This window comes from Rufibacter sp. JT20002 (assembly GCF_056491185.1).
On the sequence record NZ_JBSZJY010000001.1, the window covers coordinates 1,730,139 to 1,960,824 of the forward strand.

The window sequence follows — 230,686 nt, forward strand, 5'->3', positions numbered from 1 at the left end:
CCGCGGCCTCTCAGGAGCGGATAAACGAGTTCCTGAACACCAAAACCGACATCATTTCGCAAAAGAACCTGGAGAAGGACATCAAAGGCGCCATTGTTTTTGACGAGGTGGATTTTGTCTATCCAGACACCGGCATCCACGCGTTAAAGAAACTGTCCTTCCAGATCAATCCCGGCGATACGCTGGCTGTGATTGGGAATACCGGCTCGGGCAAGAGCACCATCGCGGCTTTGATTTGTCGTTTGTATGATGCTACCGGCGGTCGCATTCTCATTGACGGCGAAGACATCCGAAACTACAACATCACCAACCTGCGCAGCCAGATTGGCTACGTGCCGCAAGACGTGTTCCTGTTCTCAGACTCTATCAGAAACAACATCGGGTTTGGGGTGGATGCCTTACCAGAGGAGAAAATGCTGCAGGCCGCCAAAGATGCCGATGTCTACGAGAACATCATGCACTTCCCAGCGCAATTTGACACGGTGCTGGGTGAGCGCGGCATCACGCTTTCGGGAGGTCAGAAACAGCGCGTGTCCATTGCCCGCGCCCTGGCCCGCGAGCCTAAGATTTTGATTCTAGATGACTCGCTTTCAGCGGTAGACACCAAGACGGAAAATGCCATTCTGAACAGCCTGCAGCGCGTGATGGAGAACCGCACCTCTATCATTATCTCGCACCGCGTCAGTTCTGTGAAACTAGCCAACCGCATTCTGGTGCTAGACGATGGCGTGGTAGTACAACATGGCACCCATGAGGAGCTGATGCTGGAGTCTGACGGCCTGTACCGTGCCTTGTATGAGCGCCAGTTGCAGACCGAGGATCTGGAGTAGCTGTTTAGGGTCTGGTTTGCTAAAACCAAGCCCTAAACAGAGGGCTTTCCAGTGCGCCACAAGGGCATAACACCGGTGCATTTTTTTTGGTAACTTGCGGTCCCATTATCACCCACAAATGACCAAAAGAGCAAACTCGTGCCTCTTTCTTCTGGCACTAAGCCTGTTCCATCTATTGCCCCTAAAGGCTCAGACACGGCAAGAAAGCATTACAGAACTCAGAAACCAATTGCTTACCGCCCTCACCGACCAAGGCCCTATCGGGATCTATAAAACCTTGTACCACATAGGGTATATTGAGGTAGACGACTGCATGCTGACGTTTCAGGTGACAGAGAATATCAAACGCACGCACGTTATCTCAAGAAAGGTCTATAGAGTGTATTTGGGGGGACTTTCGGTTGATGCACAGGCTGAGCATTCGCTGTCTCTTACAAACGAACTTCACCCGGCTAGCATAACCATTATGAATAACTTCGCGCCGCGAAGAATCCATAAACCAAATTTAGGTGATTATCAGAAAGGGGTGACTGATCCGGGATACCAGGAGATGAACCATACCTTTGAGTCAGCCTCGGCGTTCTTGCCCCTCAATAAAAACAGTAGCCAGATCAAAGATTTGCTCTTGCGTCTATCCTCTACCTGCCAAATGTGAAAAACCAGTACTTCCGGCTGAGGTAAACCAAACACCCTCTTGATTGCAGCTTATTTTGCGGAAAGCAGGGGTAAAACGCGGGGCTGCCACACTCTGGCCGGAAGTATCAAAGGCTTTGCTAAAGCACTCTTCCTTTGTACACTTTATTGAGGGCCTCGGTCTTGGAGTGTACCTGCAGTTTCTCGTAGATTTTCTTGATATGTGACCGAACGGTTTCCAGGGAAATGTACAGCTCAGCGGCAATCATCTTGTAGCTGTAGCCGTTCACCAGGCCTTGGAGTACCTCCTTTTCCCGCTCGCTTAGTTGGTAATCTTCTTGCGGCATGGCCTCGGGCTTTTGGGCGAATAGTTGCAGCACTTGCCGGGCTACCGAGGACGTCATAGGCGCCCCGCCCTCACAAACGTCTTGCATGGCCTCAATGAGTTTGGCGGGTGGCGTCTTCTTCAGAAGATATCCGTCTGCCCCTGCTTTCATGGCCTCAAAAACGTTGTAGTTGTCATCAAACACGGTCAGCATCACCACTTTCACCTCGGGGTACTGGCTTTTGAGGAGCTTGAGACCGGCTATTCCGCCAATGCCGGGCATGTCAATGTCCATGAGCACGACGCTTGGCTGTAGGCGCTTCACCTCAGCCAGGACCTGGTCACAGGTAGGAAAAGCCCCTACTACGGTGAACCCATCGGCTTGGTCTAGGAGCAGCGACAGGCTTTCCCGCAAGGGAGCATTGTCTTCATAAAGGAGTAACCTGGTCATGGTGCAAAGGACTTAGTCTGCGGTGGGTTTTGCGGAGAGGTACTTTCAAGCGGATGGTGGTGCCCTGGCCTCTCTCGGTGAGAATCTGAAGTTGCCCACGAAGCGATTGCGCCCGCCGTTCCATGTTCCCGAGCCCGTTTCCTCCAGTAGCTTCCTCCAGGTCAAAGCCTTGGCCATCGTCTTGGATGGTCAGGAGCAGGCAGGAAGCTTGCAGCGTCAAAGTCACAGAAACCTGTCCACAATCAGCGTATTTGGCAGCGTTGTTAAGTGCTTCCTTGGAAATAAGGTACAGGTCATGCCTGAGGTTGAGAGGCAATTGCAAGGACAGAACCGGCTTCTCTACCTCCAGTTTGAAGGCGATCTCCTTCGGCTCCAGAATTTCTACCGCAAACGCGCGCATACGGGCGGTGAGACTCAGCATGGAATCGTTTAAGGGGTTGATGGACCATACAATGTCATCCATCTTGTCCATCATCTGCTGCGAGTAACCGCTGATCTTGTGCAGATACCCCTTGGCTTTTTCACTATCACCCAGCACCTGCTTTTGCGCCACCTCGGCCAGGATGTTGATGGTACTGAGGGTAGAGCCCACGTCATCGTGCAGGTCACGCGCAATGCGGGTGCGTACCTGTTGCAGGGCCAACAACCGATTAATCCGTAGTCGGTATAACGCATACAGCACACCAGCCAGCGCCAGCACCAGTAAGAGGTAGAACCAACCTGTTTTCCAAAAGGGCTGGGTGACGTGAATGGCCAAAGTGGTGACGTGCGGTGAGAAAATCCCGCTTCTTTCGGCTTTCACCTTGAGCAGGTAATCGCCGCCGGGCACATTGGTGTAACTGGCAGCCTGCCCTGGGCCTGCTTTTACCCAACTGGGGTCAATGCCTTCTAGTTGGTAGTAATAGGTGATCTTGTCCTGGTCATAGTAGCTGGGCGAGGCAAACGCGACCGTGAAGAAGTTCTGCCGGTGTGTCAGTTCCAGCCGCTGCTCTTTTCTTAGGGCCGAGTCCAGGGAAATGGGCTTGTTGAAAATCTGGACACCCGTTAGCTGCACCTGGGGTGGCGGCATCTTCTCCACCAGGCTATCCGGGTGGAAATAGAAGAAGTCTTGCAGGGTGCCCAAGAGCAGACGCCCATCTTGCAATTGCTCGGAAGCATGGAAGGGGAATGTCTGGTTTAGGATTCCGTCTCTGGTCCCATAGGTAGTGACATGGCCCGTGGCGGCGCTCCACCTGAACACGTTGTACTGGGTAGTCAGAAACAAATCACCGTTGGCGTGCGGGAGCACGTTGAGCACCGCATTGGCCGGCAACCCTTGGGCAGTGGTGAGTACGCGTACTTTGTTTGTTTGCAAGTTGATGAGATGGACCCCGGCAATGGAAGTGGCCACCAAAACGGTGGGGGAGTACCAGGCCATGTCTCCCATCTCGTTTGACAGCAAGCGGGGCTGGCTTTGCGTGTTATACCTCCCCTTGATGGCTCCTGTATGCTTATCCAACTGAAAAACGCCGCCGCGCGAGGTAGCTACCCACAGATCATTCTCCTTCCCGAACAAGATCCGCTGAATGCGCCCCCAGTTTCTGGTGTCTTCCTGAATGGGCAAGGAGGTAAATTCTTGCCGCTCAGGATGCCAGGACACAAGTTTTCCTTGGTCAGTGCCTAACCAAAGAGTACCGTCCTGGTCTTGGGCGTCCCTTAAAAGAATCTGCCCGGCTAAGGTGGCTGGCTGCACATAGCGCAACGGCGTTTCTCCTGTCTGGCCTATTTGCAGCAATCTTCCGCCGTAGCCTCCGGCCCACACCGTTTTGTCAGGGCCGCGCAGCAGACTCCATACCGCCGAGGGGTTCCCTTGGGCGTCTTTGAACTGATAGCGGCGCTTGAACCTGAACTGCTGGTCATACACCATGATGTCTCCTTCCACCGAAGACACCCACACCTCTTGTTGCGCCGGCAACTCCAGGAAATCAGTCACCCCTCGGGCCGAAGATTCCGCCGGGCCGAAACCTGGTGGCTGCACTGAGAAAAACCGCTGCTGACTGGGATGGAAGTAATACAACCCTTTATCGGTGCCAAGCCAGATGGTGCCTTCGCGGTCTTCCAGCAGGCTCAGAATCCGGTTGAAGTCCAGACCGTAGCGGTGGCCGTTTTGCTCAGGGATTACCTGAAATTTCCGCTCACCGGGGAAAAGGGCCAGTAACTGGGAACCGCCTCCCCACACAGTTCCGCGCCGGTCTTTCAAAAACAGGTAATCATCTTCAAGCCTTATTCCCGCCAAGGGAGCATAGGTTTGGTAAAGTTGCGTCTTGGTGCTTTGGGGCCATTTTCCTGAAATCGGCAGAAAAGCCTGTTGCGCTTCTGAATACAACAACGCCTCCTCATTCTGGTCAGAAAGAAGCCAGATACGACCTTGGGCATCCTGATGCAATTGGATGTCGCGCACACGGTTATTGTTTAGCCCTTTGGGAACCGAAATGCGCTGGAAACGCTCCTGCTCAGGAAAGTAAATCGTGACCGTGGTGGCGGAGGCAATCCAGAGGTTTCCGGCTTTGTCTTCCAGCAGGGCATCTACAATATCAGAGGCCAGGCTGTTGGGGTTCTGGGCCTGGTAGCGGTAGTGGAGAAACCTGCGCCCGTCATATCGCTGCAACCCGTTGTTGGTGCCAATCCAAAGAAACCCTTTTTTGTCCTGCACCAAAGCCAGTACATGGCTGCTGGCTAGTCCGTCTTCCTGGTTTAGGTGCAGGTACACGTAAGCCGCGGGCTGCGGGATGGCATACCCTTCCTGGCTGGCCAGAAAGGCAAGGAGCAGAAAAAACCAGAAGATCAAGCGGAGCTGCATACCAGGTAGATTCTTCTGTAAATGTAGCATTCTGCGGTGGCCTTAGGTAGTGCTCCCCCTAAAAATCACCCTTTTATGGGATTGCTCCCCCTTCCCTTTTCAAGCACCTTTGCCATGAGCCACCAAGGGTAGGTCCAGTAGGTTTCCGATCCTCCCGATGTACTCCATGGCCCTGATGTTCAACCTTTAACTTTCCTAAGATGATGGCCTCTTATCGTTCTTCCTGCTTTAGTTTTATTTTTTGCCTGCTCTTTTGCGTGGCGGCTTTTGCCCAGAAAAGCCCTAAGAAAGAGGCAGAGTTAGCCCTGCAACAAGCCATGGCCGAGCACCATGTTCCCGGCATTGCGTTTGCCGTGGTAAAAGACGGGAAAATCATCCACCAGGGCCAGATGGGATTCGCCAACCTGGCGTGGAAGGCACCGGTAGACAAAGAAACGGTGTTCCAAACGGCCTCCTGCTCCAAGCTCTTCACAGCCATGCTCCTGGGCAAGCTGTTTGACGAGAAAGTACTCCGCCCCGACCAAACCATGGGTGAGCTCTTTGACTCTATTCCTTACTACTGGAAACCTATCACGGTGCAGCAACTGGCCGCCCACCAGTCGGGCATCTGGATTGGCAATGTCTTCGCTGGGAAAACGCCCAAGGAAGCCTTTGACCTGGCCAAGAAAAACGAGATGACCTATGAACCCGGCACCCAATCTTTTTATGTGAGCGCCGACTACTGGATTCTGCAGCACCTCATCGAAAAGAAAACCGGCAAGGTGTTTTATGAGGCCTTGAAGGAGTTTGTCCTGGATCCGTTGGGCATGAAGCACACCTTTGTGAACAACGGCCGGGAAGATCCTAATAACCACATCAGAACGGCCGAGGTGCTGCCCAAAGAGGCTACGGTGTACGCCTATCACGGGGGCAAGTACCAGATCAGTGACATGCAATTTGGGGCCACTGGGTACAGTTCCGGCGGAATTTACACTTCTATTGAAGACATGGCCAAGATTGCCCAAACCTTGGACGAAGGCAAGTTCCTGACACCCGCTACGCAAGCTATGTTACTCAACGGTCTGCCGCTAAAAGATGGCAAGAAAGGCTCCTTCGGGATTGGGTTTGTTTCTGATCAGTACCAGGGGCATAAAGTTTCTGGCCACACTGGCGGCCCCGCTCTAGCCGATTACATTCGGTTCGATGACCAGAAACTGACCTTCATTGTACTGGCAAACCAGCGCGGCTTCTACCCTCTTCTTGCTCGCACCCTGGCAACCTACTACATTGAGGGCCTGCAAAAGCCAGAACTGCCCAAAGGCTATGTCTTGAAGTAAGGATAGATTGAAACTTGTGCCCCTGGATTTTTCCGGGTAAGCTATTTTAGGCGGGTTTTCAGGAAAAAAGCCCCAAATCTGCGGCAAAATGTTTCTACCCTTTCGCTAAAACAGATTTTTCACTTTCTTTGCAGCAGATACCAATGATCGGGGTGTAGCGTAGCCTGGTATCGCGCCAGCATGGGGTGCTGGAGGTCGTGGGTTCGAATCCCGCCACTCCGACGAAAAAGATAAAGCCCGTTGTTCCTTCCAGAGCAACGGGCTTTCTCTTTTCTGTTTCCGCTCAAGGGGAAAGACCTTCTTTCAAGCCTTTTTCCGGAAAACGTGCCTTAAGTAGCAGTTTTGCTTAATCTTCCATCCGTCCGAAATCATGCCGGAAGGTGAGCATGGTGAAGTGCTGGTGCCGGCCGCCGCCGTGTAACTGAGACATCCACATGCCTTCCACCGTCAGGTGCTTGTTGAAGGTGTACCCAATCCCTCCAAAGACGCGGTTAGAGTCAAAGGGCTGGTCACGCACAATCACCCGCACCTCATTGCGCAAAATACCGTACCAGGGCCGCACCTCCTGTTCTTTGGGACCTAGCGGAATACGCAGCCCCACCAAGTACCGGAACCGGGTGTGATAGCCTTGGGTAAGCCACCGTTCTTCTACCTGGTAGCGGTGCGTGATGCCCACCTTCCAGAGGGTACCCCTCACGGAGATTGCCTGGTAGAGTCGATTCTCATGGGCGAAGTCGGTTTCCTCGGCGCCTATGTAGTTGCGGTTAAAGAGATGGGCATACCCGGTGGTCAAAGAAACCGGGGCTTCTTTGAAGTTGTAGGTGGCCTCGGCCCCGGTGAAAATCACCCTTGGGTCTTTTAGCGGTTGGTAGGTGCGGTACTGTAAGTGGCCGGTGGCTACCCACTGCGGGCTAAACCAATAAGCCCCCGAATACTGCACCCAATGGTTGTAGTTATCTGGTTGGGCTGCACTCTCCTTTGCCAGGAACAGCCCACCAATCAGCAAAAACAAGGATAGCCTAATTTTCATTTACTTTTCTTTTCGGGGTTGGCAAAGGCGAATGATCTTCTAGGACTGCTGTTTTGGTATCAAAGAAGAAGCCTTACCAAACGGCAAGGCTTCTTCTTTGATACGCTATATAAACCAGAGGTTTTCCTGTTGAAGGATTTTGAAGGCGTTTTAGGGAAACAAGCCTTAAAACTAGTTCTTCTTCAGCACAATCTTCTCTGCGTGTTTCGCTACCAACCTGTTATAGAACTCCCGCAGGTTTCCGTACTCACCGGGTTCAAAAAAGGTTTTGTTGATATTGAGCTTACTAGTGATTTGCAGTTGCCCATTCATCATCTGGGCCACATACGTGAATTTGGCAGCGTTACCGGGCAGGGTTACCGTTGCAGGTTTGGGTATCTCTTCCAAGGCGTAGCCTTCTGGCAATTGGTAGGTGAACACGTAGGTTTCCTCTACCGGGGTACCGAAGTCAATCGGGTAGAGCCGTGTGGCCAGCTTAAACGGGTTCTCTTCTTGGGCGTGGGTAAGCATGGGCGAAAGGTACAGCAAGGAGGCCGGCGCGCTGTCTCCGGCCCGGTTCACCTGGTACTCTGTTTTGAGGGGCTCCTGCAGGTTCTCCAGGTTATGGATTTTCACTCCCTGGCGCACCCATTCTGCCCCGGCGTTTGCATACTCCTTGATGTACGTCTCCTGCCCCTTGTTCCGGATAGAAGAGCGCGTCTGCAGCGCGGGTACGCCCTGGTAGTTCTCGGTTAGGGTGCCGGTCACCTCGCCGGTTGGCTGTATCTTGAGGTGCCCTGATACAAGTTGGATATTCTTGTCATTACCCGTGAGAGGCACCCATTTGCCGGCCGGCTGCTGGGCCACCCACCCCTGCCCGTTGAGGCACCGCAAGGGCAACATCCCGAAGGGAAGGTCTTTCTCAGTGGCATCTAACAGGTAGTTTTTACCGCCAATGCGCACGTGGGAGATCACGTAGTCAAACTTGCTGATCATAGGAGAATTGGTCACCGGACGGCCATGCTCGCGGGTACTCACCAGCATGGGGTTGGCTCCTACGCCTGCCTCGCGCAAAAGTGCGGTGAGCACCAGGTTCACCTCAGAAGAAGACCCAGAACGGTTCTCGTAGGCTTTGCGCAGGTTCTCGGTGTAGATGCGGTGTTTGCCATCCCAGCGCATGTTGTTTTTCACGTACTCCATCACTGCTTTTACTTTCTCCAGGGAGTCTGTCTTGCTGGCTACCAGTTCCTCGGCCTTTTTCTTCAGGAAAGCGGTGTTGGCCAGTTGCCCGCCAAACTCCTCTTCCTTCATCAGCTCTTTCATGAAGTCTTCCCAGTTGCCGGTCATGTACACCGGTTTCTGCTCTGGGTATTCCACCTTGGAGAGCTCAAACTCTATCTTGGAGATATAGTCGTTGGCACTGGAGAGAAAAGGCTCTTCGGTGAACGCGGGCACGTCTTTCATCACCCACTGGTATTGCACCACTGACATAGAAAGCGCACCGTTCTTTTCCACGTTGGCATAGCCTACCTTGTCAGTCCAAGAGATAGCCGCCGTTTTACGCTCAATTTTGGCATCTTTGATATGATACGGATGGTACCCGTAGGTAATTTGCTTGTAGTCAAAGAAAGGAACCATTCCTACGCGGTACTCACTCCACTTCACCGGTATGGAGTGCTGAAACTCCCACTCGCGCAGCAGCTTGAAAAAATCTGAGGTGATGGTATACGACAGCTCAATCACCGAGCCCACTTTTACGCCGGGCATGGTCAGTTTTTTCAGGCGCCAGTTGGCATCTCTCTTCTCGTCGAAAATGGCTTTATCCTCCAGATTTATTTTCACCTGGTTGCCGTTTTCCAAGTTGTAGGTAACGCCTTTGATGCTGCGCACTTCTTCGCGGTTTCCGTCTTTTTGCACGTAATACGGGATCACGAAATCTGCCTCGCCCAAGCCGTTCTTCTTCAGGATCTTGATTCTGATGATGCGTTTGAATTGCAGCTGGGTGCCTTTGGTGAAGATAAAGGAAGACTCTCCCAAATCATACAGCACCACCGCGGCGGCACTGGTATCTGGGGCGTAGGAAGTCATCTTCAGTTCGTCTGGGGTGACCTGCCCCATTTTGAAGGGATTATCGGAAAAGCCCGGGGTACTAAGCCCCAGGAGAAGCCACAGCAGGGTAAGCCAAGGCTTGGTAAAAAGTTCTCTGGCATTCATGATAAAGGGTTGGTTGTCTTGGGTCGGTTTTGAAAAAGAAGCCCACAAACCCGATGGATCTAACCATGGGCTTGTGGGCTCTCCAATATCAGGTGGTTTCGGCGGCCAGGACTACTTGCTGCTGATCGGCGCGGGAAACCTGTTTCAGGAAATTCACCAGCTCTTTGTATTGCTCGGCCTTGTGGCGGCCTTTGTGCATGGTAAGCTGGCGCACGTAAATCAGTTTGTTGCCTTTCATCTGCACCTGGGCCTGGTACTCACCAAAGGCAGAGGCAATCTTCACGGGTTGCGGCATGCTCTCGGTTTTGTACCCGGCCGGAATCTCGTACTCCACGGAGTCTACGTCATGGAAAGACATGGGCCAGATGACATCCTGCTTGCGGCTCTCATTTACCGGCGGGGCCGAGGTCCAGCGGTTCATGAGGTTGGGCGTAATGAAAAGGCGTCTGCCGCTCACCGAGGCCAGCCTAGGTAGGTCTAACTGCAGTTTCTCCTTCACCTGCGGCTCGCCTTTCACTTTCTCCAGGTTGTAGTTCTTGATCTCGAACGCCGGGATCTGGGTGTTTTTATAGAGCCACTTAAGCTGTTCCTCGGGCTTGTAGTACTGGATCACGCCATTGCGGGACTCGTGCTGGATGCCGGTGAAGTGCGTGAACGCCTCTGCCACGCCTGCTCCCTGGGCATTGAGTTTTACCTGCACCACCCGTTTCTGAACATTGTCATTGGCGGTGAAGCGAGGCGTAGAAACCAATTTGCCACCTTCTGGGGTAACCAACAGCGAGTAGCGGTCGCCGGTGTTTGAACCTGTGTACCCCGCGTCATCAGTCTGGCTCGTGCATTCCAGCCAGACAGTGTCTTTGGCTACCGGTACGCACAGCACTACGTGATTGAATTGGCGGCTAGGGAAGTCTTTCATCACCGGCCGGTTGTCGGCCCCGCCGTAGATGATGGCGTAATGGCTGGGGATACCGGCTACTTCCAGCAGGGCTTTGGTATAGTTACTCAGCGCCTTGCAGTCACCGTAGCCTTTGCTGTCTACCATAGAGGCCTCAAAGGGCTGCCACCCGCCAATTCCTAACTGGATAGACACGTACCGCGTCTTGTTCTGCATGAACTGGTAAACGGCTTTTATCTTGTCTTTCGGGTTGGTGATGTCTTTGGTAAGCGACAGAATCTGCTGTTTCGTCTGCTCAGGCAACAGGTCACGGCCCGCGTTCAGCTTGTTGTGGAACTCACCCAGGGTTTTCCAGGACTCCATGGTCCCGGCATAGCCTTCCACCTCAAAAAGGGTGGGCGCCGTTTTTACCGCCGGTACAATGTCAATGAAATCGGGACCGTAGATTTCCTCTTCCAAGGGAGCCACGTTTTTCACTTGCCAGCTGTACACCTTCTGGCTTCCCTGCTGGGTTACTTTCCCCTGCTCTGGCATGTGCTGCTCTTTGTAGCGCAGCTCCATACCAGTGGGCATGGTAACCTGGAAAGAGGCATGTTCTACGGCAACTTTCTCTGCGGAAACCGGTTCCCAGAAAGGATAGAACAGCATGTTGCTGGTAGTAGTCTGGTACTCATACTCCACAGTGTAGGGGTAAGAAGAATGGGCTAGCCCCACCACTTTAACCCGGTTGTCACCAAACAGGGTACCCTCTCCGTTTGCGCTGTAATCCTTTATGTCAGACGCTTTCAGGGTGCCGGCTTTCTTGCCTAGCATGTCATACACCACCCCTTTCAGGTAGTCTACCTTCTGCAGTTTATCGTAGCCTACCACCAGTCGGGCGTGCTTTTGCCCGTCTTCATTGAGGACGGTAATTACCCTCCTTACTTTTTCTGTGGCAGACTTGGGCGAGTTTACCGTGAAGGTGGTTTCCTCGGTGCGGATCACGGCATTGGCCCCTTTAGACAAGGCAGGGCTAATGGTGAGCGCCGCATACGTAGGCGTGTCTCCCGCCCAGCAGGTGGCACGCACCAGTAAGGCCAACAGGAAAACTGTTAATTGTTTTTGCATGGATTTAAGAAAAATGAGCTAGAAACAAGATTACCCTTTCTTTTTCAACACAATCTGCTCTGCGTGCTTGGCCACCATCTGGGTGAAGAACTGCTTCAGGTACTCGTATTCCTCAGCGTAGAAAACCGGCTTGGAAATGGTCACTTTGCTCATCACCTGGATCTTGTTTCCGTTCTGTTGCAGCATGTAGGTGAATCGTCCGCCGTTTTCAGGCAAGGCCAGCACCACATTCTTAGGCATTTCTTCTATCGCGTAGCCATCCGGAATAGTGAAGTTGCAGATGTACACCTCTTCTGAAGGATGCCCGAAATCTACCGGGTATTTGCGGGTGGCGTTCTTGAACGGGTTGCTCTGCTGCTCCTTCAAAACCATCGGGTTAAGATAGATGATGTCTTTGGGCTGCGTATCTCCCGGGCTGGTCACTTCATATTGCAGGCCCATCGGCTTGTACAGCTCTTTCAGGTTCTGGAATGTCGGGGCTTTGCGCTCAAACTGGTTCTGGTTATTGACCAGTTTCTCCAGGAATTTTGCCTCGCCGGTTTCCTGCACGTTCCGGCGCAGGTTCAGGGCCCAAAGTCCGTTGGTAGACTCCATTACCTTGCCGCTCAAAACGCCGGAAGCCAGAATCTGCAGATCAGCGTTGATCAACTCGGTGGTGCGGTCAGCCGACTGAAGGGCTACCCAGTCACCGGCTCCTTTGGCGGCTAGCCAGCCCTTACCGTTTAAGCAATGCTTAGGCAGCGTACCCATAGGCATCAGCGGGTCGGTGGCATCCATGAGGATTTCTCTGTTACCCACCCTCACGTAGGCAATGACATAGTTGAACCGGCTCAGAACAGGCGAGTACGGAACGCGGCCGTTGTCACGGGTACTCAACACTACTGGGTGGGCGGAAAAACCGGCATCGCGCAGCATGGCCACCAACATCAGATTAATATCGGCCACGTTTCCGGTTTTCGTGTCAAAAGCTTTGCGGAGGCTGCTGGTCACATACTTTCCTCCCTGTCCATTCCACTTCACTGATTTCTTCACAAATTCATAGATCGAGTTCAGGCGGGCCAAGGTATCGGTGGCGGCCGGCAGGGCGGCTACTTCGCTTTTGAAGAAACCGGTGCGGTTCAACTGCAGACCGAAGCGCTCATCGGTCATCAGTTCTTCTGTCAGATCATTCCAGTTACCCGCGATTCTCTTCGGGATTTGGTTAGGATACCGCAGCCATTCCAGTTCAAACTCAATTTTGGAAACATAGTCGTTCAGGGTGGTGATGTGCGACTCTGAGGCAATGGCCGGCACGTCTTTCATCACCCAGCGGTGGTTTACACTTTTGGCGGTAATGTTTTCAGAGCCCGCAGGGGTGCGCCCTCCGTTCATCCCTGGTTCAATGGAACTGCTCCACCGCACCGTGAAACTCATATTGGCCGGAATAGCCTCGTTCACCACGAAGGGCTCATAGCCCTGCGGCACTTGCTTGTATTCAAAGTACTCCGGGATAGCGGCCCGGTACTCACTGTACACTACCGGAATAGGGTACTGGAACGTCCAATCACGCAGGTTAAAGAGGAAGTCTGAGCTGATGTTGTAGGAAATCTCCAACACTGACCCTTCTTTTACGGCGGGTAGGGTGAACTTCTTGTTAGACCAGTTGGCGGTTTCCTTCTCATCAAAGATGGCCTTGTCCTCCAATTTCACTTTCACCACTTTCCCGTTTTCCAGGTTATAGGTAGCGCCTTTGATGTTGGTGACCTGCTCTTTGCTGCTGTTTTTCTGATAATAGGCTACCACGTGGTTGGCCCAATCATAACCGGTTTTCTTAAGGATTTTGATGCGCAGCACCCGCTCAAAATTCACTTTAAAATCTTCGGCGTAGGTGAAGTAAGACCGGCCGTAGTCTGCCAGAATCACGGCAGCGGCACTGGTGTCTTTGTCATAGACTTTCATCTTAAGTTCTTCTTCTGTCACCTTCCCAAACTTGACGGGAGCTTCCTGGCCGAAAGCCACAAAATGGAACAGAACAAATGCCACGGTCAGCCAAGACCGCGTGTTAAAAAGGGTAGAAGTGGGCATGGAACGGGATTTAGGGTTAGTATTTATTTAATCTTTTTTTCGCTTTCTGTATATAATCTTCTCTGCAGATGCGCAGAGGGAAACGTTTTCTATATTCTTTTTCTAAAAAGGGCTTACTCCTATTTCTGAATAGGATAATTTGCTTGAAATATGTTTTATTCCATGTTAGAGGCAGCTGTAAATAAGCACCCCAAACCCTATCCCCGCAGAACTTTCTAGTATTTTTTTACAAAAATTGGTGATAATTGATACCTCTCAAGAATTTCATCACAATATGTCACAATTTTAGATATATATAACTATCCAATATTATAATTTAAAACAAATCTAATGTAAGCTTTGACAAACTACTGCCCTTTACGCTAACGTTTTAGAGTCCAGCCGTTTGTTCTGCCACTGGTGCATAATCTAGCGGCAGCATCTCGGCTAACTTTTCCCAACCCCAGTATCCTTCCACTAAATGGGAATAAGGATTTAATATCATTCCGTTGGGTTCTATAAAAGTGTAAGGTCCTAATAAGGTAAGCAGAGATGTTTGGAAGGTAGGGGCCCGCCGTTGAGAAAAGGCTCTGCTGTTGACAAAACCCAACTCTTCCTTTTCTTTGGTGTACACCACGTTGAGATGGTCTACAAACTGCAGCCTAAGCTGATCCTGGGCAGTACTAGGGGCTATCAATTGCTCATACGGGATAGGATCTTTGTGCAGATAGGCCACAGTTTTGTCTATGCGCTCCATGCGCAGCCAGTAGCTGAGGCTGTCTTCTTGAGTTACACCTTTGTTCACCGTTATGGAAGCAGAGGATGCCTGCAGCAGGCTTCTGGCCCGCTTTAAACCTGCTTGAATTTCTTCTTCGGGCGGACGGCTTGGGTTGGGCAAGCGCTGCAGCCTACGCACATTGAAACCCTCGGCCTCTAACCTTTTGGTATAGAGCGCCCGCGTGAAATGCATGAGCGAGCCATTGTAGGCTTTTAGTCGGGCTTCCTCCCACCGTTTTTCCTGCGCCTTGCTGCGGGGCTTCATCTTCTCAAACCTTGGGTACCCGGCATGGAACGTCTGCCCAGTCTCAAAATCTACCTTAAAAGCCTCCAGCACAAAGTGCACCCGATACCCTAAGGCGTTGTTCTCAATGATCAAGGGCTTGGAAGCTTCGGCGGTGAGAAGCCGGGCCTGTGGATCAAAGTGGAAATACAGCACATCGGAGTTGACGATCTCCGTTTTGGCCGCATTGGCTGTTTGCCCGATGAAGTTCTTCAGGAAAACATTGTAGTTGATCCGCCAGTTGGTGTCTGGCCTAATGACGATTTCCTGCAGGGCGTTGGCTTTGGGCGTTAACTCAAACCGATAGGCCAATTGTTGGCCCGGCTGCAGCGTGATTTTATGGGAAAGGTTTTCGTAGCCCAGAAAAGACACCACCAGTTCATGCGAGCCGGCCGGCAGGCCCGAGAGCCTAAACGAACCATTCTCGGTTGAATTGGTGCCATAGGTCGTCTGGGCGATGAAAACGGTGGCAAAGCCCAACGGCTGTTTTGTCTGCGCATCAATAACGGTGCCTATCACGCTCCCTTTATGGCTTTGACCCAAGACACTTTTCCCCGCCAGTATAACCAACAGAAAAAGAAATACCGCAAGCCAGGGCAGCTTAAAAGAAGCACGGACAGAGCGGGGCGCAGAAGAGGCTTTCACACAGGAAAGATACAATTCTGGCAGAAGAAAGCAACAGTTCCAGCGCTATCTATTTTTTAGCATCCTTTCTCTAAAAGCACCTTAAAAACGAAGCGTGAAGGTAGTACCCTGTCCCAGTTCTGAACTGACAGTTAAGGAGCCTTTGTGCAGCCGCATGATCTGCCTGGACAAGCTCAAGCCAATGCCAGTACCCGTAGATTTGGTGGTGTAGAAAGGCAGGAAAATTTGCTCCAACGCCTCTTCAGCAATGCCACTCCCGTTGTCCGTAACTTGAATGACCACGCGGCTATCCTGATCCGGGTAAGCGTCTATTTGCAGGGTCTTGACCGGTTGGTCGGCTAAGGCATGGATGGCATTCCGGATGAGGTTGATGAGCACCTGTTCCACCAGTTCCCGGTCGGCAAGCACTTGCAGTTCTGTCGTAGGGCAATCGACAAGAAGCTGGATGTTTTCATGGGTGAGCTCTTCCTGAAACAGCGTTTGCAGCTGCTTTAGCATTTGGGGCACTGAAAAGAACTTTTTCTTGGGCACCGGCACGCGGGCCAGACTCCGGAAATCCTGCACAAAGCGCACCAGACCGTGGCTGCGGCGTTCAATGGTTTGCAGCGCCATGCCCATGTCTTCAGTTTCCTCGCGCTGCAGCAGAATCTGCCCATCAGGCTGGGCTTCCAGCACATCCTGAATATCGGCGGCCACGCTGCCGGCTAATGAGGAAATAGGTGTCACAGAATTCATGATTTCATGGGTGAGCACCCTTATCAGGTTCTGCCAGGCTTCCATCTCTTTCTCTTCCAGTTCGCGCTGGATGTTCTGGATAGAAGCCAACCGGAAGTCTTCGCCGCGCATGACCAGATCCACTACAAACAAAGACACGGGCACACGCTCTTTTCCGCGCTTAAGTTGCAGCACTTTGCTTTGTCCGGCGGGCAGCGTCAGTAGTTGTTCTACCAACTGAGGCGCCTCATTCTTAAGATGTTCCACGTGGGAAAGCTGCCCTACCTGCAACAGCCGCTTTGCTGCGTTATTAATCAACTGGATCTCGCCAGACTTTCTAAACGTGATGATACCAATACCGATGTGCTGCACTACGGTCTGGTAATACTGCGTGGTGGCCTCTTTCTCCGAGCGGATGTCGCGGAACTTCCGGATGACTTCATTGTAGCGCTGGTAGAGCTCGTCAAAGACTTTCCCTTCCCCGCGCGAGGAGAAAACCTCAGAAAAATCATCGTACTTGATGGTGTTCAGGAATTTGATGAGCCGCTCGGTGGTATTTTCAATAAACAGGATCAGGGCGATGGTCTGCACCACAATCAAGACGCCAATAGCCACTTGCGTAGCCACCAGCGAAGATTTGAAATCCACCTGAAAAAACAGGAACACCGATGCCACCAGCAGCAGCACCCGCAGCACTACCTGAAACCGGAAGTTCTTAAAGCCCATACTTCTCCAGGCGGCGGTACAATGATGCACGGGACAAGCCCAGTTCTTTGGCGGCTTTGGAGATGTTGCCGTCGTACTTGCCCATGGCCTTGACCACGGTAGCCCGTTCTACCTCGTCCAGGTTGTGCGTTTGGGGCACGTTTTCAGCAAAAGAGGGCTGTTGCATCTGCAAAAAGAAGAAGTCCTGCGGCTGCAACACCTGATTTTCTGAGATGATGGAAGCGCGCTCCAACACGTGCTCCAGTTCTCTTATGTTGCCGGGCCAGTCATAGCGTTTCAACCGTTCCAGGGCTGCCGCTGAGACAGATTTGACCGGTTGTTTATATTTCTGGGCGTAACGTTTCAGGAAATGGTCTACCAGCAGCGGCAGATCCTCCAAGCGTTCGCGTAGCGCAGGCAGATTGAGTTCAATGGTGTTGATGCGGTACAGCAAATCTTGCCGGAAACGTCCCTGCTGCACCATCTGCTGCAAGGGCATGTTGGTAGCGCAGATGAGCCGCACGTTGATGGGAATGGGTTGCCCCGTGCCTACCCTGATCACTTCGCGGCGTTGCAGCACCGTGAGCAGTTTGGCCTGCATGGCTATGGACAGGTTCCCGATCTCGTCCAGGAACAAGGTACCGCCGTTCGCCATTTCAAAACGGCCCACGCGGTCTTCCTTGGCATCCGTGAACGCACCTTTCTTGTGTCCGAAGAGTTCGCTTTCAAACAGAGTCTCGGTGAGGGAGCCCATATCCACGGAGATGAACACCTTATCGGCGCGAGCCGATTGCTGGTGCAAGCTACGCGCGATAACTTCCTTGCCCGTGCCGTTCTCGCCCAGGAGCAACACATCGGCATCGGTTTTGGCCACGCGGTTCATGAGGTGCAATAGCTGCTGCATGGCCGGGCTTTGGCCGGTGATCAGGTTCACGTTCTGGCTTAATTGAGACGCCAGCGCCGAGTTCGTTTTCTTGAGCGTGGTGATTTCTTTGTAAGAGGTCTTGAGCTTAGACGCCGCCGACAAGGTGGCAATCAGTTTCTCGTTCTGCCAGGGCTTCAGCACGAAGTCAGTGGCGCCTTCTTTGAGGGCTCGTACCGCCATTTCCACATCGCCGAAGGCCGTAATCATGATCACCACCGCGCTGGGGTCTTTGGTCAGGATTTCCTTGAGCCAGTAAAAACCCTCGTTGCCGCTGGTGGTATCCTCGTGGAAGTTCATGTCCAGCAGGATGAGGTCATAGGTGTCCTGGTTCAGGAGGAACGGGATCTTGCGCGGGTCTTTTTCAATGAGCACCTGCTGGGCATACTTCTTCAGCAGCATCTTGGCTGAAAAGAGAATGTCCTCGTTGTCGTCTATGATCAGGATCTTACCTAGGTTCTGTTCCACGGGTTTTGGTTACGTTTTGTAAAAAGTACACCTAAACTGTGCCAGACAAGGGGGAAGTGCGTTGAAGCGGCTGGCAAGGTGAATTTACAAAATCAGCCGGTATTCTAGTGTTCACCGCTGAACAAAAAAGTGTCCGCTAGTGAACACTTACTGTAGGGGCAACCACAAGGGATTGCCCCTACTTTCCTGAAAACAGCCCTTATTCCGGTTGGGGAACGACGGCAGCGTATTGGAAGGGTTGGCCAATGAGCCGGACCTCAAAAGCATTGGTGACACCTTTCAGGTTGATTTTGGCGCAGCCCGCCACCGCAGGAGGGTTCTTGAGCATCCTGAACGCGCCCTCTGAGATCACAAAGCTGTTGTTCAGCTCTTTGGTGGCAGCCTGCAGCCGGGCCGCTACATTCACCGGAAAACCCATCACCGACATGCTGTTGTTGGACCCGATGCCTACATTCCCGTAGATTACCTGCCCTACGTGTACCCCAATGCCCACCTCAAAAGCATGGTTGAAATAGACCTGCATGTACGTACGGTTGAAATTCTGGATATCCTCCAGAATCTTGGTTCCGGCCAGCACCGCCGCCTGGGTTGACTGCTTTATCTTAGAATCTATGCCAAAAACGGCGTACAGCCCATCGCCCGCCGTGTCAATGATTTTGCCATTGTTTTCCTCTATGGCATTCCGGAAAAGGGTGAAGACTCTCCGCAGGATGTGAATCACGTCAAACGGCAGGTTCCGCTCCATGAAGGGAGTGAAATTGCGGATGTCAATAAAGAACAAGGCCATTTTCCGTCGCTGCCCTAGCACTTCGGTGGTGCCTTCTGTGTCTCCGTGGATGAAGATAAAGCGATCGGTGTCGTCTTTGATGAGCCGGTGCACCTGCACACCCTCACCCAGCACACAGGTTTGGCACGCCAACCGTACGTTCTCCGGCAGCTTCCGCACCATCCGCACCACTTTCTCCCGGCTATTCACTGCCGAAAGCTGCTCTGCTCCTTCCAGCACCAGAATACGGCAGGTAGAGCATTGCCCTTTACCCCCGCAGGCATGGTAATGCGGGATACCCGCCTCCAAGGATGCCTCCAGAATGGTTTGGTTCTCTGAGACAGGAACTACTTTCTCTCCCCTGAAATCAACCCCAATGGACATGGTAGGTTACAAATTAAATGACCTAAACTGCTGATTTTACTAAAGATAAAGAAACCTTTACTTCTTCACCAGTGACTGGTACTCTAGGTGCTTTTTCAGGTAAGCCGCCATGTACGGGCACAACGGAACCAGTTCTAATTTCTCTTCGGCAATGTAGGCTAGCACCTGCTTGGTCAAAGCCGCCGCAATGCCCTGCCCTTCCAACTCCTTGGGTACTTTGGTATGCAGCACGGTGATCACATTGCCCCTTAACCTGTATTCTACCACCGCAGTGCTTCCGTCTACCGTGGTTTCAAACCGATGAGCGGCCGGGTTGTTTTTGATGTCTAGTTCCATCTCTATTTTCTTGCTGAATGGAGGTTATTCACTTATCTGAGCGCTGTTCAACATTTCCTTGGCCAGGTTTATCTCTTCCTGCAGAATGGTGTGGGGCCGGCCTTTGTAGATCTTCTTCGTGACCACCGCGCCCATTCCTTCCAAGACCTTGACGGTCTCCTCTACCCGGCTCACGGGCACGTGCGGGTCTGGGTCACCGGTGGTAATGAGGACGGGGGTATTCTGAAAGTCTCCCTTGTAGTGGCTGGTGTCTAGCTGAGGGCCAATCAGGCCGCCGGTGAACAGGAACAGCCCACCAAACTGCTGCGCGTTTCTGGCAGCATATTCTGAGGTAAGGCAGGCACCCTGCGAGAAACCTAACAGGTAGATATTCTGGCTACCGATGCCCTCTCCGGCGATGGTTTTCACCAGGTCATGGATTTCCTCTAAGGCAGATTCCAGCGCGGGTTGGTTTTGCTCGGTGGGGGCCATGAAGCTGTACGGGTACCAACTATGGTTGGCGGCTTGCGGCGCGAACAAAGAAAAGTCGTCTACCGGCAGATGATCCGCCAAAGACAAGATGCTTTCTGCGGAGGCTCCCCGCCCATGGATCATGATCAGGGCCTTGCCGGTTTCAGACAAAGGCCTGCCGTGCGAGATGACTTGTTTTTTGTGGGTATACATAGCGTTTATTGTAACACGTGAGTAGCTTGAATAGCTTGCCCTAACCAAAGAAAATCATCCAGGAATTTATCTAAGCGGCTTCCGTAACTGGCGTCTATCAACTGTCCGTCCTGAAAGAGGGTCTGCACCTTGGGCGTGATGAGGGCGTTTGGCAGCACAATTCCGTTCAAGGTGAGCGCATAGTGTTGCAGACTTTTGGCCGCGTTGATTCCGCCCAGCATGCCCGCCGAGACGGCCACAATCCCGAAGGGTTTATGGTAGTACTCTTTGTAAAAATAGTCAAGGGTGTTTTTCAGGGCACCGGAGTAGCTTCCGTTGTGTTCCGGTGAAACCAGGATCAAACCATCGCTCTGGGCAATGGCGGCACTAGTCTCCATCATCTGCTCAGAAGGACTTGGAGTTTTGTCAAAGGTATTTTCCAGCAGAGGGAAATTCAACGCCCGTACGTCCAGTAAATGAATGGTGTGTCCTTTTTCTTCCAGTCTTCTTCCCACTTCCAACGCCACCTGGTGGGACTGCCGCTGCGGGCGGGCACTCCCAGATACTACTACTAGTTTCATGGTGTGTTTTTTAGAAATCAATGGCGAACGCCTTCTCTCGGAACTACTCTTCTGAGTTGGCTTTCAAGGTAATAAAAATGGAGCTCCTAACCGCAGGAATCAAATTTTTGGTGCGGTGGCCTTTGCCGGTGGTGTCTTCCACCAGCAGAATATCACTGGCTTTGAATAGCCGTTTAACTCCAAGTGAGGTTTCAATCTCTATCTCGCCATCCAGAAGCACGATGTACTGCCGGGCCGGAGCCGTGTGGAAATCATAATCATAGCTGGGCAAGACCTTCCGGAAGATGATGCTTTCCACCTCCTCAGGTTCTGACAGAAAGCCAATGTCCCCCGCAGAACGCAGGGGTTTGGCCATCTCCTCAAAATGGCTTTCTCCTTGGGCATCCGCGTACACGCGGGTTATGTGGAATACTTCCATTTCTGGTCTGGCTTTAGGGAAACGGGCCTAAAAAGCCGCTTCAAAATTGACTTGAAGCGGCTTTCCTTTTTTTAGTCCAGATTGGGCAAAACGGCCTCAATATCGGTGCGACGTGGCTCGTACTGCGGCGGCAGCAACAAGCTGGAACCTAGTTTGTCCCAAGGTTCATCAATCCCGAAGCCCGGATTATCCGTGGCAATCTCAAACAACACCCCACCCGGCTCCCGGAAGTACAGCGAGTAGAAGTAGTTGCGGTCAATTTTCTCGGTGATTTGCAGACCAAGGCCAGCGCGTCTTACTTTCTCCTGGAACTGCATGAGGGTTTCCTCGTCTTTCACTCGGAACGCAATGTGGTGGTTGGTTCCGGCTCCGCCCATTCCGCGGGCTTCGTTGGGCAGTTCTACCAGGTCAATGATGGCGGCGTGCTCCACGGCATCGGTGATGTAGCGGTAGCGGTTGCCGCTTTTCTCCAGCAAGGTGTAACCCAAAATATCGGTGAGAACGGCGGCCGTGCCTTTGATGTCGCGCAGAGTCAAGGTCACGCTGTGGAAGCCTTTGGTGGCTACGCTGGCGTTCACCTCGTCGGTTTCCCAGGCTACGCGGTTGTCCTGGTTTTTAGGGATGACCAGCTCCAGTTTCAGGCCGTCTGGGTCCAGGAAGGTCAGGTACTGCTCGCCAAATTTCTCTGACGGCTTGTTGTAGATGACGTTGTGCTTCTCAAGCCGGTTTATCCAGAAATCAAAGCTTCCTTCTGGCACGGAGTAGCCTATGTTGGTGGCCATGCCGGTTCCGGCGCTGCCGCGGCGAGCACCCTCGTACGGGAAGAAGGTTAAGATGGTACCTGCACTGCCGCGCTCATCGCCGTAGTACAGGTGGTAAGTGCCGGGGTCGTCAAAGTTGACGGTTTTTTTGAGCAGGCGCAGCCCCAGCACTTTGGTATAGAAGTCTACGTTCTTTTTAGCCGAATCTGCAATGGCCGTGATGTGATGCAGGCCTAATATTCTGTTTTCCATGATGCGTGGTTAATGGTTGATAGGCACCTCAATGAGGAGGAATCTGCTATCGGTTTGGAAACTAAATTGAAGCTGATCTGTGTCCCAGAGGCCCAACGCTTCGCGGTCAGTCAGCGGCTGGTCATTCACTTGAAAGGAGCCGCTGATGCTGAAGACGAAGAGGCCTTTGTTCAGGGGGTTAAAAGAATACGTAAGCGGCTGGCCTTGCTCAAAGTACCCCAGAGAGAGTTTCGCGTTCTGGTTTATCCAGCAGTGGCTCTGGCCTTCCTCGTTGCTCACCACAGTGGTCAGCTGGTTTACCCGTTTCTCCTCAGGGAAAAAGCGGCGCTGGTACCGGGGCGTGATGTTCTGCAGCTTGGGTTCAATCCATATTTGCAGGAAGTTGACCTCGTCCTGACCTACGTTGTGCTCCTCATGCCGAAGACCGCTGCCGGCGCTCATGATCTGCACCCAGTCTTTGTGCACGGTTTCTTTGTAGCCCAACGAGTCAATGTGGCTCATAGACCCGGAAAGCATCACGGAGATAATCTCCATGTTGGCATGCGGATGAATCCCGAAGCCGTTTTCCGGGGCCACGTAATCATCGTTGAAGACCCGCAGCAATCCAAAACCTGCCCTTACCGGATTATAGTGACTGGAGAAACTGAAGATGAAATTGCTCTTCAGCCACCCTATGTCTTTCAGGCCCCGTTGCCCGGGGGAATATCTTTCTACTTGCATGCTTTTAGTTTTTGAGATTGTACGGGTACCAGGAGAAAAAGAACCTACCAGATGCGCTTTACTCCCTGGTTTTCAAAACGACGCTTAAAACAGGATGACCTGCCTCACCGGCAAAGGCTTAGGCTTGTTTCACCAACTGGATTTCGGCTTGCAGCTTGATCTCGTCGCTCACCACTACGCTTCCGGCTTCGGTTACGGCATTCCAGGTCAAACCAAACTCCTTGCGGCTGATTTTACCAGTTACGGTGAAACCCGCTTTGGTCTGGCCATATGGGTCTACCACAATACCACCGAACTCTACTTTCACGGTTACCGGTTTGGTGATGCCTTTGATGGTTAAGTCGCCGTGCAGTTGGTAGTCATCGCCACCTACGTTCTCATAGCGGTTCCCTACAAACCGGATCTCGCCGTGGTTTTCAGCATCAAAGAAATCAGCTGATTTCAAGTGCGTGTCGCGCTGCTCGTTGTTCGTGTTAATAGAATTCACATCGGCGGTGAACAGGACGCTGCTGGCACTGGTGAACTGCTCATCTTCGGTTTCAGCCTCCACGTGGAAGTTTTGGAAGTAACCGGTCACCGTAGTAATCATCAAGTGTTTTACTTTGAACTGAACTTCACTGTGCATTGGGTCTACTGCCCATTTTGTAGTTGCGATGGTAGTTTCCATTGTCTTACTTTTTGTTTAGTTTAACTTTTGAGTTCTCTTTCTGAGTTGATGCAACAAATGTATATACATTTAATGTACATACACGCATTCATGTATAAAAGTTTCAAAATATTTTTTCTTCGCTTCAACCCTCTTCCCCCAAGCACCTTATTTTTAGACACAAAACGGCTCAGGCACTTATCAAAGCCTTGTAGCCTTAACAGGTGCCTGAGCCGTTTTTACTATGTTTTTTTGTAAAATAGGTGAAATACGCTTCTATAGATTAGCGGCCTTCCTTACTTCTTAGCGGTTGGCACAGACTGCCACAGCACGTTCATGACCCACCACTTATCTTTCTCTTTCACCAGGTGAATGTAGTCAATGCCCCACACCGCTGTTACTTTCGCCGAGGCTGTTTTGTCGCAGATATCCAGAATCTGCACCTCCTGTACAGAGGAGGCGTTGGCTTGCTTCCCGTCTTTGTTCCAGCGCTTGGCCAGACTTACTAAGGCTTGAAAAGGCATTTCCTGCTGTTTGGAGTAGGCTTGGTTGGTAGCAGAATACGAAAAGCCTCGCTTTTGCAGCAGCGGGTGCACACTTCGGTAGGCGATGGTGGTGTCTGCTTTATAAAAGGCCTGAATGTAATCCTGGCAGGCGGAACGCACCCCGGCTTTGTCTTGCTCGGTGGAAGTACACTGGGCCCATCCGGCGGTCCCGAAGACCGCAGACAGAAGAATAGTAGCGACAAGTTTTTTCATGCTTATATTAAGTTGATGGAAGCAAACGAAAGCAAGGCTGCTGTACTTTTGAAGGCAATTATTTGCTACTATGGACGCCTCCTCCTGAGGTAGCATTTGGATTGGCAAAAGCAGGCGAGTCTCTGTAATTAGACAGAGATGCGCTTTTCACCTGTTTTCCTGAAAAGACACCTAAAAGAGGAAATGGCTGCACGGAGCCCGACCACCGATGTTCGGGCATGAACAAATAGTGTCCGCTGGCGCACACTTTGCAAATCAGCAAATCCATTTAACGCTGAAAGACAGTGATTTACAAAAATGGCACAGCAATTGGCAGGAGTACTATACATTAGAAGTTTTTCCCATGGATCGTATCATTGAAAAGAAGCGCTGGACACCAAAGAAGATTGCCGGGTATGCCGCGGCAGTCCTCCTCATCGGGTTGGTGACCTATTTCATTGGCTTCGCTGATAATAGCTCTAAACTGAATGTGGAGAGCCAGAAGATTACCATGGCCACGGTGAGCCAGGGTTCTTTTCAAGAGTTTATTCCGGTAGACGGCACGGTGCATCCCATCAAAACCATCCTGATTCCGGCGGTGGAAGGCGGTACCGTGGAGGAGAAATACCTGGAAGGCGGTAAACCTGTGAAACAAGGCGACCCCATCCTGAAGCTCACCAACAACCGGCTGGTGCTGGACTTCATGAACCAGGAAACCCTCATGAATGATCTCATTAACAACCTCCAGAACTCTAAATTGAGCTTGCAGCAAAACAAATTCAATTTGAGACGCCGCTTGGCTACCTTGAACGCCCAGGTAGATGCCGCCAAAGATATCTATGAACGCAATATCTCTTTGTTTGAAGCCAAAGCCGTGTCTCAGCAGGAATTCTATGGTTTCAAAAGAGAGTATGACCGCCTGAAAGCCGAACGAGTAATTGAGCTGGAATCACAGAAATTTGAGGAAAACAACGCCCGGCAGCAGATTGCGCAGTTAGAGGCCACCATTGCCCGCACCAGCCGCAACCTGCAGATGATGGAAGACAACCTCAAGAACCTGTACATCAAAGCTCCTATCTCTGGTCAGCTCTCCTCCATCCAGGTAGAGTTGGGCACGCCCGTGCAATCTGGTCAGGTGATTGGGCAGATTGATGACTTAAGCGGTTTCAAGGTAAAAGCCGAACTGGACCAGCATTACGTGAGCCGCGTCTTTGCCGGACAGCAAGCCTCCTTCTCCTACAACGGCCAGACCTATCCCTTGGAGATTGCCCTAGTGTACTCCGAAGTAACGAACGGCCGCTTCCCGGTAGACATGAAGTTCATCGGGAAGGTACCAGAAGGCATCCGCCGCGGACAAACCCTGCAGATCAGATTGCAATTGTCGGACCCAGCGCCGGCTGTGTTGCTGCCCCGCGGAGGTTTCTACCAAAGCACCGGCGGCGCCTGGGCCTACGTGCTGGATGAAACCGGCAAAGCCGCCACCAAGCGCAGCATCCGGTTAGGCCGCCAAAACCCAGAGTATTATGAGGTACTGGAAGGCCTCAAACCCGGCGAGCAGGTCATTGTCTCTTCTTATGACGCCTTCAATGACAAAGACAAACTGGAGCTGAAGTAGTCCTGAGTTCTAAGTCTTGAGTTCTGATTTGAAAATAAACACGCATTTCGTCCCCCTTTGAAGGGGGTAGGGAGATGACAAAGAGGCGAGAAGAACCAGAAAGCACTAACGATAGAAGATAAAAAGATGATTCTCAGGAATGCCTGATCTGCAAGAGGAATCATCCCCCTACCCCCTTTGAAGGGGGACCGATCTGCAAGAGTAAATAAACAATCAACAACCAGCCATAAACAACCAAAAAGACATGATAAAGACCGTCAATCTTCAGAAGAAATATACCACCGATGAGGTGGAAACCACCGCTCTGGTAAATGTGAACCTGAACGTACGCCAAGGCGAGTTTGTGGCTATCATGGGTCCGTCTGGTTGCGGTAAATCCACATTGCTTAACATTATTGGGTTGCTGGATAACCCCAGCAGCGGCGAGTTCTATTTTCTGGACAAGGAGATTTCCAAATTCAGTGAACGGCAGCGGGCGAACCTGCGGAAAGAGCACCTGGGCTTCGTGTTCCAGAGCTTCAACCTCATTGATGAACTGACGGTGTACGAAAACGTGGAACTGCCTTTAATTTACCTCAAAGTGGGTAACGCTGAGCGCAAGCAGCGGGTGGAGCAAGTGTTGGAGCAAATGCAGATCGCGCACCGCCGCAACCACTTCCCGCAGCAGCTCTCGGGCGGGCAGCAGCAACGGGTAGCCATCGCCCGGGCGGTGGTTTCCAAGCCTAAATTACTTTTAGCGGATGAGCCTACCGGTAACCTAGACTCGGCGCACGGCCAGGAAGTGATGCAACTACTGAGCTCCCTCAATGAGCAAGGCACCACCATTGTGATGGTAACCCACTCCCCCACCGATGCCGATTACGCCCACCGCATTGTAAACCTGTTTGACGGTCAGATCATCTCTGAGAATGTGAAAGAGCTCGCCATCCTGTAAGTCTGCAAGCCATGTTTAAAAACTATTTTTTAGTTGCGGTACGCACACTGCGCCGCAACCTGGGGTATACCATGCTCAATGTGATCGGCCTGGCTTTGGGCATCACCTGCAGCCTGCTGCTGTATTTGGTCATCCGGCATGAGCTCAGCTATGACACGTTCCACAGCAAGGCTGACCGTATCTACCGCATCAACGTGGACAATCTATCCGCTAACGGGCCTGGGCACTCGGCGGGTACTCCCTTCCCAATGCTGGCTACCCTCAAAGCCACTTTGCCAGAGCTGACTCCTGCCACGCACGTATTTAATGAAGAAGGGGGCACCTTCACGGTAGTCTCTACAGATGAGAAAGTACCGCCCAAGAAGTTCAGGGAGGAAAGGAACGTTTTGTTTGTGGAACCCGCCTTCTTTGACCTGTTTGACTTCCCTACCGACGGCATCAATGGCCAGCAGGCCCTCAAAGACGTGAACACGGTGCTGCTCACCCAAACCATCGCAGATAAATACTTTCCGGGTGAGAACCCACTGGGCAGGGTGGTGCGCATGAACAACAAGATAAATCTGAAGGTGACCGGGGTAATCCCAGATGCGCCTGCCAACACAGATTTACCGTACCAGATGCTCATTGACTATGAGTCTTCCAAAGCCATTAACACGTTCTCTAACAATTCCTGGAACAGCACCTATAGTAACCAGCAGGTGTACTTCGCCATCTCTCCCGGCGCTAACCTGAGACAGGCCGAAGACCGCTTGAACGAGGTGACCGCCAAGTACCGCCCCCGCTCTCCCCTTGTAAAAGAACGCTACACCTTTCAGCCGCTCACGCAATTGCACTTTGATGAACGGTACGGCACTTTCAACAACCGTACGGTGAGCAAGACCACACTGTGGGCACTAGGCCTGATCGGGATATTTCTGGTGCTGGTTGCTTCTATCAACTTCGTGAACCTGGCCACCGCCCAAGCCTTGCGCCGGGCCAAAGAAGTGGGCATGCGCAAAGTACTAGGAGCCAACAAGCCGCAGCTCATGACCCAGTTCCTGCTTGAAACAGGCTTGATCACCTTCTTCTCCCTGGCCTTGTCTGTGGTGTTTGCCGAGTTGCTGCTGCCGTCTTTAAACAAACTGCTGGAACTGCAGATCTCATTTTCTATCCTGCAGGATGCGCAGATGCTGGCTTTTCTGCTGGTCACGCTGGTGGCCGTTACCTTCTTTGCGGGGTTCTACCCAGCCATGGTTATCTCTGGGTTCCAGCCTATCTCTGCCCTGAAAAGCAAGACGTCCACCGCCCGGGCTGCGGGGCTGTCATTGCGCCGCACGCTGGTAGTGTTGCAATTCACTGTTTGCCAGGTACTCATCATCTGCACCATTATTGTGCATAACCAGATGGAGTACTTCCGGTCGGCGTCCCTGGGGTTTGACAAGGAAGCGATCGTGAACGTTTCGCTCCCTGGCGGTAAAGCCAAGGACCTGATGGCACTTCGGCCACAGTTGGAAGCGCACCCGGCCATCAAAGCAACCTCGTTTGCCATTGCCCCACCCTCTGCCAACATTGACATGAACACGTCTTTCAAGTACGATGACTTTACCGTGGAGCGCAACTTTAGCGTGAACATGAAAGTGGCCGACGAGCACTACCTCAAAACCTTTAATATTCCATTGTTGGCTGGCCGGATGTACGAAAAAGGCGACACCATGCGGGAGTTCCTGGTGAATGAGACGTTTCTGAAGCAAGTGGGCGAAAAGGACCCGCAAGCGGCCATCGGCAAGGATCTGATGGTCAACGGCGATCAATCCAAGGGCAAGATTGTGGGGGTTGTCAAGGACTTTCACCTGGCTTCTTTACGTACCGAAATTCCGCCGGTAGTGATGTCCACCTTCACTGATATCTATATGTTCCTGAATGTTAAACTGGAGCAGAAAAACGCGAAGGCGGCCTTGGCCCATCTGCAGAATGTCTACCAGACCGCTTACCCAGATGATGTTTTTCATTATGAGTTCTTTGATGATTCCATTGCCCGGTTTTATGAGGAGGAACAGCGGCAGGCGCATTTGTTCAAAATCTTCTCCGTCATCGCTATCTTGATCGGGTGTTTGGGCCTTTATGGTTTAGTCTCCTTTATGGTTACGCAACGCACCAAAGAAGTAGGTGTACGCAAAGTGTTGGGTGCTTCCTCGGCCAGCATAGTGGGCTTATTTTCCTTGGACTTCGTGAAACTGGTGCTCATCGCCTTTGTCATTGCCGGACCTATCTCTTACTACTTCATGGACAAGTGGCTCCAGGACTTTAGCTACCGCATTGATATTGGATCTTGGGTGTTCTTAGCAGCCGGTGCATTGACCCTATTGATCGCTTTAACTACGGTAAGCGTGCAGGCTTTGCGGGCTGCGTTCTCTAACCCGGTGCGGGCACTCAAAACAGAATAGAGCCTACGCTCAGCCATCTGCTTCACGGGTACTTTTCTTAAAACAGCCCTGAAACGAATAAGAGGCGTAGTTAGAATTCTTCCTTCCGGATCATTGCCTTATGGTTTTCCCGCCGTGTGACACGGCGGGGATTTTTCATTTTAAGCCTCCAGTCTAGCGAGGGTAGCGAAAAAGTAATCTTCTGCACCTACCCTAGTAGACGCATTAATGCTTACTTTTACGGCAATGTCTCCCTCCCATTCCTTTTGGGTTGTCTTCCAGAAAAGAGGCATGAAACGGAATACTGTCTTCTACTCTTGACAAAACCCTTATGAACAAAGAAAGCGCCGCTGCCCTCAAAGGAAAAAGAAAGCAAATCTTAGAAACCTGGATGGGCAACCAGTTAAAAGATGCCGCTCTGCGGGACGACCTGATGAGCGTATCAGAACTGCAGCAGCAATCAGAAGAATTCCTAACCTCTTTATTAAAAGCCTTTGCCTCTAATCAGGCTAACGACATAGAATCTGCCGGATATGAGGCCATCCACGATATCCTGAGCGAGATTTCCATTTCCCGCGCACGCCAGGGGTTCTCTCCACGTGAAACCAGCTCTTATATCCTAAGCTTGAAAGAAGTCCTTAGTCAGATATTGGAAGAACGTTTCAGAGAGGAGCCAGCGGTTCTTTACCGTGAGATTATCTCTATGAACAAGATCATGGACAGCCTGAGCCTGGTGACCATGGAAACGTATATCAAAGGTCGGGAAGAAGTGATCCTGCGCCAGTCAAGCGAGATGAACGAGATTTCTACACCGGTAATCCGGGTGTGGGAAGGTATTTTGGCTTTACCCATCATTGGAACCTTAGACAGCGCCCGTACCCAGGTGGTGATGGAAGCCCTTTTGGAAGAGATTGTTGCTACCGGTAGCCGCATTGCCATTCTGGATATCTCTGGTGTGCCCACCGTTGACTCACTGGTTGCCCAGCATTTGATTAAAACTGTAAGTGCCGCCAGATTGATGGGGGCCGAGTGTATTATCAGTGGCATCAGAGCCGAGATTGCGCAGACCATTGTCCACCTGGGCATTGACCTGACCAACATCTACACCAAAGCCACGTTGGCCAGCGCCCTGAAGATGTCTTTCTCCATGCTTAACATCCAGGTATCTAAAGCTACCCAGAACGGGCAAATTGGGTCTAAACAGAACTTTGGGTTTTAACGCGCTACTGCCATGGAAAGAATTCCTATTTTAAAGATGGGCCCCTTCCTGCTGGTAACCATCCAAGTGGATTTGTATGACCGGCTGGCCCTAACCCTGGAAAACGACCTCATCAACATGGTGAGCAAGACCGAAGCCAAAGGCGTGTTGATTGATATTTCTGCCGTCAGCATTGTAGACTCGTTCATGGGTCGTATTCTGGGCAATATTGCCTCCATGTCTAAAATCATGGATGCCGCCACCGTAGTGGTGGGAATGCAGCCAGCGGTAGCCATTACCCTGGTAGAACTTGGCCTTACGCTCTCAGGCGTACACACCGCGTTAGATGTAGAACAGGGTATGGAACTATTGCACAAAAAAATTGGCCAACTAGAACAGGACGAGGAAGGCCTCTATGATAGTTTTATCTAAAGAGAAGCTCCCCATACAGAAAGAACAGGACGTAGTCCTGTTCCGGAATAGAATCAAAGAACTAGCCACCAAAATTGGGATGAGCCTGGTTAACCAGACCAAGCTCATCACGGCGGCCAGTGAATTGGTACGTAACATGCTTCGCTACGGCGGCGGCGGCATTACGCAGTTAGAGATTGTCAGCAAAAACAGCATTCCAGGGGTTCGCCTTGTTTTCAAAGATGAAGGTCCCGGCATCAAAGACGTAACATTAGCCATGAAAGATGGTTATTCTACCGGAAAGAGTTTAGGACTGGGGTTGCCAGGAGCCAAACGCCTCGTGAATGAATTTGACATCAAGAGCGAACCCGGCAAAGGCACCACAGTCACAATTATTCGGTGGAAAAATGGACTATAATTTTGCTGAACATCACTACTTCCCCCTTGCAGACCGCACCTTTCAAAACATTGTCCGACGCGACATTGCCAGAATAGCGGAGGCGGCCGGGTTTTCTGAAGCCGAAGTGGGCCGCGTAAGTTTAGTAGTCACAGAAATGGCCACCAACCTGGTCAAGCACGCCCAGTCAAAAGGCGGTGAGTTGCTGGTGAAGCCTATTTGCCAGGAAAACGGAAAATCCTGCGGTATGGAATTGCTTTGCCTGGACAATGGCCCGGGCATGAGCGACCCCCTACGGATGATGGAAGACGGGGTCTCTACCTTTGGGAGCATGGGTCAGGGCCTGGGCGCCATCAAGCGGCAGTCAGACTTCTTTGACATTTACTCGCAACGCGGTATTGGCACTGTTATCCTCTCCCGCATTTACCGGAAAGGGAAAGCCCCTAAGGCGGCCGCCCGAAGCGAGCACAAGTTTCAGATTGGGAGCGTATTGGTACCCAAACCCGGCGAGAAAGTAAGCGGCGACGGTTGGGGGCTGCGGTTGTCACAACAAGGCGCCTACCTGATGGTGCTGGACGGCCTGGGCCACGGAGAGCATGCCCACGAGGCAGCCGTTAACGCTCTCCATGCCTTTCAGCAACAACCCAAGCAAGCTCCTTCTGAGATACTGCGAGGCGTACACGCTTCCATCAAAAGAACCCGGGGGGCTGTAGGCGCTGTAGCCCATTGGAGCGCTGAAACTAATGCCTTGTTGTTTTGTGGCATAGGAAACATTGCGGGCCGTTTGTTGGCACCAGACAAATCTAAGAGTCTGCTTTCTTACAACGGCACCCTAGGCATGAGCGTGCCCAGCACCTTGAACGACCAACACCTTCCCTGGGAGAGAGGCAACCTCATGATCTTACACTCAGACGGCTTAAAAAGCCGCTGGGATTTGAGCAAGTACCCGGAACTGAGCAGGCATGACCCAACGTTGATAGCAGCAGTACTCTATAAAGACAACACCCGCACCACCGATGATACTTTGGTTGTGGTAGTGCGTGCTACTGACTAACCCCATGGATCAACCCATTACCACCATAAAGCTGCAAAATGAGTTAGATGTTGTTTTGGCTTACAAACGGGCCATGCAGCTGTCTGAGTTTTCGGGTTTACCGGTAGCTGCCCAAACCAAATTTGCCACGGCCGTTTCTGAGATATGCCGCAATGTTTTGGAGCACGTGGGGGAAGGGACCATCCGGTTCAGTATGATAGAGAACCGCGGCACGCTCTCTCTGGAGGCGTATGTGACAGACAGAGGCCGGGGCATCCCCAACGTGCAGGAACTCTTGGATAGAAGATATACCCCATCGGGCGGAAAGGGCCAAGGCATTTATAGCTCCCGAAAGCTGGTAGACTCCTTCCAACTGGAAAGTGACTTTGAGAAGGGCACGCGTGTTCGGTTGCAGAAGCGTATCTTGGGCAATCATCCGCCTATCAACAAAGCCATTATCCAGGGGTGGTCAGATTACTTCAACTTGGAGTCTGAGATCTCTCCCTATGCCGAAATCAAAAGGCAGAACATGCAGCTGATTGAACTCATGGAGCAGTTGCGGGTGCGCACCATTGAGGCAGAATACCAGTTACAGGAAATCCAGCATCTGAACCAGGAGTTGCAGGCCTCTAACCAGGAAATCAACGCGCTTCTGCAGGAACGGGAAAGTCGAAACCTACAACTGGAAAAGGTAAACACGACTCTGGATGAGTTCGCCCATACCGTTACTCATGACCTGAAAGCGCCGCTGCAGAATATTCTGGGCCTTACCGATGCCGTTACGGACTTTCTGCTGGAAGATAAAACGGAAGATGCCCAGTCTGTGGTGCCCATGATCCAGATGCAGGCCCGCCGCATGGAACACCTGATCACCGACGTACTAGCCTATTCCTTAACGGGCCGTCAGCAGATCCAGTTAAAACCTGTTTCTGTGGGGGAACTGGTGCATAACGTGGTTTCAGCTCTGACCGTGCCCCATGGGTTTAAGGTCCATATTCCTGAAAACCTGCCTGTACTTGAGGCCGAGGAAATCTATCTGCAGCAAATTTTCAGTAACCTCCTGGGCAACGCCCTCAAGTACCATGATTTGCGCGCCGGGAACATTTGGGTGCGATGCACGCCAAACCACGGGTTCTGGGAGTTTGTGGTGGAAGATGATGGTCCGGGTATTCCCATAGAAAACCAGGAGAAGATCTTTGAGTTGTTTGAAACCACCAGCGACGTAAACCATCCCGATAGCACGGGTATTGGATTAGCCATTGTGCGTAAAATCATGCAGGAAAAAGGCGGGCGCGTTTGGGTTCACTCTCATGGCAGGGGAACAGCCATGCATTTTACCTGGCCCTTCAACCCAGATCCGGCGCTCGTAAAAACAAGCTCTTTTTTATAAAAAAACACCTAAAGGGCAAAGAAAAAGGCGCAGTCTCCACTGCGCCTTTTTCTTTGCCAATTGGCCTATTTAGCTTTTCTGATAATAATCAGCGAGGATCTCTTTTACATCACTTTCAGTTAAAGCCTTGGAGAAATGCTTTTTCACTGAGGTATATCCTTTCAGGCGCTCCAGGTCATAGAAACTGGCCGAGGAGGTTAGCATGAGAATGATCATACTGCCGTTCTCAAATAAGGCTTGGTTGTGGTACTCGTCCAGAAAGCTGAACCCGTCCATCACGGGCATCTTGATATCCAGGAAAATAAGATCTGGGTAAGCGATACCTTCCTGAGCTGATTGCTTCAGATACTCCAAGGCCTCTGCTCCATTCTTTTTGATCAGAACTTCTTTGGCTACCCCTAGTTTTGTCAATAACCGTTTATTCACAAAATTGGTGGTATCGTCGTCATCTACCAACATGATCAAATCCAACGGCTCATACTGAGTCTTCATGCAACAATCTTTAAAGTGGAGGACTAATACTAGCCTTTATCAACAGTCTGCAAATATAGCGAACTATCTTAATTCTAGTTTTAACTTATTTCATCTCTAGTTTTAACTTATTTCATCAAACTTAAATCCAATGCTTATACTTTAGCAGTACAACTTAGTTGGATGAACAAAGAAAAAGATTTTGTTGGTCCTGAGACACAGGAAGAGCCTATTAGCCTTGTTCCGCTTCTATGACTTCCTCTTTTGCATGTTTACTTTTGGATAGCTTCTATTGGCATTTGAAAGAGACAGGTACTCCCATTTTGCTACTTCTCTTCCCGGAAGTTAGCTTCAAAAATGATGCTTAACACAAAACAAAGGTATTGCGTATGAGAAGTTGGACTGACATCGCTCCTCGTACGGCATTTCCCTTTGTACAAAGATCCGGATGCACCCGTTTATTCGTACTTATAAAACAGTGTGAACATGGCCATTAACTTACAGCAAACCAGCGCCCGACTTAACTTTTATATGCGCATCAAAGAGTTGGACGTGTACCAACTCAGTGTAATGACCCAAACGCCGCCAGATGTAGTAGGCTGTATTTTACAAGGGGAAGATTATTGCATGGATGATCTGGTGACCTTGCTCAAGCAGTTACCAGACCTTAACTCTAAATGGGTGATCTACGGGGAGGGAAATGTGTTTAAATCTGAGGAAAAGCAGGGAGAACACAGCATGCCCGCCGGATTGAAGAAAGACCGGTCTGCTTATCTGGCAGAGATGCAGGCATTACTGCACCAGCTAGAGGAAATTGATAAGCAGAAGCAGCAGCAAACGCACTTAGATCAACTGCGCAGCAGAATCAGGGATTTAACAAAGCACATCTAACCCCTTGTTTCTGGCATAATTTTAGCGCAGTATTTAGTACCTGCGCTATTCATGTACGGGTGTAGTAGAAGGAGGTCTGCTGGCACTTTTATCTGTTAAATCGCGGTAGAGTTGGAAACCAAACAACCCTAAGGCTAGTACTATGCACAACAGCGTGAGGTACTGCCTGGGAGTTTTAGGGGCTCTTTGTCCGGCAGGAGGCCGTTCTCCAGACAACGCCACGGCTAATCCAAGGCTGGCCCATGCTGCTGCTGCCACAAACTCAGAAGAGAGGGCTTGCAGCAAGGCCACCAGCGCCAGCAGCGCAACCGCCAAAATCCGACCTACTTTTGTTTTCATCACCGAGTTTAGTGCCTAAGGTTTATAAGTAAAACAAATGTACAGGTACACCTTGGGTTTAAGAATTTAATTGCAAAAAGTAACGCGTGTAGGTAGGGGTAACTCCCTGTATTTCAATCTTTATGATAGGAGGAAGTATATCATGGAACAACACCGAAAACTGGAATTGCCTAAAGAGTTGCACTACTGCAACCGTAACCGCTGGGGTTTTGTCTCAACCCATAACCCCCCGCTGGTGCTGCACCAAACCCTGCCACCAGTAGCTCCTCGGGCCGAAATCTATAACTTCTGTGGTTATACGTTCTCAGATAATTGAAATCCAAGTGATAAAGCAAATACCCAAGCACTGAGTTGCACATTGCTCGCTGGTGCTTGGGCTTTTTTATAAAGCGCTCTTCCGTTTACGTCTTACTTTCCAGAAAAAAGCTCTTTTCTGAGAGACTAGGCTCCAGCTACTTGTCCTTAGAGAGCATCATCACTTTCCTTCTGCACCTCCTTTTTAATCCATTTTCCAATTTTCTGCTCTAAAACGGGCAAAATTGAATTATGTAAAGGCTCTATATTCTAATTAGAAGGTATAAACACTTACTTTTTTCATGAACCTAAACAAATAACCCTGTATTTACCCTGTTCTACCGCGCATAAACCCTACTACAGGAAAAACACTAAACAAAACACAACAAGAACAGTATCAAAATTAACCAATTTGCTTCATAATAGGCATTTACCCCATCACAGAAGAGCCTGACTTTCTTAATAGTACAATTTACTTCTGCTTATCATACAGTAACCCAGCATTAAATTACTGAGTATAACTACTCTACAAACTCTTTGGGGAGGGAGGTTGAGATTATGATGGAAAAGTGGAGGCAAATAAAATTGGAACTGTTTAACCTAAAGACGAAGGCCCGCAATATTTTCAGACGTGGTTATGAAGACTTAACCATGTTGATTTACTATCATGACCTGAAAAATCAATTTCAGCTTTTGATTGTAAATACCAGCAATATACTGCTGCTGAAAAAAGACATTACCAGAGCCGAGGCGTTCAGAATTATGAACACCAGAAGCTAGCTGAAACCGTACCCCTATACGGGGATGATATATAATAGATCAGGCGCAAGCCACACTTAAACGAAAGGACCAGCCGTAGAAAGCTGGTCCTTCTTTTTTTCGGGAAATTTAAAGGTTATATAGATCTGCTTTTGATCTAAGATCCTCTTTTTGAAAATATTTAACAATCTCTCTAAGTCTTGAAATAAACGATTATTCCGCCCGTTACTTAAGTGTTTTAAAATATTGATATTTTATATATAAATACAGCCTAATATTTATTTATATAAAAATTTAGCTAGTTATCCATTAATCACATATTCCTTAACCTATATAATTTTAAACTTCATGAAAAGAACTTTGATTATTCTAATCCTGTGCGGTGTCTCTGCACTGGTAAACGCCCAAGACTATGGGAAAACATTGGTATCAGGATCATTTAACTACACCAAAAGCAATAATGAATCAGGCGGATCGTGGGTCAACCCTAATAAATCAACCACCTTTTCTTTTAATCCTAAAGTAGGCTTCTTTCTAAGACCTAATTTGGTTTTAGGCGCCACTGCAGGATATAAAAGAGATGTCTTCATTTCAACTTACCAAGTCGGTTCTCCTGAGGGCATAAGAACAGAAACAAGCAAGACAACTGGTAACACCTATTCTGCTGGCCCTTTTGTACGCTTGTACAAAGCTTTAGGAAACAAAGCAGCTTTCTTTGGACAAGGAGCTGCTTATTATCAAAAGGGGAAAACTGAAGGGAAGAACCTTACCTCTAATCATCCTTTCACCCCCAGTACGATTAAGGGAGGAGCAGCAGAACTTACCCCAGGCTTTGCTTTCTTCCCTAGTGATATTGTTGGGTTGGAGCTTACCTTGGGAAGCATCGGGTATTCTGCTTTTGAAACAGATTTTGGACAAGAAGATAATTACATCAATACCTCTGAGTTTAAAGCTGACTTTGGCTTTAACACTCTAAGCTTTGCCATCTCCCTATATCTGGGCCGTAGCGCCTCTGAATAATAAAGCCTAGCTCTCCTTAAAGCAAAAGCCACAGCCTATCTGTGGCTTTTGCTTTATACCTCAGCCCACTGCATCCTGCGCCGCTCTGCTGCCGTACCCAAGCGTATGCACCACCTCAGAAAATGGCATTCCCTCTGCCTTCTGCTTTCTATCTTTTCCTGCAGTTCGGCAGATACAGACCGACGTTTAGAATCTCTACCTGTCGCTAGCAACCAAACGCCTCTCTCGGTAATTGCTATGGGCTCCTGTAACTCACAGGACAGGGAACAGCCGCTATGGCGCGAGATCCTCAAAAACCAACCCCAGCTGTGGGTCTGGTTGGGTGACAACATCTACGGCGATACAGATGACATGCAGGTTTTGAAGGCGAAATATGAAAAACAGCTCCAAAATCCCGATTACCAGAAGCTGACAGAAACCATACCTATTATAGGTGTGTGGGACGACCATGACTACGGCCGCAACAATGCCGGCAAAGAATACAAACACAAGAACCAGAGCGCCCAACTGTTCTGGGACTTTATAGGCGAACCGCTGCAAAGCCCCAGACGCAGGCAAAAAGGAGTCTACAGTGCCCATACCTATGGCCCACCCGGTCAACAAGTGAAAGTCATTCTCCTGGATGGGCGTTTCCACCGCGACTCTCTGCAAGGCCAGGAACCCGCCTACCAAGATAATCTTAAAGGTGACATGCTGGGCGAAACGCAGTGGCGATGGCTGGAAAAGGAGCTTAGAAACAGCAAAGCCCAATTCCACCTCATTGGTACGGGGCTGCAAATCATTGCCAACGACCATGGCTTTGAGCGCTGGGGCAATTTCCCCAAATCACGCGAAAGGCTGTTCAACCTGATCTCCAAAACCAAAACCGCGAATGTGATTCTTCTCTCCGGGGACCGGCACTTTGCCGAGCTTTCCAAGATTTCCTGGCCAGGCGTGCCTTACCCCATCTATGATCTTACCTCCAGCGGCCTCACGCACTTCTGGAAGGGTGGCCTGGTCAATGAGCCTAACCAGCATCGGGTGGGCCAGATGCACGACAAACTCAACTTTGCGGTGATGCGCTTTCACTGGGACCAAACCCCAGCCGTGGTAGACTTTGAGATCAGGGGCCGAGACAATGAACTGCACCAACTAGTGAAGGTAGAGTACGCGCTTCCTGTAGTCTCAAGCACAGAATCTGGAACCAAGACAGCCTCCTCTCCTACTCCACCGCAGAGAAAGACGCTGCACAGATGATTTAGGACAGCCGTTGAGCAAGCCCCCGTCTAGGAGAGCCTCTACCTTGCCTACAAAAAGAGAGCGCCTCCGAGAATGATTCCCGGTGGCGCTCTCTTTTTCAAAGGTCCCTTTAAAAAAGGAAACTTAAATCTCTACTTCTTGGCTAGTCCTATTTCAATGACTGCGGGCTTTCCTTCCGGGAAACGTTCCACGTAGAACTCTTGCAAGGTTAGCTTCTGTTCTTCGGCGTAGTCAAACAGGGCACTGTAGATTCTTTTAGGCGCGATGGTGATGTTCGCGTCCAACTCTCCTTTCAGTACGGGTCTGCCCGCGGGCACTACCCGTATGGTAAAACCGGCAGGTAACGTGCCACTGGTATCCTGCACGGCCACGCCAATAAATGCCTTCACTGTTTTAGACTCTTTGCTGGGGTTGTTGTAGTAAATGCCCGCAAAGTCGCCGGTGAGTTGCTTTTGCTCCACTGCTTTGCCGGCTTGCTGGTAAATCTCGCCCAAGGCATCGGCCTCGGTGCTTCCTTCATAGTATTTGCCGGCAATGAAGACGGGAGTAGAGACCGCCTGAGATACTTTGACTTGGGCAAAACCACCCAGGTACGTGTAAATCACCAAAACCACTCCTATGGCCAAGGCAAAGAAAATCAAAAACTTCTTCGGCATCTGTTGCTGTGTTCTTCTACGTGTGTGCTGCTACCAGCGGGGCAAAGGTACGCCAAGTCAGGGACCAAAGCATAGCTCCCGTTGCAAATTGCCGTTTCAAGGCTGCTTTTCTTTAATCAGCCTTGAAACTGGCTATGCGTTACACAAAGTTCTTGTACTGCATCTCATGCAACTGGGCATAGTAACCGCCCGTCTGGATCAGTTCTTCATGGCGGCCGCTTTCCTTGATCTCGCCCCGGTCCAGCACAATGATGTTATCGGCTTTCTGGATGGTAGAAAGACGGTGCGCGATCACGATAGAGGTACGGCCTTCCATGAGCTGCGCGATGGCGAACTGGATCAGTTCCTCAGTCTCGGAGTCCACGCTGGAGGTAGCCTCGTCCAGGATGATGATTTTAGGGTTGTACACCATGGCCCGCACAAACGAGATCAACTGGCGCTGCCCTACTGACAAGGTAGCCCCACGCTCCATCACGTTGTAGTGCAGTCCGCCGGGCAGGCGTTCAATGAACCTATCGGCGCCAACCAAACGAGCAGCTTCCCACATCTGTTCCTCAGTGATTTCCTTGTTGCCCAAGCTGATGTTATCGGCAATGGTGCCGGAGAACAGGAACACGTCCTGCAGCACTACTCCAATCTGGCGGCGCAACAGGTCCAGATTGTACTCACGCACATCGTGGCCGTCTACCCTGATAGTTCCTTTGTTGATCTCGTAGAAGCGGCTGAGCAGATTGATGATGGAGGTCTTACCGGCTCCGGTGGCACCCACCAAAGCTACCGTTTGCCCGGCGTGCACGTCAAAGGAAACCCCGCGCAGTACCCAGTTCTCATCATTATAGGCAAACCAGACATCCTCAAACTGCACCTCTCCTTTGATCTCTTTGGGCGCGTACGTTCCCGAATCTGAGATCATCTCCTGGCTTTCCAGCAGTTTCATGATCCGCTCAGAACTCACCACCCCAAGTTGCAAGGTGTTGAACCGATCGGCGATTTGCCGGATGGGCCGGAAGAACATGGCAATGTACATGATGAACGCGATCAAAGAACCCAGCGTCACGGTATCCTGGATCACGCCTTTGGCCCCGTACCACACCAGCAAGCCCGTTCCAGCCGCCCCAATCACCTCCGCCACCGGGAAATAGATGGAATAGTACAGCACCGATTTGATGTTGGCCCGAGTATGTTCTTTGTTGATCGCCTGAAACTTCTTCATCTCGCGCTCCTCGTTGTTGAAGATCTGCACCACCATCATGCCCGTGATATGCTCCTGCACAAAGGCGTTGAGCTTGGCCACCGCCCCACGCACCTCCTGGAACGAGGCTTTCACCTTCTCCTTGAAGATATAGGTACTCACAATCAGCAACGGGAACATGGAAAGGCTCACCAAGGTCAGTTTCCAGTCAATCCAGAACATGTAACCCAGGATGAAGATGAGTTGGAGCACATCGCCAATCATGGCGGCAAGGCCTTCGGAGAACACGTCTGACAGGGTTTCCACGTCGCTTACGTTACGGGTCACCAACGTACCAATGGGCGTGCGGTCATAGAACTTGAGCCGCAGTTTGAGAATGTGCTCGTAGAGCTTCACCCGGATGTCACGCACCACGTACTGCCCCAGCCAGCCGGCAAAGTAGGTATGGAAGTACGAGACCGCCGTGTGGGCCACCAGCAGCACAATCAACCAGATGAACATGCGGTTCACCCCTTGCCAGTTATATTGCAGAATCTGCTTGTCCACCATCTCTTGGATCAGGAACGGCCGGATCGTCGCCAGGATAGCCGAGGCGACGGTTAAAAAAATTACCAGGTAAAAGACTTTCTGGTACGGTTTCACAAACCGGAATATCTTCCGCAGCACTTCCCAGTCAAACGCGCTTCCGGTTTTGCTTCCTCCTATTTCACTCATTCTATATGTCGCTCGTTATGGCTGACCCTAATAGCATCAGGATCAGAATGTAAAGGTAAGGTACGCCTCCTTGCATTTAGGCCTTGGTTTCTTAAAAGAAAGCGTAAAACAGGAGGTTTTGTTACTAGGATGATTCCTTTTCACGCACCTGTGTGGCAAGGACTTCCTCAAAGAGTACCCGTTGTTGGGCAAAATAGTTCTCCGGATATTCTACCCTATGCAGAAACAACCCTTCAGCGGGGGCCGCCCCGCTGGCTAAACGCCGGTCCTGCCGCTCAATCAGGTCTCTGAACTGGGCCGCACTCAGCTTGCCTTTGCCTACATCCAACAAGGTACCCACCACCAGCCGTACCATGCCGCGCAGAAACCGGTTGGCGGTAATGGTGAAGATCAGCTGTGCGCCTTCTTCGCGCCAGAAAGCCTGGGTGATGGTACACCGGTAATGCTTGGTGTCGCCTTTCACTTTAGAGAAGGTGGTAAAATCCTCTAACTGCAGCAAGGACTGCGCCGCCTCATTCATCTGGGCTACCTCAGGTTTTCTGGAAAGGTAATAGGCGTGCCGCACCAGAAAGGGATTCTTCTCTAGAGTAATGCGGTATTCGTAGGTGCGGCTGGTGGCATCAAACCGCGTATGCGCCTCTGGCCCCACCGGCAGCACCTGTCCTATAGAGATATCAGGAGGCAGGATGCGGTTCAGCTTGTATTGGATCTCTTCAGAGGACAGCGCCTGCGGCAAATCTACGTGCACCCACTGCTGCGTGGCATGTACGCCGGTATCGGTGCGGCCGCTACCCACGGTTTCTACCTGGGGCAACCTGAACACCTTGCGCAGGCAATCATCCAGCACCTCCTGCACCGTAAGCGCATTGGGTTGGATTTGCCACCCGTGGAACTTGGTGCCGTCATACGCCACTTCTAAAAAATACCGCATGGTGCAAAGATACGGAAATGTGGCCTCATCTGAGGGTCTGTTCAGACTTTAGCCAGAAAGCTCTCCTCTTTAGGCCTCTTTTGCGGAAAATAGGCCTAAAGCAAAGAACCGGCGGCTTGTTAGCGAGCCGAAAGAAAAACGGCCCCTATTGTTGGGGCCGTTTCCTGGTTTTATCTGGACTTGGTGAAGCGATTATTAGTGGGGGCGTTTCTTTCTGCCTGCCAGGCTGCCTGACGGGCATCACGCTGGTGCTCGTACTTTGTCTGCAAGGCTTGCCTTTCCTGCTCGTAGTCATCCTTTAGGCGGATCAACTCCTGCTCAAAGCTACTGGCACTGTTGTTAGACTTAGCAAACTGATCGTGCAGGCGATGCTGCTTTCTGTTGTATTCCTCTTTGAGGTTGGCCTGGTCACGCTCGTATTTGGCTTTGGCTTTGCCAAGCGCCTGCTGGAATTTTTCATCCTTGCGGGCAGACTTGGCCAGTAGCTTGGCTCGCTTCTTTTCAGCTTTCGCAGATTGCTTGTCTCTCACAACTGCCACATGGGTGTTTTCTGCATATTTTGCCGATGCTGCTCCATTTCCTAGCAACAGCAACCCTACTAAACTGAATAACGCGGGTCTTTTCATTTTTCTAAGATTTATATATAATCTGCTTTACAACGTTCATGCCAAGGAGGGCAATTTAACGGCTTTGGCCAGACCAAAAAATCTTTTCTTTGCACATCCCCCTGTGGAAAACTTTACACAAGCATCTTTCACCCCACGTAATCTACTAAATAACAAAACCTTATTATTCACTAATCTTACACTTCGCACTCTTTGGTTTGCCAGAAAGCAGGTATTCTTGATAGGAAAGTTTTATGTAGTTTTGTGAAAGATTACTGAAACCAAATAGTTATGATACAGAGAGTACAGAGCGTTTTCCTGTTTTTGATTGTGGTAGCCATGGTGGCTATGTTTTTCCTGCCTATCTGGGCTAAAACCGATCCGGCAACGGGACAGGAGTACGCTTTAACCGCTTATTCTATTTCCCCTGTAAACGGCGCTGCAGACGGAGCTACTAAGAACACTATTTTTATTGCTATCCTTGCCGGGGTAGCGGCTCTGATTGCCTTGTATGAGATCTTCCAATACAAGAGCCGCCTTACCCAAATGAAACTGGGCTTGCTGAACTCCCTGGTGATGGCTGCCTTGATGGGTTGCGCTTTCTATTTCTCTTCTTACGTGGGTGAAGACATGATCAAGACCCAAGCCCAAGGCGAATACCTTTCAGGTTTCTACCTGCCGGCTTTTGGTTTGCTCATGAACGTACTAGCTAACCGGTTCATCAAACGCGATGAAGACCTGGTGCGCTCTATGGACCGCCTGCGCTAATCACGCGTTACTTCTTTGAACAAAAAGGCTCTGCTTGGTTAAGCAGGGCCTTTTTGTTTAGTTCTCTTTCTGATATCTCCGTTTATCTTTTATACAGGAAGTCCTGCAACTCTCGTTTGCTGCTGCTGAATTCTAGGGCGTCCAGCACCCGGCTGAACCGCTGGCGGTCACACACATACTCATAGGCATACTTGGCCAGATTTACCCTGCGTTCCTCAAAGCTCAAGGCCTTCATGAGCAGGAACAGATCATCGGTCATAATGCCTCCGGCCAGTTTTATCTCGCCCTTGGCAATTTCCAGACGTCGGTCATCAAAGCCTTCTTCCTCCATAAAGCGGAGCACCCGGTCCACGTCTGGTTTTTCCATCACGTAGCGGCAAATCTCATTTCCCTGCCCGCCTGCGGGTGGCAACGGTACCTCTTCCACTTTGCGCAATACTAACGGGAAGGTTCTTCCGGGCACGGCAGGTTCCAACACGTACACGCCTTCATAACCACTGGCTAAGGTGATCTCGGCTCTGATATTCTGGGCTCGGCGGCCTCTACCCAGCACCCTGATGTTTAAGATATGCCGTCCGGAAGGCAAGTCACCCACGGCTACCCTCGCAGACGGGGTTGGGTTGATCAGCTTGCCTCCTATGTTTAATTGGAAGTATTCCCCGCGTTGGGTTTCCACCAGAAGGGCGGCATCCAGGGCAGGTTGCGCATGTAAGGCGTGTACCAGGCACAGCAGCAGAAGCGGCAAAAAGTATAGACGTTTCATAAGAGTAGTAGATAAGTGTTACCCAGGCTTAAACCCAATATTGTGCCAAACCTATATAGTAACTAAAATTCCTTTCTGTTTAGAGACGAGTTTAAGCAAACCAGCCCCTAACCAGAAAGGAATTTTATTTTTATCCTATCTTACCGGCTACCCTTCGTAGTAAAACTGCCCGTATGGGCTCTGGATAGTAAGTTCGTTTTTCTCGCTGGCTTCTACTCTGCCTATGATCTTGGCATCCAGGTTGAACGATTGGCTAATGCTGATCAAGTCCTGCGCGATAGCCTCAGGCACGTATAACTCCAGCCGGTGGCCCATGTTGAAGACCTTGTACATCTCCTGCCAACTGGTGTTGCTCTGCTCCTGAATAAGCCGGAAAAGCGGAGGCACCGGCAACAGGTTGTCTTTGATGATGTGCACGTTCTCTGTGAAGTGCAGCACTTTGGTTTGCGCCCCGCCACTGCAATGCACCATGCCATGCAACTGGGAACGGTAGTCTTTCAAAATGGCTTGCACCAACGGCGCGTAGGTTCTGGTTGGAGAAAGCACCAGTTTACCCACGGTTAAGCCCGTCTCCTCGTTCACATCGGTGAGGTTGCAGCTCCCGGAATACACCAGATCAGACGGTACCGCCGGGTCAAAGCTCTCAGGGTAGTTCTTAGCCAGGTAATTAGCGAACACATCATGACGGGCCGAAGTAAGCCCATTGCTTCCCATGCCGCCGTTGTACCCCGTTTCATAGGTAGTTTGGCCATACGAGGCAAAACCCACAATCACATCGCCGGGTTGAATAGTATGATTAGAGATTACCTCTGAGCGCCTCATGCGGGCCGTCACGGTACTGTCCACGATGATCGTACGCACCAGGTCACCTACATCTGCAGTCTCGCCCCCGGTGCTATAGATCCCGATGCCGTTGTCGCGGAGCATCTGCAACACTTCTTCGGTCCCGTTGATGATGGCGGCAATCACCTCGCCGGGCACCAGGTTCTTATTTCTTCCGATGGTGGAAGACAACAGAATATTGTCGGTAGCACCCACGCACAGCAGGTCATCGGTGTTCATGACAATGGCGTCCTGGGCAATGCCTTTCCAGACGGAGAGATCACCGGTTTCGCGCCAGTACAGGTAGGCCAACGCAGACTTGGTACCGGCCCCATCGGCGTGCATGATGTTGCAGAACTCAGGGTCGCCCACCAGCAGGTCTGGAATGATTTTGCAGAACGCTTTCGGGAACAAGCCTTTGTCAATGTTCTTGATGGCGTTGTGCACATCTTCTTTGGAGGCGGACACGCCGCGCTGCAGATACCGGTTTTCCATGGCGGGAAGGATAAATGTAAAAGCCGTTTAAGACTTGAATTAGCAAAACAGCCCCCAAACGAAGGGCTGCCTTCTACAGGCAAAAATAAGAAAGCCTCCCGGTTCTGGGAGGCTTTTCTTTTGGTATTTCAAGTTGCGTAACAGATTACGCATTTTCCCGCTGTTTGCGTTAGCGGGTACTATTAACTTTAAACCTAGATTAAGGGGCTGGATCAATGCGCGTCACCTTAAACTCAGTTCGGCGGTTGCGCTGGTGCTGGGCCTCGGTCTTGGCGTTACGCACTACCGGTCGTGACTCGCCGTACCCGCGGGCCGTAATTCGTTTAGGGTCTATGCCTTTGGAGATGATGTAATCCACGGCAGACTGTGCCCGGCGCTGCGACAGATCCTGGTTATAGATATCCACCCCGCGGCTGTCTGTGTGGGAACTCAACTCAATGGTGATGGTGGGGTTGTCTACGAGCGTCTGCACCAACTTATCCAGCTCCACGGCGGCATCTGGCCTGATGTTGGCCTTGTCATAGTCGTAGAAGATGTTCTCCACCACAATGGCTTTGTTGCGCACAATCTTAGTAAGCGTAAGGGTAGTAGTTAGGCGGATATCGGTCACTGGTTGGGTGAGCTGGCTCTGCGGCGGCGTCTTGCCTTGGGTAATCACCGGCTGACGCGCGGCAAAGTACCCGGTTCTCTCCGCGATTACAGAATACACGCTAGCCGAGTCTAGCTTAAAGGTGAAATTCCCTCGCACGTCGGCGGTGGCTTCCTCCACTTTCACGCCTTGTGCGTTCTGTAGCGTTACTCGGATGTTCCCCACCGGCGTGGTGGCATTGGTTTTCTCGTCACGTTCCAGCACTTTCCCGTCAACAAAGAAATTAACCAGCTTGGGCTGACGCTTGGCGAAGGAGTAGAGATCATCACCGCCTTGTCCGCCGGCACGGTTAGAAGCAAAGAAGCCTTGGTCCTCGCCCGTAATCAGGATAGAGAAGTCATCCCCAATGGAGTTGATGGGGGTGCCCATGTTGATCACCGAATCTCCGCTGATCCGGAAGACGTCTAAACCACCCAGGCCCGGGTGCCCGTCTGAGGCAATGTACAGCGTGCTGTCTGAAGCCACGTACGGAAACGACTCGTTCCCCGGCGTGTTGATGGTTGGCCCCAGGTTTACCGGACGGGAGAACCGTCCGCCTTCATCCAGGGTGGTTTTCCAGATGTCCCGCCCGCCTTGTCCGCCCCGGCGATCAGAGGAGAAATAGAGCGTACGGCCGTCTGGCGCAAACGCAGGAGAAGAATCCCAGGCGAGAGGATCGTTGAAGCTGGCCGGGCGCGGCTCAGACCATTCCCCGGTTTTGTATTGCGAGATGTATAAGTCTACGTTCGCGCTACCGTTCTTTTTACCTGTGTTGCCACGGGCAAACACCATGGTGCGGCCTTCGTTGGTGAAGGCCGGAGAGGCATCGTGCACCTCAGGGGCATTCAAGGCTGCGGAAAAAGGTCTTACCGGAGCGGCGGTGTTGCCGGTATCAGCCACGGGCACTACGTACAGGTTCAGGAAGCCTTCGCCGTTGCCTTTGTATTTGACCTCTTCACGCGAGGAAGAGAAGATCACCTCATTGTTCAGGATGATGGGCGAGAACTCAGAAGCGGCTGTATTGGCAGCGGGTACCGGCTTCACGATCTTGTAGGTAGGCGTATTGACAATAGAGGCAACCTGTTTGAGGTTCTCCACTTCTCTTTGCGCCAACCGGATGAGCGTTTTGTTGGAGGCTACCGTCAGGTAACTCTGCAGCTGGGTGGCGGCTTCTTCGTATTTGCCGTTGGCTTTGAGCGCCATGCCGTAGCGGAACATGGTTTCCTCGGTCCGGCGGGCATCCAGAGCGGCTTTGTAGTATTGCTCTGCCTGCTGCAACCGATTAGAGAGCCGGTATGCCTCCGCTAGCTTGAAGTTCACCTCTGCTCCGGTGCGGCCTTTTTTCAAGGCAGCCTGGTAGTGGTCAATGGCTAACTGGTACTCTTCCTTCTCAAAATTCTTGTTGCCTTTTTGCACGGAGCTACGGAAAGGGCCGCAAGCCGCCATGGTCAAAGACAAGGCCAATCCCACTACAAGGGTTCTGTTCTGTCGCATCATGTGCATTCCTATGCGTTATTGGCCCTGGAAATACCGAGCCAGCCAAGTATTTTTTGCTGGTTTGGGCCACTGTTCCTGCAGCGCCCCCACCGTTGGAATTAAGGTATCAAAATAAAGCGAGTCAGGCGATAAAGCACCTGCCGCTACCTCGGCTTTTATGCGAGCCAAGGGAAGCGTTCGTACACCATCTTCTTGCCTGAAAGCCAACTGGGTACGATCAAATAATTGAACGTTAAACTCCTGTTCTAATTGCCTTAAAAAGGCGACAGATTTATCAATGGAACACCCACTGGCTGAGGCCACTTCTTCATTGGTGGCCAGAAACAGAAAGTGGTGTTCTTTTATGCTGAAAGATGCCTGTAAATCACGACCGTGGCTGCTCCACTCCGTTACGAAATCCTGCAACAGCTGGTTCATGCGCGCTTCCTCCTCTAAGGCAAGCGGACGGTTGATCTGGTACACCCATACCCGACTATACGGCGGTAACTGTTCAAAAGGAACGTACATTTTTTGGAATATGCTAATTTAAAATAGACACATGTATCATAAAGCAAGACACAAGCTTGTCCTATCGTATTGTTTTCTGGCCGATTTTCTGGAAACGGCCTCTAAACGGTTTACTCTTTGCAGCTTTTACAGGATGCCTGCCTGCTGGTACTATCATAAACAAGGGTGAAAGTGAATACTCTTCCACTTAACTTTCTTCCCCTCCCCCAACCTTGATACCGCAAGCTTGTCCTTTAAGTTAAAAACCTAAAGCGTGATGCAAAGCTGCGTATAGTTAAAAAGCGTTTCAGGCCTGTTTTCTTCCAAACTGTCCCGAAACGCTTTTCCTTCTGCTTACCTTCTCCAGCATCGCAGGGCATGCGACGCAAACTGGTTATGCGTTGATGCCTTCAGCTTGGGCAATGAGTTCGGCAATGTCAAACACCTGCACAGAGTCTTCTTTGTTCTGGCTTTTCACGCCGTCAGACATCATGGTCATGCAGAACGGGCACGCACTGGCAATGATGGTGGCTCCGGTGCCAATGGCTTCCTCCGCGCGCTCTACGTTGATATCTTTGTTTCCTGGCTCCGGCTCTTTCCACATCTGGGCACCACCGGCACCGCAGCAAAGACCGTTAGCACGACTGCGTTTCATTTCCACCAGATCTGCATCTAAGGCAGCCAGCACCTCGCGGGGCGCCTCGTAAATGTTGTTGGCACGGCCCAGGTAGCAGGAGTCATGGAAGGTGATGCGCTTGCCCTTGAACTCGCCGCCACCGGCAATCTTCACTTTGCCTTCGTTAATCAGGTTCTGCAGGAACGTGGAGTGGTGGATCACCTCATAGTTACCGCCCAAGGCCGGATATTCGTTCTTGATGGTGTTGAAGCAATGCGGGCACGCTGTCACAATGGTTTTAATGCCGTAACCGTCAAACGTGGCGATGTTAGTCATGGCCTGCATCTGGAACAGGAACTCATTGCCCGCGCGTTTGGCGGGGTCTCCGGTACAGGTTTCTTCCATGCCCAATACGGCATACTTGGTACCTACGTGCTCCAGAATGCGCACAAAGGCGCGGGTTACGTTTTTATAGCGATCATCAAAGGCGCCGGCGCAGCCCACCCAGAACAATACTTCTGGAACTTCGCCACGGGCAGCTAGATCTGCCATTACCGGTACTTGTATCTGTTTCTTTTCTGACATCAGGAATTCTTAAAAAGCTATTAGATCAGGTGCTGATATGCTAATTTATTAGGCATGCCGCACAAAAGCTAATGCTTGTTAGGGTTACCCCATTTTAAGGCTAGTTTTTGGAAGCCACAAACAAATCATCGGCCCAGTTGAACCGGTCAGACGGCGAGAAAGCCCATGGTGCCCCATTGTTTTCAATGTTGTTAAACATGGTATTCAACGACGCCGGCGCCGCTGATTCTTCCAGCACCAAGAATCTGCGAAGGTCTATGATGGTGGACAATTGGTTTATGTTGACCGGGCAAGACTCCACGCAGGCGTTACAAGTGGTACAGGCCCACAGTTCTTCTGGGGTTACGTAGCCGCGCAACAGGGTGCGCTCCTCGGTTACTTTCACGCGCTCAGATTCGGTTTTGTATTCGGCCGGGTTGAAGATGAGCGGCGATTCGCCTTTCTCCTCCATGCGGTCGCGGGTGTCCATCACAATCTTACGCGGCGACAGCAGCTTGCCCGTTAAGTTGGCGGGGCACACGCTGGTACAACGGCCACACTCAGTACAGGTGTAGGAATCCAGCAATTGTTTCCAGGTAAGGTCTTCCACGTCTTTGGCGCCAAACTTTTGCGGGTCTGTGCCTTCTGGGGCGGGCGGCACCACGTAGCTAGGGTCCAGCATGGCTTTGATCTCGTGCGTAATGCTTTCCACATTGCTGAACTGGCCTTTGGGCTCCAGTTTGGTATAGTACACGTTGGGAAACGACGTGATGATGTGGAAGTGCTTGGAGCTAGGCAGGTAGTTCATGAACGCCAAAATACCCAGGATGTGCACCCACCAGCCAACGCCAGCAATGATCTTTAAGGTACTGACATCGCTCCCGAACAGGTCTACCAACGGGCCGCTGACCGGGAAAGCCCCTGCCAGATTATGCCCGCTCAACTGCGCCAGCTTTTGATCGGCTATGTTGAAGGCGAACAAAGCCAGCATCAGCACAATCTCCGTTACCAAGATTACGTTCGCGTCCATTATAGGCCAGGCCCGCATCTCGGGTCCACGAGTGAGGCGCGGAACTTTGGTCAGGTTACGGCGGGCCAGAAAGATTACGCAGGCGATGATCACCAGTAGCCCCAGAATTTCATTGATGGCCATAAGCACACTGTACACGGGGCCTAGTACGCCCAGGATGCGGTGGGTCCCGAAGACGCCATCGATCAGGATTTCGATCAACTCCACGTTAATCACAATGAATCCGATGTACACAAACAGGTGCAGCACGGCGGGCAATGGCCGCTTAAACATTTTTTGTTGACCAAAAGCGACCAACAAAAGGGTCTTGATTCGCTCGGAAACGTTGCCTGATATCTCCTTGTCACGCCCCATGTTGATGTTGCGCACAATTTTACGGATCTGCCACACAAACAGACCGATACCTAGCACCGCCACTATAAAAAAGGCAATATTACTGATCACAGAAAGGATGTTTAGTAATGGAAACTGCTTCTACTACGAACGAATTTAACAAAGTATTCTGAAAAGGGCAGAAAAGATTTTTTTGCTCTAAGTTTTGCAAATCCGCGCAGGCTCCTTACATTTGCATACTTTTTAACCAGAACGGCAGCGAAACACCTCCCGAGAAGGTCTTAAAAGATGCTGGTGATGTAGCTCAGTTGGTAGAGCAAAGGACTGAAAATCCTTGTGTCGTTGGTTCGATTCCAATCATCACCACCAGCAGAAAAGAAAATCCCGCTTCAGATAATGGAGCGGGATTTTTGTTTTTGGGGTGTTTTTAAGAAAATGAGGCTGAAAACGATTCTCCTGTTTCTCCCAGTCCAGGAATATAGCCCAACAAGATTTCTTACCCGCTCGCTTGGGTTACCGGCAAATTGTGGTAATTATGGGAAACCAATCTACCATGCGCCTTAACACACTTCTTGCGCTCCTCGCCTTCGGGTTAACCTTTTCTGTCTCGGCGCAAACCGTCAGAACCAAAATTGCGGTCATGGGCTCAGACCATTTGGCTCAAATCTATAAGAAAGACAACCCGCACACAGATGTACTCACTCCACGGGGCCAGAAAGCCATAGAAGAACTCACCGCTTTAGCGGCCAAATTCTCGCCCGACATGATTCTGGTGGAAGTGCTGCCCGAGAGACAGCAGGAGATAGACAGCCTGTACGCGCTCTACCTACAGGACAAACTGAACCTAGCAACCTTGGAGAATGGCCGTAGCGAGGTCTACCAGATTGCCTTCAGGTTGGGAAAAAAACTGAACGTAAAACGAATTGTGTGTGCCAATGCGCCTGGCGGCACCTCGCAAGGTATTCTCGCCAACGGTGAAAACATAGAACTTTACAACAACGAAATAGCAACTTTGCGCCAGGCAGTAAGCAAAATGAGCACTAGCCTGCAGAAAGGTACGCTCTCCCTTAAGGAGTATCAGATTTCCCTGAACCAACCCGAGCTCTACAACCTGGTATACCGCGTACGGTACATTGTTCCCGCCCGGGTGGTGAATGGCACCTTCAAAAACCCAGACGCCATGGTAGACACGGCCTTTGTGAACCCTAAATACATTGGGGCCGAACTCACCTCGGTGTTCAAAAACCGGGACTACAAGATTTACTCCAACCTGGCCATTGCCCAATTGAAAGAGAAGCCCAAACGTATGCTCCTCATCATAGGCGCAGCACACATTGGCTCCCTGCACAGCATCCTGCAAGACGACGCAGCTTTTGACTTGGTACCTGCGAATACGTTTCTGGGAAAGAAGTAGAACGTATGCCTCCGTTATGCAGAAGTCCTGCTCTACCATAAGAGCGGGATTCCTGTTTACAGGCATGTTTTGGGTAAAGGAACCAAAACGGTTAACCAACTGCAGCCTCCCTTGTTTAACCGCTGCCTACTTCAAGGTTTCATCTCAGAAGTCATCTTTTGCTTAAGTACCGCCATGAAGGCTTTTGCTCCGAATACAGAAATTGGCGGTCTCCCAACTTACTCGCTTCCTTTTGGCAGGAGCCGATGATGGTGGAAGGTCTCCATTCCTAACCGGTTTAAGGTATCTTTCTCAAAGTCAAACTCGATCAAGACGGCAGGCTCGTCTCCTACTACCCACCCATCGTGCCCGGGCTCTATGGCTACTACTTGCGGCGCCACAAGGTCTTCGGTAATGCCATCGGCGTAGAGAATCTGGAGATGTCCTTTCGCCAGGAAACCCAGGTGGGCGTGCATGCAAAGATCAGTGCCTACAATCTGCTTCATGTGGGTAGACCACTTAAACCCCGGCGGATATACTACCCGCTTTACCCGTGAATCCCCCGTCCGCACAAAGTCCATCAGAACGCCTCCTACCTCGCGGTGCTCGGCTCCTGGCATGGGCGCCAATAGTGTGTCTGTCGTTTCCATAGTCTTTTTTCTTGTAGGTGTAGCAAAGTAAATCATCCTGATTTGATTCTTATTACAGGTCACTGAAGTCTGCCGCAGTTCCTACTTTAAGGTAAGCTTTTATTACTGAATCTTTTATAAGCGAGACTAATTATTTCATCTGTAACATAGCTTTAAAGAACAGGATTATGTTTTCCGCCCTAGTTTCAAGGAGTATCAAATGAATATGAACTGCGCCAAGGCTTACTTGATTCAGAGTTGTTTCCAGTAATCAGCCCCAAAACACCTACAACAACAAGGAATCTACCCGATGCGCGTGGACCATCATCTCGCAGGGAGACCAGCTGAAGATGGTAAAGCGGCCGTCTTGGGAAGCGACCAGGGCAATGGCGTCACGTTGGTCGTGCACGAATTGGGCGGCCGAGAGGTGACGGGTTCCGCCGTTTTGGGTAGGGTGCAGGATAACGGGCTCGTTGCCTACTACAGGCTCGGTCACTACAATCTGCTCGGCTAGCTCATTCCCATCTGACCGGATGATTTTCGCGCCAAACGCCAGCAGTTCATGCCGGTCGTTGATAATGGTGGCGCCATCTACGGCGGTAAGGCCTGCCAGTCCGTCTATCTCGCGGCGCATGGCTCCCTGCCACAAGCTGAGATCACGGTTTTCCTTTTCCTGCTGCATCAGCTCGGTCAGGGCCGAGAACGCTGGCGCGATGGCGTACGGCAAGGGGTGAATAATGGACTCCTGCCATCTCTGGCTTCCGGCCGGCACCACCAACAGCGTGCCGCCCCTGCCATGCGCCCGCATAGACACGGCTAGCTGCACCAACACATTCACCGAGTTGTTCCAGGAGGCAGGCGCCGTAAAACCCATCAAGGACGTAACCACTTCGGGGCAGTCAGGGAGACTGTCGCTGTCTTCGTCAATGATTTTAATGACATCGCCTTTGAGCACCGCCACGTTCGCAAACTTCCCAAAGCCGGTAGACCGGCGGTGCTTGACCACCAAAAGCCCGGGTTCAGAAACATCCAGCACGAAGCAGAAACTAAGGATCTCGCGGGTAGTGCCCCACATGTACAACTCGCCGCGGTCTTGCCACACCCCAATATGAATACCGGGCCGCTCTACGCCGGGTGCCAGTTTGGTGAGGTTCTGGGAGGTAAGCGGCAGACGCTGGGCAAACAAGAGCGGCTTCCCGGCTTGCTCAGGGGGGATAAAAGCCAGGGATATGCGGGGAGACTGCCCCTCTTCCTTCCGTAGGCTGGCCCAAAACGCCGCATCAATCAAGGCTTCTATCACCTTCATGGAAGGGGCAGGAGCCACATTTAACGCCCCCTTCTCCCTCGCCTCGGTCTGATGTTGGGCAAAATGGCTTTCTATGACAGGGGCCACCGTTTTGGCGGCAGCGTAGGTGGTTTTTCGGGTCATGGACAGAGTAGTTCTTCGCTAATAGGAAGCAGCGGTTACAAGGCTGTTTCCCTCCCCTGTTATTTTCATTTGGCTGCTCTGCAGGAGTGTTCAGCCAGCCGGAGGGGGTACCGCGCTTTCAAATTCTAACTTACATTTAGTTTTGCTGAGTACAAGCCTTGAAACTAAAATGTTTCGGGGTGTGCGGGAGAGGAAGGCGTTGGTACGCGTCAGAACAGTATCCTTCATGATACTTCACAGAGACAGCACCCTGTTTCAGGCTTGGTTCTTCTAAACTAACCACAAAACACCTTTGTTTCCCTTTCCTGCCTTCCTGGTTAGTTCACAATTTTTTAACACTTAATATTCCAATTCACTTTGTTGCTTGTCACGCATCTAAGCCTATCTTGCTTCAAATAATCAAACTAACCAAACCTTCATGAAAAACCTTTACCGCCCTCTGCTGCTGGCATTGCTTCTGGGCTTTGGTACCTCCTGTTCTGTAGAAGAGGTAGAGCCTAACCAAACCCTCAGCCAAACGGCTATCAGCAACGCCACCGCTACTAAAGACAGCCACCTAGCCATGGGTAACCCCAGCGCCGCTGGTACCAGTTACAGCAATTACCTGGTGAGCAAACCGCAGTACGTGATGTCTTACAACAGCTACCGAGGTACGCCCAACTAGGTAAGCTGGCACCTGAGCAGTGCCTGGGTAGGCAGCACTCCCCGCCAGGACGATTTCAGGGCAGACACCTCTCTTCCTAGCGCCTTCTACAAAGTGCAATCTTCTGACTACACCGGCAGCGGCTTTGACCGGGGCCACAACTGCCCCTCGGCGGACCGTACGCTTACGGTGACTGACAACTCCGCTACGTTCCTGATGTCGAACATGATTCCGCAGGCCGGACCAAACAACCAGCAGACCTGGGCGAACCTGGAGAACTACTGCCGCACTTTGATTAATGCGGGCAACGAGCTGTACATTATCATGGGAAGCTATGGCGTGGGCGGAACGGGTCTTAACGGCTATAAAGAGACTCTGGCTGCCGGGAAAGTAACGGTGCCCAACCGCATCTGGAAAGTGATAGTAGTGCTTCCTAACGGTTCCAGCGACGTAAGCCGCGTAACTACCAGCACCCGGGTTATTGCAGTCAACACCCCTAACACCACCAGCATCAGCAGTTCCTGGGGCACCTACCGCACCACCGTTGATGCCATTGAAGCCGCCACTGGCTACAACATTCTTTCAAACGTTCCTTCTACCATCCAGAGCACTATTGAGGCTCGGGTAGACAACGGCCCAACCCAGTAACCTTTTCTGCCGGAGCGGAGACCAAACGGCTAGCTGCTTTGCTTTCGCTCCGGTTTCTTTTAAACAGAGTACAACCTGTTACAAGAGTATTTGGATAGATAACTTAGGTTGATAACAAGGTTGAGGGCGGCTTTGACCTAGGCTCTAGCAATGTGAGCAAGGAAATGGGCGTTCGAGGAAATACCAGTTTGAGCTAAGCGGGAAGTACTAAGCTGGAGGCATAAGCGAAGCAAATCGCCTTAAAAGATGAGGTTACTTTTCTTCGTGTAGTAGTTCTTGCACTAGCTTCTCCATAGAGGTGGTTTTCAAATAGGGATCCAGTTGCTCTTGCGAGGTGAACGTACGCACCATGCCAATACTGCCACAATGCTCCAAAAGCCAAACCTCGGCGTAGAAGGTACCCATGAAATAGAGGCTGATGTGGCACCAGCCCTTTATGCGCGCGTGCAGATAGCGTCCGGTATCTTGCACACATTTAATCTGATCAGATAGGGGCAATTGGCTAAATTCCTTCACTTTAATTTCCATCGCTGCATTGGCCTTAATGTTCTCTCATACGCTCCATAACCCCGCTTTAGTGCTTAAGATACCGTTTTTTTATTTAAGGAGACAGAAAAGGCAGCATAATCCCCCACCTTTTTTCACAGCAAGGCCCCATTTGTCTGACCTCCCTGCTTTGACCCTGCTTCCTGAAAACGGCCCCGAAACGCACGTCCGCTTTGCCTTGCAGCGCTATTCCGTCATGGAAAGGCTTTCCCCGTCCACTGATTCACACAGCATCTAGAACGAGAGCATTCTGCCAAGAGTTTGTGTCTACCTTAATTGTTTAATATACTTCTTGCCTGGGTTCAATTTTAAGCTCATTTTTCTTAAAAAGGCCTTAAAACAACCTCCTTACGCATAAAGCTGAGGAAGAAACTCCCCCAGAGCTGTTGCAGAAAATTTTTCGTCTTAAAGCCGCATTTTTGCCCCCAGAGCCAGGTGGAAGATTTTGCCCGGGCTCAGGTAACGCGGGTTTTGCACATACGAGACCAGGTACTCTCCCAGGGTGCCCACTTCATAGTACCCACTAAACCGGTTCAACTGCTTTACCCTGGTAAGATTCACCTGCCCGCCACCAAAGAAGTAGAGGTGCAGCGCCGTGGAGAAACGGTAGTAACTGTTGGGGTAACGGCTCACGTACCGCTCTGAGGAAAATAATCACCTCCAAACGTATAACTCACCTGCATGCCGGTGGTGAAAGCGTACCAGTCCACGGCTTTGATTCTGATGGGCTTAAAGGGCAGCAACGTCGACTTAACGGCCACCGTGAGAAGATGGTCTCCCCCAATTTTCTTAGGCAAATACCCCAAAGAAAGGTCCGTCTCCAGCCTCCGATTGAATGATTGTCGGCCGATGCCGCCGGAGATCAAGCCTATCTCGCCGGCATACTGGACTTTCGCGTAGTAGGGCGAGAGTTCTTTTTCTGGGGTTTGGCTGTATCCAGAGGTAGAACCCAGGAGAATGAACCCCAAGGTGAGCAGAGTAAACGTAATGCGTTTCATCTCTAGTAGCTTATTTGTTCTACGGCGTACCCTTTGTCCCAGACCTTCAGGAAGGTAAACCCACGTTTCTTCACGGTGGTGGTCACGTGGTAGAGAATGTCATCATCATAGGTAGTTTCTGAGCTCCAGCCATGCCGATGCCCGTGCAAACTCAAAGATACCTTGGCGCTGTTGGAAAGCACCTGGTGGAAAGGCATCTCCAGAACCGGGTCAAAATCAGAGTCAAAAGGCGGGATGTGCGACACCACGATGGCTTGGCTCCAGGTTTCATCTACCTCAGGGCGCAGCTCTTCCGCTAGCCAGTCCAGATCTGGAACATTCCCGTTGAATCCGTACTCGCGGCTGTTGGTGTCCAGGAAAACAAACTTGGTATGGCCGTGGATGAAAGTGTAATTCAGGTCTCCGTACATCTGCTGGTACACCTTGCGCGCATTGCCCAGCATGTCATGGTTCCCGATGACGGTCAGGTAGGGCCATTTGAGGTCTTTCAGGATGTCGTGTACCCACTGGAACTCCTTTGACATGCCAAAGTCAGAGATATCGCCTAAGTGAATCACAAAATCTATGTCAGAAAAGGAGTTGGCGGCCTGCACAAAGTCCACGGTCTCGTCATAAAAGCGCTGCGTGTCGCCCATCACCAGAAGGCGCAACGTATCTTTTACCGGCTGCCGGGCTATGCGTTGCAGGTTCAACGCGGTGAGGTTCTTCTCGTCGCTTTTCAGCCGGATTTGGTTGGGGTGGTACTCAAAAAGCTCCTCGCAGGAAACCAGGAACAAACCAGGAACAATAGAAAGGGGAATAAAATGGGTAAGCGTTTCATCATAGTAAGCGGAAAACTAAAAAGATAGGGGCTTCTTAGCGGTTTGGTTTGCGGAAGGCAGGTTACCTCTTTCCGCAGCATAGGAGGATGCCACTCACGGGAAATGGCAAGGTCAGTTTTCATGTGTTCTCCGGATGAAGCCGGGCAGTTCCCGAACCCTGAAGAACGGCGGGTTAAAACCAGGACACTGGGCCTTGGTTCAAAATCCACTCTAGGCCTGGCCCGAGCTGGACATCAAAGACGAAAGATGCATTTCTACCGTTTGCAACGTATTTGTTTGCAAAGACTACATTTCTTAATGACAACCTAATGGCAGGCTACCCCATACCATCTAAAGGTTCTGGCCCTTAGAAAACAGGGGCTTGCACAACGAAACAAAGGTAAAAGGAGTCATCACTTTTTAACCATAAAAGGAGAGCTTGTTCACCAATCATAGTAGGTATCTTTCAGGAAAGCACTCTGTTGGTTTCAAGGGAGCCAGCCCTCTTTTAGGGGTCTTTTCCGGAAAACAACGCTGAAACAGGCGGGAGCCACGGCAAGCGCTCCCGGCAGGGGAATCAATCATAGAACAGAGCTGCCGCCCTGCTTTACCTATTGTTTACGGCTGACACTGAAAAGAAGCATCCTGAGAGGCCATTTTAAAACCTAGTTGGGCTGCTTTCGCTAGCAAGGCACACCCCTGTCCTGTGTTTCCCCGGGCCTGCTGTATCTTGGCTTGTAGGTAGAACGCTTTGGCGTTGGTAGGGGCTTGCCGCAAAGCCTGTTCGGTATCCGCCCAGGCTTTCTGCAGCTCCTGCATCCTGAAATAAGCGAAAGCCCGGTACAGGAGGGCCTCTGTGGCAAGTTCCGAAGGTTTGGAGGCTTTCTGCAGGTAGGTGCTGATGTCAGAGGCGGCGGCTTTCCAGTCGTCTTCCAGTTGCAGGTGCACAATCCCTCTGTCCAAGTAGGCCACGGCCAGAGCTTTGTCCATGGCAATGGCTTTGTTTAGATCCTGGATGGCCTTTTGATATTGCTTTGTCTGCAAATAGCCTTTCCCGCGGGCGGCGTACCAGGCAGCTAATGGCTTTTCGCTTTCTTTTAAGACAATGGTGTAGTCCAGGATGGCGCCTTCAGGGTTTTTCAGGTGCATCAACCGGAGGGCTCCGCGCCGGACGAGGGCCTCCTCTAAGGTGGGTTTGTAGTCCAGAGCAACGGAATAGGCGCTATCGGCCTGTTTCCAGAGGCGTTGCTTTTCGGCTTGCCGCGCCTGGTCCATGGCCCTACCCGAGGCAATTTTCTCCCAACCAAAGCTAATGCCCAGTACCAGCAACACCGCAAGCACCACCACGCCCACCACAATCTGCAGATCACGTCTGGAGAAATGGGTGTGCTGCTTGGGCCGTTCGCGGTAATGCCGCTCCGCAAAACCGGCGGGGTTGCGGGTCTGGTGGTACCTGGGGTTGGCGTACGCCTGGGCCTGGCGCCGCTGCTGTTCGTACTGCAGCTGCAGGTCAAGAGCGGCGCGTCGTCTGGGGTTTGACAGTATCTGGTAAGCCGAGTTCACCAACTTGAAGCGCTCCTCAGCGTGCGGGTTGTGCGGGTTCTTGTCTGGGTGTAGCTTCAAGGCCAGGCGCTTGTACGCCGCTTTGATCTCGGCGGGGGTAGCCGTGGACGAGACTCCTAAGATATGGTAGTAGTTCTTGCTCAAAGGGTAAGGGACGGGCTTGTCCTGCGCAAAAATACGAGATCATGGGTCTGCGCGGGTACACTGAAGTTACGTTTTTGCCTTATTTTCTTTTAAACGGCCTCAAATCGGCGGCAGATATCCTACTGGTTTGGTTATCCGTAAGAAGTCTAATTCCGTATGGATTTCTGAGGAAACTAATTTTTGGAATATTTTCCTCAGATGTTCCGTATATCTCCTACGCACCATCAACTAAAACACACATGGCAACCGAAGACAAAAGTAAAACGGACAGCATCATAGCCAACCTCATGGGGTACATAGATACCCGCATTGACCTGGTGAAACTTGATCTGCAAACCAAGCTGAAGAGCATCTTTGTGAGCACCGTGCACGGGGTGTTACTGGGCCTGGTAGGGCTTATGGTGCTGTTGTTCCTCAACGTGTTTATTGCCATGTTGCTGAATGATCTGCTTGACAGCCGCTACTGGGGCTTCGGGATAGTCACACTTTTTTATCTTATCTTGCTCGTCATTTTACTGGTGGGGCTGGACAAGAAGGTATTCCAAGGAATGGCAGACAAAGCCTTCCGGAATACGATTTACAAGACTGATGAATCTGACCAAACCATCTAACTATATCTGCTGCCATGAGCGAACTAAACAATCCGCTTTTTGATGACCCGCGCGAGTTTCTGGAACGTCAAAAAGAAGAGTATAAGAATGCCTTACTCAGCGATGTCACTGACCTGAAAGACCAGTCTCAGCAAATTGGGAAAAGCGTAGCCATAGCCGGCGGCGTTGTGGCGGGCATCTACCTATTGAGCAAGGCCTTTGGCCGGGGGAAAGAAGCAAAACCCAAAAAGAAGAAAAGCAACCGACTGGAGCACCCTGCCCGGTTTAAAGGAGCCGAGGACCGCGCCTGGATCTCGTCTATTCCGGAGGTGGAAGACGATGAGCCGCTTTACAGCGCCATTGAGCGCACGTACCCGGCGTTTTACCACCCCAACACCGGAACGGTAGCTGCCACTCCGCGCCGCTCTAAAGCCAAGCAGGAAACTTCTGGCCTCAAAGCGTTCTTCCAGTCAGATTTATTTAAGATATTGGAGCAGCAGTTAGCGGCCTTGCTGATGGTGTACCTCACCAAATTGATTGAGCAACACCTGCAGACTCCAGCTAACTCTGCGCAACCTAATTTAACGCAACCCCTTCTGGTGGAAGAATCCACTGTTGAATACGAGTTACAGCCTGACCCCACCACGAATGCCCAAACACCTCCATCAGCACCTATTTCCCACGTTTAATACCTCAGGCGCCGCCAACCGACCTAAACGGCTGGCGGTGCTTCTGGACCCAGACCACCTCACCGTTGCCCGCTGCCAGGAGATCCTGACGCTGAGCCACCGGAACGAGGTGGATTTCTTTTTCATGGGTGGCAGCCTGATCTCTAACCCAGACCAGGCTTCCTTTGTAGGGTATATCAAGCAGCACAGTTCTATCCCGGTTATCCTGTTCCCCAGCAGCGGCCTTTACATAGATGCTCAGGCAGACGGCATGCTGCTGCTCTCGCTTATCTCGGGCCGTAACCCTGACTTCCTGATTGGCCAACACGTTGCGGCGGCCCCCCTGCTGAAAAACAGCGGCCTGCCCCTGTACCCTACCGGCTACATGCTCATTGACTCAGGGCGCCAGACCACGGCCTCTTACATGAGTGGCACCACGCCTATTCCGCATGACAAGCCGGCCATTGCCGCCTGCACTTCGCTGGCCGGACAAATGCTGGGCTTGCAGTATATGTATCTAGACGGAGGCAGCGGGGCCATGTACCCGGTGAGCCCGGCCATGATTCAGGCGGTGCGTGAAGCGGTTTCTGTGCCCATTATTGTGGGAGGCGGCGTAAACACCACCGAGAAAGCCGAAGCTGCCTGGAAAGCCGGTGCTGATATTCTGGTGGTGGGCAACCACATTGAAAAGAGCCCGCACTTCATCTCAGAAGTAAGCGAAGTGAAGCAGCGTTTCAACGTGGCGCTTCCGCAGGAGTAAGTTCACGAGCGCTTTCAGTTTACATTTCTAAAACAAGCTATAAAACAGAAAAGCCCGCTTTTGGCGGGCTTTTCCTATTCTTGGCATGGACGCTGATTACACGTTCATAGAAGACTCACGGCGGCGCATTTTTCCGGCCGGAATCCCAAACATCATCTTAAAGCGACGGCAGAAGTACGCAGTATCTTTGTATCCCACGTCTTTTCCAATCTCTCTGATGCTTTTCTTGGTAGTGCGCAGCAAGAATACGGCACGCTCCATGCGCTGGTATTCAATGTAATCCTGCGGGTTGATACCAGTCAGCATCTTGAAGTACTGGCCTACATAGTCCTCAGATACGTTGGCCACGTTGCTAAGCACTTTGTTTGACAGGTCGCCACCTAGGTTTTCTTTGATGTAGTTAAACAGGTCAATAAGGCGCGGATCCTTGAAGTACGTGCTGTTGGTAGCCAATTGCTCCACAAACATCTTGTTCTTCAAAATGTAACGGATCAATTCTACTACCATCTGCTCTGTGTAAAGGCTAATGATACGCTCTTTACCAGGCAGATCCTGCATGCTCTCTTCTACAATCTTAATTACCAGCGTAGCCAGCTTATTGCTGGTTATCACAAACGCCGGTACCTCCAAAGAGGTGAAGAAGTTCACAGAGTCAAATACCTTGGCTTCAAAGCTCACAAAGCTGTGACTGTCGTCTGCTTCCCCAATCAGGTCAAGGTCGTTGTTGCTTTTGAAAAACTTATCTTTTGTAGTGATATAGTCATCATTGGAGATTACCCTACTCTCGGTATCGCCATAATAAAGCTTGGTACTCCGCCCTCCGGGGATGAAGAGCAATTGCCCCTCTTCCGCCACTTGTTTATCGTCTCCGAAAGCAACAATACCGTTGTGTACTAATATCAGGTTGTTTCCAACATCATAGTAGTTACGCACGGTGAGTGGCTGCTGCAACATCAGGTTTTTTGCCTTGATGTAGCGCACTTTCAGCGACTCTATAATTTTATTGTAATCTTCCATGTAAGGGAACTTGTTAAAGGGTTTTAACTTATGTTGATTTTTTAAGTTGTCTGTCGGTTTAAAATTAGTACTTATCTTTTAAGTTATCAAACAAAAAAGGTATATATTTATAAACAGACAAATACTATATACTTAAAATTCCACATTAAACGTTATTTAACCACTTTTCTATTTCAATATTTCCCTTGAGATTACTATTTTCTGAATTTCGGATGTACCCTCGTAAATTTGCGTGATTTTGGCATCGCGCATTAATCGCTCTACGTGATATTCTTTCACAAACCCGTACCCGCCATGTATTTGTACGGCTTCTACGGTGGTGTCCATGGCTACTTTTGAGGCGAAAAGCTTGGCCATTGCCCCTGATTTTGAGTAGTCGCGCTGGGCATCTTTATCAGCTGCCGCTTGCAGGCAAAGCAGCCGGGCGGCGTCAATGTTAGTAGCCATATCTGCCAGCTTGAACTGGATGGATTGGTGCTGTGAAATAGGCACACCAAACGCTTTCCGCTCCTTAGAATACTTCAACGCCAACTCATAGGCACCAGAGGCAATCCCCAAGGCTTGGGAAGCAATCCCGATACGGCCGCCATTGAGCGTAGACATGGCAAACTTGAAGCCAAACCCATCCTCGCCAATGCGATTCTCCTTTGGAACCTTAACGTCTGTAAACATCAGAGAGTGTGTGTCTGACCCTCTAATTCCTAATTTATTTTCTTTAGGTCCAATTTCAAAGCCTGGCATTCCTTTCTCCACAATCAAAGCATTGATGCCCTTGTGGCGTAACTCTGGGTTGGTCTGCGCAATCACCAGGTACACTGAGGCCGTGCTGCCGTTAGTGATCCAGTTCTTGGTACCGTTAAGCAGGTAATGATCGCCCATGTCTTCCGCAGTGGTCCGCTGCATGGTGGCATCTGAACCTGCCTCTGGCTCAGAAAGACAGAAAGCACCAATGATCTCTCCCGAAGCCAAACGTGGCAGGTATTTTTGCTTCTGCTCCTCGTTCCCGTACTTCTCAAGCCCCCAGCAAACAAGCGAGTTATTCACTGACATCACCACTGAGGCGGAGGCGTCTACCTTGGAGATCTCTTCCATGGCCAGTACATAAGAAACGGTGTCCATTCCGCCGCCGCCGTACTTGGGGTCTACCATCATGCCCAGAAATCCCAGTTCACCCATCATCCTGATCTGCTCGGTTGGGAACTTCTGATGCTCATCCCGCTCTATTACGCCTGGCAACAATTCTGTCTGGGCAAAGTCGCGGGCAGCTTCCTGCACAGCCAAATGTTCTTCGGTTAATTTAAAGTCCATGTTATGTGTTAATTATGACTACCTATCGTGTGTTATTCAATAAACAAAAATACGTAAAAAATAGTATGCAAGCAGCTTACTATTGCAAAGGGCCTAACAAAACTAACAAATGTTAGCTTTTAAACAACTGTCTTAAAACTGAGGATTCGTTAAAAAAGATACAATAAAAAAGAGGACAACAGCTGTTGTCCTCTTTTTACATATAACTGACTTAAAGGTTCCTAGTCTCTCCGGCCGGTTAGCAAGGAGGCATAGTAAAGCAACGTAGCCAAAGAGCCAATTGCCGCCACCACATACGTCATAGCCGCCCACTTCAAAGCATCTTTGGCCATGCCATGCTCTTGGGTAGTCACTACTCCTCTGGTGTCCATCCAGGCCAAAGCCCGCTTGCTCGCGTCAAACTCCACGGGCAGGGTGATGAAACTGAATAAGGTAGTTAAGGCAAACAAGGCAACACCCACTGCCAACGGAATAGGAGTAGATTGAATCATCAGCACTCCTATTAACAAAATCCATTGCATGTACCGGCTCGCCACGCTCAAGGCAGGCACCATGGCCGAACGGAACTTCAGGAACGTATAGGCTTTGGCGTGCTGCACGGCGTGCCCGCATTCGTGCGCCGCTACAGCCGCGGCTGCCGCGCTACGGCCTTCGTACACACCCTCGCTTAGGTTCACGGTCTTATCTGCCGGATTGTAGTGGTCCGTTAACCGACCGGGAGTTGAAATCACGCGCACATCGGTGATCCCGTTATCGGCTAGCATCATCTCCGCTATCTCACGGCCACTAAGCCCCGCCCGCAGCCCAAGCTTGGAGTATTTCTCAAACTTGCTTTTCAACGTCCAGCTGACCAAAGCTGAGGCCAGCATCATCGCAATCATTATTATCCAAATACCGCCCATTTCTTTCTTTCTTTTAAGGTTAACAATGTTGGTCTCCCAGGATTTTACGCACCACCTGTGAAGTAGAATACCCCTTCACCAGCGGAATTGTTTTCACGGCACCTCCTCTTGCTAAAACCACGTCATGTCCCACAATGTTCTCAAGGGCATAATCGTCGCCTTTCACCAGCACGTCTGGCTCTACCGCGGTAATTAATTCCAGTGGGGTTTCCTGGTCAAACAACACTACAGCATCTGTAAACCAAAAGGATGCCATAACCCTTATACGTGACATTTCGTCTTGTAATGGCCTGGATGGGCCTTTTATTCTACTGACAGATTGGTCAGTATTCAGGCCTACCACCAGCTTATTCCCTAGCAACCGGGCCCTCTCCAAATAGTCTACATGGCCTACGTGCACAATATCAAAGCACCCATTGGTGAACACGATTTTCTGGCCTTGTGCCCGCCACTCCTGCACCTTGGATAAAAGTTGGTCAAGCGATACAATTTTCTCTTGGGAAGGAAGCATTTGATTCATGAAGGTAAGATTTAGGAGGACAGGCGTTCTAAGCCCGTTTTAAGCAAAACGGGCAAAAAGGACTTCGGTTTCTTGTCTATTTTAAGGAAAACAGGCCCAAAGCAGCTTACGCGACTTGTTGTGCCGGTTGTTTGTTGGATTGGGCAAGGCTGGCCACCAAACTGATGCCACCCATGAGCACCACCAACAGAGCTCCGGTGGTATGAGTGATAAGGGCATAGGCCATACCTTTGTCTAAGGGCACCGCATACAGCAGAAGCGCCGTTCTGACCAAGATGTGATATACTCCAATGCCTCCTTGCACGGGCGCCGACATCCCCAGGCCGCCTACCACTAAAATAGCCAGACCCGCTTGCCACGAAAGTCCCTCGGTACTGGGCAAGGCAAAGAAAGCAAGGTAACTGGTGAGGTAGTAGGTTACCCAAATGAAAAGAGTATGGAAGATGAAAGCTCCTTTTTGCTCCATTCTTCCTATGCTGAAGATCCCCTGCCAAAGCCCCCGCACAAAATCGCTTACCTTTTTGAAGAAGGCATTTTCCCGCAACCTGGCAATGTTCTTATAGATATACCAAGCCATAATCACGGTCCCGATGACCAGCACTGCCCCCAATAAGTAAAGCGTTTGCAGGTTTTGCTGAAGGCCGGAGAATTTCTCAGAGAAAATACCTAAGAAGAAGTCCTTCAGCCTTTCAAACTCTAACAGAAGGGTGCACCCCATACACAGAAGCAGCATCACTAGATCAATGACCCGCTCTGTAATGACAGTCCCTAAAGAGACATTGACCGGCACATTTGCCGAGCGCTTCAGCAACGTGCACCTAATCAACTCGCCTGCGCGCGGCAGGACAATGTTTGCCAGATACCCTACCATTAAGGCATGATAGGTCTGTTGGGTTGTAGGTTTGAAGCCTAAAGGCTCATATTGCATTCTCCAGCGGATGGCCCTGCTTAGGTACCCGGCAATGGACAAAAGCAGAGTAAGCCCAATCCAGGTATAATCTGCTTGGGCCAACTCTGCCTTTACCGCGGAAAAGTTAATACTGCGTAGCGCATACGCCATCAAGAAAACCGAAACTGCCAGCAGCAACAGGTACTTAACAACGTTTAGGGTTTTCTTCATGCCGCTACGTCTATACTAACCGGTTGTGCTGGTCCGGGAAAATAACGGTGGGTTCATGCGAACGGGCGTCCGCAAAATTGATCAGGGCATAGGAAATAATGATAATCACATCTCCTACCTGCACCTTGCGGGCTGCAGGCCCATTCAGGCAAATCATGCCGCTGCCCCGCTCCCCTTTGATGATGTAGGTTTCAAACCGCTCTCCATTGTTCACGTTCACAATGGTCACCTTCTCATGGGGAACCATGTTGGCCGCATCCAGTAGATCTTCGTCTATGGTAATGCTTCCCACATAATGCAACTCGGCCTGTGTTACCTTAGCCCGGTGTATCTTGGATTTAAGAACTTCAATCTGCATCAAAATAATCTAAAAACGCACAAAGTTAGAGATTATTTATGAGACAAGCAGATAGTTCAATAACTGGTTTTATTGATGTTATTCTATCTACAGCAGCATATTGTCAATCAGGCGCACCTCTCCCAGGAAAGCGGCCAGGCAAAGAGCCGCCGGCACCTTCTCTGACACTTCGGACAATGGCTGCAATGTTTGGGCGTTCACTACCTCTAGGTACTCTAATTGAATCTCGGGGAACTGCAGCAGATAAGCTTCTGCGTTTCTTTTTGCCTCCTCTACGGTGGCAGAGGCTAGTTTTTGGTGTACAAGCTGCAGGGCTTTATATAATTGTGGAGCCACCTGCCGCTGCTCTGGGTTTAAGCGCCGGTTTCTGGAAGACATGGCCAAACCATCTTCTTCCCGTATGATGGGGAAACAAACCAAATCCAGATCAAAGCTCAGGTCAAGCACCAGCTGCTGGATGATGGCAAACTGCTGCAGGTCTTTCTGCCCAAAAAAGGCTTGATGCGGCTTAACCAGGTGAAATAGCTTGCTCACCACGGTGGCTACCCCATTAAAGTGCCCCGGCCGATGCGCGCCCTCCATTACCCGCTCCAACTCGCCAAAGTCAAAGGAAAGCCTCGCCTTTTGCCTGTACATTTCCTCGGCCGTAGGGGCGAACAGAATATCACACCCTTCCTGGTCCAGCATAAAGGCATCGGCCTCCAGCAGCCTTGGATACAGGCGATAGTCTTCTGCGTTATTAAACTGCACTGGGTTCACAAACACGCTACAAACTGTGACGTCATTCTGGCTTTTAGCGGCCCTTAACAAAGACAAATGGCCTTCATGCAAAGCGCCCATGGTAGGCACAAAACCAATGCGTTTGCCTTGCTGGCGAAGCAACTCTGTGTGCTGCCGGATATCTGATAAAGAAGAAAGCTGCAACATGGAGGGCTGCGGATTTATATATTCTATTGGCAAAAGACGCCAAAGGTATGATTTAAATCAAATAAATTGAAAATCAGCTGATAATTGCTTAATTTTGCATCTCGCAATAACTATTGCCTATTTACTTTTAATCACTCCAACCTATGTCCAAATTGAGAATCTTATACGCGGCCACTGAGATTGATCCATTTCTGCAAACTACAAAAGTAGCGGAATTCCTGAGGATGTTGCCACAAGCGATGCAAGAGCGTGGGATGGAAGTTCGGATTTTTGTGCCCCGGTTTGGCCTGATCAATGAACGCAAGAACCGTTTACATGAGGTTGTCCGGCTTTCCGGCATCAATATTGCCGTAGGTGAAGAAGAGAAGCCCTTGATTATCAAGGTGGCTTCCATTCCTAATGCCAAACTGCAGGTTTATTTCATTGACAACGAAGACTATTTCCACCGGAAATCCGTTTTGGTGGACAAGGACAATAAATTTTACTCAGATAATGACGAGCGGGCTATTTTCTTCTGCAAGGGAGTTTTGGAAACCGTGAAGAAATTAGGTTGGGCACCGGATATTGTACACTGCAATGACTGGATGACAAGCTTGATTCCTCTGTATTTGAAGAGCACTTACAAGAATGATCCTATTTTCAAGACGGCAAAATCTGTCTTCTCGGTTTATAACAGTGAGTTCGCCCATAAATTTGAGGGAGACTTGTTAGAGAAAGCCAAGATGCTGGACATTGAAGATGAAATGCTGACCAACCTGAGATCTGGTGACTTTGGAGCTTTCATTAAGATGGGATTGCAGTATGCGGATATGGTGATTAAATCAAACGAAGACTTCAGCGATAACTTGAATGCTTTGTTCCAGGAGTATAACAGCACCAAGCAGATCAACACCATCAGCACAGACGAAAACACCCTAGATTCTTACTTTAACTTGTATAATGAACTTGCGAATTAGTAAAGCTGCTGCTGTACTCTTTATATTCTCTTTCCTTTTCTCCGCTTGTGAAGACCCCACCGCCATTGGTCTGGAACTGCAGGAACCAGGTACTCAGATTGGGACTTCTTATACAGACACTGCAACAGTAAATGCCTCTACTGTCTTGTTGCGTGACTCCATTATTGGCTTAGGGGCTGCCCGCGTGCAGGTAGGAAGAATCGCTGACCCGTCTTTTGGCACCATCACCGCTAAGACTTACGCTGAGTTTGCTCCTCTTGCCTACCCAGCTAACGCTGACTCCATAGATGTTTCAAGAGGAGCAGATTCTTTGATCATAAATTTGGATTATAACTATGCCTTCGGGGATACCACTAAGACTATCCAGATGAATGTGCATCGGCTTACCCAAGCCTTCAAAGATGATGAGACGTACTTTACTTCTGAAGCCTTAATGTATAATGATACTCCTATAGGATCTATCTCCTTCAGACCGCAACCAAGTACTACCTACAGAAGCACCACTGATACCAGCCAGACCCTTCCGGTTTTAATTAGAATCAAGGTAGCGGGTTCCTTTGCGAATGAAGTTCTTCAGGCTTTAGCGCAAACAACCAATGCGCAGGCATTCTCTAATGTGATCAATGGTTTGGCATTTGTACCGGCCAACGGTTCAGATGAGCAAGGAAGCATTGTTGGGTTCCTGCCCACCTCTACCAACACCACAATCACCTTACATTACAAGTCAAAGAAGAACATTGCAAAAACCACTACTCTGCTCTTCACAGATCGGTACTACAACCAGATTCAGGCAGATAGAACCGGCACTCCGCTCGCGTCTTTAATTGCAAATGGGAACACCTTATCCTCTGCAAACGCCGGTAACCGTACGTATCTACAGGCTGGAACTGGATTGGTAACAAAGATAGAGTTGCCTTACATCGCCAATTTCCGGAAGAATATTTCCGGAGGAAATCAAAACTTGGCCATCAATAAAGCCGAGTTGATCATCCCGGTGGTAGAGTCAACAGTACTTGCCAAGAAAGACTCCATGATGCTTCCTCCGGTGATCTCCGTTGTGGAGGCGACACCTTCCAACAGAATATCCATTGTGGAAGGCATTCCAAGTGCGTTGACGGCAGAAGGAACAACCTCACCCGCCACTCTTCAGTATAGAGGCAAAAAAGGAGGCTATGTATACGTAGTCAACATCACCAACTACATGCAGAACCTACTTTATAACGTAAGAGCAAACAACGGATTAATTCTTCTTCCGTCAAATGTGACGGGCTCTGCCTCAACACCTACCAACTTTGCCCAATCAGTAAACAGGGCTATCCTTGAAGCAAATCAAAGCCCCAGCGCCGAGCGCCGGATCAAGCTTAGACTCTTCTATTCAACAGCGCAATAATACTAATTTTATACCCTTAGCTAAACAGTAGATTACATCACTATGTGTGGAATAGTAGCTTACGTAGGGCAGAGAGAAGCCTGCCCCATTATCTTGAAAGGATTGAAGCGTTTGGAGTACCGGGGCTACGACAGTGCCGGCGTTGCTTTGTTAAACGATGGTGATCTTAAAGTTTTCAAAAAGAAAGGAAAGGTTGCCGATTTAGAAGCTCATATTGGTTCTCAGGACACAAGCAGCACCATTGGTATAGGTCACACCCGTTGGGCTACCCATGGTGAGCCTAATGATGCCAATGCCCACCCTCACTACTCAACCTCCAAGAAAATTGCTATTATCCATAATGGCATTATTGAGAACTACGCTTCTCTGAAAAAGCACTTAATCAACAAAGGTTACGAGTTCCACAGTGATACAGACTCAGAGGTTTTTGTAAACCTGATTGAAGATGTACAAAAGAACAGCAACGTTTCATTAGCAGAAGCTGTACGCCTTGCTTTACATGAAGTAGTAGGAGCTTACGCTATTGTAGTAATCTCTCACGATTCTCCTACGCAATTGGTAGCTGCCCGGAAAGGAAGCCCTCTAGTGATTGGTGTAGGTAAAGGAGAATACTTCCTGGCCTCTGACGCAACTCCTATCATTGAGTATACCAATGAAGTAGTATACCTCAATGACTTTGAGGTTGCCATTATCAAGGATGGTGTGTTAGACATCCGCACTAAAGAAGACGTTGTACAGACGCCTTACATTCAGAAGTTGGAGTTGGAACTGGAAGCCATCGAGAAAGGTGGTTACCCGCACTTCATGCTGAAAGAGATTTTTGAGCAGCCTCGCTCTATCATGGACAGCATGCGTGGTCGTTTAGTGGCCGAGAATACGCAGTTGACGATGTCCAGCATCAGGGAATATGCTACTCGTTTCAAGAACGCTGATCGTATCATCATTGTGGCTTGCGGAACGTCTTGGCACGCTGGTTTGGTGGCCGAATACATGATTGAAGAATTTGCCCGCATCCCGGTAGAAGTGGAATACGCTTCTGAGTTCCGTTATCGGAATCCGGTGATCCGTGAAGGAGATATCGTAGTGGCGATTTCTCAATCCGGGGAAACCGCCGATACCCTTGCTGCCTTGGAACTGGCTAAAGCAAAAGGAGCCATGATCTTTGGTGTGTGTAACGTGGTAGGTTCTTCCATCGCCCGCGCAACTGATGCCGGTGCTTATACGCACGCAGGTCCTGAAATTGGGGTTGCCAGTACTAAGGCTTTCACTGCACAGGTAACGGTTCTTTCGCTTATCGCGATGATGATTGCCGAGATGCGTGGCACGATGGAGCTGACTGCCTTGCGTGGCTTGATGCTAGAAATGGAGAAAATTCCTGCTAAGGTAGAGCAAGCGCTTCAGTTGGATAAAGAAATTCAGGCGATCTCTGAAATTTTCAAAGACGCGACTAACTTCATCTATCTGGGTCGTGGTTTCAACTTCCCGGTTGCTTTGGAAGGCGCCTTGAAACTGAAAGAGATCTCTTACATCCACGCAGAAGGATATCCGGCAGCTGAAATGAAGCACGGCCCAATCGCGCTAATTGATGAGAACATGCCAGTTGTGGTAATTGCCACCAAAGACAGTTCTTACGAGAAGATTGTTTCTAACGTGCAGGAAGTAAGAGCCCGCAAGGGAAGAGTGATTGCGATTGTCACCGAAGGAGACACTGTAATCCCTCAAATGGCTGAATTCGTGATTGAGGTTCCAAATACTCATGAAGCCTTAATGCCGTTGATCTCTGTAATTCCTTTGCAGCTATTGAGCTATCACATTGCTGTATTGCGCGGCTGTAACGTAGACCAACCACGTAACCTGGCTAAGTCTGTAACGGTTGAATAAGCCTCATTCTATACTTTTAAAAAGGGAAGCCATGTGGCTTCCCTTTTTTGTTTGCTCCAACATGAACTACATACTCGTTTTTGGCCTCTTTTCAAGCAAGTAACTTCAGAATAATCATTTTACGTTATAATCAAGGTGAGTTACTGAGGCTAACAGCAAGCAGGAACAAACTCACCTGATGCTAAAATTGACATCTCTTGTTTAATGCATGGTTTTACAAAGGGTTGCATTAACTCAGACTCAACTGTTTTGAACTCAACAGCATTCCCTAAGAAATTACAACTCCACATGCCACTTGAACTATATAAATGTAATGAGGTATAATGTAATATTTTTAACTACGTTTAAACTATTGCAGCAAAAAGGTATCTATAGAAGAAATAGGTAACCACTTCAATAAAGTCTTGACATTGATATGGTTGAAGAAAGCACCTAGCTGCGTGCCGTGGTTCGAGGTAGCTAACAAATTGTATATAGAAAGTTTTAGAAGGGCTCTAGCTGTTGAAGTCAGTCATTTAGCTCTGTGAAGTGAAATCGATTATTAATTGTATGAAAAACAAATTGAGACATCCTGCTTTGGCACTGGTTTTCATACTATCCTTTTTCCTGCTAGGCTCAGTTGGCAGCGCTGAAGAGCCTCTTCCAAAGGTGCCAAAGTTCCCTTACAAGAAAGCAGGTCTAACAGAGCGGCAAGCTGCGGCCCATTTGCTTAGTCGCTTCACTTTCGGTGCTAAGCCGGGTCAAGTAGATGAGGTGGTGAAAATGGGCTTAGAAAGGTGGTTCGCCCAGCAGCTTCAAGCTAACTTACCTGATGTAGCCCTAGATCAGAAGCTGGTTCCGTACCGCTCCCTGAAGATGTCTAATGAGCAGATTGTGTACTCATATCCCCAAAAAGGACAGATCCTGAAACTAGCGATGCAGGAAGGCATCTTTCACAAAGATTCGCTTAAAAACAGTGAACTCACCAAGGAAGGCCGCATTGCCCAGCGGGAGAAATTGGCTGCCTATATGCAGGAAAAAGGCTTTAAGAATCAGGGCGACTTGTACCAAGAACTAATCGATCAGAAAATTCTGAGGGCAACTTATTCAGAGAACCAGTTGCAGGAGATCTTGACCAGTTTTTGGTTTAACCACTTCAACGTGTCGCTTACAAATAAAAACTGTGACTTGTACCTGGTTGCGTATGAACGAGACGTGATCAGGCCTAACGTGTTGGGCAGTTTTGAGACGATCCTGCTGGCTACAGCCAAGTCCCCGGCCATGTTGGCGTACCTGGACAACTTCAAGAGTGTGGCTCCCAAAACTCCGCTTACCCCAGCCCAGAAAGGGAAACAACAACAGCGGGAACAAAGGCTTATGGCTCTTCAGGCGCAGGATACAGCTATGCAGAAAGCGCAGTCAAAGCAGAAAATAAAGACCGTTAGGCAGACACAGGGCCTCAATGAAAACTACGCCCGCGAGATCATGGAACTCCACACCTTGGGTGTGGACGGCGGCTATACCCAGCAGGATGTTACCCAAGCGGCTCGCATCTTAACCGGTTGGACCATCAACCCTGAGATGAATCACTTCAATTTGAAAAAGCCACCACTTAATCAAAACCCAAATCAAGCAGAGGAATTGGCAAAGCAGGGCAGCATACAGGAAGGTGATTTCTTTTTTGCGGCAAACAAGCATGACCAAGGTGCCAAAGTGGTGTTGGGCACTAACTTCCCGGCTGGGGGCGGTTATGAGGAAGGTGTCCGGCTTATCAAACTCTTGGCTCATCATCCGTCTACGGCAAAATTCATCTCCACCAAACTGGCCATCAGGTTTGTAAATGACACGCCGCCCCAGAGCCTCATTGACAAGATGGCCAAAACCTTCCGGGAGAAAGAAGGAAACATTAAAGAAGTCTTGCTGACCATGGTAGCGGCACCCGAGTTCTGGGGCAAAGAGGCCCTGCGGGAGAAAACAAAATCGCCGTTTGAATTGGCTATTAGCTCGGTGCGCAGCCTCAATGCCGAGGTGCAGGAGCCTAAGCAGCTTTACACCTGGATTACCAAAATGGGCGAGAAAATGTATTACTACCAGGCTCCTACCGGCTTCCCAGACAAAGGTACGTACTGGATCAATACCGGTTCTCTGCTGAACCGCATGAACTTTGGTCTGGCGCTGGCCTCACAGAAGATAAAAGGCATCACCTTTGATTTGATGGCTTTGAACCAGAACCGGGAACCAGAAAGTGCCGAGGCAGCCTTACTCACCTACAGCAAGTTCCTTCTGCCTGAGCGCAACTTGGAAGCAACCATCAAACGGTTAACGCCTACCCTCAACGACCCCAACTTCGGGAAGAAAGTGGATGCCGCCGCAAACAAAAAGCCGGTTGTAGCCCAAAAAGATAGCCAGGAACAAGAAGATCCAATGATGATGGAACAGCCGGAGAAAAAAGACAGCAGGAAAACCGCAGACAAAGAAACGGCACCAGCGCCCTCCAACAACTTGGCTAGAAACGGCGGTACCCCTATGCTGGCCCAGGTAGTAGGCATTATCATTGGTTCTCCTGAGTTTCAGCGCAGATAAATCCGTTTTAACAGGCATAAAGTACGTAAGATGACCACCAGAAGAGGATTTCTAAAATCAGGAGCCTTGGCGCTTTTTGCGGCTGGGCTGGGCGGCGTGCCTAACTTTTTGGCGCAGGCGGCGAGTAGCAGTAAACTGGTGTTGCCCTACAAGAAAAACAAAATCCTGGTCTGCATTTTCCAGCGGGGCGCCATGGATGGCTTGATGGCTGTGACGCCTTTTACCGATGAACACCTGCAGCAGGCGCGCCCCAGCCTGTTCATGACTGCCGCCCAGACCTCTTCTAACCCTTTGCTGGACTTAGATGGACGTTTCGGGCTGCACCCGGCCATGCGGTCTTTTGAGCCACTTTTCCGGGAGAAGCGCCTGGCTATTGTGCACGGCATGGGCTCGCCCAACCCTACCCGCTCGCACTTTGACGCGCAGGATTACATGGAAACGGGCACTCCCTTTGACAAAGGCACCGCTAGTGGTTGGCTAAACCGGGCAGTAGGCTTGATGGGTCACGAGGCAGCTACTCCTTTTCGGGCGGTTAGCCTCACCTCCTCCCTGCCTCGCTCTTTCTACGGTGACCACGCGGCCATCGCCATCAGCAACCTGCAGGACTTTGGCGTTCAGGTGCGCGGAAACCAACAAGCCACTGCCCTGGCCTCTAAGAACTTTGAGGATTTGTATGATCAAACCTCTTCCTCTTTGCTGAACAAGACCGGAAAAGAAAGCTTTGAGGCCGTGAAGATGCTGCAGAAGATCGACTCTAAAAATTACATCCCGGCAAACAACGCGGTGTACCCCAACAGTGCCTTAGGAAAATCACTGAAGCAGATTGCGCAGATGATTAAGATGGATGTGGGCCTGGAAGTGGCTTTCGCCGAGTCTGGTGGATGGGACACGCACTACAACCAAGGAACCTCCAACGGCACCTTCGCCCGAAACGTGAATGACCTGGCCCAAAGTATCACCGCCTTCTGGACTGATCTGGACGCCTACCAGGATGATGTGAACGTGATGACCATGACCGAGTTCGGCCGAACCGTGGCCCAGAACGGCAGCAACGGCACCGACCATGGCCGCGGCTCCTGCCTATTCATCCTGGGCAATGATGTGAACGGCGGCTTAGTACACGGCCACGTGCCGCCCTTAGCCAAAGAAAACTTGGAAGACGGGCGCGACCTACCCGTCACCACCGATTTCCGGAGCATTTTCAGCGAAGTAGCCGGAAAACACCTGAACATCAAGAATGACAAAGTCCTCTTCCCTGATTTTACCGGCGAGAAAATAGGCGTGATGCGGCAAAGCTGATTCTAAGTCTAAACATTGTAACTTATGAAAACAGAAAGGGCAGCCGTATAGCTACCCTTTCTGTTTGAGGCTTGTATTTGGGGAAACAGCTTTGAAACAGAATGATCTTACTTCCCCGCTGGCGCGAGCGTCCCGCTCGGGTCCGCATGCATTCTTAATAACTATTACATTCACACCTTTGTCATCCTGAGAGGATCTTGTGGGCCAACAGTAATGGTGGAAAATCACTGCTATTCGGATTCGCCCACAAGATCCTCTCAGGATGACCGAAGATGGGGTGAAAGGACTTCATTATGGCTAGAGGGCTTGATCTCTGAAAAACAAGAAGGCCATCAAGAATACGTGCGGACACGAGCGGGACGCTCGCGCCAGCGGAAGGCTTTTGAAAGCCATTCCGTTATAAGGCTGTTCTCGCCAAAAGAAGCGGTAAGCTTCTACTTCTTAAACCTTTACTAATTGGTAAAGCGAGGCCAGGAACACAAAAGCCTTGTCAATGGAGCGGTGAGAATCTTCTTGTAGAGGGACTACTTCCAGAACCTCTTTGTTTACAAGTGGTTCGCCTATCAGCCCGGCTAGGTTGAAATTGAGCGGGGCGTAAGCTGAGGTAAACTCCCTTAAGTCCAGATGGTTTGCGTTGAAGAACACGGTTAGTTTGTCGCCTTTGCCTTGTTGGTTGTACTGCGCCAGGCGCTCTGGTCTCTCATGCAAAAGTAAATCAATCACTAAATCTGCTTGCGGAAGCCAGGCCTTCAGTTCTGCCGGGTCTTGTAGATGCAGATAGGCTCTGTTATAAAATTTAAGGCTTACTTCTGCTTCCTGCTCTTCCGTGGCTAAAACCAATGTATTCATATTTCTGTACCTTTAAGCCTGTAAAGATACAGATTAACCATTTTGCATATGGCAACCAACATCATAGAAAGCAAATCTGCCCCGGCCCCTATTGGCCCTTACAGCCAGGCCGTAATGGCAGGCAACACTTTGTACATCTCCGGACAGATCGCCCTGGATCAAGAGACTGGCCAATTGATACAGGCTGATATCCAGACCGAGACGCACCAGGTGATGAAGAACCTTCAGTACATTCTACAGGAGGCAGGCATGGACTTCAGCAACGTAGTGAAGTGCAGCATCTTCGTGAAAGACTTGGGCAACTTCGGGGCGATCAACGAGACATACGGAAGCTATTTCACCAGCAATCCGCCGGCCCGCGAAACCGTAGAGGTAAGCCGCCTGCCCAAGGATGTGAATGTGGAGATCTCTTGCATCGCAGTGAAATTCTAATGAGTGCTAGAGAGATTGAATGGATGAGAGAATGGAATTGGAAGGGTCTGTTAGATGTATTTTAAAGCAGTTTTTAGGAAATCAGGCTTAAAGCAGACTCCTTCTCTTTTATTCTCTCATTCCTTCAATCTTTCACCTTCTCGTCAACTTCACAATCTTCGCCTCTGGCTTTGGCTTCGTTAGGGCCTGGTTCATCGTTCACGGGGGCATGCCCCACCTCTACTTCTTTGTTGATGACTCGTACCGCATAGGTGGAAGGATAAATATCAGCTCCGTAGCGGCGGGCATACACCAAAGTGAACTGGGCCCCAATGAAAACGATCTGCGAAGTGTAGAACACCCAGGTGAGCACCACAATTACCGAGCCCGCGGCTCCATAGATACCGGCAAAGTCGCTGTTCCCCAGATAGAGCCCAATCAATGATTTTCCCAGCGAAAAGAGTACGGCTGTGACCAAGGCCCCAATCCAGACATCGCTCCACCTGATCTTGGCATCGGGTAGAAACTTATAAATTAGGGCAAACAGAAAGGTGACCACGCCCGTGGAACCTACCCAGTTGGCAATCCAGGTGAGTTGCAGGACGGATTCATCAATTTGGTTTGTCAGGAAAGACGTGATGGCCACCAACGCCGTGTGCACCACCAGACTCACCAGCAGCAGAAACACAATGGCCAGAATCATGGCGAAAGACAGGAGCCGGTCCCAGAGCAGTTTCAGGTACTCGTTCCGGGGTTTGGGTTTCACGCCCCAGATCTGGTTCAGCGACTCTTGCAAAGAGACAAAAACCCCGGTGGCTCCTACTAGCAAGGTAAACACCCCCACCATGGTAGCAAAGGTGAAGTCAGCCGATTGGTTGATGTTCTCTACCATCTCCTGGATATCACGCGCACCTTTGCTGCCCAGAAGATCGCGCAGCTGTTCGTACACCCGGCCCCGCACCGCATCTTTCCCAAAGACAGCCCCGGCGGTATTGATCATGATGATAAGAATAGGAGGCAGCGCGAATATGGTATAGTAAGCCAAGGCCGCGCCTTTCTGGAACGAGTTGTTGTCCAGAAAATCCAGCCAAACCTCTACAATGATACTCCAAGCCTTCTTTAGCTTACTTTTCAGCATGTAGTTTATTTTCCTCCTTCATACGTACTAAAAGCGGCAGGTTTACAAACTTATTGGAACACAAGTGGTTTCCTAAGCAAAAGCCCTGAGAAGCAGGGTAAACCAGCCAGGAATAATTAGTAAACAGAGGCGCAAGGTTTTAAGGATAAAAGCTTTACGGAAGACGCGAAATACCGTACTTTTGCACCTCGATTGACATACCTATACAACATGGAAAGAGAAGTACGAGTACGCTTTGCCCCTAGCCCAACCGGGCCGCTGCACATTGGCGGGGTGCGCACAGCGCTGTATAATTACCTTTTTGCTAAAAAAATGGGCGGTAAAATGATACTGCGCATTGAAGATACCGATCAAACCCGCTTTGTGCCCGGCGCCGAGCAATACATTTTTGACTCTCTGGAGTGGTGCGGCATTACCCTGGACGAAAGTCCGATGCACGGCGGTCCGCACGCGCCGTATCGCCAGTCTGAGCGCAAGCCCATGTACATGGACTACGCCCTGCAGTTGGTGAACGCCGGCCACGCCTACTACGCCTTTGACACCGCCGAGGAACTGGAAGAGATGCGTGAGCGCCTCAAAGCCGCCAAGGTAGCTACCCCGCAATACAATGCCATCACCCGCGCCACCATGAAAAACTCCCTCACCCTGCCAGAGGATGAGGTGAAGCGCAGATTGGAAAGTGGCGACCCATATGTGATCCGCCTGAAAGTACCGCGTAAAGAAGAAGTTCGCCTGAAAGATTTGATCAGAGGCTGGGTAATGGTGCATTCTTCGGCTATTGATGACAAAGTCTTGATGAAGTCTGATGGTATGCCAACGTACCACTTGGCCAACATTGTGGATGACCATTTAATGGGGATTACCCACGTGATCAGAGGTGAGGAGTGGTTGCCAAGCGCCCCGCTGCACGTGTTGCTGTACCGCTACTTCGGGTGGGAAGACACCATGCCAGAATTCGCGCACTTACCTTTGCTGCTGAAACCAGACGGCAACGGCAAACTGAGCAAGCGCGACGGTGATAAGTTAGGTTTCCCGGTATTCCCACTGAACTGGGTAGATCCGGTGACCGGCGAGAAATCAAGCGGCTATCGCGAGGCAGGCTACCTGCCAGACGGTTTCGTGAACTTCCTGGCCTTCTTAGGCTGGAACCCGGGTACACAGCAAGAGATCTTCTCTATGGAAGAACTCATTGAGGCCTTCAGCATTGAGCGCATCGGTAAGTCTGGTACCCGTTTCGATATCCAGAAAGCCCGTTGGTACAATGAGCAGTACCTGCGTGCCAAACCAGACGCGGAGTTGGCTCAGTACCTGTTGGCTGCTTTGCCAGAGCAAGGCATTGCCTGTTCTGAAGAGCGTGCCGAGAAGATCGTGAGCCTCATGAAAGAGCGCGTAACCTTCCCGCAGGATTTCTGGAAAGAAGCCGCCTACTTCTTCGTGGCGCCAACCCAGTACAATGAGCAGGTAGCTGCCAAGAAATGGTCGGCCGCTGCGGCTGGAGCCTTTGAGGAATTCAGAAACGAGCTGACTTCTCTGCCAGAGTTCAACGCTGATTCTGTAAAAGCCTTGCTGCTGCAGATCCTGGAGCGTAATGGCTTGAAGATTGGCCAGGTAATGCAAGCTCTGAGAATTGCCTTGACCGGTGTAGAGGCAGGCCCAGACTTGATGGCTATTATTGAGATCATCGGAAGAGAGGAGACTGAAAGCCGTATTGACGCCGCGTTGACCAAACTGGCCCAGTATGCCGCTTAACGCTAATATCTGCGCAAACAGAGAAATATAACATATACTGTTTCGGGGCTGTTATCTGTAAAACGGCCCCGAAATGTTTTAAGACAAACATGAAATCCGCCGTCATAAACAAGCCCTAGATGCTTGCTTATGACGGCGGATTCTTTTTAATTCGTTTATCCTTCTGCCAGATTTACCGTTTGTAGTAAAAGCAACTGGCCCGGCGGCTTGCCTGGGCGTAAACTTTACTACTATGGCAAAGAAGAAAGCAGACAAGGACAAACCAGAGAATAAACCGGAGAAAAAAGCGAAGGTGCACCCGGAGCTGGAAGGCTTCGAGATCAAGATTAATCCCTTGGGGGACATTACCTCTAACTTCAACATTGACCAGCTCAATTCTTTCCTGGACCGCAATGTCTCAGACAAGAAGCTGGTAGGTGACCAGGGCAAGAAGCGGCCGCAGGAAGAAGACGAGGAGTTCCCAATTGAGGAAACCGTGGACGAGGAAGAGAACGAGGAGGATTTCTTCAAAAAAGGGGCATCTTTTGACGATGAGGCCGATGATGACCTTCTCCCTAAAGGTGAGAGTCCATCAGACCCTAAGAAGAAAAAATAAACCTAACCTCTCATATGACATCCCACGAAGTAGATTACCGCATTCACGGCTCAGACATTCAGGTGCTGGAAGTAGAACTGGACCCACAGGAAACCGTGATTGCCGAGGCCGGCGCCATGGTCTTCATGGAAGACGGCATTCAGTTTGAAACCAAGATGGGCGATGGCTCCAACCCTGCTCAGGGCTTCTTAGGCAAGCTGGTACAAATGGGCAGCCGGGCCATCACCGGCGAGTCATTGTTCATGACGCACTTTACCCATCGTGGGTACGGCAAGGCAAAGGTAGGCTTCTCGGCCCCTTATCCGGGTACTATTATGCCCATCAACCTGGCGGAGTTCCCACAGGGTCTGGTTGTGCAGAAAGACGGTTTCCTGGCAGCCGCACTGGGTACCAGAATTGCCATGCACTTCAACCAGCGATTGGGCGCGGGCTTCTTCGGGGGCGAGGGCTTTATTATGCAGCGCTTGACCGGCGATGGCCTGGCCTTCATCCATGCGGGCGGAACCGTTATTGAGCGGCACCTGCACAACGAAACGCTACGGGTAGACACCGGTTGCGTGGTAGCTTATGAAAACGGGATTGATTTTGACATTCAACGCGCAGGCGGTCTGCGCTCCATGGTATTCGGGGGCGAAGGTCTATTCCTGGCCACGCTCAGAGGCACCGGCCGCGTATGGATTCAGTCCATGCCAGTGAAGAAGCTGATTCAGGCCTTGATGCCGCACGGCGGAAACGCCAACAAAGAAGGTGGCTTGCTGAGCAGTTTCCTGGAGTAGAGTTTCTCAGAATAGATAACTTAAACAAAAAGGCAGCAGGCATTACACGCCTGCTGCCTTTTTGTTTTTCGGGATTTAAACGGCCGGCGGAATAGGTGCGGGCACCACGTTCTTCACGGGTTTTATTGATTTCAGGTACGTAAAGATGGCTTCCAGGTCTTCGTCTTTCATCTTACTGTAGTGCGGCCAGGGCATGGGCGGGAGCAGTTGTCTTGTATTGTCCATGCCTTTGTATTTCCCCTCGCGTAGCGCTTTCTTGAAGTTATCCAAGGTCCAGTTTCCTATACCAGTAGGGTCTGGGGTTAGGTTTGCCGAGAAGGAGACACCCCAAGGCCCAACTGCCGCTGTATTGTCCATACTGAACAGAACCCATCCGTTTTGTCCCCCGCCTGCCGGAATGGGCGGAAGTTTAGAAGACGCTGGGTGCCCAGACAAGAACCGATCAGGGTCTGGCGTCATGGGTGGTATTTTATCTGTGGGAGTGAGTTTGGGCGAATGGCAATCACTGCAAGCCCCAATGGTAACCAAATACTCTCCCCGCTCTTTTAACGCCTCCTGGCTCAACGCCATTGGCTGCGTGGATGATTCGGTGACGGCACTGACCAAACCGGCCTGTGAGGTTTCACTTTGCTGGGGTTTGCTCTCGCAGCTGTAGAACAAAGCGGCAGCACACACAATGGCAAGAACTCTTTTCATGGCTTCAGTAGGGTTAAAGTTGGAAAGACGAATGGTACAGCCGCATAGAGATTCCTAAGCCGGAACTATGCTCTGGTTTACACGTGAAGAGTACTAGAAATTGCGGGGGACTTTCCTGATGAACCGTTTGGGTTTCTCCGGCTACTCAGAAACCGGCACTTTGGGGCTTCCACTCCTTGGCAGAAAGCCTAAGAGTAGCTTTGAAGGCATGCTATCAACCTGGTTGGTTGAAGGGCGATCATGTTCTTGGATAAGCTTTAATTGGTATAAAGATAGAAGTAATATGTATTTATACAAATATTCCTTACATAAATACCATTCGCAAGTTCAAGGCTTTAGGCTACTGTATTGCCTGACTCTTAACCTAACATGCTTATGTTTTAGGCCTATGTATCCCAAATAATGCAAAAATCTCAGTCCAATAACTTTGGTTTGTACCTGTATTTTAGCTCTGATTATGAAAAATCAGGCGCTAAATGCTGGCCTTGTAGGTTTAGGTGGGCTGGCTTTTGACTAGGAAAGATGGTTTACCGCAAGGATCTCCTCCAGGTACTCCCGGTTATTAGCCAAGCGAGGCACTTTGTGCTGGCCCCCCAGTTTGCCTTTGTGCTGGAGCCAGTTCAGGAAGGCGCCGGAAGGAGCCACTGTAATCAGGGGAGCCTGTAAGGCAAGGTCTTTCTGGCGCTTGGCATCGTAGTCTGAGTTCACCGTGCGAAGGGTCTGGTCCAGCACCTGGGTGAACTGCTCTATGCTGGAAGGTTGTTGGGAAAATTCTATTACCCATTGATGCCCGCCTTTGCTCTTGCCTTCAAAGTACACGGGTGCGGCTGTGAAGTTGGTGATAGTGGCGCCAGTAGCCTCGCAAGCTTTGGTAATAGCCGTCTCTGCATTCTCTACCACCACTTCTTCGCCGAAAGCATTGATGAAGTGTTTCGTGCGGCCTGAGATCTTGATGCGGTACGGCGCCAACGAGGTGAACTTAACGGTATCACCAATCTTGTAGCGCCAAAGCCCGGCATTGGTAGAGATGATGAGGGCGTAGTTCTTGCCTAGCTCTACTTGGTCTAAGGTCAGTACCCTAGGGTTTTCCTGGTCGGCTTCTTCCATGGGGATGAACTCGTAGAACACGCCGTAATCCAGCATCAGAAGCATCTCGTCTTTCAGGCTGGGCTCATCCTGTATCCCGAAGAATCCTTCTGAGGCATTGTATACCTCCAGGTAGTTCATCTTGTCGGTTGGAATGATCTGCCGGAACAACTCGCGATACGGCCCGAATGCCACGGCGCCGTGGGTGAATAACTCCAGGTTAGGCCAGACCTCTGTGATGTCTTTTGCGCCTGTTTCCTCTAAAATGCGATTTAACAGCACATAGGTCCAGGTGGGCACGCCGGAGATACTGGTCACGTTTTCTTTGACAGTGATCTCCACCATCTTCTCAATTTTCTCTTCCCACTTATCCATGAGGGCTACCTTGAGCGGTGGCGTGCGCATAGCTTCGGCCCAGATAGGCAGGTTCTGCATGATCACCGCCGAGACATCGCCGCAACGGGTATCTGAGTTGAACTCGTTGGGATGGTGGCTTCCGCCGATGGAGAGCCCTTTTCCGGAGAAGACTTTTGTATCTGGGTAGTTGTTCACATAAATGGAAAGCATGTCTTTGCCTCCCTTGTAGTGACAGTCTTCCAAGGCCTCGGGGGTAACGGGAATAAACTTGCTGCGGGCGTTGGTGGTGCCGGATGACTTGGCAAACCACTCTACTTTGCTGGGCCATAGCACGTTCTGCTCGCCGCGCATCACGCGCTCAATGTACGGGTACAGGTCTTCGTAGGCGCAGATGGGCACCCGCTCCTGAAACTCCCGCACGCTCAACTGATCAGAATAGCCGTATTTCTGCCCCCATTCGGTATTACGGGCTGTGGAGATGAGGTTGGTGAACAATTCACTCTGCACATCATGCGGATACTTCCGGAAAAGGTCTATCTGATGGATCCTTTTCTTCATTACCCACGTCACAAGCGAATTGATTATCTCCACTATTTGATTGTTAATTGTTGGTTGTTGATTGTTTTGACCTGCTTACGTTTTGAGGTTATCGTTGGCCAATTTGATGAGGCTATTGATCAAGAGAGGCAACCGCTGTAAGCGTTGGAATATGTGCTTGTACTGTTCTTCGGTTAATAGGTTTCTAACTTTGGCTTTCTCATTCCAATCTAAGCACTCGTAAACTGAACCCCGTGCAAACCGATAAAAGTTGATTTTGTCTTTCTTTCCAAATCTCCCGAATCCCTCTGCCAAATTAGCTGATATGCTGTCAATTGCTCTGGCAAACTGCTTCCCAACTGTCTCCTTTTCAAAATGGCTCCATTTGGTTACTACTTCCCATACATAATTGCTTAATTGAAAAGCAGCTTTGTAAGCTTCAATATCATTCAATTGTAGATATTTTCTGCCTTGCTCCATTCCAAAAACAATCAGCAATTAACAATCAACAATCAACTAAACTTTCCGCTTCAACTCAAAATGCTTGCCCAGGTATACGCGCCGCACCTGCTCATCGGCGGCTAACTCTTCGGCTGAGCCGGCTTTCAGGATTTTGCCTTCAAAGAGCAGGTAAGCGCGATCTACGATGGAAAGCGTCTCGTTCACGTTGTGGTCAGTGATGAGGATGCCGATGTTCTTGGTTTTTAGCTTGGCCACGATGGTCTGGATCTCCTCTACCGCTATGGGGTCTACCCCGGCAAAGGGTTCATCCAGCAGCACGAATGACGGATCTACAGCCAAGGCGCGGGCAATCTCGGTCCGACGGCGCTCTCCCCCAGACAGCACCACGCCTTTGTTTTTGCGCACGTGCGTAAGCGAGAACTCCTCTAGCAACTCTTCTACCTTTTCGCGGCGCTCCTGCTTGCTTTTGTCTGTCATCTCCAGCACCGACATGATGTTTTCCTCTACCGTCAGGTCCCGGAAAACGGATGCCTCCTGCGCCAAGTAGCCCACGCCTCTTTTGGCTCTTCGGTACATGGGCAGTTCAGTGATGTCTTCCTGGTCCAGGAAAATACGCCCAGAGTTAGGTTTCACCAGCCCCACAATCATATAGAAAGAGGTAGTCTTACCGGCCCCGTTGGGTCCCAGCAGTCCTACAATCTCCCCTTGGTTTACCTCCACACTCACATCGTTTACCACGGTGCGAGACTTGTATTTTTTGAACAGGTTTTCAGAACGTAAAATCATTGCCTTAAAATTAAGGAATAAACCTTAGATGTGGTAAGGTAACGTGAAAGACCTGCGGGTACGTACACCTGAGTGAAAAGGTTATAGATGTAATTATAATTTATCAAATAAAGTGATTGATCCATAGGGAGAAAGCTTGCAGAAGTTGTCAAATAGCTATACCTTTTACTACTCCTTTTTATATGCGTTTTCCTTTCATGTTTTCTTTTCTAAGGAAAGTGGCCCGTCGCTCAGGAGTGGCGGCTGCCTTACTAGTGTGCTGTGTTGCCTTGCTTAGTGCCGGCTCCGGTCCTTCTTCCTACTTGCATGGGATTGATGTGTCTCGGTATCAGCTAGAGGTGAACTGGGAGCATGTGAAGGAATCTAACATCAACTTCGCCTTTGTGAAAGCCACCGAGGGCGACTACCTGAAAGACCCTTATTTTGACCGTAACTGGGAGCTCAGCCGTCAGCATGGCATTAAGCGTGGCGCTTACCATTACTACTTGCCTTGGGTGAGCATAGATAGCCAGATTGCGCATTTCAAAAACACGGTCACCCTGAAACCTGGTGATCTTGCCCCGGTGCTGGATGTGGAAACCTTTGCCCCGGACATTCCTGATGCCCAAATCAGAGCCGACATCCGCCGCTGGTTAACTGAAATTGAGAAACACTACGGCGTAAAACCGATCATCTACACCTACCAGGCATTCTACGACCGTAAGCTTAGAGGTCATTTCCCGGGCTCGCATTTCTGGATTGCCCGTTACCAGAACGCGGAGCCTTCTACCCACCCTTCTGACAAGATGGCTTTCTGGCAATATTCTGAAAAAGGCATTGTAAGAGGCATTGACGCGCCTGTAGACGTAAACTGGTTCTACGGCGACTTAGAGGACCTAAGCGCCTATTGCGTTCCGGCCACCCCTGCTGTATCTACCCAGGTGATGGCTCAATCCAATTAATTTAAGCGCTCTTTTCCAGAAATCAGGGCTGAAACGTAGAAGCCAGAATGCACTTCTTTGTACCCATGGCTTGCTATGGGTGACTGCCGCATGGTTTGAAACTATCTTCTACGCCTGGTCACCAGCCACCCCAAGGCAAAACCTACGGCTGCTCCAAGAAGGAGGGTTTGGAAAGAAGAAGTCACCGGAATAAACTTGGTCTTACTGGCGGTGATCTCAAACACACCTTTGGGGATAGTGTACAGCCCCGCTCCTGCACCAGATCCTTCGCCTTCAGCCTTTTCCGGCTCCCCTGCTTTCCTTTGTCCCTGCCCGTAACCGCCGCCTAGCCCAAAGGCAATTTGTGCCACCGGAATAATAGTTTTCCCCTGCGTTTCTATGGGCTCTCCAAAGATGTTTTTAATAGAGGCATTCTGGGTTAAGGTGGACGCTACAATGCCCCCTATGTTTTTGCCTTCTGAAGTGGTAGATGCCATATCGGTTATCTTTTCTCCGGTTCTGTACAGAACTCTAGTGCCTAAAGTTGCCTTTCCATTTCCCACCGCTAAAACAAGCTTGAGCCGTATGCATATAAAAAGCCCCTCCTTTCTTGCAGAGGAGGGGCTTTTACGGTCATTTGCCAGAAATGGGCTTAAAACCAGTTTACCTGATTGTTGCGGGCTGTGCAGTAGTAGTAGCGGGCTGCTGTCCCGGAGTTGGGGTGGTGGTGGCCGGCTCCTCAATCAACTCCAAACCATATTCTTTACCTTTGACCAGGGTAGGAACGCCCTTCTTCATCCAGGCGGGTTCTGGGGCTCCTTTCAAGTAATGGTCAAAAAACTGCGACATGCGCACCGAGAGATCCTTGCGGTTCTTACGCTGCATCAGGTTATGAGCCTCGCCGTTGTACACCAGTAACCATACTGGCTTGTTCAACCGGCGGAGGGCCATGAACATTTCAATGCCTTGGTACCACGGAACGGCGCCATCATTGTCGTTGGCCATCATCATGAGCGGCGTTTCTACCTTGGGTGCGAAGAACAACGGCGAATTTTCTATGTACTGCATAGGTTTCTCCCACAGTGTTCCGCCTATGCGGCTTTGGGTACGCTCATACTGGAACTGACGGCTCATTCCTGTCTCCCAGCGGATACCTCCGTAGGCGCTGGTCATGTTGCTTACCGGCGCCCCGGCCATGGCGGCTTTGAACATGTTGGTGCGTGTCACCAGATACGCCACTTGGTAGCCACCCCAGCTTTGCCCCTGTAAGGCCATGTTTTTCTCATCTACAAACCCCTTAGCGACCAAGCTCTGCACTCCCGGAATAATGCTGTGGTACGCACTCTCGCCTGGGTAGCCATCTTTATAGATAATGTCCGGCACAAATACCAGATAGCCTTGGCTCACGAACAACGGAATGTTAATGGTAGAGGCGCTAGGAGCCGGAGCCCGATAATTGTGCAGGGTCTCAGCGTTACGCTCATAGAAATACACCAGCATAGGGTACTTCTTCTTAGGATCGAAGTTCTCTGGCTTGAACAGGAGACCTTCCAACGGAATGCCATCATCAGAGCGCCAGTCTACTAATTCCACGCTGCCCCACAGGTACTCGTTTTGTTGCGGATTGGCGTTGCTTACTTTCTGCGGCGCATTGAAGTTGGTGTTGGTTACCCAGAGGTCCGAATATTCCTTGAAGCTGGCTCTCCGGAAAATGAGGCGGTCACTGTTTTTGGCTTTCCGCATGCCGGTGAAGCTGTACGGCTCCATGAATACTTTTTGGGGGGCTCCTGCCTTGGTCACATAGTCAGTATAGAAGCCGGCATCTTTGGTCTTTAGGTTCAAGGTGCGCAGGAGAAGCTTGTCTTCTGAGGGAACCACCCGCTGACTAGGGTTCAGGCTCAGATACCGGAACTGCAGGTTGTTCTGACGCCCGTACCCATCGGTGATATTTACGGCCAGTGCCTTGCCTGTGGGGTCCAGGCGCCACAGGTCATAACGGTCATTCACCAGCAGAAACTGGTCGTCTTTGGTCCAGCCAGTTAAGCCGTATTCCTCGGGCAAAGTGGGCATGTCATTCTGCTCATCGTAGAAAGCCACTTTCAGCTTCTTGGTCAGGTTCACGGGGGTGCCGCTTTTCACGCTCATGGCTTTCCAGGAACTATCCGAAGGCTCATACCAATACAGGTATTTCCCGCCGGGCGAAAGTCTAGGCGTGCCTCGGGTGTCTTTCACCGCCAGTTTCCGGCTGCCGTCTTTTAAATTAATAAGCCAGGCATCTTGCCGCGAGGGCGTGTCATACCCCACGCTCAGGAGATAATTCATGCTGCTGCTGCCCACGGCTACATCAGCGGTACGGCCAGGGTTCAGAGAGACATCCGGGATCTCAGGGGTAGCTAGTTGCACGATCTCCTTCCCTTTGAGGTCATACACCGCCAAGAACGATCGCTTCTGCTCGCGCTCTAGTTGCTTGAGCTGCATAGGTTGAATCAACGGGTCACGGTAGGTCCAGACATCCAGGCTTACCTTCTCCTCTTCCAGCTTAGTGGTGTCTTTCTCATATTGGGTGGGCCTTGGAAACGTCCCGAAGAACAGGCGATCGCCTTTGTCTGAGAAGCCTAGTTGTGCGTGCTCACTCACCATCCACTTAGCAGGCATTCCCTTGAAGGTAGTATCTGCTATGACACGGGCTTTTTTGTCTTTGGCGGTCCAGTGCAGCAATTGAAAATACCGAAGGTCTTTGCCGGTGCTGTCTTTACTAGACACAAAAGCAAGTTGCTCCCCATCTTTGTCAGAAACCAAGTTTTTGTACGTAGCCCGGCCACTGTCTACGGGCATTACTTTGCGGGCTGCCGTGTTAAAAGCATATATCCCTCCTTTGCTTAGAGAGTCTTTTGCCGATCTTACAAAGAACAAATGATTGCCTTTGTCTGAAAAAAGGAAATCTGTCACTTGTGCAAACCGGTATTCTTGTCCGGTAGTCAAATGACGCAACACCAGTTCTGAGGCATCTCCTTGTTTAGCACCGCCAGTAGTTTTGCCAGTGCTTCGGCTGGCAGCGGAAGCTGTTGGCATGGCAGTCTTGGTTTTGCTGGTGTCTTTGGCGGGTTTGGTGGCTAACGGAGCCTCTAAATGGTAAGCCAGCCACTCACCATTTTGTTTCGGCAGTTTATAGGCTTTTACCCGAGAAATATACTGGGTGCTTCCTTTGGCCAGATCCAGAATAGCCAAAGAATCCTTAGGCATTTCCTCTGGCTTTTTCTTTTTCAGCTTGGCTTGGCGAGTTGCGGCAAACGTAGGTTTTACCTGAAAAATGGCGAACCGGCTGTCAGATGTAAAGGCACTGCGGTACCCACGGGGGAAAGTCTTGCTTGAATTCTGACTCAAATCCCGCAGGTGCAGCACGCCATCGCCTTCCTGTGGATTCACGGCATATAACAGGTATTTCCCATCATTGGAAAGAGAATCTGCCTCTACGCTTTTCCATGAGTCGTACACCTCATGGGTCAACACTTTCTTAGCTGGGGTCTGCGCCTGCACCGTCAATGCACCTGCGGTCAACAAGAGCCCTGCTAAAAGAATTTTGGATTTCATAGGTTGTTGGAAGTAGTTTGGTCGTGTAAAGAACTTTAAAAATACACTATCTGCCAGTTAGATGCGAACTTATCCACACCTAAAACCATATTCCGCTTCTTTTTAGAAAAACAGGTCTTAAGCGCAGGTTTTCCACATAATTTGTGATAGCTAAACATGCTTAAAAAGGCAAAGGGTAATTTTTACCTTTGCTGCAAATGGCCGAGTATAGTAGCTTAAAAGTTTATAGGAAGTGGAACCGAGGTGGAATTGAAGAATAAAGATTAGCCTTAATCTTATCTGAAGCGGTGTTGATAACCATAAAGAGCTAACACAGTAAATTACCCTTAAATGGTTCTTTTACTAGTTAAAGCGTAATCACACCTCCCCTTTTAAGAAGATCTATTCAGGAGTTATGCACATCAGAAAGCTACAGGCCTATTCAGCAAAGCGGATGTCTTTGATGCGTAGTTGCAGGGTTACATTTCCTCTGAACACGTTCTCTTCTACGCAGTAGCAGACGTCAAAAGGAATGCCTTTCTGTATCCGTGGATAATACTCCGCCATACCGAAGGCAATAGCATCAAAGAATGTTTCTCCGTCTTGGGTTAACCGAAGTTTAAGGTGGGCATCTCCTACCACGCGGGCTGAGCCGGTGTCATACACACAGGTGCTCATAAATACCGGAGCCATGTTGCCAGGACCGAAAGGCTCCATCTGCTTGAGGATGTTGAAAAAGCCCGGTCGTATCTGGTGCAGTTCCAATGGCATGTCAATCTCCACCATAGGTACTAACTGCTCTTCTAAGATGGTATTGGATACGATTTGCTCAAAACGCTCTCTAAACGCCGGTACGTTCTCTACTGGCAGGGTAAGGCCGGCAGCGTACATATGCCCGCCAAACTGGTCCAGCAGATCTGAGCAGGCCAAAATGGCTTGGTGCACATCAAAACCGTGTACCGAACGGGCAGAACCCGTCGCCTTGCCGTTTGATTCGGTAAGGATAATGGTAGGACGGTAATATTTTTCAATGCAGCGCGAGGCCACAATGCCCACCACGCCTTTATGCCAGTTTTCCTTAAACAACACGGTAGAACGGGCACTGCGCAGAAAGTCATCGTCCTCAATCATCTGCAGCGCCTCTTTGGTGATGCTGGTATCATGCCCACGCCGCTCAGAATTAGAGATATTGATTTTCTGCACCATGTCAAAGGCTTCCTCCTTGGTCTTAGCCAAAAGCATGGCCACAGAACGTTTGGCATCACCCATGCGGCCGGCGGCGTTGATGCGAGGCGCAAACCCGAAGACAATCTGGGTGATGTCTAGTTCGCTCCGTAGCTCAGCCAGTTCTTTCAACGCTTCTAAGCCTGGGCGCAAGGGAGCACCGCTGTTCATCCGTTTCAAGCCATGGTACGCCAGAATTCGGTTTTCTCCGGTAATGGGCACAATATCAGCCGCAATGCTCACCACCACCAAATCCAGCAACTGGAACAAGGGTTCCTCGTCAAACCCTAGCTGTTGGCAGAAGGCTTGCATGAATTTGAAGCCTACCCCGCAACCCGCCAGTTCTTTGTACGGGTACGGGCAATCGGCGCGTTTGGCGTCCAGCACAGCCACGGCTTGAGGCAGTTCCTCATCCGGGAGGTGATGGTCACAGATGATAAAGTCAATGCCTTTGGTGTTGGCATAGGCGATCTTATCAATGGATTTCACGCCGCAGTCAAGGGAGATGATCAGGCTATAGCCATTTTCCTGAGCCCAGTCAATACCTTGAAACGAGACCCCGTACCCTTCTGAGTAACGGTCCGGAATGTAGTACTCTATCCGGCCTTGAAAGTAGGGTTGCAGAAAGCCGTACACCAGCGCTACGGAGGTAGTGCCGTCTACGTCATAGTCGCCGTAGATAAGGATGCGTTCCTGTAAGTGCAGGGCTTCTATAAGCCGGTTTACGGCTTTGTCCATGTCCTTGAGCAGGAATGGGTCATGCAGGTCCTGGAGCGAGGGTCTGAAAAAGGCCTTTGCCTCGTCAAAGGTACAAATGTCACGCTGGCAGAGAACCGAAGCCAGGGTATGGCTCATGTTCAGGCTATTAACAATATTCTGTACTTTTGCGGCGTCCGGCGCTTCCTTTACTACCCATCGTTTCTGCATCGGTTGTTGCTGCGGCTTATTCGGTGAAATGAGGTGACAAAAATACGAAATCTACGAGAGAACCGGGCACTCGTTTCGGCACCTTGCTGTTTTTAAACGGCAGATCCTCTAAACTAGCGTTTCTCCTTGTGAAAAGATTAAAAGAGTTTTACCACAAATACAAAGACTACGGCTTGGTAGACGGGCTTATGTACTTGTCTTTCTTTTTGTTACTGGCTATCCTGTTTATCTTTTTCAGGGACTAGTCTTTTCCGCCTGATTTCGTAAAAGAAGGTCAAAATCGCTGCATCACTGATACATGGCCAACCTCACCTTCGCCTCTTCCAAAAGTTGGGTAAGCACCCTGGCCATTTGGGGCACTACTGCCTTGCTTTCTGTAACATTGCTGCAGGCAGTACAAGATACTATGCCCCTTTTGGGAAAGATTGCCGTAAGCCTGTTTTGTATACTGATCAGCGGGCTGCTACTCTGGACTTGGTTTGGCACGTTTTACCGCATTGCCGGTGATATGCTGCATTTCAGGTGCGGTCCATGGCAGGGGAACATTCCTATCCAGAAGATACGGGAAGTAAGGCAAAATCAGTATCTGTGGTCTGGCTTGCGGCCGGCTTTAGGATTGCAGGGCTTGGTGATCCACTACAACCGTTGGGATGCCATCTACTTCTCTCCCGCAGAACAGGAATCCTTCCTGAAAGCCTTGCTAGCTGTGAACCCTGAGATTGCAGTAAAAGAGTAGCTTTCCTTGTGTGGTGATTGTTGACAACCACCCTTGCGTTTTTGCGGCTACTTTCTGAAAAGCAGCCGCAAAACCTATGGAGAAGCATCTACACTTTATCCCCTCTCAGTTTTCTCAAACGCTTCCGGGCCTCTGCCACGAACACGCTGCCCGGATGCTTTACCAGCAGTTGGTTGTAAAGTTCCTGGGCTTTCTCTGGCTGTTTCAGGTTTTCCTCGTTCAGTTTTGCCAAGAGAAAGAGGGCATCATCTGAAAGGATATCATACTTGGGGTTATCAATGATCAGCTGCAGGTTCTGCGCAGCCTCAGGGAATTGCCCCATCTGCTGCTGCAGTTCTGCCTTCTGGAAATAGATTTCATCGGTGAGACTGTGGCCAGGGTATTTGGTAAGCAGTTTGTCCAAGGCAGCCATCGCCTCGGGGTACTTGTGCTGAAATACCAGGAAATCTATGGCCGCGTATTCTTTGAGAGCCGCCGCTGACGTATCCATCCCGGTATTGTCAATGATGAGCAGGCTAAGGTCAAGAGCATCATTCGCGATCTCGCGGCTGGTGGCCAGCTTTAGGATATCTAAGTGCCCCTGGGCCAGTTCAAAGTCGCCTTTGTAGTAGCTGAGTCGGGCATTGCGGAGCTTGGCTTCATAGCCCAGAGGCTGTTCTTTGTGCGTCTTCTCCACCTGGCTGTACAGGAGCGTGCTTTCCCAAGGCTCTCCCCGCAGCAAGTACACGTCAGCTAAGATCAGCTTGGCTTCTGCCACTACATTAGGCTGGGCCCGGGGCATGTCAATCACCTCCTGCAGGTTCTTCATGGCGGCAGGTTGGGCATCCAGGTAGAAGGCTTGCAGTTCGCCTAGTTCTTTAATGACTTCGGCGGTGCGGTCATTGCGGCCTAGTTCCTGGAGAAGAGTTTCGTACTCCTGCGCCAACAACTTTATCTTTTCTTTGTCTAGTGGAAACGTGTTCTTGACTTGCTCTTCCCGCGCCTGGATGATGCGCTGCCTCGCGATGGGGTACAAATCACCGGAGCGGTATTGCTGCATTACATAGGTGTAGCCTTCAATAGCTGTGGCGTAGTCTTTGTTTTTAAGGCTGATGTCGGCCATGGAGAGCACCCGGGAACCTCCGCCTTGGGTACGACGGTCCAAAGCGCGCGTCTGCAGCAGTGCCGGGCCAAAGTCTTTCCGTTGTAAGAGGGTCCAGATCAGGAGTTCCTGTACTGGGGTGGCATCTGGCTCGGCCTGTACGGCAGTCATGAGGCGCTGCTCCAGCATGGAGAGGGACTCCTCATCCCGCAGGGCATTCTGCAACATGTTCTGGGCATAGGTAAGCGGTACGCTGTTGCTTTTAATCTGCCGCAGTACCTCATCTACCAATAAATCTGTTTTGCGCTGGTAAGCATAGAGTTGTAGTAATTGAGCAGCAAAGGTCTTTTCACTTCCGCTTAACTCCCGGGCGCGCAGATACGCCTGCTCTGCTAAAGGCAACATATCAGCTTGCTGAAATGCCGTAGCTACGCCATAGACATTTTCTGGGGTGGTGGTTTGCACTACCTGGGCCCATTTCTTTTCAGCGGCGGCGTTGTTGCCGGCGGCCTGTAACACGCGTCCTTCATCAATGGAATACGCCGGAACGTCTGGATATTTCTTCTGCGCCCGTTTTACCAATCTATCTGCTTCTTTGAAGTTACGCAGGGCCAAGAGGGTTTTCAGGTAATCTGGGTACACCAATCCAAACTGAACATCTTGCTCCACCAACTTACTGAACAAGGCTTCGGCTTTGGCAAAGTCGTTTTGCCGCAGGTATTCTTTAGCCAGGGCCATTTGCTCTGGCACACTTTGGGCCATACTCTGCGGCACTGTGCCTAAGCATCCTATCATTAATAGCCAAATCAACAATAATCTCTTCATGGTATTCTCCAGCTAAGCTATTCTCCCTTAACGTATTCTACGCCTGTTCAATATACTGTATTAGACCCGTTTTTAGAAAAACATGCCGTAAACCAACTTGTCAGAAAACACAAGAGCCGCGCTTGGTGGCGCGGCTCTTGTGTTTTACTTAAAAATCTATGCTCTTAGAAGAACCGCACGCGGTTATCTTCAATCTTTGCGTTCTTACGTACGGCTTCGTACAGGGCACCTTGAACACGTCCGGCACGGGTACCTTGCAACTGCTGCTTCACAGAGGCTACATCGGCTACCGGGGCGGCTGGGCTCAGGCTGATCAATTCACTGATCACCACGCCACCTTCACCGTCAATTGGAGCAGTGCGCTGGCCTGGCTTCAACCCGAAGGTTCTACCTACGGCTACTGGCTCAAAGCCCATACCTGGGATGTTGGCAGCACCTAAGGTCACATCATTGGCTGGACGAACTAGTGCATCAGGACCGTATTTAGCAGCGATTTGCTCTAACGGACCAGAAAGCGAAGCCAGTTTTTCTTTGATTTTCTTTGCTTTCAACTCGTTGCGAACGGCAGCGGTCAGTTCCTCACGAACATCCTCCACTTTAGCGGTTCCTTTTTCGCGTTTGCCGGTTAACACGGCTACTACGTACTGGTCATCCATGGTGATTACCGGAGACACAGAACCTTTTTTGGTATCTTCGGAGAAAGCCCAACGCACCAATTCACGGGCATTTTGCAGGTTGTTTACAGAACGGTCAGCCGCTGTGATGTTTTTGGCTTCGGCTTTGATCAAGCCTTTTTCGTTGGCAACGGTCTTATTGAAGCTTTCCAGGTCAGAGCTGTTAGCAGCAATAGCACCAGCCCGGCTGAAAGCGTACTCACGGGAATTGTCGCTTGGCGTTAAGGCACGGGTCACTTGGGCTACCTGATAGGTTCTGGTGGTTTTAGGCTCCGTGATCTTTACAATGTGGTAGCCATATTCTGTCTCTACCAGGTTTGGCAACAGACCGGCACCTGAAGAAGCAAAAACTGCTTTCTCAAACGCTGGCACCATGCGGCCTTCGGTGAACCAACCTAAGTCACCACCCATAGAGGCAGTTCCATCGGTTCCGTGCTGGGCAGCCAACTGGGCAAAATCAGCACCACCTTTGATTTGGTTTAAAATACCTTGGGCTTTGGCTTTGGCAGCGGCTTTGGCTTCTGGCGTGGTGTTGTCTGGTTTGATCAAGATGTGGCTGGCACGTACCGAAGCTTTTCCGCCTTCTTTCACGTCCATGATCTTGTACAAGCTGAAAGTTCCGTTTTGGGCGAAAGGACCATACAGTTTTCCTTTCTCTAAAGGTTGGCTTTTCAGTTCTTCTGGCAGCTCATTGGCTGGCAAGTATGCAGGGTTGAAAGGAGTCTCTGATTCTGCTTTCACAAACAGAGAATCGTTATCAGTTGTAGCAAAGCGAGAGGCTAATTCAGCCGTCTCTGTGCTGTAAGCAGCACTATCTTCTTTAGAAGCAGACACTGGTACCGTCACATACGTGATAGAACGACCTTCTTCTACTTCAAATTTCTTTTTGTTATTGTTCAGGTACTCGCTCAATTGATCATCGGTTACTTTCACCGTTGAGTCAGCGATGCTGAAATAAGGAACAAACAAAGATTTGATGCTGGCTTTGGTGTTTTGCTCAGCATTGAAACGTTTTGCTTCCTCGGTGGTCACGTAGTTAGAGAACGTGAACAGGTTGTAATATTTGTTACGCAGACGGTCTGTTGCCAGGTCTTGCTCGTACTTACGCCAGGCGGCTTGTTGCTCTGGAGGCATGCTGCCCAGGTTACGAAGCGTTTGCTTCACCTGCTCTACGTTGAACTGCCCGGTTTGAGGATCAGTGAACATCTGCTTAAGAGCCGGGTGCACGTTACGTCCTTGTACCATGTCTACCTGCTCTTCTTCAGAGATGCCTACTCCTACTTTTTCAAATTCTCCTTCAAAGGCATACTTGAACACTAACTGGTTCCAGGTCTGCTCCCGCAAAGACGCCATTTCAGCTTCGGAAGGCTGGCGGCCGTACTGGTTGGCGTAGTTATTTCTAGCCTCTTCAAACATGGCTTCAAATTCCTGCACAGACACTTCATGCCCAGCAACCTCCCCAACTGTCATATTGCTTCCGAACAACCGGGAATTTGGTCCCAGCAGGTCTCCCAACACAATGAAAATGAGCAAGCCAATAGCGATTGCGCCAATGGCGAACCCTGACTTCTCCCGAATCTTGTTAATTAATGCCATGTAAGTATTAGACGTATTTTAAGCGTTATGCAAAATAATCGCAATAAGTGATAAAATCAAAATATAAGTGTCTATAGAGCAGGTTATTCTTCTGTTTGGGTCAACCTTAGGGTAAGATGCACCGTATTAATGCGATGCTCGTCCATGGAGAGGATTCTTATCTCAAAGGGCGGCACCACCACCACGTCTCCCACCGTAGGTATTTCTTCCAGTACAGACAAGATAAAACCGCCTAAAGTTTCATAATCGCCCTCGGGTAGGTTCAACTCATATTTCTCATTGAGGTAATCTATCTCCTGACGGGCACTGAACAGGTAAGAACCGGGCTCGGGCAAGGGCTGCTCCAGTAGGTCTTCCTCGTCATACTCATCGTTGATGTCGCCCAGGATCTCTTCCATCACGTCTTCCAGAGTAACAATACCGGAGGTTCCGCCAAACTCATCCAGTACTAGCACAATGCTGCGGTGCTCGGTGATGAACTTCACAAAAAGCTCCCGGGCCAGCATGTTCTCGGGCACGGCCTCCATGGGGGTGAGTATTTCCTCTACCGTTGACGGGTTATTGAACAAAGAGAACTGATGACAGTACCCCAAGATATGATCCAGAGAGTCTTGGTAGATAAGGATTTTGGAATGGCCAGTTTCTATGAAGGCCTGTCTAAGCACCTCTACCCCCTCCTCCAACTCAATGGCGTCAATTTCGGTGCGCGGTACCATACACTCCCGCACTTTCACATTCTTGAACTCCAAGGCATTGTTGAAGATCTTGCTGTCTACCTCGTTGGTGGGCGCTAGAACTACCTCATCTGGGGACTGCAGTCTCACCGCAAAGGGCTGCAAGGTTAGTGCGTTGGCCAAAACCTCTCCTTCGTTTTCGTCTTCTTTCCTTGAAAACAGGCCAAGAACAGCGTGCAGCAAAAACGATACAGGGTAGAACAGCACGAAGAAGAACGCCACGAGAGGAGCCGCTGCCTTCAGCAGGCGCGCCGGGGAAATCAGGCTGGCCAAAATGCCAGTAACAATGTACAGCAGACTTACGATTAGCAGGGTGGCAATACCGGCCAGAATGTTGGCTATTACTGACTGAAGGTAGTGCTGCAGAAGTGATGAAAGGCTTTTAAAGCAACTCAGACCCAATACCAGCAGGCCAAGACCCATGCATAGTTGAAGGGTAAGAAGTACTTGCTTTTCACGGCACAGTAAGAAGCCCAGCAAGGAATGTTGATTCTCAGTGACCTGCAACCGGATGTATGCCCGTCCTATCTGCCGCATGGCAATCTCTGCCACACTGGAGACAGAAAGCAGCAGGAAACCTGCCGCGGCAGTTATGTACAGTAAGTCAGGGTCCATGTAACGGGAGAAATCAAGGCTTTGCCTTGTTCATACGGAAAAGCATGAGAAAGATAATAGATAGCATGATGATCCAATAACTTTCTACCACTCCATTCACAATGGATTGATGCACGCCAATCACCAGGAAAGCGACGGCCAAGGCCATGTAGATGGTTTGTTTCAGATTCATTGTTTCAGGACGAAAGAGCCGGAAAACTGCTTTAGGGTATATTGAGAGAAATCTTGTTTGGCCGTGAGGCCCACGCCGGTCACTACTTCATCTACACTGGTGATACGTACAAACTTATCGGTGAAGATGGTTTGTTTTTGCCGCTCCCAGAAGAGTTCCTCGGTGTTCAGCTGCTCTTTCTTTACGATGTTTTTTACCACCACATCGTTCCGGGCAAAGTACTGGTCTTTGGCCTTGTCATACCGCCCGTACTTGGCGGTGATGATGGTGGTAGGCGTGCCCTCCTCGTAAAAGGTGATGTACATGCCTTTGGTGTACACAATGTCTCCGTTCTGCAGTTGTTGCTCTACCGGGGCGCTCAGCTTCAGTTTCATCTTGGCAGAATCACTGTAGATAGTTACTTGGTTGTACGTCTCGGAGGAGGGGCCATTGTACTGGACAGGCTTTATGTTCTCGTCTGTATTTTGACAACTCCACCCAAAACAGGCCATAAACAGCAGCCAAAGAAGAGGAGCCTTTATGCCTTCCTGCATTGTAAACAGAACTTTAAACAGATTACTCATTCCTTTAAACGGTTCAGATACCAGACCCAACAATCAAGATTGATTCAGGGGCCTGGTATCTGTCTTTTGTATTTGAAGCGGTGAAGATTGGTTTCTTAGTCAAACTTACGCTTCACAAACCATCTGTTGTTGAACGTCACACCTATGTTAAACCGGAAATACTGTTCCTTAAGGCCGGTATTCTTGGCTTCTAACTGGCCAACCGTGAAACTGGTATTCAACAGTGCCTGCGTATAATCTGGTGGCCGAACGCCTCTTCCTAACGGAAGCGAAAAGCCCCAGGTTAAAGCCATGTCCTGAAGATCATGGGCACTTGGGGTGGTGCTTCCTGCTGAAATGGCGTTTATCTGCGAATTCCCGAAATAACCCCCAAAACGGTAGGTTACTCTTTTAAAGTAAGAGCTCACAGAACCGGCATCTGGGGTAATCTCCGTACCAATGCCCACGCGGTATCCGTCTCCTAACTCTTGACGGCCTGCCTCCTTGTTTAAGCTGAAGCCTCTAAAGTCTGAACCTTTAATTTGGGTGTAATCTGCGCCTACAGACCAGTTACGGTTATTGTCAAAGGCCAATCCTAGCTGTAGCATCTGCGGAACCGTGGTGTAACCTTCTAAACTATCAGTCACCAGGCTGGAGATAAGAGATTCATCTAAGTACCGGCGCTCCTGGGCAACCTGGCGGTCTGTCTCGATATTCGCCTTGGAAGTATAAGTACCTCCTATGCCTAAGCTGGCTTTATCGCTTACCTTTTTTCGGTAGTGCAGCCCTCCCTTGAACATAAGACCAGTGTACTTAGAGGTAGTATGGATCAAGGTCTTCTGCAGCGCACTGGTAGAATCTTCGGTATCTACCAGAATGGTAGATTCCTGCCGGTCAATAGTTCCGAAAAGGAAAGACCCAGAAACCCCTGCCGTAAATCCATTGGCAATCCGGACGCCATGCGCGAAATACACTTCGTTGAGACCTCCGTTGCCTTCATATTGGTTGTAGGAAGTAACCGTGTTTTCCGCCCCTGCTACCGGGTTGGTAGAGATCGTGGTAAAATTCACTCGGCTATAAGGCCTCAAACCAACAGCCGTTGTCCAGCGGCGAGAGATGGGAAGCGCCAGAGCCAAATACCCCAGATTAGCGGTACCATCTACCTGAGACGTGTTCTTTTCAGACAGGCGTTTCAGTTCAGAGGCCACTGTGGCTTCAAAGGTCACTGAGTTGTTGTAGTAAAGCAACGCAGGGTTGATGTCATTGATCAGGCCAGCACTACCATTGGCTACTCCCACCTGCCCCATGCCCGCACTGCGGATAGAACCGGTGCCGTGCACCAGGTCGCCTACGCCAAAGCGTGAATAAGGGGAGTTAGAGAGCTGTTGCGCCTGTAGCTGTTGTGACCCTATAGCTAAACCAGAGATCAATAACAGTGCGCGGAAAGGCTTATACATTATACTCAAGTATTCGGTTTAACCCGATTAAAACCAATTCGGGAATGACAAAGATGCGTGCTTTTACTGTACTTTCAAAAAACGGGGCGTCGCCACCGCACAGAATAACCGTCAACGGTTTGTATTGACGTTCATAATGTTGAATCATGGCTTCAGCCTCTGCCACCGCACCATACAGAATCCCTCCTTTGATCGCCTCGGCAGTGGTTTTGCCCGGCCTGGGTGGTAGTTCATAGCCTTCCAGCAAGGGCAGCTTTCCGGTAAAGGTGTGCACCGCCTGATAGCGCATGGTAATGCCCGGCGAGATACTGCCTCCCTGAAACGTGCCATCGGCCTCTAAAAGATCATAGGTAATGCAGGTTCCCGCGTCTATGATAAGGCAATGATGGTCCTGGAACAGGTATTGGGCTCCTACTGCTGCCGCCAACCGGTCTACGCCTAACGTGTGTGGTGTTCCGTAGTTGTTGTGCACCGGCACCGGTGTCTGGGAATGGAACAGAATTCTTTGTCCAGACACCGGGATGTGCTGCACCAGTTCAGCCGATTCCTTGCTCACAGAAGACATGATGGCATTTTGCAGGGAAACGCCTGCCAGTTCTTTCCCTAATGCAGGAAAGTCTGGGCAGGTGAATTGTTGCACCAAAAGCCCGTCTTGGAATAGACCGGCTTTGATGCGGGTGTTACCCCGGTCTATTGCCAGATTCAGCATTCTATGAACGTCAGATTACATAAAGTATTTCAGACGCACTACTTCTTTTTCTGTTAAGAAGCGCCAGTTACCTCTTGGCAGGTCTTTCTTGGTTAAGCCAGCGTACTGCACACGGTCAAGCGTCACCACCTCGTATCCCAAATGTTCAAAGATGCGGCGCACAATGCGGTTTCTTCCAATGTGAATCTCGATGCCCAAGAACTTGTTGCTCTCCCCTAAAAGCGCGACATCATCTACTTCGGCTCTGCCGTCTTCCAGCTCTAAACCTGCCTGAATCTGCTTCACGTGCTCTTGCGTGATCGGCTTGTCTAGTTCTACCTGATAGATTTTAGACACCTTGTTAGAAGGGTGCGTCAGTTTCTGGGCCAGTTCGCCGTCATTGGTGAAAAGCAGCAAACCTGTGGTGTTTCTATCCAGACGGCCTACTGGGAACAGACGCTCTTTAGAGGCATTCTTTACCAGGTCCATCACGGTTTTGCGACCCTCAGGATCATCGGTAGTGGTCAGGAAATCTTTTGGTTTGTTCAGGAGCACATACACCGTTTTTTCCCGGTTAAGGGTTTTGCGGCCGTATTGCACGGTATCAGTTGGGGCTACTTTATAGCCCATCTCCGTTACCACCTGTCCGTTTACCTTGATCTCACCAGCGGCGATCAGTTCATCGGCCTCTCTACGTGAGCAGATACCAGCATTGGCGATGTAACGGTTCAGGCGCAGGTCTTCGTTTCCGTACTCAGGGTTCTTGCGCTTTTTGCGTTCTTCGTAGCGCTTCAGGTTATAGGCTGGAGCCTCCTGAGTTTCCTCGTCTGAGCGGCCAAAGCGACCTTCTTTAAAGCCCTTGTTATCTCTACCAGAACGGTCATGACGATCTGGGCGGCTATCCCGCGCAGGACGGTCATCACGTCTCTGGAAAGAAGGACGGTCATCACGACCACGGTTTTCACGTGGAGCATTGCGGTCAAACGGTCTGTCACCTTCTCTGCGGGCCGGGCGTTCCGGACGGTTTTCGTCCCGGTTTCCGGAAAACGGCCTGTTTTCGCGCGGAGCATCGGAGCGTCTGTCCTCAGAACGGTTAAAGCCTCGGTCTTCGCGGCGGTCACCGCCCCGGTTGAAGCTACGCTCTTCTCTGTCGCCGCCTCTTTCTCTACGGTCATCGCCTCCGCGGTTGAAACCACGCTCATTGCGGTCAGGAGAGAAACCACCTTCACGGCGGTCACCACCACGTGCTGGGCGGTTGTTATCTCTACCGGCACCAAAAGACGGACGATCTGCGCCACGGCGCTCACCACCGCGTTCCTCCCGGTTGCCGAAAGAACGACGCTCACCGCCTCTTTCCTCGCCACCACGGGCCGGGCCTCTTCCTCCTTCACGACGGTCATTGAAAGAACCTCTCTCGCGGTTATCTCTTCCTTCAGGTCGGTTGAAACCTCCTTCTCTGGCGGGTCTGCGGTCAGAACGGTCGTTTTCTCCGCGAGGTCTGAAATCTGGGCGGTCGTTATTGCCTCTGTCCGGACGATCAAAGCCACGGGCCGGACGGAAGTCGCCACCTCTACGGTCGCTTTCCCGTCTTGGGGCACGTTCTCTGTTCTCGCGGTTGGTGTTTATATCTCCGTCGCGGTCGTCACGGCGGGGTCTATCTGAATTGTCTGAATTTCTGTCTCGGTTGCGGAAGCCACCGTCTCTGTCGCCCCCTTCTGGACGGTCAAAGCGGGTACCTCTGCCAAATACTTTCTTGCCCTGACCCCATGAATTGCCACGGGGGCGGTCGTTGCCTTCTTGAGGCGTGTCTTCGTTTCTAGCCATGTTGTTGTGAAAAACTGCAGTATCGCTACTGTATAAAAAGATGTGATTCTAAAATTAGAGGGCGGCAGATTCGCCGATGGTGTTCTCCTCCGGTGCCAAGTCTCTGAGTTGCGGAAGGTCCTTGAGGTGGTTGATGCCGAAATATTCCATGAACTTTTGGCTGGTGCCAAACAGTACTGGACGGCCAATGGTGTTCGCTTTGCCTTTGATTTCCAGCAAGCCTTTCTCCAGCAGACGCTGGATGGCGTAATCACAGCTGACGCCTCTGATCTGCTCTATCTGTGAGCGGGTAATGGGTTGTTTGTAGGCAATGATTGCCAAGGTCTCCAGAGCCGAAGCAGAGAGCTTCTTCTTGGATTTATGCTTGAGTAAAATACTAACCGAGTCTTGGTAGGCTGGTTTGGTCAAAAACTGATACCCGCCTCCAATAGCGTAAATCTGAAAAGCAAAAGCATCGGTAGAGAATTGAGCATTGAGCTGCTCAATTCCCTCCAATACATCACTCACGCTCACCTCAGTGACCAGCGCCTCGGAAAGGCATTTCTGCAGTTCCTCAATTGACACGGGCGAGGTGGCGCAAAATATCAGCGCCTGAAGGTGGTTCAGTAACAGGTTCAAATTGTATGCGGTTTTGTTAGTCGTTGCGGCTCATTTTGGCCTCAATGGTGTGCTGCGTATGCGGCACCGCCTTTAAACGCTCCTTAGGGATCAATTTACCAGACTTGATGCACACGCCATAGCTTCCGTTCTTGATCCGGATAAGAGCGTTTTCCAACTGCTGGATAAATTTCAACTGCCGAGACGCCAACTGGTTCAAGCTTTCCTTCTCCTGCGTATCTGCCCCATCTTCCAATACTTTAGAGGTAGAGGCGGTATTATCAGTGCCGGAATCATTGCGGCGGCTCAAGGTTTCCTTAATGAAGGCCACCTCTTTGCGGGCGTTATTTAATTTCTCAATGATGATTTCTTGAAATTCGTTCAATTCCTCTTGGGAATACCGCTGTTTTTCTTCACTCATGGCTTTAGGGTTCGTAACGGTTGGGCTTTTGTTTGTTAGTATTCAATGGCAGCCGGTCAATTAACCAATTGGATTATTTACGTAAAATAGGCTGAATTTATACGATCCTCTGGTTTTTAAAAGAACAGGCTATTTATTTTTTTTGCGCAAAAATACAGTTATTATTTCGTAAAACTAAATACCACAACAAATTGATAATCAAAATTTACAATTCTTTTGAAGTTACATTATAGTTCTCACTACTCTGGCTTCTTACAACTACATGAGCTTCACGGATAAAAAGACAAAAACTAGCCCAAAACAACAATTAATAATGGTTTAGAAGTAAAAACTTAGGTTCTTACCTCCATTTCATGATAAAACAAGAGGGCCAGCCATGATTATGGCTGGCCCTCTTGTTTGGTGAGTTTTGGAAAAATTTAATTCACCCAGTTCAGCATCTGTATGGCCGTGGCAGCCGCCTCTACGCCTTTATTGCCGTGTTTGCCCCCGGCACGGTCCCAGGCCTGCTGCTCATCATTGGTGGTGACTAACCCAAAGATAACAGGCTTGTTGAATTTAAGGCCAACCTGGGTGAGCCCTTGGGCAACGGCGTGGCAGATGTAATCATCATGCTTGGTTTCGCCTTTAATCACCACACCTAAGGCAATGACAGCATCAATCTCGTTGCTCTGCGCCAGGAACTGAGCCCCTAAAGTAAGTTCAAAGGAACCGGGCACGGTATTTCGGTAGATATTCTCGGGCTTGGCACCATGCTGCAACAGCGTGTCATAAGCCCCTTTGCACAAAGTATCTGTAATTTCTTTGTTCCACTCTGCCACTACTAAGCCAAACTTTTTACCGGAAATATCAGGGAGGTTATCTGAGTTATACTCGCTAAGGTTTTTTAGGGCGCTTGCCATTCTTGAAGGTTTTAAGGAGAGTTGTTAGGTCTGGAATCTGCGCTTGTAGCATTGTTTGCCAAAAACAGCCCGGAAACGGTTCTACGCAAAATTGCATAAAAAAACAGAGCGGCTGCCGAAATAATTTTCAGCAGCCGCTCTGTCAATTGATTCTCCTAAGAGATTTATTTTTTGGCTAACCCCTCGGCACGTGCCTTGTATTTCTTGGCATCGTTCACCTCTGGGCTTAGTGGGTAATCATTGATCACGCGGTCATACACCTCCACGGCTTCTGCATACTGGTTAGCGGCTTCGTGGGCCACAGCAGCTTTCATCAGGTACTGCGGAGAGAAGTAGTCATTGGCTTTATGCTCAGCGGCTTTCTTGTACAGGGCAGCAGCTTCTTCTCTTTTGCCTAATTCCAGGTTAGCATCGCCTTGCAGGCTGTACACACGGGCTTGAAGCAAAAGGTCATCAGACTTGAATTCTTCCAGGTAGTTTAATGCCTCCTGGTATTTGCCTTGCTTCAAAGAAACCACGCCTGCGTAGAAGTTAGCCAGTTTACCGGCTTTAGTGCTTCCATACTCCTCGGCTACCGCTTTAAAACCATCGTTTTGGCCATCGCCGTTCAAGGCTTTGCTTAATGAATCAGCTTCTAAATAATATTCTGCCTGGAACATGGCAGCTAAAGCCTCTTGGTTTTTAGTTTGTTGGTTCTGATAATACAGGAACCCACCTACTACCGCGGCGGCAATAGCTACAAAAATCCCGATGAACAGGTTTTTGTTACGCTCCACAAAGTTCTCCGACTTCAACAGACGGTCAGCTAGCGCATCTGGGTTTTCCAACAGCTCGTACTCGCCTTCCCGCTTCAGTTCGTCTTCGCGCTTGATTGTGTTATTTGACATCAGTATTTATAATAATAAGATTTAGATGCTGTTCATAAAAAGCCTTGTCCGCTGAACCCCAAATTGTTGAGTGGGGTTCCCGCGGAGCCGGTTTTTTAGTCCATCACGTAAGGATAGTCTTTCTCTACGTAGATATCGGTGTACAATTCCTCTGGGGCTGGGTAAGGAGACTTCTCAGCAAACTCCACAGACTCCTGCACCTGGGCTTTGATCTTGTTATCAATCTCCTCCAGTTCCTGCTCGGTGGCGAAGTTGTTTTCCAAGATAGTGAAACGCACGCTCTCAATTGGGTCTTGGTTACGGTAGCTTTCCAGTTCTTCTTTGGTACGGTACTTAGCCGGGTCAGACATAGAGTGACCTTTGTAACGGTAAGTGCGGAACTCCAGGAAGGTTGGGCCTTCACCAGCACGGGCACGTTCAGCGGCACGAGCTACGGCATCGTGCACATCTTCGCAACGCATGGCGTTTACAGGCTCAGACGGCATGTCATAAGACAAGCCCAGTTTGTACAGCTCCGTTACGTTAGACGTACGCTGTACCGAGGTACCCATGGCGTAACCGTTGTTCTCTACCACAAAGATCACAGGCAGTTTCCACAGCATGGCCATGTTGAAGGCCTCGTGCAAGGCACCTTGACGTACGGCACCGTCACCCATGTAACAGATGCACAGGTTTCCGGTTTTGTTGTATTTCTCAGCAAACGCCAGACCAGCGCCAAGTGGCACCTGGGCACCCACAATACCGTGACCACCTACGAAGTTTACTTCTTTGTCAAAAATGTGCATGGAACCGCCTTTGCCTTTAGAGCAACCAGTGGCTTTGGCATACAACTCGGCCATCACAGCATTAGGAGAAGTTCCTAACCCTAGCGGATGGGCGTGATCGCGGTACGCGGTGATCCATTTATCGTCTTTGGTGAGGGCAGTGATGGCACCGGCCGCACAGGCTTCCTGCCCGATGTAAAGGTGACAGAAACCTTTGATTTTCTGCTGGCCGTATAACTGACCGGCTTTCTCCTCAAATTTGCGCATGAGCTGCATCATCTCATACCAGCGCATATAGGTCTCTTTTGAAAATGCTGGGGCAGCGTTTACCTTTGCCTTTTTCGCATCATTCGTCTTCGCTGCTTTCGTCTCTGCCATACTGTATGTGTATTGGTAAGGGTTAAGTCAAAAAAAATCAGACCTTGCCAACCGGCTTTTTCAGAGTAGATTTAGCCCAGGCTCGGTTCCGTAAGATATTATATCATGCGAAATTAAGTAAAAATCTGTAAACAAGTTCATGCTCCTCGAAAATCTACACGTACTGCACTTCAAGAATTACGAGGAAGCCACCCTGCCTTTTTCTTCGCACATCAACTGTTTCATTGGCGACAACGGCAGCGGCAAAACCAACCTGCTGGACGCCATCCATTATCTGTCGCTCACCAAAAGCGCCTTTACCTCCTCAGACCTGCAGAACATCAAAGAGGGCGAAGACTACTTCATTGTACGAGGTCGGTTTAAAACCGAAGAGAAAATTAGTGCCGTGCAGTGTTATTTAAAGACGGGGCAGAAAAAGATTATCACCTTAAACAAAGCACCTTACGAGCGGGTGAGCGAGCACGTGGGCAAGTTTCCGGTGGTGTTGATCTCGCCGTATGACACCGATCTGATTAGGGAAGGCAGTGAGGAACGCCGCAAGTTCTTTGACAGCCTCATGGCGCAACTGGACCACTCCTACCTGGATTTGCTTATCCAGTACACCTACATTCTTAAGCAGCGCAACTCTCTTTTGAAGCAATTCTACGAAAAGAACTACGTAGACAAGGAATACCTGCAGATCCTGGACGAGCAACTCATGCCGTTAGGCACCGAGCTGAGCATCCGGCGAGCCGCTTTCCTGGAGACGTTTGAGCCGGTGTTCCAGCGCCACTACCAACATCTTTCAGACTCGCATGAGGTAGTCACGCTAGGGTATCAAAGCCAATTAACGCGGCAGAATTACGCCTATCTTCTAGACCAGAGCCAGCGCAAAGACCTGTTGCTGCAACGCACTACCGTGGGCCCGCATAAAGACGATTTCGTGTTCCTGATGGATGGGAAAAGCGTGAAAAATTTTGGCTCCCAAGGCCAGCAGAAGAGTTATGTCATTGCTTTGAAGCTGGCGCAGTTTGAGGTGCTTTCCGCTAAAAACAGCCAGAAACCGCTTTTGCTCCTTGATGATATCTTTGACCGACTGGATGAGAAACGCATCACGCAACTCATGCAATTGGTGGCTAACAACACCTTCGGCCAGATCTTCCTTACCGACACCCACCTGGAACGCACCGACAAAATCCTGCAGCCTTTGTCTAATAACATCCGCCGGTTCAGAATCTCTGAAGGCACCGCAGAGACGATTGAGGATGAGGAGTAGTTATTAGTTGTTGGTTCTCGCGCCAGCGAAGGCAACTTAGCGGACTGCCTAAATAAATCCGTCCTCACTACCGTAAAAAGAAAAGAACTCTCGTATCAGGAGGAGGCGCTTTGGGCTAGGTTTCTTTAAAACAGCCTGTCAACAGCAGGTGTATAACTGGGGCTGATATGGGGATAACCAAGTGGGTAAATTCATCTGGCCAAACCTCACCGAAACGCTTGAGATTAGAGTAATTTAGCGCCGTAGCAACACCTAAAAAGAGCCTCCTATGTCCCTGCGTCCGCTTAATCCTAGAAACCCGTTCATGCGCAAAGCCGATACTATCTCCTTGAAAGACAGTATTGATGCCATGCTCAAAGCCTATAAACTGAACGGAAAACTGAGTGAGGTGCAGTTGGTGAGCTCCTGGGAAAAGATCATGGGTAAAGCCATCTCCATGAAAACGCAAGAGGTGTTTGTGCGCAACCGCAAACTGTACGTGCGCCTTTCTTCTGCCCCGCTCAAGCATGAACTGAACATGGCCCGTGGTAAAGTCATGGCCTTGATCAACATTGAAATGGGCGAGCAGGTAGTGGAGGACGTCATCTTCCTGTAAAGTCTGCCCACATCAGTTTCTGCTTGCCTCACGCTTCCTCTTCTAAAAACTCCATGAATTCCTTCAAGTACGTGCTGGCAACGCTGGCAGCAGTTGTTTTCACGTGGCTTTTGCATGAGTTCTCGCATTGGCTCACCGGTGAAGTGTTAGGCACTGCCATGACAATGACCCTAAATAGTTCTTACCCAGAAAGCGGGCGGTACGCCAATGATTCTGACTTTTACCTTGTCAGCGCAGCCGGTCCCTTGATTACCCTTTTGCAAGCGCTTGTGGTGTACTTCCTCCTGAAAAGAAAAGAACACCGCTATTTGCTTCCCTTCCTGCTAACGTGTTTATACATGCGCCTACTGGCCGGCGGAATGAACGTCATCAACTTGAACGATGAAGGCCGGATTAGCCATATACTAGGGATTGGGACGTATACCTTGCCGCTGCTGATCATCAGTATCCTGCTCTATCTCACTTATGCGGTTTGCGTGGCAAGAGGCTATCGGGTTAGAAAGATTTCATTGACTTTGCTCCTCATCATGGTCTTCAGCTCTGTGCTTATTTTAGCCGACCAAGCCCTCCGCCTGAAGTTGCTGTAGCTCCAACTTAGTTTCTGCCTTCATTCTGATTCTCCTGTTTTTGCTTTATTTTTAGCAAAACACCTATAAAGCAGTTATGCAGCAGCCCATCCTTGAGCCAGATTTCTTTCGTCCGGTTTCTTATTCGCGCACTACCCTCACCGAGTTGATGATCCCCAGTTATGCCAACTTCGGCGGTAAAATACACGGGGGTATCCTGCTGTCGCTGATGGACAAGGTCGCCTATGCCTGCGCGGCCAAGCATGCGGGCAACTATTGCGTGACGGTAACGGTAGATGGAGTGCATTTTCTGCAGGCCGTGGAAGTAGGGGAATTGGTGAGTTTGATGGCCTCGGTGAATTACGTAGGCAAGACCTCGCTTATGGTGGGCATTAAAGTGGTAGCCGAGAATGTGAAATCTGGGTTTGTGAAGCACACCAACACGTCTTATTTCACCATGGTGGCCAAAGACGAGAACGACAAACCTGCCAAAGTCCCTGCCCTGCTCCTGGAAACCCCTGATGATGCCCGCCGGTTTATTGAGGCGCTGCAACGCAAAGAAATCAAAACCCGATCTGAGCAGGAGTTCAAAGAAATAAAGACCAACCTGGAACTGCGCCAAAACATCTCTACCCTGATAGGCCAGCGCTGCCAATTAGGCTTTGAATTGTAGTAGGGTTTAGCGTTTCTTTTAAAAATCAGGCTTAAATCAGCTTTCTGGTCTACAGCAACGGAGAGAGCAGGCGCGCCAGTTTCTCAAAGAACTGTTTCACATGGGGCCGTTCGCGCCAGGCTTCCAAGTTGATTTTATCGGCGTACTGCAGATCCTGGTAGAATATGTCTCTGAGTTGCTGCGCGGTATTCACATCATAGAGAAAGGCATTCACCTCAAAGTTCAGCTCGAAACTGCGGTTATCCATGTTGGCCGTGCCCACCATGCTCACCGCCCCGTCAATGACCATGGTCTTAGCGTGGATAAAGCCCTTCTGGTACAAGTAAATCTCTACCCCGGCATTGAGCATATCGTCATAATACGACCAGGCGGCCGCGTTCACCAGCGCCGAATCTGAGATGCCCGGCACTAGCAATTTCACCTTGACGCCGCCTAAAGCCGCCACCGTGAGCGCCTGCAGAATTCCCTCACCGGGTATAAAGTAGGGTGTGGTAATGAGTACTTCTTCCTGCGCCAGGTAAATGGCCTGCAGCATGGAAAACAGGATGGTGGGCATGGGCGAATCTGGTCCGCTGGCGGCAATCTGCACGGGAGTATTGCCATTGGGGTGCGGCTTGGCTACAAAGTAGCGCTGATGCGGGTGCAGCATTTGGCCCGAGGAGAAGTTCCAGTCGCAGAAGAAAAGGTATTGCAGGTAGTAAATGCCCGGACCGTCAATGCGCAGGTGAGTATCACGCCAGTACAGCCGCTTGCTTCCCCCGGGTTTGTTGATGTAGCGGTCGGCCACGTTGATGCCCCCCACAAAGGCGGTCTTGGTATCAATGATGATGATCTTGCGGTGGTTTCGGTAGTTCAGGCGATTCGCCAACAGCAGGAAATGCACCTTATGGAAAGGGAACGCCTCTACCCCAGCGGCTCGTAGCTCTGCCACAAACTTCCGCCGGATTGACCGGCTGCCGTAATCGTCATAGATAAACCGTACCTCTACTCCTGCCTTGGCTTTCTGGATGAGGATGTCTTTGATCTGGTTCCCGATGTAATCGTTTTCAATGATGTAGTATTCAAAATGGATGTAGTGCTGAGCTTCTTTGAGCGCCTGCAGCACCTCGGGGAACTTTTCCTCGCCGTTAAGCAACAGCTTGACTTGGTTTCCGCCGGTTAGGGGGCTTAGTCCGTCATTGAGCAAAAGTTTTACCAGCTCTTTATACCCTTGCACGGTGGCATCACTGGCAGCCAGCATTTGTTCTGAATAGGTTTGCACCCGCTCTTCCAGCTCTTGCAGGAAGATTTCGTCTTCTATGAGTTTCTTGGTGTAGATCCTCCGCTTTTTGTAGTTGATCCCGAAGGAGAAATAGATGATGATGCCCACCACCGGCACAAAGATGGCCAGCAGCAGATAGGCCAGCGTTTTAGAGGTAGACCCGGTGTCATAGATAATGCGCAGACATACCGCTACCAGCACCGTGAAGTAGACGATGTTCCAAATAAGTAACCAGTCTACGCTGTTCAGCAGGTATGTCACAGATCTCTATCTTCGGTTTATTGGGGTTAGTTTTAATGAACAGGCCTAAAATCAGCTTTACCCAATCGCCTCAATCTTGCTCAGTTGCAGAGCCGGAGCCTTCTTCAGGTTTTACAAAAATAGCCCGAAACAGGTTTTGCACCGTTTCCTGGGTCCAGCCTTTCACGCGGCCGCGCTGCATCACCAGTTTGTTGTCTACCCCTGGTGGGCTCAGGAAATAATGGAACGTGAACCGGCCTTGGGGGTTTTGCCAGCCCAGCATCTGCCCGTACCGAAGCACATTGAACACCAACGTGTCGTTCCAGCGCTCCACGCTGTAAAATCCTTTGGCGAATCGTTTCAACTCCTGCACTTCCTCCTGGTTCACGGCTGAGGTTAGCAGCGTTTCATTTTTGGGAAAGAAGGTGAAGTTGGTTTTTGCCTCTTCGGGCGCGAAAACAGAGCGGTGCCCTACCCAATACCCTTTGTCAGTAGACGCCACGGCATACCAGAGCCAAGTAGTAAACGGATCGGGGGTCAGCAACAGGTCTGTGTGCGTTTGTTCCTGAGAAGCTAACGAGGCTTCTACCTGAGTTTTCACCTGCGCTTTGACGTAAACCACCGATAAGAGATAGAGCCCCGCAGGAACCAGCCCGACTATAGCCCAGCGCCCTCGGTTGGGTTTTGAACTTCTACTTAAAAGCAACGCCAACAAACCCAGGCAAGGCCACAGCGTGAAAAGCGGGTCTGCCACGTACAGCAGGTGAAATGAAAAACGCTCCTGGCTGAACGGCTCCAGCAAACCAGTGCCGTAGGCATTGCAGGTATCCAGCAGGTCATGGAGAGCCACCTGCACCAAAAAGAACAGGAAGAAATGACCCCAGGGAACTTGGCGGTCTTTGTGCCACTTGCCGGCTAACCACGTCAACCCTGCTGCGGCTATGAAGGCAAAAAGAAAAGAGTGCGTGCCTCCACGATGTACCAGCAGGTTTTCTGAGGGATGCAGCCAAAGAGCCGCTACCACATCTATGTCGGGCAGGTTCTGGGCTACTGCGCCCCAAAGCAAAGCCTTTTTCCCCAACTTCTTGGAGAGCATGATTTCGCCTAGGCAGGCACCTATGGCAGCGTGCGTGAGTGAATCCATTTCTTTCTGTGTGGTAGTTCTCTACGCAAAGGAGTGCCTGACGTTTTAATGCCTCTTTTACGAAAAGAAGCTTAAATCACAGCTCTTGTGCATCGCCCCTCCAGTGACTTTAATCTAAAGCTTTCTAAAGCTTTCACTTGCCCAGTTATGTAGAAAGCAGAAAATACAAGTCAAAAAAAGCCCTCCTTCTCGGCTTTCATAACCTGAGAAGGAGGGAAAATATATTTTTACTTGATGTGGATTACTAAAATGTGGTCAATCTTTTCTCCACAAATTCTTCTGTGGAAAACTACACCGTAAAGTAGCTTTCCAGCTGCTGGAGGGTGGTTTCATCGGTTTGCATGTCTTCAATGACTCTGCCTTTTTCAAGCAATACAATGCGGTCACACACCTCAATCACGTGGCTGAGATCGTGGCTGGAGATGAGCAGGGTCATGCCTTGGCGCTTGAGGTCTTTCAACAGGTTCTTAAGCCTGATCTGCGAGCTAGGGTCCAGGTTAGCGAAGGGCTCATCCAATATCAACAACTCAGGGTCAGACATGACGGCCGCAGCCACCCCTACCTTCTTCTGGTTTCCTTTAGAGAAGTCCCGGATGTACTTGCGCTGCTCCAGAATCTCGCCGTTGAAGAAGTCGCTGAACTTGGTTAGAAAAGCCTGCACATCACCGGGCGTAAGTCCGTTCAGCTTACCGATGAAGGCGAAATACTCTTCAGGGGTAAGGAAATCAATCAGGAAGCCTTCATCCAGGTGCGAGCCGGTGTACTGCTTCCAGTCCTCGGTAGCGCGTACGTTCTCGCCTTTGCTGAACACCTCACCTTTTGAAGGGCGGATCAGGTCCAGTATCATCCGGAAGAACGTGGTCTTACCGGCTCCGTTATTGCCTACCAACCCAATGGTTTCGCCTTTCTGCACGGTCAGAGCCGGGATGTTCACCACGGTCACGCCGTTATAGCTTTTTTGGAGGTCGCGTACTTCTATCATATCGTTTAAAGGCTATTTATCAGAAAACAAGGTTAAAACTACGCCTGGCGGAACCCGGCGGCAATGGCATATTTCTCTTTCTGGAAGCGGTTCACCACTAAACCTAGCAGCTGCCGATGGAAGATAAACCCTAATATGCCCACCACGCCCATGGCGGCAATTCCCCACCACGGATTATCCATCAGCCCGAAGGGAAGATAGATCAGAATAGGAAGCAGCAAGGCGGGTAGCATCATGATGAACTGCGAGGCCCCTACCCCCTGCCAATTGAAGGAAGCACTCTTGCTCAGGTCAATGCGTTTCTTGTTGTACGTGCTCAGATACAGCACCACAAACGTATTCACCCCAATGTTGTACAGAAAGCAAGCCGTGTTGATGAGTACGATCTTCCCGCCGATACCCGGCATGAGACCATAGAGCAAAGTAATGAGGTAAGCGGCCGCACAGGCGGGCACAAACAACCAAAATTTGGCTAAGTAGAAGGTGTAAGGGCTAAGACGTTTGGTAAGCAAGGCGTCAAAATGGGCACTTTGCCAGCCAGGCACAAACTGTCCGTAGCTCATCATCATGAACCCTGTCATGAAAATGCCCGGGAAAATGAGCATCCCGAAACCCTTCGTGTACATTTCCTGAGTATAGAAGATGAACCCGTACGCCAGAAAAAGGATAGACATCATGGTGGTGGACTTAGGACGTTTGTGACGCAGAATCAACTTCAGTTCCAAGCCGATTAAGGTGCCTAATTCGCCAAAACGCTGCAAAAACCCAATTTCAGCGGAGTCTCCTACTTTAGACTGTTTCCGGATGCGCATTTCCTCTGGATAGGTGTGCGCCACCAGGAATTTGTAGTTCATCAGGTAAACCCCAACCAGCAAAACAAAAGGCACCAACACCCAAACAGGGTTCTGGCCCAAGGCCTGAAAGAACGTCCCAGACGCCTTCCCTAAAGAGATGAGGCCCAAGTAATCAACTGTAGCCAGAATTACCACCGCCAGCAGAAACCCAAAGGTTGCCAAGGGTTTCTCCACTAGCTGTCGTTTGAAATAAAGCGTCAGAAAGTTGTTGATCAAGGTGATCAGGAAAAGCCCCAACACCCACATCCAGGCGCCGCTTAGCCCGTACACCTCCGGCAGCACTTTAAGAGCGAACGGAATGAACAGCAGCAATGACATGTAATTGAAAAAGCTGGTGATGGATTTCCAAAGCACGAAATGCACCAACTTGCCTTTGCCCACCGGTAAGTGCAAGTAGGGCTGAATGCCCAAAACTGGCAGTTCCTGCATGAAGAACCTGAAAGCCAGATCAATCAGAAAGTAATAAAGCAACGCCCCATTGATTACCGCCACCGGATTTTTATCTGGCCATACCTGTTCAATGATTTTGTCCATGAACACACTCAGCAACACCACATACATCAGCAGGATGAACATGAAGAAGCCCAGCACCAGGTTCACGGCAAGATTCTTCTGCCAGACACTGGAACGGGTAGCTTCTTTCCATTGGTGGGAAAGTAGTAATCTGATCATAAAGGTAGGTTTGTTAGAAAGGCGACTTGCTGTGTTAGTCTACAGAATTGCTTAAATATTACAGCTTTGGGCTCTTTTTTCTAAAAGGGTCCACAATCTGGCAAGAACTGCAAAGAGATTAGATCCGCCTATCAACGTGGGGATAGAACAGAGAGGAAGCAGTAGAAATAACTTATAAAGACAAGATCACGCCACTAGGGGAACAGAAATGCCTTCCCTGAGGCTGGCGCCTCACTGCAGTTGCAAACTGCAGATCATGGTAGGTCCAAGTCGCAGACTTGAACCATGGAATGGAGAAAAGTAAACTTCAAAGTGACTATGCAACCTCAAGTTTGAAGATGCCTTTTCCAGTCTTTCGGTGGAGCGCCTTTGTTTTAGACCTGGTGCCGCAGGCAGGCCTACTGGCCAAGGCTAAAACAGAAGCGCGAGACCGGAAGACGAGGCCTCGCGGCCTTGAGCGCACCAAAGCAAAGTTGCAACAATAAAGCTCTTGAAAAACAGACAGACACAAGCTACGCCAGCAGCACCAAACTTAATATAAAAAGCAATTTTAAAAAAAGAGAACCTTACGCCGCTACCTCCACACTCTCCAACTCACAATACGCCGATTTTAAAGCTTTGAGGTGCCCGCCAAACATCTGCTTGATGTACCACTTCAAGAAGAAATAACCCAACACGGCCCCAATCACAAACCCGATGATCAGGCGCAGGTACATCTGCTCCCAGGGCAGGTGCGAGATGTTGATGCCCTTAGCCAGTTTGAGATAAGCCAGTTGTCCGGCCGCCAACCCGATAGGTGCCAGTAGCATGTTGGTCCAAAAGTAGAGCTTGGTAAGGCTAGTGAGCATTTCAATAAGGTTGCGCAGCGTAGCCCTAAGGTTCTCAGTGGTCACGTTCAGGTTTTTCACATACGACAGCCTTGCCCAGAAATAGCCCAGAAACGGCAGACACACCACCATTACCACCATGCATAGCACCTGGAACACCGAGTCTTCCCTAAAAAGAATTGCACCAGCGCCAGCCATTAAAATGGTAATTACCTGCAAGACCATCTCAAAGTAGATGTTGCGCTTGAGCTTGGTTAAGGCATTCTCGGTGCGGGCTTTGAGTAAGCCTGCTATCTGGTGCTCGGTCACCTGGTGCGCCGCCGCCGCTTGGGCCGCGTACACCTTCCAGGTATCTTTGAGGCTATCTAATTTCATCATACACCGGGGTTAACAACTTCTCTAACTTCGCTTTGATGCGGTTCAACTTCACGCCTACGTTTGATTTGGTGATCCCAATGATCTCGGCCATCTCATCGTAGCTTCGGTCTTCTAAGTACAGCATCACAATGGCCTTTTCTACCTGAGAGAGTTGGTCAATGGCGGCGTAGAGGTACTTGATTTTCAATTCATACTCGGCGGAGGTATCTGGCGCGGCCGGAATCTGCAGGTCCATGTCAGAGAGGGAGCCGTGGTGGGGGCGACGGCTTTCTTTCCGGAAACTGGAGACGGCCGTGTTCAGCGCCACCCGGTACATCCAGGTACTTACCTTGGACTCGTGCTTAAACGTAGGATACGACCTCCAGAGTTGCAGCACTATTTCCTGGAAAAGGTCTTTCCGCTCCTCGGGGTCACGGCAGTACATGCTGCACACCTTATGGATCAAGGCCTGATCCTGGGCAATGAGCTTCACAAATTCTGCGCGTAAGGCCGGATTCTCCAACGTAGTACGTAAAGGTTTAGGGTATTAGTAGCAACGGTGCCAGGTAAATTACACGCGCACCCCTAAAAACAGAAAGCCTTCTAAAAAAGAACCCCGTTCTGGGGCTGCTTTTCTGAAAACAGCCCCAGAACGGGGTACATATATAAAACGAAGCAAGCTTCACATCACGGGAAAATACCCAATGACTGGTAGCTTACGCCTATTTTCTCAATGGCGGCATAGAACCCGGCGGTGCGCAGGTCGGTGATGGCCTTAACTTGGTGCGTGACTTCGCGCATTTCCTGGTAGGCAGTGATCATGGTATCTTCCAGACCGGAGTACACCAAGTCGCGCTCATCGGCTCCGTGGATGATCAGCAGCTTTTCCTCGGGGGTCAGGCTTTTACCGGTGGTTTTCTCAATAGTGCTCACCAGGCGTTTCAGGCTGGCTTCCTCGGCGCGTTTCCCCATCCGGCCAAACCGCACGTTAGACAGGTTCTTCAGCCACTCAAAGTAAGAAACCGTTACCCCACCTGCGTTCAGGTACAAGTCTGGGAGAATGACCACCCCCTTGGCATGCAAGATGCGTTCTGCTTCCTGCGTAATAGGCCCGTTGGCCCCTTCGGCGATGATCTTGGCCTTGATGCGCTCTGCGTTTCCGCTGTGGATCTGGTTTTCCAAGGCAGCCGGCAGAAGCACATCGCAGTCATACTCCAGCATCTCAATGGAGTTCTCAATGAACGTACCCCCAGGGTGCCCCTGAAAACTGGCGTTTTGTTTCCGGTAATGGAATATGTTCTCAATATCTACGCCGTCTGGGTTGTAGATACCACCTTCGCGTTCTGCCACGCCAATAATGATGGCTCCCTCCTTTTGCAGGAACACGCCGGCATGGTAGCCCACGTTCCCGATTCCCTGTATGATGATTCTTTTGCCGGCTAATCCGCTGGTGAGACCTAGGGGTTTCAGCACGGCCGGGTCTTGCATGGCCTCCCGCAGCCCGAAGAAGATTCCCAGTCCGGTGGCTTCGTTCCGGCCCCGGATACCGCCTTGGCCCACCGGTTTCCCGGTAACGCTGCCCAAGGCGTTAGTTTCGCCAAACTTGAACGCGTGGTACGTATCGGCAATCCAGGCCATCTCGCGGCCACTGGTTCCGTAATCTGGGGCAGGCACGTCAACGGCCGGCCCTATGAGGTTTTTCTTGATAAGTTCTGAGGCAAACCGGCGCGTTACCCGCTCCAAAGTCTCTACCGATGACGTTCTGGGGTTGATCTTCACGCCGCCCTTGGCTCCGCCAAAGGGTACGTCTACCACGGCACACTTGAAGGTCATGAGGGTAGCCAAGGCCACTACCTCGTCTTCATCCACGTGCATGCTGTACCGGATACCGCCTTTGGTGGGTAATTTATGCTGGCTGTGCTGTGCCCTGATTCCCTCAAATACCTGTATCTGGCCATCTACCTCTACCGGGAAACTTACTTTATAGACACTGTTACAGACCTTGATCTGCGCCAGAATGCCAGGGTGGAGTTTAGAGTGTTGGGCTGCCTGGTCAAAGTAATAATGGACACTGTCCAGAAATTCTCTGCCGGGTGAAATGGGTTGGCTCATAGTTTCTGCAATTGGTGGTTTTGGTAAAACGTACTAACCCAAGTTCTCGTTGCTTCCCCCCTAAAATGTTCTCCGTGGAACATTTATAACCCTGTGTTTTTCACCTTCTTTCCTGAATACAGGCTAATAACCTGTTTTTGCCTACCTACCCGCGCCTTGATATTGGTTTCTGCAGAATAATCCGGAAATTACAGGTCAGATTACACAAACAAAGCAAGAACCTCCTTTATGTTTCATTCTATTTCTTCGTTTTCCCGCGCAGGTGCCGCTGCATTGGGCTTACTTTTTCTTCCCAATCTTACCTCGGCACAAAACATTGTCAAGATAGATCCGGTGATAAAAGGCATGACCGAGCAGGTCTCGGCGCAGGAACTGGAGCGTCTGGTCCGTGGTCTGGTTAGCTTTGAAACCCGTCACTCGCTTAGTACCGTCAAAGACAAGAAAAAAGGCATTGGCGCCGCCCGCAACTGGGCCGAAGCCGAACTGCAAAAAGCCGCTGCCACTTCTGGCGGGCGCATGACCGTCACCCAAGACAAGTACCTGGTGAAGGCGGACGGCCGCCGCATCAAAGAAGACGTGGAGATGGCTAACGTGATGGCCACCTTGAAAGGCACCGACCCCAACGATGACCGCGTGTTCATTGTGAGCGGCCACATAGACACCCGCAACACCGATGTGATGGATGCCAAAGGTAAGGCCCCAGGAGCCAATGATGACGGGTCTGGTACCGCCGCCGTGATAGAACTGGCCCGCGTCATGGCCAAACAGCAGTTCCCCGCTACCATCATCTTTGTGTGCGTGCAGGGCGAAGAGCAGGGCCTTTACGGAGCCAAACACCTGGCCGAGCGCGCCAAGAATGAGAACTGGAACCTGGTAGCTATGCTCAACAATGACATGATCGGGAACTCCTTCTCAGACGAGACCAACCTGAAAGACAACACCCGCGTGCGGATTTTCTCTGAAGGCGTACCCGCGTTTGAGACCCCTGAGATGACGACCCTGCGCAAAAGCATTGGTGGTGAGAATGACAGCCGAAGCCGTCAGTTGGCCCGCTACATGAAAGAGATGACCTCCCGCTACGTGCCCCAATTGGAAGTAGTCCTGAATTACCGCACCGACCGTTTCCTGCGCGGCGGCGACCATACTCCGTTCAGCCAGGCAGGTTTCACGGCCATCAGGGTGTGTGAGATGAACGAGAACTACCGCTACCAGCACCAGGATGTGCGCACTGAGAACGGCATCAATTACGGTGACTTCCCGGAGCACGTGGATTTTGAGTACGTGCGCAAGAACACCGCCATGAACCTGGCCACCCTGGCGAACCTGGCGTTGGCTCCGGCCTCTCCAGAAGAAGTTGGCGTGGTAACCAGTAACCTCACAAACCAAACCGAACTGCGTTGGAAAGCCCCTACCAAAGGCGAAAGACCTACGGGGTACTACATCTTGATGCGCGAGACCTCATCGCCTATGTGGGAAAAGAAAATTTACGTAGACGGCACTACCACTACCCTGCCGTACTCTAAAGACAACTACTTCTTCGCCGTACAGGCGGTAGACGCAGAGGGGCACGAAAGTTTGCCCGTGATGCCTAAGCCCATCAGGTAACAGCGTTTAAAGACGCATTTTATGAAATCATGCGTAAAACAGGCCCGGTGGTACCAACTGCCGGGCCTGTTTTATACCGCAAAAATTCCGTACTTAAACATTCAACAAGGCTGCCTAAAAGCTACGTACAGAGAAAACCTGAATTCCCCTTCATGTAAGACTACGCATGCTTTCCACCACCGCTTCAACCTTAAAACCCTCCCTCCTGACATGGCTCCGGCAACCGGTAGACAATGCGCCTTTGGTGGTGTTCCGGTGGTTTTTTGGCCTGCTGTTGTTTTTGGAGACGGCTGGTGCCATTGCCACGGGCTGGGTGAAAAGCAATCTAATAGACCCCACGGTTCACTTTCCGTTCATCGGGTTTGAGTGGCTGAAACCGCTTCCGGGCAACGGTATGTATTACTACTACGGGGTCATGGCTGTTTTGGGGCTGCTGGTCATGGTGGGATTTCTTTACCGGGCCAGCATGGCGGCGTTCACCTTGCTGTGGTGGGCCGCTTACCTCATGCAGAAAGCCAGCTACAACAACCATTACTACCTGTTGTTGGTACTCTGTTTTTTGATGTTGCTGGTACCTGCCCACGCCTATGCCTCGCTTGATGCCAAACGGAACCCTGGTCTGCGCTCCCTTTCCTGCCCTCGCTGGTGCCTGCTTCTCTTTGTGGTGCAGATGGCGATTGTGTACACCTATGCTTCCCTGGCCAAGATGAATGCAGATTGGCTGGCGGGCATTCCAGTGAAAGTGTGGTTCGGGAATAAAGCCCATTTCTGGCTTATAGGCGGGCTGTTGCAGCAAGCATGGTTTCAGAAAGTGGTGGTGTACGGCGGAATTTTCTTTGACCTTCTCATAGTGCCGCTGCTGCTGTGGCGCCGTACCCGATTCTTGGCTTTTCTGATGGCCATCTTCTTCCATGGGTTCAACTCGGCGGTGTTTCACATTGGCATTTTCCCGTATCTGGCCTTGGCGCTATGCCTCTTCTTCTTTCCGCCAGACACCATCAGACGCCTGTTCCTGCGCCGGAAGCCCGTTTTTGAATCAGCCCCGCCCCCCTCTCCGTCATTGAGCATACAGGAACGCAGCCTCTTTCTGCTCTTAGCCTTGCATTTTGTGGTGCAGATAGCCTTACCCGTGCGCCAGTGGTGGTTTCCGGGCAACACCAACTGGACCGAGGAAGGCCACCGGATGTCCTGGCACATGATGCTGCGTACCAAGACCGGGTCCTCCCAGTTCAAGGTGGTGGCAGACAACAATACCTTTTGGGAGTATCCTGAGACGCACCTCACCGCCAAACAAGCTAGAATGGTAGCTACCCGCCCTGACCTTATTTGGCAGTACAGCCAATTCTTGGCCCGTAAATACCAACAGCAGGGATATACCCAAGTGAAAGTGTTTGCACATACCAACGTGAGCCTTAACAAACGACCGCATCAGCTCCTGGTAGATTCTACCGTTAACCTGGCAGCAGTTCCGTGGCAATCCCATACCTCATCTCCCTGGATTGTGCCGCTGCAAGAGAAAAAATGATACTCTTGCCAGTAGCGCGTAGGGCAACTAAAATCCCAACTGGTTCTCCCAAACCTATATTTTAATAGGTAAAGGCTATTTTTTGGGTTGCTCTCGTATATAGAAAAGACTAACCTGCTTCTTTCTGGGTAATAAAACTAACCTTTTCTTTCAAGTACCAGTAAGTGCACCTAATTGGCTTTATCAATGGCTTTTAAGGTGCGTTACAGGCACTTCTTCGTTGACCAGGATCTTCCCTCATTTCTGCAGAAGAAAACAAAGCAACTACTACAGGCCTTTTACCTACTCTATCTTCTAGTGATTATCATATGTTTAGACTCTTACGTCATTTAAGGGTATTAGCGCTGCTGCTGGCACTTGTTTCAGGAAACGCCTCGGGGCAAAAAGTTGGATTGGTGTTGAGTGGCGGTGGAGCCAAAGGATTGGCGCACGTGGGCGTTCTGAAAGTACTGGAGCAGAACAAAATCCCGATAGACTATATTGTGGGCACCAGCATGGGCTCTGTGGTGGGTGCGCTGTACGCCGCCGGCTACTCGCCCCAGGACATTGAAGACCTGGTGTTGTCGCCTAAATTCCAGTACTGGGTATCTGGTCGGCCGCTGGAAGAGCACGCCTTCAACTATTTCAGCTTAGACCCCTCGCCGGCGGCGTTGCGCTTGCCCATCTCTCTGCAGAAAAGCATCAAAGTACAGACCACCAGCGGACTGGTGAGCGACGTGAACCTGAACTACGCGTTGGCCTCTACCTTAGCGGCGGGCGGAGCCATCTCTAAGTATGACTTCAACCGGTTGTTTGTGCCTTATCGCAGCCTTACCGCCGAGATCTTCACGCGGCAGCAGATCGTGCAGCGAGGCGGGTCTCTGGCCGATGCCGTGCGTAACTCCATGGCGGTACCGTTGGCGTTCAGGCCCATCCGGCAGGCCGACGGGCGCTATCTCTTTGACGGAGGCTTGTTCAACAACTTCCCCACCGATGTGATGCGCACTGAATTCAAGCCCGATGTCATCATTGGTGTGAACGTGGGCGATGTCTCCTTCAAGAAATACCCGCATGAAAAGGACGATGAACTGTTGAGCTCTTCCCTCGTTTTCTTGGGATTTGACGTAGCCGATACCTTGGCGGTTGGCCCTAACGGCATCCTTATCCAGCCTGATCTGGAAGGATACGGTACTACTGCCTTTGACCGTGTAAAAGATTTGATTGACATTGGGGTGAAAGCCGCCGAAGAGAAGTTACCGCTCATGAAACAGCGCATCAAGCGCGAGGTAGACTCGGTGAGTTTGCAGCAAAGACGGCAGGCATTCCAGAAGCAGGCACCACCGCCCCGTTTCACGAGCGTCAAGATCCAAGGGTTGAAAGAAAACCAACACAATTACGTGCGCAACTTCTTCCGCAGAAACGAGGACAACAAATACGAGATAGGCGAAATTGAGGAAGGCTATTACCGCCTGGCAGCCAATGATTTCTTCAAAGGGATTTATCCTCGCATCCGGTTTGATAGCCTGGCCGGCGGTTATGAATTAAGCATTGACGCGCAGCAGAGCAACAACGCCACCGCCGAGGTGGGGGCCGTTTTCAGTACCCGGCCGGTAGACAACCTGTACCTGGGCCTGGAGTACCGCTACCTGAACCGGTTGCTGTACACGGTAGGCGCCAACGCGAACATAGGACGGTTCTATGCCGCCGGGCAGTTCGGTTTTAGGGTGAATATACCGGCCAAACTGCCGTTCTATGTGGAACCTTCGGTGATGTATAGTTCTCTCAACTACCGCGACGTAAACGATTTCCTGAACCGAGATGCGGCCAGTACCCAGGTGCGTCAGCGTGATTTCAAGCTGGGCGTGCAAGCTGGCTTCAGCCATAATTTCAGGAGCCGGGTAGTAGCAGATGTCTCCTATTTCTCCAATGAAGACGAGTACGCCAACGTCAGGTCCGTTTCCTCTGAGGATGTGCTGGACGAGACCGATTTCAACGGCTACACGGCCGCGATTCGGTTTGAGCGCAACTCCCTGAACCGGAAAATGTACTCAACACGCGGCCGCCGGGCGGTGATGGGCATCCGAGGCGTGACGGGTGAAGAAGCGTACAAACCTGGCACTACCTCCCTGAACCCAGACAGACGCACGGCAGACCATCAATGGCTCCAGATCTCTGGTACGCTGGAAGAATATTTCCCTTTCAACAAGGATAGAAGTACCTGGGGCTATTTTCTGGAAGGGGTAGTCAGCACGCAGGGCACCTTCTCCAATTACCGGTCATCGCTCACCAGTTCTCCGGTTTTTGCGCCGTTGCCAGACTCTCGCACGCTGTTCCTGGATAAGTACCGCGCTCCCCGGTTCGGAGCGGCAGGCTTAAGGTACTCTACCACCTTCCTGACCAAGTTTGAGTGGCGCACCGAAACCTATGTGCACGTGATTCATGGGATGCTGGAAGAAGGCCCCATGCAGGAAGCCATCAGATCCAAAGGTTTTGAGCGCCCAAGACTGACGGCCAGTACCGGGGTTATTTTACATCTGCCCATCGGGCCGGCGGCCCTGCACTTCATCCATTATGACAATGATGAGCACCGCTGGGGCGTATTTGGCCACGTTGGTTTCCTGTTGTACCGGCCGCGCACATTGCAATAACATTCCCTAAAACCAGCAAACTTCTAAAAGCAAAAGCGTTTCTGACCGATTTTGATGAGAATCGGTCAGAAACGCTTTTGCTTTTAGAACCAATTACAGAGAAAGAGAGGAATAGTATTGATAGACGGTTTTTAGGAAAGGCTGTTCTTTTCCGTCTTCCATTTTGTAATGGAGGGTGCTTACTTGCTTCCCGTCTGGGTTGAAAGTATTCACCTCCTTTAGAATCACCTTGTTGCCCCTGCTTATCGTTTTCTCAGTGACCTGCTTGTTTTCATTGTAGGCAATGTCAATAAACTCAGGTTGCGGATCGGGTGCTATCTGCAACTCCAGTCTGCTAGGCAGTAATTGCTTGTTATACTCCACTTTCACTTTCTTCAACGGGGTACCTCCTTTGCCTAACAGCTTTCTGGCCCTTAGTTGGCCTGTTACGTGCATATACCGCCATTGAGGTCCTACTTCGTTCAGCAGGTGGTCAAGGTCATATTGATGGACATACTGCTCATAGATCTGCTCATCTTTGGAGGAAGCAGAGGTCACTTCTCGGGCAATTTTATGGTGGTCTATCCCTACGGTGGCTAGCAGGGTTTCCTTTTCCTGCTCCAGAAGGTACACCTGCTTTTTCTGGGGATACTGGGGCAGGTAGCCCAGGTTCTTTTTGAACTTGATTCCAACGCCGGCCAACTCGTGGGTAGTCACTGAGGTGTACTCGTCTTCTAACTCTCTTCCGGCAATAATTTCAGAGACTAGCTCGGTGAGTAGGCCTTCTTTTTGGAGGCGGGTGCTTTGGTTTTTATTCAGCAAAAGGACTGCATCCATGCCCTGCTGCTTGGCTTTTGCCTTCACGGCGTCTACCAGCGAGCTATAGGCCACCGCTCCTTCTGCCTTGTGCTCTAAAATCACCACTTTCACATAGGTGCTGTCTGCCGGATACTCACCCGGAAAGTACACTCCTACTTCTTTGTTTTGGTCTTGGTAAGGCGTGGGGATGGAAGATAACCGGTTCTCGGATTGGGAGGGCAAATACTTCTTCATACAACCTGTACTAACCACTGCGCTGGCTAAGAACAGGACAGAAAGAACATTTTTCATGGGGGAATGTTGGGTTTGGGTAAAAGGTCTCTCTACAAATAAAAGTTAAATTTCATGAATAGTAAAGCCCTCAAACCCCAGGAGCCAGGCTGCTAAGAGGCACCTCTATAGCAGTCTGGCTCCTGGGGTAACATCTGGGTTCTTTTAAGAAAACAGACTCAAAATCATTGCAAAAGGAATTCTGTTTGGAGGCTGCTTTAGAGAAAACAGCTCCAAACAGAAAGGTGTTTGTTAGTTAAGGGATAGTAAGGAGTAGTACTCGTACACGGTTTTCAGGAAGGGAATGGCCTCGTTGTTCCGGATACGTTCATGGAGGGTGTTCACCAGTTTACCCGAGGCATCATACGTATTGGTTTCTTTCAGGTGCAGCTCTTTGCCCCGGTACACCTTCTTCTCGGTCACCTGTTTCTGGGCATTGTAAGAGACTTGGATCACTTCGGGCCCAGGAAAGCTGGGGCTTCGTATTTCCAGGGTTTGGGGCAATTGGTCCTGGTTGTAGCTTATTTTGATTGTTTTTAAGGTACCGCTTCCGTTTCCGCTCAGCAGCTTTCTTTTCTTAACCTGTCCTGCCACGGCGGTGAAATACCAGTTGGGGCTTTCCTCCCTGAGTAGATGGGGCAGGTCATACCGATGCACATACTGCTGGTACAGGTTCTGGTCTTTTTGGTCTGACGCAGAGACACTCTTGTCCAAGCCCTGATGGTCTACGGAGATAGTTGCCAGAAGCGTTTCCTGCCCGTTTTCTAAAGAGTAAAGGCGTTTGTGTTGCACATACTGGGACAGGTACTGTAAGTTCTTTTTGTACTTGATGCCAACCCCACTTAACTCGTGGGTGGTCACGGAATAGTAGTTGTCTTTGATTTCCTCCCCGGAGGTGATCTCTACCAACGTCTCCAGCAAGCCTTGGTCACTTTTCAGTTTTGTGCTTTGGTTTTTGCCTAGAAGCAAGAGCGCATCCATGCCCTGCAGTTGAGCCTTCTGCCTGAGTTGCTCCACCAGTTGGGCGTACGCTACCTCCCCTTCTACTTTCTGCTCTACCACCGCAATCTTCACATAAGCCGTATCCCGGGGCTGCTCCCCGGGGAAGAATACCTCCACTGCTTGCCCCGTTACGGGCGTGGGAAGAAAAGATAACCGGTCATCGGGTACCAGCGCCTGGTAACCGCTCATACAACCCGTACTTAGCAACGCAACCGCAAACAGCAACGAAAAAGAATAGAAGGCCTTCATACTAGAATTTAGAACCGCATTTTTCCTTTTGACAGAAAAACCACCGGTTACCCCTATCAAGCCTCTAGTTTCACAAGAACTGAAAAACAAAACGCCCCGACTACCTTGCGTTCTTTCAAGGTGCCGGGGCGTTAACTAATTAACAGAATTCTCTGGGTGCTCTCGTTTACCTACTCACCAGTGGTGAAGGGAAATACTGACTTTATTTCGCGTCTCTCTACAAACATCAGATCCAAAAACCTGAAGAAACAAAGTCTGATTTCCCTTTCACTATGGCTTCATAGCTGGTCACAACCTCAAATCTGCTAAAGGGGGTTTTACTTCTTATTTATTAAAAGCAGGCTGAAAACAGGGTGCGCTTTCCAATACAAACTTTGATTATCCGCGTTTTCTTACGGAGCCGCTACCGCTTACCCGGCTGTCTACGCTGGGTGAACCTTCGTACAATACCTTGCCGCTTCCGCTGATGCTGGTCTTAAGCGAGGAGGTAGCGTTTACCTCACAGGAACCCGACCCACTGATGCTCACGGTAGCGTCGCTGGTTTTGAATTCATATCCTTTCATGGAGCCCGAGCCGCTCACTGAGATAGTACTTTGCTGGCCCTGGCCTCTCAGCTCAATGCTGCCAGACCCCGAGATGCGGCTAGACACGTTGTCTACGTTGGCGTTTAACTCAATCCCGCCTGATCCGCTTACCGCCAGATCCAGAGAATTGCTTTTGAAAGTGCCTTCTCCTTTTATTTTACCAGAGCCACTTACTGCCAGCTCGTCTACGGTAGGCACGGTGATGTAAATGGTCACTTTTCCTCTCCCGTTGTTCCAGTTCATTTCCTTGTCGCGGTCTCTCCTTTTGATGGACAGGCGGCCATTTTCCACCTCAGTCACCAATTGCTCCAGTTGGTCGGCATCGCCTTCTACTTTCACGCTGTGGGTGTTGCCCTGGTGCAAGATCACATCGGCCGGATACGCCAACCCTATTTTCTTGAAAGGACCCACGTTCCGGGTCTGTTCGTCTTTAAGTCGGGCAATTTCAGTATTCCGGAACGAGGACAGGGAAACAAAGATGGCCAAGACAGCCAGTAACGGTAAGATGGTCAGTTTTTTCATGGGAGTTGGTTGGGTTACGTTTCATCCTAAAGATGGAAAGACAGACCAAAGGGTTGCTTGCCCCTATAAAACTATTTTAAGGTACCTCCATTCTTTTCGTTTTAAGCCGCTTTCACTAAAAACAAACCCAAAAGAGACCTGCTTCTATTGGTCTACAACTTTCTCTGGTTTATAGAGGAATACAGCGGTTTGGTCTTCTTAACAGAAGATTAATACAGTTCCAGGTAGGGGTAGAAGGTGCTTCTGCGGTCAAGGAGGGAATACAAGTTTAAAAAGTGTCATGCAATCTCTTCCTTACAACTCCGGCAGAAGGTTACTCCTGCTTTTCTTCTGCACCTTTCTCTTGGCTCTCCCCTTTACTAGTAACGCCCAACAGAAACTCACGCTTAGCGGCTACGTGAAAGACCAGTCCTCCGGCGAGGGCCTCATTGGGGCCACCGTGAGCGTGCGCGAACTCTCTGGCGTGGGCGCGGCCACCAATGAGTACGGCTTCTTCTCCCTCACCCTGCCACAAGGCACCTACACCGTAGTGGTAAGTTACCTGGGTTTTGCCACGCACACCCAAACCGTGGCGCTCTCCGGTGCGCAGAAACTCAACATCGAGCTCAAAAACGACCAGACTACTCTGCAAGAAGTTGTGGTGACCAGCACCGATGTAAAAGACGAGAACGTGCGCAGCATGGAGATGAGCACCATGAAGATGCAGGTAGCCGAACTCAAGAAGATGCCGGCGCTCATGGGCGAAGTGGATGTGATCAAGGCCATCCAGATGACGCCGGGTGTGCAGACGGCCGGCGAAGGCACCAGCGGCTTCTACGTGCGTGGCGGCGGCGTGGACCAGAACCTGATTCTGCTGGACGAGGCCCCCGTGTACAACGCCTCCCACCTCATGGGTTTCTTCTCGGTCTTCAACGCCGATGCCATCAAAGACGTGCAGCTCTACAAAGGCGGCATCCCGGCGGAGCATGGCGGACGTCTTTCCTCCTTACTCGATATCAGAATGAAGGAGGGAAACAGCAAGCGCTTCGCGGCGTCAGGCGGGATAGGAACCCTGAGCAGCCGGTTGACCGTGGAGGCGCCTATCGTGAAAGACAAGGGTTCTTTCATCCTCTCGGGCCGCAGAACCTACGCCGATGTATTCTTCAAACTCAGTTCAGACGAAGGCATCAAAGACAACCAGCTCTACTTCTATGACCTCAACCTGAAAGCCAACTACATTCTGGGTCCGAAGGATAGGCTGTTCGTTAGCGGGTACTTTGGGCGCGATGTGGCGGGCAACAACTCCGGCGCGTTTGACTGGGGCAACGCTACAGCCACCCTGCGCTGGAACCACCTCTTCAATGACAAGCTGTTCACCAACACCACGCTCATCTTCTCAGACTTTGACTACTCGCTGGGCTCTAAGGAGAAATCTTCTGAGTTCACCTGGACCTCGCATATCATTGACTACAGCCTCAAAAACGACTACACCTATTACCTGAATCCGCAGCACCAGTTCAAGTTTGGGTGGGTAGGCACGTTCCACCGTTTCCAGCCGGGTGTAGTAAAACCAGGCCCCGAGTCTTACTTCAACGAGATCAGGCTGGATGGTTCAAACGCTATTGAAGCCGCCGCGTACCTGAGCCACCAGTATGAGATTACGCCGCGCCTTTCTATGGAGTACGGCCTGCGCTTCTCGTATTTTGCGAACGTGGGTAAAGGCACCATCTATGAATACGCCGAGGACGGTTTCACCAAAATCGGGCGCAAAGACTACGGTTCTCTGGAGGTCATCAAAGACTACATGGGCTTGGAGCCGCGCTTCTCGGCTAAGTACCAGGTAGACGAGAAAAGCTCTATAAAGACCTCCTACAACCGCATGCGCCAGTACCTGCACCTGCTGTCTAACTCCACTGCCTCGTTGCCTTTTGACGTGTGGGTGCCCAGCAACCACTACACCAAACCGCAGATCGCGGATCAAGTGGCCGCCGGGTACTTCCGCAACTTCCAGGACAACATGTTTGAGGCCTCGGTAGAAGTCTATTACAAGTGGATGCAGAACCAGATTGACTACAAAGACAACTCTGATGTGTTCCTGAACAACCGCATTGACACGGTGCTGCTGCGCGGCTCCGGCACGTCTTACGGCGCGGAGTTTATGCTGCGCAAACAGAAAGGCGATTTCACCGGCTGGATTGGCTACACCTGGTCTAAAACTGATCGCACGGTGACCGGCATCAACGAAGGCAAAGCCTACCCGGTACGCTATGATCGTCGTCACTCGGTGAACGTAGTCACTACTTACCAATTGAACCAGCGTTGGAGTTTCGGAGCCAACTGGACGTACGCCACCGGTGGGGCCACCACTATGCCGGTAGGTAGGTTTGAGTACGAAGGGCACTCCTATCCTATCTACTCTTCGCGCAACGGCTTTCGGTTGCCCGCTTACCACCGCCTGGACCTGGCCGTGACCTATGACCGCCCTAGAAGCCTTACCGGCAAAAAGCATGACAGCAGCTGGAGCCTCTCACTCTACAATGCTTACAACCGCAAAAATGCCTTTTCTATCGCCTTCCGGGAGAACGAAGACGATGCCAGCAGGACGGAGGCCGTGAAAACCTACATGTTTGGGATCATCCCGGCTATTACTTACAACTTCAATTTCTAAGTGAATTACCCAGAATAGATCATGAAAAAATATTTGTTTTCCCTGTTTTCCTCTCTGCTTTTGTTCAGCAGCTGCGAGGAAGTCATTGACTATGATTTACCCGAAGACGCCGCCAAAGTGGTCATAGAAGGCTTAGTAACCGATCAGCCGGGTCCTTACACCGTGCGCATCTCTACCTCAAAAGGCTACCTGAACCAAGGTCCGGCCGCCGGGCTAGAAAACGCCGTGGTGCGTATCAAAGACAGCGAGGGCTTTGAGGAAATCCTGCAAGCCAAAGGCAACGGCCTGTACCAAACCAGTCAACTGCAAGGCAAACGCGGCAACACGTACTACCTCAACGTGCAACTGAACGGACAGGAATACACCGCCAGCAGCTTCCTGAAACCCGTGAGCACCCTTGATTCTCTCACCTACCATTTCAAAGAAGGCAACGCTCAGGTAGAAGAGGGCTACTACGGCACCATCTTTTTCCGGGAACCGGCCGGCAAAGGCGATCTTTATAAATTCAACATCTACGTGAACGGCGAGCGCGACAAAGAAATAGTAGCCATCAACGATGATCTATACGACGGCAACTACGGCGACCCCGAGATTGGTATTGAACTGCAGGAAGGTGACGTGATGAAAGTGGAAATGCTCTCGCTGGACCGACCCGGGTACGAGTTCTTCCGGGTGCTGTCGCGCATGCAGTATTACACCGGCGGTCCGTTTGATGCCCCACCGGCCAATGCCCCAAGCAACATCAGCAACGGTGCCATTGGGTACTTCGGGGCATCGGCGGTTTCCAGCATTGAACGCAAGGTAGAGGCAGATAATATCCGGTAAGCATCAGGCTACTGGTCTGTTTCAGGGCTGGTTTCTGAATGTCAGGCTGAAAACACCTCCTGTTACCGGCTATAAAACAAAAAGGTCTGTTCCCTACTAGGGACAGACCTTTTTGCATTCACACGTGCCGTTTCTATAAGGTAGAGGCACTGGGCTGGAAGGCTCCGCTCAATTGGTGCCATACCCCATTCATATATAACTGATCTGATTTAAGAAGACGTACGCCGCTTACCAGAAGGGATCCTTTCTTGCGGCAGATGCGCAGGTTGTTTCCGTTCAACGACTTGAGATCGGCCCCATCCCGAAGATCATTGGTGGTGAGATTCCCTTTCACGATATGCTGTTCCAGAAAAGCCCGCAGCTGCTCTGGTGAATCGTTTTTGTGCTGTGCTAGTGCCTGGGCTGAGGGTGCAAAGAAGGTATGCTCTTCGCCATTGGACAACACAGGCATCAGGCCTGCTTTAGTGACCATGTCTAACAGCACCTGGTCTTGTTGGGCTATGCCTTCTCCCAAACTTACCTGGGCTACTTTAGAGGCAGAAGCCATCTGGGCCATTAATGACTGAGCGGTGCTGTTTGCCTGCAAACCCAGGCAAAGGCAGACTACCAGAAAAATCTTTGTAAGGTTCAACATGCTTCTACCCTCCTTCCCCTAAAATCACTGTATTACAATAGTATACGTGAATCAGAAAGAAAAGTCTACGTCCTGTTGCAGGGGAAAGTACAAAATGTACTTAGCCTATGATGGCCTGTATGAAATATTGCACTTGACCTGGCACCAGGATTACGCTCATAACAAACCCGAAAGCTGCCCCATAGAAGTGCGCGCTGTGGTTGATGCCGTCATTGCCCCTTTTGCTCAGGTAATAGGAGTAGAACAGATAAAGCGCCCCAAAGATGTATCCTTTGATAGGAATAGGAATCGGGAAGATGATCATCTCCGTTAACGGATTGAAGTAGATGCTCGCAAAGATCACGGCCGCCACGCCGCCCGAAGCGCCTAGAGAATAGTACCGGCTGTCATTCTTATGCTTGAAGTACGTAGGCAAGTCTGACACGATGATGGCCACCAGGTAGAGCAACACATAGAAAGCCGCACCGGTAGTAAAGCCAAAAGCCCCAATGAATTGTCTTTCCACCTCGCCCCCAAAAAAGTACAGCGAAAACATATTGAAGAAAAGGTGCATGAAATCGGCGTGCAGAAAGCCCGAGGTCAATAGGCGCCACCACTCATTGTTGCGGGCTACAGATTGGGGGTGATGCACCCAGTTCTCCATCAGGTTCTGGTTTTGCCAGGCAAACAAAGAAGCAAGGACGGTGATGGCAATGATGATGAAGGTTATACTGATGGGCATAGGGAGTTCAAGATAATAAGTGCTTCAGAGAAAGCTATAAGGTAGCAAAACCTGGTTTATATTCTCAGTGTGGTAAAGCCGAATAAAGCTCTGCCGATTTTTGGGGCAAGATACCGGCGGTGCATAACCGCTATGGCGCAGGAAAGCTGAAGAACAAAACTGTTTCAGGCCTTCTTTTTGTAAAACATGTTGCAAACGGTAGCCTTCTTTCTTGCTATAAAGTAAAGGCTTGCACGCAGTTCTAACGCACACTTTTGCTTCCGTTTGCGCAGGTATCCTAGTTATCGCGCTCAATCAACTGAATGGCCAACTGCCGTAGCAACTCTTTCTTGCTGTTCAGGGCGTTGACTTCGTTTAGATGGTGTAGCGCTTTCTGGAAGTAATGGTTGATTTGGTTATGGGTAGTGCCCTGGATATCCAGTTCGTCATAGATGGCTTTTACCGCCTCCACTTTCTGTTTTTCCTGTCCGTTGGTGGCGGGGCCTTCCCATTTCTTCAGCTCTTTGCGCTGGGTGGCCGAGCAGCGTTCCAGTGCTTTCAGGAGCAGATACGTTTTCTTGTCCGAGACAATGTCGCCGCCTACTCGTTTCCCAAATTTAGCCTGGTCACCGTACACATCCAGAAGGTCATCCCTAAGCTGGAAGGCAATGCCCATGTTAATCCCGAACTCTTTGAGGTGTTTGGCATCTTCTGAGGCCGCGTTGTTCAGCAGCGCGCCCAGTTCCAGACTAAAGCCCAGCAGAACGGCTGTCTTCAACCGGATCATGTTCAGGTACTCCTGGATTTGCACGTCTTGCCGGGTCTCAAAGTTCATGTCCAGTTGCTGGCCCTCGCAGACTTCGGCGGCGCAGGTACTGAATAGCTTCAAGGCGGTGGGTAGTTTTTGGGGCTCAATTCCTAAAAAGCACTCATAAGCCCGTACCAGCATCACGTCTCCGCTTAAAATAGCGGTGCTGGTGTTCCACTTCTCGTGCACGGTGGCCTGGCCTCGGCGGAGCGGGGCGTTGTCCATGATGTCATCATGCATGAGCGTGAAGTTGTGGAATACCTCTACCCCAATGGCGGGCATGATGGCTTTCTCCACATCGTCATGAAAGAGGTAGGCGCCTAATACCGTCAACAGCGGACGTACCCTTTTCCCTCCCAGTTCCATCATGTACCGGATGGGCATGTACAGCTCATCCGGTGTCTGCCCGTATTGCAGCGTGGACAGCTTCTGGTTTATGCGTTCCGAGAATTGTGAGATATCCACAGGAGTTTTTTTTAAGCTACTAGGCAAAAGACCTTAAATTAGATGAAAATGCGGTTTCCTTACTTACCGTCAAAGCTACAGTAAAATAAAGAAACCGCATTTTAGTTTTTATAGGTAAGTTAAAAAAGCGTTTCTGGTCCCTTTTTGTGAATGGAGGCCAAAAACGCTTTTCAGAAGAAATTTACTTTTTCACGGTATCAATCAAAATCAAGTCAATGGTACGCTCCAGTACATTGGCAGCCTTCACTTCCACCATCACCTCATCGCCAAACGAGATAATGCGTTTGTTGTTCTGACCAATGATACGGTAGTTGGCCGCATCCAGTTCGTAGAAATCGTCTTGCAAGTCTGCCAGGCGTACCATGCCCTCGCATTTGTTCTCCTCAATTTCTACGTACATGCCCCAATCTGTTAACCCGGAGACAATGCCTTTGAACTGTTGCCCAATAAAGCCACTGATATACTCTACCTGCTTGAACTTGATGGAGGCCCGTTCCGCATCGGCGGCGCGTTTCTCCATGTCTGAGGAGTGAAGGCTACGCTCTTCAAACTCCTCCTTCTCGGCGGTAAAGTCTTTCTGGCTATACTGGTGAATTAACCGGTGCGCCATCATATCTGGGTACCTTCTAATGGGCGAGGTAAAGTGCGAGTAGTGCGCGAACGCCAGACCAAAGTGTCCTTCCTCCTCGGTGCTGTACTTGGCTTTGGCCATAGTTCTGATAGCCAAACTCTGCAATACACTTTGCTCGGGCTTGCCCAAGGTCTGGTCTGCCAGTTTGTTCAGCTCTTTGGAGATGTCGCGCCCTTCCTCTAAGTCTACCTTGTAGCCAAACCTACGCGCAAACATAGAGAAGTTCATGAGTTTCTCTGGGTCTGGGGCACCGTGGGTACGGTACACCATAGGCAGTTTGTTTTTGCCTCTGCGTTGCTTGTACACGTGCTCGGCTACGTACTTGTTGGCCAACAGCATGAACTCTTCAATGAGTTTGTGCGCGTCTTTCCGCTCTTTCACGTACAGGTGCAGCGGTTTGCCGTTCTCGTCCAGCTTGAATTTTACTTCAATGGTCTCAAAGTTCACTGCCCCGTTTTTGAAGCGGATGTCTTTAAACTTCTTGGCCAATTCGTTCAGCTTTAAGATTTCCTGCGCAAAGTCACCCTCACCGGCCTCAATTACCTCCTGGGCTTCTTCGTAGGCAAACCTACGATCTGAGTGGATGATGGTGCGGCCAATCCAGTAATCATGGATCTTGGCGTTGTCATCAATCTCAAACACCACCGAGAACGTGAGTTTGTCTTCGTGCGGCCGCAAAGAGCACAGTCCATTGGACAAGCGTTCTGGTAACATGGGGATGGTACGGTCTACCAAATACACCGAAGTGGCCCGGCGGTAGGCTTCTTTCTCCAGTTTGCTTTCTGGCTGCACGTAGTGGGTCACATCGGCGATGTGCACGCCTATCTCCCAATTGCCGTTCTCCAGTTGGCGTACGCTGAGCGCATCGTCAAAGTCTTTGGCATCGGCAGGGTCAATGGTGAACGTTGTAATGTCTCTGAAGTCGCGGCGTTTGGCAATTTCTTCCTGGGTGATTTCCTCTGGAATGGCATTGGCCTCCTTCTCCACTGATTCTGGGAATTCGAACGGTAACCCAAACTCGGCCATGATGGCGTGGATCTCGGCGTTGTGCTCACCGGCTGGCCCAAAGACACGGGTGATTTCGCCTGTAGGGCTTTTCTGCGGATCTTCTGGCCACTCGGTGATTTTCACCAACACCTTGTCGCCGTGGTTGGCATCGGCTAAGCCGCGCTCGCCCACAAATACGTCAAAGTACATGCGTTTCATGTCAGGCACTACAAAGCCGTAGCCCTTGGACATCTCCAATCGGCCTACCACTTCTTCGCGCTCGCGTTTGATCACCTCTACCACCTCGCCCTCGGGACGTTCATTGGCCCGGCGGCTTCTGCGCAGCTGCACGCGTACGGTATCACCGTCCATAGCAAACATGAGCCGCTCTACCGGTACGCGGATGTCTTGCTCGCTTTCTTCGCTCACGATATAGGCATGACGGGCATTGGCCAGATCCACTTTGCCTATAATGGTAGGGCCTCCTCTACGCGACACAGTTGCGCTACGCTCAGAATCTCTGCGGCTACCGCGTTCAGGGCGGTCAAAGCTCCGTTCGCTCTGGCCTCTGTACTCTGGGTTTAGGATATAGGAATCATCTGGCAGGAAGATCAGTTCGCCGTTCTTGCTCATCTTCTTCAACAAGCCCGATACTTCCTCACGACCTTCTTTAGCGGTCACCCCCAACCGGCGATGCAGCTGACGATACGTGAATACCTTCTTAGGCTCTTGGCTGAAGATATTTAACAGTACTTCTCTTGACACTTCACCAGCGTTTTGGCCACGGCCACTACGTCTTCCTGAAGTATCCCCTCTTTCACGGCGGGGGGCGCCTTTATCTTTTCTGGTATTGCTAGACCGCGGGGCAGAATCTCTACCGGCACCCGGGCCTCTTCTTTTTCTTTCCATTAATTTCTTTCAATTGTTCCCGGCTTCTGGTTTACAAACCAGAAGCCGGCTGCAGTTTTTATTTCTGCGGTGTTATTCTTTTCTGCTTTCCTTTCTACGAGGGAAAGCCGTTGTACTACTCCTGTTTTTGTACTGATTTCAGAGAACAAGGTAAAAAACACGCTGCTAAGGAATGCTTTGCAAATATACCTATTCGTCTATACTTGCTTTGTACGCATTTCGTTTCTCCTGCACAGCTAAAATGTCTTCCAACTCTTGGGCAGGGATAGCCTGAAGCAATGCTTTAGTGTAAGGCTGCTGGGGAGAGGAGAAAATTTGCTGCGCGGGGCCTTGCTCTACAATTTGGCCTTTGTCCATCACCAACAGGCGATCAGACATGAACTTGGCCACAGACAGGTCATGGGTGATAAAGAGCAGTGTGAGATTTAATTCGCGTTTCAGGCGGTTCAGCAGGTTCAAGACCTGTGCCTGCACCGACACGTCTAGCGAAGAAACAATCTCATCACAGATGATACACGTGGGTTCCAGCGCCAACGCTCTGGCAATGCAGATACGCTGTAGTTGGCCGCCGGAAAATTCATGGGGATAACGGTGAAAATGCTCAGGTAACAGGTTGACGGTTTCCAGTAACTCTAAGGCTCGTCTTTTCCTTTCCTGACGACTATGTAACACCTGATGCACTTGCATGGGTTCCATGATAGCCTCCCCTATTTTCATCAACGGGTTAAGCGAAGCCAAGGGATTTTGGAAGATCATCTGAAAGTCTTTCCGGCTCTTTCTAAGTTCTTCTTTAGGCAAAGTTGACCAATCTTTGCTGTTGAAAATCACCTTACCGGCTGTTGGTTCTATCAACCGCAGCAAGGCCCTACCCAAAGTGGTTTTTCCACAGCCAGATTCACCTACAATGCCTAGCGTCTCTCCGAAGAAAACATCAAGAGAAACTCCGTTTACTGCCTGTATAGCTTCTTTTTTCTGCCAGAAGAACATATTACTTCGGGTAAATTCCACGTAGATATCCTGCACCTGTAAGAGGGGTTCTGGAGAGCTATTCTCATCAGGTTTTTTCAAAATATTCTGGTCTCTTCTTCTCTCTTTATCCACTGGATGCGCGGCGTCATTGGAAGAAGGAACGTTCTGCTTTGGGCCCTCTTTCTCCGGCGCAGCCATAAAGTCTGATATAGTAGGAAGAACCGTAAACTGCGTCTTTAGGGTAGGCCGGCAGGCGAGCAAGGCTTTGGTATAAGGATGCTTGGGATTGGTGAAAATCTGCATGACCGTCCCCCCTTCTACCACGCGCCCCTGGTACATGACTAAGATTCGATCTGCTACTTCGGCTACCACACTTAGGTCATGCGAGATGAACAGCATGGCCATCTCTTTTTTCAGCCGCAGTTCGTTCAACAGTTGCAGGATACTGGCTTGAACCGTTACATCCAACGCGGTGGTAGGCTCATCGGCGATCATCAGGGACGGTTCACAAGCCATGCCCATCGCGATCATGACGCGCTGCTTCTGTCCTCCGGAAAGTTCGTGTGGGTAACTCCTGAAAATTCGTTCGGGCTCAGTGAGCTGCACTAACTTAAAAAGCGCGATAGTGCGGGCATACGCCTCTTTTTTGGAAATAGGCAAGTGGATGAGCAATGCCTCTGCCACCTGTTTTCCACAGGAGATTACAGGGTTCAAAGAAGACGAAGGATCCTGGAAAATCATGGATATCTCCTTGCCTCTTACGTTTTGCAGCTGCTTTTCAGAAAGAGAAAGCAAATCAATGGTGTCTAGCTTAGGGGAGCTAAAGACTGCCGACCCTGAAATAGAGACACCGGCGTTGGGCAACAGCTGCATGAGTGCCAGCGCCGTCACCGTTTTTCCCGATCCCGACTCCCCCACTATCGCGACGGCTTCTCCCTTCCTTATCTCAAAAGAAACATCTTTTACAGCGTGCATCTCTCCCGCCTGCGTCTGGAAGCTTAAGTTCAAGTGATTTACCTGTAGCAAAGGAATTGATGGAGCCATGTAATCTAGGTTGCAGAGAATCTAAGCGGAATTTGAAGGTGTTTACTCTCCTTCTTTTTTCCGATTTCAAGTTGGTAAGAGGGGCTGGCCAACGTCAAAAAGGTAGGCCTCGTTTCTATATAGCGGAAAATTTATTTAAGGACACAACTTAAATAATTAAACCTAAGTATTCACAATACATTTTGCCCATAATCCCGTCTTCTCTTTTTATAGCCGTTTATATGAAACACGTTAACTATCTAAGCAACCGTATGCTCAAAGGCATTTTAGCAGGGTTCTTTCTTCTTTTTACTTTTCAGGGAGCTTTTGCGCAGCACCGTTATCCAAACCATTTCCGGACGGGAGTTGGCTTTGCCTACATTCTGGATGACAACAACAGTGGTGCTTTGTTCTCCCAGCAATATACCCGTGAGCTCACAGACCACTTACATTTTACCGTTTCTGGCGAGTATCTGAGCTCTTCCAGGTATGACAAGCAGATACAGCTTTTTACTTCCAGAAAAGCATTTGTGATGTTTGATGCTTCTTTCTTCTATGATCTTGTTGAAACGGAAAGATACACCATCAAATTTGGCGCCGGACCCGCTATACGTAGACGCTCAGAGTTAGACTTAACAAAAGGAGAAGTCCCTGAAGGCTCCACCACTACTCCGGGCAGAAACCCCGATGAAGTATTTGTGCATGTCAGGGAAAGGGATTTTGGCGGAAAGGCCGTTCTGGAAACAGACTTCTTCAATGACAACCGTCTGTTTTTTGGCGTGCGAGCCTCTGGATATTTTTACAACAAAGGCACTTCCATCTTTGCCGTAGGTTTGAACATGGGCTACTCGTTTTAAGGCTTTTCCCAAAAACCACTTATAAAAGAAGAGGGCTGTCTAAGAAAGACAGCCCTCTTCTTTTATGCCTCTACTATATTGATTTCGTGCTTTTCTTTGGCGGGTGGTTGGTTCAGGAACCGGTTCTGGTTGAAGATGATAATCAGAACACCCAGGAAGATGGCCGCGTCTGCCACGTTGAAGATAGGCCACAAAGACATCGGTGTACCCCCGATGATTGGAACCCAATGCGGTAGAATGCCCTCCCATATGTCAATGTAGAACATATCAATTACCTGACCGTGCAACCAGGGAGTGCTAACGCCATAAGGCGCGTTGTCTAGGAGTACCCCATAGAAAACACTGTCAATCAGGTTTCCGATAGCACCGCCTAGAATTAAACCTACGCACCATACCAAACCCGAATGATACTGGTTCTTTACCAGGTAGTACACTAAATACCCAATGGCTACCATGGCCACCATCCGGAAGACGGTCAGGATAATTTTGCCATATGCCGAGCCTAGTTCCACGCCAAAGGCCATGCCTGGGTTCAGGGTGTAATGCAACTTAAACCAATCCCCGAAAACCGGTATCTGCCCGGGCATGCCCATTTGCATGTTGTTGTGCACCAGCATTTTTACAGCCTGGTCAATGGCGATTACCAGCAAGGCAATCAGGTAATATTTCGTGTACTTCATGAGTATGGTTTTACCTGCTGTTTCAAGCTCTTTTTCTGAAAAGTAGCTTAAAACAGCAGGTGTTCAATCTTCCTTTTTAATCCAGTTTCTGAAGAAACCTACCGAGCTACTTCTAAACGTACTGGCAAACTGAAACCTTCCATGTCCAGCACGGTGGCTTCTGCGTCGGCAAGCGAAAGTACCAACGCCAGCTCCACCGCTTGTACCTCTTCGGAGATATAGCCTCCAAAAGCTTGAACGGCCGCAGCCACTTCTTCATTGCCATCTTGCAGGAACACCCTGATCTTGTCCTGCACATCCAGACCGCTGTCTTTGCGCAGGTTCTGCAGACGGTTTACCAATTCACGGGCGATACCTTCCAGACGAAGCTCTTCGGTGATGGTGATGTCCAGGGCCACCGTCAACGCACCTTCCGATGCCACCAGCCAACCCGGTATGTCCTCAGACATGATCTCCACGTCTTCACGGCTCAGCACAGTAGTGTCATCCTCCACCGGAATCTCGAAAAAGCCTTCGCGCTCCATTTTGGCGATATCTTCTTGACCCATCTGCTGGATTTGGGCGGCCACCAACTTCAGCTTAGGTCCGAATACCTGGCCCAGACGTTTGAAGTTAGGCTTGATTTTCTTCACCAGAATGCCGGTGGTGTCTTCCAGGTACTCCAAGCTCTTCACGTTCACCTCAGAAAGAATCAGGTCTTCCACGGCTTGCAGTTGGGTCTTCATCTTCTCATCTAAGATCGGAATCAAGATACGGCCCAGCGGCTGACGCACTTTGATCATGTGCTTCTTGCGCAGCGAGTGCACCAAAGAAGAAACACTTTGCGCCAACTGCATGCGCTGCTCCAAGTCTACATCAATCAGGTCTGTCTGCACCTCCGGGAATGATTCCAAGTGGATAGACTCCGCTTTGCTGCGGCCACTCACCAGATTCAAGTCCAGGAACAGGCGGTCCATGTAGAACGGTGCAATCGGCGAAGCCAACTTGGCTACGGTCTCCAAGCACGTGTACAGCGTTTGATAAGCCGCTTGTTTGTCCTGGTTCAGTTCGCCTTTCCAGAAACGTTTGCGGTTCAGGCGCACGTACCAGTTGCTCAGCTCATCGGCCACAAAATCCTGGATGGCGCGCGCTGCTTTGGTTGGGTCGTAATCGTCAAAGTAGCCGGCCACTTCTTTTACTAACGTGTTCAAACGAGAGATAATCCAACGGTCACTTTCGGTGCGCTGGGCTACGGGTACTTCTGCGCCTTCAAACGTGAAACCGTCCAGGTTGGCATACAACGCAAAGAACGAGTACGTGTTCTGTAACGTGCCGAAGAAACGGCGCTGCACTTCGGTGATACCGTCCAAGTTGAACTTGAGGTTATCCCAAGGTGGCGCGTTCACAATCATGTACCAACGGGTGGCATCAGGACCAAATCGGCCGATGGTCTCAAACGGATCCACGGCGTTGCCGAGGCGCTTGCTCATCTTGTTTCCGTTCTTGTCCAGCACCAGGCCGTTTGCGATGACGTTCTTGAACGCCACGCTGTCTTCCAGCATCACGGCCAACGCGTGCAGGGTGAAAAACCAACCACGGGTCTGGTCCACGCCCTCGGCGATGAAGTCGGCCGGGAAGTTGGCGTCAAACTTATCTTTGTTCTCAAATGGGTAGTGCCACTGGGCGTACGGCATGGCGCCGGAGTCAAACCACACGTCAATGAGGTCGGTCTCGCGCTTCATGGGTTTGCCGCTCGGGCTCACCAAGATGATGTTGTCTACGTACGGACGGTGCAGGTCAAAGCCTTCGTAGTTGAAATCAGTGATCCCTAACTCTGACCGAGGCTCCTCAGTACCGGTTGGGCTCAGCGCAAACTCGCCGGCAAATTCCAGCAGGGTATTGGTTTGGTGTTCCTCCGGAGTTCCGGTTAATTTCTCGGTTGTCTTCTTGGCTTGACGCAGTGGGTTCTCGGTCATTACCCCAGCCTTGATGCTGCGCTTAATCTCGCGGTCCAGCTCAGCTACCGAGCCGATGCAGATTTCCTCGTCGCCTTCTTCGGTGCGCCAGATAGGCAGCGGCGTTCCCCAGTAGCGTGAGCGCGACAGGTTCCAGTCCACCAGGTTCTCCAGCCAGTTCCCAAAACGGCCCGAGCCGGTTGATTCAGGTTTCCAGTTGATAGTCTTGTTCAGGTCAATTAACCGCTGCTTCACTGCGGTGGTTTTGATGAACCAAGCATCCAACGGATAATACAGAATCGGTTTATCGGTGCGCCACGAGTGCGGGTACGTGTGCTCGTACTTCTCCACCTTGAAGGCTTTGTTCTCTTCCTTCAGGATGATGGAAATGATGACATCCGTGGTTTTATAATCCGGATGGCTTTCATCTTCATTCGTGTAATTCTTTACATAGAAGTCATCGGGCCCAAGCGGCTTATGGGTTTTGATGTTATACTTCGCAACGCCTTCCTGCAACCTTACCCCAATCTCATCAATGAACTTTCCTCTCCTGTCAACAGTAGGGAGCTCATTACCCAACTCATCTTTGATGGTCAGGGCTGGGATGCCGTGCTGTTTGGCTACCCGGAAGTCATCGGCCCCGAAGGTTGGGGACGTATGCACCACGCCGGTACCATCTTCGGTGGTCACGAAATCTCCGGCCACCACCTGGAACGCTTTGTCTGCATCGTAGAACGGCTGCAGATACGGCATCAGTTGCTCGTACCGAAGTCCTACTAATTGCTTGCCCGTGAACTCCTGCACAATCTCAAACGGGATTGCCTTATCGCCGGGTTTGTAGTCAGAGAGCTGCAGGTCTTTGTTCTTGTCTGAAAAATACTTTCCAACCAGCGCTTTCGCCAGCACCACACTCACAGGTTTATGGGTGTACGGGTTGAAGGTATTTATCTGCACATAGGTAATCTTGTCGCCAACGGCCAAAGAGGTGTTGGAAGGCAAGGTCCAAGGCGTGGTGGTCCAGGCCAGGATGTAGACACCATCGTTAGACCCAGAGAAAAGAAAATCTGACTTTGAATCTCTGATGACCTTGAACTGCGCCACGATGGACGTATCCTTCACTTCCTTGTAGCAGCCCGGCTGGTTCAACTCGTGAGAGCTGAGTCCGGTGCCATCGGAAGGCGAGTACGGCTGAATGGTGTAGCCTTTGTAGAGGTAGCCTTTGTCATAGAGTTTCCGGAGCAGGGCCCAATTGGATTCTATGTATTGGTTGTCAAAGGTGATGTACGGTTTGTCCAGGTCTACCCAGTAACCCATGCGCTCAGTAAGGTCATCCCACTGATGCTTGAAGCGCATCACGGTCTCGCGGCAACGGGCATTGTACTCCTCCACCGAGATGGTCTTCCCGATGTCATCTTTGATAATGCCGAGTTCTTTCTCTACCTGCAGCTCAATAGGCAACCCGTGGGTATCCCATCCGCCTTTGCGCACTACCTGAAATCCCTGCAAGGTTTTGTAGCGGCAGAAAATGTCTTTCACGGCGCGGGCCATCACGTGGTGAATACCCGGTGCGCCATTGGCCGAGGGTGGTCCCTCATAAAACACGAAGGTGGGCTGACCCGCCCGGGTCTCCACCGATTTTTCAAAGATGCGGTTCTCTTTCCAGTAGGCTCTCACCTCTTCGGCCAGACCCGCATAGTCTAATTGCTTATACTCGTTGTACTTCACCTTTTTGTCTGTAGGATGTGGTAGGTGTTCTTCAATTTCTAAACTGCATTGTTTTTTGTAAACGTGTTCCTCAAACCCAATGCAGTTAAAATCCTTACGAAGCGAACTACATTTCATGTACTTCGCCTTGCTCAATTAAGCAAAGTTAAACAATAAATATCTTGTGTAGGGAATCCTAGCCTTTTTTCAGTTGTGGCTCAGTTCTTCAAAAATAGACCCTAAATTGAAATTCCTTGAAGACTGCTCATGGATTATGGTTTTCTGTGTTACCGCTATACCACCTATTCAAAAGACCTCGTAATGTCCGGAGGTCCTGCGAGCGTCTGTGCCAATGGTCTTCCCATTTCGCCAATCAGGAGATTGGCTGTCCATTGGTACGTAAAGCACTGACTCTAACTCTAAGCACAACTAAAGAAGAGCAGAAATAGACACCGTTGAAAACTCCTCGTTTTAGGGTTTATTTTCTGAAATCAAGCTAGAAACACAAAATGCAGTTTTTCACAGGATATCTTATTAGATTTCTGCCTTAGCTGATTTAATTCACAGTTTTCTTATCTGCCACATTCCCTTTCTTTGTTTCTTTGCCTGTATACCTATAAACAAAATAGCATGCATTCTACCCAAATCACCTCGGTGAGTTATCAACCGTTGAACTTGCCTCTGATAGAACCTTTCGCCATTGCCACCGGCACGCAGTACCAGGTGGAGAATGTGGTGGTGCAAGTGCAGTTGGCAGATGGAACCACTGGTTTGGGAGAAGCGGCTCCGTTCCCAGCGGTGAGCGGCGAGACGCAGGAAAGCACCTTGGCGGTTCTGCAGAATTTGGAAAAACACCTCATCGGGAAAGACGTCAAGAACTGGCGCACCCTGGCCAAGGAATTAGATAAACTCGCACATGAGGCACCCGCTGCCCGATGCGGATTGGAGATGGCCATTCTGGACGCGCTCTGCAAACATTATCAAATGCCGCTGTATGTTTTCTTTGGTGGAGTGCAGACGCAGTTGGTGACCGACCTCACCATTACCGCCGGTGATGAGGCTCACGCCGCCGCTTCGGCCAAGTCTATCGTGGAACGTGGCTTCTCTATTATAAAGGTGAAGACCGAAGGAGTGGATGTGGATTATGACTTCCGTCGGATTCAGGTAATCCACAACGCTGCTCCGGGAGCAAAACTCATTATAGACGGAAATTGCGGTTATGATTTGACCCGGGCCCAAGCGTTTGTTCACAGAGCAAGCGAAGCTAAAATCCCAGTTATTTTATTTGAACAGCCACTTCCTAGAGAAAACTGGGAAGACTTGGCGGTGTTGGCAACTACCCGTCCTTTCCCCATCGCCGCCGATGAGTCTGCCCGCAGCGCAGCTGATGTTGCAAGGCTTGCTCAGGATAAGAGCGCTTCGGTTGTCAACATCAAATTGATGAAGTGCGGTGTGCTGGAGGCATTGCAGATGGCAGCCCTGGCACAGGTACACGGATTGGGTCTAATGATAGGCGGCATGGTAGAAAGTATTTTAGCCATGACCTTCTCTGCCCATTTTGCTGCCGGCATCGGTAGGTTCGACTACATAGATTTAGATACTCCTTTATTTATAGCCGAGCATCCATTCACTGGAGGTTTTCAGCAAGAAGGAGAGAATTTGACGCTGAGTTCTGAAGTGGCTGGTCATGGAGTTGATCTTGCCTCTCTCCTTTCCTTAGGTAATTCGTTCAAGAATTGAAAAGCTTTTCGGGCATGTTTAGGTAAAAGCATTACCGAAACGCTTTTGATTTATAGCTGGACTCCACTAAAAATTTATATGGTTCAAGTCTGTGACTTGGACCTACTATGACCTGCAGTTTGTAACTGCAGCTAAAGCAAAGCTTTCATTCTCGCTGGCATGAACCGGAGGCTCGCGCCAGCGTTACCTATCTGTATCACCCACAATATATAGTTAAGGAATGACTCTTGAGGCTTACGCCTCACTGCAGTTGCAAACTGCAGACCATAGTAGGTCCAAGTCACAGACTTGAACCATGATTTAGGTTGTGTATAGGTGTGTAATGAAGGAGTAAGTTCTAAACATTGAAAAACCTAAACATCCACGTGGAAAACCCTCTTTCAGGTGTTTTCTTAATCTTGGTTTATCAAACACAAAAACGGCCTCTACATAAATGTAGAGGCCGTTTTTGTGTTTATGAGTTTAGAAGCTGCTTTTGTGAAAGCAGCAGATTTCCACAAGTTAGATTTTCTCGAAAATGCGCTTGAAACTCACAGCATCGCCGATGTACTGGCGAAGTTCTGAGATATGCATGCGTTTCTGCTCGCGGCTATCGCGGTCACGGACGGTGACGGTGTCATTCTCCAGGGTCTCGTAATCTACGGCGATACAGAAAGGGGTACCGATCAGGTCCTGGCGGGTATAGCGTTTTCCGATGGCGTCGCGCTCTTCGTAGATCATGTTGAAATCGAATTTCAGGTCATCGAAGATTTGCATGGCTTTCTCAGGCAGGCCGTCTTTTTTCACGAGCGGGAACACGGCGGCTTTCACTGGGGCAATGGCTGGGTGGAACTTCAGGAAGGTACGGGTCTTGGTGTTGTCGCCTTCGGTGATTTCCTCTTCCTGGTAGGCGTTGCAGAGCGTCATCAGGAACAGACGGTCGGCACCTACGGAGGTCTCTACCACGTATGGTACGTAGTTCCCGAAAGGTTTTCCGTCTTCGTTCAGGTCATTGTCAAAGTACTGCTGCTTTTTGCGGCTCAGGTTCTGGTGCTGCGTCAAGTCAAAATCAGTTCTTGAGTGAATGCCTTCTACTTCTTTGAAACCGAACGGGAACTCGAACTCGATGTCCACGGCGGCGTTGGCGTAGTGGGCGAGTTTCTCGTGGTCGTGGAAACGAAGTTTCTCGGCGGGTACGCCCAGCGCTTCATGCCAGTTGCGGCGCATGGTTCTCCAATGCTGGTACCATTCCATCTCGGTGCCAGGCCGTACGAAGAACTGCATCTCCATCTGCTCAAACTCACGCATTCTGAAGATGAACTGACGGGCCACAATCTCGTTCCGGAACGCTTTGCCTATTTGGGCAATCCCGAAGGGCACTTTCATACGACCCGATTTCTGCACATTCAGGAAGTTCACGAAGATTCCCTGGGCGGTTTCGGGGCGTAGATAAATGGTGCTGGAGTCTTCGGCTACGGATCCTACCTGTGTGGAGAACATCAGGTTGAATTGGCGCACCTCTGTCCAGTTAGAAGTACCTGAAATTGGGCACTTTATGTTTTCTGAGATAATCAATTGCTGCACGCCTTTGAGATCTTCGGCGCCTAGCAAACGGCCCATTTCCTGCAGCAGCGATTGGGCTTTCTCCACATCGCCAGCTTTCTCGTACTCGGCAGCTTTTTCCTCGATCAGAACATCGGCGCGGTAGCGCTTCTTAGAGTCGAGGTTATCAATCATGGGGTCGTTGAACGAGTCTACGTGGCCCGATGCTTTCCAGGTGTTGGGGTGCATGAAGATGGCGGCATCAATGCCCACCACGTTCTGGTGCAGCTGGGTCATGCATTTCCACCAAAGCGTTTTGAGGTTGTTTTTCAACTCCACCCCATTTTGCCCGTAATCATACACGGCTTGGAGGCCGTCATAGATTTCGCTGGACGGGAATACGAAGCCGTATTCCTTGGCATGCGAGATGATATCTTTTAATTGTGCGTTTTCTGTGGGTTTCTCAGTTGTGCTCATGGCCGCAAATATAGAGGTTTCATCGGCACTTTTTCTAAAACGCCGGATGGGTTTGGTTAGAGAAGTACCGCATCTGGGGCGAAAATGTTCTGGCAAGATGCCTGATTATAAGGGGAGTTAACGGCTTGTTCGTACTTTTGCCTTGCTAAAAATACGTAGAGGTAACATTCCTTAACAATTCGGTAACATTGGAAGGTGTTTTAACCTTTACTTTTGGCAGCTTTTTTCTCACCTATACTATATTATGTTCGGATTAGAAACTGATCTACTGATCTTGCTGGTAATTTGCTTGCTGGCCGCTTGTGCATTTGAATTTGTGAACGGTTTCCATGATACGGCCAACGCCGTGGCCACCGTTATCTACACTAACACCCTTCGCCCCTGGGCCGCCGTGGTTTGGTCTGGCTTCTGGAACTTCATCGGGGTTTTTGCCGGTGGAATTGGCGTGGCCATGGGTATTGTGTACCTCCTGCCCATCGAGACGCTTATTGACCAAGATGTCTGGCACGGCATTGCCATGATTGCGGCTTTATTGATAAGCGCCATTATCTGGAACGTGGGTACCTGGTACTACGGTCTTCCTTCTTCTAGTTCGCATACGCTAATCGGCTCCATCCTGGGACTAGGGATCGCCTATTCGCTTCTGCCTTCTACCACCGAGGCTACCTTTGCCTGGTCAGAAGCCACTAAAACCGGTATGTCTCTCCTGGTGTCTCCTTTCCTGGGCTTCACCTTAACCGTTTTCCTGATGTTCCTTTTGAAGCGGTTTGTGAAAAACAAGACCATTTTCAAGGAGCCGCACAAACGCAAGGCCCCACCTCTTTGGATCAGAATCATCCTGATCATCACTTGTACTCTGGTTTCTTTCTTCCACGGATCCAACGACGGCCAGAAAGGCGTGGGTCTGGTAATGTTGATTTTGATTGCCATTGTTCCTTCTTATTATGCCTTGGACCGCGACAAAGATCCGGCTGGTTTATTGGGCTCCGTTACCCAAGTAGAGCAGGTATTGACCAAGGTAGACAGCACCCTTTTATCTGCCACCGATGCCAAGCAGTTAAGCCTGCTGAATGCTGAGACACGCGAAATGAGAAGTCTTCTTACCGCTAATCCATCTACCGAAGCTTTACCTAAAGACAGCCGTTTCCTGTTGCGCCGTGATATCCTTTTGATCACCAAAGGCACTGATAAGTTGATGGAAAGCCAAGACATCACGTTAAGCCAACGTGACCGTGACCAATTGAAAGCTGGGGTAACCGGCTTGCGTTCTTACACAGATTACGCCCCTAACTGGGTGATCATGATGATTGCGCTTTCCTTGGGAATTGGTACCATGATTGGCTGGAAACGCATTGTGAAAACCATTGGCGAGAAAATTGGAAAGGAACACCTTACCTACGCGCAGGGTGCTTCGGCTGAGTTCATGGCTGCCAGTGTGATTGGTTTCTCTACGTTTGTGTTCAAACTGCCCGTAAGTACCACCCACATCCTTTCTTCTGGTATTGCCGGTAGTATGGTGGCCAACCGCGGGATCAAAAACCTGAATGCCGGCACCATCCGGAACATTGCCTTGGCCTGGGTATTAACCCTTCCGGTTTCCATGTTCCTTTCCGGAACGTTGTTCCTGATCTTCCGCTGGATGTTTGCCTAGAACTTAATCTAAACTATAAAGCAAAAGAGCCGCTTCAGAAATGAGGCGGCTCTTTTGCTTTATAGGGCCTTGGTTTGTTTTTTAGTGGGGATGCTTTTTTTAGGTTGTTTTAAGCCCACGTTGGAAAAACGAAGGTTAAACCTTCTCTACCTTTTGGCTCATCAGCTAGAAAATGGTTCTGTGTCTAGCTTGCAGATTTGCTGTTATTCACCTTGAGGTATAATCAAGGATTGTGAAAAGCCTTTTGCTGTTTACAGACCTTTTAGAGGGTGCAGGTAGGTGTAAGCCCTCAGAGTTCGTTATTTGTGAGCCGATGTCATGGTGGCGTTAAAAAGGCCCTCTCTCAGGGGCTTCGTAAAGGCTGTTCCACGCAAAAGCCCGTGGAACCCCTGAAATGAACCGCATGAGAATTCAATATTTGGAAATAAGCATGCCCTTGCCATTGAATTCCGCCGGCTTTTTGAGGCTAGTTTTAGGTAAATAGAATGGAAACGGCTCCTTAGCTTGGGCTTAAAAACAGAAAGAACCGCTTGAGGCGGTTCTTTCTGTTTAGTTGATACTGTTTTCTAGAATTCAACCAGTGCTTAGCCTTGTTTTGGCCAAAGTACTTCCAGGTTATCGTCCATGTGTACGCCGAAGTTTACGGCTAACAGCTTGCCTTCTTCAAAGTACAGGTCGATCATTTCCTTCTCGTAAGAAAGACAAGTCACGTTGTTCTCTATTTTCTCTTTCTCTACGTTCTGCACGCCTTGCTGCTTGAACAGGTCTTCTACTTCCTGCTGGCTCATTTCGAAGATCTTCTTCCCAAACAGAGTCACGTTAGGGTTGGCGGTTTCTATGCAGCTCAGGCGATAGTCGTCTTCTTTGTCAAAGTAGAACGAGAAGCCGCTGTCCCAGTAGTTCCAGGCCTTGTGCTCAAACTCGTCTTCCTCGTCTGACTCTTCTACTTCCTCGGGCTCGCCCATGATCTCCTCTACGTCGTCCATGCTCAACCCGAAGTGCAAATCGCCTATTCCGTACCCTAGCTTTATCTCGTTGTCAAATTGTTCTTTGTCCTGTTCCATAGTTTCTATTAGTTATATGGTTCCGTTTCCGGGTTTATTTTCCTAAAACTACTCAAAAATAGCCGGTCTTCCACATTTGGCCTTCTCTTGGCTCCCTTCCTGAAAAATCGCGCCGCGCCCCAGCTCCCCCTTCTCATTCCTGATTTTTCGGCTTTTCCCACTTTTCCACGGAGTCAACTTGATATCTATTATAAAATGATTTTTTCTTAAAAAGAATCTTGTTCGTCATTAGGGCTGTGCAGAAGTGGATAAGATTTCTTGTCCCCACGTTTTCCCCGGCGTTCTGAAATATCCTCTCAGTAGTCCCACTTATTCTCCTACGGCTGTGGATTCTTTTTTCGTCTCTGTCAAGCACTTACGTGGGCTTTCCACTTCTTCACACTTAAACCGGGGGAAAAGCCCTAACGTTTATACTCACGTGCATAACTTCCCGGGATTTCTGTTTTTATGAACGCTCACCCACAATTAGGTCTCTGAACGTAGAAATTCTGGTTTTGGGTTTTCTGATTATCAGACTTGCGCCGGTTTTATCCAGATTCTTGTCCACAGTTATCCACCCGGTTTCCACGCTAGAATTCTATGGTTTGGGTCTCAATTTCCCAGTTAGCCCTGATCTCCCAGACTTCCTTGGGAAGAACCACTGGCTCTGGCAATCTCCGCTCGCTCAACAGCCCGTTGTCCCACTTTCCGTTGCCATTGCTGTCTACCAGAATCCTGATTTGGTAAGATCCTGGCTTCAGGTCATCCCAAAGAATGGTTTTTTGGTTCTTCGTTTCCTGCACCACGGCGTTCTGGCTAAGGAGCTGCACAATGAAGTTTTTCTGTTTGGTGGAAAGCACCACCTTCAGGCTGCCGGCATCTACTTTATCACTTACCTGTAGGTTCTGCGGCATTTTGCCATACGGATCCCCGATGTAAGGCAAGACCTTGGTGGTATCCATGTTCACTTCAATCTGCTGTTTGGCCACCAGGGGCAGTCTGAATGTTATCTGGGTGGTCTCCGGATTAAACCGGAAATCAGAGGTGTCTTTGGTGGTGACGGTGGTGGCAGAATCCAGTACAAAGGAGAAGGCACCCACTGGGTCCACCACTTTGGTAGGCACTTCAAACTGCACTCTGATCTGCTCGCCGGGTTTCACGGGTGAGCCGTTAAGTACCATAAAGCTATTGTTTCTGCGAGGTGCCGCTTTTCCGCTGAGGCGCACGGCCACGGTATCCAGTTTCACATTGCTGGCGCTGTCTTGTACCTCCACCAGCCATTGCTTCTCATCGGGGCGGCCAGGGAACAGGCGCAGGGTTTTCCCATTATTGGCAATGAGGTATCTCATGTTGGGATCTTTGTCCGGAGCAGTTACCGTGGCTTTCGCGATTCCCTCGTTGTACTCTACTTCATACATGTTGAGGAAACTTCTTCTGGAGACTACTTTGGGCCTGGTAATGTCCTGGGTGTGCAACTGTAGCTGTATCTCGGCGGCAGACGGCTTTACTTTAATGGTGTCTGTGGTATAGGCGATGTATTCTTTCTCGTTGTCATACCGCAGGTTGTTGTTCGTTTCGGTTAGGCCATAGATAAAATAGTCGCCTTCCTTGATGTTTCTGAACGCGAAGTTTCCCGTGGAGTCGGTATTAGTTACGTACAGCGGGCGGCCTTTGGTCACCTGTGAGGTGTCTGTGACTGGGTAGAGCAACACGTTTACCTCCTTGGGCGGAGTGTTGCTAAAAACTAGGTTGGCCCTTCCGCTTACCCTTCCTGAATCTAGCAAAGGCCCGGTACTAAAAGTGATGACAACGTCTCTGGCTGGGTTCTTCTCTGTGATGTCTGCCAAGCTGTTTCTGAAGTTTAAGCTGTAGGTGGTATTCTCTTCCCAAGGCTTGGAAAAAGTGAGTTCTACCCTGCCATCTTTCACCCGGCTTTTATAAGTGTTGTCTGTTAATGGCGCAATGATGAGCTGCCGGGTTAAGTCAACGGTTTGAATGGTCTCATCAAATTCCAGGATAATCTCCTCTGGTTTCACGTTGGTTTGTCCGTCTCTTGGATAGCTCATGACCAATTTTGGCGGAGTAACATCTTTGGCTCCCCCCTCGGGGCTGCTGATGCTGGCGCACCCACTCATGAACAGGGCTAACCCTGCGAGTGCGTTTGTAAGCTGTTTTTTCATTTTTGGCTTTAAAATGGAAATGACCTTACAGTGTGAACTGCAAGGTCATTACGCTTAGTGTATCTGATTATTTTTCTGGGCGATGAAGATTTGGCTGGAATAGGAATTATCATTCTTGGCTCCATGCAGGTTAGACCTGAAACCCGTGAAAAACGAGTCCAGCATTTTGGTTTGCCCGTGCTTATACTTTTCACTTAGGATGCTCACGTAATAGGAATCCCACTTCATAGGCAACACTTCTTTCAAATCCAGTTTGTGCTTTCTGAGAAGCTTCTGCATACTGGCTTTGTTGAAGTGGTACAGATGGCGAGGTACGTCATACGCGGCCCAGTCTGCGCCATACTTTTTGGCGTCATATGAATCAGCATTCGGAACGGCGATGACCAGGTGCCCTCCTTTTTTAGTTGCGTTCACCAAGGTTTTGAGGGTTTCATTCAATTGGTGGATGTGTTCCAACACGTGCCACATGGTCACCACTTCAAACGTTTCCTGACCCAAATTCTCCAAAGAACCTTGATACAACGGCTTGCCTATCTTTTCCTCGGTTTGTTTCCGGGCTGCCTCGTTGGGTTCTACTCCTTCTACCGTCCAACCTTGTTTTTGGCAGGCCTGCAGAAAGTAACCCACTCCGCAGCCGTAATCCAGAATCTGGCCTTTGTTCCCCAACCGATTCACCAATTCCACCTTGTTCTTGACGGCCATTGACCGGACCAACCGGTAGGTTTTGTTCAGCAAACCTTTGCTGGTGTCTGAATGGGAAATGTATTCCTCAGAAGCATAGTAAGGTCCTATGCTTTCTTCGGGCGGACGTGGGTTCGTGAACTTGAGCTGGCAATTGAGGCACTGCACAATCACGAAACTCTCTTGGCTGACGCTCTTGTCTTGTACTACTAGAAAATTCTTAAACTCTGTTTTGGAACAAATGGGGCAATGGTCTAGCCGTTCGTAGCTCATTCTATTTTCCTAAATATACCATCAGGATGGAGATATCTGCGGGAGATACGCCACTGATGCGCGATGCTTGTCCTAAGGTTTCTGGCTGGATTTTAAAAAGTTTCTCGCGGGCCTCGTTTGAAAGCGCAGTAATGGCTTTGTAGTCCAGCCGGTCTTTGATGCGATAGTTCTCCAGTTCCTCCATTTTAGAAGCCATCTGGTTTTCTTTCTCAATATAGCTCGCATATTTCAAAAGAATCACTGCCTGTTCCAAGCTATCAGGTAAATATTTACTCAGGAACAAGTTCAGGCTTTCTGAGGATTGCATCAAGTGTTCCAGTTCCACGTTCGGGCGCTTCAACAAATTGCCGGCTTTGGCTCGCTCGCTGATAGGAGCAGATTCCAAAGAAAGCAGCAAGGCATTCACTTCTTCCGGCTCAACTCCTTTTTGCTGCAAATACGTGAGTACTTCTTGTGTCTCCTGCTTCTTACGATTCACTTTCTGCAGACGCTCTTCTGAGGCGAGGCCCAGTTGATAGCCTTTCTCCGTTAAGCGAAGATCGGCGTTGTCCTGGCGCAACAAAATTCGGTGCTCCGCACGGGAGGTGAACATCCGGTAGGGCTCGTTGGTACCTTTATTCACAAGGTCATCAATCAAAACACCTATGTAAGCCTCTGATCTTTTGAGAACGAACGGTTCTAAATTATGCACCTTGTTATGGGCGTTAATTCCCGCCATAAGGCCTTGACAGGCCGCTTCCTCGTATCCGGTGGTACCGTTAATTTGCCCTGCGAAGTAGAGGTTATCCACCAGCTTTGTCTCCAGAGTCAGGTTCAATTGAGTAGGTGGGAAGAAGTCGTATTCAATGGCGTAACCTGGCCGGAACATCTTCGCGTTCTCAAATCCTGGGATCTCACGCAACGCTTTTAGCTGCACATCTTCCGGTAAGGAGCTGGAGAAACCGTTCACGTACACCTCTACTGTACTCCATCCTTCTGGTTCCACGAAGATCTGGTGTCGGTCGCGTTCCGCAAAACGGTTAATCTTATCTTCAATGGATGGGCAGTAGCGCGGACCTAATCCTTGGATTCTTCCCTGGAACATAGGTGATTTTTCAAACCCGGTTTTCAGGATTTCGTGAACTTTAGAATTGGTGTAGGTGATATAGCAGCTTCTTTGTTTCTCAAGTGAAGGCGTATCTGTGTAAGAGAACTTGGAAGGATTCTCGTCTCCCTTTTGTTCTTCCATTACGTCATAGTTCAGACTACGTCCGTCAACGCGTGGAGGCGTTCCGGTTTTCATACGTCCGGCTTCAAAGCCTAAAGACACCAATTGCTCGGTAATTCCCTTTGCTGACTTTTCGGCGGCTCTGCCGCCGCCCAATTTTTTCTCACCAATATGGATGATGCCGTTCAGGAAGGTACCATTGGTTAAAACAACAGCGTTAGCTTTGATCTCAATACCCAGGCTGGTCTTCACTCCTACTGCTTTACCATCTTCCACCAGGATTTCAGAAACCATCTCTTGCCAGAAGTCTACATTAGGCGTTTGCTCCAAGGCTGTTCTCCATTCCTCAGCGAAACGCATGCGGTCGCTTTGGGCACGGGGACTCCACATGGCGGGGCCTTTGGACATGTTGAGCATCCGGAACTGGATCATGGTTTTATCCGTGATGATTCCGCTCATTCCGCCAAGGGCATCTACTTCTCTTACAATTTGCCCTTTGGCTACGCCACCCATGGCTGGGTTGCAAGACATTTGGGCAATGGTGTTCATGTTCATGGTTACGAGTAGTACTTTCGATCCCATGGTGGCGGCCGCATGTGCTGCTTCGCACCCGGCATGTCCCGCCCCAACTACTATTACATCATAACTTGTGAACATAGTGTGGATTAATGTGATGTTTCACGTGAAACATTGTTGATAAGTGAGGATAACTAGAGAAAGAGGTGTTTACAACTTGAGGAGCTCTAAACACTCATTTTCTTTGGAACGCATTAACTGCTTCTTTTCTGGTGTTTTATCATCAAAACCAAGTAAGTGGAGCAAGCCATGCGCCATTACCCGGTGAAGCTCTTCTTCTGGGGTAATGTTGAAAGTGGCAGCATTGTCCACAATGCGGTCTATACTAATGAAAACATCACCTTCAATAACTCCCTCAAAGTCGGAATTATCAAAGGTGATGACATCAGTGAGCGTATCATGCTCTAAGTATTCTACATTCATCTGATGAAGATATTCATCGGAACAAAAAATGTAGTTCAAAGATTCTAATTCGAAGTCATATTTCGAAATTATTTCCAAAAGCCACGTTTTGACTTTCTCTTCGTTTTTAACCTCAAATTCTACCTCCTCGGTAAAGAACTCAATGGGTAGTTCCTGCATTCTCAATATTGAAAGTTAAAGAAACCGTACGGCCATCATTGCTGAAAGAGACATCGTCGCAGAGGTTACGCATTAAGAAGATACCTCTCCCGCCGGGATTCTCCAGGTTTTCTGGGGCAGTGGGGTCAGATAAGGTCTCTGGGTCAAATCCGTTTCCTTCGTCCTGTACTTCAAAGCGCAGTTGGTTGGGCTCTACAAAAAGAGAAAGATAGACGTTCTTATCTTTATCAAACTTGTTGCCGTGTCTGATGGCGTTGTTCACAGATTCCGTCACGGCAACCATGATATTACCATAGATGTCATCTTCAATCTGAAATTTCTCCCGCGAGTTGTCAATGAAGCTCTCCACGATACGGATATTCTCAATGATAGAAGGAATCTGAATTTTTACTTGATTCATAATATGTTTACTATATCTGAAATGTCTGCAAATCTAATAACCTAATCGCTTAAAATAAGCATCTACTTGCTTTTTATAATAAGGTGTCAAAGCAGGTAGGTTCTGACGGAGCGATTCTGTCTGCTGTTTCTGCCGTTCCTGGTACTTCTGAAGCGATGGCGGGATACGGGCGGGCAATTCCTTAGCGGTATTTGCCTCTCGTTTCTCGTCCAGATCACGTTCATTGGCGGCTTTTTCAGCTTGCAGCAAACGAGTCAAAATCTCCTTCTGCCGCATCATGGTCTGCTCTGTAAGACGTTTATTAACGAGATCAGTTTCGGTTTGTTCCATGAGCTTGCTCAAATTACTGAGTTTCTCCCCTCCTTCTTTGCCTCCCGGCTGGGTAGGCGATGGCGCCAGTTCTTTCATGGCATTCCGGAGCATTTCCTGTTGCGCTGCTAGGCGGGCCAGTTGCTCCGATAATTGCTTGCCGCTTTGACCGCTCTGCTGCAACTGTTGGATTTGCTCATTCAACTGCTGCTGCATTTGCCCCAGGGCACCCGGCTGGTTTTTGCCGTTCTTTCCTTTGCCTTTCTTCTTGCCCGGTCCGCTCTGCTGCATGGCCATCATGGCCTGTTGCATTTGCTGCTGCACATCGCTCAACATCAAGGCCAAGTTGTTCATGGAAGTCATGGCCAACTGCTGATGCTGACCAGTTTTAGGCAGGTTCCGGTCTTTGATGGCTTCAGAACTGTTCTGCATCTCCCCTTCCATGGCGCCTACCTCCCGGGTCACGAACGATTGGATCTGCGGTACGCGTTTGGCCAGGGAGAGCAGGCTGTCTTCAATGATCTTGGCGTCATCAGACAATTTGATCTGCTGTTGGGCCAGCCCGATGAACCTTGGGTCGCTCTGCTGCACATTCCGGAAGTCTTTCATTAGTTTCTCCTGGTCAAAGGAAAGCGTTACCAGGTTCTCCAGGATATCCCGTAGGTGATCCAGATTCTGCTGGGCCTGTTGCATGTCGCCTTCCATTTCCTGGCTCTGCATCTGCTGCGACATCTGCTTCATCTTCTGAGCCGCTGATTTCTGCGATTGGCTTGCTTTCTTGTTCTGGCCTTTCTGCATAGACTCTTGGGCGTTCTCCTGCTCCTGCTCAATTTGCTCCTCCATCTTGTCGGTATCAGGGATATCCTCAGGATTCTCCAGTTGCTCGTTCATCTTCTCGGCTTCTTTGAGTTCCTCCTTCATCTGCTTGAATTCTTCTTGCAGTTGCTTTTGTTCCTGCTGTAGGCCCTGATCGGGCTTGTTATTCTGCTCACCAGTTTTGTTCGCTAGATCCTCCTGCTTCTTGGCCAGGTCATCCAGCTTCTGCTGGGCATTGTCTAGCTTTTGCTCTACTTGGAGCTGCTTGAACATCTCAAGCAAGCGGTCTAGCTCTTTCTGCAGGTTCTCTTCTTTGTTGTTGAGTTTGTCTAGAAGCGGCTGAATCTGTTCTGGCCGAGGCTGCTTTTGCTCCAGCAGTTTCTCCAGTTGCTCATAGAGCTTCTTGGTCTCATCGTCCAAGAGCTGGTCCATCATCTTCTTGAGCTGGTCACGTTTTTCGGCCAGTTTCTCGTTTTGCGGCGAGAAACGCTCCTGCTGTTGGTTCAACTGCTCGTTCATCTTCTGCAACTGAGCCAGCTCTTCCTGCAGGGCTTTCTTCTTATCGGCGAGTTCCTGCAGGGCTTTTTTGTCCTGGTAAGAGAGTTCTTTCTTCAGCTTGGTTTTCTCTTCGTTCTGCTCCAGGGATTTCTTCAGTTCCTCCGCCTTGGTGAGCGAAGACTTCATTTGGGACTGCACCTGTTGCGACGACTCTTCAATGGATTTCTGCACTTCAGACGGGTCTGGGTACTTGAAGATGAAGGTAGAAGTACGGGCGCTTTTTGGTTGCGGCACCTGGTCGTTATCGGTTACCTGCACGAAGTACTCCAGTCTGTCGCCGGGCTGCAGGTTCAGCGGCTTCAGGTCCATCTGCCGGAAATATGACTGCGTGGCCAAAGAACCGCTGAACGGAATAGAAACCGCTCTGTAGCCCGTGGCAGCTTTGTTTCCTTTGAGCACCCGGTAATGCAGGGAAAGATTGCTGAAGCCGTAATCATCTGAGATGGTTCCTCCTACTACTAAATAAGAGTACAGCACGGAGTCACGGAACTGCTCCAAAGTAATCTCAGGATTACGGTCTGGGATAACGGTGATCTGGTGCGAGATCTGCTCTTTGTTCTCTGAGTAGCGGTTCTTGAGGTGCATGCTGTAGCGTTGGCTCTGCATGAACGTCTTCCGCACCACGTATTCCTCGTCTTCAGATTGGGCTTTTACTTTCTGGACTGGTGCATCAAACTGTAGCCAGAGCGAATCCGCGTTATCTGCGGCCAGGCGCCAGGTCACTTGCGTTCCCTCAGGGATGGTCAGGTCTCCCGTGTTGTCCAGGATTTCAGATGGCCGTTTGGTATAGGCAGGGTAACGTAACTGGGCTTTCAACTGCCGAAGCATGGGTCTGGCCACTACGGTTAGGCGGTTTTCATCAGAATAGAAGCCGGCGCCGGTCAACTGGAAATCCACTGATTCCTGCACTTGCTCAAAGTCATAGACGTAGGTCTGGTCTTTCAACTTCTTGAGCGGCATCTGGCGTCCGTCAATGACCAGAAACACCTCCTCAGGAACACGGTTACCTTCAATGTTCACCTTCAACTGAAAGTCCTCGCCCTTGAATGCCTGCAAGGAGGAATTCTGGATTTCAAACTGGAAAGGAGCTTTAGGAGCATAATGCCGCTTGAAATGGATGATGCGCTCCGTCCCTTGCACAAACAAAGCTGGGTAAATGAAGGCTAAGACCACCACCAAGGTGAGCGGCAGCAGCAGGTATTTAAAGTAAGAACGGTTCTGGGTGAACTTAATCCGTTCCGGAAAGCGGTACCCTACCAATTCTTCTGAGCGTTGCTCCACACTGGCGGCCACCAAGTCATTGCTCATGGCTACGTTTTTCAGCTGCAGCAAATTAAGGAGGTGGTCCTGGATCTCGGGGAAGTAATGGGAAACCTGTTGGGCCGCCTGCTCATCGGTGAGGAGTCTCTTCAGGTTGGTCAATCCCATGATGGGTGCCCAAAGCCACCTGACCACGGCGAAAGCACTGATTGCCAGAAATGAGAACAGCAGAAAGGCCCGTACCTCCGGCTGGAAATAGAAAAAATACTCCAGAACGGTAATGAGCAGATAAGAAGAAAGCACCAACCCCAACGAGAGTAAAGCACCTTTAAAAAGCAGGTTCAGGTAGAATTTGCGTTTAAACGCCTGAAGCTGCTGTAAAACTGTATCCAAAGAACCGGCAGCCCGCATAAGTAAGATAAGATTAGAGTAGCCCGAAACAACGGTACGGGAGAAATGAGTACCAGATGTTTTCTTTTAATGTCATACGTGTTTAATCAGCAGAGTATTAACTCTTTTGCTTACTAATTTATTGTTAATTCTCTGATTTGGGAGCATTCCGCAGGGTTTTTGGGCTATATTCCTCAAATCAGAGAAAAAACGAAATAGCGAAGGAAAATGGTTCCTGTGGATAGGTGACGGATAATTTGCTCCGCTCTATAAATCAAGGAGTGACGCTGTCCACAGAAGAAGTAAAACAAAAATGCGTTTCCGGCCTGATTTCCTAGAAACAGACCAGAAACGCATTCTCAAGATAGGAGGATAAAATCTAGTTTTCCACGGGGTACATTTCCAAAAGAATAGGGCAATGGTCCGAGTGTTTAGCCTCAGGTAAAATAGCAGCCCGCTTCATCAAAGGCTTCAGGTGCTCAGAAACCAAAAGATAATCGATTCGCCAGCCTAGGTTCTTGGCCCGTACGTTGGCACGGTAGCTCCACCAGGTATATTGGTGCGGCTCCTGGTTGAAGTGCCGGAACGAATCAATGTAACCATCTTTCAGGAAACTGGAGAACCAGTTCCGTTCCTCGGGCAGGAAGCCGGAGGAGTTGGCGTTTGATTTGGGGTTGTGAATATCAATGGCCTGGTGGCAGATGTTGTAGTCACCGCAGATGACCAAACCGGGCACCGTGTCCTTTAAACCCTGAATGTACTGTTGAAAATCGCGGAGCCACTCCATCTTGAACGCTTGGCGGTGCTCGCCGCTGGAGCCCGAAGGCATGTACACGTTCAATACTGAGTAGCCGTCATAATCTGCCCGGATAACTCTTCCCTCGTGGTCGTACTGCTCAATGCCGCAGCCGATGCATACGTTTTTAGGCTCCTTTTTGGAAAGAATAGCCACGCCGCTGTAGCCTTTCTTAATGGCCGGATGCAGGTACACGTGATACCCGATTTCCTCAAAGCAGGCTTTGTCAAACTTGGTCTCGTCTGCTTTTATTTCCTGAAGGCAAAGCACGTCTGGGTTGGCAGCTTTTACCCAATCCAGAAAGCCTTTGGAGATGGCAGACCTAATGCCGTTTACGTTGTAGCTGATAATTTTCATGAATTCATTTCGTCAAAGTACTCCAGGGCGTGCCACTTGAGCATGCGCTCCTGCTCTTTCAGGTTACAGGCGGGCAGCGGCTTCACTGATTTCCAATGCGGCCATCCTTCCTGGTCCAGGCCTTCTAACTCATAGTAGCCAGATAAACTCAGGAGCTTGCAGGTGGCAATATGCATTAAGTCCTGCTTCTCTTCTTTGGTGAACTCCCGTATCCCCTGGCCTAGTTCCTGCACGCCTACCAGAAAAAGGATGGCATTCAGGTCAGGCTTCTTTCCAAACTGTTTCTTAATGTCTTGGCGCAGCGCGGCCCACCGAACATCAAAATCTTCTTCGTTCTCCATTAAGTTTTGTGTGTATAAGTGGCCTAACGCAGAAGTGGATTTCTCTGCACTATCCACCATTTTTCTAAACTTATTCTGTGTCTACTTTTATGAAAACAGCCCTAAAACCATGTTTTAAGTAGATTAAGTCTGTTGTTGAATTCTAAATTAGAATGGCAACAAAGGAAGTAATCCACAAGTAAAAGCAAGCAGTTCTAGGGCTGATTTCCAGAAAACAGGTCGGGAACAGAAATCGTTCTAGGCTTGGGTTTGTCCTTCGGTTTTCAGTTCTTCCCAGTACTCCACAGCTCTTCTGAAGTGCGGGATCACGATGGAACCACCAATCAAGTTGGCAATGGCGAAAACCTCGTATACTTCTTCATCCGTGAGGCCGCACTCAAAGCATTTGCCTAGGTGGTACTTGATGCAGTCGTCGCAGCGTAATACCATAGAGCAGGCAAGGCCCAACATCTCTTTGGTTTTCACATCTAGCGCACCTTCTGCGTAGGCATTCGTATCTAGGTTGAAAAAGCGCTTGATCACTTTATTGTCCGCCTCCATGATCTTCTCGTTCATGCGGGTGCGGTAATCGTTGAATTCTGTTACTAAGCTCATTTTATGCGTCATTATTGGCGGCATTCTGCGCCGCTATGTAAAGTTACATCAAAATACCCAAGTAGTCTATGTCACAGCTGCAGATGGGCCTCAGGTCCCTTTACCATGACTTTTTGGCGTTGCTTTTTCCGGAAGAGTGCCGGGCTTGCGGCGGTGAGTTAGCCCTTGGGGAGGAAGTTGTTTGTAGCCATTGCCGCATCAAACTCCCCTACACTGACTTTCACCTCTCCCCTACTACCAACCCCTTGCATGAAGTTTTCTGGGGAAGGGTGCCTATCCAATTAGCCGTGGCGTATCTTAAGTTTCAAGGGAAAGGACGGGTGCAACGATTGCTCCACCAGTTGAAATACAAAGGACAGGAAGAAGTAGGCGAAGTTTTAGGGAGATGGTTTGGTGCTCAGATCCAGGAGCAGGATGACTTCAGATTGATAGATGTAGTGGTACCGGTACCCCTGCATAAAAGCAAGCTGAGGCAGAGGGGTTATAATCAAGTGGAAGCATTTGCTAGGGAAATAGCGGATGCTTTAGAGAAGCCCTTACTGGTAGATGCCTTGCAAAAGAACCGATTCAGTGCCACCCAGACTTCAAAAAACCGGGAGGCCCGGTGGGAAGCCATGCGACAGTTGTATGCTATTCACAAACCAGAGGCGATACAAGGAAAGCATGTGTTGTTGGTAGATGACGTGATCACTACCGGGGCTACCATTGAGGCCTGTACTGATATCTTGCTAAGCAATGGAGCCGGTGCTGTAAGTATAGCCTCTATTGCGTACACCTTATAATATGGAGTGACCTAAACCCCATAAAACAAGAAAGGCCGGTAGATCCGGCCTTTCTTGTTTTATGGAAATAAAGGATTTCTTATTTGTTTGAGCCAGTGTTGATCATGGCGCAACGGAAACCAATAGTAGAGGTAGCAGAATCCTGCTCCATGTAGCGACGAGTTCCTGGAGATAACCAGTACGCTACGTCTTTCCAAGAGCCACCTTTGAACACACGAACGGTGTTGGTGATCAATGACTGGAAGCCAGCAACGTCATACAGGGAAGAGTCATCCTGTACCCCGTTACGACGAACTGGGTTCAAGTCTTCCACATCCTGGAACGAAAGCGGACGATACACGTCTTGTACCCACTCGTTCACGTTACCAGCCATGTTGTACAGACCGAAGTCATTTGGCGGATAAGCGTACACGTACTCAGTGATCATAGCACCATCATTCAATGAACCAGCAATACCGGCGTAGTCACCGCGGCCACGTTTGAAGTTAGCCAGGAATTGGCCTTGACCTTTTCCGTATGGGTTACGCACCTGGTGTCCATCCCAAGGATAAATACGCTTGTTGGTTTGGTTTTCTTCCTCCTCTAACTGAGTTCCGATTAACGCTTGAGCGGCATATTCCCACTCAGCCTCTGTGGGGAGACGGTAGTTCGGAAGAACAGCGCCAGACTCAATTGGAGGCGTGCTTCCTTCTGCTAATTCTCCGTCGTATTCACCAGCCAGGTTTTTGTTTACCATGGCAGTCCGCCAAGTACAGTAATCCTGAGCCTGTAACCAACTCACCCCTACTACTGGGTAGTAGCGGAAACCAGGGTAACGCAGGTAGTAGCTTACGTAAGGGTCGTTGAAAGAAAGCTCACGCTCCCAAACGGTAGTGTCTGGAAGAGCTTTGGCGTAGATTTCTTCAGAAGAGTCTTTTCTGATGTAGTGCAGGTATTCTAACCAGTGAATGTTAGCCACCTCCGCTTCATCCATGTAGAAAGACGCCACGGTAACAGTACGCTCAACGTTGTCACGGGTCATGGCCACATCTTCCTCAGAAGAACCAAGGGTAGTTCTACCACCTTCAATAAATACTAAACCGGGTCCTTCAGGTACGTCGCTATAGTCCGCTACAGCAAAACCACCTTCTTCATCATCGTAAGCGATACCAGTAGCAGTACTTTGCTTACCGGGATCCTGGCTTGTAGGACGGTTGTTCTTGGAGCAGGAGGAGAAAACTACAGCCCCCGCCGCCAGCACGTACATTAAATGTTTAGAAAGTTTCATAAAAATGGTAAATACCAGGTAAAATTGTATTCTTTAGATCAAATGTGGCTTTTAACACGCAATAATATAGAAAATTAGAATGCCGGGCAAGCAATCCGATTGTATTTTCTGTTTGTACCCGATCTTTTAAAAATCTTTAAGTAATCCACTTTCTCAAAGGAAAGAACTAGTTCATGGGTTGGGCCAATTGCGACCGGGCTTGACGCCAGCGGATGCCGGTAGCCATACCCTATTTTCAATCCTTTATGTGTAACGCCAACTATCCCCTGAATAGTGCTTGCAAGTGAAGTATTTTTTGACCCCGGAAGCATGGTAGTTCCTAACCCTAGCGTAACAGGAGTGATGTTAGCGTAAATAGTTGCGTCTAAGCGATTAAAACTCCGCTGGTGTGTATACGAAAGTGTGGGAATAAAGCTGATTTCCTCAAAATGATCGCGGTCAAAATAGCTCTTCGCATAGAACTTGTAACCGGTCTGTAACTGGAAAACCGGGGCCGCTGTACTGGATGACATTTCTCCTACTTTTGGGTTGTTCAGGTGCTGCGCTGAGACACCTAACCAGTACTGCGGCGTGAACAAAAGCAGCCCGGCAGAAACCGTGAGGTAAGAGGTTCTGTCCAAACCGAAGGTCTCGGCGGTAGGCTTGGTAATAGTGCCGTTTGGGTCTAACTGGTCCTCAAAAATAAGGCCGCTGGCAGAAGGCTTCTGAGATCCATACCCCACCTGCATTCCGGCGCTAAGATCCAGTTTTTCTCTTAACTTAGTATGGTAAGCGTACAAAAGCCCCGCCTGTATTTTCTGGTACCCACCTGCCGGTGCTTTGTCTGACTGGAAGGTTGCACCTATTGCATTTCTATTTTCCTGGAACCGATACTCACCGCTGGCCCATTGGGTACTGTACCCGCCATTGATCCCGGTCCATTGAGAGCGGTGCCCGGCGGTAACGCTGTAGTCAGACAATAAACCCGTAAAAGCAGGGTTTAAAAAGAGACGATGGGCATAAGGTAAGGTACTGGTACTTTCCTGGGCCAGAGCGCCAACAGAAGAAAAGAATAAAAGAACACCTACTATGGATAATGGACCCTTGCCCGTTACCCTCCTGAGAACCCCTCGGCACACAAATTGCAGGATTACCTGTAAGCGTATATTCATCTGAAAATACCTAAACTTACAAGCTGAAAACACATCATTACCAACATGAGGAAAGTATTTATAGGTCTGGCAGTATTTATAGTAGTATTGCTAGCCGCAGCCGCACTTATACCGGTCTTCTTCAAAGATAAGATCAAAGAGCGCCTTGATAAAGAGATTGCCAAAAGTATCAACGCCCGCATCTTATACGAAACAAATAACGTGAGTCTATCCCTTTTTCGCACATTCCCAGACTTGGGTTTAAGTGTGAAAGAGCTGACCATTGTAGGCAAAGACTCCTTTCAGAGAGACACCCTCGCCTATCTGCCAGATTTTAACCTGGGCTTAGACCTGATGAGCGTGATCTCCGGCGACCAGATAGAAATCAAATCGGTACAGATGGACCAGCCCCGCCTGAAGTTGTTGGTGCTCAAGAGCGGGAAAGCTAACTGGGATATCTTCATTCCAGACACCACAGCCACCCAAGAAGCCCAGGACACCACAGATTTCAAAATGGGGATTGATGAATGGAAGATCAACAACGGGCAAATTGTTTACCAAGACCTGAGCATCCCTTTTGGGGTGAACGCCTACAATGTGCAGCATACCGGTAGCGGTGACCTGGCCAAAGATGTTTTCGATATGGAAACTAAAACCCAGGCCGAACGCTTCACCATGACCTATGGCGACGTGAACTACATTGAGAACAAGAAACTAGATGCCGATGTAACCATGGCCATGGACCTGGCCAACGCCAAATACACCTTCAAAGACAATAACTTCCGAATCAACGATTTTGCCTTAGGAATGGCCGGTTCCATTGCCATGCCCACCGATGACATTAACCTAGACCTCACCTTTAAAGCCTTGGAGACCGATTTCAAAAACATCTTCTCCCTGGTGCCTGGCGTGTTCACTGAGAACTTTAAAGACGTGAAGACCGATGGCAAAGTAGCTTTCAACGGTTACGTGAAAGGAATCTTCAATGAAACGTCTATGCCGGGTTTTGGGGTAGACCTGAAAGTGAACAACGGTACCTTCCAATACCCAGACCTGCCTCAGGCGGCCCGCAACATCAACATTGACATGAGCGTGAAGAACACCGATGGTAACATAGACCATACCTTGGTGGATGTCCGGAAACTGCACCTGGATTTAGGTAAGAACCCGGTAGACGGCCGTGTAGTGATTGACGGGTTAGAGCCCATGAAAGTAGACGGCAACCTGAAAGCTAAACTGGACTTAGCCGAAGTCACCAAGGTGTTCCCGCTGGAGGGTACTACCTTGCGCGGCTTGCTGGATGTAGACGCCCAGGCCAAAGGCGTGTATTTCGAGAACCACATGCCGGTAGTCACCGCCAAACTGAACCTTACCAACGGGTACGTGAAATCCACTTCCTTCCCTGCACCTTTAGAACAAGTGACCGTTGCTTCTACCTTGGTAAACCGTACCGGGAACGCCGCTGATACCGACATTCAGGTTTCACGTTTTAGGATGCTTTTAGACAAAGAGCCCCTGGAAGGCCGGGTGGCTATCAAGAACCTGGCCCAGCCGCAGTTCGATGCCGATGTGAGAGGGGTACTGGATTTAACCAAACTCACCAAGATCTTCCCAATTGATGGCACCACCCTCAGCGGCCGGTTGAACGGAAACATTCTGGCCAAAGGAAAGATGACCGACGTAGATGCTGGCAGATACGGCAACGTGCAAGCCAGCGGAACAGTACAGATCGCCCAATTGAATTACAAGAGCACTGATCTTCCGCAAGGCATGCGCATTAACTCAGCCAAGGCCACGTTCAACAATGAGCAAGTGGCGCTTCAGCAGTTAAACGGTTACTTGGGTAAAAGCGACGTGCAGATGGATGGAACAGTCTCCAATTACATGGGCTATCTGTTCTCAGAAAACCAGCCTTTGCGAGGTAGCTTCTCCTTGCGCTCCAACAGTTTCAATGTAAACGAGTGGATGGTAGACGAGCACACCGGCCAAACCGTACCTGCCTCCACCCAGGAAGCACAGGGGGTAGTACAGATTCCCGCCAACTTGGATGTGGTGTTGACAACCCAAGCCGGAACGGTTCTTTACGATAACCTGAAACTACAGAACGTAAAAGGCAAAGTAAGCCTTAAAGATCAGATAGCCAGACTAGAAGATGTAGCTTTCAGCACCTTGGGTGGTCAGTTCTCCACCACGGGTTCTTATGATTCAAGAGATCTTATCCACCCTAAATTTTCATTTGGGTTGGACATCAAGAACCTTGATTTTCAACAGTCCTTTAACTCCTTCAATACCATCCAGCAACTGGCCCCCATTGCGAAACTCCTGCAGGGTGAGTTCTCTACCAAGTTCAATTTCAGTGGGGAGTTGGGCAGTGACATGATGCCGGTTTTAAGCACCCTTACCGGAAAAGGCGTGATAGAAGTGGTAGAAGCAGTGGTAACCAACATGAAGGCACTTTCCAAGATAAGCCAACTCACCAACCTGAAAGAGGTGCAGAACTTCACGTTGAAAAACCGGGGCTTTGCCGCCGAGATCATTGGTGGAAACTTGGTGGTGAAACCCTTTGATTTTGCCGTGGGTGACATCAAAATGACTGTGGGTGGTACCAATAACATCAGTGGAAAAGTGGACTACGTGGTGGCCATGGATGTGCCTTCGGGCAAGGTAGGAAATGCCTTGGCAGGCAAGATTACCAGCCTTACGGGTGTGCAAAACTTAAACGGCTTAGAGCGGGTAACCTTGCAACTGGGCGTAACTGGAAACTACAATGACCCCGCCGTAGCCCTTAAAGGAAGCAGCTTAAAAGCCGAGGCCTCCTCTCTGGTGAAACAGGTGGTGACCAGCAAACTGGAAGGGGTGAAAGAAAAGCTGAACGTGAACGTGCCAACAAACAAGGATAGCCTCAAGGTGGAACTTGCCAGAAAGCAGCTGGAGCTGGAAGCCAAAGCCCGTCAAGAACTGGAGCAAAAAAGATTGGAGGCCGAACAAAAATTAAGGGCTGAGGCCAAGTCTCGGTTAAACAAACTGTTAGCTCCTAAGAAACCCGTGAGCACGCCTCCGGCAGATACAACCAAGCAATAAGAGCCTTTCCCTTGGCATCAAGTTTGTTTCAGGCCTGTTTTCATGAAAGCAGGCCCGGAACAAACTTTTTTGTTTTAGAGCCCTTTCTTCTGCAAGTGCCTCCAACGAAAGCCCGCTCTCATGGAATAGTGTTTTCACCCTAATTCCTTTACATGAAGAAGAGATTCTTTTTTGCTATGCTGTGGACGGCAACCTTGGGGTTTGCGTCTTGTTCAGATGAGAAAGACCCGGCAGGGTCGTCGCGCATGGAAGTGCGCCTAACCGATGCTCCCGGTGACTATGAAGAAGTAAACGTAGACATCCGCTCGGTGCAGATCCACCGAGACGCCTCTGATGACGGCACCGGCTGGACTACTTTAGATCACATCACCCCCGGCGTGTACAACCTCCTTGATTTCGCCAATGGCCGTGATACGCTCCTGGCTAGTGCCACCCTGCCCGCCGGGCGTATTGCGCAAATTAGGTTAGTCTTGGGTGAAAACAATAGCCTTAAACTAAAAGGAGAGTCAACCAGACGTCCGCTTACTACGCCAAGCGGCCAGACCTCTGGGTTGAAACTTCAGATCAATGCAGACCTACAGACCGATGTCACTTATGTGGTTTTGTTAGACTTTGATGCAGCCAAGTCAATTGTTCCACGTGGTAACAGCGGACAGTACAACCTGAAACCAGTCATCCGGACTTTGACGAAGGCGGTAGCTGGAGGTATCAAAGGCACTGTCACCCCAGCCGCGGCCAAGCCTGGTATTTTAGTGATCTCCGCCGCCAACGATACCATTGGCGGTTTCACCGATGATGCAGGACGCTTCCTTATCAAAGGAGTACCTGCCGGAACCTACAAGGTACAGTTTAGCACCAGCGAGCCTTACCAAGGAAAAGAACTCACCAACATTGTCGTGACCAATGACAGAATCACCGAGGTACAAACGGTTGATTTGAACTAGAGAATACACCACCTAAAAAGAAGAGGGGAAGCCAATATAGCTTCCCCTCTTCTTTTTCATTAAATTCCTGTTTACAGGCTTCTTTCCTGAAATTAGCCTGTAAACAAAGGTGGTTATCAGATCTCCAGATCCTGGCCGTATTGAATGCGCACGTAGGTTACGTAGTCTGAGTTGATCGGCTCATGACCTGCTAAGCGTAACTCACGGGCCACCTGCCCTCGGTGGTAGGTAGCGTGGTTGATGGCATGGGTAAGGATGTCCTGTACCTTGGTAGAGTAAGCTTTGCCTTGGGTGTTGGTGTACTCAATGGTACGGTTCAGTTCGGCTTCATCGGCGTTCGCGTAGAGCTCGGCCAGCTTTGCCGATGTTTGCTCATGCAGTTGGTGCAGCTCCTGTAAAGTGTGCCGCTGCAGAACGGTTACCGGGCTTTTGGTGCCGGTGATACGGGCAATCCAGATGGCTTGGGCATTCAGGACGTGGCTGAACATAAGCTGGGCATAATCTGGAAGGTCTCCCTCAATGCGGTCCAGGCTTTTGAGCACGCGCCAGTTCGCCCAGATATTATATTCGGTTAGGTTTTTAAGTACGTCGTTAGTAGTCATGGGTCAGGTATTATTGGGGTACAGGAAAGGCTTTGCCTTTCAGAATCGGGCAAAAGTAGTAAACGTGGGGTTTAGAAAGAATGTTTAGCTATACTTTTGCAGCAAAGCCCATAGATAGGGCAAAAACACCAGCAGACCGGCAATAGCCGAGGTAATGGAAGCCACCAGCACAGCTCCGGCGGCAATGTCTTTTGCTTTCCCAGCTAAGGGATGCCGACCAGGGGAAACCAGGTTCACTACCACCTCTAGCGCCGTGTTAAAGAGCTCCGCCATCCAGACCAAACCAATAGCGAAGCAGATAATCACCCACTCTATGGTGGTGAGCCCAATGTACAACCCGGCTGCCACTACCACCCCAGCCGACAAAACATGCCACCGCAGGTTGATCTCAGACCTAAACGCCGCCGCAATTCCCTTCAGCGCATAGCCGAAACTATTTAAGCGCCTCCTTATGAAAGTGGGTTGTTGTGGTTCCATTAAGGGTTTCTACGCAAGGGCTGCCGGTCAGATGCAATTCACCCGGCACACCCTACTTTTATGGCCGTTTTCTGAAAAAAGGCCCCAAATCAAATTTGTCTTTAAATGCTGATTGCTACTGAGCATCAGACTTTAATGATGATGTTCTTCTTGTACATCACCCATAGGATCGCCATCCAGAAGAGAATCCAGGTGCAGGCCCAGGCTAGGGAGGCATTGTATGGGTCAAGGTGGGGTGTGTAGAAAGAATCATAAAGGAAGGTTTTGCTGTCTACCTCCCCTGCCGCCGTGTCTACCTTAATCATGGACATGATTCTGGGGATGAGCCCCGAGAGGAAAAAGACCGTAATCGCGTTCACCCCATAGACCAAAAACGGCGTGGTAAATCTTTGGTAGCCTTTCACGTCAATAAGCCAGTAGCAGAGACCCAAGCCCAGCATGGCCAAACCAGAGGTGTATAAAACAAAGGAGCTTGTCCAGATGCTTTTGTTAATGGGGAAATGCAAGTCCCATACCAACCCAAGCACCATGCAGATCACGCCCCATACCATAAGCCAGGAAATCTTGTTTCCGGCATCGTCTTTCTTCTTTAACCACTGCCCTACCAGCACCCCCGATAAGGCCGTGACAATAGCAGGAAGAGTGCTCAAAATGCCTTCGGGGTCCCACACCTTCGTCGATTTCCAGAGGTGGCCGGGTAAAAGAGAGTTGTCCAGCCAGGCGGCGAGATTGGTGGTGGGTTGCAGGTTCGCCTGCCCGATGCCGGGTACCGGGGCAAACATCATCACCGCCCAGTAGCCTATGAGCAAAGTGACCCCAATCAAAATCTGCGTTCGGCGTTCGGTTTTCAGGAAGATGATAGCCGCAATGATGAACACCACCCCTATGCGTTGCAGCACCCCCGGTATCCGGACCGTTTCAAACTCGAATTTTGGAAAAAGGGCTAGGAACAGACCCAAAGCAAACAAGGTTAACCCCCGCCGAATGATTCTGAGGATAGTGCCCGTGTGCTTTTCAGGAAGTTGCTTGGCGCCAGACAGCGCGTAAGCAATAGAGACCCCTACTATAAAGAGAAAGAACGGGAATACTAAATCTGTGGGCGTGCACCCGTGCCATGCCGCGTGCTTCAATGGGGCGTAGATCTTGCCCCAATTACCTGGGTTGTTCACCAAGATCATGGAGAGCACTGTTATCCCTCTGAATACATCCAAAGACCTAAGCCTGTTTTTGGAAGCAGCAGAAGCTCTAGGGGCGGCAACTTCTTCTGAGAGAATAGGTGAACTGGAGATTTGATTCACGGCATGGGGCTTTTAGTTGAAAGAAGAATGCATTGGAGGAGCTGTCTTGTAAGTTACTGCTGCACTAATGAAATCTAAGTTAGCAGAATCTCAAGCATGATCGCTGACGAGTAGGTATGATTTTGCAGAAGAAACGGCCTTTCGAGAAAGATCAAACTTCAATAAACCAGTTTTTAATTTTTTTGAAGAAGGATCTTAATTTTTTTAATAATAATTAACTCGCTTTAAGGCTAAAGTAAAAATACTTATTATATCTGATGGTGCTTTGCCAAGTTTTTTATATTTTTCCATTCATTTTTTATATAGAGGGAATTCTATTTTTGACACAGCTACCAAAAAACCTCTAAGTAGGGTGGTTTTGTACAGAAGTCATCGCAAACAAAGAAGTTTTAAGCTAAAAAAATAATTTGTTCCTCTATTAAGAAGATGAATTTGCCAAATTCATAATATTGCACCAGCTTAAGCCAAGTGCGATAACTGCCATTTGGCTAAAAAAATTTATTTTATTTTACTCATTCCCTTGATCTTTTTGCTTACCAGAATTCCACAGATCAAACACAAAACCAATCAACACCCCTAAATCCTTTTTTATGAGAATAATGTTACGGCTAATCTTATTCGCCCTGTGCATTTGCATTGCTCAGGCGGGTTTTGCCCAAAGCAAAACCATCACCGGGAGGGTCACCTCCTCTGACGACAACTCTGCCATGCCCGGCGTGAGCGTAGTGGTAAAAGGCACCTCCAACGGGGTCTCTACCGATGCCGAAGGCCGGTATTCCATCCAAGCGGCTCCGGGAAGCGTTTTGGTGTACAGCTTTATAGGTATGCTCCCGCAGGAGCGGACCGTGGGCGTAGACAATACCATCAACGTTGCCCTGACTTCTGATTCTAAAGCATTGGATGAAGTAGTGGTAACTGGCTTCAACATTGCCCAAGAACGCAAAAGCATCAACTATGCCGTGCAAGAGGTAAGCGGCGCGGCCATAGAAGAATCAAGACAGCAAAACGTGGTAAACGCCCTGCAAGGGAAAGTTGCTGGGGTGAACATCACCAGCTCTGGTGGAGGTGCCGGTGAAGGATCCAGTATCGTGATCAGAGGGGGTTCTTCCATTGACGGTGACAACCAGCCTTTGTTTGTGATTGACGGTATTCCGGTAGACAACTCCTCGTTCCAAGAGTCTACCGCACCAGGTGCCGGTAGTGGCTTCAACGGGATGCTGGGTCGCTCAGTGGGTGCCTCTAACCGGGCCGGTGACATTAACCCAGATGACATCGCCTCTATCACCGTTCTGAAGGGACCTGCCGCGGCAGCGCTTTATGGTCTGCGTGCTGGTAACGGTGCCGTGATCATCACTACTAAAAAAGGCGTGGCTGGTCAGACCTCTATCACTTATAACGGTCTTTTCTCCATGGACCAGGTAAACAGACTACCAGAAGTGCAGCAGGTGTACCAGCAAGGCACCAACGGTGTGTTTGACGCTACTACCCGCAGATCATGGGGCCCTAAGTTTCAGGAAGGCCAACCAGTTTACAACAACATTGAAGATTTCTTCCAGACCGGCTTTAAGATGAACCACAACCTGAGCATCTCAGGTGGCTCAGAGAAAACCAGCTTCTATATCTCCGCGAACCATTTAGACCAAGGTGGAGTGGTGCCTGAGACAGAGTATGAGAAGAACTCTGTACGGGTGTCTGGTACCGCTAAATTCAACGACAAGCTTTCTTTTGACGGATCTGCCAACTACTTGCAGACAAGCGGCAAAAGAGCGTTACAAGGTCCGGGTCTGTTTGGCGGAACCGGTGGTTTCCTGGTAAGTATCTTTAACTGGCCATTAAACGACAACATGTCTGACTGGCAGAATCCAGACGGATCACGTCGTAGATTGTTAGAGAGCGTGACCGGTGACATTGACAACCCTTACTTCACGGTTAACAAAAACCCGCAGACTGACCGTACCGACCGTATCATTGGTAATGTAGGCATCACCTTGGACCCTACCAATTGGTTAAAGATCAACTATCGCCTTGGTACCGACGTGTACACTGAGCGTACCCAAAGTGTGCGTTCTCCTGGTACTTCTTTGCCTAACAACCAGGCAGGTGGTTTAGCTATTTCCGTAAACCAGTTTCAGCAGTACACTTCCAACTTTGTAGTAACCGCTAACAAAAACATCACCGAGAAGTTTGGGGTAGGCGTAGTACTTGGTAACACCGTTGAGCAGACTGAGACCAAAGGCGTTGACTACTTAGGCTTGATCTTCCAGAACCCTGATTTTGTGGGTCTGAACAACACTACTAATAGAAGCGTGATCCAGCGGAACTCCCTGCGTCGTTTGATTGGGGCGTTTGGCCGGGTAAGCTTTGACTATGATGACTTCCTGTTCTTAGAGTTGCAGGGCCGTAATGACTGGTCTTCTACCCTACCGGTGAAAAACCGCTCGTTCGCCTATGGTTCTGCCAGCTTGGGCTACGTGTTCACAGAACACCTGCCTATCAGCTCAGGCTCTTTCCTGAAGTTTGGTAAGTTCAACATCTCCTACGCGCAGGTAGGAAAAGACTCACCTCCTTACCGGGTTACTTCTCCGTTGACCAATAACACCTTTCTGGGCGGTGGTTTCCGGAACAACTTCTTCGGTGGTAACCCAGAACTGAAGCCAGAAACCAAGAACTCTTTTGAGACTGGTTTAGATTTCAACTTCTCTAAAAACAACCTGCGTTTCAACGTTACTTATTATAATGACAGAACCGTTGACCAGATCATCGCGCCACGTCTGAGCCAGGCTTCTGGTTTCATTCTGCAGTACGTGAACGGCGGAACTGTTGAAAACAAAGGGGTAGAGGCGATTTTGTCAGGAACAGCTATCCAGAAAGGTGGTTTTGCCTGGGATGTGGTAGCCAACTTCTCCCGCAACAGAAGCAAGGTAGTAAGCATTCCTTTCCCATTAACCGAGATCTACCAGTCAGATGCCTGGATCGTAGGTTTTGCCAGAGGTGGTGTGTTCCAGGGCGGTTCTTTGAGCGGCTTGAGCGCTATGCAATATGAGCGTGCCCCAGACGGCCAGATGATCATCAGCTCCGCTGGTTACCCAACCTTCGTAGACCAGAAATTCACGTATGCCGGTGACCGTGCTCCTGACTATACCTTACAAATCACCAACACCTTCAACTACAACAACCTGTCGCTTTCTTTCTTAACCGATATCCGCAAAGGCGGCGTGGTAGTGAACGGGAACGAGGCTACCTTGGTAAACACTGGTTTGAGCACCCGTACGCTGGACCGCTACAAGAAAGCGGTATTCCCAGGTGTGGTAGCCGTGACCGGTGCCGATGGAAAAGTAACTTACGTGCCTAACACCAGAGAAGTAGAGTTGACAGAGAGCTACTACCGTAACATCATGTCAGTGGTGGGTGATGACTTTATTGAAGACGCTTCCTGGATTCGCCTGCGGTACGTGACGTTGGCCTACCGTTTACCTAAGGCTGCCTTTGGTCGCATTCCATTCAAAAACGTGGAACTGAACGTGACAGGCCGTAACCTCATTCTTTTGACCAAATACTCAGGATCTGACCCAGAAACAGCTTCTGCCGGAGCGGGTGTTCGTGGTGGTGGTTCCGGTGGCTTCGATTACGGAAGCGTACCAGGTACCAAAGGTGTTGACTTCGGCGTGAAATTATCCTTCTAGTTTATTGAGACTCAAATCATGAAAAAATTTATCATAGGTTTTTGCGCAGTGGTAGGCTTAGGGCTTACCTCCTGCGACAATTTTTTGGATGTCAATGAAGATCCAAATAACCCGGTTTCCACCACACCTAATTACCTTCTGCCAAGCATCATTGGCAACGGCTTGCAGGTGCAGCTCCTAACCGAGCTTAGAGTGGGACCAATTACCCAGAACGTGGCCGGCAGAACGGCTAACATCACCACTGACCAGTACTTCTTCACGCCGAGTAACTCTACCTCTACCTTTAACAACACCTATTACTTGGTGGGTAGCAACATTGGCCCTATGATAGAGTCTGCCCAGGCCGAGGGTTCTCCTTATTATGTAGGAGCCGGCAAAGCCATGAAGGCCATCATTATGGCTCACCTAACCGATATGCTGGGCGATGTTCCTTACACCGAGGCTTGGCAGGGGTACACCAACATTGCGCCTAAGTATGATCCGCAGGAGCAGATCTACTCTACCATCTTTAATTTATTAGATGAGGCCGAGGTTGAGTTTTCTAAACCAGCCACCGAGAACAAGCGTCCCTTCTATACTTCTAACCCGGTAAGCGGAGATATTCTGTACCAAGGCGATGTAAGCAAATGGATTAAACTGGTTAACTCCATCAAGGCGCGTCAGTTGAACCACTTGACCAAGAAGGCTACTTACAACCCAGATGCTGTTCTGGCTGCTATTGACAAAGGAATCAAATCAAACGCCGATGACGCTGTGTTGGGCTACAGACAACCTACCAGCGTGGAGTCTGCTACTACCAGCATCTTTGGCCCTACCAGAGCAAACTTCGGAAGCTACACCTTCGGGAAGATGTTCGTGAACCTAATGAACGGAACTACCTTACTAGGTGATGCCACGGCAGCAGATGATCCTCGTTTCGCAATCATTGCTCCAACGTTAACTAATGGAGCGTTAAGCAATGGCGCCGTACCAGGCGCAGGTTCTTCTCCTGCCCTTGCCGCTACAGATTTCTATGGCGGTTACTACTCTACCGATAACAGCCCGTTCCCGTTGGTGACTAATGCTGAGATGCGTTTCATTGAAGCAGAAGCTTCTTTCCGGAAGGGTGACAAAGCCCGTGCCTTTACGGCTTATAAAGCCGGTATTACTGCGCACATGACAAAGCTGGGAGTAGCTGCGGCTGCCCAAGCTACGTACATGGCCAGCGCAGCCGTAGCCCAGAGCGAGACTACCCTGACCCTGAAGAACATCATGGAGCAGAAATACATTGCCATGTTCCTGAACCCAGAGTCATGGTCAGATATGCGCAGATTTGATTTCGATCCTACCATCTATCCAGGTTTCCAGATGCCCACCAGCGTGAACGCCCTGCTGAACGGTAAAGTAGTTCGTCGCCTCCCTCCTGCCCAAACGGAGACACAGTTTAACCCAACTGAAGTAGCCAGAATGGGTTGGGGTGCCCAGGATTACGTGACCATCCCAGTTTGGTGGGATCAGCAATAGTAGGTTGTAGTAAAGGAATTAATCTAAAGAAGATATGAAAAGCATTTTTAATAAATACCTGGCCCTGCCTGCAATCGCTTTCACATGTTTGTCTTTGACATCGTGTGAAGAAGATTACGAGCCACCCTACAAAATCACTGAAGACTCTTTCCAGATTTTCCAGGCTACCGGTACATTGCCGGTAGCCGCTAAATATGCCGCAGGAGAAACCGTGAAAATGGAGTTGGTGTACAACAAAACCGATGTGAAGGAAATTGTGCTCCTGCAGAAGTTTGACAACCAGGATTCCTCCGTGGTGAGAACCATACCAGCACAAGGTGCTTTCTCTAAAATAAAGAGAGCCGATACCTTGGTGGTAGAGTACGTAGTGCCCGCTGGGCTTGCCAACAAGGCTACGGTACGGTTAGATGCCAAGGCCATTGGGTTCAACAACGCCTCTAAAACTAGAAGCGCATCGTTCAGAGTAGCCGAGGCTACGCCTACCATCCGCATCAAAAGCGTAGCGCACCGTTCTGCCGTGACGGCAGGTGCCAACACCGCCAATGACGTGATCCGTTACGAGTTGGTGCTGAACGAAGGCGGAGTAACCTCTGTGGCCACTACTACTGCTGCTTCTGCCATCCTGTTCAAAGACTTGGACAGCTTGAACGTGTACGCTACCGTAGGCACCAACCCAGAGACCAGAATTGATAAAATCGGGTTGACCAAATCTGGCGCGGCGCTTACCAGAAACGTGGATGTGAAAGTTCCGGCTAACGCTGTAGGACAGGATGTGGTTTTCCGTTTTGAGGCGAAAGCAGTTTCTCCTAAGAACGCTGCTTCTGTGAGTTCTGCACCGGTGACCATTGTGGCGGCCACTCCTTTCACGGGAACTGCCACCGCTACCATCGGGATAAACGGTGATGCTGCGGCTACTTCTTTCAACTTTGTGGGAAGAGCCAATGTAGGAACTGAGACAGCCACCACAAACAAGGATATCACAGTGACCAGCGTAGCAGGCAACAAGTTTGTGGTGAAAGCCGAGAACAAGACTGCTTTTGTGAAAACCACGGCTGCCGTGTACAACAGCGCCACCGTGAACAGCGTGCGTCAGGCGTATTACACGGCTTCTGCAGCCACGCCAAGCCAGGTGGTGACCTCCATTGCTGATCTGGTGGTGGGTGACGTGTACATCGCTAAATTGGTAGATACAAACAACTACGTGATCTTCAAAGTAACCGGCATCAACAGAGCCGGCGCCGAAAACCAGACCACCGCTACCTTAGAGTACAAGTACCTGCAACTATAAAGAATACCAAAGAAGGGCCGCTCTTATGAGCGGCCCTTCTTTTTTTGACCTTACTTAAATAAGACAGAAAGGCCCTTCCGCAGCAGCAGAAGGGCCTTTCTGTCTTAGGGCTGTTTTTGCCAGAAGAGGCTAAAAACCCGGATTATTTCTTCAAGCTCCCGATCATGTCCTCAGGACGTACCCATTCGGTGAATTGTTCATCGGTGAGCAGGCCTAAGTCAAGTGCGGCCTGGCGTAGGGTGGTGCCTTCTTTGTGGGCTTTCTTCGCGATTTTGGCTGCGTTGTCATAGCCTACGTGCGGGTTCAAGGCAGTTACCAGCATCAAAGAGTTCTCTAGTTGTTGCTTGATGACCTCGTAGTTTGGCTCAATACCTACGGCGCAGTGCTTGTCAAAAGAATCGCAGGCATCGGCAAGCAAGCGGGCGCTCATAAGCAGGTTGTAGATCATCACTGGTTTGAACACGTTCAGCTGAAAATGGCCGTTCATGCCGCCTACGGAGATGGCCACGTCATTTCCAATCACCTGGGCGCACACCATGGTCATGGCCTCAGCCTGGGTTGGGTTTACTTTGCCTGGCATGATAGAAGAACCCGGCTCGTTTTCTGGGATAATGATCTCCCCAATACCAGAACGTGGACCTGAAGCCAGCAAACGGATATCATTGGCAATCTTCATTAAGCTTACTGCCAGTTGCTTCAAGGCACCGGAAGTCTCCACAATGGCATCGTGGGCAGCTAGGGACTCAAACTTGTTCTCGGCGGTTCTCAAAGGCAAGCCGGAGAATTCCGCAATCTTTTGGGCCACTAGTTCGGCGTAGCCTTGCGGCGTGTTCAAGCCAGTACCTACGGCAGAACCTCCGAGGGCTAGTTCGCTCAGGTGATCCAAGGTATTTCTGAGGGCACGCATGCCGTGGTCCAGCTGAGACACGTAACCAGACAGTTCCTGGCCTAGGGTCAACGGCGTGGCATCCATTAAGTGCGTACGGCCAATCTTCACCACGTTCATGTACTCCTGTGACTTGGCGTGCAACGTGTCGCGCAGTTTCTGCACCATTGGAAGAGTATGCTCGGCCACTACCTTGTAACCGGCAATGTGCATGGCGGTTGGGAAGGTGTCGTTGGAAGACTGCGATTTGTTAACGTCGTCGTTGGGGTGGATTTTCTTTTTCTCGTCCATCAGGTCGCCGCCCAGCAACACGTGCGCGCGGTTGGCTACCACTTCGTTCACGTTCATGTTGCTCTGGGTACCAGAACCAGTCTGCCAAACTACCAACGGAAACTGATCGGCTAACTGACCAGCCAGAATCTCGTCGCACACGCGGCCAATGATTTCGGCTTTGTCTTGGGGAAGTACGCCTAAATCAGCGTTGGTGTACGCGGCGGCTTTCTTTAAGATAGCGAAAGCGTCAATCACCTCGGTAGGCATTAACTGGCCCCCAATGGTGAAGTTTTCTTTGGAACGTTGGGTCTGGGCACCCCAGTATTTATCGGCGGGCACCTCTACCGGGCCCATGGTGTCTTTCTCTATGCGTACGCTCATGTCTGTTAGAAAATGGTTAATACTTTAGATAACTCAAAACTACGGAATTATTCATAAAAAACGGGCGACGATCACGCCTCCCGTTTCTGGTCAGTTTTCAGGAAAAGAGCCTGGGAACAGCAGCCTCCTTAAGAGCCTACTGCTTCATCTTTTTCAAGTCCTCGAACCTAATATCCATGAGCGGGTAATTAGGCCAATCATTGAAGTCATAATGCCACCATTCATTGTGGAAAACGGTAAAGCCGTGGCGTTGCATGGTGTTGATAAGCAAGGCCCGGTTCTTCTTCACCTGCTCAGAAACGTGTGGATAATCTGGGTGGGACTGCACCACGGTAGCATCATATGGTGTGGGCATCTCTAGTTCTTTTCCGTCTTTGAGGGTAATAAGAGTAAGATCCATGGCGCAGCCGCGATTGTGGCGGGACCCGTTTTTAGGATTGGCCACGTAGGCTTTCCTTTTTACTTTTTTGAAGAAAAGCTCTGTGACATGATACGGGCGGTAGCCATCATATATCTTCAGTCCTAACCCTAGTGGTTTCAGTTCTGCCTGTATCTGTTTCAGGGCATGGGCTACGGGCTTGCGGGCATAGGCAGTGGCAACGGTATACACTGGCTCTTTTACCAGATTATCAGCCGTGGCGTATTTGATGTCCAGCACCAGCCCGGGTATGTAGGATTGCAGTTCTACTAACTCTTGCTTGGGGTCTTGGGCCACTAGTTCCTGGTACAAGGTAGTAGTGGTTACCACGGGCAATCCATACTTGTTTTTAGGGATGGATTGCACTGCGGGAGCCTGGGCCAAGGCAGCAGCGCCCGTAACAAGCCAAAGGAGGAAAAGGCAGAGCTGTTTTTTCATTTGCGTTGGTAGACGATGTACGCCAGGATGCCTGAGGCTAAGAAGGTGAGCAGCCTGAGCCATTCAATGCGGCCGGTGGTGAAATAAGTGAGGCAAAGGGCAGTCCAGGCTAACAGAGTCCCCAAACAGAAGAGGAACAAAATAAGCTTTCTATTTTTCATGTAGGTGTAGAGTATAGGGGACAACGGGCAAAGCCGCTTTCTTATGGTTGGTGTTTTCCATTGCCTCAACAACTGTTTCAGGGAAAAAACTCATTTTACGCCTGTTTTTACGAAAATATGCCTGAATTACTCCCATAGGTCTGGTGGCCATCAGGTAAATATAGTTAATGTCTAATATAAAGCATTTTCCCCAAGCAATTTATGGTAACTTCGGCATATGCCTTGCCAGAGCAGATAGGCTTTCTTTGTTTTAAGGCTTCTTATTGCAAAACAGACGCAAAGCATAAACGGAATGGCAGGTGAAAAGCGTTTTCTTTTCTGTAAGAAATTTGCCTTTTCTACTACTAATAAACCTACAAAGACCTTTTTCTGGTCTCTATCCTTAAGAACGACTAAATCCCTTTCCCTGATCATGAACAGACGTTTAAAAGTCGCCTGCTTGTCCCTGCTGTTAGGCAGTATGGCGGTTAATCCTTCCCAGAGCCTATGGGCCCAGGCACCTAAGAAGACATCGGCCAAACCCTCAGCGGCTTCGCAGTTTAACCTTCCTTTTGAGAAGTATAAACTGGCCAATGGACTGGATGTGGTGCTGCACCAAGACAAGTCAGACCCTAAAGTGGCGGTGGCCATCATGTACCACGTGGGCTCTAACCGTGAGAAGCCGGGCCGTACGGGCTTTGCGCACTTCTTTGAGCACATGCTGTTCCAGAACTCAGAAAACGTGGGTAAAGGCAACTTCATCAAAGCCATCAACCAGGTAGGCGGAAACTTTAACGGCGGAACGTTTGAAGACGGTACCGTTTACTACGAGGTGGTGCCTAAAGATGCCCTGGAGCGCGTGCTTTGGCTTGAGTCTGATCGCATGGGATTCTTTGTGAATACCGTGAGTGAGTGGGGCCTGGAAAACGAGAAGCAGGTGGTAAAAAATGAGAAGCGCCAGAGTGTGGATAACCAGCCCTACGGCCACACCAATTACGTGATCCTGAAGAACCTCTACCCTGCTGGACACCCGTATAGCTGGGACGTAATCGGTTCCTTGGAGGACCTGCAGAACGCGACCTTAGCCGATGTGAAAGAGTTTTATAACCAGTGGTATGGTGCCAGCAACGCCACCCTGGTGTTGACAGGTGACTTTGAAACCGCCGAGGCCCGTAAGCTGATTGAGAAGTACTTTGGTGAGTTGAAAGCCAAACCCGAACCTAAGAAATTGACTCCTATGCCGGCTAAACTGACGGCTACCAAGTCATTTTTCCACGTGGATAACTTTGCCAATCTGCCGGAGCTGAACATGGTGTTTCCCACGGTAGAGCAGTACCACAAAGATTCTTACGCCCTAGACATGCTGGGCAGTTTACTGTCTGACGGCAAGAACTCGCCGTTTGAGAAAGTCATTGTAGAAGACCGTAAGTTGGCACCGGGCGCCTCGGCCTCGCAGAACTCCAATGAGATTGCCGGTACCTTCCGAGTGCGGGTGCGCGCCTTTGATAAGAAAGACTTGGATGATGTGCAGGCCTCGGTTTTCGCCGCTTTTGACAAATTTGAGAAAGAAGGCGTGAATGAGAAAGAGCTTGAGCGCTTGAAGATCAAACAGGAAACAGCCTTGTACAACGGTATCTCCAGCTTGCTGAATAAAGCGTTCCAGCTGGCCCAGTACAATGAGTTTGCCGGTGACCCAGGTTACGCGAAGAAAGAAATCGCGTTGACGCAGGCGGTAACCGCGCAGGACATCATGAACGTGTACCGCAAGTACATCAAAGGTAAGCCGTACGTGATGACCAGCTTCGTACCGAAAGGACAGGAAGAATTAGCCGTGAAAGGCGCGGTGAAGGCCGATGTAGTAGAAGAGAAAGTAGTGGCCGGGGCCGAAGGCGCCAACACGGGTCAGGAACCAACCTCTTTCCCGAAAACGGCTTCTAAAATAGACCGGAGCAAGATGCCTGAATTGAGCAATAACTTCAAGTTCACGGCTCCCGCAATCTGGACGGCGCAGCTCAAGAATGGCATGAAAGTGTCTGGCATTGAGCAGACCGAGTTGCCGTTGGTGCAGTTCAGCATCCTGATCAAAGGCGGCATGCAACTAGATGACCCCTCTAAAATAGGAACAGCTTCCTTGGTAGATGCCATGCTCCTGGAAGGCACCAAAAACAAAACGCCGCAGCAGCTGGAAGAGGCCATCGGGCAGTTAGGTGCGTCTATCAACGTGTCTTCGTCCTCAGAGAACATCACCATCTCAGGAAATACGCTGGCTCGTAACTTCCCGCAGGTGATGAAACTGGTGGAGGAGATTGTGCTGGAGCCCCGGTGGGACGAAGCCGAGTTCGCGAAAGCCAAGCAAGCTGCCATCAGCCAGATAAGACAGATGCAGGCCAACCCATCTGCTATTGCGTCGCTGGCGTTCAACAAGGTGCTATACGGGGAGAACAGCCGTTTTGCCTACCCTACCCTGGGTACCCTGCAAACAGTAGAAGCCATCACCCTGCAAGACCTGAAAGACTATTACCAGAAGAACTTCTCACCAAGTGTGGCAAGTTTCCAGGTATCGGGTAGCGTGAAGCAAGCCGATGTGACCAAAGCGCTGGCTGGGCTGGAGCAAAGATGGGCAGCTAAGAACGTAGCGCTGCCTACCCCGGTAACCGCTACTGCTAAACCTTCGGCCCGCTTGTACTTCATTGACCAGCCAGATGCAAAGCAGTCGGTGATTTACGCGGGGTACCTGGCTGTGCCGGTGGGCTCAGCGGAGTATCCGGTGATGCAGGCCATCAACCACAAGCTGGGAGCCGGTTCTGCCTCTACCCTGTTCAATGTATTGCGCCTGCAGAAAGGCTATACCTACGGCGCGTACTCGGGCTTCTCGCGTAGGCCTACCGCGCCGGGCACGTTTGTGGCCTCGTCCAGCGTGCGTACGAACGTCACCAAAGAGTCTTTGCAGACTATAGACGAGATCCTGAAAACGTACGGCACCAGCTACACAGAGCAGGATCTTGCCACCTCCAAAGGGGCCCTCATGCGCCAGACGGCTCTTGGGTATGAGACCTTAGGAAGCTTGGTTAACCTGTTGGAGACCATCAACACCTATAACCTGCCTACAGACTACCTGAAGCGCGATGAGCAGGCTATTCAGGCGTTGAGCTATGCCCAAGCCAAGAACCTTATCAACAACTACATTGACCCAAATAAAATGGTGTATCTGGTAGTGGGCGATGCCAAAACACAGCTGGCAGGCCTGAAAGAGCTAGGTTTAGGCGAGCCGGTAGTGCTGCAGAACAAATAAGCAGAGAAAGCCAATTTCTTGTATCAAAAGCCCGTTGCCTTGGCAGCGGGCTTTTCTTTTATAGGTGTTTTTAAATGGCGTTTTTGGCGAAAGAGCTTAAAAGGAAATTAGAGAGAACTGGTTTGCTGATGCTAACCCTTTCACCTGCTTTGTGTATAAGCAAACCATGCCCCATCTTTGTTCTACAGAAAGCACAAACTGTGATTGGATTATATTGAAGTTCATGATAAAACAGAATCTATACCTGGGTTTGCTGGTCCTTAGCCTTTTCACGTTCGGCTGTGAGCCTGAGAAGCTGGAACGGGGCAAGGAAATGGCCGTAGAAGCCGAACGGCACAAGGTGAAGCGCATTACCCAGGAAAATATGGAAAAACAGGCTTTGCTTGCCGGTGATACCATTATCCGGTTGGTGGAAGGCTCTTTCCTGCAGCTGGCTGAGGGGCAACCCAAAGAACAGGCCCTGTTTGTGGCCCAGCCAGACAAGTTACCTACCGTGAACAGTATCCTGCAGCGCTACAATGCCACACTCAAACGCCAAACCTTTGCCTCGCAGGCAGAAGCCCAGCAGGTGTTAACCCAGAACCAGCTCCTTTCTGCTGAAGGAAAGCCTGCCCCTAAGGTAGAGTTAGAGGTGCGCGAAGGCTTGTTTCAGTACCAGCGGCCAATAGAGATCAGGAGACGGAACTGTGCCAGTTGTGATGAGCCTAGCCTGCTGGATTACACCGCCTCTACTTTAGATCAATTACGCGTATTCTCAGCGCAGGGCAAGCCCGATGGATTTGAGGAAGGCCAGGTGCGCGGACTCTGGATTATTTCTTTCCCCCGGCAGAAAGTCATTGAGCAAATCACCTTGAAGACCAAACCGTCCAGACGCGGACGAGGAGGCTTCTTCGGGAGCAAGCCGGATTCCGTTGCCAAACCATAATAAAGCCCCTTACTTCACCTGAAATGTGGTAGTTAAGTGCCCGATTTTGCCGGTGGCAGTCATGCCTTCCAAGACAGCCCGGTAGGTGGTTTTCTGGTCGGCGGTGTAGAAGGTGATTTCAGCTTTCCCGGTGGCGTCTGTCTGAACCCTTGGGTTCCAGTACAGTGTGGTGCGTAAGTCGGGCATGACCACGTTGCTGGTATCCGGCTTGTCATAGCGGGGAAGATAGAACTCACGCGCTTTCTGAAAGTACAGCCCCTGGTACGTGGCCATACCGGGCATCTTTCCGGCTTGGCCGGGTTGCCCCGTCTTCTCCTCCCCTTTTTTAGAAGTAATTGCAATTACCCCATTCCCTCCCCTGGAACCGTACATTGCTGAGGAGGCACCCGGTTTTAGGATCTCAACGGCCTCTACCTGGTTGCCGGTCAAGGTTTGGATGAAGGAAGCATCGGTCTGGGCGCCGTCTAGCAGGAACAGAGGCTGTCCCCCACCCCGCATGCTCACCTGCCCATTGGTAACCTGCAGACCTGCTACCCGCCCCTGTAAGGCTTGCAAAATGGTTAGGCCTCTGGGTAGTTCAGATCCTCTCAACACTCTATCGGCGGTGGTATGCAGGCTTCCGCTGGCGGGTTTGAATTCCTCCTGTTTCTTACCGCGCACATTCACCTGCTGAAGCAGAATACCACTTTTGCCCGAGAACTGGTCTAGTTTCAACTGCTCGCGGTTCCGTTGCAGATACGCCCATACTTCATTGGAATACGGGGCCGGAACAGGCTCATACGGGACCTGAGGAAAAGCCTGAATTTGCGGCAGGTTGTTGTCCAGTTCCAGCAAAGCGGCAGCTACTCCTTTGGCAGATTGTACCGTGATGGTAGAGGTGTCTGGAAAACTGGCCAGACTGAACTGGAATTTACCCCGGTCATCGGTCTGGAGTTTAATGGTGCTCAGCGGGTTGTTGCCGTTCGTAAGCATGATATCTGCGTAGGCATCTGGCTGACCGGTTATTTTACTGACTGTGCCGCTCACATAAAGGTCTCTTTCGGCGGGGTACCGCATCTGCGGGAACTTGTCTTGCAGGATGTCTTTCCAGACAAACCGACGCCAGCCTTGGGTGAGCAAAAGGTTATCCAGGGCAAGCACCACTTCGGGCGTAGCTGCACTGAAGTAATAGGATGGCTCTTCTACGTGCCCTTTCAGATCTGAGCTCAGTAGCAGGTAAGACACCATGGAGGCGGCATGCGGAGATGGGGCAACGGTTTTCTGATCGGTGATGGCCAGGGAGAAATTTCCTGCCACAGGGGCTCCGGTCTCGTCCTTGGCCTGTAGCTGCAGCGTCACTTTCTCACGGGGTTTGTAGGCGGGTTTGTCTTGGGTGAGGCTCATCTGCACCTGTGGGGCATGGTTCACAAAGACCAGCCGTTCGGCCAAGGGCTCGCCGGCATCAGAGAAGACCGTGAACTGCACCAGGCCTGAGGGGAATTTATTTTTGGGCACCTCTACCTGGAAGACTTCATGCGCCGTGGGGCTGGAAGCCGCGTACAGCACCTCGCCTCGCACCTGGGCTACCAAATGCAATGCTTTGGGTTTACCCACGCTGTCTTGTTTGAACCCCATGGTGTAGAATTTAACCCGGATGTTAGGTCCGGTTTTGTTATCTACCGAAAAAATAAACCCTTTTTTCTGCGGAACAGGTAGCGGGTATTCCTTTGATACACCTTTGGGAGAAGTGATACGGGCGGTGTATTGTTGGTTTGCCTCCGGGATAAAGCCCACCCGGCCCATCCCAAACTTGAGCGCTTTAAAATCAATCACTTTTTGCCCCTGCTGATTGTAAATGGCGCCTTGCACGTCTTTTCCCAAGCCGTTGCCATCTACTGCTTTGAAGCCTACCATATTCCAGAGACCACTTACCAGATTACCACCTTCGGGGAAAAACTGTACATCTAACTGCTCCTTTGGCATGGGAATGGCAATCGTGCGGTTCAGGGCGCCGGAGGGCTGCTCAATGGACAGGAACATTTTAGGGCTTTGGGTTTCATTGTGCGGCAAAAACAGCCGCAGCAAGGATTTACCTTCACTGGAGGTAGTGGCCTTTTTAGTGGCCCCTATTTTATCAAAGTTGGTGGAGTAGGAAAACGAGGTCTGGGCCATCGGCTTGGCCGCGTAGTTGAGCAGACGCAGGTTTACCAGGACAGAGTCGCCGGAGGGTTGGGGTTTGAAGGTGAAAGCAGTGGACGTGACCATATCATTTTTGCGGGGACTCCAGATGGTAATGTTCTGGTGGAAGAAATACGCCTCGTCAAAGTTCTGCATCCAACTGGTGAAGGCGCGCAGACGGTAAGTGCCCTCTGGTAGATCATCTGGCAAGGCAAAATCGCCGTTACCTTTGCCTTTGTCTAACCTGACCACGGTGGTTTTGTAAAACGTGTTCTCCGGGGTAATCAATTCTACGTATAGCACTTTGCTTAAATCGCTGGGCGCGTGGCTCTGCGCATTGACCAGGTAAGCCTTAAACCAGATGTCCTCTCCGGCGGCATAATACGGCTTGTCCAGGTGCAGGTACACTTTCTCCTGCGGGTATTTATGGTGGAGCGCCGTTAAATTGGCCACTATTTTATTGATCACGCCATTCTGTTGCCAGGCCGGCGGCACGAAAGCAACTAATAAGCCCCCAAGGGCCAATAGCAGCGGGAAGAAGGTTTTAGGAGAACGAAGAAAGGGCATGCAGCAAGAATAAGTTAGGCTCTGAAGTGGTACCGGTACTTGCCAGAAACACGTGCTTTCAGGAGGCAACGTAATTTAACGCAGTCTTTTACATAATAAAAAGGGGCAGGCGGTTTTTGACCTTTATTTCTGAAAATAGATCAAAAGCGTTAATTTTGCGCTTGATTCATTATTTAATGTACCTACATATACTATGGCTATCATTCAAGCTACAGATACAGATTTCCAGGAGGCGCTGAAAAGCAACGAGCGCGTAGTAGTGAAGTACTTCGCTGATTGGTGCGGTAACTGCCGTCTGTTTTCCCCTAAGTTCAAGCGCATGGCGGCCAACGAGGAGTTTAGCAACGTTACCTTTTTGGACGTGAACGCTGAGACCAGCCCTGAGGCTCGTAAACTGGCCGGAGTTACCAATCTGCCTTACTTTGCGGTTTTCAAGAACGGTGAGTTGGTAGAAGGCGCTGCCACCAGCAAAGAAGATTATGTATTGGAAATGGTTCGTAAACTAGCGTAAGCATCCCCATGAAAATACCTGCTATCAAGAAACTGGTAGAAACGCAGACCATTGACAGCCTGCGCGAAGCCGAAGAGCAACTGATCAACGAAGAAACCCCCGCCTTTGAAATTGAAGGTGCAGATGAGGGCGAGAAACTAACCCACGTGTTTGGCGCCATCTGGATTCTGAACCACATGGCAGACCATAACTCAGATTTCAAGACGGCCCTGCGCGAGTTCACCCAAAAGGTACGCATCTCCATCAGCTAATCAGAGACAATCTCTCTTCAAAAAGAAAGCCTGCTAAACTACTTTAGCAGGCTTTCTTTTTAGAATCGTTTTGGGGCCGTTTTACTTCAAGGTGGAGAAAAACTGCTCAGCTTTCTTCATGCCTTCCTCGGTGCAGATGCCTCTTATGTAGTACAAGAAAACGCTTCTGAACACCTCGGCTACGTTGAACCGGTCCGGCGGAAAAGTAACCGGGTTCACAATCATGGCCAACTGCTCTAACATGATCTTGGTCACTAACTGGATGTTAAGATCTTGCCGTAGTTCTTTCTGCAGCACGCCGTCATTGATAAGGTCATACAGCAGGTAGGCGGTATAGTCGTTGGAATGGTTCCAGTAGAGGTTCCAGGCTGCCGGGTAATGCTCTTGTATTTCCTTCAGCACCGTAGGCTGGGACTCGCGCAGGGTATTCAAGCCCAACTGAATAATTAGAAGCAACCTGTTTAAGGGGCTGGGTTCATTCGCAAATAGCCGCTGGTGTTCCTCTTTGCGGGTTTCCAGGTCATAATGCACCACTTGGCTCACCAAGTCATCCATTCCCTTGAAGAACTCTCTGAAGGTGGCCGAGGAAATATCTACGCGGTTAATGATTTCCTGCTCATTTAAATGAGACAACCCTTCTCGCCTGATTAGGGTGAGCAATTCCTGTAAAACGGTTTGCTTGAAAGTCATTTATGGTTGGGGCTCAGTTTAAAACCAAAAGTTGAGGATAACTCAATCTCATACGAACGGCAAAGATATTGTTTTCCTTGTAGGGAGAACCAGTACTTGCCACAATAGAAAAAATATAAAGTGCAATTAATTCCGTTAAAGGGAAAAACTGGAGAAAAAGTTCTCTAATTCCTTGGCGCCCTTCTCAGTGGAGATGCCTTTCAAATAATACAGGAAGATGCCCCTAAACACCTCGGCCATGTTGTAACGGTGGGGCGGGAAAAGGGCATGGTTCAGAAGAATGTTTATCTGCTCCAGTAATACTTTGGTCACCACCTCAATATTGATATCGGGTCTGAAAAGCTGTTGCTGGATTCCCTTGTTCAGCAGGTCATAAAACAGGTAATACGAGTGCATCTGCGCATGCCGCAGGTAAAGGGTCCAGATACGGGGATACAAATATTGAATCTGGACAAAGAAGGTAGGGTTGAACTGCTGCAGCTGATTGACGTGGTGTTTGATGACCAGCATCAACTTCGCGATAGAATGGTCTGCCTGAGTTAAAAGGGTATCCTGCACCTCCTTCTGCTCAGCCAGGTACAACTCCACAGCCTGACGCAAAAAGTCTTCTTTATCTGTATAAGACTGGTTAAACTCTTCTACAGATAAACTAAATTCCTGCATGAGCCGCCGTTCTGTGAGGTCTTTCACGCCCTGGGCAGAGAAGTAGCGCATGGCCGTGCGTAAGAGCTCTTCCTTGGTCATTTTACAGGTGCCTTATTAAATGCTGGCCGTAAACAAATATAACACTTTTTGGGTGAGAACCTAGGGAAATCAAGAGCAATTAGCCGAGGTATAGATAGAGCAAATCTGCTTTTAGGGAGCTGGCGAAAAGGTGGCGGGTTTCCGATACAACTGCAGGTACACGTGTCCTTTCTTCAAGGCATGTACCAGTATCCAGTCACGACGCAGTACGGTGAGTTCCTGATCAGAGAACCCGTTAAACACGTTGGAGTACAGGATGTAGGGCTGGCGGGTAAGGTCTTTGGCTGGGAACCGGCGGAAATCATGGGAAAGATCAGTATCGGCGGGGGGCGCCAGATTAGGGAAATCGCTGCCCACCTCTGACCAGGGAATGTGGTGCTGGTCTAGGTACGTGATCATTTGCTGGCGCAAGGTAAAGTAAGGCAGGTGAGCCAAAGAGGCATCCCACCCCTTGGCTATTTTCTCCGGATACACCCAGAAGTGCCCGCTGATTAAACTTCCTGCCAACACCAGGTACACCGCTGACCGCCACCGTGGCATTTGGATGTGGGTTAATAGGTGCGCGGTGAGCAGGCCTAGAAAGACATACACCACTAACCAATATCGGTGCCCTATGGGGTTGGTAAACCAAACCAGCACCAAGCTTAACGCCACCAAAGGCACTAGCAGCAGAATCAACAGCTTCAGGGTCTCTTTGGTTAAAACGGTCCTGTAACGCCACAGCAGTACACCTGCCGTCACCCACAGAATCACTCTACCAAAATCAAGCAGTCGCCAGGCAATGAGGGCCAGATTGTACAGGAACCCTTTGCCTGTGACGATGGCTGAATAGGCGCTCCAATCAGAGGACGGCGCGTACCCAACCCACCCGAAATGGTGATAATGGAGAGTTAACCAGGTAAGCAGGAGCAAACCGGCCGGTAGGTACGGGAGAAGCAAGTGAAAGAACGCAGGAAGGGTGAATCTGCCTTTCTCCTGGTAGGCCAAAAGCAAATGCGAGAGAAACACGGCTGCCCCCATGATCTGGCTTCTGGGGGTGTGTACTGCCATGAACATTAGGGTAACCGCCAGAAGTACCCTCCGATCTTGCAGGATGGCGTTTATGCATACCAGATAAAGGAACAGCAGCACTATATCTGGCGCTACCTGCACACTTTGGGCTAGCAGCGTAGGGTCCAGGAAGACGAGGAGCATGCCCCCCAAAGCCCAGGGGCTAGGTAAGAAGCGCTTGACCAGCAGGTACACTTGCCAGACAATACCTAGCAGAAAAAGCAGCATTAAAAAATGGCTTACCTTCACTGATTTCCCCAGCAATTGCCATCCGGCGGCAATGTACATCCCGAAAAGCGGCGGATAACCGGCGATCTGGTCCGGCACAAACAAGGTGGAGAAGCGGGTCTGATAATACCATTGCCCGTACTTGGAGGCTAGCAGAATGCTGTCCCAGAAAAAGCCATTGTCCCGTACCAACCACGTCAGGCCCACCATGAGCCCGGCAAAAGGAAGGACTACGGGAAGAGCACGACGGACAGAAGCGAGCGACATTCTTAAAAGGTCTGATGAGCAAACAGCAGCGGATTACAGGCCTGCAATGAACAACAATTGACTCAGAAAAACCACTTACCCCCGAGGTTATCTTTAGGCTAAGAAAGTTGTTTCACTTCTGCTTTTAGAAAGTAAGCCGTAAACAGAAATGAAAGCAGTAAAGTCTTGTTAAGCCTGAATTCTAGAAGCCGCGGCAGGTACCAAATCAGCGGCAATCTTCGCCGATAACAGGCAAAGCGGGATACCGCCGCCCGGGTGTACACTGCCTCCCACAAAGTAAAGGCCTTTGAGCTTGTTCGTGAAGTTAGGGTGGCGCAGGAAGGCCGCCATTCGGTTGTTGGAAGAACTGCCGTACAGAGCTCCTGCAAAAGAAGAGGTATCGGCTTCTATGCCCCGCGGGTCCCAGACTTTTTCAGTTGTGATAAGAGAAGCAATATCAGTCCCTAACACGTTACTCACTTTCTGCAGCACACTTTGCCGGGTTTGCTGGATAAGCTGTTCCCAGTCCTGCCCGGCGTTATGGGGTACGTTCACCATAACAAACCAGTTCTCGTGGCCTAGAGGGGCATCCTCTGGGGTGTACTTAGACGTGATGTTCACATAAACCGTGGGGTCCTCGGCCACGGTACCTTTCCGGAAGATGTGCTCAAATTCTTGCTGGTAGTCTTGACTGAAGAAGATGTTATGCAGGTCCAATTCTGGAAAGCTGCGGGAAATGCCCCAGTAATAGATCAGGGCCGAACTGCTGCGCGGCTGTTTCAAGGTTCTTTCGGGGGCTGGCTGTTTAGGCAGCAGTTTGCGGTAGGTAGGCACCACATCCATGTTACTGACCACCACCTCCGCCAGATAGGTTCCCTGGTTGGTGCGTACGCCTGTGGCCTGGCCTCCTTGAGTCAGAATCTCCAGCACAGGCTCCTGGTACCTGAACTCCACGCCTAGCTCCTCCCCTAGTTTAACCAGGCTCTTGGCAATGGCGTAGATGCCGCCTTCAGGGTAGTAAGCGCCGATGTTGAATTCCAGGTGCGGAATGAGGTTGAGGGTGCCGGGTGCCTGGTAAGGGTCAGAGCCGTTGTAGGTAGCATAGCGGTCCAGCAACTGAATGAGCCTGGGGTCTGAGAAGGCGCGGGCGTTGGCGGCGTGCATGGTGGTGGTTAATCCCAACTCCGTCAGGGCCGGAAGCGTCTTCAACACATCGGGGCTGAGGTAGGTATCCAGTTTGTGCAGGGACTTGTGCAGGAATGTGTTGGCGGTGGCGTGGTAAAGGCGGGCTACTTTCTGCAAGTGCCGGTGCAATTGGTCCTGCGGGATGCCTAGCTTCGTCTCCACTTCCTGGGCAAAGGCATCTGCCGAGGCATGGGCGGTGAGGCGGGTGCCATCTGGCCAGAAATACTGCGTGACAATAGGCAGTCGCTGGTACCGGAAGTAGTCCTGAGGGCTTCGGCCGGCGAGGGTAAAAAGGTCATCTACCAGTTGCGGCAGCGTAAACAAAGACGGTCCAGCATCAAACCGGTAACCACCGGGCAGGGTGAACTGCGTCATTTTTCCGCCGAAGGAAGCATTCGCCTCCAGCACGGTAACCGCATACCCTTTCACCGCCAGCCTGATGGCCGCGGCTATCCCTCCAATACCTGAGCCAATTACTATTGCTTTTGCCATTGCGCCAATCTACGTAGTTTCCTGCTTTTTCTTCTGGACATAACCTGTTCCACGTGTAAAAGTTTGGGTGTGTCTGTTTCTGCGAGGCTTTTGTTTTGCATTGGTTTTCCCAGAAACGACTCTGAAACACTAGTTCACCTTTCCGAAGAACTTGCGGTACACAGGGGCTCTGGCGGAAAATTGGGCATAGAAAACCGGGTATAATAAAGCGTCTAACAGCAAGGAGCCCGTACGGTATTCAATCTGCTCGTGGATGATGCTGTGCGTGCCATTTTGGGTGATCAGGTGTTTGTGACGCCAATATTTCAAAGGAGAGGGTAACTCCTGCCCTACGTCTACAAACCACGCTTCCAGGTCATTTATTTCCCTTTCTGTGATGAGGCTGGTCCATCGGCGTTTCAGGGGACCGGCCTGTAGCTCCACTTCTACCCTATCGCCGGGGAAGCTTCCGTCAAAACGTAAAATTTTTAGCTGGGGGAATGGGGGTGAAAGGGCCCTAAACAGGTCTTCTGTAAAACCTTCCAAAACAGCCCGGTGATGTTGGGCCACAGGTATCTTGAGGTGTAGTTTCATGCCGGCAGATTAGGGTCAACACTTTAACCCGTTCCTCTGGCGAATGTTACCGACGGCAGGGCTGCGAAGAAGAAAAGAATAGGTAAAAATAAGAATCAACTCAAGTAAATGAAGACGAGACGTGCGTTTTTGGTGGTAATGACTTTAGTAGGGCTAGGATTGGGCAGCTGTAACCACTCCCGGAACATCTATACCAGCCCTGCCTTCCAGACGGCGGCCCAGCACCATAAAACCATTGCCATTTTACCTTTTGATGTACAGGTAGGGCTTAGGCCCGTGCAGATGCGCCGGTTAACCCCCGAGCAACTCTATGCCCTGGAGTTGCAGCACGGAAAAGCGGTGCAGAGTGCCTTTCAAATTCATTTTTTGAATAAGGTCAACAAAGACGAAGAAAAGATTACTGTGCAGGATGTGAACGTGACCAATTCTATCCTGAAGGAGCATGACATCCAGCCCGAGGAGATACAAACCATTCCTCCCACAGAACTGGCCCAGATGTTGGGCGTGGATGCCGTGCTGGTAGGCTCCCTCACTACCCAGAAGCCGGTCTCTACTGCGGTGGCCGCTGCCATTGTGTTGTACACCTTCTTCTACACGCCTTATGTGGGCGGAAGTGGCCCTACCAATACCGGCAACACCATGATGAAGATCTATGACGGAGCCTCCGGAAACCTGTTGTGGAGTTATGACAAAATGCTGTCCAGAGGCATTGGCAGCGATACCCATAACATCATCAAAGCCATCACCCGCAAAGCCACTAGAAAGATTCCTTATGCAAAAAAGTAAGGCTACGATTAAGGCAAAGACGAAAATGTGATTTTGTCTTTAATAATTTAAACAATATATATTAAAATCTTTATATTAGTTTCTGCTTTTTCATTCCAACCCTTCATAAACCTTAAACTTTAACTCAGTATGAAATCTACTTCAGCATTACTTGTCTTGTTGGCTTTGTTTTTAAGCCTTGGAGCCTCTGCCCAGACAAAAGAAATCTACACCAATCCGGCGTTTGAGACCCTGGCCAAGCAGCACAAAACCATTGCTATCCTGCCTTTTGAGGCGCACGTGGGCTTGCGCCCTAACCAGATGAAGTCTATGACACCGGAGCGCATTAAAGAGATGGAGCAAAACGAAGGACTGGCCGTACAAAGCGCCCTGCAAACGTACTTCCTGAAAGTGAGCAGCAAAGATGACTATACCGTTTCTTTCCAGGATGCGGCCACTACCAACGCCAAACTGTTGAAAAACAACATTACCCCAGAGAACATCAAAAGCTTTACTCCTGCTGAGTTATCAAAGGTGTTAGGTGTGGACGGCATCATTACCGGTACCTTCACCACTGATAAGCCTATGTCTGACGGTGCTTCACTGGCGCTTGGCTTAGCTGTTGGCTTCTACGGAGCCACCAACTCTGGTAAAACCGCCATCAACATCTATGACGGAACTTCTGGTGAACTGCTCTGGAAATACGAGAAAAGCCTTTCAAGAGGCTTGGGTAGCGATACCAGCACCATTATCACTACCATCATGCGGAAAGCTTCTAAAAAATTCCCTTACTCTAAGATCAAAGCCTAAGCACACTCTTAGTTAAAAAGAAACAGCCTCGCCCCCTGATCTAGCGTGATCAGGGGGCGAGGCTGTTTATAGACCATTTTGATCAAACAAGCTTAAAAACGAGCTCGCTCGAGGAAATTTGTAAATGTGTGGTGTTTTGAATCTTTTTTGTAATATTACTAGCCTTCTTTCGCTGAAAAATGGCGGTTTCACAGGAAAGTAACCAAGATTTAATCCATACATTTTACATGAAAAAAGTACTTCTTCTATTGGTAGTGGTGGGCCTCTGCGCCAGCGGTTATTGGTTTTATAATCGGGCGAAGAACGGACCCGAGGCGTCTCTGGTAGAGATTAGGGCGGCTCTGGAAACCAAAGACATGGCAAAGCTGCAAAAGTATGTAGACTTTAAACGTACCTCCAGCAGCCTGGTAGAGCAAAGCCAGGACATGGCCGTTGACCTTCTGCCCCAAGAGTTGCAGGGAGCCGCCAACCTGCTAAGAAGAGGCTTGAAAGCAAAGAAACAGCTAACTTCTGCCGTGCGCAGCCAACTGGTTCAAAGTGTAGAGACAGTGTCGGGTCAGAAAGTACCTGAGGTAGCCGATGTGGTGAAACTGCTTCCGATTGGTAAACTGATCAATCCGAAGATGCTGCCTAAACTGGAGTTTGAGGGGATTGACCACGTTAACCGGCAAGATTCTATTTCTCTGGTTGGCTTGAAAGTGAAACCTTTGAATAGCAATGAGTCTATGGTAGTGGAGCTGCGCATGCTGCAAAAAGAGGATTATTGGCAGGTAGTAGGCGTCGAGAACTTCAAAGAGGTATTGCCTCAGTTGATTTCTATTGGCAGGAAGAACAAAGACCAAGGCGAAATGCAGGAATAAGCTTCTCAATCATTTTACAGAAATCAGGCTTAAAATGAAAAGGGCTCCTTCACCTGAAGGAGCCCTTTTCATTTAGTATAGTGCGTGCCGTAAAGATTTAATCAAACCTTAGCTACTCTAATCTTCTGTTTTCTGCCGATAATTAAATAGAGAATAGCGCCTAGCACCGGCACAAAAACAATGACGATCAACCATATCAGCTTTTCTGCACTGTTCGCAAATTTACCTGTTAGTAAATCTACCAGAGACCAGATCCATAAAACGACCGGAGCAACTACAAAAGACAGGAGTATGAATAACTCAATAAAACCAATGTTTCCGATAAACAATAAGGAGTGGTTTTGCATTTTCTGGACCCGAAGAGGTGGAAGGTATGAATAGAGTTCTACTTAATTTTCAAAGTAATATACCAAACCTATTTGAAGTGCTCTATTCTTGCCATCGTTTACTTCTACCGCGTTCCCATTTGAGTCATGGTTGGTGTAAGAAAATACATTTGTTAAACCGTGGTTATACCTTGCCTCCACTTCTAAAGATGAGCAAATTTTATAACTCACGCCAAGACTGGCAGCAACGTCAAGCTTATTACAAACATCAGTAATAGTCTTAGGATTATCACCAAAATTTTCTCTGGCATATAGTAAGTACCCAAACTCCGGGCCTACAAGAATAGAGAATCTCTCTATTGGTCTAATTCCTAGTAGAACCGGAACATTTAGATAATGGAATTCATCTATTCCCTCTACTTTGATGCTTCCAGTGTTAAAGGATATAGTGTTTCCTTTTAAGGAATAAATTGCTTCTGCTCTACCAAATAGCTTTCCAGTTATTTCCTTTTGTAATAATCCTCCTGCATAAAAACGTACTTTGTTTTTATAGACGTCACTTTGATGTCGATAATTAACATTGGTAATGTTAACCCCAGTTTTAATGCCTAGAGAAGATTGGGCCTGGACAAATTGAATACTGTAAATTAATAAGATAACAAGGAGGGGGATCTTTTTCATGATATAATATTAGGTTTTCTAACCTAACGATTCAAACCTTTTTAAATATATAGATTAATAATTATTTGTCTTTGATAGATGAACTGAACAGGAAACCTTGTATAATTTTATGCAAAGTTCAATGTTATGTAAAATGTATTAAGCTGTTTAGAATGAACGAAGCCTAAAGTTATTGACTGTTAAGATTATTTTGAAAAAGCACTCAAAATACGCTTTTTATTAGCTTTCTAATTGTTGTAGCCAAAATCTTGGGTAATTACTTTGCGGCTAGGGGTAGAAAAATCAATCTCTGCAACCACTGTAGACTTCTTTGTTTTAAGTAAGCTTTTCAATTGTTGTGTATTATTCAGAACAGGTTCCAGTTTTGAATAATTTTCTGCGTACTTTCTTTCTTGAATGAATTCCCCATTTTCAACATTGTCAGATTGCATAATCAACAAGTATTTGTCCTTGGGAAGGCTGGTCAGCTTGAAGGTGCCATCACTATCTGTTTCGGTCTCAAAAGTTTTATTTTTAAAGATGTCAGAGGTAGAAATTTGGTTCTTAGCAGTTGTAAGGGAAATTAAGTAAACTTTTGAATCATCATCAGCTCTCTTCCAGCCAAAAAACTTATACGTAATCTTCCCCTCAATAGAAGCTAATCCATCTGGAGTCTGGTTTTGATCCAGCGTCATTTCGGAGGTTTCTATTTGGTTTGCAGAAATATAGAAGCAGGAAGACACTCCAAAGGTGAAAACCAAAACAATAGCAAGCGTTAAAGAGTGTTTCATGCTTTTCTTTTTAAGAACTCAATACCTTTAATAGATAGGGACTACGGTTATGCTAATCAAGGGCGAGCCGTTGGGCGGGACGCTGCTTACACATTGTTGTGGTGCGTTATTTTATGGGTATTTAAGCCCCATTTCATTGACCTCATTGTCAACTTTTAACCATTTAACATTATTGCCGAGGTTTTGGTCAACCTCGCTTATTACCATAAAAGCATCGGTCAGGTACAATACTTCAACTATCCGTTCATTATAACCCAATGCTCCCGCGTCTTGGAGTTGATACTCAATTCTTTTTGAGTCCCGTTCTGTATTCTGGAAGAGAACCGTTTGTGTCTTCCAAGAAGGAATTGCAGTCATAACTTTGGCAGGTCCTATAACTAACACACCTGTAATTGCCAAGGCCGGTATTATTGACTCAATAATTTGCCTTTTTATAGTTCTGCTGAAAAGTAGGTTACATAAAAGCAAAATTGGAGAGAGGACAAGAGTCCCAATATATGCAAATGATTTAACAGCTTGACTCTTAATTTCAAAAAGCGAGAAAATATCAACAAGGAATAATATAAGCGCCAGCAAGAACAAGCTGTTTAGCACTATTATTAGTCTTCTTTTCATTACTCTTTTAAAATGAACCACAACGTACTTGTGTAAAAGGCGGCGAGGCCTCGGCCGATGTGGCGTTTACACGTTGTTATCGGTATGCTTTTTTATTTTTACCGAGTCGTTTAAATTGATAATTAAAACTGTAAGGAAGAAGATGCCTACATAAACATATTTTAAACTTCTTGGGTCGTCGAAACCATTTTCAAAATATCCAACGATAGTCGCGAATAAAGGAACTGATATTATTATCAGTACAATGTCTTGAATTAACATTGACCAGAATGATTTTCTTTTTATATAAAAAATTATGACCCCAATAAGGATAGTCGAAAACGCTACTACAGTCACCTCAAATGGAATATATTTTCTTAATCCTGACTCTTTGATCGGATAATACATTCCGCCATACAAGTACATTAAAGAAATCCATAGAAAGCTCCAGCCGTACAGGATGGTTAAGCCGAGCCCAATCATCTTTATAGTTATAATCTCTTTAGTCTTCATTTATCTTAAGCTTACCGCTTAACTATGGTGTACAAGGAACAAATCCGGTTATTGGAACTATAGGTAGGTTAAAACACCCTGTTTACAATGCTTTTCAACAAATAACCGGAACTGCTACCAAAAACAATGCAGGATTCATCTCTGAAAAAAGGTCCTGCTTTAAAGCTACTTCCACAAAACAGCCTTAAAACCTTAGCTTAATAAACTCTCGATATCCTCTTTGGTGAGGCGTTTGATGACGGCTTCGTCGGTGGAGATGAGGTCTGAGACCATCTGAAGTTTCTTGTCCTGTAGAGCCAGGATCTTCTCTTCCACGCTGTTCTTGGTGATGAACTTGTAGGTGAAGACGGTGTTCTGCTGGCCAATGCGGTGCGCACGGTCCACGGCCTGGGCTTCCACGGCAGGATTCCACCAAGGGTCTAGGATGAACACGTAGTCAGCGGCGGTGAGGTTGAGACCTACGCCCCCGGCTTTCAGAGAGATAAGGAAGACCGGTAATTTAGGGTCGTTCTGGAAATTAGCTACCTGTGCTTGGCGGTCTTTGGTGGAACCGTCCAGGTAGGCGTATTTGATTTTACGTTCGTCCAGCGCAGCCCGTACAATGTCCAGGTGCTTTACAAATTGACTGAAGATAAGAACTTTGTGCCCTTCGCTCACCACGTTGCGGGTAAGGCGCATTACCTCGCCCAGTTTGCCGGATTCGGCTTCGGAGGCAGGGTCAGCCATGCGCGGGTGGTTCGCAATCTGGCGTAGCTTCATAAGGCCCTGTAAGAGCATGAACTGCGACTTAGCCGCACCCTGCTCCTCAATATTCTTCAGGATCTTGTTGCGGTAGTACGACTTGGTTTCTTCGTAGGCGTGCTCCTGCTCCTCGGTCATCTTGCAGAACGTGATGTGCTCAATCTTCTCGGGAAGTTCTTTGGCTACCTGGCTTTTGTGCCGGCGCAGGATAAACGGTTTAATGAGCGCGTGCAAACGGCGGGTTTTCTGCTCGTCTTTCAGCTTCTCAATAGGCCGCAGGAATTCCTTCTTAAAGAAGTTCTGGGTACCCAATAGCCCAGGGTTGATGAATGACATCTGGCTCCACAAGTCCAGAGTGCTGTTCTCCACGGGTGTACCCGTCAAGATTAGCCGGTGCTTGGATTTTAACTCCCGCATGCTGATGGACGTGTTGGAGTTGGGGTTTTTGATAGCCTGGCTCTCATCCAGAATAACATAGTCAAACATGTACTTCTTCAGGATCTCGTGGTCTAGGCGCACAATGCCGTAAGACGTTAAAATCAAGTCGTAATGCTTGAACTGCGCCACGCTCTTGTTGCGGTACGTGCCGGTATAAGTGAGAATGCGCAGTTGGGGCGTGAACTTCTGGGCCTCGGCGAGCCAATTGTAGATCAAAGAGGTAGGCATTACCAGCAAAGAAGCCGTTTGGGCGCCGTTTTCCTTCCGGTGCTGCAAAAGCGCCAGTGTCTGCACGGTTTTTCCCAGACCCATGTCATCGGCGAGACAGCCCCCAAAATGGTATTCCTGCACAAAATGGAGCCAGTTGTACCCCGCCTTTTGGTAAGGGCGCAACTCGCCTTTGAAGCCGGCCGGCAAGGGGCGGTCTTCCACGGCTTCAAACTCGCGCAGTTTCTCTAGTTTGCGGCTCATAGTCACATGGGCTAGGTTGCCGTTCTGGAGGTCACTTACCAATGAAAGGTGGTGCTTGCGCAGCTTCAGCTCGTCATCGCCCTCAGAGAAGGCAAACAGCTCCAAATATTGAGTAAACCACTCCTCGGGGATGATTGCAATTTGGCCGTTTGGCAGCTTGTACTCGCGGCGCTTGGTGAGGATGTGGTTTCTGAGTTTAATGAACGGAATCTCGTAGGGCCCAAACCGCACGGTGCCGTAAATATCAAACCAGTCATTGGTTTCATTGATACCCACGTTCACTGAGGTTTCGCCTATGAAGTAGTTCTTTTCAGACTGGCTCTGCTTCAAGGTAAAGCCCAAATCTTCCAGAGCCTTGGCGTAGGTGTTCAACCACCCGAAGGCCTTGGGCTTGTCTAGAACCGCTTTGCCGTTCCTGATCTCCAAGCCACGACTGGAAAGCTCCCGCAAAAAGGAACTCTCCTGCTCAACGTCACGGTGCAACCGGTGGAAGATGTATGACTCTGGGGTTTTCTCCACACTCACACTGATCTTCTTAGATTCCTGCGTGCCTACGGTATAGGTGCCGTATTTGAAATTCAGCTGAAAAACAATCTTATCGCCTTCAGAAGGGTTCTTGATTTCTTCTTCCTCGTCTTCATCACCCGTAGTGGCAAACAAGGCGGGTGAGGGTTCGGCGACCGCTAATTCAGAGAACTGCAGTTGGGGCTGCGGTATGTAACGCTCAGACTTGATGTCGAACCCCTTGGCGTACACATCAAACTGCTCTACCAGCGGGGCCACAAACTTGCGGTAATAGCTTTCCTCCACGTTGCGAGGCACCACAATGAACTTCTTGTTCAGGAAAGGCTGCAGTTTCTTGCCGTCTACCTGTTTCTCAAAGCTGTACAGGCAGTCGTTCAAAAGAAGCCAGGCAGGCTCTTTGCAGACCAGCACCGCATTTTGGTACTGGAACTCCAGCCGCTCGCCTTTGTACTTGATGGTAGGAAAATAATGGGTGTTGTCATCGTTTCGCCGGAAATGGAACAGCACGGTGGCTTTCTCGGTGGCCATGTTCAGGCGCTTCCAGGTAGGTTCTCCGTCTTTGCCCATCACAAACACCATCTTGTCCTGCAGCAGATCCATAATTTTGGCCATGCGGCTTTGGATATAATGGTCTATGTTCTCCTGCAGGAGTTTATCGCCCTTGGCGGGGTCATAGGTCTTGAAGAAGAAATCGGCGAGGGTGGTTTTCTTGACCGCGAATTTCTTGAATACCGCATCTTGCTGGATCTGGTCGGTGAGTTCAATCAGTTCAAAGTCTATCTCATTAAGCCGGGCTGCAAACTCATCGGCGTTCTTGCTGGAGATGTTCTGGTGCTGAAGGGTAAGCTGGCGTTTGGAGTTAACCTGCACCACGAAAGACTCAAACAAATAGCCCAGGTATTCATGCTCAAAAAGAGAATAAATCACTTGAAAGGGCTGTGTTGTGTATACTTTCATGGCAGAATCTCGGCTTCCCAATATTGAAAGTACAACAAAATCTTTTTTTCACCGAAGTAAAACGCAGAAATTTTCCCTAAATACCATCTTTTTGGTAGCCGTAATCCTATTTTTCAGGTGTTTTTCGTAAAACGTACTAAAATCAACCGCTGAAAAGGAAGGCAATGAAAGGGAATCGCTTTCATGCTTGGTTTTTTGAAACGGCTCAGAAACGGATTAAAGGTTCTCTCGAATGGAAAGTGCGGCAGCCCGGCGAGCGGGCCGAATTGAAACCAGAAACGTGATGAGGATGATGGCCGCGGCGGTAAGCATGAAGTCTGTGGGGCGCATCAAGACTGGGTAAGCCTCCACCACCGAGGTGCTCATGCCCATGGAAACCCATCCAAACGTCTGCTGCAGCCAACAGATGGTGCCGCCTACTACTAAGCCCACAACAGCCCCGGTAAAGGCCACAATTGCTCCTTCCAGCAAGAAAATCCGCCGGATGGTACCCGGGTCGGCGCCTAAAGAAGCCAGGATGGCAATGTCTTTCTGCTTGTCCAGCACCAGCATGGATAGCGAGAAGAAGATGTTGATGGAGGCGATGAGCAGGACAAAGGTAAAGGTGACAAACACAAACAGCTTCTCTACCTTCACGGCTCTAAGAAGGCTTACGTGTTGTTCTTCGCTGTCTTGCACGTTAAATTCCTTGCCCAAAAGATTCTGCAACGCAGTTTGCACGTTGTCGATGTCCTCTATGTTCTGGGTTTTGATTTCAAGGGAAGTGCGCTTGTTTCCGTAACTCAGGAGTTCCTCAGCGAAAGTCAACGGCACAAACACGTACTGATCGTCGTACTGGCGTTCAATGGCAAACACCCCGCCTGCCTGGATGCCCAACTGCCGGAAAGCGTTCTCTGGGTTGATGATGGTTTTCTTGCCTGCCTTAGGGTACAGGAACTGCAAGGGCGAGAAAGGGTTCTCTGGCCGGATGGAAAGCTGATACTGTACCCCGCGCCCAATGAGGGCGAACTCTTTCTCGTCCCGCTTCAGGCGGTAATCGCCGTCTACAATAGCGGAGTCAATCTGATTCTGCTGGAAGAAGTTATCGCTTACGCCCTTTATCTTCACCACCATTTGCCGGTCATTGTACCTGAGCAGCGCGTTGTCTTCAATGACCTCGGTGACCAAAGCTACTCCTGGCGTTTTCCTGATTCTTTCCAGAAACTGGGTGTTGGTCTCAAAAGACTTTCCTTCTACTGAAGTAATCTTTATTTCAGGGTCAAACTTGCCGTATAGTGACCTGATGAGGTCTTCCAGGCCGTTGAACACTGAGAGCACCACAATGAGCGCCATGGTGCCCACACCCACGCCAACCATGGCAATGATAGAGATGATATTGATGATGTTGCGCTTCTTCTTGGAGAAAAAGTACCGCCGGGCGATAAAAAGGGCAACGTTCATCTTATAGTAACGGGGAGTTAAAGGTAAGTGAATACAGAAACGGCAGAAGCTCCTTTCTATTATTCAGGTTCGGTTTACTGTTCTCAGGCAAAAGGGTTCTGTTTTATGCCCGGAAAGGTAGTATTTTGGCTATCTCTGCTGTAAGAGGGGCTGTTAAAACTGATTTACTGGTCGGCGTTTCACGGCTTTGGTCATGCACACGCTGCTTTCAATGTTCTCATATTGCCCGAAGTTTGGAATTACCTGAAAACCGCTTTTGGTATAGAGCCTGATGGCTTCTGGCTGGGCTTTCCCGGTCTCCAGAATCAGAGACTCAAAGTTCAGCTCGGCGGCCCATTGCTCCAACTCCGTCAGCACATTTCCGGCAATGCCCTGCCCCCTGAACTCAGGCAGCACAAACATCCTTTTCACTTCTGCGGTGCTTCCTGAATACGCCTTGATTGCTCCGCACCCCACCGGAATGGTGTCATAGTAAGCCACCACCACATGCCGGATAGCATCTATTTTGTTGAACTGGGCGAAAAAAGAGTGGTCATCGCCATCCCTTACATGAAGGTCGGCGTCTAAAAGGGAAACAAGCTCTACAAAATCTTGGTTGGCCGAATCTGTTCTGACTAACTTTATCATCCTGTTGGCGTAATGCTAAAAGCGGGTATCTTTTTGGTGAAGTTAACAGTTCTAAACAAATTGTCAAATTCCAAGAAGCAGTTGCTATTTTAGGCCCGTTTTTCTTCAAAGTGGGCTAAAGCGAAAATTCTCCTCTTTTGCCTTTGGACCAACAAGCCAAATACTTATCGCTGCTTTCTATTTCCAGGCTTTTACAATGAGGCCGGTACCGGTTGGGTGCTTCCCATTGGTGTCTAGCCAGTTCAAAAGGAGACAGAAAGGATATACCACCAGATAATAGAACGGCAGAAGAATAAAGAACAGCTTGGAAGCGCCCAACATCAAAATAGGGTACTTCATGCTCAATCGCCAGGAGATCTTTCCCGGGGCACCGTAAGAGTAATGCGCTTCGGTGCGGCTGAAACCAGCACTCCTCAATTTGTGCTGTATTTCCTGGATGTTGTAGCCGTCCCGTACGTGTTCTTCAATAAAGGAGCTTTCCTCATCGCCGTGCACGTCTGAACCACCCTGATCTGACGGAGTAGAGATCAGCAGCATGCCTCCCGGGCGCATAGACGCATGGAAGTTTCTGAAAACCTCCACATCCTCCAGAATGTGCTCCATCACATCCACTGACAAGACCAGGTCAAATGCCTGCGGCTCCTGATAGGTCACCAGGTCCTCTTTCCGGAACATCACGTTATGGCGGCCTATCTTCTGGAAGAAGTTGCTGCAATCAGCGATCTGCTCGTCTTTCACGTCTACGGCCAGAATGCGCCATTTAGGGCTTATGCCGGAGAGATAGTAGCTGTATTGCCCAAAGCCGGAGCCTGCATCCAGAATCTGCACTGGTTGCTGACGTTTGCCTTTGGCCCAAGCCCGCAGCTCTTTGTGGATGTGCCACGTACGCAGCAGAAGCAGGTCTAAGAGGTTGTAAAAAAGCTTGCGCAGGAAAGGCGTTTTGTTGAACGCCTCGCCTAAAACGCGTTTTATTGGATCGTACTGCATGAGTGGGTCTAGTAGCTGGCTGGGTGAACGGGGCTGAGATTAACGCTCCTCGGCGTCTTCTTCATCGTCGTCAATGTCTTCGTCGTAGAAGTAGTCGTCGTCCCCGTTCCGGAAGGGATTGGTAGGGTCTTCCTTGGACTCTGACGGGATATCTAGTTCAGAAATGATTTTATCCATCTTGGCAGCGTACTCAGCGGTGTCATCCAGATAAAAGATCAGCTCTGGGATCACGCGCACCTGGTTCTTGATGCGCTTGGCCAGTTCATGCCTGATGGTCTTGGTGTGAAACTTGATTTCCTTCAGCAAGTCGCGCCCGTTGGGGTTGAGCAACAGGCTTAAGTGTACTTTTGCCACGCCCAAATCCGGAGACACGGCTACCCCGCTCACTGATATATAGGTGCTCTGAAACAGGTGGGAAACATCGCGCTGAAAGATCTCAGCAAGTTCCTTCTGAATCAGTCTGGCGAATTTTTGTTGGCGTTTACTTTCCATGGTTCCGCAAATATCGTATTAATTTCACATTTTTACCCCACAAACCGTCCTCCTCTTTGCCGTAAGGTAAGAGCGAAGGCTAAGCCGCGCATTGCTTGATACGATTCTTCCGCAGTTTGTTTCCGTCCAGGTGGGTGGTGTTGGTACTGCTGTTTCTCCTCATCCGGCTTCCGTTGCTCATTTTTGGGCTGCCTACTACCCTCTCAGAGCTGCACTATGTGCTGCTTGGTGAGCGCCTGCACCAAGGTTTTACGCTTTATCAGGATCTGTATGACACAACCGGGCCTCTCTCGGCGGCGGTGTACTGGCTACTGGATGCCGTAGCGCCTCGCTCCTATCTGGCGCACCGATTGCTGGCCACGTTCTTGGTGGGCTACCAGGCGTTTCTGCTCAACTTTGTCTTCAACCGGAACCAAGTACACCCTTACAAATCTTACGTGCCTGCCCTGCTGTACATGCTCTTTGGAAGTATTTTCTTTGAGCTAGATGTGCTTTCTCCGCTATTGTTAGGGCATACGTTTGTGGTACTGGCCGTGTACAGCCTTACCGCCATCTCCAAGGAAGCCTCCAATGCGGGTCGTCTGTTCAAAGCTGGTTTTATGCTGGGACTGGCGGCCTTGTGCTATCTTCCGCTGGTGTGGTTTCTGGTGCTGGGGTTCTTCGCCATCATCTACTTCGCCTCGGGGGCTTTCCGGAGTACTTTGTTGATGCTCACGGGCTTTGTGTTCCCGTTTACCGTGGTGCTTACCTATTTCTTGTACCAAAACGCCTTGGTGCCTTTTCTGGAGCAGGGGCTTACCTGGTCGTGGCAGTTCACGTTTGCCTTTGGCTTGCCTATAAGCCAGGTGCTCACCATCGCGGCTTTGCCATTGGGGCTGCTGCTCCTGTCTTTTCTGAGTTTGCCTTTGGTGAACCTGGGACCTAACTACCAAGCGCGTTTCCTGCAGTTCAAGCTCATCTGGGCGATTGTGGTGGTGCTGGTACTCATCAGTGGGCACGATGGATCGGCGAAAGGCTTGATTTTACTGTTGCCATTGCTGGCCTACTTTGGCATTTTCCTTTTCAGCTGGTGGGGAAACCGTCTGTGGATTGCCGAGTTGCTTTTCCTGGTAGTGATTGCCGGTGTGATTGCTGTGCGCTACAACCCCTTGGGGCTGGTTTACCCTGCCTTGAAGCTGACGCCGGAACTGGTACAAGTGCAGGATGCCCCCAAGTACCGCCAGGTGGAAGGCGAGCGCCTCTTAGTCTTAGGACCCGACCTGAATTACTACCAGAACAACAGCCTGGGATCTCCTTATCTGCGATGGAACTTGGCCCAGCCTTACTTCGGGCGCTTACACTACTATGAGTCCTTATTCACCATTTTGCAGGACCTCCGGAAAAACCCTCCCTCCTACATTGTGGACCAACAGAACCTCATGCCCGAGTTGCAGTACAAGTTGCCTTTGGTTTTCCAGCGCTATGAGAAAGTAGAGAACGGTCCCTATTACCGCCGGGTGCGCTAAAGTTGTTTCCTCCTATTTTTCAGCCAGTTTTCCTGAAAGAAGCTTAAAGCAAGAATATAGATAGTAGCAATCCCTTATGGTTGCCCTTTGGAGCATCTTTCAATAAGACCAGCAACGGTAAAAACCTGCATCTCATCAGGTCATTCGCCGGTTTCAGCACTCCTGCTTTGAGCCCTTTTTTTCGAAAATTGACTAAAAAACAGAAAGGGCACCCACAAGAGGTGCCCCTACAATATCTTTCGACTCAGAACTTTAGGCTAAGAGCTCGAAACTCGTACCGTTAGGCGCAGGCAATCTTGTTTACTCTAGTCTGGTGGCGGCCTCCTTCAAACGGAGTCGTCAAGAAGGCTTCTACCATTTCGCGGGCTACTTCTTCGCTCACAAACCTGGCCGGTACACAGAGTACGTTGGCATTGTTGTGCGAGCGGGCCAGTACAGCCAGTTCCTTTTGCCAGCACAAAGCGGCTCTGATGCCCGCGTGTTTGTTCGCGGTAATAGCTACGCCGTTGCCGCTTCCGCAAAGCAGGATGCCCATTTCGTATTCCTTGTTTTCTACTGCCGAAGAAAGCGGATGCACGTAGTCTGGGTAGTCTACCGAGGCATCGGAGAATGGTCCGAAGTCTTTCACCTCGTGGCCCAGTTCCTCTAACTGCTGTTTCACAATCCCTTTGTATTGATAACCGGCGTGGTCGCCGCCTAATGCTATTTTCATGGCTAGGTAAGGTTAAGAAGTAGCTTGTTGATTTAATTTAGCCAGATCGCGCCGGCGCACCCACCAGGAGATATTGATACTCACCTCGTAGAGCAGCAACAGCGGAATGCCCATCAAGGTCATGCTTAGTACATCGGGCGGAGAAAGAACCGCCGCCACAAAGGCAATGACCACTATGGCGTGCTTACGATAGATACGCATCAACTCTGGTGAGACTATGCCTGCCCTGGACAGGAAGAACACAATCATGGGCAATTCAAACATAATGCCGCAGGACAACACCAACGTTACCAACGTGGAAATGTACGATGACAAGTCAAACTCATTGGCGATACTTGGGTCTACCTGGTAAGAGGCCAGAAAGTTGATGGAGAGCGGCGATACAATAAAGTACCCAAACAGAGAGCCCAACAAAAACAGGAACGACACAAAGAACACTGCCCCACGTGAGTTTTCCCGTTCATTGGGGTAGAGGCCTGGTTTAATAAAGCTCCAGATCTCCCAGAACAGGTACGGGAAGCCTAGCAACAAACCAATCACAAACGAACTGGTTAAGTGCATAGTAAACTGCGAGGAGAGCTCACGGCTCTGCAGCGTGAAATCAAGCTTGTTAATGCACAGACCCGCCGAGTTGATAGCCGCGCCAATCTCACAGAGTTTCCGGTACGTAAAAAAATCGGTGCGGGAAGGCCCCAGGATGATGTCATGGAAGACAATCTCCTTGTTGGCCATGGCAATGCCTGTGAATACCACAACGGCCACCGCCGAACGGATCAAGTGCCACCTGAGAATCTCCAGGTGGTCCAAAAAGGTCATTTCGTGCTCTTCTCCGCCGTGCGCTGCCACCTCTCCGGAACGTTGTGCCATGTAATAGTTTCGTGCTTAGTAACTGAACAACGGGAATTGTTGCATCCAGTTGTTGATTTCTTTTCTAGTGTCAGAGATGATGGTCTCGTTGTCATGGTTCATGAGTACGCGGTCTATGTAGTCCACAATGCGATCCATGTCTTGTTCCTTCAGTCCCCGGGTAGTTACGGCAGCAGAGCCGATTCGGATTCCGGAGGTGACAAAAGGAGATTTATCGTCAAACGGCACCATGTTCTTGTTGATGGTGATGTCTGCTTTGATCAACGTGTTTTCGGCCAGTTTTCCGGTAAGGTCTTTTGAACGAAGGTCGATCAGCATCAGGTGGTTATCTGTGCCGGCTGAGATCAATTTGTATCCGCGGTCTACAAATGATTTAGCTAGTACCTGGGCGTTTCTTTGTACTTGGGCAGTGTATTCTTTAAATGAAGGAGAAAGCGCTTCGTAGAAAGCCACTGCCTTCGCAGCGATCACGTGCTCCAGCGGACCACCTTGCGTACCCGGGAATACGCCACCGTCCAGCAAAGAAGACATCATGCGCAGTTCGCCCTTAGGGGTTTTCAGGCCAAATGGGTTTTCAAAGTCTTTCCGCATCATGATCATCCCGCCCCGAGGTCCCCGCAAGGTTTTGTGAGTGGTAGTGGTCACAATATGGCAGTATTCAAATGGATCGTTCAGCAGGCCGGTGGCAATCAAACCAGCGGGGTGCGAAATATCGGCTAATAGCAAGGCACCTACGGCATCGGCGGCTTCGCGCAGGGCTTTGTAGTTCCAGTCACGGGAATAGGCAGAGGCCCCGCAGATGATCAGCTTTGGTTTCTCACGCTCGGCTACTTCTCTTACCTTGGTCCAGTCAATCTCGCCGGTTTCTGGTTCTACGCCATAAAATGAAGGCTTGTACAGCTTGCCCGAGAAGTTCACCAACGAACCGTGGGTTAAGTGCCCGCCATGCGATAGGTCAAAGCCTAGGATTTTATCACCGGGGTTCAAAACTGCCAGCATTACGGCGGCATTAGCTTGTGCACCGGAGTGCGGTTGTACGTTTACCCACTCGGCCCCGAACAGTTGCTTTGCCCGGTCAATGGCTAATTGCTCAGACTGGTCTACAATCTCGCAGCCACCGTAATAGCGCTTGGCTGGTAAACCTTCTGCGTATTTATTGGTAAGCACACTGCCCATGGCTTCCATTACCTGGTCAGAAACAAAGTTCTCAGAGGCAATAAGTTCTATGCCATGCAGCTGGCGCTGATGCTCTTTCTGGATAAGATCAAAGATTTGGGAATCGCGTTGCATTGGTGTTCTGTTAGTGGGTGCCCAAAAGTACGGCCATTGCGGCAAATAACCAATGGTTTAAGCCGCCAAGCCTTGAGAGATCAGGTTTCTGGGGCTTTGTTTTAGGTGTGTTTCTGTAAAAACAAACAAAAAACCCTCAGGTACTGCCTGAGGGTTTCTGGAAAGGAATTAAGAATGCTTTATTCCTTGATGAGGCGCTGAGAAGTTCTTTCTCCGTTCAGCTCCGTTACCAGTAAGTAAATTCCGGGCTTTACTTTGGAACCGGTTACCAGTTCTGTAGCGGAAGTGCCTTTAGAAATTTTCACCTTTTTCTCCAGGGCGACTTCTCCTTTCTCATTCAAGAGTTTCACAGCTAGGTCACCGGCTTTCTCTGCATTTACCGTCAACTTCAGTTTATCAGTAAAAGGGTTTGGGGCCGCCTGTACCGCTGCTGAGTACGCCTTGTTCTCTACTTTCAGCGTCTGGCTATAGGTAAGAGTGCCATCTGCATTTGTGCGCTTCAGGCGGTAGTAGTTGGCCGGTGTTTGCTCTGGGCTGAAATCTTCTGCATGGTATACCGCTACTGCTGCATTGCTGCTGTTCTGTCTCGGTGCGTTCTGGATGATGGCCTTAAACTCTTTGCTGTCTGGGTTTGAAGCTCTTTCCACATCGTAGTAAGCTGCGTTGGTATCATTGGCTTTCCACTTCAGCTTCACTGTTTTAGCGTTCCAATGGGCGGTGAAGTCCATTTCTTCCACCGTAGCAACTGGCTCTTTTACTGGCGGAACTGGTTTAGAGGCAACAAAGTCAATGGCTGCGGTGCCGTTGTGCAGGTAAAATTCTGTGAAGTCTGTAATGCCGGTGAGTTCTGCGGTGAAGTAGTTACCTGTTGAAGAGAAGGTGGCGCCTGTTAAATGGGTGGTAGTAGCGCCTTCCTCCACATTATCGGTGTAATCACAGTTCTCGGTGTTTGCGGCACTGTACGTCGTAAATGAAAGATCATTTAAGCTATTGACGGCATTGGTTTGAGCTTTGTAGGCTTCCAGTTCAGATAGCAATCCGTAAAACCGTACTTTAACCGGTTTGTCAATGGCGGGAGCAGAGGCAGATCTGATTCTCCAGTTTCTGGGTAGCGCATTGATCTCGGTACCCTGTGCATTAATCATTTTACGGGCATTGTCTAGGGCTACGGCAAAGTCAATGGTTACCTCGCCCAAGATGTTCCCGCCATCGTTGATGGTTGCGACTAACTCCCCTTCAAGCTTAACTTCTTGCCAAGTGCCGGAGCCAGTTGACGTAACGCTGACCGATGATTTACAGGCATTAAAGTCGGTGGTGCTTTTGGGGGTGTAAATAGTAGATCCGCAGCTTACGTAGTTCCAACCGTTGGTATTTCCGATTGCCTGGCTGGATAAACCCGCGTAGTATGCCCCGGGTCCTGTGGCGGTAACATCAGAAATAGTGAGGTAGTCTGTGCAGAATCCAAAAGAAGAGAAATTGATGTTGGCTGTTTGGCCTGCCACTGAAGATTGGATGGTTGTCAATGAGCCTGCCCCAAAAGTAAAGAGGCTTTCAATGGTTTGGCTTTGGCCACTTTCTAAAACAAGGGTATTGGTTTCGGTTGCAATTGCCTGCTTTGGTAAGGTAATGCTTTTAAAGGTATTGCTTTGGTTTACGAAAGACTGAGGCCCGTAAAGCGTCACTTGTTTGTACGACTTCCCGCCTCCATTGAAGAGGTGCGTTTCTGGTCCGTTTAAGGTAAAGGCAGCTGAATCTGCCCGTAGGTTCAAGGAAGAAGATATGTTCCAACGACTTAAGTTCTCAAGAATAGAATTGCTTAAATCTAATGCTCTGGATTTGTCACCAACAGAGTTGAAAGCATTGATGGAGATTGGGAACCCGTTCGTCTTAAGGGAACCTTGATTCAAGTTGATGGTGCCGTTTGAGCTTACTCGTATCTGGCTTTTTAAATCCCAGCTTCCCGGTCCGTCAAAGGTCAAGACTGTTCCTGGGGCAAAGAGCCTTCCTTCAAAGTTGATTGAAGTGTTCTCTTGCGCAGATTTGAAGTTCAGGAAGAAGCCTTTGGTGCCGGTAAACGTCAGGTCCAGGTTGGCTTGCAAGGCGCCGTGTACATTCAGGGCTTGGCCATTCCCGTCGAAATTTGTTGCTCTAATGCCCGTCCAAGAAATGTTGTTCACCTCTGCTTCTTTGTCAAGAGTAACTTTCTGACCCGTGAATAAAAAGGAGTTGATGTCAAACACTACATTGTCGGCAGCAGTAGGCAGCGTCTGGTGTTTTACTTTGCCCCCACTGGTTGTAGCCCAGTGGCCTAATTCACTCCAAGCTCCACTCCCGCGGTTGTTCGTTCCAAAGGGAACCCAGTAATATGTTTTCCCGGATGCCGTAGAATCTTCTGAAGCTACCGCCAATGAAGGATTCGCCAGCCAAGCCAAGGCGGTAAGGGATAAGATGGACCGGATGTTTTTGGAATGATTTTCCTTTACAAGATGGCTGTTGCCATAAGAGTATGACAGAACTCCGCTGGCTAATACCAGACAAAGGGTGAAGAACATTGCCTTCTTTAAGCTAGTAAACGTTTTTGTCATAAGTGTTCATTGAAAGTTTAGAGATAGGGTTAGATAGTAGAGAGCGTTTATGGAATAGTTCTATCAAAAAGCACCTGTTTTTGTTGTCAGAAGATTTTACCTATTAGTTGTTGTTAGATTGCTAAAATCATGAACCTTGTGGTAATAGTTAAATTTTATGTGTGTTTATATTGATCCTAAAGAAGTTTATGATTCTAATTAGTCAATTTTATGCTCTAATATATACTATAAATATATATAGTATGAAGGAAGTATATTATAAAATGATTATTATTTAAAAAATGACATTAGGTGTTTGCGCAATGCTATCAAGATCTACTTCTACCCTTCTCTTACTAGATAGCCTGTAGAGAATGAATCCGATTTCCATTAGGTAAAAAGAGCTTTCCGGTAATTGTTAGGCGGACCTGCCAAAAGTGGCAACTTGGATGGGCTACTACCGGGGTGGGCTATTCAGGGTTGATTATCTACTAGTAGGTTTTTTGAGCATAAAAAAAGGGGAGGCAATTGCCTCCCCTTTTTTGGTATAGTACTTAAGGTTATTTCTTAACAACTCTTAGGGTAGTTACCTGGCCATTCAATTCTGTTGTTAGAATATATAAGCCAGAGCTTAGCGATGTTTGGTTCAAAGGAAGCTCAACAGTTGATATTCCGCTTTCAACTGTAAATGCTTGCTCGTACGCTTTCTTTCCAGTGGCGTAGTAAAGAACGACGGTTAACTTTCCAGCTTTCGCTGCTTCAACTTCCAGGTTAAGCGCGTTTGTGTCGCCAAACGGGTTTGGATAAGCTTTCACTGGAGAAGAGATAGCTGCTGTTGTGTTTTCTACCGCAATTGTTTTGCTGTACTCTACACTGCCATCTAAGTCAACTTGCTTCAAGCGGTAGTACGTCACGGCGTTCTTACCTGCAGTGCGATCTTCTGCTGTGTAAGAAGTGGCAGAAAGGCTGTTTACCACCTTGCTGTTTACCCGCTGAACTGTCTTGAATTCTTTTTCAGTTGGGTTTGTAGTTGCTTGCACCTCAAAATAAGCGTTGTTTCTCTCTGCAGCAGTGGTCCAGGTCAAAGTAACTCCGTTGGAAGTCCCTTTTCCAGAAAACTCTACCAGTTCAACAGGAAGGGTTGTTGGCTCAATCACAAAGAAGTCTTCCTGCGCAGTACCTCCAGCTGTGTTTACTGCCATAGGGCCCGAAGTAGCGCCAGCAGGAACTTTCACAGTGATAGTATTAGGGTCACTATTTGTATACTCCGTAGCCTCAGTGCCATTGAAAGTTATGGAGCTGATATTTTCTAAGTTTTGACCTTTTACAGTAATCACATCTCCTACCAGGCCAGAGTTAGGTGATAATGAAGTAATGTTAGGAGATACATAGAAATCAATCTGCGCCTCTCCGCCGTCAGTGGTCACCACCAGCGGGCCTGAGGTCGCGCCTGCCGGGATGGTCACTTGAAGCTGGGTCCCGTCCTCGCCCAAGGTCCCGAACTGGGTGGCAGGGGTCCCGTTGAAGGTGATGCTCCGCACGCTCACCAGGTTGGTGCCGTAGATGAGCAGGGGCTCGCCCACCGGCTTGGAGGTGGAGGACAGGGAGGTGATGGTTGGCGCCGGAGGGGTCACGGCGAAGTCGGTGGCGCTTTCGGCAATCGTCTCGCCCTCCTCGTTTAAGACCACGATTCTGCCGGTCACTGCGCCTTCGGGCACGCGGCCGGAGATAGAAGTCTCGGATGGCCTGTCAATTTCCTCGGCAAAGAGCACCTGGCCCGCCGCGTTGTAGAAGCCGATGCCGGCCACCTCGGGGAAGTTGGTGCCGTTGACGGTTACCAGCGTGTTGATGGGGCCGCGTCCTGGGGTGAATGAGGTGATGGCAGTTTCAATAACAAAATTAATCTGTGCCTCTCCGCCGTCAGTGGTCACCACCAGCGGGCCTGAGGTCGCGCCTGCCGGGATGGTTACTAGTAGTTGCGTCCCGTCCTCGCCCAAGGTCCCGAACTGGGTGGCAGGGGTCCCGTTGAAGGTGATGCTCCGCACGCTCACCAGGTTGGTGCCGTAGATGAGCAGGGGCTCGCCCACCGGCTTGGAGGTGGAGGACAGGGAGGTGATGGTTGGCGCCGGAGGGGTCACGGCGAAGTCGGTGGCGCTTTCGGCAATCGTCTCGCCCTCCTCGTTTAAGACCACGATTCTGCCGGTCACTGCGCCTTCGGGCACGCGGCCGGAGATAGAAGTCTCGGATGGCCTGTCAATTTCCTCGGCAAAGAGCACCTGGCCCGCCGCGTTGTAGAAGCCGATGCCGGCCACCTCGGGGAAGTTGGTGCCGTTGACGGTTACCAGCGTGTTGATGGGGCCGCGCTCTGGGGTGAATGAGGTGATGGTAATTCCAATAACCGTAAAGAAAGATCTTGCTGAGCCTCCTGCAGTCGTTACTACTAAATCACCTGTAGCTGCTCCATCTGGTACAACTACAACTAATTGGTTGTTGTTATTAGACAGGTATTCAGTAGCAGCTACGCCATTGAAGGTAATGCTTCTAATACCATCCAAATTTGACCCATTTATAGTTACTTCTGTACCTATTGGTCCAGAAGCCGGGCTAATGCTAGTAATGGAGGGGGCTGGAATGATTACAGTGAAATTAGTTTGTGCAGATCCTCCAAGTGTGGTAAGCACTAGGTTCCCTTGACCTACAGCTGCTCCAGTAGGTACTTTAACGGTTATTTGAGTTGCGCTTACAAGGGTAAAGTCAGCTGCTGCTTGACCATTAATAGTGATGCTCTGAAAATTTTCTCTTTCAAAGTTTCTTCCATTAATGGTAATCAATGTGCCTATTGGGCCGGATGACGGAGTGATAGAGGTGATGATTGGTGCGGGTATGATAGTAAAAGAACTGCTTGACGTAGTTGTGTGTAGCGCGTTTCTTACAGTTATTGGGCCAGTAACAGATCCAGTAGGTACGCTAACAGTTATTCTGTTATCGTTCACTACAGTTAAATTACTGCTTGGTTTATTAGAAGAAAATAAAACCTCTGTAGTGTTGATGAGATTAGAGCCGTAAATATCCACTGTTGTGCCAAATCCTCCAGAGGTTGGGGTGAATGAAGAAATTGCAGCTGGTAAAATTGTTCCGGTGCCCGTTAAGTTAACAACGTAGTTTGATTCGTCTGAGTCATTGTTTCTGATTGTTAATGATGCTCTCTTGTCATATAAAGCGCTAGGCTTGAAAACTACTTTGAAAGTGGTTTCTTCGTTAGGCTGCAACGTTCTTAAAGAAGGGTATTCAACTATTTCAAACTGACCTGCTGGATCTTCGCTTGTGATAGATAAAGCAGGTTCTGTTTCTGGTGCTGTAAGCAGCAGAGGTTCTGAACCAATGTTTTTAATAGTAAATGTAGTTGGACTGCTTGTAGTCTTAACATTTTGTGAGCCGAACGAATAAGCAGTTCCACCGCTTGCTAAGGTTTTGCCAGCAACTGTAACATCTATCTCTGGAACAGTTGTTCTCTTGGTGATATTTACTTGGTCAATGTAAATGTTGGTAGCTCCATTTGAAGAAGTGTTGATCGAAATCAAACGGAATCTAATGCTTCTGGTATCAGGCTTAAGAGAAGCGGAAATAACATGAGAGCTGTTAAAGCCCTTTCCCGCTAAGCTGGTAAAGGAAGCTTCTGGTACAGTGGTGTAAGATCCATTGATAGTGGTTGATTCTTCTACCACAAACTGCCCCGTAAAATTTCTGCTTGTTGCGTTTGTGTTTGCTAGAAAAGTAAGTTTTTCTGGTTTGTCTGAAAAGTTTACTTGGACAATAGACCCAGCGGCATTGAAATTGGCAACAGAAGAAGATGTTGTATTTTGAGCTGGTTCTGAATCTGGAAAGGAGATGTTGGTTAGGTTCGTGAATGATGGATCAGTTCCTAAGCCTATCTGCGACCAACCCGCGACTGTTGACGGAGAAGTCAAAGGGGTCTTCCATTTTCCACTATAAGTGTTAGGTAGACTTGTTGTTGAGGTACCAAGTGTTTGCGCCTGCGCCTCCAGCATAGGCAGTATCCCCAGCAGAACCAAGACTAAAAATAGCCAGACCCTGCTTGCATTGTTTTCCCCGGAAGCCTTTCTTCTGAGTAAATTTTTCTCCATAAACGCTACTTTAAAATTGATAAACCTATTATTATATTAATCTTTTACCTGCTCCAGAAGACTTCCTCAGCATTGTCATTCTCTCAATGAGTATTCAAATATTTCTACTATTTTAACAGTGAATATCTAAAATGACATATATTTAAGGGTGGTCATCTACGGGTAAAATTACTAGAATGTTTAAGATTGTCTAAATAATTAGTATGATTTTTTAGACATCTCCTTCTAGAAGATTATGATAAATTTATAAAGTAGAATTACGAAAATGGCGAATACAGCTTTGTATGGCTGTTTTTGTAGTGGTATTGTTAAAATAGTCCTTAAATAATATTATATAGTTTTGCATTATATTTAGTAAATATTACTTAACTAAAATATAGTAGCAGAAATGTTATAAACTACTTGATCTTTATAGGATAAGGTTGGTCTAAGTTAGTTAAGAAGAATAATGCAACTTTGTCTAAGTTGAATGCGCATAAAGAGCCAAATTGTTCATTCAGGTAATAGACGCATCCCGCATCTAGGTTGATAGCCGGCCTTTTTTTGCTGACTGCTCGTTCAATTGTGGCTTTAGGAACAGGAAGGTGCCCATGGAGAAGGCGGCGCTCGCCTAGCTTTGCAAGAGTGGGTTGCATGTGCTTGGTGTTCAGCAGAAGGTGGTTGCTGGTGAGAAAAGGATTGTGAAGGGTGAAGTCTAAGCCGCCATGCACTAAAACATAATCGTCTAAGACAAGCAAGAGGGGAAGGGACCTGATGAAGGAGATATAAGTAGAAGGAATGTCCTCAAACCGGGCTACTCCAAAATTTTCTAATGTTTTCTGTTTGTCTTCCTGGGTGAGCCATACGGTATGCTCCCCTTTGTCTATGGCATCTAAGAGTAACTGGTCATGGTTTCCCCGAAGACAGGTAAGCTGAAAGCCTTGGCGCTGCAGGTGAAAAATATAGTCCAGCACGCCTTTGCTATCCGGGCCCTTGTTGATGTAGTCTCCTAATAAGTAAAGGTGATCCTTCGGTTTTAACTGAATCTCTTCTTCTACCATCTTTTTGAAAGTGGCAAGGCAGCCATGTATATCGGAGATCGCGTAGCGGGCCATAGGAGGTAAAAACAGAGGTTAAGAAATTAGCTTGATTGACAAAACTAGGTTAAGCCGAAGTGGGGACAGGCATTTCAGCGTTTTAGGGCTCGTATCTATGAAGTAGACCAGATACGGCACAAAAAAGCACCTTCCGGGTAGAAGGTGCTTTTCCGCCTGATGCAGGATGCAGATTAACTGCCGCCGTAGCTGGGCTTGTTGATATCTGGTTTATGCAGGTTGCGGTTAGGATGGGTGATGGCCTCTGGTGCCGGATCGCCGTTTTCATCCAAGAATCTTTCCGCTATATCTTCGCTCCGGTCAATGGCCTCTGGGCCACCAGTGGATTTAGCCCCAGCTTTGCTGATGCCTTCGCCAGTAGGTTCGCCTTTCTGCGATTTTGAATCGTGGCTGGTATTCTTGCTTTTATATGGCATGAGTTCCTCCTTTTCAATTTAGTTAAACATGTAAGACCTTAAGACGAAATCAAGTGCCGCGGCCCTCGTCATTCGTCCGCATATTATCTTTTTCTGGTTCGTTGCTGTCCGCCTCCTCGTTTACGCTTACGCCGGTTGGTCCGTCAGATGAGTCAGAGCCGTAACCTTCTTTGCCGTCGCGGTTGCCGAAACCGCCGCGTTGCGCTTCGTTCTTGGGTGGATCAGCACCTGGTATGATATGCCCCGCCATCATGTCTTCCATGTTGGTGGCGGTGTCATCAATCACCCGTATCGGACGGTCATGTCCGTTGGGGTGCCCGTTATTGTCAGTAGCCATAGGCGTTTGTTGTTATAGGTGATAAGTCTACCTTTTTACTGGTTTCCACGTGGAAAGGTTGAGCATTACCCGCCTATCTGTTCGCCGCCGTTCACGTGAATGGTCTGGCCTGTGATGTAAGAACCGTCTTCAGAAGCCAGGAAAACATAGGCCGGAGCCACCTCGGCAGGTTGTCCTAAGCGGCCCATGGGCTGGTCTTTCCCAAAATCGCCCACTTTCTCTAACGTAGCCGGAATAAGCGGGGTCCATATAGGACCTGGGGCTACGGCGTTTACTCTAATGCCACCTTCTGCCAAGTTTTGGGAAAGTGAACGGGTAAAGGCGGTAATGGCTCCTTTGGTAGATGCATAGTCCATGAGGTGGCTGGAACCCCGGTAAGACGTGATAGAGGTGGTGTTGATGATGCTGTCCCCTTTCTTCAGGTGGTTCAAGGCTGCCTGGGCCACGTAGATGTAGGCGAAAATGTTCGTCTTGAAGGTTTTCTCCAATTGCTCAGGGGTGATCTCGCGCAGGTCGTTTTTCTCGTGCTGCTCGGCGGCATTGTTCACCAGAATGTTGAGTCCGCCTAGCTCCTGCACCGCCTGCTCTACACATTGCTTGCAGAAGTTCTCGTCCCTTAAGTCGCCGGGAATGAGCACGCACTTCTGTCCTTCGGCTTCCACCAGCTTCCGGGTGTCTTGGGCGTCCTGCTCCTCATCCAGGTACACAATGGCCACGTCGGCCCCCTCCCGGGCAAAATGCACGGCCACGGCCCGGCCAATGCCGCTGTCGCCGCCGGTGATTAAGGCTTTTTTCCCTTTGAGCTTCTCGCTGCCTTTGTAGTTCTCCCGGATAACCACCGGTTCTGATTGCATTTCGTGTTCAAGGCCCGGTTGGTGCTTCTGGTGCTGATCTGGAACTTCCTGCGGATATTCTGTTGCCATAGTAACTTCGTGTTTAAAGGTGTACGTCTAGGTTAAGGGCAGCCTTTCTAAATAGGCTGAGTCCTTTTTACTTATCTGCAGAAGAAGAGATACATTTTACAGCTATTTTCAGGAAAAGAGAGTAAAAACACGGAGAGCGGAAGGAGAGAATCGATGAGCATCCCTTCTGATTTGATACCCTAATGCCAAATCCTATGTGGGAAGAAAAAGACAACCAGCTAACCCGAAGCTTCAAATTCAAAAACTTCAAGGAAGCCTTCGCTTTCATGACCGAGGTGGCCGTGGTGGCCGAGGAACTGAACCACCACCCATGGTGGAGCAATGTCTATAACCGGGTGGAGATACGGCTTACCACGCATGATGCCGGCAACACCGTCACCGACAAAGACCATGTACTGGCGCAGCGCATCAGTGTATTAGCCGAGCGGTACGGGGTGTAAATTGTGCTTTGGGCCTGTTTTCCCAAAAAGGTGACTAAAATGCCTCTCGCCTCAGAACGCAAGACCCAGAACTCAGGACTTAAATAATCAGTATCTTTGACCTATGGCCGAACCCGTAGTAGAGACCAGTTTATATTTAGTGCCCACGCCCATCGGCAACCTGGAGGACATCACCCTCAGGGCAATCCGTATCCTGAAAGAGGTAGACGTGGTGCTCGCCGAAGATACCCGTACCAGCGGCAAACTGTTGAACCACCTGGGCATTGAGAAGCGCATGCACAGCCACCACCTGCACAATGAGCACAAAGCCGTAGCCCACCTGGTGGAGCGCCTGAAAAAGGGCGAAAAGATGGCCTTGGTCTCAGATGCGGGTACCCCCGGAATCTCTGATCCCGGGTTTTTGTTGGTAAGAGCCTGTGTGCAGGAAGGAATCAAGATTGAGTGCCTGCCCGGCCCTACTGCGTTTGTGCCCGCCCTGGTAAAGTCCGGCTTCAGCACCGATCGTTTTACCTTTGAAGGGTTCCTGCCCATCAAGAAAGGCCGGCAGACCAGATTGCAGAGCCTGGCGCAGGAAGAACGCACCATGATTTTCTATGAGTCGCCGCACCGGGTGCTCAAAACGTTAGAGCAGTTCAAAGAGGTGTTTGGGCCAGAGCGTATGGTATCAGTGAGTCGCGAAATAAGTAAACTTTTTGAGGAGACGTTGAACGGCACACTCGCCGAGATGGTGCAAACGTTTACAACCAAAGCTATAAAAGGAGAATTTGTCATTGTTGTTCAAGGAAACAAATAATCGTTTTTACCTCCCGTTACTGGCGTTTCTGAGCGCCTTTTTATTGTGGTTAGGTTGGCCGGTGAAACCACTGGCCTTTGTCTTGTTTATAGGCTGGGTGCCGTTCCTGTTGATGGAGCAGGCGATCTCGGCTAAAAATGAGCCCAGGCGCGGGCGTACGTTCTTCAAGTACACCTACTTGTTGCTGCTGCTCTGGAACATCTTCACTACCTATTGGGTGAGTTACTCCACGTTGGGCGGCGGCATCGCGGCGGTAGTGTTCAATGCCTTGTTTATGTCTGTGCCGATGGTCGCGTTTTTCCTGACCAAACGGGCGGCGGGCAGAACCATCGGGTATTTGAGTTTGCCTATCTACTGGATCGCTTTTGAGCAGTTTCACCTGAATTGGGACCTAAGCTGGCCTTGGCTTACGCTGGGCAACGGCTTCGCGTCACTGCCCAGCTGGGTGCAGTGGTATGAATATACTGGCTACTTAGGCGGCTCGCTCTGGGTCTGGGCAGTAAACCTGCTGGTGTTTTTCGCGCTCACCTCGCCGGTAAAGTCTGTGAGCAAATGGGTAACTCCGGTGCTAGTGGTGCTTCTGCCCCTGGTACTTTCCTTCATCATCGGGAGCCAGTATCAGGAGAAAGGTGAGGCTGCCGAAGTGGTGGTGGTGCAACCTAATGTAGACCCGTACAAAGAGAAGTTTGAAGGCGGCGAAGGCTACATTCCGTTTGAGCAGCAGTTTGAGCGGTTGATCAAGTTATCTGAGGAGCAGATAACACCTAACACCAGGTTTGTACTGTGGCCCGAGACATCTATCAGCAACGGCCTCAACTGGGAAGAAGGGTTTGACATGAGTCCGGTTAGTTATGCCCTCCGCGATTTTCTGGCAAGGCACCCAAGGGTAGAATTGGTGTCAGGCATCACCTCGGCGCGAATGTACCCAGACTCCACGAAGAGAAGCAGCACGGCCAGGTTCCATCCGCAGGTTGGCTATTATGACGTGTATAATGCCGGTCTGCACTTTAAACCAAACGGGCAGCATGAGTTTTACCATAAGTCTAAACTGGTGCCAGGGGTAGAAAAGACGCCTTACCCAGGTGTGTTCAAGGTGCTGAAAGCCTTTGCCATTGATCTGGGCGGCATTGCCGGAAACATGGGCACGCAGGAAACCCGGGCTATTTTCAAGCACAGCCAGAATCCTACCTTAGTAGGCGCCCCAGTGGTGTGCTATGAATCTATCTATGGCGAGTACGTGAGTGAATACATCCGCAATGGGGCCAGTGCCATCTTCATTATCACCAATGATGCTTGGTGGAGCGATTCGCCGGGGTATAAGCAGCATTTAGCCTATGCCTCTTTACGAGCGATTGAAACCAGAAGAGCGGTGGCGCGTTCAGCCAATACAGGTATCTCCGGGTTTATAAACCAGAAAGGCGAACTGTTGCAGAAATCGGGTTGGTGGGTGCCGGCTTCCCTGAGGGGGCAGATCAGGTTCAACCAGGAGCAGACCTTTTACACCCGCCACGGCGAGTTGATTGGGCACAGTACCCAATGGCTGGCGCTCGGGTTGGTGGTTCTGGCCATCGTGCTCGGGTTTACCCGCCGCACCGCAAAAAGATAATCCTATACACGCGCTTACTATAAAACTATGACAGATTTCTCATCTCTCCGCGACCAGGTGGTGGAACTCACCAAAGAAGTCGGGAAATTCATCCTGACCGAGGCCTCTAATTTTGATGTTTCCCGGCTGGAGCACAAAGGGCTGAATAACTTGGTTTCCTACGTAGACAAGAAGGCCGAAGAACGCCTGGTGGCCGGGCTGGAGAAGTTTCTGCCTCAGGCAGGCTTCATCACCGAGGAGGAAACCAAGTCTGAGCAGGCCGAGGAGTTCAACTGGATCATCGATCCGCTGGACGGTACCACCAATTTTATCCACGGTTTGCCGGTGTACTCGGTAAGCATTGCGTTGATGCAAAGAGATGAATTGGTGATAGGGGTAGTGTATGATATCACCCGCGATGAGTGCTACCACGCTGTGAAGGGCGGCGGCGCTTTCTGCAATGACCGCAAGATCTCGGTGTCTGACGCGCCTACCCTGGGCGACTCACTCATTGCCACGGGCTTCCCTTATTACAGCTTTGACCTGATGCAGAAATACCTGCAGGTGATGGGCTCCTTTATGCAGGGATGCCACGGTGTGCGCCGATTGGGTTCTGCCGCCCTGGACCTAGCCTACGTGGCCTGCGGTAAGTTTGAGGGATACTTTGAGTTCAACATCAACTCGTATGACGTGGCCGGAGGCGCCTTGTTGGTGCAGGAAGCCGGTGGTCAGGTAACCGATTTCAGGGGCGGTAAGAACTACGTGTTCGGCCGTGAGATCTGCGTGAGCAATAGCCCGGCGGTACAGCAGGAAATGCTGAAACTGATTGAGCCTTTCTGGAAAGAATAGGCCAACGCTGCTTTTAGCTTGTTTTTATGAAAGCAGGCTAAAAGCGCGGCTGGTTTCAAGGGTGATACCAGCTAAATCAGGCGGTAGGTTAAACTATTTCTACCTTTGCCGGCGTTACACAACTGTTATGATACAGGAAATCATTATTCTTTTAGTCTTCGTTTTAGCGGCGGCTTACCTTCTCAAAAAAGGATACAAGAGCTTTTCCTCTAAAGAGGTGGGTTGTGACAAAGGCTGCGGCGGAGCATGTTCCACGATTGACCTGGCTAAAATTGAACGCGAGATCAAGGCCAAGCAAGCTTTCAAGTAATTGACTTCTCATTTGCCTAAACACGGAGGGCCGTTCCTGACAGGAGCGGCCCTCCGTGTTTTCAGCCTTTCTGCTTTGAGGTCCTTTCCTTAAAAACAGGCGTAAAGCGGCTCTTTCATTGCCTAGTTATCCTCCCTGTAAACGCGATTATGAGCCCTAAATATCTTTTTTCTTGAATACAACTGGCAACCCAACTCTGTTTTTACGTATAGTTCAGATACCATCATATGATACTGCAACCATCTAAAGATATTGTGTTATGCAAGACAAAGAACAACTAACCAGTCAGGTGCAAGTAGAGGCAAAGCTAAAAGGAGAAGGCTACACAGAAGATTTCAGAGTGACCGAAGACACTCGCCTTACTAACCTAAAAGGCGATAAAGTTTATGGGATTGAGGACGTGAAAATAGTAGATTTCTACCGGTTTGAGGGAGATACGGATCCAGATGAAATGGCTATCCTGTACGCCCTTGAGTGCAATGACGGTACAAGAGGCACTATCCTAAACTCTTACGGACCTTACGCCGACCAGAACATTGATGCTTTCTTAAGACAAGTGGAAGATTTGGGCAAAAAGATATAACCGCCTCGTCTATTTCAACTGCTATGAAAACGAAATCGGCCGAAGACTATTCTTCGGCCGATTTTGTTTGATCCTCTTCCTTGAGGTCCTCTTCTTTCTCCGGGCCTATCTTCAGCTCCAGGGGGTGGCCAGGTTTCGGGGCAGCTTCCTTGACCGCAATGGACAGGTCTTTGCCTCCTTTCACCCCGAAGTTGAGCGTGGTAACCGGGAACGGAATCTCAATGTTGTTTTCATCAAAGGCTTTCTTGATCTTCATGATGGCGTCACTCTTGGCATACACAAAGTCGGTCTGGCGCTTGTAGCTGATCCAGTAGCGCACCAGAAAGTTGATGCTGCTGTCGCCAAATTCCTCGTAGACTACTTCCACTTCCTTGGTGGTAATCATGTTGGTGATGCCCACCATGGCTTCTTTTACTACCTGCTGCACCCGTTCCAGGTCCTCAGCATAGGAAACCCCTACCTTCAAGTCAATTCGCCTGATGCCGTAATGGGAGAAGTTGGTGAGCGCAGATTCAAAGACCTTTCGGTTAGGAACCTTCACCAATTCGCCGGTCTGTCTTCTGATGTCCACGGTGCGCAGGTTAATCCGCTCAATGGTCCCGAAATGGTCATTGGTATCAATCACATCGCCTACCACAAACGGTTTCCTGAACGCGATAATCACCCCAGAGATGAAGTTGGCGGCAATGTCTTGAAAGGCAAAACCCAGAGCCAAACCAATGATACCGGCACCCGCCAACAACGTGGTAACCGTTTTGTCCAGCTTCAGGATACTCAAGGTGAAGAAGATACCCAGGGTGAGCGTGCCCACATAGACCGTGGTGCCTACCAGGTTGTTAAGGGCGCTGCTGTGCGTGAACCTAATAAGTAGTTTGTCTGAGGTGCGGCGCAAAATCCGGGCGGCAAAAAAGGTGAGCACCAGCACCAGCATGGCCAGGAACAGGTTAGGCAGCATGAGCACAATCTGCTTTAGCCAGATCTCAAGCTTGCGCCAAAGGAGTTGAAACGCTTCGTTAATCTCGGTCACAGGAAAGGAAATAGTGGTAAATAGAAAACACGCCAAAAGCCAAAGCCTCAGGCGCTAAGTTCCCTCATACGCAATCTAAGGCAATCTAGCTACAGAAAGTAACTGTGATGTGCTAGCCCCATACTTTGGTGCCTTCTGAACAGTTGCGGCACATCTCTATCTGGCCACGTCCCTTGAGCAAAGAGCCCCTGAACTTTTGATACGAGTCGCTTTTCCAGAGCTGTTTAAAGCTTTGCTGTTGCAGGTTGCCTAAGCGGTAATGGGCGTCTTTGTCAAAGCAGCAAGGCACCACCAAGCCATCCCAGGTGATCACGCACGAGTGCCACATCTTCCAGCAGCCGTCAATAAGCTTGTTCTTGAGCGAGTACGTGCCGTTAGGTTGCGCCTGGTACCTGGAGTAATAGTCTATAGTAGGGATAAGTGGTGAGCCCTGGGCATAGTCATAGATCTGCGCGGTCTTAAACCAAACGTCGTCCACGCCTAATTCCTTGGCCAGTTGCTTAGCCTCGTCTATCTGGTGCTCGTTGGGCCGCACTACCAAAAATTGGAAGATCAGGTACGGGGTCTTGGATTTGAGTTCCTGTTTGTACTTCACCAGCCGCTTGGTGCCTTCCAGCACTTTGTCCAGCTTGCCTCCTACCCTGTATTGCTGGTACACGTCTTGTGTGGTGCCATCCAGGGAAATGATCAAGCGATCTAAGCCAGATTCTACCGTTTTGCGGGCATTTTCTTCGGTTAAATAATGCGCGTTAGTAGAAGTGGCCGTGTAAATGCCTTTGTCTGAGGCATACTTGACCAAATCCAGAAATGATTTATGCAGGTAGGGTTCTCCCTGGAAATAGAAGAGAAGGTACAACAGCCGGTCTTGCAGCTGGTCAATAGTTTGTTTGAACAGGCTGTCTGACAGCATGCCGGTAGGGCGGGTGAAGGACCGCAGGCCGCTGGGGCATTCTGGGCAGCGCAGGTTGCAGGAAGTGGTAGGCTCAAAGGAAATACTGACGGGGCCTCCCCAATGGCGGGGCTTCTTAGTCAGGCGGGCCAATGCATAGCTGCTTACTACCTGCAGCGCGTTCCAGGCGCGGCGTGGGGTAAGCTTAGACGCCAAATTCAATCCATCCTGAAAGGTGCCTCGGGTCAAGTGCTTTCTATTTAGAAAACAGGTGCCATCTTTCTAAGACAGCACCTGTTCATGTTTTAAACCTGTTTAAGCAAAAGTACGCAAAAAACGCTACTTGCGGGCAGACTTGCGGTAGTGGTCAACGGCAGCGGCAATGTCGCGGGCGCCTTCGGCGTGGCCAGGCCGGCGGGCATTGGTGTTGATGAGGGTACCGTCTGGGGCGATAATGAAGTAGGCCGGGAAGGATTTTACGTCATAGTCTTTCAGAATCTGGGCAGAAAGATCTGGCGCATACAACTGGATACCAGGCAATTTCTTCTGCGCAACGTTCGCTTTCCAGGCGTTCAGGTTCTCACCCACCGATACCTGTAGCAGCACAATGTCTTTTTCGGCTAACTGCTGGGCGAAGTATTTATAGGCTTGCTGGTCAACGGTGCAGATGCCGCAGTGCGTGCGCCAGAAGCCTAGGTACACAATCTTGTCTTTGAAGCTGCTAAGCGAAACGCTGTCACCGGTAGAAGAGAGCAGCGTGAACGTAGGGGCCGGAGTGCCTAGCCCTACCCTCCTGAACTGCTTGTACTGCGTGTTAACGTAGGAGATGAAGTTGGGGTCCTTGGCTTCTTTTTGGAAGTCCTGGTACATGGCATCGGCATCGGGTACGTAGCCAAACCGGAAAGCCTGGGAGAGAATGCGGGAAAGCATCATTTCGCGGGCGGTGCCCTGCAGTTCCTTTTTAACTAACCCGTACAGCGTTGGATAGTAGTCGCGCTCCAGGTTTTTAGGCTGTTGCTCCAGAGCCCGGAATTGGAAGTAGTTGTTCAAGAAGTCTAAATAAGCCTGGTTTCTGAGTGCTCCGGGGGTATTGAGGTTTACCTGCTTCAGGAAGTCATAGTACGTGGGAGAAAGTTGGGGCGGAAGGTCGCCTACCCGTTTGCGCACGTCTACATAGGTGAGTCGGTCATTGGCGTAGCTGAAGTCAATCTGGGCCTTGGCGTACTGTTTAAACGCCTCAGAAACCTTGGTGGATTTGAGAAACTTCTCCAGGAACTTGAGTTGGTCTTCTTTCCGCTCCTGCAGAAACGTAAGAAACTCTTTTTCCCGCTTATGGATGTTGTCTGGAAGAACCTGGTAGTCTTCCTCCTCTTCAAACTTTCGCTCAAACTGCAGCAGGTAATTGTTTTCTTCAAAGCCCTGCCCTTTCAGCTTGATGGTGGAAATAAAGTCTTCGGCATCGGCCCGTACATCCAGGTTGTCGCCGGGTTGCAGATACAATACGATGGACTCTGGGCCGTGCACCAACTCGCCCAGCATGGGCTCATTCACCGGAGCCTTGATGGTGAACTCGCCATTTGCGTTCAACGCCACCGTGTGCGATTCGCCGGAGTAAGAGGCCGGTACGGTGTACAACTCCAGCAAAACGCTGTCGCTGACAGGGCTATTTATTTTACCGGTAATAGTGACCTGCGCCCATGAAGCCGAAATAGTACCAAAGCAGAGCGCCAAAAACAAGGCTGCGAAAATCAATAATCTTCTAGAACTGAAAGACATCTTGAATAACAATAGAAAGTATAAAATCTAGGGTTCAGTAATGGCTTTCTAACGAAGGCTTAAATGAAAATAGTTCAAAGAATGGACTTATCCAAACAATCCGCTAAAGACTTCTTCCAATCGGCTGGCTGCATGAATTCTTATATTAAATCTGCTCAAGTCTACCCCTTTTTTGTTATATTTTGAAATGAAAATATCCTGAAAACCCAATTTCTCGGCTTCGGAGATGCGCTGCTCAATCCGGTGCACGGCACGTACCTCTCCCCCTAATCCCACCTCGGCGGCAAAGCAGGTGGTATGCGGAATAGCCACGTCTTCAAAGGAAGAAAGCAAGGCGGCGCAGATGGCCAAATCCAAGGCAGGGTCTTCTACTTTCAGACCTCCCGCAATGTTCAGGAACACGTCTTGGGTGCCCAGTTTAAAGCCTCCGCGTTTCTCCAGTACGGCCAGCAACATGTTCAGGCGCTTGGCGTCAAAGCCGGTGGCGGTGCGTTGCGGTGTGCCGTACGTGGCCGGGGTTACCAAACTCTGCACCTCAATTAAAAGGGGCCGGTTACCTTCCATGGTGCCGCCGATGGTAATGCCGCTGAACGCCTCTTCGCGCTGCGAAATTAAAATCTCAGAGGGGTTGCTCACCTCCCGCAGACCGGTACCCAGCATCTCGTAAATGCCCAGTTCAGACGTGCTCCCGAAACGGTTTTTAGTCGTGCGCAGGATGCGGTACGTCATGTGGCGGTCGCCCTCAAACTGCAATACGGTGTCTACCATGTGCTCCAGAATCTTGGGACCGGCCAGGTTGCCTTCCTTGGTGATGTGCCCGATAAGGAACACCGGCGTGCCGCTTTCCTTCGCAAACTTGAGCAACTCGGCGGTACATTCCCGCACCTGGGCTACGCTACCCGCGCCGCTCTCAATAAAAGACGAATGCAGCGTCTGGATAGAGTCAATGATCAGAACATCGGGTTGCAGTTGTTCTATCTGCTTGAAGATGTTCTGGGTGCCGGTCTCAGTGAGGATAAAGCAGTTGGGATGCTGGGCGCCTAGGCGCTCGGCGCGCATTTTGATCTGCTGCTCGCTTTCCTCGCCTGAGATGTACAAAACGCGCTGGCTGCGCAAACTGAGGGCAATCTGGAGCATGAGTGTAGACTTACCAATGCCGGGCTCCCCGCCAATCAGGACCATGGAACCGGGCACGATGCCGCCGCCCAAGACACGGTTCAGTTCGCCGTCTTCGGTGACTACCCGGGCCTGCTCAGAGTACGTGATCTCGCCAATGGGTTTGGGTTTGCTGGCCACTTGCTGGCTGCTGGTGCCCACTTTCCAGGCGGTGGTGGGCGTGACGTCCTCGCGGGCCACTACTTCTTCTACATAGGTGTTCCACTCGCCACAGGCAGGGCACCGGCCTATCCATTTAGCCGACTGCGCCCCACAACTCTGACAGAAATATGCTGTTTTGATTTTAGCCATAAGAATGATTTTCTGCGCCGCAAAAAGGGTGAAGGTAAAGAATAAGCGGCAGATTAAGCAGACAATGAGATAACAACTTCTATGGTATAAATACTCCGTTTTGGCTCCAAATTCACTAAAATAAAGCAGAAACAGGCTGCGTATTTTCCCCTTTGCAGCCATTTAAGTTTCATTTTCGTTCATAGTTCTTAGCTTAACTGAAAGACCATGAAGAAGATAAGAACACTGGCTATGTCCTTGTTAGGGATGTTGCTAATGGCTGCTGGAATAGCGGGTTGCCAGGCAACTGCCCCCATCGGAGCAGATGCTTCACCCACCGCAACCGCCCCCGACCAAAGTGCCACAGTAGACACCGTTATCAGGTATTCTCCGCAACGGGTAGACGTAAGAGGCACCATTACCCAGCGGGAATATAGTCAAGGCCAGATGCTAATTCTGGTGGAAGGCATCACCGACCGATACTCCAGGTTTAGTAGGGCGGTGGTGTTGGTCACCCCTATCACCCAGATTGTAGGGCTCAACGGAAGAACCATCAGCTTAAGTGAGCTGCAAACCGGGCAGCAGGTGGCGGTGCAGTTCAGGGGGCGGTTCCGGGAGTCTATCACGGGATTCTCGGCGCAGGCCGTCGCCCGCAAAATGTGGATAGAACCTTTGGGAGGGTATTGATTACGAGGCGATTTGCGTAAATTGCAGCCAAATCAGGTTTTGCTTTTACGCGCAGTATGTTCCGTTTTCTTTCCCGTTTCGCCCTGGCTCTTTTGGGGCTGCTTTCCGTTTTCTCAGAAGCCGCTTTGGCCCAGTCTGGAAAAGCCATCAAGATTGCCGATTTAGAGATGCAGGTAGCCGGTGCCAAAGAACCGGCCACTAAACTGCAATATGCGTTTCAGGCCGGTGATGTATTGGTGCTGGATTTGGAAAATAACAGCAAAACCAGCTACAAGATAACAGTGCAGGAGTACTTCTCTTCCTCGCCGTTGTACAGCACGGAGGAAAGCAAGAAGGTGCACAACCTGCGCCTGACAGTGCCCCAGAAATCGGTGTACACAATTCTTCTACAGAGTCTTTCCCAGACCAGCACCAAGAGCCATTTTACCCTCACCCGCATCCCTAAAAGCGAAGCCACCCAGAACTTCAACACACTGGTGGCCTGGCGCACGGTGCAGGACACCACCTGGACTAACACCACCGAGAAAGTGCTGGTGAAAAATGACCTGAAGGCCGAGACGGTGATAGACAAAACATTTCGGTTAGCTTCCTTGACCAACCTGACCAGCAATAACCGCAGCACCGAGCGCTTCAAGTTGCCCGCAGGCACCAAGCATTGGGTATATTGGGTAGGAGTAGGCCAGGAATCGGTGCAGGCGTTGCAGGAGACCGGGAAAACGCTGGCCAAAGGAGCCACCGCCCTTTTGACGGGGAGCAACCCGTTGGTGGCGTTTGGCTTGGGGCTGTTACCGCAATTGCCGCAGGTGAAATCCAGCGGGTACATCAGCTATTACCTGTTCAACAAGAACCACGCCTACCTGTTTAAAGAAGATGAAGACGGCTGGAAACCCTATAACGTGGCCAAAGGACAGGATGTGCTCTCTGACTACGGAAAGGTGCTGGCCAGCCAAACCCCTAAAACCGATGACGGTTATCTGTACCTTGGCTTTGAGAACCCCAGTACCATTACTGGGTTAGACCTGACCTTGAAAGTGGTGGCCTTTGTGGACAACCCGGTGTACCAAACCCGCACGGTGCGCAAACCCGCCAGAATCACCACCCGCCGCGAGCCTATTCTGGCCGCCGAGTAGGGGTGCTTTGAAGCCAGATTTTCAAGAACAGGCCAAAAACAGAAGTAGTATCTTTGCAGAAGCTTGGGCCTACGTCCGGGCAATGATGTTATGAGCCTAGAACTTCCCGCTTCTTTCCAGACCCGCATGCAGACGCAGTTGGGCGACGCTTACCCAGACTTTGCCCAAGCCCTGGACCAGCCCTCTCCTACCAGCATCCGGGTAAACAAAGCAAAGATGGCGCTGCCCTCTGGCTTGCCGTCTGTGCCTTGGTCCGAGACCGGGTTCTACCTGCCTTCCCGGCCAAGTTTCACTTTGGACCCTATGTTTCATGGCGGAGCTTACTATGTGCAAGAGGCCAGTTCTATGTTCCTGGAGCAAGCCCTAAAGCAAAGTGTTGACTTAACTGAGGCTTTGGTGGTATTGGACTTGTGCGGCGCGCCCGGCGGAAAGTCTACCCATATTGCCTCGCTCCTTTCCGATGAAAGCTTACTGGTAGCCAACGAGGTGATCAAACCAAGAGCCAACATCCTGGCCGAGAACATCCAGAAATGGGGTTCCGACAACGTGGTCGTGACCAACAATGATCCCAGTCACATAGGGCAACTCACCGGTTTTTTTGACGTGATGGTGGTAGACGCCCCCTGCTCCGGCG

The 230,686-nt window shown here is 49.9% G+C and carries 201 protein-coding genes and 2 tRNA genes (2 of these 203 only partly in view); 73 read left to right on the plus strand and 130 right to left on the minus strand.

Translation table 11 applies throughout. From position 1 onward, the window contains the following. Both ACW9SV_RS06770 and ACW9SV_RS06775 read left to right on the plus strand, forming a co-directional pair. On the plus strand, positions 1–830 hold the 3' portion of the coding sequence (locus tag ACW9SV_RS06770; RefSeq protein ID WP_479555981.1) for an ABC transporter ATP-binding protein. The gene continues 958 nt to the left of window position 1, outside the view; 830 of the gene's 1,788 nt are visible here — the last part of the coding sequence; its start codon lies beyond the left edge, outside the window; the stop codon is at positions 828–830. A gap of 118 nt (positions 831–948) precedes the next feature. After that, complete coding sequence (locus tag ACW9SV_RS06775) at positions 949–1,485, plus strand: hypothetical protein (protein ID WP_479555982.1); 537 nt, start codon at positions 949–951, stop codon at positions 1,483–1,485. 118 nt (positions 1,486–1,603) lie between these two features. On the opposite strand, the gene ACW9SV_RS06780 is transcribed toward ACW9SV_RS06775, so the two are convergent. Continuing rightward, the gene (locus ACW9SV_RS06780; protein WP_479555983.1) at positions 1,604–2,239 is read right to left on the minus strand and encodes a response regulator transcription factor; all 636 of its coding nucleotides are present in this window, start codon (positions 2,237–2,239) and stop codon (positions 1,604–1,606) included. Continuing rightward, a complete protein-coding gene (locus tag ACW9SV_RS06785; RefSeq protein WP_479555984.1) occupies positions 2,217–5,108 on the minus strand; it encodes a sensor histidine kinase in 2,892 nt (963 codons plus the stop codon). The genes ACW9SV_RS06780 and ACW9SV_RS06785 overlap by 23 nt, the downstream gene beginning before the upstream one ends. Before the next feature lie 170 nt (positions 5,109–5,278). On the opposite strand from ACW9SV_RS06785, the gene ACW9SV_RS06790 reads away from it, so the two are divergent. Continuing rightward, on the plus strand, positions 5,279–6,394 hold the full coding sequence (locus ACW9SV_RS06790) for a serine hydrolase domain-containing protein (RefSeq protein ID WP_479555985.1): 1,116 nt from the start codon (positions 5,279–5,281) through the stop codon (positions 6,392–6,394). 148 nt (positions 6,395–6,542) lie between these two features. Beyond that, a tRNA-Pro gene (locus tag ACW9SV_RS06795) sits at positions 6,543–6,616 on the plus strand. Positions 6,617–6,740: 124 nt separating this feature from the next. On the opposite strand, the gene ACW9SV_RS06800 is transcribed toward ACW9SV_RS06795, so the two are convergent. From ACW9SV_RS06800 to ACW9SV_RS06875, 16 genes are all read right to left on the minus strand, one after another. Beyond that, positions 6,741–7,424, minus strand: a complete 684-nt coding sequence (locus ACW9SV_RS06800; protein WP_479555986.1) for a DUF2490 domain-containing protein — start codon at positions 7,422–7,424, stop codon at positions 6,741–6,743. A 171-nt stretch (positions 7,425–7,595) separates the two neighbouring features. Then, positions 7,596–9,617, minus strand: coding sequence for a DUF3857 domain-containing protein (locus tag ACW9SV_RS06805; RefSeq protein ID WP_479555987.1), 2,022 nt, complete (start codon positions 9,615–9,617; stop codon positions 7,596–7,598). Positions 9,618–9,705: 88 nt separating this feature from the next. Continuing rightward, positions 9,706–11,619, minus strand: coding sequence for a DUF3857 domain-containing protein (locus ACW9SV_RS06810; RefSeq protein ID WP_479555988.1), 1,914 nt, complete (start codon positions 11,617–11,619; stop codon positions 9,706–9,708). Between the two features lie 30 nt (positions 11,620–11,649). Further along, positions 11,650–13,683, minus strand: a complete 2,034-nt coding sequence (locus ACW9SV_RS06815) for a DUF3857 domain-containing protein (protein ID WP_479555989.1) — start codon at positions 13,681–13,683, stop codon at positions 11,650–11,652. Between the two features lie 370 nt (positions 13,684–14,053). Then, positions 14,054–15,265, minus strand: a complete 1,212-nt coding sequence (locus ACW9SV_RS06820) for a carboxypeptidase-like regulatory domain-containing protein (RefSeq protein ID WP_479555990.1) — start codon at positions 15,263–15,265, stop codon at positions 14,054–14,056. Between the two features lie 183 nt (positions 15,266–15,448). Continuing rightward, positions 15,449–16,837 carry a sensor histidine kinase gene (locus ACW9SV_RS06825; RefSeq protein WP_479555991.1) on the minus strand — a complete coding sequence of 463 codons (1,389 nt, stop codon included), beginning with the start codon at positions 16,835–16,837 and terminating at the stop codon, positions 15,449–15,451. Continuing rightward, entirely contained in the window at positions 16,797–18,176 is a 1,380-nt protein-coding gene (locus ACW9SV_RS06830; RefSeq protein ID WP_479555992.1) for a sigma-54-dependent transcriptional regulator, read from the minus strand. Before ACW9SV_RS06830 ends, ACW9SV_RS06825 begins: the two co-directional genes overlap by 41 nt. Before the next feature lie 199 nt (positions 18,177–18,375). Further along, positions 18,376–19,326 (minus strand): adenylate/guanylate cyclase domain-containing protein, encoded by a 951-nt coding sequence (locus ACW9SV_RS06835; protein ID WP_479555993.1) that lies wholly within the window; start codon positions 19,324–19,326, stop codon positions 18,376–18,378. 57 nt (positions 19,327–19,383) lie between these two features. Continuing rightward, positions 19,384–19,662 carry a GNAT family N-acetyltransferase gene (locus ACW9SV_RS06840; protein ID WP_479555994.1) on the minus strand — a complete coding sequence of 93 codons (279 nt, stop codon included), beginning with the start codon at positions 19,660–19,662 and terminating at the stop codon, positions 19,384–19,386. Positions 19,663–19,686: 24 nt separating this feature from the next. After that, positions 19,687–20,325 (minus strand): alpha/beta hydrolase, encoded by a 639-nt coding sequence (locus ACW9SV_RS06845; protein ID WP_479555995.1) that lies wholly within the window; start codon positions 20,323–20,325, stop codon positions 19,687–19,689. A gap of 5 nt (positions 20,326–20,330) precedes the next feature. Beyond that, complete coding sequence (locus ACW9SV_RS06850) at positions 20,331–20,885, minus strand: NADPH-dependent FMN reductase (RefSeq protein WP_479555996.1); 555 nt, start codon at positions 20,883–20,885, stop codon at positions 20,331–20,333. A gap of 43 nt (positions 20,886–20,928) precedes the next feature. Continuing rightward, positions 20,929–21,303, minus strand: a complete 375-nt coding sequence (locus ACW9SV_RS06855; RefSeq protein WP_479555997.1) for a cupin domain-containing protein — start codon at positions 21,301–21,303, stop codon at positions 20,929–20,931. Positions 21,304–21,374: 71 nt separating this feature from the next. Further along, positions 21,375–22,316 carry a ring-cleaving dioxygenase gene (locus ACW9SV_RS06860; protein ID WP_479555998.1) on the minus strand — a complete coding sequence of 314 codons (942 nt, stop codon included), beginning with the start codon at positions 22,314–22,316 and terminating at the stop codon, positions 21,375–21,377. 9 nt (positions 22,317–22,325) lie between these two features. Beyond that, positions 22,326–23,036, minus strand: a complete 711-nt coding sequence (locus ACW9SV_RS06865; protein ID WP_479555999.1) for a pirin family protein — start codon at positions 23,034–23,036, stop codon at positions 22,326–22,328. 118 nt (positions 23,037–23,154) lie between these two features. Beyond that, positions 23,155–23,691: a YceI family protein gene (locus ACW9SV_RS06870; protein ID WP_479556514.1), complete on the minus strand. Its 537-nt coding sequence runs from the start codon at positions 23,689–23,691 to the stop codon at positions 23,155–23,157. A 287-nt stretch (positions 23,692–23,978) separates the two neighbouring features. Then, entirely contained in the window at positions 23,979–24,440 is a 462-nt protein-coding gene (locus tag ACW9SV_RS06875; protein ID WP_479556000.1) for a nuclear transport factor 2 family protein, read from the minus strand. A 343-nt stretch (positions 24,441–24,783) separates the two neighbouring features. Between ACW9SV_RS06875 and ACW9SV_RS06880 the strand changes: the two genes are divergently transcribed. The 8 genes from ACW9SV_RS06880 (at position 24,784) to ACW9SV_RS06915 (ending at position 33,799) form a co-directional block, all read left to right on the plus strand. Further along, positions 24,784–26,034 (plus strand): efflux RND transporter periplasmic adaptor subunit, encoded by a 1,251-nt coding sequence (locus ACW9SV_RS06880; RefSeq protein WP_479556001.1) that lies wholly within the window; start codon positions 24,784–24,786, stop codon positions 26,032–26,034. A gap of 244 nt (positions 26,035–26,278) precedes the next feature. Beyond that, entirely contained in the window at positions 26,279–26,968 is a 690-nt protein-coding gene (locus ACW9SV_RS06885) for an ABC transporter ATP-binding protein (protein WP_479556002.1), read from the plus strand. A gap of 11 nt (positions 26,969–26,979) precedes the next feature. Beyond that, the gene (locus ACW9SV_RS06890; protein ID WP_479556003.1) at positions 26,980–29,391 is read left to right on the plus strand and encodes an ABC transporter permease; all 2,412 of its coding nucleotides are present in this window, start codon (positions 26,980–26,982) and stop codon (positions 29,389–29,391) included. Positions 29,392–29,701: 310 nt separating this feature from the next. After that, positions 29,702–30,589, plus strand: coding sequence for an STAS domain-containing protein (locus ACW9SV_RS06895; RefSeq protein ID WP_479556004.1), 888 nt, complete (start codon positions 29,702–29,704; stop codon positions 30,587–30,589). 12 nt (positions 30,590–30,601) lie between these two features. Further along, entirely contained in the window at positions 30,602–31,000 is a 399-nt protein-coding gene (locus ACW9SV_RS06900; protein ID WP_479556005.1) for an STAS domain-containing protein, read from the plus strand. After that, positions 30,984–31,397, plus strand: a complete 414-nt coding sequence (locus tag ACW9SV_RS06905; RefSeq protein WP_479556006.1) for an anti-sigma regulatory factor — start codon at positions 30,984–30,986, stop codon at positions 31,395–31,397. The genes ACW9SV_RS06900 and ACW9SV_RS06905 overlap by 17 nt, the downstream gene beginning before the upstream one ends. After that, entirely contained in the window at positions 31,387–32,430 is a 1,044-nt protein-coding gene (locus ACW9SV_RS06910) for an ATP-binding protein (RefSeq protein WP_479556007.1), read from the plus strand. Before ACW9SV_RS06905 ends, ACW9SV_RS06910 begins: the two co-directional genes overlap by 11 nt. A 4-nt stretch (positions 32,431–32,434) precedes the next feature. Further along, positions 32,435–33,799 (plus strand): ATP-binding protein, encoded by a 1,365-nt coding sequence (locus ACW9SV_RS06915; RefSeq protein ID WP_479556008.1) that lies wholly within the window; start codon positions 32,435–32,437, stop codon positions 33,797–33,799. A gap of 69 nt (positions 33,800–33,868) precedes the next feature. Here the strand turns inward: ACW9SV_RS06915 and ACW9SV_RS06920 are convergent, their stop codons facing one another. Further along, positions 33,869–34,291 (minus strand): response regulator, encoded by a 423-nt coding sequence (locus ACW9SV_RS06920; protein ID WP_479556009.1) that lies wholly within the window; start codon positions 34,289–34,291, stop codon positions 33,869–33,871. A 465-nt stretch (positions 34,292–34,756) separates the two neighbouring features. Between ACW9SV_RS06920 and ACW9SV_RS06925 the strand changes: the two genes are divergently transcribed. After that, positions 34,757–35,161: a hypothetical protein gene (locus tag ACW9SV_RS06925; RefSeq protein WP_479556010.1), complete on the plus strand. Its 405-nt coding sequence runs from the start codon at positions 34,757–34,759 to the stop codon at positions 35,159–35,161. Positions 35,162–35,206: 45 nt separating this feature from the next. Here ACW9SV_RS06925 and ACW9SV_RS06930 read toward each other — a convergent pair whose 3' ends face one another. Beyond that, positions 35,207–35,500: a hypothetical protein gene (locus ACW9SV_RS06930; RefSeq protein ID WP_479556011.1), complete on the minus strand. Its 294-nt coding sequence runs from the start codon at positions 35,498–35,500 to the stop codon at positions 35,207–35,209. A 142-nt stretch (positions 35,501–35,642) separates the two neighbouring features. Here ACW9SV_RS06930 and ACW9SV_RS06935 point away from each other — a divergent pair, with 142 nt between their 5' ends. The 4 genes from ACW9SV_RS06935 (at position 35,643) to ACW9SV_RS06950 (ending at position 38,809) form a co-directional block, all read left to right on the plus strand. Continuing rightward, complete coding sequence (locus tag ACW9SV_RS06935) at positions 35,643–35,816, plus strand: hypothetical protein (RefSeq protein ID WP_479556012.1); 174 nt, start codon at positions 35,643–35,645, stop codon at positions 35,814–35,816. Positions 35,817–36,445: 629 nt separating this feature from the next. Continuing rightward, on the plus strand, positions 36,446–36,574 hold the full coding sequence (locus tag ACW9SV_RS06940; protein WP_479556013.1) for a hypothetical protein: 129 nt from the start codon (positions 36,446–36,448) through the stop codon (positions 36,572–36,574). Positions 36,575–36,901: 327 nt separating this feature from the next. Continuing rightward, positions 36,902–37,573 (plus strand): hypothetical protein, encoded by a 672-nt coding sequence (locus tag ACW9SV_RS06945; RefSeq protein WP_479556014.1) that lies wholly within the window; start codon positions 36,902–36,904, stop codon positions 37,571–37,573. A 105-nt stretch (positions 37,574–37,678) separates the two neighbouring features. Further along, positions 37,679–38,809: an alkaline phosphatase D family protein gene (locus tag ACW9SV_RS06950; protein WP_479556015.1), complete on the plus strand. Its 1,131-nt coding sequence runs from the start codon at positions 37,679–37,681 to the stop codon at positions 38,807–38,809. 134 nt (positions 38,810–38,943) lie between these two features. Here the strand turns inward: ACW9SV_RS06950 and ACW9SV_RS06955 are convergent, their stop codons facing one another. The 4 genes from ACW9SV_RS06955 to ACW9SV_RS06970 form a co-directional block, all read right to left on the minus strand. After that, positions 38,944–39,468 carry a GyrI-like domain-containing protein gene (locus tag ACW9SV_RS06955; RefSeq protein ID WP_479556016.1) on the minus strand — a complete coding sequence of 175 codons (525 nt, stop codon included), beginning with the start codon at positions 39,466–39,468 and terminating at the stop codon, positions 38,944–38,946. Positions 39,469–39,607: 139 nt separating this feature from the next. Beyond that, on the minus strand, positions 39,608–41,374 hold the full coding sequence (locus tag ACW9SV_RS06960) for an ABC transporter ATP-binding protein (protein WP_479556017.1): 1,767 nt from the start codon (positions 41,372–41,374) through the stop codon (positions 39,608–39,610). A 124-nt stretch (positions 41,375–41,498) separates the two neighbouring features. After that, entirely contained in the window at positions 41,499–42,305 is an 807-nt protein-coding gene (gene truA / locus ACW9SV_RS06965; RefSeq protein WP_479556018.1) for a tRNA pseudouridine(38-40) synthase TruA, read from the minus strand. 170 nt (positions 42,306–42,475) lie between these two features. Next, positions 42,476–42,931 carry a hypothetical protein gene (locus ACW9SV_RS06970; RefSeq protein WP_479556019.1) on the minus strand — a complete coding sequence of 152 codons (456 nt, stop codon included), beginning with the start codon at positions 42,929–42,931 and terminating at the stop codon, positions 42,476–42,478. A 270-nt stretch (positions 42,932–43,201) separates the two neighbouring features. Between ACW9SV_RS06970 and ACW9SV_RS06975 the strand changes: the two genes are divergently transcribed. After that, positions 43,202–43,678 carry a DUF4293 domain-containing protein gene (locus ACW9SV_RS06975; RefSeq protein WP_479556020.1) on the plus strand — a complete coding sequence of 159 codons (477 nt, stop codon included), beginning with the start codon at positions 43,202–43,204 and terminating at the stop codon, positions 43,676–43,678. 82 nt (positions 43,679–43,760) lie between these two features. Here the strand turns inward: ACW9SV_RS06975 and ACW9SV_RS06980 are convergent, their stop codons facing one another. The 6 genes from ACW9SV_RS06980 to ACW9SV_RS07005 all read right to left on the minus strand — a co-directional run bounded on the left by ACW9SV_RS06980 (position 43,761) and on the right by ACW9SV_RS07005 (position 51,023). After that, a complete protein-coding gene (locus tag ACW9SV_RS06980) occupies positions 43,761–44,441 on the minus strand; it encodes a DUF4476 domain-containing protein (RefSeq protein ID WP_479556021.1) in 681 nt (226 codons plus the stop codon). 147 nt (positions 44,442–44,588) lie between these two features. Continuing rightward, positions 44,589–45,758, minus strand: coding sequence for an AIR synthase related protein (locus ACW9SV_RS06985; protein ID WP_479556022.1), 1,170 nt, complete (start codon positions 45,756–45,758; stop codon positions 44,589–44,591). Positions 45,759–45,957: 199 nt separating this feature from the next. Beyond that, positions 45,958–47,883 (minus strand): CHU_0125 family OmpA-like outer membrane integrity protein, encoded by a 1,926-nt coding sequence (locus tag ACW9SV_RS06990; protein ID WP_479556023.1) that lies wholly within the window; start codon positions 47,881–47,883, stop codon positions 45,958–45,960. A gap of 15 nt (positions 47,884–47,898) precedes the next feature. Further along, a complete protein-coding gene (locus ACW9SV_RS06995; protein WP_479556024.1) occupies positions 47,899–48,390 on the minus strand; it encodes a hypothetical protein in 492 nt (163 codons plus the stop codon). A 373-nt stretch (positions 48,391–48,763) separates the two neighbouring features. Next, complete coding sequence (locus ACW9SV_RS07000) at positions 48,764–49,570, minus strand: (Fe-S)-binding protein (RefSeq protein WP_479556025.1); 807 nt, start codon at positions 49,568–49,570, stop codon at positions 48,764–48,766. A gap of 100 nt (positions 49,571–49,670) precedes the next feature. Next, positions 49,671–51,023, minus strand: coding sequence for a 4Fe-4S dicluster domain-containing protein (locus ACW9SV_RS07005; RefSeq protein ID WP_479556026.1), 1,353 nt, complete (start codon positions 51,021–51,023; stop codon positions 49,671–49,673). 182 nt (positions 51,024–51,205) lie between these two features. Between ACW9SV_RS07005 and ACW9SV_RS07010 the strand changes: the two genes are divergently transcribed. Together ACW9SV_RS07010 and ACW9SV_RS07015 are read left to right on the plus strand one after the other, a co-directional pair. Beyond that, a tRNA-Phe gene (locus ACW9SV_RS07010) sits at positions 51,206–51,281 on the plus strand. 184 nt (positions 51,282–51,465) lie between these two features. Beyond that, on the plus strand, positions 51,466–52,326 hold the full coding sequence (locus ACW9SV_RS07015) for a DUF5694 domain-containing protein (RefSeq protein WP_479556027.1): 861 nt from the start codon (positions 51,466–51,468) through the stop codon (positions 52,324–52,326). 218 nt (positions 52,327–52,544) lie between these two features. On the opposite strand, the gene ACW9SV_RS07020 is transcribed toward ACW9SV_RS07015, so the two are convergent. Both ACW9SV_RS07020 and ACW9SV_RS07025 read right to left on the minus strand, forming a co-directional pair. After that, a complete protein-coding gene (locus ACW9SV_RS07020; protein WP_479556028.1) occupies positions 52,545–52,955 on the minus strand; it encodes a cupin domain-containing protein in 411 nt (136 codons plus the stop codon). A gap of 265 nt (positions 52,956–53,220) precedes the next feature. Beyond that, complete coding sequence (locus ACW9SV_RS07025) at positions 53,221–54,363, minus strand: putative sensor domain DACNV-containing protein (RefSeq protein ID WP_479556029.1); 1,143 nt, start codon at positions 54,361–54,363, stop codon at positions 53,221–53,223. 418 nt (positions 54,364–54,781) lie between these two features. Between ACW9SV_RS07025 and ACW9SV_RS07030 the strand changes: the two genes are divergently transcribed. Both ACW9SV_RS07030 and ACW9SV_RS07035 read left to right on the plus strand, forming a co-directional pair. After that, positions 54,782–55,027 carry a hypothetical protein gene (locus ACW9SV_RS07030; protein ID WP_479556030.1) on the plus strand — a complete coding sequence of 82 codons (246 nt, stop codon included), beginning with the start codon at positions 54,782–54,784 and terminating at the stop codon, positions 55,025–55,027. Positions 55,028–55,039: 12 nt separating this feature from the next. Further along, a complete protein-coding gene (locus ACW9SV_RS07035) occupies positions 55,040–55,654 on the plus strand; it encodes a DNA/RNA non-specific endonuclease (protein WP_479556515.1) in 615 nt (204 codons plus the stop codon). A gap of 252 nt (positions 55,655–55,906) precedes the next feature. On the opposite strand, the gene ACW9SV_RS07040 is transcribed toward ACW9SV_RS07035, so the two are convergent. Then, on the minus strand, positions 55,907–56,182 hold the full coding sequence (locus ACW9SV_RS07040) for a hypothetical protein (RefSeq protein ID WP_479556031.1): 276 nt from the start codon (positions 56,180–56,182) through the stop codon (positions 55,907–55,909). A gap of 130 nt (positions 56,183–56,312) precedes the next feature. Here ACW9SV_RS07040 and ACW9SV_RS07045 point away from each other — a divergent pair, with 130 nt between their 5' ends. After that, positions 56,313–56,438, plus strand: a complete 126-nt coding sequence (locus ACW9SV_RS07045) for a hypothetical protein (RefSeq protein WP_479556032.1) — start codon at positions 56,313–56,315, stop codon at positions 56,436–56,438. A gap of 167 nt (positions 56,439–56,605) precedes the next feature. Here the strand turns inward: ACW9SV_RS07045 and ACW9SV_RS07050 are convergent, their stop codons facing one another. The 4 genes from ACW9SV_RS07050 to ACW9SV_RS07065 all read right to left on the minus strand — a co-directional run bounded on the left by ACW9SV_RS07050 (position 56,606) and on the right by ACW9SV_RS07065 (position 59,705). Further along, positions 56,606–56,833: a hypothetical protein gene (locus ACW9SV_RS07050; RefSeq protein ID WP_479556033.1), complete on the minus strand. Its 228-nt coding sequence runs from the start codon at positions 56,831–56,833 to the stop codon at positions 56,606–56,608. After that, a complete protein-coding gene (locus tag ACW9SV_RS07055; protein WP_479556034.1) occupies positions 56,830–57,198 on the minus strand; it encodes a hypothetical protein in 369 nt (122 codons plus the stop codon). Before ACW9SV_RS07055 ends, ACW9SV_RS07050 begins: the two co-directional genes overlap by 4 nt. Before the next feature lie 2 nt (positions 57,199–57,200). Beyond that, the gene (locus ACW9SV_RS07060; RefSeq protein WP_479556035.1) at positions 57,201–57,974 is read right to left on the minus strand and encodes a metallophosphoesterase family protein; all 774 of its coding nucleotides are present in this window, start codon (positions 57,972–57,974) and stop codon (positions 57,201–57,203) included. Positions 57,975–58,616: 642 nt separating this feature from the next. After that, positions 58,617–59,705 carry a DnaJ domain-containing protein gene (locus ACW9SV_RS07065; protein ID WP_479556036.1) on the minus strand — a complete coding sequence of 363 codons (1,089 nt, stop codon included), beginning with the start codon at positions 59,703–59,705 and terminating at the stop codon, positions 58,617–58,619. A 239-nt stretch (positions 59,706–59,944) separates the two neighbouring features. On the opposite strand from ACW9SV_RS07065, the gene ACW9SV_RS07070 reads away from it, so the two are divergent. Genes ACW9SV_RS07070 through ACW9SV_RS07080 form a run of 3 tightly spaced genes read left to right on the plus strand, consistent with a single transcriptional unit; the run spans position 59,945 to position 61,723 of the window. Next, entirely contained in the window at positions 59,945–60,316 is a 372-nt protein-coding gene (locus ACW9SV_RS07070) for a phage holin family protein (protein WP_479556037.1), read from the plus strand. Between the two features lie 14 nt (positions 60,317–60,330). Further along, positions 60,331–60,984 carry a hypothetical protein gene (locus ACW9SV_RS07075; protein WP_479556038.1) on the plus strand — a complete coding sequence of 218 codons (654 nt, stop codon included), beginning with the start codon at positions 60,331–60,333 and terminating at the stop codon, positions 60,982–60,984. Next, complete coding sequence (locus tag ACW9SV_RS07080) at positions 60,944–61,723, plus strand: geranylgeranylglyceryl/heptaprenylglyceryl phosphate synthase (protein WP_479556039.1); 780 nt, start codon at positions 60,944–60,946, stop codon at positions 61,721–61,723. The genes ACW9SV_RS07075 and ACW9SV_RS07080 overlap by 41 nt, the downstream gene beginning before the upstream one ends. A 96-nt stretch (positions 61,724–61,819) precedes the next feature. Here ACW9SV_RS07080 and ACW9SV_RS07085 read toward each other — a convergent pair whose 3' ends face one another. From ACW9SV_RS07085 to panC, 7 genes are all read right to left on the minus strand, one after another. Continuing rightward, positions 61,820–62,740, minus strand: coding sequence for a helix-turn-helix domain-containing protein (locus tag ACW9SV_RS07085; protein ID WP_479556040.1), 921 nt, complete (start codon positions 62,738–62,740; stop codon positions 61,820–61,822). Between the two features lie 168 nt (positions 62,741–62,908). Further along, complete coding sequence (locus ACW9SV_RS07090; RefSeq protein ID WP_479556041.1) at positions 62,909–64,048, minus strand: acyl-CoA dehydrogenase; 1,140 nt, start codon at positions 64,046–64,048, stop codon at positions 62,909–62,911. A 221-nt stretch (positions 64,049–64,269) separates the two neighbouring features. Beyond that, a complete protein-coding gene (locus ACW9SV_RS07095; RefSeq protein WP_479556042.1) occupies positions 64,270–64,950 on the minus strand; it encodes a zinc metallopeptidase in 681 nt (226 codons plus the stop codon). A 19-nt stretch (positions 64,951–64,969) separates the two neighbouring features. Then, a complete protein-coding gene (gene rfaE2 / locus ACW9SV_RS07100) occupies positions 64,970–65,470 on the minus strand; it encodes a D-glycero-beta-D-manno-heptose 1-phosphate adenylyltransferase (RefSeq protein ID WP_479556043.1) in 501 nt (166 codons plus the stop codon). A gap of 106 nt (positions 65,471–65,576) precedes the next feature. Then, positions 65,577–66,590, minus strand: coding sequence for a lysylphosphatidylglycerol synthase transmembrane domain-containing protein (locus tag ACW9SV_RS07105; RefSeq protein WP_479556044.1), 1,014 nt, complete (start codon positions 66,588–66,590; stop codon positions 65,577–65,579). 10 nt (positions 66,591–66,600) lie between these two features. Beyond that, entirely contained in the window at positions 66,601–66,948 is a 348-nt protein-coding gene (gene panD / locus ACW9SV_RS07110; RefSeq protein ID WP_479556045.1) for an aspartate 1-decarboxylase, read from the minus strand. An 87-nt stretch (positions 66,949–67,035) separates the two neighbouring features. Beyond that, the gene (panC, locus tag ACW9SV_RS07115; RefSeq protein WP_479556046.1) at positions 67,036–67,875 is read right to left on the minus strand and encodes a pantoate--beta-alanine ligase; all 840 of its coding nucleotides are present in this window, start codon (positions 67,873–67,875) and stop codon (positions 67,036–67,038) included. A gap of 143 nt (positions 67,876–68,018) precedes the next feature. On the opposite strand from panC, the gene ACW9SV_RS07120 reads away from it, so the two are divergent. The 5 genes from ACW9SV_RS07120 (at position 68,019) to ACW9SV_RS07140 (ending at position 75,963) form a co-directional block, all read left to right on the plus strand. Further along, positions 68,019–68,831 carry a glycogen/starch synthase gene (locus tag ACW9SV_RS07120; protein ID WP_479556047.1) on the plus strand — a complete coding sequence of 271 codons (813 nt, stop codon included), beginning with the start codon at positions 68,019–68,021 and terminating at the stop codon, positions 68,829–68,831. Next, positions 68,821–70,221, plus strand: coding sequence for a DUF4270 family protein (locus tag ACW9SV_RS07125; protein WP_479556048.1), 1,401 nt, complete (start codon positions 68,821–68,823; stop codon positions 70,219–70,221). The genes ACW9SV_RS07120 and ACW9SV_RS07125 overlap by 11 nt, the downstream gene beginning before the upstream one ends. 42 nt (positions 70,222–70,263) lie before the next feature. Then, a complete protein-coding gene (glmS, locus tag ACW9SV_RS07130) occupies positions 70,264–72,102 on the plus strand; it encodes a glutamine--fructose-6-phosphate transaminase (isomerizing) (protein ID WP_479556049.1) in 1,839 nt (612 codons plus the stop codon). Between the two features lie 648 nt (positions 72,103–72,750). After that, positions 72,751–74,664, plus strand: coding sequence for a DUF1800 domain-containing protein (locus tag ACW9SV_RS07135; RefSeq protein ID WP_479556050.1), 1,914 nt, complete (start codon positions 72,751–72,753; stop codon positions 74,662–74,664). 30 nt (positions 74,665–74,694) lie between these two features. Then, positions 74,695–75,963: a DUF1501 domain-containing protein gene (locus tag ACW9SV_RS07140; protein WP_479556051.1), complete on the plus strand. Its 1,269-nt coding sequence runs from the start codon at positions 74,695–74,697 to the stop codon at positions 75,961–75,963. 441 nt (positions 75,964–76,404) lie between these two features. Here ACW9SV_RS07140 and ACW9SV_RS07145 read toward each other — a convergent pair whose 3' ends face one another. Further along, positions 76,405–76,812, minus strand: a complete 408-nt coding sequence (locus ACW9SV_RS07145) for a hypothetical protein (RefSeq protein WP_479556052.1) — start codon at positions 76,810–76,812, stop codon at positions 76,405–76,407. A gap of 48 nt (positions 76,813–76,860) precedes the next feature. Between ACW9SV_RS07145 and ACW9SV_RS07150 the strand changes: the two genes are divergently transcribed. Next, positions 76,861–77,244, plus strand: coding sequence for a RidA family protein (locus tag ACW9SV_RS07150; RefSeq protein ID WP_479556053.1), 384 nt, complete (start codon positions 76,861–76,863; stop codon positions 77,242–77,244). A 124-nt stretch (positions 77,245–77,368) separates the two neighbouring features. On the opposite strand, the gene ACW9SV_RS07155 is transcribed toward ACW9SV_RS07150, so the two are convergent. Beyond that, entirely contained in the window at positions 77,369–78,361 is a 993-nt protein-coding gene (locus ACW9SV_RS07155) for a YihY/virulence factor BrkB family protein (protein ID WP_479556054.1), read from the minus strand. A 210-nt stretch (positions 78,362–78,571) separates the two neighbouring features. Between ACW9SV_RS07155 and gltX the strand changes: the two genes are divergently transcribed. The 3 genes from gltX (at position 78,572) to ACW9SV_RS07170 (ending at position 81,481) form a co-directional block, all read left to right on the plus strand. Continuing rightward, complete coding sequence (gene gltX, locus ACW9SV_RS07160) at positions 78,572–80,110, plus strand: glutamate--tRNA ligase (protein WP_479556055.1); 1,539 nt, start codon at positions 78,572–78,574, stop codon at positions 80,108–80,110. 232 nt (positions 80,111–80,342) lie between these two features. Then, complete coding sequence (locus ACW9SV_RS07165; RefSeq protein ID WP_479556056.1) at positions 80,343–80,705, plus strand: hypothetical protein; 363 nt, start codon at positions 80,343–80,345, stop codon at positions 80,703–80,705. Positions 80,706–80,719: 14 nt separating this feature from the next. Further along, positions 80,720–81,481 (plus strand): TIGR00266 family protein, encoded by a 762-nt coding sequence (locus ACW9SV_RS07170; protein WP_479556057.1) that lies wholly within the window; start codon positions 80,720–80,722, stop codon positions 81,479–81,481. Positions 81,482–81,556: 75 nt separating this feature from the next. Here ACW9SV_RS07170 and ACW9SV_RS07175 read toward each other — a convergent pair whose 3' ends face one another. The 4 genes from ACW9SV_RS07175 to lptB form a co-directional block, all read right to left on the minus strand. Beyond that, a complete protein-coding gene (locus ACW9SV_RS07175) occupies positions 81,557–82,177 on the minus strand; it encodes a c-type cytochrome (RefSeq protein ID WP_479556058.1) in 621 nt (206 codons plus the stop codon). A 513-nt stretch (positions 82,178–82,690) separates the two neighbouring features. Then, complete coding sequence (locus ACW9SV_RS07180; protein ID WP_479556059.1) at positions 82,691–84,211, minus strand: GH3 auxin-responsive promoter family protein; 1,521 nt, start codon at positions 84,209–84,211, stop codon at positions 82,691–82,693. Positions 84,212–84,253: 42 nt separating this feature from the next. Then, on the minus strand, positions 84,254–84,610 hold the full coding sequence (locus ACW9SV_RS07185; protein ID WP_479556060.1) for a four helix bundle protein: 357 nt from the start codon (positions 84,608–84,610) through the stop codon (positions 84,254–84,256). 63 nt (positions 84,611–84,673) lie between these two features. Beyond that, positions 84,674–85,405, minus strand: a complete 732-nt coding sequence (lptB, locus tag ACW9SV_RS07190) for an LPS export ABC transporter ATP-binding protein (protein WP_479556061.1) — start codon at positions 85,403–85,405, stop codon at positions 84,674–84,676. A 197-nt stretch (positions 85,406–85,602) separates the two neighbouring features. Here lptB and ACW9SV_RS07195 point away from each other — a divergent pair, with 197 nt between their 5' ends. Further along, positions 85,603–86,346, plus strand: coding sequence for a glycoside hydrolase family 25 protein (locus ACW9SV_RS07195; RefSeq protein ID WP_479556062.1), 744 nt, complete (start codon positions 85,603–85,605; stop codon positions 86,344–86,346). Positions 86,347–86,447: 101 nt separating this feature from the next. On the opposite strand, the gene ACW9SV_RS07200 is transcribed toward ACW9SV_RS07195, so the two are convergent. From ACW9SV_RS07200 to recJ, 3 genes are all read right to left on the minus strand, one after another. Further along, a complete protein-coding gene (locus ACW9SV_RS07200) occupies positions 86,448–86,822 on the minus strand; it encodes a spore germination protein GerW family protein (protein ID WP_479556063.1) in 375 nt (124 codons plus the stop codon). Positions 86,823–86,988: 166 nt separating this feature from the next. After that, positions 86,989–89,916 (minus strand): alpha/beta hydrolase family protein, encoded by a 2,928-nt coding sequence (locus ACW9SV_RS07205; protein WP_479556064.1) that lies wholly within the window; start codon positions 89,914–89,916, stop codon positions 86,989–86,991. Between the two features lie 417 nt (positions 89,917–90,333). Further along, positions 90,334–92,046 carry a single-stranded-DNA-specific exonuclease RecJ gene (gene recJ, locus ACW9SV_RS07210; protein ID WP_479556065.1) on the minus strand — a complete coding sequence of 571 codons (1,713 nt, stop codon included), beginning with the start codon at positions 92,044–92,046 and terminating at the stop codon, positions 90,334–90,336. Between the two features lie 298 nt (positions 92,047–92,344). On the opposite strand from recJ, the gene ACW9SV_RS07215 reads away from it, so the two are divergent. Beyond that, positions 92,345–92,782, plus strand: coding sequence for a PH domain-containing protein (locus ACW9SV_RS07215; RefSeq protein ID WP_479556066.1), 438 nt, complete (start codon positions 92,345–92,347; stop codon positions 92,780–92,782). 88 nt (positions 92,783–92,870) lie between these two features. On the opposite strand, the gene ACW9SV_RS07220 is transcribed toward ACW9SV_RS07215, so the two are convergent. From ACW9SV_RS07220 to pdhA, 13 genes are all read right to left on the minus strand, one after another. Beyond that, on the minus strand, positions 92,871–94,688 hold the full coding sequence (locus tag ACW9SV_RS07220) for a tetratricopeptide repeat protein (protein WP_479556067.1): 1,818 nt from the start codon (positions 94,686–94,688) through the stop codon (positions 92,871–92,873). A 164-nt stretch (positions 94,689–94,852) separates the two neighbouring features. After that, complete coding sequence (locus ACW9SV_RS07225; RefSeq protein WP_479556068.1) at positions 94,853–96,958, minus strand: peptidylprolyl isomerase; 2,106 nt, start codon at positions 96,956–96,958, stop codon at positions 94,853–94,855. Positions 96,959–97,041: 83 nt separating this feature from the next. Then, complete coding sequence (locus ACW9SV_RS07230) at positions 97,042–98,307, minus strand: hemolysin family protein (RefSeq protein ID WP_479556069.1); 1,266 nt, start codon at positions 98,305–98,307, stop codon at positions 97,042–97,044. A gap of 13 nt (positions 98,308–98,320) precedes the next feature. Then, entirely contained in the window at positions 98,321–98,479 is a 159-nt protein-coding gene (locus tag ACW9SV_RS07235) for a hypothetical protein (protein WP_165864862.1), read from the minus strand. After that, positions 98,476–99,042, minus strand: coding sequence for an LPS export ABC transporter periplasmic protein LptC (gene lptC / locus ACW9SV_RS07240; protein ID WP_479556070.1), 567 nt, complete (start codon positions 99,040–99,042; stop codon positions 98,476–98,478). Before lptC ends, ACW9SV_RS07235 begins: the two co-directional genes overlap by 4 nt. 95 nt (positions 99,043–99,137) lie before the next feature. Next, positions 99,138–100,478, minus strand: coding sequence for a BamG family beta-barrel-assembly machinery protein (gene bamG, locus ACW9SV_RS07245; protein ID WP_479556071.1), 1,341 nt, complete (start codon positions 100,476–100,478; stop codon positions 99,138–99,140). Then, complete coding sequence (locus ACW9SV_RS07250) at positions 100,471–101,187, minus strand: type III pantothenate kinase (protein WP_479556072.1); 717 nt, start codon at positions 101,185–101,187, stop codon at positions 100,471–100,473. The genes bamG and ACW9SV_RS07250 overlap by 8 nt, the downstream gene beginning before the upstream one ends. Positions 101,188–101,202: 15 nt before the next feature. After that, positions 101,203–102,990 carry a pseudouridine synthase gene (locus tag ACW9SV_RS07255; protein WP_479556073.1) on the minus strand — a complete coding sequence of 596 codons (1,788 nt, stop codon included), beginning with the start codon at positions 102,988–102,990 and terminating at the stop codon, positions 101,203–101,205. 54 nt (positions 102,991–103,044) lie between these two features. Beyond that, a complete protein-coding gene (gene scpB / locus ACW9SV_RS07260; protein WP_479556074.1) occupies positions 103,045–103,608 on the minus strand; it encodes an SMC-Scp complex subunit ScpB in 564 nt (187 codons plus the stop codon). 16 nt (positions 103,609–103,624) lie between these two features. Next, positions 103,625–104,008 carry a TraR/DksA family transcriptional regulator gene (locus tag ACW9SV_RS07265; RefSeq protein ID WP_149090019.1) on the minus strand — a complete coding sequence of 128 codons (384 nt, stop codon included), beginning with the start codon at positions 104,006–104,008 and terminating at the stop codon, positions 103,625–103,627. A gap of 419 nt (positions 104,009–104,427) precedes the next feature. Beyond that, positions 104,428–104,910 carry a 6,7-dimethyl-8-ribityllumazine synthase gene (gene ribH / locus ACW9SV_RS07270; protein ID WP_479556075.1) on the minus strand — a complete coding sequence of 161 codons (483 nt, stop codon included), beginning with the start codon at positions 104,908–104,910 and terminating at the stop codon, positions 104,428–104,430. A gap of 164 nt (positions 104,911–105,074) precedes the next feature. Next, on the minus strand, positions 105,075–105,797 hold the full coding sequence (locus ACW9SV_RS07275) for a tetratricopeptide repeat protein (protein ID WP_479556076.1): 723 nt from the start codon (positions 105,795–105,797) through the stop codon (positions 105,075–105,077). Positions 105,798–105,892: 95 nt separating this feature from the next. Beyond that, the gene (gene pdhA / locus ACW9SV_RS07280) at positions 105,893–106,939 is read right to left on the minus strand and encodes a pyruvate dehydrogenase (acetyl-transferring) E1 component subunit alpha (RefSeq protein ID WP_479556077.1); all 1,047 of its coding nucleotides are present in this window, start codon (positions 106,937–106,939) and stop codon (positions 105,893–105,895) included. Positions 106,940–107,078: 139 nt separating this feature from the next. Here pdhA and recF point away from each other — a divergent pair, with 139 nt between their 5' ends. The 4 genes from recF (at position 107,079) to ACW9SV_RS07300 (ending at position 110,028) form a co-directional block, all read left to right on the plus strand. Then, the gene (recF, locus tag ACW9SV_RS07285; protein WP_479556078.1) at positions 107,079–108,194 is read left to right on the plus strand and encodes a DNA replication/repair protein RecF; all 1,116 of its coding nucleotides are present in this window, start codon (positions 107,079–107,081) and stop codon (positions 108,192–108,194) included. A 268-nt stretch (positions 108,195–108,462) separates the two neighbouring features. Next, positions 108,463–108,789, plus strand: a complete 327-nt coding sequence (locus ACW9SV_RS07290) for a DciA family protein (RefSeq protein ID WP_479556079.1) — start codon at positions 108,463–108,465, stop codon at positions 108,787–108,789. A 53-nt stretch (positions 108,790–108,842) separates the two neighbouring features. Further along, on the plus strand, positions 108,843–109,376 hold the full coding sequence (locus ACW9SV_RS07295; RefSeq protein ID WP_479556080.1) for a hypothetical protein: 534 nt from the start codon (positions 108,843–108,845) through the stop codon (positions 109,374–109,376). Between the two features lie 76 nt (positions 109,377–109,452). Continuing rightward, on the plus strand, positions 109,453–110,028 hold the full coding sequence (locus ACW9SV_RS07300; RefSeq protein WP_479556081.1) for an acyl-CoA thioesterase: 576 nt from the start codon (positions 109,453–109,455) through the stop codon (positions 110,026–110,028). A gap of 49 nt (positions 110,029–110,077) precedes the next feature. On the opposite strand, the gene cls is transcribed toward ACW9SV_RS07300, so the two are convergent. From cls to ACW9SV_RS07320, 4 genes are all read right to left on the minus strand, one after another. Then, positions 110,078–111,550: a cardiolipin synthase gene (gene cls, locus ACW9SV_RS07305; RefSeq protein ID WP_479556082.1), complete on the minus strand. Its 1,473-nt coding sequence runs from the start codon at positions 111,548–111,550 to the stop codon at positions 110,078–110,080. 70 nt (positions 111,551–111,620) lie between these two features. Beyond that, positions 111,621–112,673, minus strand: a complete 1,053-nt coding sequence (locus tag ACW9SV_RS07310) for a metal-dependent hydrolase (protein ID WP_479556083.1) — start codon at positions 112,671–112,673, stop codon at positions 111,621–111,623. 289 nt (positions 112,674–112,962) lie between these two features. Then, positions 112,963–113,655: an ABC transporter ATP-binding protein gene (locus ACW9SV_RS07315; protein ID WP_479556084.1), complete on the minus strand. Its 693-nt coding sequence runs from the start codon at positions 113,653–113,655 to the stop codon at positions 112,963–112,965. 38 nt (positions 113,656–113,693) lie between these two features. Continuing rightward, a complete protein-coding gene (locus tag ACW9SV_RS07320; RefSeq protein ID WP_479556085.1) occupies positions 113,694–115,181 on the minus strand; it encodes a DUF5687 family protein in 1,488 nt (495 codons plus the stop codon). 290 nt (positions 115,182–115,471) lie between these two features. Between ACW9SV_RS07320 and ACW9SV_RS07325 the strand changes: the two genes are divergently transcribed. After that, positions 115,472–115,666, plus strand: a complete 195-nt coding sequence (locus ACW9SV_RS07325; RefSeq protein WP_479556086.1) for a hypothetical protein — start codon at positions 115,472–115,474, stop codon at positions 115,664–115,666. An 81-nt stretch (positions 115,667–115,747) separates the two neighbouring features. On the opposite strand, the gene ACW9SV_RS07330 is transcribed toward ACW9SV_RS07325, so the two are convergent. From ACW9SV_RS07330 to ACW9SV_RS07340, 3 genes are all read right to left on the minus strand, one after another. Continuing rightward, positions 115,748–116,386 carry a hypothetical protein gene (locus ACW9SV_RS07330; protein WP_479556087.1) on the minus strand — a complete coding sequence of 213 codons (639 nt, stop codon included), beginning with the start codon at positions 116,384–116,386 and terminating at the stop codon, positions 115,748–115,750. Beyond that, positions 116,370–116,888 (minus strand): RNA polymerase sigma factor, encoded by a 519-nt coding sequence (locus ACW9SV_RS07335; RefSeq protein ID WP_123126979.1) that lies wholly within the window; start codon positions 116,886–116,888, stop codon positions 116,370–116,372. The genes ACW9SV_RS07330 and ACW9SV_RS07335 overlap by 17 nt, the downstream gene beginning before the upstream one ends. 164 nt (positions 116,889–117,052) lie before the next feature. After that, complete coding sequence (locus ACW9SV_RS07340; RefSeq protein ID WP_479556088.1) at positions 117,053–118,477, minus strand: Glu/Leu/Phe/Val family dehydrogenase; 1,425 nt, start codon at positions 118,475–118,477, stop codon at positions 117,053–117,055. Between the two features lie 228 nt (positions 118,478–118,705). On the opposite strand from ACW9SV_RS07340, the gene ACW9SV_RS07345 reads away from it, so the two are divergent. The 3 genes from ACW9SV_RS07345 to ACW9SV_RS07355 all read left to right on the plus strand — a co-directional run bounded on the left by ACW9SV_RS07345 (position 118,706) and on the right by ACW9SV_RS07355 (position 124,234). After that, positions 118,706–120,082, plus strand: a complete 1,377-nt coding sequence (locus ACW9SV_RS07345) for a M28 family metallopeptidase (RefSeq protein WP_479556089.1) — start codon at positions 118,706–118,708, stop codon at positions 120,080–120,082. A gap of 166 nt (positions 120,083–120,248) precedes the next feature. Beyond that, positions 120,249–121,607, plus strand: coding sequence for an HTTM domain-containing protein (locus ACW9SV_RS07350; RefSeq protein ID WP_479556090.1), 1,359 nt, complete (start codon positions 120,249–120,251; stop codon positions 121,605–121,607). A gap of 308 nt (positions 121,608–121,915) precedes the next feature. Beyond that, a complete protein-coding gene (locus ACW9SV_RS07355) occupies positions 121,916–124,234 on the plus strand; it encodes a patatin-like phospholipase family protein (RefSeq protein ID WP_479556091.1) in 2,319 nt (772 codons plus the stop codon). 93 nt (positions 124,235–124,327) lie between these two features. On the opposite strand, the gene ACW9SV_RS07360 is transcribed toward ACW9SV_RS07355, so the two are convergent. The 3 genes from ACW9SV_RS07360 to ACW9SV_RS07370 all read right to left on the minus strand — a co-directional run bounded on the left by ACW9SV_RS07360 (position 124,328) and on the right by ACW9SV_RS07370 (position 127,660). After that, a complete protein-coding gene (locus ACW9SV_RS07360; RefSeq protein WP_479556092.1) occupies positions 124,328–125,266 on the minus strand; it encodes a hypothetical protein in 939 nt (312 codons plus the stop codon). 288 nt (positions 125,267–125,554) lie between these two features. Beyond that, positions 125,555–126,493, minus strand: coding sequence for a hypothetical protein (locus ACW9SV_RS07365; protein ID WP_479556093.1), 939 nt, complete (start codon positions 126,491–126,493; stop codon positions 125,555–125,557). 438 nt (positions 126,494–126,931) lie between these two features. Continuing rightward, positions 126,932–127,660 (minus strand): head GIN domain-containing protein, encoded by a 729-nt coding sequence (locus ACW9SV_RS07370; protein ID WP_479556094.1) that lies wholly within the window; start codon positions 127,658–127,660, stop codon positions 126,932–126,934. A 280-nt stretch (positions 127,661–127,940) separates the two neighbouring features. Between ACW9SV_RS07370 and ACW9SV_RS07375 the strand changes: the two genes are divergently transcribed. Beyond that, a complete protein-coding gene (locus ACW9SV_RS07375) occupies positions 127,941–130,307 on the plus strand; it encodes a TonB-dependent receptor (RefSeq protein WP_479556095.1) in 2,367 nt (788 codons plus the stop codon). 21 nt (positions 130,308–130,328) lie between these two features. Further along, a complete protein-coding gene (locus tag ACW9SV_RS07380) occupies positions 130,329–131,132 on the plus strand; it encodes a DUF4249 domain-containing protein (RefSeq protein ID WP_479556096.1) in 804 nt (267 codons plus the stop codon). A 133-nt stretch (positions 131,133–131,265) separates the two neighbouring features. Here ACW9SV_RS07380 and ACW9SV_RS07385 read toward each other — a convergent pair whose 3' ends face one another. The 5 genes from ACW9SV_RS07385 to ACW9SV_RS07405 all read right to left on the minus strand — a co-directional run bounded on the left by ACW9SV_RS07385 (position 131,266) and on the right by ACW9SV_RS07405 (position 138,279). Then, complete coding sequence (locus tag ACW9SV_RS07385) at positions 131,266–131,766, minus strand: fasciclin domain-containing protein (RefSeq protein WP_479556097.1); 501 nt, start codon at positions 131,764–131,766, stop codon at positions 131,266–131,268. Positions 131,767–131,866: 100 nt separating this feature from the next. Then, the gene (locus ACW9SV_RS07390; RefSeq protein WP_479556098.1) at positions 131,867–132,487 is read right to left on the minus strand and encodes a rhomboid family intramembrane serine protease; all 621 of its coding nucleotides are present in this window, start codon (positions 132,485–132,487) and stop codon (positions 131,867–131,869) included. Positions 132,488–132,764: 277 nt separating this feature from the next. Then, a complete protein-coding gene (locus ACW9SV_RS07395) occupies positions 132,765–133,739 on the minus strand; it encodes a polyprenyl synthetase family protein (protein WP_479556099.1) in 975 nt (324 codons plus the stop codon). A 181-nt stretch (positions 133,740–133,920) separates the two neighbouring features. Then, positions 133,921–136,266, minus strand: a complete 2,346-nt coding sequence (gene rnr / locus ACW9SV_RS07400; protein WP_479556100.1) for a ribonuclease R — start codon at positions 136,264–136,266, stop codon at positions 133,921–133,923. A gap of 189 nt (positions 136,267–136,455) precedes the next feature. Next, positions 136,456–138,279: an ABC transporter ATP-binding protein gene (locus ACW9SV_RS07405; protein ID WP_479556101.1), complete on the minus strand. Its 1,824-nt coding sequence runs from the start codon at positions 138,277–138,279 to the stop codon at positions 136,456–136,458. Between the two features lie 221 nt (positions 138,280–138,500). Between ACW9SV_RS07405 and ACW9SV_RS07410 the strand changes: the two genes are divergently transcribed. Next, positions 138,501–139,115: a hypothetical protein gene (locus tag ACW9SV_RS07410; RefSeq protein WP_479556102.1), complete on the plus strand. Its 615-nt coding sequence runs from the start codon at positions 138,501–138,503 to the stop codon at positions 139,113–139,115. Between the two features lie 62 nt (positions 139,116–139,177). Here ACW9SV_RS07410 and ACW9SV_RS07415 read toward each other — a convergent pair whose 3' ends face one another. Then, positions 139,178–139,795, minus strand: coding sequence for a lipoprotein signal peptidase (locus tag ACW9SV_RS07415; protein WP_479556103.1), 618 nt, complete (start codon positions 139,793–139,795; stop codon positions 139,178–139,180). A gap of 98 nt (positions 139,796–139,893) precedes the next feature. Further along, complete coding sequence (ileS, locus tag ACW9SV_RS07420) at positions 139,894–143,454, minus strand: isoleucine--tRNA ligase (RefSeq protein ID WP_479556516.1); 3,561 nt, start codon at positions 143,452–143,454, stop codon at positions 139,894–139,896. 609 nt (positions 143,455–144,063) lie between these two features. Here ileS and ACW9SV_RS07425 point away from each other — a divergent pair. Further along, a complete protein-coding gene (locus ACW9SV_RS07425) occupies positions 144,064–145,173 on the plus strand; it encodes a dipeptide epimerase (RefSeq protein ID WP_479556104.1) in 1,110 nt (369 codons plus the stop codon). Positions 145,174–145,674: 501 nt separating this feature from the next. Here ACW9SV_RS07425 and ACW9SV_RS07430 read toward each other — a convergent pair. After that, complete coding sequence (locus tag ACW9SV_RS07430) at positions 145,675–147,171, minus strand: glycine--tRNA ligase (RefSeq protein ID WP_479556105.1); 1,497 nt, start codon at positions 147,169–147,171, stop codon at positions 145,675–145,677. Positions 147,172–147,415: 244 nt separating this feature from the next. Between ACW9SV_RS07430 and ACW9SV_RS07435 the strand changes: the two genes are divergently transcribed. Then, complete coding sequence (locus ACW9SV_RS07435; protein ID WP_479556106.1) at positions 147,416–148,822, plus strand: inorganic phosphate transporter; 1,407 nt, start codon at positions 147,416–147,418, stop codon at positions 148,820–148,822. 584 nt (positions 148,823–149,406) lie between these two features. Here the strand turns inward: ACW9SV_RS07435 and ACW9SV_RS07440 are convergent. The 10 genes from ACW9SV_RS07440 to ACW9SV_RS07485 all read right to left on the minus strand — a co-directional run bounded on the left by ACW9SV_RS07440 (position 149,407) and on the right by ACW9SV_RS07485 (position 161,185). After that, entirely contained in the window at positions 149,407–149,886 is a 480-nt protein-coding gene (locus tag ACW9SV_RS07440) for a hypothetical protein (protein WP_479556107.1), read from the minus strand. Between the two features lie 569 nt (positions 149,887–150,455). Beyond that, positions 150,456–152,045 carry an Ig-like domain-containing protein gene (locus ACW9SV_RS07445; RefSeq protein WP_479556108.1) on the minus strand — a complete coding sequence of 530 codons (1,590 nt, stop codon included), beginning with the start codon at positions 152,043–152,045 and terminating at the stop codon, positions 150,456–150,458. Positions 152,046–152,099: 54 nt separating this feature from the next. After that, positions 152,100–152,999, minus strand: a complete 900-nt coding sequence (locus ACW9SV_RS07450) for a class I SAM-dependent methyltransferase (protein ID WP_479556109.1) — start codon at positions 152,997–152,999, stop codon at positions 152,100–152,102. 1 nt (position 153,000) lies between these two features. Then, positions 153,001–154,863 carry a tRNA uridine-5-carboxymethylaminomethyl(34) synthesis enzyme MnmG gene (gene mnmG, locus ACW9SV_RS07455; protein ID WP_479556110.1) on the minus strand — a complete coding sequence of 621 codons (1,863 nt, stop codon included), beginning with the start codon at positions 154,861–154,863 and terminating at the stop codon, positions 153,001–153,003. A gap of 69 nt (positions 154,864–154,932) precedes the next feature. Then, positions 154,933–155,364: an rRNA maturation RNase YbeY gene (ybeY, locus tag ACW9SV_RS07460; protein WP_479556111.1), complete on the minus strand. Its 432-nt coding sequence runs from the start codon at positions 155,362–155,364 to the stop codon at positions 154,933–154,935. Beyond that, a complete protein-coding gene (locus tag ACW9SV_RS07465; RefSeq protein WP_123127003.1) occupies positions 155,345–155,764 on the minus strand; it encodes an ATP-binding protein in 420 nt (139 codons plus the stop codon). Before ACW9SV_RS07465 ends, ybeY begins: the two co-directional genes overlap by 20 nt. Before the next feature lie 33 nt (positions 155,765–155,797). After that, positions 155,798–159,100 (minus strand): DUF4175 family protein, encoded by a 3,303-nt coding sequence (locus tag ACW9SV_RS07470; protein ID WP_479556112.1) that lies wholly within the window; start codon positions 159,098–159,100, stop codon positions 155,798–155,800. 376 nt (positions 159,101–159,476) lie between these two features. Continuing rightward, the gene (locus ACW9SV_RS07475; RefSeq protein ID WP_479556113.1) at positions 159,477–160,250 is read right to left on the minus strand and encodes an exodeoxyribonuclease III; all 774 of its coding nucleotides are present in this window, start codon (positions 160,248–160,250) and stop codon (positions 159,477–159,479) included. Continuing rightward, the gene (locus ACW9SV_RS07480) at positions 160,247–160,591 is read right to left on the minus strand and encodes a hypothetical protein (RefSeq protein ID WP_210489803.1); all 345 of its coding nucleotides are present in this window, start codon (positions 160,589–160,591) and stop codon (positions 160,247–160,249) included. Before ACW9SV_RS07480 ends, ACW9SV_RS07475 begins: the two co-directional genes overlap by 4 nt. 237 nt (positions 160,592–160,828) lie before the next feature. After that, the gene (locus ACW9SV_RS07485) at positions 160,829–161,185 is read right to left on the minus strand and encodes a carboxymuconolactone decarboxylase family protein (protein ID WP_479556114.1); all 357 of its coding nucleotides are present in this window, start codon (positions 161,183–161,185) and stop codon (positions 160,829–160,831) included. Between the two features lie 68 nt (positions 161,186–161,253). Here ACW9SV_RS07485 and ACW9SV_RS07490 point away from each other — a divergent pair, with 68 nt between their 5' ends. Next, a complete protein-coding gene (locus ACW9SV_RS07490; protein ID WP_479556115.1) occupies positions 161,254–161,967 on the plus strand; it encodes a ComF family protein in 714 nt (237 codons plus the stop codon). Between the two features lie 79 nt (positions 161,968–162,046). Here ACW9SV_RS07490 and gldJ read toward each other — a convergent pair whose 3' ends face one another. Further along, complete coding sequence (gene gldJ / locus ACW9SV_RS07495) at positions 162,047–163,234, minus strand: gliding motility lipoprotein GldJ (RefSeq protein WP_479556116.1); 1,188 nt, start codon at positions 163,232–163,234, stop codon at positions 162,047–162,049. 74 nt (positions 163,235–163,308) lie between these two features. Continuing rightward, positions 163,309–164,385, minus strand: a complete 1,077-nt coding sequence (locus ACW9SV_RS07500) for a PorP/SprF family type IX secretion system membrane protein (RefSeq protein WP_479556117.1) — start codon at positions 164,383–164,385, stop codon at positions 163,309–163,311. 45 nt (positions 164,386–164,430) lie between these two features. Between ACW9SV_RS07500 and ACW9SV_RS07505 the strand changes: the two genes are divergently transcribed. Together ACW9SV_RS07505 and ACW9SV_RS07510 are read left to right on the plus strand one after the other, a co-directional pair. Next, positions 164,431–167,445 (plus strand): AsmA family protein, encoded by a 3,015-nt coding sequence (locus tag ACW9SV_RS07505; RefSeq protein WP_479556118.1) that lies wholly within the window; start codon positions 164,431–164,433, stop codon positions 167,443–167,445. A gap of 152 nt (positions 167,446–167,597) precedes the next feature. Then, positions 167,598–168,389: a DUF4382 domain-containing protein gene (locus ACW9SV_RS07510; RefSeq protein ID WP_479556119.1), complete on the plus strand. Its 792-nt coding sequence runs from the start codon at positions 167,598–167,600 to the stop codon at positions 168,387–168,389. 116 nt (positions 168,390–168,505) lie between these two features. Here the strand turns inward: ACW9SV_RS07510 and ACW9SV_RS07515 are convergent, their stop codons facing one another. The 3 genes from ACW9SV_RS07515 to ACW9SV_RS07525 form a co-directional block, all read right to left on the minus strand. Then, positions 168,506–168,991: a DinB family protein gene (locus tag ACW9SV_RS07515; protein ID WP_479556120.1), complete on the minus strand. Its 486-nt coding sequence runs from the start codon at positions 168,989–168,991 to the stop codon at positions 168,506–168,508. A gap of 84 nt (positions 168,992–169,075) precedes the next feature. Further along, complete coding sequence (locus ACW9SV_RS07520; RefSeq protein ID WP_479556121.1) at positions 169,076–169,468, minus strand: diacylglycerol kinase family protein; 393 nt, start codon at positions 169,466–169,468, stop codon at positions 169,076–169,078. 125 nt (positions 169,469–169,593) lie between these two features. Continuing rightward, positions 169,594–170,766: an acyltransferase family protein gene (locus ACW9SV_RS07525; protein ID WP_479556122.1), complete on the minus strand. Its 1,173-nt coding sequence runs from the start codon at positions 170,764–170,766 to the stop codon at positions 169,594–169,596. 590 nt (positions 170,767–171,356) lie between these two features. On the opposite strand from ACW9SV_RS07525, the gene ACW9SV_RS07530 reads away from it, so the two are divergent. From ACW9SV_RS07530 to ACW9SV_RS07540, 3 genes are read left to right on the plus strand one after another with little or no spacing between them, the layout of a single operon-like run. Next, entirely contained in the window at positions 171,357–174,449 is a 3,093-nt protein-coding gene (locus ACW9SV_RS07530) for a SusC/RagA family TonB-linked outer membrane protein (protein ID WP_479556123.1), read from the plus strand. Positions 174,450–174,467: 18 nt separating this feature from the next. Further along, positions 174,468–175,952, plus strand: a complete 1,485-nt coding sequence (locus ACW9SV_RS07535) for a SusD/RagB family nutrient-binding outer membrane lipoprotein (RefSeq protein ID WP_479556124.1) — start codon at positions 174,468–174,470, stop codon at positions 175,950–175,952. A gap of 34 nt (positions 175,953–175,986) precedes the next feature. Continuing rightward, a complete protein-coding gene (locus ACW9SV_RS07540; RefSeq protein ID WP_479556125.1) occupies positions 175,987–177,240 on the plus strand; it encodes a hypothetical protein in 1,254 nt (417 codons plus the stop codon). A 142-nt stretch (positions 177,241–177,382) separates the two neighbouring features. Here ACW9SV_RS07540 and fumC read toward each other — a convergent pair whose 3' ends face one another. From fumC to ACW9SV_RS07555, 3 genes are all read right to left on the minus strand, one after another. After that, complete coding sequence (gene fumC, locus ACW9SV_RS07545) at positions 177,383–178,780, minus strand: class II fumarate hydratase (protein WP_479556126.1); 1,398 nt, start codon at positions 178,778–178,780, stop codon at positions 177,383–177,385. A gap of 136 nt (positions 178,781–178,916) precedes the next feature. Then, complete coding sequence (locus tag ACW9SV_RS07550; protein WP_479556127.1) at positions 178,917–179,636, minus strand: M15 family metallopeptidase; 720 nt, start codon at positions 179,634–179,636, stop codon at positions 178,917–178,919. Next, entirely contained in the window at positions 179,633–179,797 is a 165-nt protein-coding gene (locus tag ACW9SV_RS07555) for a hypothetical protein (RefSeq protein ID WP_165864864.1), read from the minus strand. Before ACW9SV_RS07555 ends, ACW9SV_RS07550 begins: the two co-directional genes overlap by 4 nt. Before the next feature lie 412 nt (positions 179,798–180,209). On the opposite strand from ACW9SV_RS07555, the gene ACW9SV_RS07560 reads away from it, so the two are divergent. Next, positions 180,210–183,068, plus strand: a complete 2,859-nt coding sequence (locus tag ACW9SV_RS07560; protein ID WP_479556128.1) for a M16 family metallopeptidase — start codon at positions 180,210–180,212, stop codon at positions 183,066–183,068. A 223-nt stretch (positions 183,069–183,291) separates the two neighbouring features. Next, a complete protein-coding gene (locus ACW9SV_RS07565; RefSeq protein WP_479556129.1) occupies positions 183,292–183,993 on the plus strand; it encodes a hypothetical protein in 702 nt (233 codons plus the stop codon). A gap of 9 nt (positions 183,994–184,002) precedes the next feature. Here ACW9SV_RS07565 and ACW9SV_RS07570 read toward each other — a convergent pair whose 3' ends face one another. Next, on the minus strand, positions 184,003–186,717 hold the full coding sequence (locus ACW9SV_RS07570) for an MG2 domain-containing protein (RefSeq protein ID WP_479556130.1): 2,715 nt from the start codon (positions 186,715–186,717) through the stop codon (positions 184,003–184,005). Between the two features lie 193 nt (positions 186,718–186,910). On the opposite strand from ACW9SV_RS07570, the gene ACW9SV_RS07575 reads away from it, so the two are divergent. Together ACW9SV_RS07575 and ACW9SV_RS07580 are read left to right on the plus strand one after the other, a co-directional pair. Continuing rightward, complete coding sequence (locus ACW9SV_RS07575) at positions 186,911–187,228, plus strand: thioredoxin family protein (RefSeq protein WP_479556131.1); 318 nt, start codon at positions 186,911–186,913, stop codon at positions 187,226–187,228. A gap of 8 nt (positions 187,229–187,236) precedes the next feature. Further along, complete coding sequence (locus ACW9SV_RS07580) at positions 187,237–187,479, plus strand: DUF6952 family protein (protein WP_210462545.1); 243 nt, start codon at positions 187,237–187,239, stop codon at positions 187,477–187,479. Positions 187,480–187,560: 81 nt separating this feature from the next. Here the strand turns inward: ACW9SV_RS07580 and ACW9SV_RS07585 are convergent, their stop codons facing one another. The 5 genes from ACW9SV_RS07585 to ACW9SV_RS07605 all read right to left on the minus strand — a co-directional run bounded on the left by ACW9SV_RS07585 (position 187,561) and on the right by ACW9SV_RS07605 (position 192,687). Beyond that, the gene (locus ACW9SV_RS07585; protein ID WP_479556132.1) at positions 187,561–188,169 is read right to left on the minus strand and encodes a TetR/AcrR family transcriptional regulator; all 609 of its coding nucleotides are present in this window, start codon (positions 188,167–188,169) and stop codon (positions 187,561–187,563) included. Between the two features lie 135 nt (positions 188,170–188,304). After that, positions 188,305–188,913 carry a hypothetical protein gene (locus tag ACW9SV_RS07590; RefSeq protein WP_479556133.1) on the minus strand — a complete coding sequence of 203 codons (609 nt, stop codon included), beginning with the start codon at positions 188,911–188,913 and terminating at the stop codon, positions 188,305–188,307. Positions 188,914–189,024: 111 nt separating this feature from the next. Then, the gene (locus ACW9SV_RS07595) at positions 189,025–190,458 is read right to left on the minus strand and encodes a hypothetical protein (protein WP_479556134.1); all 1,434 of its coding nucleotides are present in this window, start codon (positions 190,456–190,458) and stop codon (positions 189,025–189,027) included. A 168-nt stretch (positions 190,459–190,626) separates the two neighbouring features. Continuing rightward, positions 190,627–192,114 (minus strand): 1-hydroxycarotenoid 3,4-desaturase CrtD, encoded by a 1,488-nt coding sequence (gene crtD, locus ACW9SV_RS07600; protein WP_479556135.1) that lies wholly within the window; start codon positions 192,112–192,114, stop codon positions 190,627–190,629. Positions 192,115–192,243: 129 nt separating this feature from the next. After that, the gene (locus ACW9SV_RS07605) at positions 192,244–192,687 is read right to left on the minus strand and encodes an SRPBCC family protein (RefSeq protein WP_479556136.1); all 444 of its coding nucleotides are present in this window, start codon (positions 192,685–192,687) and stop codon (positions 192,244–192,246) included. 108 nt (positions 192,688–192,795) lie between these two features. Here ACW9SV_RS07605 and ACW9SV_RS07610 point away from each other — a divergent pair, with 108 nt between their 5' ends. The 3 genes from ACW9SV_RS07610 to ACW9SV_RS07620 all read left to right on the plus strand — a co-directional run bounded on the left by ACW9SV_RS07610 (position 192,796) and on the right by ACW9SV_RS07620 (position 195,122). After that, positions 192,796–193,473 (plus strand): hypothetical protein, encoded by a 678-nt coding sequence (locus ACW9SV_RS07610; protein WP_479556137.1) that lies wholly within the window; start codon positions 192,796–192,798, stop codon positions 193,471–193,473. Positions 193,474–193,602: 129 nt separating this feature from the next. Beyond that, complete coding sequence (locus tag ACW9SV_RS07615; RefSeq protein ID WP_479556138.1) at positions 193,603–194,262, plus strand: hypothetical protein; 660 nt, start codon at positions 193,603–193,605, stop codon at positions 194,260–194,262. 227 nt (positions 194,263–194,489) lie between these two features. Next, entirely contained in the window at positions 194,490–195,122 is a 633-nt protein-coding gene (locus ACW9SV_RS07620; RefSeq protein ID WP_479556139.1) for a DUF2939 domain-containing protein, read from the plus strand. A 101-nt stretch (positions 195,123–195,223) separates the two neighbouring features. On the opposite strand, the gene ACW9SV_RS07625 is transcribed toward ACW9SV_RS07620, so the two are convergent. The 9 genes from ACW9SV_RS07625 to rbfA form a co-directional block, all read right to left on the minus strand. Then, positions 195,224–195,469, minus strand: coding sequence for a PLDc N-terminal domain-containing protein (locus ACW9SV_RS07625; RefSeq protein WP_479556140.1), 246 nt, complete (start codon positions 195,467–195,469; stop codon positions 195,224–195,226). 42 nt (positions 195,470–195,511) lie between these two features. Further along, complete coding sequence (locus ACW9SV_RS07630; protein WP_479556141.1) at positions 195,512–196,129, minus strand: porin family protein; 618 nt, start codon at positions 196,127–196,129, stop codon at positions 195,512–195,514. Positions 196,130–196,356: 227 nt separating this feature from the next. Beyond that, positions 196,357–196,899 carry a hypothetical protein gene (locus ACW9SV_RS07635; protein WP_479556142.1) on the minus strand — a complete coding sequence of 181 codons (543 nt, stop codon included), beginning with the start codon at positions 196,897–196,899 and terminating at the stop codon, positions 196,357–196,359. Positions 196,900–197,010: 111 nt separating this feature from the next. After that, positions 197,011–197,514 carry a hypothetical protein gene (locus ACW9SV_RS07640; RefSeq protein WP_479556143.1) on the minus strand — a complete coding sequence of 168 codons (504 nt, stop codon included), beginning with the start codon at positions 197,512–197,514 and terminating at the stop codon, positions 197,011–197,013. 684 nt (positions 197,515–198,198) lie between these two features. After that, positions 198,199–201,138: a DEAD/DEAH box helicase gene (locus ACW9SV_RS07645; protein WP_479556144.1), complete on the minus strand. Its 2,940-nt coding sequence runs from the start codon at positions 201,136–201,138 to the stop codon at positions 198,199–198,201. 216 nt (positions 201,139–201,354) lie between these two features. Further along, positions 201,355–202,578: an FtsX-like permease family protein gene (locus tag ACW9SV_RS07650; RefSeq protein ID WP_479556145.1), complete on the minus strand. Its 1,224-nt coding sequence runs from the start codon at positions 202,576–202,578 to the stop codon at positions 201,355–201,357. A 153-nt stretch (positions 202,579–202,731) separates the two neighbouring features. Next, a complete protein-coding gene (locus ACW9SV_RS07655; RefSeq protein WP_479556146.1) occupies positions 202,732–203,205 on the minus strand; it encodes a GNAT family N-acetyltransferase in 474 nt (157 codons plus the stop codon). Positions 203,206–203,382: 177 nt separating this feature from the next. Next, positions 203,383–204,192 carry a class I SAM-dependent methyltransferase gene (locus ACW9SV_RS07660; protein WP_479556147.1) on the minus strand — a complete coding sequence of 270 codons (810 nt, stop codon included), beginning with the start codon at positions 204,190–204,192 and terminating at the stop codon, positions 203,383–203,385. A 39-nt stretch (positions 204,193–204,231) separates the two neighbouring features. Further along, the gene (rbfA, locus tag ACW9SV_RS07665; protein ID WP_479556148.1) at positions 204,232–204,684 is read right to left on the minus strand and encodes a 30S ribosome-binding factor RbfA; all 453 of its coding nucleotides are present in this window, start codon (positions 204,682–204,684) and stop codon (positions 204,232–204,234) included. Between the two features lie 95 nt (positions 204,685–204,779). On the opposite strand from rbfA, the gene ACW9SV_RS07670 reads away from it, so the two are divergent. Next, positions 204,780–206,189 carry a hypothetical protein gene (locus ACW9SV_RS07670; protein ID WP_479556149.1) on the plus strand — a complete coding sequence of 470 codons (1,410 nt, stop codon included), beginning with the start codon at positions 204,780–204,782 and terminating at the stop codon, positions 206,187–206,189. A 280-nt stretch (positions 206,190–206,469) separates the two neighbouring features. Here ACW9SV_RS07670 and rpiB read toward each other — a convergent pair whose 3' ends face one another. The 9 genes from rpiB to ACW9SV_RS07715 form a co-directional block, all read right to left on the minus strand. Further along, positions 206,470–206,901: a ribose 5-phosphate isomerase B gene (gene rpiB, locus ACW9SV_RS07675; protein WP_479556150.1), complete on the minus strand. Its 432-nt coding sequence runs from the start codon at positions 206,899–206,901 to the stop codon at positions 206,470–206,472. Positions 206,902–206,913: 12 nt separating this feature from the next. Then, a complete protein-coding gene (gene tatC / locus ACW9SV_RS07680) occupies positions 206,914–207,768 on the minus strand; it encodes a twin-arginine translocase subunit TatC (protein WP_479556151.1) in 855 nt (284 codons plus the stop codon). Positions 207,769–207,783: 15 nt separating this feature from the next. Next, entirely contained in the window at positions 207,784–209,058 is a 1,275-nt protein-coding gene (locus ACW9SV_RS07685) for a serine hydroxymethyltransferase (RefSeq protein ID WP_479556152.1), read from the minus strand. Positions 209,059–209,237: 179 nt separating this feature from the next. Beyond that, the gene (locus ACW9SV_RS07690) at positions 209,238–211,643 is read right to left on the minus strand and encodes a T9SS type A sorting domain-containing protein (RefSeq protein ID WP_479556153.1); all 2,406 of its coding nucleotides are present in this window, start codon (positions 211,641–211,643) and stop codon (positions 209,238–209,240) included. A gap of 539 nt (positions 211,644–212,182) precedes the next feature. Continuing rightward, positions 212,183–215,767, minus strand: a complete 3,585-nt coding sequence (locus ACW9SV_RS07695; RefSeq protein WP_479556154.1) for an IPT/TIG domain-containing protein — start codon at positions 215,765–215,767, stop codon at positions 212,183–212,185. Between the two features lie 398 nt (positions 215,768–216,165). After that, on the minus strand, positions 216,166–216,861 hold the full coding sequence (locus ACW9SV_RS07700) for a metallophosphoesterase (protein ID WP_479556155.1): 696 nt from the start codon (positions 216,859–216,861) through the stop codon (positions 216,166–216,168). Between the two features lie 173 nt (positions 216,862–217,034). Beyond that, complete coding sequence (locus ACW9SV_RS07705) at positions 217,035–217,277, minus strand: hypothetical protein (protein WP_479556156.1); 243 nt, start codon at positions 217,275–217,277, stop codon at positions 217,035–217,037. A 49-nt stretch (positions 217,278–217,326) separates the two neighbouring features. Then, on the minus strand, positions 217,327–217,614 hold the full coding sequence (locus ACW9SV_RS07710) for a hypothetical protein (protein ID WP_479556157.1): 288 nt from the start codon (positions 217,612–217,614) through the stop codon (positions 217,327–217,329). Positions 217,615–217,679: 65 nt separating this feature from the next. Further along, positions 217,680–218,537, minus strand: a complete 858-nt coding sequence (locus tag ACW9SV_RS07715) for an SDR family oxidoreductase (protein WP_479556158.1) — start codon at positions 218,535–218,537, stop codon at positions 217,680–217,682. A 194-nt stretch (positions 218,538–218,731) separates the two neighbouring features. Here ACW9SV_RS07715 and ACW9SV_RS07720 point away from each other — a divergent pair, with 194 nt between their 5' ends. The 6 genes from ACW9SV_RS07720 to ACW9SV_RS07745 all read left to right on the plus strand — a co-directional run bounded on the left by ACW9SV_RS07720 (position 218,732) and on the right by ACW9SV_RS07745 (position 223,097). Next, positions 218,732–218,977: a 4a-hydroxytetrahydrobiopterin dehydratase gene (locus ACW9SV_RS07720; RefSeq protein ID WP_479556159.1), complete on the plus strand. Its 246-nt coding sequence runs from the start codon at positions 218,732–218,734 to the stop codon at positions 218,975–218,977. A gap of 103 nt (positions 218,978–219,080) precedes the next feature. Further along, positions 219,081–219,770, plus strand: coding sequence for a 16S rRNA (cytidine(1402)-2'-O)-methyltransferase (gene rsmI / locus ACW9SV_RS07725; protein ID WP_479556160.1), 690 nt, complete (start codon positions 219,081–219,083; stop codon positions 219,768–219,770). A 43-nt stretch (positions 219,771–219,813) separates the two neighbouring features. Continuing rightward, positions 219,814–221,376 carry an apolipoprotein N-acyltransferase gene (lnt, locus tag ACW9SV_RS07730; RefSeq protein WP_479556517.1) on the plus strand — a complete coding sequence of 521 codons (1,563 nt, stop codon included), beginning with the start codon at positions 219,814–219,816 and terminating at the stop codon, positions 221,374–221,376. Positions 221,377–221,403: 27 nt separating this feature from the next. Continuing rightward, positions 221,404–222,204, plus strand: a complete 801-nt coding sequence (locus tag ACW9SV_RS07735) for an inositol monophosphatase family protein (protein ID WP_479556161.1) — start codon at positions 221,404–221,406, stop codon at positions 222,202–222,204. A 127-nt stretch (positions 222,205–222,331) separates the two neighbouring features. Next, positions 222,332–222,514 carry a FeoB-associated Cys-rich membrane protein gene (locus ACW9SV_RS07740; protein ID WP_479556162.1) on the plus strand — a complete coding sequence of 61 codons (183 nt, stop codon included), beginning with the start codon at positions 222,332–222,334 and terminating at the stop codon, positions 222,512–222,514. 259 nt (positions 222,515–222,773) lie between these two features. Next, entirely contained in the window at positions 222,774–223,097 is a 324-nt protein-coding gene (locus ACW9SV_RS07745) for a hypothetical protein (RefSeq protein WP_479556163.1), read from the plus strand. A gap of 46 nt (positions 223,098–223,143) precedes the next feature. On the opposite strand, the gene ACW9SV_RS07750 is transcribed toward ACW9SV_RS07745, so the two are convergent. The 4 genes from ACW9SV_RS07750 to radA form a co-directional block, all read right to left on the minus strand. Continuing rightward, positions 223,144–224,124: a mechanosensitive ion channel family protein gene (locus ACW9SV_RS07750; protein WP_479556164.1), complete on the minus strand. Its 981-nt coding sequence runs from the start codon at positions 224,122–224,124 to the stop codon at positions 223,144–223,146. Positions 224,125–224,236: 112 nt separating this feature from the next. Beyond that, positions 224,237–225,262, minus strand: coding sequence for an SPASM domain-containing protein (locus ACW9SV_RS07755; protein ID WP_479556165.1), 1,026 nt, complete (start codon positions 225,260–225,262; stop codon positions 224,237–224,239). 90 nt (positions 225,263–225,352) lie between these two features. Beyond that, on the minus strand, positions 225,353–226,789 hold the full coding sequence (locus ACW9SV_RS07760) for a redoxin domain-containing protein (RefSeq protein ID WP_479556166.1): 1,437 nt from the start codon (positions 226,787–226,789) through the stop codon (positions 225,353–225,355). An 87-nt stretch (positions 226,790–226,876) separates the two neighbouring features. Beyond that, a complete protein-coding gene (radA, locus tag ACW9SV_RS07765; RefSeq protein WP_479556167.1) occupies positions 226,877–228,256 on the minus strand; it encodes a DNA repair protein RadA in 1,380 nt (459 codons plus the stop codon). A 207-nt stretch (positions 228,257–228,463) separates the two neighbouring features. Here radA and ACW9SV_RS07770 point away from each other — a divergent pair, with 207 nt between their 5' ends. The 3 genes from ACW9SV_RS07770 to ACW9SV_RS07780 all read left to right on the plus strand — a co-directional run. Next, positions 228,464–228,922: a hypothetical protein gene (locus ACW9SV_RS07770; protein WP_479556168.1), complete on the plus strand. Its 459-nt coding sequence runs from the start codon at positions 228,464–228,466 to the stop codon at positions 228,920–228,922. Positions 228,923–228,978: 56 nt separating this feature from the next. Continuing rightward, complete coding sequence (locus tag ACW9SV_RS07775; RefSeq protein WP_479556169.1) at positions 228,979–230,052, plus strand: hypothetical protein; 1,074 nt, start codon at positions 228,979–228,981, stop codon at positions 230,050–230,052. Between the two features lie 90 nt (positions 230,053–230,142). Beyond that, positions 230,143–230,686, plus strand: partial view of a methyltransferase RsmF C-terminal domain-like protein gene (locus tag ACW9SV_RS07780; RefSeq protein WP_479556170.1) — the 5' portion only. The gene runs 872 nt beyond the window's last position; only the first 544 of its 1,416 coding nucleotides appear in the window; the start codon lies at positions 230,143–230,145; its stop codon lies beyond the right edge, outside the window.

Bases quoted from the DNA above. Each gene is read 5' to 3' on its own strand.
- ACW9SV_RS06775 (WP_479555982.1), top strand. From the start codon at position 949: ATGACCAAAAGAGCAAACTCGTGCCTCTTTCTTCTGGCACTAAGCCTG.
- ACW9SV_RS06780 (WP_479555983.1), bottom strand. From the start codon at position 2,239: ATGACCAGGTTACTCCTTTATGAAGACAATGCTCCCTTGCGGGAAAGC.
- ACW9SV_RS06785 (WP_479555984.1), bottom strand. From the start codon at position 5,108: ATGCTACATTTACAGAAGAATCTACCTGGTATGCAGCTCCGCTTGATC.
- ACW9SV_RS06790 (WP_479555985.1), top strand. From the start codon at position 5,279: ATGATGGCCTCTTATCGTTCTTCCTGCTTTAGTTTTATTTTTTGCCTG.
- ACW9SV_RS06800 (WP_479555986.1), bottom strand. From the start codon at position 7,424: ATGAAAATTAGGCTATCCTTGTTTTTGCTGATTGGTGGGCTGTTCCTG.
- ACW9SV_RS06805 (WP_479555987.1), bottom strand. From the start codon at position 9,617: ATGAATGCCAGAGAACTTTTTACCAAGCCTTGGCTTACCCTGCTGTGG.
- ACW9SV_RS06810 (WP_479555988.1), bottom strand. From the start codon at position 11,619: ATGCAAAAACAATTAACAGTTTTCCTGTTGGCCTTACTGGTGCGTGCC.
- ACW9SV_RS06815 (WP_479555989.1), bottom strand. From the start codon at position 13,683: ATGCCCACTTCTACCCTTTTTAACACGCGGTCTTGGCTGACCGTGGCA.
- ACW9SV_RS06835 (WP_479555993.1), bottom strand. From the start codon at position 19,326: ATGTCCATTGGGGTTGATTTCAGGGGAGAGAAAGTAGTTCCTGTCTCA.
- ACW9SV_RS06840 (WP_479555994.1), bottom strand. From the start codon at position 19,662: ATGGAACTAGACATCAAAAACAACCCGGCCGCTCATCGGTTTGAAACC.
- ACW9SV_RS06845 (WP_479555995.1), bottom strand. From the start codon at position 20,325: ATGTATACCCACAAAAAACAAGTCATCTCGCACGGCAGGCCTTTGTCT.
- ACW9SV_RS06850 (WP_479555996.1), bottom strand. From the start codon at position 20,885: ATGAAACTAGTAGTAGTATCTGGGAGTGCCCGCCCGCAGCGGCAGTCC.
- ACW9SV_RS06855 (WP_479555997.1), bottom strand. From the start codon at position 21,303: ATGGAAGTATTCCACATAACCCGCGTGTACGCGGATGCCCAAGGAGAA.
- ACW9SV_RS06860 (WP_479555998.1), bottom strand. From the start codon at position 22,316: ATGGAAAACAGAATATTAGGCCTGCATCACATCACGGCCATTGCAGAT.
- ACW9SV_RS06865 (WP_479555999.1), bottom strand. From the start codon at position 23,036: ATGCAAGTAGAAAGATATTCCCCCGGGCAACGGGGCCTGAAAGACATA.
- ACW9SV_RS06875 (WP_479556000.1), bottom strand. From the start codon at position 24,440: ATGAAAAAACTTGTCGCTACTATTCTTCTGTCTGCGGTCTTCGGGACC.
- ACW9SV_RS06880 (WP_479556001.1), top strand. From the start codon at position 24,784: ATGGATCGTATCATTGAAAAGAAGCGCTGGACACCAAAGAAGATTGCC.
- ACW9SV_RS06885 (WP_479556002.1), top strand. From the start codon at position 26,279: ATGATAAAGACCGTCAATCTTCAGAAGAAATATACCACCGATGAGGTG.
- ACW9SV_RS06890 (WP_479556003.1), top strand. From the start codon at position 26,980: ATGTTTAAAAACTATTTTTTAGTTGCGGTACGCACACTGCGCCGCAAC.
- ACW9SV_RS06895 (WP_479556004.1), top strand. From the start codon at position 29,702: ATGAACAAAGAAAGCGCCGCTGCCCTCAAAGGAAAAAGAAAGCAAATC.
- ACW9SV_RS06900 (WP_479556005.1), top strand. From the start codon at position 30,602: ATGGAAAGAATTCCTATTTTAAAGATGGGCCCCTTCCTGCTGGTAACC.
- ACW9SV_RS06905 (WP_479556006.1), top strand. From the start codon at position 30,984: ATGATAGTTTTATCTAAAGAGAAGCTCCCCATACAGAAAGAACAGGAC.
- ACW9SV_RS06910 (WP_479556007.1), top strand. From the start codon at position 31,387: ATGGACTATAATTTTGCTGAACATCACTACTTCCCCCTTGCAGACCGC.
- ACW9SV_RS06915 (WP_479556008.1), top strand. From the start codon at position 32,435: ATGGATCAACCCATTACCACCATAAAGCTGCAAAATGAGTTAGATGTT.
- ACW9SV_RS06920 (WP_479556009.1), bottom strand. From the start codon at position 34,291: ATGAAGACTCAGTATGAGCCGTTGGATTTGATCATGTTGGTAGATGAC.
- ACW9SV_RS06925 (WP_479556010.1), top strand. From the start codon at position 34,757: ATGGCCATTAACTTACAGCAAACCAGCGCCCGACTTAACTTTTATATG.
- ACW9SV_RS06930 (WP_479556011.1), bottom strand. From the start codon at position 35,500: ATGAAAACAAAAGTAGGTCGGATTTTGGCGGTTGCGCTGCTGGCGCTG.
- ACW9SV_RS06935 (WP_479556012.1), top strand. From the start codon at position 35,643: ATGGAACAACACCGAAAACTGGAATTGCCTAAAGAGTTGCACTACTGC.
- ACW9SV_RS06940 (WP_479556013.1), top strand. From the start codon at position 36,446: ATGTTGATTTACTATCATGACCTGAAAAATCAATTTCAGCTTTTGATT.
- ACW9SV_RS06945 (WP_479556014.1), top strand. From the start codon at position 36,902: ATGAAAAGAACTTTGATTATTCTAATCCTGTGCGGTGTCTCTGCACTG.
- ACW9SV_RS06950 (WP_479556015.1), top strand. From the start codon at position 37,679: ATGCACCACCTCAGAAAATGGCATTCCCTCTGCCTTCTGCTTTCTATC.
- ACW9SV_RS06955 (WP_479556016.1), bottom strand. From the start codon at position 39,468: ATGCCGAAGAAGTTTTTGATTTTCTTTGCCTTGGCCATAGGAGTGGTT.
- ACW9SV_RS06960 (WP_479556017.1), bottom strand. From the start codon at position 41,374: ATGAGTGAAATAGGAGGAAGCAAAACCGGAAGCGCGTTTGACTGGGAA.
- truA (WP_479556018.1), bottom strand. From the start codon at position 42,305: ATGCGGTATTTTTTAGAAGTGGCGTATGACGGCACCAAGTTCCACGGG.
- ACW9SV_RS06970 (WP_479556019.1), bottom strand. From the start codon at position 42,931: ATGAAAAGACCCGCGTTATTCAGTTTAGTAGGGTTGCTGTTGCTAGGA.
- ACW9SV_RS06975 (WP_479556020.1), top strand. From the start codon at position 43,202: ATGATACAGAGAGTACAGAGCGTTTTCCTGTTTTTGATTGTGGTAGCC.
- ACW9SV_RS06980 (WP_479556021.1), bottom strand. From the start codon at position 44,441: ATGAAACGTCTATACTTTTTGCCGCTTCTGCTGCTGTGCCTGGTACAC.
- ACW9SV_RS06985 (WP_479556022.1), bottom strand. From the start codon at position 45,758: ATGGAAAACCGGTATCTGCAGCGCGGCGTGTCCGCCTCCAAAGAAGAT.
- ACW9SV_RS06990 (WP_479556023.1), bottom strand. From the start codon at position 47,883: ATGATGCGACAGAACAGAACCCTTGTAGTGGGATTGGCCTTGTCTTTG.
- ACW9SV_RS06995 (WP_479556024.1), bottom strand. From the start codon at position 48,390: ATGTACGTTCCTTTTGAACAGTTACCGCCGTATAGTCGGGTATGGGTG.
- ACW9SV_RS07000 (WP_479556025.1), bottom strand. From the start codon at position 49,570: ATGTCAGAAAAGAAACAGATACAAGTACCGGTAATGGCAGATCTAGCT.
- ACW9SV_RS07015 (WP_479556027.1), top strand. From the start codon at position 51,466: ATGCGCCTTAACACACTTCTTGCGCTCCTCGCCTTCGGGTTAACCTTT.
- ACW9SV_RS07020 (WP_479556028.1), bottom strand. From the start codon at position 52,955: ATGGAAACGACAGACACACTATTGGCGCCCATGCCAGGAGCCGAGCAC.
- ACW9SV_RS07025 (WP_479556029.1), bottom strand. From the start codon at position 54,363: ATGACCCGAAAAACCACCTACGCTGCCGCCAAAACGGTGGCCCCTGTC.
- ACW9SV_RS07030 (WP_479556030.1), top strand. From the start codon at position 54,782: ATGAAAAACCTTTACCGCCCTCTGCTGCTGGCATTGCTTCTGGGCTTT.
- ACW9SV_RS07040 (WP_479556031.1), bottom strand. From the start codon at position 56,182: ATGGAAATTAAAGTGAAGGAATTTAGCCAATTGCCCCTATCTGATCAG.
- ACW9SV_RS07055 (WP_479556034.1), bottom strand. From the start codon at position 57,198: ATGAAACGCATTACGTTTACTCTGCTCACCTTGGGGTTCATTCTCCTG.
- ACW9SV_RS07070 (WP_479556037.1), top strand. From the start codon at position 59,945: ATGGCAACCGAAGACAAAAGTAAAACGGACAGCATCATAGCCAACCTC.
- ACW9SV_RS07075 (WP_479556038.1), top strand. From the start codon at position 60,331: ATGAGCGAACTAAACAATCCGCTTTTTGATGACCCGCGCGAGTTTCTG.
- ACW9SV_RS07080 (WP_479556039.1), top strand. From the start codon at position 60,944: ATGCCCAAACACCTCCATCAGCACCTATTTCCCACGTTTAATACCTCA.
- ACW9SV_RS07085 (WP_479556040.1), bottom strand. From the start codon at position 62,740: ATGGAAGATTACAATAAAATTATAGAGTCGCTGAAAGTGCGCTACATC.
- ACW9SV_RS07090 (WP_479556041.1), bottom strand. From the start codon at position 64,048: ATGGACTTTAAATTAACCGAAGAACATTTGGCTGTGCAGGAAGCTGCC.
- ACW9SV_RS07095 (WP_479556042.1), bottom strand. From the start codon at position 64,950: ATGGGCGGTATTTGGATAATAATGATTGCGATGATGCTGGCCTCAGCT.
- rfaE2 (WP_479556043.1), bottom strand. From the start codon at position 65,470: ATGAATCAAATGCTTCCTTCCCAAGAGAAAATTGTATCGCTTGACCAA.
- ACW9SV_RS07105 (WP_479556044.1), bottom strand. From the start codon at position 66,590: ATGAAGAAAACCCTAAACGTTGTTAAGTACCTGTTGCTGCTGGCAGTT.
- panD (WP_479556045.1), bottom strand. From the start codon at position 66,948: ATGCAGATTGAAGTTCTTAAATCCAAGATACACCGGGCTAAGGTAACA.
- panC (WP_479556046.1), bottom strand. From the start codon at position 67,875: ATGTTGCAGCTTTCTTCTTTATCAGATATCCGGCAGCACACAGAGTTG.
- ACW9SV_RS07120 (WP_479556047.1), top strand. From the start codon at position 68,019: ATGTCCAAATTGAGAATCTTATACGCGGCCACTGAGATTGATCCATTT.
- glmS (WP_479556049.1), top strand. From the start codon at position 70,264: ATGTGTGGAATAGTAGCTTACGTAGGGCAGAGAGAAGCCTGCCCCATT.
- ACW9SV_RS07140 (WP_479556051.1), top strand. From the start codon at position 74,695: ATGACCACCAGAAGAGGATTTCTAAAATCAGGAGCCTTGGCGCTTTTT.
- ACW9SV_RS07145 (WP_479556052.1), bottom strand. From the start codon at position 76,812: ATGAATACATTGGTTTTAGCCACGGAAGAGCAGGAAGCAGAAGTAAGC.
- ACW9SV_RS07150 (WP_479556053.1), top strand. From the start codon at position 76,861: ATGGCAACCAACATCATAGAAAGCAAATCTGCCCCGGCCCCTATTGGC.
- ACW9SV_RS07155 (WP_479556054.1), bottom strand. From the start codon at position 78,361: ATGCTGAAAAGTAAGCTAAAGAAGGCTTGGAGTATCATTGTAGAGGTT.
- gltX (WP_479556055.1), top strand. From the start codon at position 78,572: ATGGAAAGAGAAGTACGAGTACGCTTTGCCCCTAGCCCAACCGGGCCG.
- ACW9SV_RS07165 (WP_479556056.1), top strand. From the start codon at position 80,343: ATGGCAAAGAAGAAAGCAGACAAGGACAAACCAGAGAATAAACCGGAG.
- ACW9SV_RS07170 (WP_479556057.1), top strand. From the start codon at position 80,720: ATGACATCCCACGAAGTAGATTACCGCATTCACGGCTCAGACATTCAG.
- ACW9SV_RS07175 (WP_479556058.1), bottom strand. From the start codon at position 82,177: ATGAAAAGAGTTCTTGCCATTGTGTGTGCTGCCGCTTTGTTCTACAGC.
- lptB (WP_479556061.1), bottom strand. From the start codon at position 85,405: ATGATTTTACGTTCTGAAAACCTGTTCAAAAAATACAAGTCTCGCACC.
- ACW9SV_RS07195 (WP_479556062.1), top strand. From the start codon at position 85,603: ATGTTTTCTTTTCTAAGGAAAGTGGCCCGTCGCTCAGGAGTGGCGGCT.
- ACW9SV_RS07200 (WP_479556063.1), bottom strand. From the start codon at position 86,822: ATGGCATCTACCACTTCAGAAGGCAAAAACATAGGGGGCATTGTAGCG.
- ACW9SV_RS07205 (WP_479556064.1), bottom strand. From the start codon at position 89,916: ATGAAATCCAAAATTCTTTTAGCAGGGCTCTTGTTGACCGCAGGTGCA.
- recJ (WP_479556065.1), bottom strand. From the start codon at position 92,046: ATGCAGAAACGATGGGTAGTAAAGGAAGCGCCGGACGCCGCAAAAGTA.
- ACW9SV_RS07215 (WP_479556066.1), top strand. From the start codon at position 92,345: ATGGCCAACCTCACCTTCGCCTCTTCCAAAAGTTGGGTAAGCACCCTG.
- ACW9SV_RS07220 (WP_479556067.1), bottom strand. From the start codon at position 94,688: ATGAAGAGATTATTGTTGATTTGGCTATTAATGATAGGATGCTTAGGC.
- ACW9SV_RS07225 (WP_479556068.1), bottom strand. From the start codon at position 96,958: ATGGCATTAATTAACAAGATTCGGGAGAAGTCAGGGTTCGCCATTGGC.
- ACW9SV_RS07230 (WP_479556069.1), bottom strand. From the start codon at position 98,307: ATGGACCCTGACTTACTGTACATAACTGCCGCGGCAGGTTTCCTGCTG.
- ACW9SV_RS07235 (WP_165864862.1), bottom strand. From the start codon at position 98,479: ATGAATCTGAAACAAACCATCTACATGGCCTTGGCCGTCGCTTTCCTG.
- lptC (WP_479556070.1), bottom strand. From the start codon at position 99,042: ATGAGTAATCTGTTTAAAGTTCTGTTTACAATGCAGGAAGGCATAAAG.
- bamG (WP_479556071.1), bottom strand. From the start codon at position 100,478: ATGTATAAGCCTTTCCGCGCACTGTTATTGATCTCTGGTTTAGCTATA.
- ACW9SV_RS07250 (WP_479556072.1), bottom strand. From the start codon at position 101,187: ATGCTGAATCTGGCAATAGACCGGGGTAACACCCGCATCAAAGCCGGT.
- ACW9SV_RS07255 (WP_479556073.1), bottom strand. From the start codon at position 102,990: ATGGCTAGAAACGAAGACACGCCTCAAGAAGGCAACGACCGCCCCCGT.
- ACW9SV_RS07265 (WP_149090019.1), bottom strand. From the start codon at position 104,008: ATGAGTGAAGAAAAACAGCGGTATTCCCAAGAGGAATTGAACGAATTT.
- ribH (WP_479556075.1), bottom strand. From the start codon at position 104,910: ATGGCAAGCGCCCTAAAAAACCTTAGCGAGTATAACTCAGATAACCTC.
- ACW9SV_RS07275 (WP_479556076.1), bottom strand. From the start codon at position 105,797: ATGTCAAATAACACAATCAAGCGCGAAGACGAACTGAAGCGGGAAGGC.
- pdhA (WP_479556077.1), bottom strand. From the start codon at position 106,939: ATGGCAGAGACGAAAGCAGCGAAGACGAATGATGCGAAAAAGGCAAAG.
- recF (WP_479556078.1), top strand. From the start codon at position 107,079: ATGCTCCTCGAAAATCTACACGTACTGCACTTCAAGAATTACGAGGAA.
- ACW9SV_RS07290 (WP_479556079.1), top strand. From the start codon at position 108,463: ATGTCCCTGCGTCCGCTTAATCCTAGAAACCCGTTCATGCGCAAAGCC.
- ACW9SV_RS07295 (WP_479556080.1), top strand. From the start codon at position 108,843: ATGAATTCCTTCAAGTACGTGCTGGCAACGCTGGCAGCAGTTGTTTTC.
- ACW9SV_RS07300 (WP_479556081.1), top strand. From the start codon at position 109,453: ATGCAGCAGCCCATCCTTGAGCCAGATTTCTTTCGTCCGGTTTCTTAT.
- ACW9SV_RS07310 (WP_479556083.1), bottom strand. From the start codon at position 112,673: ATGGATTCACTCACGCACGCTGCCATAGGTGCCTGCCTAGGCGAAATC.
- ACW9SV_RS07315 (WP_479556084.1), bottom strand. From the start codon at position 113,655: ATGATAGAAGTACGCGACCTCCAAAAAAGCTATAACGGCGTGACCGTG.
- ACW9SV_RS07320 (WP_479556085.1), bottom strand. From the start codon at position 115,181: ATGATCAGATTACTACTTTCCCACCAATGGAAAGAAGCTACCCGTTCC.
- ACW9SV_RS07325 (WP_479556086.1), top strand. From the start codon at position 115,472: ATGGAGAAAAGTAAACTTCAAAGTGACTATGCAACCTCAAGTTTGAAG.
- ACW9SV_RS07330 (WP_479556087.1), bottom strand. From the start codon at position 116,386: ATGATGAAATTAGATAGCCTCAAAGATACCTGGAAGGTGTACGCGGCC.
- ACW9SV_RS07340 (WP_479556088.1), bottom strand. From the start codon at position 118,477: ATGAGCCAACCCATTTCACCCGGCAGAGAATTTCTGGACAGTGTCCAT.
- ACW9SV_RS07345 (WP_479556089.1), top strand. From the start codon at position 118,706: ATGTTTCATTCTATTTCTTCGTTTTCCCGCGCAGGTGCCGCTGCATTG.
- ACW9SV_RS07350 (WP_479556090.1), top strand. From the start codon at position 120,249: ATGCTTTCCACCACCGCTTCAACCTTAAAACCCTCCCTCCTGACATGG.
- ACW9SV_RS07355 (WP_479556091.1), top strand. From the start codon at position 121,916: ATGTTTAGACTCTTACGTCATTTAAGGGTATTAGCGCTGCTGCTGGCA.
- ACW9SV_RS07360 (WP_479556092.1), bottom strand. From the start codon at position 125,266: ATGAAGAAGTATTTGCCCTCCCAATCCGAGAACCGGTTATCTTCCATC.
- ACW9SV_RS07365 (WP_479556093.1), bottom strand. From the start codon at position 126,493: ATGAGCGGTTACCAGGCGCTGGTACCCGATGACCGGTTATCTTTTCTT.
- ACW9SV_RS07370 (WP_479556094.1), bottom strand. From the start codon at position 127,660: ATGAAAAAACTGACCATCTTACCGTTACTGGCTGTCTTGGCCATCTTT.
- ACW9SV_RS07375 (WP_479556095.1), top strand. From the start codon at position 127,941: ATGCAATCTCTTCCTTACAACTCCGGCAGAAGGTTACTCCTGCTTTTC.
- ACW9SV_RS07380 (WP_479556096.1), top strand. From the start codon at position 130,329: ATGAAAAAATATTTGTTTTCCCTGTTTTCCTCTCTGCTTTTGTTCAGC.
- ACW9SV_RS07385 (WP_479556097.1), bottom strand. From the start codon at position 131,766: ATGTTGAACCTTACAAAGATTTTTCTGGTAGTCTGCCTTTGCCTGGGT.
- ACW9SV_RS07390 (WP_479556098.1), bottom strand. From the start codon at position 132,487: ATGCCCATCAGTATAACCTTCATCATCATTGCCATCACCGTCCTTGCT.
- rnr (WP_479556100.1), bottom strand. From the start codon at position 136,266: ATGGAAAGAAAAAGAAGAGGCCCGGGTGCCGGTAGAGATTCTGCCCCG.
- ACW9SV_RS07405 (WP_479556101.1), bottom strand. From the start codon at position 138,279: ATGGCTCCATCAATTCCTTTGCTACAGGTAAATCACTTGAACTTAAGC.
- ACW9SV_RS07410 (WP_479556102.1), top strand. From the start codon at position 138,501: ATGAAACACGTTAACTATCTAAGCAACCGTATGCTCAAAGGCATTTTA.
- ACW9SV_RS07415 (WP_479556103.1), bottom strand. From the start codon at position 139,795: ATGAAGTACACGAAATATTACCTGATTGCCTTGCTGGTAATCGCCATT.
- ACW9SV_RS07425 (WP_479556104.1), top strand. From the start codon at position 144,064: ATGCATTCTACCCAAATCACCTCGGTGAGTTATCAACCGTTGAACTTG.
- ACW9SV_RS07430 (WP_479556105.1), bottom strand. From the start codon at position 147,171: ATGAGCACAACTGAGAAACCCACAGAAAACGCACAATTAAAAGATATC.
- ACW9SV_RS07435 (WP_479556106.1), top strand. From the start codon at position 147,416: ATGTTCGGATTAGAAACTGATCTACTGATCTTGCTGGTAATTTGCTTG.
- ACW9SV_RS07440 (WP_479556107.1), bottom strand. From the start codon at position 149,886: ATGGAACAGGACAAAGAACAATTTGACAACGAGATAAAGCTAGGGTAC.
- ACW9SV_RS07445 (WP_479556108.1), bottom strand. From the start codon at position 152,045: ATGAAAAAACAGCTTACAAACGCACTCGCAGGGTTAGCCCTGTTCATG.
- ACW9SV_RS07450 (WP_479556109.1), bottom strand. From the start codon at position 152,999: ATGAGCTACGAACGGCTAGACCATTGCCCCATTTGTTCCAAAACAGAG.
- mnmG (WP_479556110.1), bottom strand. From the start codon at position 154,863: ATGTTCACAAGTTATGATGTAATAGTAGTTGGGGCGGGACATGCCGGG.
- ybeY (WP_479556111.1), bottom strand. From the start codon at position 155,364: ATGCAGGAACTACCCATTGAGTTCTTTACCGAGGAGGTAGAATTTGAG.
- ACW9SV_RS07465 (WP_123127003.1), bottom strand. From the start codon at position 155,764: ATGAATCAAGTAAAAATTCAGATTCCTTCTATCATTGAGAATATCCGT.
- ACW9SV_RS07475 (WP_479556113.1), bottom strand. From the start codon at position 160,250: ATGAAAATTATCAGCTACAACGTAAACGGCATTAGGTCTGCCATCTCC.
- ACW9SV_RS07480 (WP_210489803.1), bottom strand. From the start codon at position 160,591: ATGGAGAACGAAGAAGATTTTGATGTTCGGTGGGCCGCGCTGCGCCAA.
- ACW9SV_RS07485 (WP_479556114.1), bottom strand. From the start codon at position 161,185: ATGAGCTTAGTAACAGAATTCAACGATTACCGCACCCGCATGAACGAG.
- ACW9SV_RS07490 (WP_479556115.1), top strand. From the start codon at position 161,254: ATGTCACAGCTGCAGATGGGCCTCAGGTCCCTTTACCATGACTTTTTG.
- gldJ (WP_479556116.1), bottom strand. From the start codon at position 163,234: ATGAAACTTTCTAAACATTTAATGTACGTGCTGGCGGCGGGGGCTGTA.
- ACW9SV_RS07500 (WP_479556117.1), bottom strand. From the start codon at position 164,385: ATGAATATACGCTTACAGGTAATCCTGCAATTTGTGTGCCGAGGGGTT.
- ACW9SV_RS07505 (WP_479556118.1), top strand. From the start codon at position 164,431: ATGAGGAAAGTATTTATAGGTCTGGCAGTATTTATAGTAGTATTGCTA.
- ACW9SV_RS07510 (WP_479556119.1), top strand. From the start codon at position 167,598: ATGAAGAAGAGATTCTTTTTTGCTATGCTGTGGACGGCAACCTTGGGG.
- ACW9SV_RS07515 (WP_479556120.1), bottom strand. From the start codon at position 168,991: ATGACTACTAACGACGTACTTAAAAACCTAACCGAATATAATATCTGG.
- ACW9SV_RS07520 (WP_479556121.1), bottom strand. From the start codon at position 169,468: ATGGAACCACAACAACCCACTTTCATAAGGAGGCGCTTAAATAGTTTC.
- ACW9SV_RS07530 (WP_479556123.1), top strand. From the start codon at position 171,357: ATGAGAATAATGTTACGGCTAATCTTATTCGCCCTGTGCATTTGCATT.
- ACW9SV_RS07535 (WP_479556124.1), top strand. From the start codon at position 174,468: ATGAAAAAATTTATCATAGGTTTTTGCGCAGTGGTAGGCTTAGGGCTT.
- ACW9SV_RS07540 (WP_479556125.1), top strand. From the start codon at position 175,987: ATGAAAAGCATTTTTAATAAATACCTGGCCCTGCCTGCAATCGCTTTC.
- fumC (WP_479556126.1), bottom strand. From the start codon at position 178,780: ATGAGCGTACGCATAGAGAAAGACACCATGGGCCCGGTAGAGGTGCCC.
- ACW9SV_RS07550 (WP_479556127.1), bottom strand. From the start codon at position 179,636: ATGAAAAAACAGCTCTGCCTTTTCCTCCTTTGGCTTGTTACGGGCGCT.
- ACW9SV_RS07555 (WP_165864864.1), bottom strand. From the start codon at position 179,797: ATGAAAAATAGAAAGCTTATTTTGTTCCTCTTCTGTTTGGGGACTCTG.
- ACW9SV_RS07560 (WP_479556128.1), top strand. From the start codon at position 180,210: ATGAACAGACGTTTAAAAGTCGCCTGCTTGTCCCTGCTGTTAGGCAGT.
- ACW9SV_RS07565 (WP_479556129.1), top strand. From the start codon at position 183,292: ATGATAAAACAGAATCTATACCTGGGTTTGCTGGTCCTTAGCCTTTTC.
- ACW9SV_RS07570 (WP_479556130.1), bottom strand. From the start codon at position 186,717: ATGCCCTTTCTTCGTTCTCCTAAAACCTTCTTCCCGCTGCTATTGGCC.
- ACW9SV_RS07575 (WP_479556131.1), top strand. From the start codon at position 186,911: ATGGCTATCATTCAAGCTACAGATACAGATTTCCAGGAGGCGCTGAAA.
- ACW9SV_RS07580 (WP_210462545.1), top strand. From the start codon at position 187,237: ATGAAAATACCTGCTATCAAGAAACTGGTAGAAACGCAGACCATTGAC.
- ACW9SV_RS07585 (WP_479556132.1), bottom strand. From the start codon at position 188,169: ATGACTTTCAAGCAAACCGTTTTACAGGAATTGCTCACCCTAATCAGG.
- ACW9SV_RS07590 (WP_479556133.1), bottom strand. From the start codon at position 188,913: ATGACCAAGGAAGAGCTCTTACGCACGGCCATGCGCTACTTCTCTGCC.
- ACW9SV_RS07595 (WP_479556134.1), bottom strand. From the start codon at position 190,458: ATGTCGCTCGCTTCTGTCCGTCGTGCTCTTCCCGTAGTCCTTCCTTTT.
- crtD (WP_479556135.1), bottom strand. From the start codon at position 192,114: ATGGCAAAAGCAATAGTAATTGGCTCAGGTATTGGAGGGATAGCCGCG.
- ACW9SV_RS07605 (WP_479556136.1), bottom strand. From the start codon at position 192,687: ATGAAACTACACCTCAAGATACCTGTGGCCCAACATCACCGGGCTGTT.
- ACW9SV_RS07610 (WP_479556137.1), top strand. From the start codon at position 192,796: ATGAAGACGAGACGTGCGTTTTTGGTGGTAATGACTTTAGTAGGGCTA.
- ACW9SV_RS07615 (WP_479556138.1), top strand. From the start codon at position 193,603: ATGAAATCTACTTCAGCATTACTTGTCTTGTTGGCTTTGTTTTTAAGC.
- ACW9SV_RS07620 (WP_479556139.1), top strand. From the start codon at position 194,490: ATGAAAAAAGTACTTCTTCTATTGGTAGTGGTGGGCCTCTGCGCCAGC.
- ACW9SV_RS07625 (WP_479556140.1), bottom strand. From the start codon at position 195,469: ATGCAAAACCACTCCTTATTGTTTATCGGAAACATTGGTTTTATTGAG.
- ACW9SV_RS07630 (WP_479556141.1), bottom strand. From the start codon at position 196,129: ATGAAAAAGATCCCCCTCCTTGTTATCTTATTAATTTACAGTATTCAA.
- ACW9SV_RS07635 (WP_479556142.1), bottom strand. From the start codon at position 196,899: ATGAAACACTCTTTAACGCTTGCTATTGTTTTGGTTTTCACCTTTGGA.
- ACW9SV_RS07640 (WP_479556143.1), bottom strand. From the start codon at position 197,514: ATGAAAAGAAGACTAATAATAGTGCTAAACAGCTTGTTCTTGCTGGCG.
- ACW9SV_RS07645 (WP_479556144.1), bottom strand. From the start codon at position 201,138: ATGAAAGTATACACAACACAGCCCTTTCAAGTGATTTATTCTCTTTTT.
- ACW9SV_RS07650 (WP_479556145.1), bottom strand. From the start codon at position 202,578: ATGAACGTTGCCCTTTTTATCGCCCGGCGGTACTTTTTCTCCAAGAAG.
- ACW9SV_RS07655 (WP_479556146.1), bottom strand. From the start codon at position 203,205: ATGATAAAGTTAGTCAGAACAGATTCGGCCAACCAAGATTTTGTAGAG.
- ACW9SV_RS07660 (WP_479556147.1), bottom strand. From the start codon at position 204,192: ATGCAGTACGATCCAATAAAACGCGTTTTAGGCGAGGCGTTCAACAAA.
- rbfA (WP_479556148.1), bottom strand. From the start codon at position 204,684: ATGGAAAGTAAACGCCAACAAAAATTCGCCAGACTGATTCAGAAGGAA.
- rpiB (WP_479556150.1), bottom strand. From the start codon at position 206,901: ATGAAAATAGCATTAGGCGGCGACCACGCCGGTTATCAATACAAAGGG.
- tatC (WP_479556151.1), bottom strand. From the start codon at position 207,768: ATGGCACAACGTTCCGGAGAGGTGGCAGCGCACGGCGGAGAAGAGCAC.
- ACW9SV_RS07685 (WP_479556152.1), bottom strand. From the start codon at position 209,058: ATGCAACGCGATTCCCAAATCTTTGATCTTATCCAGAAAGAGCATCAG.
- ACW9SV_RS07690 (WP_479556153.1), bottom strand. From the start codon at position 211,643: ATGACAAAAACGTTTACTAGCTTAAAGAAGGCAATGTTCTTCACCCTT.
- ACW9SV_RS07695 (WP_479556154.1), bottom strand. From the start codon at position 215,767: ATGGAGAAAAATTTACTCAGAAGAAAGGCTTCCGGGGAAAACAATGCA.
- ACW9SV_RS07700 (WP_479556155.1), bottom strand. From the start codon at position 216,861: ATGGCCCGCTACGCGATCTCCGATATACATGGCTGCCTTGCCACTTTC.
- ACW9SV_RS07705 (WP_479556156.1), bottom strand. From the start codon at position 217,277: ATGCCATATAAAAGCAAGAATACCAGCCACGATTCAAAATCGCAGAAA.
- ACW9SV_RS07710 (WP_479556157.1), bottom strand. From the start codon at position 217,614: ATGGCTACTGACAATAACGGGCACCCCAACGGACATGACCGTCCGATA.
- ACW9SV_RS07715 (WP_479556158.1), bottom strand. From the start codon at position 218,537: ATGGCAACAGAATATCCGCAGGAAGTTCCAGATCAGCACCAGAAGCAC.
- ACW9SV_RS07720 (WP_479556159.1), top strand. From the start codon at position 218,732: ATGTGGGAAGAAAAAGACAACCAGCTAACCCGAAGCTTCAAATTCAAA.
- rsmI (WP_479556160.1), top strand. From the start codon at position 219,081: ATGGCCGAACCCGTAGTAGAGACCAGTTTATATTTAGTGCCCACGCCC.
- ACW9SV_RS07735 (WP_479556161.1), top strand. From the start codon at position 221,404: ATGACAGATTTCTCATCTCTCCGCGACCAGGTGGTGGAACTCACCAAA.
- ACW9SV_RS07740 (WP_479556162.1), top strand. From the start codon at position 222,332: ATGATACAGGAAATCATTATTCTTTTAGTCTTCGTTTTAGCGGCGGCT.
- ACW9SV_RS07745 (WP_479556163.1), top strand. From the start codon at position 222,774: ATGCAAGACAAAGAACAACTAACCAGTCAGGTGCAAGTAGAGGCAAAG.
- ACW9SV_RS07760 (WP_479556166.1), bottom strand. From the start codon at position 226,789: ATGTCTTTCAGTTCTAGAAGATTATTGATTTTCGCAGCCTTGTTTTTG.
- radA (WP_479556167.1), bottom strand. From the start codon at position 228,256: ATGGCTAAAATCAAAACAGCATATTTCTGTCAGAGTTGTGGGGCGCAG.
- ACW9SV_RS07770 (WP_479556168.1), top strand. From the start codon at position 228,464: ATGAAGAAGATAAGAACACTGGCTATGTCCTTGTTAGGGATGTTGCTA.
- ACW9SV_RS07775 (WP_479556169.1), top strand. From the start codon at position 228,979: ATGTTCCGTTTTCTTTCCCGTTTCGCCCTGGCTCTTTTGGGGCTGCTT.